This is a genomic window from Spiroplasma endosymbiont of Nephrotoma flavescens, assembly GCF_964030835.1.
Lineage (GTDB): Bacteria > Bacillota_I > Bacilli_A > Mycoplasmatales > Nriv7 > Nriv7.
The window spans coordinates 346,028-576,713 of the sequence record NZ_OZ034982.1 but is presented as its reverse complement, the minus strand read 5'-3'; the positions used below and the strand labels follow the sequence as shown (position 1 = coordinate 576,713).

Annotated in this window: 263 protein-coding genes, 9 tRNA genes and 1 pseudogene (2 of these 273 cut by a window edge); 146 read left to right on the top strand and 127 right to left on the bottom strand. The window is 25.5% G+C overall.

Features of this window, described 5'->3' with window-relative positions:
- A protein-coding gene (locus tag AAHN02_RS03455) for a hypothetical protein (protein WP_342277293.1) crosses the window boundary here: on the top strand, positions 1–32 show its 3' end. Its footprint begins 430 nt before the window's first position; the window shows 32 of its 462 coding nt (coding positions 431–462); the start codon falls outside the window, past its left edge; the stop codon is at positions 30–32.
- Between the two features lie 298 nt (positions 33–330).
- Positions 331–1,185, top strand: coding sequence for a DDE-type integrase/transposase/recombinase (locus AAHN02_RS03450; protein ID WP_342277292.1), 855 nt, complete (start codon positions 331–333; stop codon positions 1,183–1,185).
- A gap of 146 nt (positions 1,186–1,331) precedes the next feature.
- On the opposite strand, the gene AAHN02_RS03445 is transcribed toward AAHN02_RS03450, so the two are convergent.
- Positions 1,332–2,405, bottom strand: a complete 1,074-nt coding sequence (locus AAHN02_RS03445; RefSeq protein ID WP_342277291.1) for a hypothetical protein — start codon at positions 2,403–2,405, stop codon at positions 1,332–1,334.
- A gap of 490 nt (positions 2,406–2,895) precedes the next feature.
- Between AAHN02_RS03445 and AAHN02_RS03440 the strand changes: the two genes are divergently transcribed.
- The 12 genes from AAHN02_RS03440 to AAHN02_RS03385 all read left to right on the top strand — a co-directional run bounded on the left by AAHN02_RS03440 (position 2,896) and on the right by AAHN02_RS03385 (position 8,663).
- Entirely contained in the window at positions 2,896–3,222 is a 327-nt protein-coding gene (locus tag AAHN02_RS03440; RefSeq protein ID WP_342277290.1) for a hypothetical protein, read from the top strand.
- A gap of 2 nt (positions 3,223–3,224) precedes the next feature.
- Positions 3,225–3,446 (top strand): hypothetical protein, encoded by a 222-nt coding sequence (locus AAHN02_RS03435; RefSeq protein WP_342277289.1) that lies wholly within the window; start codon positions 3,225–3,227, stop codon positions 3,444–3,446.
- Positions 3,446–3,607 carry a hypothetical protein gene (locus tag AAHN02_RS03430; protein WP_342277288.1) on the top strand — a complete coding sequence of 54 codons (162 nt, stop codon included), beginning with the start codon at positions 3,446–3,448 and terminating at the stop codon, positions 3,605–3,607. Before AAHN02_RS03435 ends, AAHN02_RS03430 begins: the two co-directional genes overlap by 1 nt.
- Positions 3,608–3,610: 3 nt before the next feature.
- On the top strand, positions 3,611–3,841 hold the full coding sequence (locus AAHN02_RS03425) for a hypothetical protein (protein ID WP_342277287.1): 231 nt from the start codon (positions 3,611–3,613) through the stop codon (positions 3,839–3,841).
- Between the two features lie 166 nt (positions 3,842–4,007).
- Complete coding sequence (locus AAHN02_RS03420) at positions 4,008–4,250, top strand: hypothetical protein (protein ID WP_342263184.1); 243 nt, start codon at positions 4,008–4,010, stop codon at positions 4,248–4,250.
- Positions 4,251–4,274: 24 nt separating this feature from the next.
- The gene (locus tag AAHN02_RS03415; RefSeq protein ID WP_342277286.1) at positions 4,275–5,258 is read left to right on the top strand and encodes a hypothetical protein; all 984 of its coding nucleotides are present in this window, start codon (positions 4,275–4,277) and stop codon (positions 5,256–5,258) included.
- 6 nt (positions 5,259–5,264) lie between these two features.
- Positions 5,265–5,549, top strand: coding sequence for a hypothetical protein (locus tag AAHN02_RS03410; protein WP_338966793.1), 285 nt, complete (start codon positions 5,265–5,267; stop codon positions 5,547–5,549).
- Positions 5,550–5,551: 2 nt separating this feature from the next.
- Positions 5,552–5,800, top strand: a complete 249-nt coding sequence (locus AAHN02_RS03405; protein WP_215826579.1) for a hypothetical protein — start codon at positions 5,552–5,554, stop codon at positions 5,798–5,800.
- A 21-nt stretch (positions 5,801–5,821) separates the two neighbouring features.
- On the top strand, positions 5,822–6,229 hold the full coding sequence (locus AAHN02_RS03400) for a hypothetical protein (protein ID WP_342277285.1): 408 nt from the start codon (positions 5,822–5,824) through the stop codon (positions 6,227–6,229).
- A 255-nt stretch (positions 6,230–6,484) separates the two neighbouring features.
- Positions 6,485–6,748, top strand: a complete 264-nt coding sequence (locus AAHN02_RS03395) for a hypothetical protein (RefSeq protein ID WP_342277284.1) — start codon at positions 6,485–6,487, stop codon at positions 6,746–6,748.
- 90 nt (positions 6,749–6,838) lie between these two features.
- Positions 6,839–7,783, top strand: a complete 945-nt coding sequence (locus AAHN02_RS03390) for an IS30 family transposase (RefSeq protein WP_342277283.1) — start codon at positions 6,839–6,841, stop codon at positions 7,781–7,783.
- Positions 7,784–8,204: 421 nt separating this feature from the next.
- Positions 8,205–8,663 carry a hypothetical protein gene (locus AAHN02_RS03385; RefSeq protein WP_338968751.1) on the top strand — a complete coding sequence of 153 codons (459 nt, stop codon included), beginning with the start codon at positions 8,205–8,207 and terminating at the stop codon, positions 8,661–8,663.
- A 45-nt stretch (positions 8,664–8,708) separates the two neighbouring features.
- On the opposite strand, the gene AAHN02_RS03380 is transcribed toward AAHN02_RS03385, so the two are convergent.
- The 4 genes from AAHN02_RS03380 to AAHN02_RS03365 form a co-directional block, all read right to left on the bottom strand.
- Positions 8,709–9,545 (bottom strand): aldo/keto reductase, encoded by an 837-nt coding sequence (locus AAHN02_RS03380; protein WP_342277282.1) that lies wholly within the window; start codon positions 9,543–9,545, stop codon positions 8,709–8,711.
- Between the two features lie 43 nt (positions 9,546–9,588).
- A tRNA-Ser gene (locus AAHN02_RS03375) sits at positions 9,589–9,678 on the bottom strand.
- Between the two features lie 2 nt (positions 9,679–9,680).
- Positions 9,681–9,756: transfer RNA gene (locus tag AAHN02_RS03370), tRNA-Thr, on the bottom strand.
- Positions 9,757–9,795: 39 nt separating this feature from the next.
- A complete protein-coding gene (locus tag AAHN02_RS03365) occupies positions 9,796–9,981 on the bottom strand; it encodes a hypothetical protein (protein ID WP_342277281.1) in 186 nt (61 codons plus the stop codon).
- A gap of 483 nt (positions 9,982–10,464) precedes the next feature.
- Between AAHN02_RS03365 and AAHN02_RS03360 the strand changes: the two genes are divergently transcribed.
- Both AAHN02_RS03360 and AAHN02_RS03355 read left to right on the top strand, forming a co-directional pair.
- Positions 10,465–11,190: an IS30 family transposase gene (locus AAHN02_RS03360; protein WP_342277280.1), complete on the top strand. Its 726-nt coding sequence runs from the start codon at positions 10,465–10,467 to the stop codon at positions 11,188–11,190.
- A complete protein-coding gene (locus AAHN02_RS03355) occupies positions 11,166–11,408 on the top strand; it encodes a hypothetical protein (protein ID WP_342277279.1) in 243 nt (80 codons plus the stop codon). The genes AAHN02_RS03360 and AAHN02_RS03355 overlap by 25 nt, the downstream gene beginning before the upstream one ends.
- Here the strand turns inward: AAHN02_RS03355 and AAHN02_RS03350 are convergent.
- The 6 genes from AAHN02_RS03350 to AAHN02_RS03325 form a co-directional block, all read right to left on the bottom strand.
- Positions 11,392–11,904: a hypothetical protein gene (locus AAHN02_RS03350; RefSeq protein WP_342277278.1), complete on the bottom strand. Its 513-nt coding sequence runs from the start codon at positions 11,902–11,904 to the stop codon at positions 11,392–11,394. The genes AAHN02_RS03355 and AAHN02_RS03350 overlap by 17 nt on opposite strands.
- A 1-nt stretch (position 11,905) precedes the next feature.
- Entirely contained in the window at positions 11,906–13,153 is a 1,248-nt protein-coding gene (locus AAHN02_RS03345) for an MSC_0882 family membrane protein (RefSeq protein WP_342277277.1), read from the bottom strand.
- A gap of 28 nt (positions 13,154–13,181) precedes the next feature.
- A complete protein-coding gene (locus AAHN02_RS03340) occupies positions 13,182–13,436 on the bottom strand; it encodes a hypothetical protein (protein ID WP_342277276.1) in 255 nt (84 codons plus the stop codon).
- A 95-nt stretch (positions 13,437–13,531) separates the two neighbouring features.
- Positions 13,532–14,041 (bottom strand): ComEC/Rec2 family competence protein, encoded by a 510-nt coding sequence (locus AAHN02_RS03335; protein WP_342277275.1) that lies wholly within the window; start codon positions 14,039–14,041, stop codon positions 13,532–13,534.
- A 301-nt stretch (positions 14,042–14,342) separates the two neighbouring features.
- Positions 14,343–14,810: an MBL fold metallo-hydrolase gene (locus AAHN02_RS03330; RefSeq protein ID WP_342277274.1), complete on the bottom strand. Its 468-nt coding sequence runs from the start codon at positions 14,808–14,810 to the stop codon at positions 14,343–14,345.
- 113 nt (positions 14,811–14,923) lie between these two features.
- On the bottom strand, positions 14,924–17,950 hold the full coding sequence (locus tag AAHN02_RS03325) for a DEAD/DEAH box helicase family protein (protein WP_342277273.1): 3,027 nt from the start codon (positions 17,948–17,950) through the stop codon (positions 14,924–14,926).
- 652 nt (positions 17,951–18,602) lie between these two features.
- Between AAHN02_RS03325 and AAHN02_RS03320 the strand changes: the two genes are divergently transcribed.
- The gene (locus AAHN02_RS03320) at positions 18,603–19,457 is read left to right on the top strand and encodes an IS30 family transposase (protein WP_342277272.1); all 855 of its coding nucleotides are present in this window, start codon (positions 18,603–18,605) and stop codon (positions 19,455–19,457) included.
- Here the strand turns inward: AAHN02_RS03320 and AAHN02_RS03315 are convergent.
- Together AAHN02_RS03315 and AAHN02_RS03310 are read right to left on the bottom strand one after the other, a co-directional pair.
- The gene (locus AAHN02_RS03315; protein WP_342277271.1) at positions 19,414–19,848 is read right to left on the bottom strand and encodes a hypothetical protein; all 435 of its coding nucleotides are present in this window, start codon (positions 19,846–19,848) and stop codon (positions 19,414–19,416) included. The genes AAHN02_RS03320 and AAHN02_RS03315 overlap by 44 nt on opposite strands.
- Positions 19,849–19,978: 130 nt before the next feature.
- A complete protein-coding gene (locus AAHN02_RS03310; RefSeq protein ID WP_342277270.1) occupies positions 19,979–20,752 on the bottom strand; it encodes an IS30 family transposase in 774 nt (257 codons plus the stop codon).
- Between the two features lie 68 nt (positions 20,753–20,820).
- Between AAHN02_RS03310 and AAHN02_RS03305 the strand changes: the two genes are divergently transcribed.
- On the top strand, positions 20,821–21,063 hold the full coding sequence (locus AAHN02_RS03305) for a helix-turn-helix domain-containing protein (RefSeq protein WP_342277269.1): 243 nt from the start codon (positions 20,821–20,823) through the stop codon (positions 21,061–21,063).
- Here the strand turns inward: AAHN02_RS03305 and AAHN02_RS03300 are convergent.
- The 12 genes from AAHN02_RS03300 to AAHN02_RS03245 form a co-directional block, all read right to left on the bottom strand.
- Positions 21,060–22,004, bottom strand: a complete 945-nt coding sequence (locus tag AAHN02_RS03300; protein WP_338966716.1) for an IS30 family transposase — start codon at positions 22,002–22,004, stop codon at positions 21,060–21,062. The genes AAHN02_RS03305 and AAHN02_RS03300 overlap by 4 nt on opposite strands.
- A gap of 206 nt (positions 22,005–22,210) precedes the next feature.
- Positions 22,211–22,609: a hypothetical protein gene (locus AAHN02_RS03295; protein ID WP_342277268.1), complete on the bottom strand. Its 399-nt coding sequence runs from the start codon at positions 22,607–22,609 to the stop codon at positions 22,211–22,213.
- 66 nt (positions 22,610–22,675) lie between these two features.
- Positions 22,676–24,364: an APC family permease gene (locus tag AAHN02_RS03290; RefSeq protein WP_342278171.1), complete on the bottom strand. Its 1,689-nt coding sequence runs from the start codon at positions 24,362–24,364 to the stop codon at positions 22,676–22,678.
- Between the two features lie 40 nt (positions 24,365–24,404).
- Positions 24,405–25,349, bottom strand: coding sequence for an IS30 family transposase (locus AAHN02_RS03285; protein WP_338966716.1), 945 nt, complete (start codon positions 25,347–25,349; stop codon positions 24,405–24,407).
- A 526-nt stretch (positions 25,350–25,875) separates the two neighbouring features.
- Positions 25,876–27,405, bottom strand: coding sequence for a hypothetical protein (locus AAHN02_RS03280; protein ID WP_342278170.1), 1,530 nt, complete (start codon positions 27,403–27,405; stop codon positions 25,876–25,878).
- 95 nt (positions 27,406–27,500) lie between these two features.
- Positions 27,501–28,250 (bottom strand): NAD(+) synthase, encoded by a 750-nt coding sequence (gene nadE / locus AAHN02_RS03275; RefSeq protein WP_342189917.1) that lies wholly within the window; start codon positions 28,248–28,250, stop codon positions 27,501–27,503.
- Between the two features lie 18 nt (positions 28,251–28,268).
- Entirely contained in the window at positions 28,269–29,540 is a 1,272-nt protein-coding gene (gene obgE / locus AAHN02_RS03270; protein ID WP_342278169.1) for a GTPase ObgE, read from the bottom strand.
- Between the two features lie 75 nt (positions 29,541–29,615).
- Positions 29,616–30,560 carry an IS30 family transposase gene (locus AAHN02_RS03265; protein ID WP_342278168.1) on the bottom strand — a complete coding sequence of 315 codons (945 nt, stop codon included), beginning with the start codon at positions 30,558–30,560 and terminating at the stop codon, positions 29,616–29,618.
- Positions 30,561–30,713: 153 nt separating this feature from the next.
- Positions 30,714–31,673: a hypothetical protein gene (locus AAHN02_RS03260; RefSeq protein WP_342278167.1), complete on the bottom strand. Its 960-nt coding sequence runs from the start codon at positions 31,671–31,673 to the stop codon at positions 30,714–30,716.
- 348 nt (positions 31,674–32,021) lie between these two features.
- Entirely contained in the window at positions 32,022–33,401 is a 1,380-nt protein-coding gene (locus AAHN02_RS03255) for an Mbov_0401 family ICE element transposase-like protein (protein ID WP_342278166.1), read from the bottom strand.
- A gap of 375 nt (positions 33,402–33,776) precedes the next feature.
- Positions 33,777–34,559, bottom strand: a complete 783-nt coding sequence (locus tag AAHN02_RS03250) for an IS30 family transposase (protein ID WP_342278183.1) — start codon at positions 34,557–34,559, stop codon at positions 33,777–33,779.
- 46 nt (positions 34,560–34,605) lie between these two features.
- On the bottom strand, positions 34,606–34,722 hold the full coding sequence (locus tag AAHN02_RS03245; RefSeq protein WP_342277884.1) for a helix-turn-helix domain-containing protein: 117 nt from the start codon (positions 34,720–34,722) through the stop codon (positions 34,606–34,608).
- 58 nt (positions 34,723–34,780) lie between these two features.
- Between AAHN02_RS03245 and AAHN02_RS03240 the strand changes: the two genes are divergently transcribed.
- Positions 34,781–36,907: a ribosome-inactivating family protein gene (locus AAHN02_RS03240; RefSeq protein WP_342278165.1), complete on the top strand. Its 2,127-nt coding sequence runs from the start codon at positions 34,781–34,783 to the stop codon at positions 36,905–36,907.
- Positions 36,908–37,121: 214 nt separating this feature from the next.
- On the opposite strand, the gene AAHN02_RS03235 is transcribed toward AAHN02_RS03240, so the two are convergent.
- From AAHN02_RS03235 to AAHN02_RS03185, 11 genes are all read right to left on the bottom strand, one after another.
- Positions 37,122–37,529, bottom strand: coding sequence for a hypothetical protein (locus AAHN02_RS03235; protein WP_342278164.1), 408 nt, complete (start codon positions 37,527–37,529; stop codon positions 37,122–37,124).
- A 47-nt stretch (positions 37,530–37,576) separates the two neighbouring features.
- Positions 37,577–39,367, bottom strand: coding sequence for a hypothetical protein (locus AAHN02_RS03230; RefSeq protein ID WP_342278163.1), 1,791 nt, complete (start codon positions 39,365–39,367; stop codon positions 37,577–37,579).
- A gap of 271 nt (positions 39,368–39,638) precedes the next feature.
- On the bottom strand, positions 39,639–40,031 hold the full coding sequence (locus AAHN02_RS03225; protein WP_338967508.1) for a hypothetical protein: 393 nt from the start codon (positions 40,029–40,031) through the stop codon (positions 39,639–39,641).
- Positions 40,032–40,053: 22 nt separating this feature from the next.
- A complete protein-coding gene (locus AAHN02_RS03220) occupies positions 40,054–40,302 on the bottom strand; it encodes a hypothetical protein (protein WP_215826579.1) in 249 nt (82 codons plus the stop codon).
- A gap of 2 nt (positions 40,303–40,304) precedes the next feature.
- Positions 40,305–40,625 (bottom strand): hypothetical protein, encoded by a 321-nt coding sequence (locus AAHN02_RS03215; RefSeq protein WP_338967507.1) that lies wholly within the window; start codon positions 40,623–40,625, stop codon positions 40,305–40,307.
- 6 nt (positions 40,626–40,631) lie between these two features.
- Positions 40,632–41,615, bottom strand: coding sequence for a hypothetical protein (locus AAHN02_RS03210; RefSeq protein ID WP_342278162.1), 984 nt, complete (start codon positions 41,613–41,615; stop codon positions 40,632–40,634).
- A 24-nt stretch (positions 41,616–41,639) separates the two neighbouring features.
- Positions 41,640–41,876, bottom strand: a complete 237-nt coding sequence (locus tag AAHN02_RS03205; RefSeq protein WP_342278161.1) for a hypothetical protein — start codon at positions 41,874–41,876, stop codon at positions 41,640–41,642.
- A 48-nt stretch (positions 41,877–41,924) separates the two neighbouring features.
- Positions 41,925–42,155: a hypothetical protein gene (locus tag AAHN02_RS03200; protein WP_342278160.1), complete on the bottom strand. Its 231-nt coding sequence runs from the start codon at positions 42,153–42,155 to the stop codon at positions 41,925–41,927.
- Positions 42,156–42,158: 3 nt separating this feature from the next.
- A complete protein-coding gene (locus tag AAHN02_RS03195) occupies positions 42,159–42,320 on the bottom strand; it encodes a hypothetical protein (protein WP_342278159.1) in 162 nt (53 codons plus the stop codon).
- Positions 42,320–42,541, bottom strand: coding sequence for a hypothetical protein (locus AAHN02_RS03190; protein WP_342278158.1), 222 nt, complete (start codon positions 42,539–42,541; stop codon positions 42,320–42,322). Before AAHN02_RS03190 ends, AAHN02_RS03195 begins: the two co-directional genes overlap by 1 nt.
- Before the next feature lie 2 nt (positions 42,542–42,543).
- Positions 42,544–42,870 (bottom strand): hypothetical protein, encoded by a 327-nt coding sequence (locus tag AAHN02_RS03185; protein ID WP_342278157.1) that lies wholly within the window; start codon positions 42,868–42,870, stop codon positions 42,544–42,546.
- Between the two features lie 820 nt (positions 42,871–43,690).
- Between AAHN02_RS03185 and AAHN02_RS03180 the strand changes: the two genes are divergently transcribed.
- The 3 genes from AAHN02_RS03180 (at position 43,691) to AAHN02_RS03170 (ending at position 46,557) form a co-directional block, all read left to right on the top strand.
- On the top strand, positions 43,691–44,635 hold the full coding sequence (locus AAHN02_RS03180) for an IS30 family transposase (RefSeq protein WP_342278156.1): 945 nt from the start codon (positions 43,691–43,693) through the stop codon (positions 44,633–44,635).
- Positions 44,636–44,817: 182 nt separating this feature from the next.
- Positions 44,818–45,066, top strand: a complete 249-nt coding sequence (locus AAHN02_RS03175; protein WP_342278155.1) for a Vmc-like lipoprotein signal peptide domain-containing protein — start codon at positions 44,818–44,820, stop codon at positions 45,064–45,066.
- Between the two features lie 351 nt (positions 45,067–45,417).
- Positions 45,418–46,557 carry a DEAD/DEAH box helicase gene (locus AAHN02_RS03170; RefSeq protein ID WP_342278154.1) on the top strand — a complete coding sequence of 380 codons (1,140 nt, stop codon included), beginning with the start codon at positions 45,418–45,420 and terminating at the stop codon, positions 46,555–46,557.
- Positions 46,558–46,737: 180 nt separating this feature from the next.
- On the opposite strand, the gene AAHN02_RS03165 is transcribed toward AAHN02_RS03170, so the two are convergent.
- On the bottom strand, positions 46,738–46,959 hold the full coding sequence (locus AAHN02_RS03165; protein WP_342278153.1) for a hypothetical protein: 222 nt from the start codon (positions 46,957–46,959) through the stop codon (positions 46,738–46,740).
- Positions 46,960–47,017: 58 nt separating this feature from the next.
- Between AAHN02_RS03165 and AAHN02_RS03160 the strand changes: the two genes are divergently transcribed.
- From AAHN02_RS03160 to AAHN02_RS03110, 11 genes are all read left to right on the top strand, one after another.
- A complete protein-coding gene (locus tag AAHN02_RS03160; protein WP_342277599.1) occupies positions 47,018–47,962 on the top strand; it encodes an IS30 family transposase in 945 nt (314 codons plus the stop codon).
- Positions 47,963–48,005: 43 nt separating this feature from the next.
- Positions 48,006–49,094 carry a nicotinate-nucleotide adenylyltransferase gene (locus AAHN02_RS03155; protein ID WP_342278152.1) on the top strand — a complete coding sequence of 363 codons (1,089 nt, stop codon included), beginning with the start codon at positions 48,006–48,008 and terminating at the stop codon, positions 49,092–49,094.
- Between the two features lie 43 nt (positions 49,095–49,137).
- Positions 49,138–49,920: a hypothetical protein gene (locus AAHN02_RS03150; RefSeq protein WP_342278151.1), complete on the top strand. Its 783-nt coding sequence runs from the start codon at positions 49,138–49,140 to the stop codon at positions 49,918–49,920.
- Positions 49,921–49,956: 36 nt separating this feature from the next.
- Complete coding sequence (mtnN, locus tag AAHN02_RS03145; RefSeq protein WP_342278182.1) at positions 49,957–50,634, top strand: 5'-methylthioadenosine/S-adenosylhomocysteine nucleosidase; 678 nt, start codon at positions 49,957–49,959, stop codon at positions 50,632–50,634.
- Positions 50,627–51,427 (top strand): hypothetical protein, encoded by an 801-nt coding sequence (locus AAHN02_RS03140; RefSeq protein ID WP_342278150.1) that lies wholly within the window; start codon positions 50,627–50,629, stop codon positions 51,425–51,427. The genes mtnN and AAHN02_RS03140 overlap by 8 nt, the downstream gene beginning before the upstream one ends.
- A gap of 2 nt (positions 51,428–51,429) precedes the next feature.
- Positions 51,430–51,906, top strand: a complete 477-nt coding sequence (locus tag AAHN02_RS03135) for a dual specificity protein phosphatase (protein ID WP_338967917.1) — start codon at positions 51,430–51,432, stop codon at positions 51,904–51,906.
- Positions 51,907–51,935: 29 nt separating this feature from the next.
- Complete coding sequence (gene recD2 / locus AAHN02_RS03130) at positions 51,936–54,104, top strand: SF1B family DNA helicase RecD2 (RefSeq protein WP_342278149.1); 2,169 nt, start codon at positions 51,936–51,938, stop codon at positions 54,102–54,104.
- 36 nt (positions 54,105–54,140) lie between these two features.
- Entirely contained in the window at positions 54,141–54,359 is a 219-nt protein-coding gene (locus AAHN02_RS03125) for a hypothetical protein (RefSeq protein ID WP_342278148.1), read from the top strand.
- A 49-nt stretch (positions 54,360–54,408) separates the two neighbouring features.
- The gene (locus tag AAHN02_RS03120) at positions 54,409–55,278 is read left to right on the top strand and encodes a hypothetical protein (RefSeq protein WP_342278147.1); all 870 of its coding nucleotides are present in this window, start codon (positions 54,409–54,411) and stop codon (positions 55,276–55,278) included.
- Positions 55,279–55,479: 201 nt separating this feature from the next.
- Positions 55,480–56,244 (top strand): SGNH/GDSL hydrolase family protein, encoded by a 765-nt coding sequence (locus AAHN02_RS03115; protein WP_342278146.1) that lies wholly within the window; start codon positions 55,480–55,482, stop codon positions 56,242–56,244.
- A gap of 501 nt (positions 56,245–56,745) precedes the next feature.
- Positions 56,746–57,825 (top strand): SGNH/GDSL hydrolase family protein, encoded by a 1,080-nt coding sequence (locus AAHN02_RS03110; protein WP_342278145.1) that lies wholly within the window; start codon positions 56,746–56,748, stop codon positions 57,823–57,825.
- Here AAHN02_RS03110 and AAHN02_RS03105 read toward each other — a convergent pair.
- From AAHN02_RS03105 to eno, 4 genes are all read right to left on the bottom strand, one after another.
- The gene (locus tag AAHN02_RS03105; protein ID WP_342278144.1) at positions 57,766–59,166 is read right to left on the bottom strand and encodes a hypothetical protein; all 1,401 of its coding nucleotides are present in this window, start codon (positions 59,164–59,166) and stop codon (positions 57,766–57,768) included. The two genes, AAHN02_RS03110 and AAHN02_RS03105, sit on opposite strands and share 60 nt — an antisense overlap.
- Positions 59,166–60,128: an ABC transporter ATP-binding protein gene (locus tag AAHN02_RS03100; protein ID WP_342278143.1), complete on the bottom strand. Its 963-nt coding sequence runs from the start codon at positions 60,126–60,128 to the stop codon at positions 59,166–59,168. Before AAHN02_RS03100 ends, AAHN02_RS03105 begins: the two co-directional genes overlap by 1 nt.
- Positions 60,129–60,175: 47 nt before the next feature.
- Positions 60,176–61,105, bottom strand: a complete 930-nt coding sequence (pfkA, locus tag AAHN02_RS03095; protein WP_342189813.1) for a 6-phosphofructokinase — start codon at positions 61,103–61,105, stop codon at positions 60,176–60,178.
- A 305-nt stretch (positions 61,106–61,410) separates the two neighbouring features.
- Positions 61,411–62,721, bottom strand: coding sequence for a phosphopyruvate hydratase (gene eno / locus AAHN02_RS03090; RefSeq protein WP_342278142.1), 1,311 nt, complete (start codon positions 62,719–62,721; stop codon positions 61,411–61,413).
- 226 nt (positions 62,722–62,947) lie between these two features.
- Between eno and AAHN02_RS03085 the strand changes: the two genes are divergently transcribed.
- From AAHN02_RS03085 to AAHN02_RS03065, 4 genes are all read left to right on the top strand, one after another.
- Positions 62,948–63,070 (top strand): helix-turn-helix domain-containing protein, encoded by a 123-nt coding sequence (locus AAHN02_RS03085; RefSeq protein ID WP_342278141.1) that lies wholly within the window; start codon positions 62,948–62,950, stop codon positions 63,068–63,070.
- 36 nt (positions 63,071–63,106) lie between these two features.
- Positions 63,107–63,688, top strand: a complete 582-nt coding sequence (locus tag AAHN02_RS06410; RefSeq protein WP_425289506.1) for an IS30 family transposase — start codon at positions 63,107–63,109, stop codon at positions 63,686–63,688.
- Between the two features lie 90 nt (positions 63,689–63,778).
- Positions 63,779–64,609: an IS30 family transposase gene (locus tag AAHN02_RS03070; RefSeq protein WP_342278138.1), complete on the top strand. Its 831-nt coding sequence runs from the start codon at positions 63,779–63,781 to the stop codon at positions 64,607–64,609.
- Positions 64,610–64,699: 90 nt separating this feature from the next.
- Entirely contained in the window at positions 64,700–64,942 is a 243-nt protein-coding gene (locus AAHN02_RS03065) for a helix-turn-helix domain-containing protein (RefSeq protein ID WP_342277269.1), read from the top strand.
- On the opposite strand, the gene AAHN02_RS03060 is transcribed toward AAHN02_RS03065, so the two are convergent.
- Together AAHN02_RS03060 and AAHN02_RS03055 are read right to left on the bottom strand one after the other, a co-directional pair.
- Entirely contained in the window at positions 64,939–65,883 is a 945-nt protein-coding gene (locus AAHN02_RS03060; protein WP_342277391.1) for an IS30 family transposase, read from the bottom strand. The two genes, AAHN02_RS03065 and AAHN02_RS03060, sit on opposite strands and share 4 nt — an antisense overlap.
- Positions 65,884–65,973: 90 nt before the next feature.
- Positions 65,974–66,123 carry a helix-turn-helix domain-containing protein gene (locus AAHN02_RS03055; RefSeq protein WP_342277390.1) on the bottom strand — a complete coding sequence of 50 codons (150 nt, stop codon included), beginning with the start codon at positions 66,121–66,123 and terminating at the stop codon, positions 65,974–65,976.
- A 68-nt stretch (positions 66,124–66,191) separates the two neighbouring features.
- Here AAHN02_RS03055 and AAHN02_RS03050 point away from each other — a divergent pair, with 68 nt between their 5' ends.
- From AAHN02_RS03050 to AAHN02_RS03025, 6 genes are all read left to right on the top strand, one after another.
- Positions 66,192–66,824, top strand: coding sequence for an IS30 family transposase (locus AAHN02_RS03050; RefSeq protein ID WP_342278137.1), 633 nt, complete (start codon positions 66,192–66,194; stop codon positions 66,822–66,824).
- Complete coding sequence (locus AAHN02_RS03045; protein ID WP_342278136.1) at positions 66,799–66,966, top strand: hypothetical protein; 168 nt, start codon at positions 66,799–66,801, stop codon at positions 66,964–66,966. The genes AAHN02_RS03050 and AAHN02_RS03045 overlap by 26 nt, the downstream gene beginning before the upstream one ends.
- A 146-nt stretch (positions 66,967–67,112) precedes the next feature.
- A tRNA-Trp gene (locus AAHN02_RS03040) sits at positions 67,113–67,188 on the top strand.
- A gap of 239 nt (positions 67,189–67,427) precedes the next feature.
- The gene (locus AAHN02_RS03035) at positions 67,428–68,372 is read left to right on the top strand and encodes an IS30 family transposase (RefSeq protein ID WP_342278135.1); all 945 of its coding nucleotides are present in this window, start codon (positions 67,428–67,430) and stop codon (positions 68,370–68,372) included.
- Between the two features lie 93 nt (positions 68,373–68,465).
- Positions 68,466–69,263 (top strand): MurR/RpiR family transcriptional regulator, encoded by a 798-nt coding sequence (locus tag AAHN02_RS03030; protein WP_342278132.1) that lies wholly within the window; start codon positions 68,466–68,468, stop codon positions 69,261–69,263.
- Positions 69,264–69,291: 28 nt separating this feature from the next.
- The gene (locus tag AAHN02_RS03025; RefSeq protein ID WP_342278131.1) at positions 69,292–71,034 is read left to right on the top strand and encodes a PTS transporter subunit EIIC; all 1,743 of its coding nucleotides are present in this window, start codon (positions 69,292–69,294) and stop codon (positions 71,032–71,034) included.
- A 112-nt stretch (positions 71,035–71,146) separates the two neighbouring features.
- On the opposite strand, the gene AAHN02_RS03020 is transcribed toward AAHN02_RS03025, so the two are convergent.
- Together AAHN02_RS03020 and AAHN02_RS03015 are read right to left on the bottom strand one after the other, a co-directional pair.
- Positions 71,147–72,007 (bottom strand): DegV family protein, encoded by an 861-nt coding sequence (locus AAHN02_RS03020; protein WP_342278130.1) that lies wholly within the window; start codon positions 72,005–72,007, stop codon positions 71,147–71,149.
- Positions 72,008–72,018: 11 nt separating this feature from the next.
- Positions 72,019–72,852 carry a DegV family protein gene (locus AAHN02_RS03015; protein WP_342278129.1) on the bottom strand — a complete coding sequence of 278 codons (834 nt, stop codon included), beginning with the start codon at positions 72,850–72,852 and terminating at the stop codon, positions 72,019–72,021.
- Between the two features lie 226 nt (positions 72,853–73,078).
- Between AAHN02_RS03015 and AAHN02_RS03010 the strand changes: the two genes are divergently transcribed.
- The 4 genes from AAHN02_RS03010 to AAHN02_RS02995 all read left to right on the top strand — a co-directional run bounded on the left by AAHN02_RS03010 (position 73,079) and on the right by AAHN02_RS02995 (position 76,614).
- Positions 73,079–74,131, top strand: a complete 1,053-nt coding sequence (locus AAHN02_RS03010; RefSeq protein ID WP_342278128.1) for a nicotinate phosphoribosyltransferase — start codon at positions 73,079–73,081, stop codon at positions 74,129–74,131.
- Positions 74,132–74,187: 56 nt separating this feature from the next.
- Entirely contained in the window at positions 74,188–74,826 is a 639-nt protein-coding gene (locus AAHN02_RS03005) for a hypothetical protein (RefSeq protein ID WP_342189595.1), read from the top strand.
- Positions 74,827–74,844: 18 nt separating this feature from the next.
- Positions 74,845–76,092 carry a tyrosine--tRNA ligase gene (gene tyrS / locus AAHN02_RS03000; protein ID WP_342278127.1) on the top strand — a complete coding sequence of 416 codons (1,248 nt, stop codon included), beginning with the start codon at positions 74,845–74,847 and terminating at the stop codon, positions 76,090–76,092.
- 201 nt (positions 76,093–76,293) lie between these two features.
- Positions 76,294–76,614, top strand: coding sequence for a hypothetical protein (locus AAHN02_RS02995; protein WP_342278126.1), 321 nt, complete (start codon positions 76,294–76,296; stop codon positions 76,612–76,614).
- Here AAHN02_RS02995 and AAHN02_RS02990 read toward each other — a convergent pair.
- Entirely contained in the window at positions 76,598–77,260 is a 663-nt protein-coding gene (locus AAHN02_RS02990) for an IS30 family transposase (protein WP_342278134.1), read from the bottom strand. The two genes, AAHN02_RS02995 and AAHN02_RS02990, sit on opposite strands and share 17 nt — an antisense overlap.
- Before the next feature lie 58 nt (positions 77,261–77,318).
- Between AAHN02_RS02990 and AAHN02_RS02985 the strand changes: the two genes are divergently transcribed.
- The 5 genes from AAHN02_RS02985 to AAHN02_RS02965 all read left to right on the top strand — a co-directional run bounded on the left by AAHN02_RS02985 (position 77,319) and on the right by AAHN02_RS02965 (position 81,894).
- On the top strand, positions 77,319–78,263 hold the full coding sequence (locus AAHN02_RS02985; RefSeq protein WP_342277391.1) for an IS30 family transposase: 945 nt from the start codon (positions 77,319–77,321) through the stop codon (positions 78,261–78,263).
- Positions 78,264–78,288: 25 nt separating this feature from the next.
- Complete coding sequence (locus AAHN02_RS02980) at positions 78,289–78,552, top strand: helix-turn-helix domain-containing protein (RefSeq protein ID WP_342278133.1); 264 nt, start codon at positions 78,289–78,291, stop codon at positions 78,550–78,552.
- Positions 78,519–79,232 (top strand): IS30 family transposase, encoded by a 714-nt coding sequence (locus AAHN02_RS02975; protein WP_342278181.1) that lies wholly within the window; start codon positions 78,519–78,521, stop codon positions 79,230–79,232. The genes AAHN02_RS02980 and AAHN02_RS02975 overlap by 34 nt, the downstream gene beginning before the upstream one ends.
- 93 nt (positions 79,233–79,325) lie before the next feature.
- Positions 79,326–80,123: a MurR/RpiR family transcriptional regulator gene (locus AAHN02_RS02970; RefSeq protein WP_342278132.1), complete on the top strand. Its 798-nt coding sequence runs from the start codon at positions 79,326–79,328 to the stop codon at positions 80,121–80,123.
- A gap of 28 nt (positions 80,124–80,151) precedes the next feature.
- Positions 80,152–81,894 carry a PTS transporter subunit EIIC gene (locus tag AAHN02_RS02965; protein WP_342278131.1) on the top strand — a complete coding sequence of 581 codons (1,743 nt, stop codon included), beginning with the start codon at positions 80,152–80,154 and terminating at the stop codon, positions 81,892–81,894.
- Between the two features lie 112 nt (positions 81,895–82,006).
- On the opposite strand, the gene AAHN02_RS02960 is transcribed toward AAHN02_RS02965, so the two are convergent.
- Together AAHN02_RS02960 and AAHN02_RS02955 are read right to left on the bottom strand one after the other, a co-directional pair.
- Positions 82,007–82,867, bottom strand: coding sequence for a DegV family protein (locus AAHN02_RS02960; RefSeq protein ID WP_342278130.1), 861 nt, complete (start codon positions 82,865–82,867; stop codon positions 82,007–82,009).
- 11 nt (positions 82,868–82,878) lie between these two features.
- Positions 82,879–83,712, bottom strand: a complete 834-nt coding sequence (locus AAHN02_RS02955) for a DegV family protein (RefSeq protein ID WP_342278129.1) — start codon at positions 83,710–83,712, stop codon at positions 82,879–82,881.
- Between the two features lie 226 nt (positions 83,713–83,938).
- Here AAHN02_RS02955 and AAHN02_RS02950 point away from each other — a divergent pair, with 226 nt between their 5' ends.
- The 4 genes from AAHN02_RS02950 to AAHN02_RS02935 all read left to right on the top strand — a co-directional run bounded on the left by AAHN02_RS02950 (position 83,939) and on the right by AAHN02_RS02935 (position 87,474).
- Positions 83,939–84,991 carry a nicotinate phosphoribosyltransferase gene (locus AAHN02_RS02950; protein WP_342278128.1) on the top strand — a complete coding sequence of 351 codons (1,053 nt, stop codon included), beginning with the start codon at positions 83,939–83,941 and terminating at the stop codon, positions 84,989–84,991.
- A gap of 56 nt (positions 84,992–85,047) precedes the next feature.
- Positions 85,048–85,686: a hypothetical protein gene (locus AAHN02_RS02945; RefSeq protein WP_342189595.1), complete on the top strand. Its 639-nt coding sequence runs from the start codon at positions 85,048–85,050 to the stop codon at positions 85,684–85,686.
- Between the two features lie 18 nt (positions 85,687–85,704).
- On the top strand, positions 85,705–86,952 hold the full coding sequence (tyrS, locus tag AAHN02_RS02940) for a tyrosine--tRNA ligase (protein ID WP_342278127.1): 1,248 nt from the start codon (positions 85,705–85,707) through the stop codon (positions 86,950–86,952).
- Between the two features lie 201 nt (positions 86,953–87,153).
- Positions 87,154–87,474, top strand: coding sequence for a hypothetical protein (locus tag AAHN02_RS02935; protein ID WP_342278126.1), 321 nt, complete (start codon positions 87,154–87,156; stop codon positions 87,472–87,474).
- On the opposite strand, the gene AAHN02_RS02930 is transcribed toward AAHN02_RS02935, so the two are convergent.
- Positions 87,458–88,402, bottom strand: coding sequence for an IS30 family transposase (locus AAHN02_RS02930; protein ID WP_342278125.1), 945 nt, complete (start codon positions 88,400–88,402; stop codon positions 87,458–87,460). The genes AAHN02_RS02935 and AAHN02_RS02930 overlap by 17 nt on opposite strands.
- Positions 88,403–88,492: 90 nt before the next feature.
- Positions 88,493–88,753: a hypothetical protein gene (locus tag AAHN02_RS02925; protein WP_342278124.1), complete on the bottom strand. Its 261-nt coding sequence runs from the start codon at positions 88,751–88,753 to the stop codon at positions 88,493–88,495.
- 193 nt (positions 88,754–88,946) lie between these two features.
- On the opposite strand from AAHN02_RS02925, the gene AAHN02_RS02920 reads away from it, so the two are divergent.
- From AAHN02_RS02920 to AAHN02_RS02900, 5 genes are all read left to right on the top strand, one after another.
- Positions 88,947–90,005: an Mbov_0401 family ICE element transposase-like protein gene (locus tag AAHN02_RS02920; protein ID WP_342278123.1), complete on the top strand. Its 1,059-nt coding sequence runs from the start codon at positions 88,947–88,949 to the stop codon at positions 90,003–90,005.
- A gap of 142 nt (positions 90,006–90,147) precedes the next feature.
- Entirely contained in the window at positions 90,148–90,330 is a 183-nt protein-coding gene (locus AAHN02_RS02915; RefSeq protein WP_339024760.1) for a hypothetical protein, read from the top strand.
- A 264-nt stretch (positions 90,331–90,594) separates the two neighbouring features.
- Positions 90,595–92,022, top strand: coding sequence for an NADP-dependent glyceraldehyde-3-phosphate dehydrogenase (locus AAHN02_RS02910; protein WP_342278122.1), 1,428 nt, complete (start codon positions 90,595–90,597; stop codon positions 92,020–92,022).
- 187 nt (positions 92,023–92,209) lie between these two features.
- The gene (locus AAHN02_RS02905; protein WP_342278121.1) at positions 92,210–92,863 is read left to right on the top strand and encodes a hypothetical protein; all 654 of its coding nucleotides are present in this window, start codon (positions 92,210–92,212) and stop codon (positions 92,861–92,863) included.
- 76 nt (positions 92,864–92,939) lie between these two features.
- A complete protein-coding gene (locus AAHN02_RS02900; RefSeq protein ID WP_338966716.1) occupies positions 92,940–93,884 on the top strand; it encodes an IS30 family transposase in 945 nt (314 codons plus the stop codon).
- Between the two features lie 122 nt (positions 93,885–94,006).
- Here the strand turns inward: AAHN02_RS02900 and AAHN02_RS02895 are convergent, their stop codons facing one another.
- Positions 94,007–94,228 carry a hypothetical protein gene (locus AAHN02_RS02895; protein WP_342277289.1) on the bottom strand — a complete coding sequence of 74 codons (222 nt, stop codon included), beginning with the start codon at positions 94,226–94,228 and terminating at the stop codon, positions 94,007–94,009.
- A 2-nt stretch (positions 94,229–94,230) separates the two neighbouring features.
- Complete coding sequence (locus AAHN02_RS02890; protein WP_342278120.1) at positions 94,231–94,557, bottom strand: hypothetical protein; 327 nt, start codon at positions 94,555–94,557, stop codon at positions 94,231–94,233.
- Positions 94,558–95,349: 792 nt separating this feature from the next.
- Here AAHN02_RS02890 and AAHN02_RS02885 point away from each other — a divergent pair.
- The 11 genes from AAHN02_RS02885 (at position 95,350) to AAHN02_RS02835 (ending at position 101,121) form a co-directional block, all read left to right on the top strand.
- Entirely contained in the window at positions 95,350–95,676 is a 327-nt protein-coding gene (locus AAHN02_RS02885) for a hypothetical protein (RefSeq protein WP_342278119.1), read from the top strand.
- A gap of 2 nt (positions 95,677–95,678) precedes the next feature.
- Positions 95,679–95,900, top strand: coding sequence for a hypothetical protein (locus AAHN02_RS02880; protein WP_342278118.1), 222 nt, complete (start codon positions 95,679–95,681; stop codon positions 95,898–95,900).
- Positions 95,900–96,061 (top strand): hypothetical protein, encoded by a 162-nt coding sequence (locus AAHN02_RS02875; protein ID WP_338981383.1) that lies wholly within the window; start codon positions 95,900–95,902, stop codon positions 96,059–96,061. The genes AAHN02_RS02880 and AAHN02_RS02875 overlap by 1 nt, the downstream gene beginning before the upstream one ends.
- Positions 96,062–96,064: 3 nt before the next feature.
- Complete coding sequence (locus AAHN02_RS02870; RefSeq protein ID WP_342278117.1) at positions 96,065–96,295, top strand: hypothetical protein; 231 nt, start codon at positions 96,065–96,067, stop codon at positions 96,293–96,295.
- Between the two features lie 105 nt (positions 96,296–96,400).
- Positions 96,401–96,574 carry a hypothetical protein gene (locus AAHN02_RS02865; RefSeq protein WP_342278116.1) on the top strand — a complete coding sequence of 58 codons (174 nt, stop codon included), beginning with the start codon at positions 96,401–96,403 and terminating at the stop codon, positions 96,572–96,574.
- Positions 96,575–96,598: 24 nt separating this feature from the next.
- Complete coding sequence (locus AAHN02_RS02860; protein ID WP_342278115.1) at positions 96,599–97,582, top strand: hypothetical protein; 984 nt, start codon at positions 96,599–96,601, stop codon at positions 97,580–97,582.
- An 8-nt stretch (positions 97,583–97,590) separates the two neighbouring features.
- Entirely contained in the window at positions 97,591–97,875 is a 285-nt protein-coding gene (locus AAHN02_RS02855; protein ID WP_342278114.1) for a hypothetical protein, read from the top strand.
- 2 nt (positions 97,876–97,877) lie between these two features.
- Positions 97,878–98,126, top strand: a complete 249-nt coding sequence (locus AAHN02_RS02850; protein ID WP_215826579.1) for a hypothetical protein — start codon at positions 97,878–97,880, stop codon at positions 98,124–98,126.
- A gap of 21 nt (positions 98,127–98,147) precedes the next feature.
- Positions 98,148–98,540, top strand: coding sequence for a hypothetical protein (locus tag AAHN02_RS02845; protein ID WP_342278113.1), 393 nt, complete (start codon positions 98,148–98,150; stop codon positions 98,538–98,540).
- Between the two features lie 271 nt (positions 98,541–98,811).
- Positions 98,812–100,665, top strand: coding sequence for a hypothetical protein (locus tag AAHN02_RS02840; protein ID WP_342278112.1), 1,854 nt, complete (start codon positions 98,812–98,814; stop codon positions 100,663–100,665).
- A 51-nt stretch (positions 100,666–100,716) separates the two neighbouring features.
- A complete protein-coding gene (locus AAHN02_RS02835) occupies positions 100,717–101,121 on the top strand; it encodes a hypothetical protein (protein ID WP_342278111.1) in 405 nt (134 codons plus the stop codon).
- Positions 101,122–102,062: 941 nt separating this feature from the next.
- On the opposite strand, the gene AAHN02_RS02830 is transcribed toward AAHN02_RS02835, so the two are convergent.
- Positions 102,063–103,088 (bottom strand): ribosome-inactivating family protein, encoded by a 1,026-nt coding sequence (locus AAHN02_RS02830; protein ID WP_342278110.1) that lies wholly within the window; start codon positions 103,086–103,088, stop codon positions 102,063–102,065.
- A 340-nt stretch (positions 103,089–103,428) separates the two neighbouring features.
- Between AAHN02_RS02830 and AAHN02_RS02825 the strand changes: the two genes are divergently transcribed.
- The 3 genes from AAHN02_RS02825 (at position 103,429) to rpsD (ending at position 105,848) form a co-directional block, all read left to right on the top strand.
- The gene (locus AAHN02_RS02825; protein WP_342278109.1) at positions 103,429–103,992 is read left to right on the top strand and encodes a UPF0236 family transposase-like protein; all 564 of its coding nucleotides are present in this window, start codon (positions 103,429–103,431) and stop codon (positions 103,990–103,992) included.
- A gap of 111 nt (positions 103,993–104,103) precedes the next feature.
- A complete protein-coding gene (locus AAHN02_RS02820) occupies positions 104,104–104,811 on the top strand; it encodes a UPF0236 family transposase-like protein (protein WP_342278108.1) in 708 nt (235 codons plus the stop codon).
- 422 nt (positions 104,812–105,233) lie between these two features.
- The gene (gene rpsD / locus AAHN02_RS02815; protein ID WP_342278107.1) at positions 105,234–105,848 is read left to right on the top strand and encodes a 30S ribosomal protein S4; all 615 of its coding nucleotides are present in this window, start codon (positions 105,234–105,236) and stop codon (positions 105,846–105,848) included.
- A gap of 568 nt (positions 105,849–106,416) precedes the next feature.
- On the opposite strand, the pseudogene AAHN02_RS06405 reads toward rpsD, so the two are convergent.
- Both AAHN02_RS06405 and AAHN02_RS02805 read right to left on the bottom strand, forming a co-directional pair.
- Positions 106,417–106,857: pseudogene (locus AAHN02_RS06405) on the bottom strand (ankyrin repeat domain-containing protein); the annotation flags it as partial.
- Positions 106,854–107,693 (bottom strand): ankyrin repeat domain-containing protein, encoded by an 840-nt coding sequence (locus AAHN02_RS02805; protein ID WP_342278180.1) that lies wholly within the window; start codon positions 107,691–107,693, stop codon positions 106,854–106,856. The pseudogene AAHN02_RS06405 and the gene AAHN02_RS02805, both read right to left, overlap by 4 nt.
- Before the next feature lie 321 nt (positions 107,694–108,014).
- Between AAHN02_RS02805 and AAHN02_RS02800 the strand changes: the two genes are divergently transcribed.
- Together AAHN02_RS02800 and AAHN02_RS02795 are read left to right on the top strand one after the other, a co-directional pair.
- Positions 108,015–108,959, top strand: a complete 945-nt coding sequence (locus AAHN02_RS02800; protein ID WP_338966716.1) for an IS30 family transposase — start codon at positions 108,015–108,017, stop codon at positions 108,957–108,959.
- Between the two features lie 19 nt (positions 108,960–108,978).
- Complete coding sequence (locus tag AAHN02_RS02795) at positions 108,979–109,251, top strand: hypothetical protein (RefSeq protein WP_342278105.1); 273 nt, start codon at positions 108,979–108,981, stop codon at positions 109,249–109,251.
- A 140-nt stretch (positions 109,252–109,391) separates the two neighbouring features.
- Here the strand turns inward: AAHN02_RS02795 and AAHN02_RS02790 are convergent, their stop codons facing one another.
- From AAHN02_RS02790 to AAHN02_RS02760, 7 genes are all read right to left on the bottom strand, one after another.
- A complete protein-coding gene (locus AAHN02_RS02790) occupies positions 109,392–109,778 on the bottom strand; it encodes a hypothetical protein (RefSeq protein WP_342278104.1) in 387 nt (128 codons plus the stop codon).
- On the bottom strand, positions 109,779–110,141 hold the full coding sequence (locus AAHN02_RS02785) for a hypothetical protein (RefSeq protein ID WP_342278103.1): 363 nt from the start codon (positions 110,139–110,141) through the stop codon (positions 109,779–109,781).
- Between the two features lie 79 nt (positions 110,142–110,220).
- Positions 110,221–111,138: a type I phosphomannose isomerase catalytic subunit gene (locus AAHN02_RS02780; RefSeq protein ID WP_342278102.1), complete on the bottom strand. Its 918-nt coding sequence runs from the start codon at positions 111,136–111,138 to the stop codon at positions 110,221–110,223.
- A 3-nt stretch (positions 111,139–111,141) separates the two neighbouring features.
- Positions 111,142–113,145: a fructose-specific PTS transporter subunit EIIC gene (locus AAHN02_RS02775; protein ID WP_342278101.1), complete on the bottom strand. Its 2,004-nt coding sequence runs from the start codon at positions 113,143–113,145 to the stop codon at positions 111,142–111,144.
- 426 nt (positions 113,146–113,571) lie between these two features.
- Positions 113,572–114,516 (bottom strand): IS30 family transposase, encoded by a 945-nt coding sequence (locus tag AAHN02_RS02770; RefSeq protein ID WP_338966716.1) that lies wholly within the window; start codon positions 114,514–114,516, stop codon positions 113,572–113,574.
- A gap of 76 nt (positions 114,517–114,592) precedes the next feature.
- Positions 114,593–114,757 (bottom strand): hypothetical protein, encoded by a 165-nt coding sequence (locus AAHN02_RS02765; RefSeq protein WP_342278100.1) that lies wholly within the window; start codon positions 114,755–114,757, stop codon positions 114,593–114,595.
- A 374-nt stretch (positions 114,758–115,131) separates the two neighbouring features.
- Positions 115,132–116,523 carry an MFS transporter gene (locus tag AAHN02_RS02760; RefSeq protein WP_342278099.1) on the bottom strand — a complete coding sequence of 464 codons (1,392 nt, stop codon included), beginning with the start codon at positions 116,521–116,523 and terminating at the stop codon, positions 115,132–115,134.
- A gap of 204 nt (positions 116,524–116,727) precedes the next feature.
- On the opposite strand from AAHN02_RS02760, the gene AAHN02_RS02755 reads away from it, so the two are divergent.
- Positions 116,728–117,672: an IS30 family transposase gene (locus AAHN02_RS02755; protein WP_338967892.1), complete on the top strand. Its 945-nt coding sequence runs from the start codon at positions 116,728–116,730 to the stop codon at positions 117,670–117,672.
- A 41-nt stretch (positions 117,673–117,713) separates the two neighbouring features.
- Here AAHN02_RS02755 and AAHN02_RS02750 read toward each other — a convergent pair whose 3' ends face one another.
- From AAHN02_RS02750 to AAHN02_RS02735, 4 genes are all read right to left on the bottom strand, one after another.
- The gene (locus tag AAHN02_RS02750) at positions 117,714–118,673 is read right to left on the bottom strand and encodes a GMP reductase (RefSeq protein ID WP_338967518.1); all 960 of its coding nucleotides are present in this window, start codon (positions 118,671–118,673) and stop codon (positions 117,714–117,716) included.
- Between the two features lie 17 nt (positions 118,674–118,690).
- Positions 118,691–119,191, bottom strand: coding sequence for a hypothetical protein (locus AAHN02_RS02745; protein ID WP_342278098.1), 501 nt, complete (start codon positions 119,189–119,191; stop codon positions 118,691–118,693).
- A 382-nt stretch (positions 119,192–119,573) separates the two neighbouring features.
- Positions 119,574–120,524, bottom strand: coding sequence for a hypothetical protein (locus AAHN02_RS02740; protein WP_342278097.1), 951 nt, complete (start codon positions 120,522–120,524; stop codon positions 119,574–119,576).
- Positions 120,491–120,883, bottom strand: coding sequence for a UPF0236 family transposase-like protein (locus AAHN02_RS02735; RefSeq protein ID WP_342278096.1), 393 nt, complete (start codon positions 120,881–120,883; stop codon positions 120,491–120,493). Before AAHN02_RS02735 ends, AAHN02_RS02740 begins: the two co-directional genes overlap by 34 nt.
- A gap of 245 nt (positions 120,884–121,128) precedes the next feature.
- Between AAHN02_RS02735 and AAHN02_RS02730 the strand changes: the two genes are divergently transcribed.
- Positions 121,129–121,692, top strand: coding sequence for a hypothetical protein (locus tag AAHN02_RS02730; protein ID WP_342278095.1), 564 nt, complete (start codon positions 121,129–121,131; stop codon positions 121,690–121,692).
- 55 nt (positions 121,693–121,747) lie between these two features.
- Positions 121,748–122,266: a ribosome-inactivating family protein gene (locus tag AAHN02_RS02725; RefSeq protein WP_342278094.1), complete on the top strand. Its 519-nt coding sequence runs from the start codon at positions 121,748–121,750 to the stop codon at positions 122,264–122,266.
- Here the strand turns inward: AAHN02_RS02725 and AAHN02_RS02720 are convergent.
- Positions 122,250–123,143 (bottom strand): IS30 family transposase, encoded by an 894-nt coding sequence (locus AAHN02_RS02720; RefSeq protein WP_342278093.1) that lies wholly within the window; start codon positions 123,141–123,143, stop codon positions 122,250–122,252. The two genes, AAHN02_RS02725 and AAHN02_RS02720, sit on opposite strands and share 17 nt — an antisense overlap.
- Before the next feature lie 141 nt (positions 123,144–123,284).
- Complete coding sequence (locus tag AAHN02_RS02715; RefSeq protein WP_342277390.1) at positions 123,285–123,434, bottom strand: helix-turn-helix domain-containing protein; 150 nt, start codon at positions 123,432–123,434, stop codon at positions 123,285–123,287.
- 297 nt (positions 123,435–123,731) lie between these two features.
- On the opposite strand from AAHN02_RS02715, the gene AAHN02_RS02710 reads away from it, so the two are divergent.
- From AAHN02_RS02710 to AAHN02_RS02695, 4 genes are all read left to right on the top strand, one after another.
- Entirely contained in the window at positions 123,732–125,645 is a 1,914-nt protein-coding gene (locus AAHN02_RS02710) for an ankyrin repeat domain-containing protein (protein ID WP_342278092.1), read from the top strand.
- An 80-nt stretch (positions 125,646–125,725) separates the two neighbouring features.
- Entirely contained in the window at positions 125,726–126,670 is a 945-nt protein-coding gene (locus AAHN02_RS02705) for an IS30 family transposase (RefSeq protein ID WP_338966716.1), read from the top strand.
- Between the two features lie 296 nt (positions 126,671–126,966).
- Entirely contained in the window at positions 126,967–128,391 is a 1,425-nt protein-coding gene (locus tag AAHN02_RS02700) for a hypothetical protein (RefSeq protein WP_342278091.1), read from the top strand.
- Between the two features lie 131 nt (positions 128,392–128,522).
- On the top strand, positions 128,523–129,455 hold the full coding sequence (locus AAHN02_RS02695; protein WP_342278090.1) for an IS30 family transposase: 933 nt from the start codon (positions 128,523–128,525) through the stop codon (positions 129,453–129,455).
- 207 nt (positions 129,456–129,662) lie between these two features.
- Here the strand turns inward: AAHN02_RS02695 and AAHN02_RS02690 are convergent, their stop codons facing one another.
- From AAHN02_RS02690 to AAHN02_RS02655, 8 genes are all read right to left on the bottom strand, one after another.
- The gene (locus AAHN02_RS02690) at positions 129,663–130,013 is read right to left on the bottom strand and encodes a hypothetical protein (protein WP_342278089.1); all 351 of its coding nucleotides are present in this window, start codon (positions 130,011–130,013) and stop codon (positions 129,663–129,665) included.
- A gap of 265 nt (positions 130,014–130,278) precedes the next feature.
- Positions 130,279–133,713 (bottom strand): ABC transporter permease, encoded by a 3,435-nt coding sequence (locus AAHN02_RS02685; RefSeq protein WP_342278088.1) that lies wholly within the window; start codon positions 133,711–133,713, stop codon positions 130,279–130,281.
- Between the two features lie 12 nt (positions 133,714–133,725).
- Positions 133,726–134,022 carry a hypothetical protein gene (locus AAHN02_RS02680; protein ID WP_342190113.1) on the bottom strand — a complete coding sequence of 99 codons (297 nt, stop codon included), beginning with the start codon at positions 134,020–134,022 and terminating at the stop codon, positions 133,726–133,728.
- A 41-nt stretch (positions 134,023–134,063) separates the two neighbouring features.
- Positions 134,064–134,549, bottom strand: a complete 486-nt coding sequence (gene greA, locus AAHN02_RS02675; RefSeq protein WP_342278087.1) for a transcription elongation factor GreA — start codon at positions 134,547–134,549, stop codon at positions 134,064–134,066.
- A gap of 39 nt (positions 134,550–134,588) precedes the next feature.
- Positions 134,589–135,026, bottom strand: coding sequence for a Holliday junction resolvase RuvX (gene ruvX / locus AAHN02_RS02670; RefSeq protein WP_338967206.1), 438 nt, complete (start codon positions 135,024–135,026; stop codon positions 134,589–134,591).
- Positions 135,014–137,761 (bottom strand): alanine--tRNA ligase, encoded by a 2,748-nt coding sequence (gene alaS / locus AAHN02_RS02665; RefSeq protein WP_342278086.1) that lies wholly within the window; start codon positions 137,759–137,761, stop codon positions 135,014–135,016. Before alaS ends, ruvX begins: the two co-directional genes overlap by 13 nt.
- A gap of 26 nt (positions 137,762–137,787) precedes the next feature.
- Positions 137,788–138,096, bottom strand: a complete 309-nt coding sequence (locus AAHN02_RS02660; protein ID WP_342278085.1) for an AI-2E family transporter — start codon at positions 138,094–138,096, stop codon at positions 137,788–137,790.
- Positions 138,078–139,454 carry a hypothetical protein gene (locus AAHN02_RS02655; protein WP_342278084.1) on the bottom strand — a complete coding sequence of 459 codons (1,377 nt, stop codon included), beginning with the start codon at positions 139,452–139,454 and terminating at the stop codon, positions 138,078–138,080. The genes AAHN02_RS02660 and AAHN02_RS02655 overlap by 19 nt, the downstream gene beginning before the upstream one ends.
- Positions 139,455–140,013: 559 nt before the next feature.
- Between AAHN02_RS02655 and AAHN02_RS02650 the strand changes: the two genes are divergently transcribed.
- The 7 genes from AAHN02_RS02650 (at position 140,014) to AAHN02_RS02620 (ending at position 142,265) form a co-directional block, all read left to right on the top strand.
- Positions 140,014–140,340 (top strand): hypothetical protein, encoded by a 327-nt coding sequence (locus tag AAHN02_RS02650; RefSeq protein ID WP_342278083.1) that lies wholly within the window; start codon positions 140,014–140,016, stop codon positions 140,338–140,340.
- 2 nt (positions 140,341–140,342) lie between these two features.
- Positions 140,343–140,564 (top strand): hypothetical protein, encoded by a 222-nt coding sequence (locus AAHN02_RS02645; RefSeq protein WP_342277289.1) that lies wholly within the window; start codon positions 140,343–140,345, stop codon positions 140,562–140,564.
- A complete protein-coding gene (locus AAHN02_RS02640) occupies positions 140,564–140,725 on the top strand; it encodes a hypothetical protein (RefSeq protein WP_342277288.1) in 162 nt (53 codons plus the stop codon). The genes AAHN02_RS02645 and AAHN02_RS02640 overlap by 1 nt, the downstream gene beginning before the upstream one ends.
- A 3-nt stretch (positions 140,726–140,728) precedes the next feature.
- Positions 140,729–140,959 carry a hypothetical protein gene (locus tag AAHN02_RS02635; protein WP_342278082.1) on the top strand — a complete coding sequence of 77 codons (231 nt, stop codon included), beginning with the start codon at positions 140,729–140,731 and terminating at the stop codon, positions 140,957–140,959.
- Between the two features lie 166 nt (positions 140,960–141,125).
- Positions 141,126–141,368, top strand: a complete 243-nt coding sequence (locus AAHN02_RS02630) for a hypothetical protein (protein ID WP_342263184.1) — start codon at positions 141,126–141,128, stop codon at positions 141,366–141,368.
- Positions 141,369–141,392: 24 nt separating this feature from the next.
- Positions 141,393–141,689: a hypothetical protein gene (locus AAHN02_RS02625; protein WP_342278081.1), complete on the top strand. Its 297-nt coding sequence runs from the start codon at positions 141,393–141,395 to the stop codon at positions 141,687–141,689.
- A gap of 201 nt (positions 141,690–141,890) precedes the next feature.
- Complete coding sequence (locus AAHN02_RS02620) at positions 141,891–142,265, top strand: helix-turn-helix domain-containing protein (RefSeq protein WP_342278080.1); 375 nt, start codon at positions 141,891–141,893, stop codon at positions 142,263–142,265.
- Here the strand turns inward: AAHN02_RS02620 and AAHN02_RS02615 are convergent.
- The 6 genes from AAHN02_RS02615 to AAHN02_RS02590 all read right to left on the bottom strand — a co-directional run bounded on the left by AAHN02_RS02615 (position 142,249) and on the right by AAHN02_RS02590 (position 146,084).
- Positions 142,249–142,464, bottom strand: coding sequence for a hypothetical protein (locus AAHN02_RS02615; protein WP_342278079.1), 216 nt, complete (start codon positions 142,462–142,464; stop codon positions 142,249–142,251). The two genes, AAHN02_RS02620 and AAHN02_RS02615, sit on opposite strands and share 17 nt — an antisense overlap.
- Positions 142,465–142,598: 134 nt before the next feature.
- The gene (locus AAHN02_RS02610; RefSeq protein ID WP_342278078.1) at positions 142,599–143,543 is read right to left on the bottom strand and encodes an IS30 family transposase; all 945 of its coding nucleotides are present in this window, start codon (positions 143,541–143,543) and stop codon (positions 142,599–142,601) included.
- Between the two features lie 167 nt (positions 143,544–143,710).
- The gene (locus AAHN02_RS02605) at positions 143,711–144,382 is read right to left on the bottom strand and encodes a hypothetical protein (RefSeq protein ID WP_342278077.1); all 672 of its coding nucleotides are present in this window, start codon (positions 144,380–144,382) and stop codon (positions 143,711–143,713) included.
- Between the two features lie 307 nt (positions 144,383–144,689).
- Positions 144,690–145,448, bottom strand: a complete 759-nt coding sequence (locus AAHN02_RS02600) for a hypothetical protein (RefSeq protein ID WP_342278076.1) — start codon at positions 145,446–145,448, stop codon at positions 144,690–144,692.
- Positions 145,361–145,888, bottom strand: coding sequence for a hypothetical protein (locus AAHN02_RS02595; RefSeq protein WP_342278075.1), 528 nt, complete (start codon positions 145,886–145,888; stop codon positions 145,361–145,363). The genes AAHN02_RS02600 and AAHN02_RS02595 overlap by 88 nt, the downstream gene beginning before the upstream one ends.
- On the bottom strand, positions 145,881–146,084 hold the full coding sequence (locus AAHN02_RS02590; RefSeq protein ID WP_342278074.1) for a hypothetical protein: 204 nt from the start codon (positions 146,082–146,084) through the stop codon (positions 145,881–145,883). The genes AAHN02_RS02595 and AAHN02_RS02590 overlap by 8 nt, the downstream gene beginning before the upstream one ends.
- A 28-nt stretch (positions 146,085–146,112) precedes the next feature.
- Here AAHN02_RS02590 and AAHN02_RS02585 point away from each other — a divergent pair, with 28 nt between their 5' ends.
- The 5 genes from AAHN02_RS02585 to thrS all read left to right on the top strand — a co-directional run bounded on the left by AAHN02_RS02585 (position 146,113) and on the right by thrS (position 151,688).
- Positions 146,113–146,787, top strand: a complete 675-nt coding sequence (locus AAHN02_RS02585; protein WP_342278073.1) for an IS30 family transposase — start codon at positions 146,113–146,115, stop codon at positions 146,785–146,787.
- Positions 146,763–147,005, top strand: coding sequence for a hypothetical protein (locus AAHN02_RS02580; protein WP_342277320.1), 243 nt, complete (start codon positions 146,763–146,765; stop codon positions 147,003–147,005). Before AAHN02_RS02585 ends, AAHN02_RS02580 begins: the two co-directional genes overlap by 25 nt.
- A 90-nt stretch (positions 147,006–147,095) precedes the next feature.
- The gene (locus tag AAHN02_RS02575; RefSeq protein ID WP_342278072.1) at positions 147,096–148,058 is read left to right on the top strand and encodes a hypothetical protein; all 963 of its coding nucleotides are present in this window, start codon (positions 147,096–147,098) and stop codon (positions 148,056–148,058) included.
- Positions 148,059–148,257: 199 nt separating this feature from the next.
- Positions 148,258–149,694, top strand: coding sequence for a pyruvate kinase (gene pyk / locus AAHN02_RS02570; RefSeq protein ID WP_342278071.1), 1,437 nt, complete (start codon positions 148,258–148,260; stop codon positions 149,692–149,694).
- A gap of 35 nt (positions 149,695–149,729) precedes the next feature.
- A complete protein-coding gene (thrS, locus tag AAHN02_RS02565; protein WP_342278070.1) occupies positions 149,730–151,688 on the top strand; it encodes a threonine--tRNA ligase in 1,959 nt (652 codons plus the stop codon).
- Positions 151,689–151,849: 161 nt separating this feature from the next.
- Here thrS and AAHN02_RS02560 read toward each other — a convergent pair whose 3' ends face one another.
- From AAHN02_RS02560 to trpS, 3 genes are all read right to left on the bottom strand, one after another.
- The gene (locus AAHN02_RS02560; RefSeq protein WP_342278069.1) at positions 151,850–152,743 is read right to left on the bottom strand and encodes an IS30 family transposase; all 894 of its coding nucleotides are present in this window, start codon (positions 152,741–152,743) and stop codon (positions 151,850–151,852) included.
- Positions 152,744–152,903: 160 nt separating this feature from the next.
- Entirely contained in the window at positions 152,904–153,761 is an 858-nt protein-coding gene (locus tag AAHN02_RS02555; protein WP_342278068.1) for an HAD-IIB family hydrolase, read from the bottom strand.
- 18 nt (positions 153,762–153,779) lie between these two features.
- Entirely contained in the window at positions 153,780–154,793 is a 1,014-nt protein-coding gene (trpS, locus tag AAHN02_RS02550; RefSeq protein WP_425289505.1) for a tryptophan--tRNA ligase, read from the bottom strand.
- Between the two features lie 137 nt (positions 154,794–154,930).
- On the opposite strand from trpS, the gene AAHN02_RS02545 reads away from it, so the two are divergent.
- From AAHN02_RS02545 to AAHN02_RS02535, 3 genes are all read left to right on the top strand, one after another.
- Complete coding sequence (locus AAHN02_RS02545) at positions 154,931–155,716, top strand: NAD(+)/NADH kinase (protein ID WP_342189826.1); 786 nt, start codon at positions 154,931–154,933, stop codon at positions 155,714–155,716.
- Between the two features lie 18 nt (positions 155,717–155,734).
- Entirely contained in the window at positions 155,735–156,097 is a 363-nt protein-coding gene (locus AAHN02_RS02540) for a hypothetical protein (protein WP_342278066.1), read from the top strand.
- A 70-nt stretch (positions 156,098–156,167) separates the two neighbouring features.
- On the top strand, positions 156,168–158,267 hold the full coding sequence (locus AAHN02_RS02535) for a polyribonucleotide nucleotidyltransferase (RefSeq protein WP_342278065.1): 2,100 nt from the start codon (positions 156,168–156,170) through the stop codon (positions 158,265–158,267).
- Positions 158,268–158,317: 50 nt separating this feature from the next.
- Here AAHN02_RS02535 and AAHN02_RS02530 read toward each other — a convergent pair whose 3' ends face one another.
- Complete coding sequence (locus AAHN02_RS02530) at positions 158,318–159,682, bottom strand: MATE family efflux transporter (RefSeq protein ID WP_342278064.1); 1,365 nt, start codon at positions 159,680–159,682, stop codon at positions 158,318–158,320.
- 1,030 nt (positions 159,683–160,712) lie between these two features.
- Between AAHN02_RS02530 and AAHN02_RS02525 the strand changes: the two genes are divergently transcribed.
- Positions 160,713–161,657, top strand: coding sequence for an IS30 family transposase (locus AAHN02_RS02525; protein WP_342278063.1), 945 nt, complete (start codon positions 160,713–160,715; stop codon positions 161,655–161,657).
- Here the strand turns inward: AAHN02_RS02525 and AAHN02_RS02520 are convergent.
- Complete coding sequence (locus AAHN02_RS02520) at positions 161,641–161,820, bottom strand: hypothetical protein (protein WP_342278062.1); 180 nt, start codon at positions 161,818–161,820, stop codon at positions 161,641–161,643. The genes AAHN02_RS02525 and AAHN02_RS02520 overlap by 17 nt on opposite strands.
- Positions 161,821–162,390: 570 nt before the next feature.
- Here AAHN02_RS02520 and AAHN02_RS02515 point away from each other — a divergent pair.
- The 12 genes from AAHN02_RS02515 to AAHN02_RS02460 all read left to right on the top strand — a co-directional run bounded on the left by AAHN02_RS02515 (position 162,391) and on the right by AAHN02_RS02460 (position 170,423).
- Positions 162,391–163,332: a bifunctional oligoribonuclease/PAP phosphatase NrnA gene (locus tag AAHN02_RS02515; RefSeq protein WP_338967773.1), complete on the top strand. Its 942-nt coding sequence runs from the start codon at positions 162,391–162,393 to the stop codon at positions 163,330–163,332.
- Positions 163,333–163,335: 3 nt separating this feature from the next.
- A complete protein-coding gene (tsaE, locus tag AAHN02_RS02510; protein WP_338967775.1) occupies positions 163,336–163,815 on the top strand; it encodes a tRNA (adenosine(37)-N6)-threonylcarbamoyltransferase complex ATPase subunit type 1 TsaE in 480 nt (159 codons plus the stop codon).
- On the top strand, positions 163,802–164,377 hold the full coding sequence (locus tag AAHN02_RS02505) for a hypothetical protein (RefSeq protein ID WP_338967776.1): 576 nt from the start codon (positions 163,802–163,804) through the stop codon (positions 164,375–164,377). Before tsaE ends, AAHN02_RS02505 begins: the two co-directional genes overlap by 14 nt.
- 15 nt (positions 164,378–164,392) lie before the next feature.
- On the top strand, positions 164,393–165,142 hold the full coding sequence (locus AAHN02_RS02500) for a type III pantothenate kinase (RefSeq protein WP_342278061.1): 750 nt from the start codon (positions 164,393–164,395) through the stop codon (positions 165,140–165,142).
- Positions 165,142–165,729 carry a tRNA (adenosine(37)-N6)-threonylcarbamoyltransferase complex dimerization subunit type 1 TsaB gene (gene tsaB, locus AAHN02_RS02495; RefSeq protein WP_338967779.1) on the top strand — a complete coding sequence of 196 codons (588 nt, stop codon included), beginning with the start codon at positions 165,142–165,144 and terminating at the stop codon, positions 165,727–165,729. Before AAHN02_RS02500 ends, tsaB begins: the two co-directional genes overlap by 1 nt.
- Before the next feature lie 68 nt (positions 165,730–165,797).
- A tRNA-Ser gene (locus AAHN02_RS02490) sits at positions 165,798–165,887 on the top strand.
- Positions 165,888–166,017: 130 nt separating this feature from the next.
- Positions 166,018–167,538: a cardiolipin synthase gene (gene cls, locus AAHN02_RS02485; RefSeq protein ID WP_342189604.1), complete on the top strand. Its 1,521-nt coding sequence runs from the start codon at positions 166,018–166,020 to the stop codon at positions 167,536–167,538.
- A 15-nt stretch (positions 167,539–167,553) separates the two neighbouring features.
- A complete protein-coding gene (locus AAHN02_RS02480) occupies positions 167,554–168,249 on the top strand; it encodes an acetyltransferase (protein WP_342278060.1) in 696 nt (231 codons plus the stop codon).
- Positions 168,242–169,669, top strand: coding sequence for a proline--tRNA ligase (proS, locus tag AAHN02_RS02475; RefSeq protein WP_342278059.1), 1,428 nt, complete (start codon positions 168,242–168,244; stop codon positions 169,667–169,669). The genes AAHN02_RS02480 and proS overlap by 8 nt, the downstream gene beginning before the upstream one ends.
- A 17-nt stretch (positions 169,670–169,686) precedes the next feature.
- Positions 169,687–169,923 carry an acyl carrier protein gene (locus AAHN02_RS02470; protein ID WP_338967767.1) on the top strand — a complete coding sequence of 79 codons (237 nt, stop codon included), beginning with the start codon at positions 169,687–169,689 and terminating at the stop codon, positions 169,921–169,923.
- 16 nt (positions 169,924–169,939) lie between these two features.
- Positions 169,940–170,068: a hypothetical protein gene (locus tag AAHN02_RS02465; RefSeq protein WP_342278058.1), complete on the top strand. Its 129-nt coding sequence runs from the start codon at positions 169,940–169,942 to the stop codon at positions 170,066–170,068.
- A complete protein-coding gene (locus AAHN02_RS02460; RefSeq protein WP_342278057.1) occupies positions 170,055–170,423 on the top strand; it encodes a Fur family transcriptional regulator in 369 nt (122 codons plus the stop codon). The genes AAHN02_RS02465 and AAHN02_RS02460 overlap by 14 nt, the downstream gene beginning before the upstream one ends.
- A 444-nt stretch (positions 170,424–170,867) precedes the next feature.
- On the opposite strand, the gene AAHN02_RS02455 is transcribed toward AAHN02_RS02460, so the two are convergent.
- The 7 genes from AAHN02_RS02455 to AAHN02_RS02425 all read right to left on the bottom strand — a co-directional run bounded on the left by AAHN02_RS02455 (position 170,868) and on the right by AAHN02_RS02425 (position 178,824).
- Positions 170,868–171,812, bottom strand: a complete 945-nt coding sequence (locus AAHN02_RS02455; RefSeq protein WP_338967892.1) for an IS30 family transposase — start codon at positions 171,810–171,812, stop codon at positions 170,868–170,870.
- Between the two features lie 106 nt (positions 171,813–171,918).
- Positions 171,919–173,424, bottom strand: a complete 1,506-nt coding sequence (locus AAHN02_RS02450) for a dicarboxylate/amino acid:cation symporter (protein WP_342278056.1) — start codon at positions 173,422–173,424, stop codon at positions 171,919–171,921.
- Positions 173,425–173,449: 25 nt separating this feature from the next.
- Positions 173,450–174,982, bottom strand: a complete 1,533-nt coding sequence (gpmI, locus tag AAHN02_RS02445; protein ID WP_342278055.1) for a 2,3-bisphosphoglycerate-independent phosphoglycerate mutase — start codon at positions 174,980–174,982, stop codon at positions 173,450–173,452.
- 32 nt (positions 174,983–175,014) lie between these two features.
- Positions 175,015–175,833 carry a Cof-type HAD-IIB family hydrolase gene (locus AAHN02_RS02440; RefSeq protein ID WP_342278054.1) on the bottom strand — a complete coding sequence of 273 codons (819 nt, stop codon included), beginning with the start codon at positions 175,831–175,833 and terminating at the stop codon, positions 175,015–175,017.
- A gap of 26 nt (positions 175,834–175,859) precedes the next feature.
- Entirely contained in the window at positions 175,860–176,597 is a 738-nt protein-coding gene (gene tpiA, locus AAHN02_RS02435; protein ID WP_342190066.1) for a triose-phosphate isomerase, read from the bottom strand.
- A 121-nt stretch (positions 176,598–176,718) separates the two neighbouring features.
- A complete protein-coding gene (locus AAHN02_RS02430) occupies positions 176,719–178,164 on the bottom strand; it encodes a PTS transporter subunit EIIC (protein WP_342278053.1) in 1,446 nt (481 codons plus the stop codon).
- Positions 178,165–178,179: 15 nt separating this feature from the next.
- A complete protein-coding gene (locus AAHN02_RS02425) occupies positions 178,180–178,824 on the bottom strand; it encodes a hypothetical protein (RefSeq protein ID WP_342278052.1) in 645 nt (214 codons plus the stop codon).
- 302 nt (positions 178,825–179,126) lie between these two features.
- Between AAHN02_RS02425 and mnmA the strand changes: the two genes are divergently transcribed.
- Genes mnmA through AAHN02_RS02405 form a run of 4 tightly spaced genes read left to right on the top strand, consistent with a single transcriptional unit; the run spans position 179,127 to position 182,407 of the window.
- The gene (gene mnmA, locus AAHN02_RS02420; protein ID WP_338967488.1) at positions 179,127–180,266 is read left to right on the top strand and encodes a tRNA 2-thiouridine(34) synthase MnmA; all 1,140 of its coding nucleotides are present in this window, start codon (positions 179,127–179,129) and stop codon (positions 180,264–180,266) included.
- Between the two features lie 23 nt (positions 180,267–180,289).
- Complete coding sequence (ftsY, locus tag AAHN02_RS02415) at positions 180,290–181,261, top strand: signal recognition particle-docking protein FtsY (RefSeq protein WP_338967491.1); 972 nt, start codon at positions 180,290–180,292, stop codon at positions 181,259–181,261.
- Between the two features lie 7 nt (positions 181,262–181,268).
- Positions 181,269–181,595 carry a YlxM family DNA-binding protein gene (gene ylxM, locus AAHN02_RS02410; RefSeq protein ID WP_338967493.1) on the top strand — a complete coding sequence of 109 codons (327 nt, stop codon included), beginning with the start codon at positions 181,269–181,271 and terminating at the stop codon, positions 181,593–181,595.
- A 14-nt stretch (positions 181,596–181,609) separates the two neighbouring features.
- Positions 181,610–182,407 carry a TIGR00282 family metallophosphoesterase gene (locus AAHN02_RS02405; protein ID WP_342278051.1) on the top strand — a complete coding sequence of 266 codons (798 nt, stop codon included), beginning with the start codon at positions 181,610–181,612 and terminating at the stop codon, positions 182,405–182,407.
- 469 nt (positions 182,408–182,876) lie between these two features.
- Here the strand turns inward: AAHN02_RS02405 and AAHN02_RS02400 are convergent, their stop codons facing one another.
- Both AAHN02_RS02400 and AAHN02_RS02395 read right to left on the bottom strand, forming a co-directional pair.
- On the bottom strand, positions 182,877–183,974 hold the full coding sequence (locus tag AAHN02_RS02400) for an integrase core domain-containing protein (RefSeq protein ID WP_342278050.1): 1,098 nt from the start codon (positions 183,972–183,974) through the stop codon (positions 182,877–182,879).
- A 69-nt stretch (positions 183,975–184,043) separates the two neighbouring features.
- Positions 184,044–184,181 carry a hypothetical protein gene (locus AAHN02_RS02395; RefSeq protein WP_342278049.1) on the bottom strand — a complete coding sequence of 46 codons (138 nt, stop codon included), beginning with the start codon at positions 184,179–184,181 and terminating at the stop codon, positions 184,044–184,046.
- 303 nt (positions 184,182–184,484) lie between these two features.
- On the opposite strand from AAHN02_RS02395, the gene AAHN02_RS02390 reads away from it, so the two are divergent.
- Positions 184,485–184,817: a hypothetical protein gene (locus tag AAHN02_RS02390; protein WP_342277312.1), complete on the top strand. Its 333-nt coding sequence runs from the start codon at positions 184,485–184,487 to the stop codon at positions 184,815–184,817.
- 78 nt (positions 184,818–184,895) lie between these two features.
- Here AAHN02_RS02390 and AAHN02_RS02385 read toward each other — a convergent pair whose 3' ends face one another.
- Positions 184,896–185,840 carry an IS30 family transposase gene (locus tag AAHN02_RS02385; RefSeq protein ID WP_338966716.1) on the bottom strand — a complete coding sequence of 315 codons (945 nt, stop codon included), beginning with the start codon at positions 185,838–185,840 and terminating at the stop codon, positions 184,896–184,898.
- Positions 185,841–186,183: 343 nt separating this feature from the next.
- On the opposite strand from AAHN02_RS02385, the gene AAHN02_RS02380 reads away from it, so the two are divergent.
- Positions 186,184–186,846, top strand: a complete 663-nt coding sequence (locus AAHN02_RS02380) for a Pr6Pr family membrane protein (protein WP_342278048.1) — start codon at positions 186,184–186,186, stop codon at positions 186,844–186,846.
- 149 nt (positions 186,847–186,995) lie between these two features.
- Here AAHN02_RS02380 and AAHN02_RS02375 read toward each other — a convergent pair whose 3' ends face one another.
- From AAHN02_RS02375 to AAHN02_RS02365, 3 genes are read right to left on the bottom strand one after another with little or no spacing between them, the layout of a single operon-like run.
- Entirely contained in the window at positions 186,996–187,436 is a 441-nt protein-coding gene (locus tag AAHN02_RS02375; protein WP_342278047.1) for a hypothetical protein, read from the bottom strand.
- The gene (locus AAHN02_RS02370; RefSeq protein ID WP_342278046.1) at positions 187,408–188,382 is read right to left on the bottom strand and encodes an Mbov_0401 family ICE element transposase-like protein; all 975 of its coding nucleotides are present in this window, start codon (positions 188,380–188,382) and stop codon (positions 187,408–187,410) included. The genes AAHN02_RS02375 and AAHN02_RS02370 overlap by 29 nt, the downstream gene beginning before the upstream one ends.
- A 46-nt stretch (positions 188,383–188,428) precedes the next feature.
- A complete protein-coding gene (locus AAHN02_RS02365; protein WP_342278045.1) occupies positions 188,429–188,554 on the bottom strand; it encodes a hypothetical protein in 126 nt (41 codons plus the stop codon).
- A 58-nt stretch (positions 188,555–188,612) separates the two neighbouring features.
- Between AAHN02_RS02365 and AAHN02_RS02360 the strand changes: the two genes are divergently transcribed.
- The 4 genes from AAHN02_RS02360 to AAHN02_RS02345 all read left to right on the top strand — a co-directional run bounded on the left by AAHN02_RS02360 (position 188,613) and on the right by AAHN02_RS02345 (position 191,139).
- Complete coding sequence (locus tag AAHN02_RS02360) at positions 188,613–189,557, top strand: IS30 family transposase (protein ID WP_342278044.1); 945 nt, start codon at positions 188,613–188,615, stop codon at positions 189,555–189,557.
- Positions 189,558–189,968 carry a hypothetical protein gene (locus AAHN02_RS02355; RefSeq protein WP_342278043.1) on the top strand — a complete coding sequence of 137 codons (411 nt, stop codon included), beginning with the start codon at positions 189,558–189,560 and terminating at the stop codon, positions 189,966–189,968. It begins immediately after the preceding gene.
- 573 nt (positions 189,969–190,541) lie between these two features.
- Entirely contained in the window at positions 190,542–190,742 is a 201-nt protein-coding gene (locus tag AAHN02_RS02350) for a hypothetical protein (protein ID WP_342264472.1), read from the top strand.
- A gap of 22 nt (positions 190,743–190,764) precedes the next feature.
- Positions 190,765–191,139, top strand: a complete 375-nt coding sequence (locus tag AAHN02_RS02345; protein ID WP_342278042.1) for a hypothetical protein — start codon at positions 190,765–190,767, stop codon at positions 191,137–191,139.
- Between the two features lie 282 nt (positions 191,140–191,421).
- On the opposite strand, the gene AAHN02_RS02340 is transcribed toward AAHN02_RS02345, so the two are convergent.
- On the bottom strand, positions 191,422–192,366 hold the full coding sequence (locus AAHN02_RS02340; protein ID WP_342278041.1) for an IS30 family transposase: 945 nt from the start codon (positions 192,364–192,366) through the stop codon (positions 191,422–191,424).
- Between the two features lie 339 nt (positions 192,367–192,705).
- On the opposite strand from AAHN02_RS02340, the gene AAHN02_RS02335 reads away from it, so the two are divergent.
- The 16 genes from AAHN02_RS02335 to AAHN02_RS02260 all read left to right on the top strand — a co-directional run bounded on the left by AAHN02_RS02335 (position 192,706) and on the right by AAHN02_RS02260 (position 199,129).
- Complete coding sequence (locus AAHN02_RS02335; RefSeq protein ID WP_342278040.1) at positions 192,706–193,413, top strand: UPF0236 family transposase-like protein; 708 nt, start codon at positions 192,706–192,708, stop codon at positions 193,411–193,413.
- Between the two features lie 306 nt (positions 193,414–193,719).
- Positions 193,720–193,796 (top strand) — tRNA-Ile (locus AAHN02_RS02330).
- A gap of 17 nt (positions 193,797–193,813) precedes the next feature.
- Positions 193,814–193,906: transfer RNA gene (locus AAHN02_RS02325), tRNA-Ser, on the top strand.
- A gap of 24 nt (positions 193,907–193,930) precedes the next feature.
- Positions 193,931–194,007, top strand: a tRNA-Met gene (locus tag AAHN02_RS02320).
- Between the two features lie 3 nt (positions 194,008–194,010).
- Positions 194,011–194,086 (top strand) — tRNA-Asp (locus AAHN02_RS02315).
- A gap of 9 nt (positions 194,087–194,095) precedes the next feature.
- Positions 194,096–194,171: transfer RNA gene (locus tag AAHN02_RS02310), tRNA-Phe, on the top strand.
- A gap of 205 nt (positions 194,172–194,376) precedes the next feature.
- Positions 194,377–194,565, top strand: coding sequence for a hypothetical protein (locus AAHN02_RS02305; protein ID WP_342278039.1), 189 nt, complete (start codon positions 194,377–194,379; stop codon positions 194,563–194,565).
- Positions 194,566–195,123: 558 nt separating this feature from the next.
- Complete coding sequence (locus tag AAHN02_RS02300) at positions 195,124–195,294, top strand: hypothetical protein (RefSeq protein WP_342278038.1); 171 nt, start codon at positions 195,124–195,126, stop codon at positions 195,292–195,294.
- A gap of 151 nt (positions 195,295–195,445) precedes the next feature.
- Complete coding sequence (locus AAHN02_RS02295) at positions 195,446–195,667, top strand: hypothetical protein (protein ID WP_342189656.1); 222 nt, start codon at positions 195,446–195,448, stop codon at positions 195,665–195,667.
- Positions 195,667–195,828, top strand: coding sequence for a hypothetical protein (locus AAHN02_RS02290; RefSeq protein ID WP_338982040.1), 162 nt, complete (start codon positions 195,667–195,669; stop codon positions 195,826–195,828). The genes AAHN02_RS02295 and AAHN02_RS02290 overlap by 1 nt, the downstream gene beginning before the upstream one ends.
- 3 nt (positions 195,829–195,831) lie before the next feature.
- Positions 195,832–196,062, top strand: a complete 231-nt coding sequence (locus tag AAHN02_RS02285) for a hypothetical protein (protein WP_342189657.1) — start codon at positions 195,832–195,834, stop codon at positions 196,060–196,062.
- 165 nt (positions 196,063–196,227) lie between these two features.
- The gene (locus AAHN02_RS02280) at positions 196,228–196,464 is read left to right on the top strand and encodes a hypothetical protein (protein ID WP_342278037.1); all 237 of its coding nucleotides are present in this window, start codon (positions 196,228–196,230) and stop codon (positions 196,462–196,464) included.
- Between the two features lie 24 nt (positions 196,465–196,488).
- Positions 196,489–197,472: a hypothetical protein gene (locus tag AAHN02_RS02275; RefSeq protein ID WP_342278036.1), complete on the top strand. Its 984-nt coding sequence runs from the start codon at positions 196,489–196,491 to the stop codon at positions 197,470–197,472.
- Between the two features lie 6 nt (positions 197,473–197,478).
- Positions 197,479–197,772: a hypothetical protein gene (locus tag AAHN02_RS02270; RefSeq protein ID WP_342278035.1), complete on the top strand. Its 294-nt coding sequence runs from the start codon at positions 197,479–197,481 to the stop codon at positions 197,770–197,772.
- A gap of 2 nt (positions 197,773–197,774) precedes the next feature.
- On the top strand, positions 197,775–198,023 hold the full coding sequence (locus AAHN02_RS02265) for a hypothetical protein (protein ID WP_342278034.1): 249 nt from the start codon (positions 197,775–197,777) through the stop codon (positions 198,021–198,023).
- 161 nt (positions 198,024–198,184) lie between these two features.
- Positions 198,185–199,129 (top strand): IS30 family transposase, encoded by a 945-nt coding sequence (locus AAHN02_RS02260; protein WP_338966716.1) that lies wholly within the window; start codon positions 198,185–198,187, stop codon positions 199,127–199,129.
- Here the strand turns inward: AAHN02_RS02260 and AAHN02_RS02255 are convergent.
- The 3 genes from AAHN02_RS02255 to AAHN02_RS02245 all read right to left on the bottom strand — a co-directional run bounded on the left by AAHN02_RS02255 (position 199,113) and on the right by AAHN02_RS02245 (position 202,048).
- Positions 199,113–200,441: a hypothetical protein gene (locus tag AAHN02_RS02255; protein WP_342278033.1), complete on the bottom strand. Its 1,329-nt coding sequence runs from the start codon at positions 200,439–200,441 to the stop codon at positions 199,113–199,115. The two genes, AAHN02_RS02260 and AAHN02_RS02255, sit on opposite strands and share 17 nt — an antisense overlap.
- Before the next feature lie 272 nt (positions 200,442–200,713).
- Positions 200,714–201,103 (bottom strand): hypothetical protein, encoded by a 390-nt coding sequence (locus AAHN02_RS02250; protein WP_342278032.1) that lies wholly within the window; start codon positions 201,101–201,103, stop codon positions 200,714–200,716.
- Positions 201,104–202,048 carry an IS30 family transposase gene (locus tag AAHN02_RS02245; protein WP_342278031.1) on the bottom strand — a complete coding sequence of 315 codons (945 nt, stop codon included), beginning with the start codon at positions 202,046–202,048 and terminating at the stop codon, positions 201,104–201,106.
- 58 nt (positions 202,049–202,106) lie between these two features.
- Between AAHN02_RS02245 and AAHN02_RS02240 the strand changes: the two genes are divergently transcribed.
- Positions 202,107–202,457: a JAB domain-containing protein gene (locus AAHN02_RS02240; protein ID WP_342278030.1), complete on the top strand. Its 351-nt coding sequence runs from the start codon at positions 202,107–202,109 to the stop codon at positions 202,455–202,457.
- 43 nt (positions 202,458–202,500) lie between these two features.
- Here the strand turns inward: AAHN02_RS02240 and AAHN02_RS02235 are convergent, their stop codons facing one another.
- The 10 genes from AAHN02_RS02235 to AAHN02_RS02190 all read right to left on the bottom strand — a co-directional run bounded on the left by AAHN02_RS02235 (position 202,501) and on the right by AAHN02_RS02190 (position 214,839).
- On the bottom strand, positions 202,501–202,728 hold the full coding sequence (locus AAHN02_RS02235) for a YneF family protein (RefSeq protein ID WP_338967972.1): 228 nt from the start codon (positions 202,726–202,728) through the stop codon (positions 202,501–202,503).
- A 1-nt stretch (position 202,729) separates the two neighbouring features.
- The gene (gene tkt, locus AAHN02_RS02230) at positions 202,730–204,754 is read right to left on the bottom strand and encodes a transketolase (protein ID WP_342278029.1); all 2,025 of its coding nucleotides are present in this window, start codon (positions 204,752–204,754) and stop codon (positions 202,730–202,732) included.
- Between the two features lie 68 nt (positions 204,755–204,822).
- The gene (aspS, locus tag AAHN02_RS02225) at positions 204,823–206,508 is read right to left on the bottom strand and encodes an aspartate--tRNA ligase (protein WP_342278028.1); all 1,686 of its coding nucleotides are present in this window, start codon (positions 206,506–206,508) and stop codon (positions 204,823–204,825) included.
- Complete coding sequence (hisS, locus tag AAHN02_RS02220) at positions 206,508–207,785, bottom strand: histidine--tRNA ligase (protein WP_342278027.1); 1,278 nt, start codon at positions 207,783–207,785, stop codon at positions 206,508–206,510. The genes aspS and hisS overlap by 1 nt, the downstream gene beginning before the upstream one ends.
- A 116-nt stretch (positions 207,786–207,901) precedes the next feature.
- Positions 207,902–209,422 carry a DUF2130 domain-containing protein gene (locus tag AAHN02_RS02215; protein ID WP_342278026.1) on the bottom strand — a complete coding sequence of 507 codons (1,521 nt, stop codon included), beginning with the start codon at positions 209,420–209,422 and terminating at the stop codon, positions 207,902–207,904.
- 131 nt (positions 209,423–209,553) lie between these two features.
- Complete coding sequence (locus AAHN02_RS02210) at positions 209,554–210,498, bottom strand: IS30 family transposase (RefSeq protein ID WP_342277507.1); 945 nt, start codon at positions 210,496–210,498, stop codon at positions 209,554–209,556.
- A 316-nt stretch (positions 210,499–210,814) separates the two neighbouring features.
- On the bottom strand, positions 210,815–211,096 hold the full coding sequence (locus tag AAHN02_RS02205; protein WP_342278025.1) for a PhoU domain-containing protein: 282 nt from the start codon (positions 211,094–211,096) through the stop codon (positions 210,815–210,817).
- A gap of 24 nt (positions 211,097–211,120) precedes the next feature.
- Complete coding sequence (locus tag AAHN02_RS02200) at positions 211,121–211,480, bottom strand: phosphate uptake regulator PhoU (protein ID WP_342278024.1); 360 nt, start codon at positions 211,478–211,480, stop codon at positions 211,121–211,123.
- A 68-nt stretch (positions 211,481–211,548) separates the two neighbouring features.
- On the bottom strand, positions 211,549–214,488 hold the full coding sequence (locus AAHN02_RS02195) for an AAA family ATPase (protein WP_342278023.1): 2,940 nt from the start codon (positions 214,486–214,488) through the stop codon (positions 211,549–211,551).
- Positions 214,489–214,530: 42 nt separating this feature from the next.
- Positions 214,531–214,839: a hypothetical protein gene (locus tag AAHN02_RS02190; protein WP_342278022.1), complete on the bottom strand. Its 309-nt coding sequence runs from the start codon at positions 214,837–214,839 to the stop codon at positions 214,531–214,533.
- 530 nt (positions 214,840–215,369) lie between these two features.
- Between AAHN02_RS02190 and AAHN02_RS02185 the strand changes: the two genes are divergently transcribed.
- The 4 genes from AAHN02_RS02185 (at position 215,370) to AAHN02_RS02170 (ending at position 216,758) form a co-directional block, all read left to right on the top strand.
- The gene (locus AAHN02_RS02185; protein WP_342189655.1) at positions 215,370–215,696 is read left to right on the top strand and encodes a hypothetical protein; all 327 of its coding nucleotides are present in this window, start codon (positions 215,370–215,372) and stop codon (positions 215,694–215,696) included.
- Between the two features lie 2 nt (positions 215,697–215,698).
- Positions 215,699–215,920, top strand: a complete 222-nt coding sequence (locus tag AAHN02_RS02180) for a hypothetical protein (RefSeq protein ID WP_342189656.1) — start codon at positions 215,699–215,701, stop codon at positions 215,918–215,920.
- Positions 215,920–216,081, top strand: coding sequence for a hypothetical protein (locus tag AAHN02_RS02175; RefSeq protein ID WP_338982040.1), 162 nt, complete (start codon positions 215,920–215,922; stop codon positions 216,079–216,081). Before AAHN02_RS02180 ends, AAHN02_RS02175 begins: the two co-directional genes overlap by 1 nt.
- Positions 216,082–216,263: 182 nt before the next feature.
- Positions 216,264–216,758, top strand: a complete 495-nt coding sequence (locus AAHN02_RS02170) for an IS30 family transposase (protein ID WP_342277351.1) — start codon at positions 216,264–216,266, stop codon at positions 216,756–216,758.
- On the opposite strand, the gene AAHN02_RS02165 is transcribed toward AAHN02_RS02170, so the two are convergent.
- The gene (locus AAHN02_RS02165; RefSeq protein WP_342278021.1) at positions 216,755–216,883 is read right to left on the bottom strand and encodes a hypothetical protein; all 129 of its coding nucleotides are present in this window, start codon (positions 216,881–216,883) and stop codon (positions 216,755–216,757) included. The two genes, AAHN02_RS02170 and AAHN02_RS02165, sit on opposite strands and share 4 nt — an antisense overlap.
- 108 nt (positions 216,884–216,991) lie before the next feature.
- Between AAHN02_RS02165 and AAHN02_RS02160 the strand changes: the two genes are divergently transcribed.
- Both AAHN02_RS02160 and AAHN02_RS02155 read left to right on the top strand, forming a co-directional pair.
- Complete coding sequence (locus AAHN02_RS02160; protein ID WP_342278020.1) at positions 216,992–217,354, top strand: helix-turn-helix domain-containing protein; 363 nt, start codon at positions 216,992–216,994, stop codon at positions 217,352–217,354.
- A gap of 80 nt (positions 217,355–217,434) precedes the next feature.
- Entirely contained in the window at positions 217,435–218,379 is a 945-nt protein-coding gene (locus AAHN02_RS02155; RefSeq protein ID WP_342278019.1) for an IS30 family transposase, read from the top strand.
- A 250-nt stretch (positions 218,380–218,629) separates the two neighbouring features.
- Here the strand turns inward: AAHN02_RS02155 and topA are convergent, their stop codons facing one another.
- The 9 genes from topA to AAHN02_RS02110 form a co-directional block, all read right to left on the bottom strand.
- Complete coding sequence (gene topA / locus AAHN02_RS02150; RefSeq protein ID WP_342278018.1) at positions 218,630–220,615, bottom strand: type I DNA topoisomerase; 1,986 nt, start codon at positions 220,613–220,615, stop codon at positions 218,630–218,632.
- Between the two features lie 89 nt (positions 220,616–220,704).
- Positions 220,705–221,463, bottom strand: a complete 759-nt coding sequence (locus AAHN02_RS02145; RefSeq protein ID WP_342278017.1) for a DNA-processing protein DprA — start codon at positions 221,461–221,463, stop codon at positions 220,705–220,707.
- A gap of 567 nt (positions 221,464–222,030) precedes the next feature.
- On the bottom strand, positions 222,031–222,903 hold the full coding sequence (gene ylqF, locus AAHN02_RS02140) for a ribosome biogenesis GTPase YlqF (protein WP_342278016.1): 873 nt from the start codon (positions 222,901–222,903) through the stop codon (positions 222,031–222,033).
- Between the two features lie 58 nt (positions 222,904–222,961).
- Positions 222,962–223,333, bottom strand: a complete 372-nt coding sequence (rplS, locus tag AAHN02_RS02135) for a 50S ribosomal protein L19 (RefSeq protein ID WP_342189925.1) — start codon at positions 223,331–223,333, stop codon at positions 222,962–222,964.
- A gap of 24 nt (positions 223,334–223,357) precedes the next feature.
- Positions 223,358–224,092, bottom strand: coding sequence for a tRNA (guanosine(37)-N1)-methyltransferase TrmD (gene trmD, locus AAHN02_RS02130; protein ID WP_342278015.1), 735 nt, complete (start codon positions 224,090–224,092; stop codon positions 223,358–223,360).
- 23 nt (positions 224,093–224,115) lie between these two features.
- Positions 224,116–224,622, bottom strand: a complete 507-nt coding sequence (gene rimM / locus AAHN02_RS02125) for a ribosome maturation factor RimM (RefSeq protein WP_342189927.1) — start codon at positions 224,620–224,622, stop codon at positions 224,116–224,118.
- Complete coding sequence (locus AAHN02_RS02120) at positions 224,622–224,873, bottom strand: KH domain-containing protein (RefSeq protein ID WP_342189928.1); 252 nt, start codon at positions 224,871–224,873, stop codon at positions 224,622–224,624. Before AAHN02_RS02120 ends, rimM begins: the two co-directional genes overlap by 1 nt.
- A 13-nt stretch (positions 224,874–224,886) precedes the next feature.
- Positions 224,887–225,309: a 30S ribosomal protein S16 gene (gene rpsP / locus AAHN02_RS02115; RefSeq protein WP_338967267.1), complete on the bottom strand. Its 423-nt coding sequence runs from the start codon at positions 225,307–225,309 to the stop codon at positions 224,887–224,889.
- A 617-nt stretch (positions 225,310–225,926) separates the two neighbouring features.
- The gene (locus tag AAHN02_RS02110) at positions 225,927–227,105 is read right to left on the bottom strand and encodes an Mbov_0401 family ICE element transposase-like protein (protein ID WP_342278179.1); all 1,179 of its coding nucleotides are present in this window, start codon (positions 227,103–227,105) and stop codon (positions 225,927–225,929) included.
- Between the two features lie 640 nt (positions 227,106–227,745).
- On the opposite strand from AAHN02_RS02110, the gene AAHN02_RS02105 reads away from it, so the two are divergent.
- Complete coding sequence (locus AAHN02_RS02105) at positions 227,746–228,690, top strand: IS30 family transposase (RefSeq protein ID WP_338966716.1); 945 nt, start codon at positions 227,746–227,748, stop codon at positions 228,688–228,690.
- Here AAHN02_RS02105 and AAHN02_RS02100 read toward each other — a convergent pair.
- The 3 genes from AAHN02_RS02100 to AAHN02_RS02090 form a co-directional block, all read right to left on the bottom strand.
- Complete coding sequence (locus AAHN02_RS02100; protein WP_342278014.1) at positions 228,687–228,854, bottom strand: hypothetical protein; 168 nt, start codon at positions 228,852–228,854, stop codon at positions 228,687–228,689. The two genes, AAHN02_RS02105 and AAHN02_RS02100, sit on opposite strands and share 4 nt — an antisense overlap.
- Positions 228,855–229,020: 166 nt before the next feature.
- The gene (locus AAHN02_RS02095) at positions 229,021–230,001 is read right to left on the bottom strand and encodes a hypothetical protein (RefSeq protein ID WP_342278013.1); all 981 of its coding nucleotides are present in this window, start codon (positions 229,999–230,001) and stop codon (positions 229,021–229,023) included.
- A 17-nt stretch (positions 230,002–230,018) separates the two neighbouring features.
- Positions 230,019–230,686 carry the 3' portion of an energy-coupling factor transporter transmembrane component T gene (locus AAHN02_RS02090; protein ID WP_342278012.1) on the bottom strand. The gene runs 397 nt beyond the window's last position, so only the last 668 of its 1,065 coding nucleotides appear in the window; its start codon lies off the right edge, out of view — the gene reads right to left on this strand; the stop codon is at positions 230,019–230,021.

The following is a 230,686-nucleotide window of genomic DNA, read 5'->3' as shown; positions in this document are numbered from 1 at the left end:
CATTCTATGCCGAAATGCCTAATAAAAATTAGTAATTTAATAAATATTCTTGAAAATCGTATTAAAAAATACGATTTTCTTAATTTAAGGAGTTTAAAAAAATGAAATATATTATTTCCCAAGCCGATTTAGCAGATTTAAAAGCAAAAGCACAAAGTTGATTAAGTTCTAATTGTCGTAATTCTTATTACTATAAAACTAAAAAAACGCATTACTGCCTATTTAAATTTATGTACTTATTTTTATATTGAAGAAACAACTTTAACAAAACTTATTAAAAAATATTTTAAGAATGCAACAAAAACTTTTTATCGCTGGGCAGAAAAAATTATGACCGCTTATTATTCTGATAATTTAGATTTGTTATTGTTTAAAACTACAAAACCACAAAATCTTAATTATCAATATAGTTTAAATTCTCGCGAAAAAGTATGTGATTTATATTTTGATTACAAAAATCTTCAAGCTGGCGGAATGTGGTCTTTATTTAATAATTTAAAGATCGGTTCTCACGATATTAAAAATTCAGAAGTTCCTAAAAATATCAAAACTTTTTATCGTTGAATTAAATCTGACCCTCGTTGAAAAGAATTAAAACAGCAAATCAAACAAACTAAACGCCATTTTAAGCGTTATGAAGTCTCTGAGATTGGTCTTTTACAAATGGATACCAAAATCATTACTACATCAAATTTTCCGGTTGATAAAAAATATTACATTTATGATTTCATTGATGAAATGACACGGCTAGTGTTTGGTTATGTTTATGATAGTTTAGGAACTAATAACGCCATTAATGCTATGCAAAGAGCAATGAAAGATTTTAGCGAGCTTGGCATAACAATTAAACGCCTTCGTACTGATAATGCTCCGGAATTCACCACTACTAATTGAAGCAATAAAAAAGCATATAAAGTAAAAGAAAGGCCTTTTACAACCTTTCTTTCGAGGAACGGAATTGTCCACGAAACCACACCGATTCGTTCGCCACAGAGTAACGGTAAAATTGAGCGGTTTCATCAACATTATACCAAATTATTTTATGCTAAGGATAAAAAATTAAATCAAAATGAACTCCAACATTATTTAAACAAATATTATTACTTTTATAACTTTGAACGCTGTCATTCGACATTACAAAATAAATCACCATTTCAAACATTACAAAAATTTTTAACAAAGTAATTTCTAGAAGTTTGAATAATTATTTTTTACAAAATATTTAACTTGTTGTTCCAGTTTTGATTAAACTGATTACCCCTAAAATACTTAATATTTTTTTTCATTATTGTTGTTTTCCTTTTTTGAGTTGTTTTATTATTTTTTAAATATTATTCTCAATTAAGCGACTTTATTGAAATAGTATAATTAACACCTATATTTCCAGTATAAACAATTGTATCATAAGAATTAATAGTTGCACTGTTATTAGTAATATTTTCAACTTTAATTTTTGTTATATCTACTGACTGATTTTTTTCTTTTACTCTATTTTTGATTTGTTGTTCTGTGGGATTAGATAAATTAGTAGTTTCAAATTCGCCTAAAGTGGTATTTGTAATAATTTTATTTAAATTAACATTAGATAAAAAATTAACTTTTACACTACCACTATAAAAGTCTTTTTTTTTACTATAAGTTATTTTTGCATCTCTAAGTGTTATATCTTTAATTTCAAAATCATTTATTATATTATTTTTTAAGTTGTTATTTAATTCTTTTAATTTATCTTTAATTTGCTGTTCCGATGGTTTATCAGTTCCATTAGTTCTAATTGGGCCTAATTCAATTTTTTTAATAAGCAATCTTAATGGTCTAGTATAATTAATATTTGTTTCACCAATATAAATACTTGTATCAATTGAGGTAATCTTAGCCGTGTTTAGGGTAATATTTTCAACTTTAATTTTAGTATTATCTAACTGCGGATTTAAATTTTTTAAAAAGTGTTTCAATAAATTTTCATCATAATTACCACCAAAGATATCTATATCAATTTCTCCTAAATTAGTATTTTTAATAATTCTATTTATTGGTACAGACTTATCAACTGTAAAATTAATTGTTATTTTACCACTAAAACCAGCTATACTAACTACTGCACTATTTACAGTAATATTTTCAACTTTAATTTTTGTTATATCTACTGACTGATTTTTTTCTTTTACTCTATTTTTGATTTGTTGTTCTGTTGGTTTATCAGCTCCATCAGTTTTAAATACAGGTTTAGTTTTACCATTTTCTGTGTTTCTTTTATTTCTTATTGTAGTTAAGTACATTCAATTTAATTCATCTAAATCACCAACTTTTTTAATTTCTTTTTGTAATGAACTAGTAGCAATTACAGTTGGCATTGTACTACTAGCAATCGTAATTGTTCCTAATAATCTTAAAAGTTTTTTCATATTAATTAAATTCCTTTCGTGAATTTTTACTAATTAATAAAATTTACCAAATAATTAACAACCTTTCTCCAAATTTTAATCTGTAATTCCTTTGCTTTGGAATTTAATTATAAATTATTTTTAAAAATTTTCTGCATTATTTGATAATTTATCATCCCTTTTTAAAAAAACTTCTTGTACTTGTCATAAGTCTGTGGTATATTACAAAATTGCTAATTTTTTGTGTAAAGCACACACTTATGTTAGTTTTGCACAAAATCAATAAATAAATATGAGCTCATTTATTTATTGCAAGAAATATAAGGTTAAATTAACACTTATTATTTTTAATTATGCTTTATATTTTTTGCACCAATGAAATCAAACTAAGTTAATTAGTAAACGAAGTTTACTAACAAAACTTGTTAAACATTCAAATCTGCGATATATAAATGTTTAAAAAACTTAGTTAAATAACTTAGTTTATAACAAATAAGAAAGGTAATTTACTATGAAAAACATTGAAAACATTTTCTTAAATACTAAAAAATATCTCTTAAAAGAAACGCAAAACGCAATTTTAATCAAAGCACCAAAAATTCCCTGATTTAATAAACAAATCGATATTTGGTTTCCAAAAAGATTTGTTTATAAAGGAAAATATGAAAATTCCATTTGCATCGGAATAATCAAGAATAGTGAATATCAAGTAATTTCAGTTAATCAACAAGAGCAAGAAACTAAGTTAATTAAAGGCCAAGAATTATTAGGTTTCTTCATTGCCGAAAAAGAAAACAACAAAAAAGATACAAATTATAACTATTTTAAAGGAGTTTAAAAATGAATATTACAATTGGACTAATATTTATAATCATTTGCATAATGTTACTGGCATATTTTGCTTATAAAATTTATGCCAAAATAAAAATTAGAATTAAATACAAAAATGCCATTAAAAATAATACTGGTAATTTCACAAAAGACGAAAAAGTGTTTATTGCTCGCTTTGAAGAATGAGTTAAAGCACCTAATTCAAAAGAAAATAACGAGGATAAAAAATAATGTTTTGAGAAATTATTATGGGGTTCTTAAAACTGTTTGTTCCGATAGAAAAAATGCCTGCACAAGTTGCCTTTATTGCCGGATTAATTATTATCATCACTTTTCTTTTCGCCTTAATTTCAATTATGTATTTACCAATAAAAATGATTTTTGGGAAATAAAAAATGACAATAAACTTAAAAGAATTTAATTGAGAACAAATTAAACAAACTTTCTGAGATTTATTTATTCAAATCACAACTATCCCAGCTCATATTACTGGTGGCAAAGAAATTGATTTAACCGAAGCACCACTTTGACTTTTAATAGCAAACATTGCTTTTTGATTCTTAACAGCGATTATGGTGTGATTTATTCTAATGATACTTTGAAAAACCATATCAATATTTAGATAGAGACAAAATTAATGTCAAGAAGTTACAATGTGATGCAGTACCAAAGAAATTCAAAATTAGTTAGAAAAAAATACAATCGCGTTAAGGTTAATTGTAGTTTTAACAAATTTAAGAAAAACTTTGAATATAAATGATGAATGTTTTAAAAAAGAAAGGGGGTGATTATATGATTGGAACTTTCTTGGCCGATGCACCAGCAGTAACAAAAATAACAGCTAGCGATGCGATGACTAAATTGTGAAATGCAATTATAACAGCATTTACTAAAATGTGAGAAATTATTGCCGTTAATATGCCACAAGTTGGTAATTTCTTTGCTGACTACTGAATCTTTATTTTTCCATTTATTTTGGCAATATTCTTTATTTGCTTTAAAATGTTTGAAAAATTACTTGGCGCAGTCCGCTAACAAAAAAATAAAGTGAGGTGCAAGATGAAATTTTGCAAATGAATAATAGAAAAAAATAACCATTTTATTGAATTGAATCGCACCTCATTTTTAATTTTATGACATTGAGGAGCAATTTGATATATTTACAACGGTTATTTTAAAAACATTGTGAGCTATTTATTTTTAGCAGGTTGTATTTTGATTTTCGTTTTTAAAATCAGCAATTTAACACAAATTAACAAAGTTATTAACTTCTTAAAAAACTCACCATTAAATATTGTGATTGATTCGTTAGGAACTGGAAAAACCGCCTTTCTAGTATACGCAGCAAAATTACTAAAAAAGAAAAAATATCACATCGCCGCAACCTTTCCATTACTAGAAACCCAAAAATTAAGTTTAGGACATATGGGATTATTAGATTTTGATTATCCGGTATTGCCAGACAAAACCTTACTTTTATGAGATGAAACCAACTTATTTTTAGAAGGAACTGATTGAGAAAAAAATAATACCAAAAACGAAGAAACCGGTATTCAAGAATATTTCGCTCTGGCACGCCATTTCGGTCATATTGTGCTAGCTAGCGGTCAAAGAGATAAACATATTTGAGTTAAAGTTCGTGATATTGCCAATAATGTGATTGTGGGCATTCGTAAAAAACCCGTTAATATTTTTCGCCCCTACTTAAAAGTCATCTATGGCACCTTTACTAGTATTGAAGAATATGAACGCTGACGAAACACCTTAATTGATGCTAAAAATAGTAAAAAGGGTCGTCGCATTAAATATCGTGATATTCCGGAATTAGATATTTATTTTTTTAAACTAAAAATTCCTTTACCAATACTTAACACTTACAATTCTTTTTACCTAGCGTTTTTAAGAGATTACTTAAATTCAAAAGTGAATCCTGACTATGAAGATAAATACTATAATGACACAGCAATTGATTTAGAAGACTTAGAATACTTAAAAATGGATAAATTCAGCAAATTTTTAAGAAAAATGAAAGAAAAGGAATAATAAAAAATGGAAAATCTCGCAAAAATGGCCGACTTTCTCGCTCAAATGCTTTATAAAGTTTTTGACTTAATTTGAAGTTTAGAAGTGCCGGGAACGAATATTCAACTGATATTTCCTTTATTCTTAACACTGGCTGTAGAGTTTCTTATGGCAATCATTCTTGGATTTGGCAGTCAACAAATTAATTTAGAAAAACAACGCCAATATGCTGTTAAAAATAAGGGGCGTTTAAGTGCATGAGGAAAAGCTAAAAAACAAATAAAACCAATAAAAACAAAACAAGGTAACTAAAAATGTTTAAACTAATTATTATTTTTATCTTAATAACTGTTCTTGGATTGTTGGCTGGTAGTCATTTTGAAACTTTAACGAACTATATTAGCGAGGGACTTGCCAATTTCCAAAAGTTTATTACTAGCAATTTAACAATTTTAGAACTATTTAAACCAATGGCTCGGACATTTTCGCAACACCCAATTTTTACCATTCTTGGTGTGACTTGTGTACTTATTGCTTTATTTATTGTGATTAAAGGACGATAAAAATATGAAAGGAAAATTAAAATGAAGAAACTTTTAGGAAAATTATTTAAAAAAGATAATTCAAAAGAAAAAATGCCATTAAAATTAAGAATTAAAAATTCTTTTAAAAAGCAGTGGTTAAAAATAGTATTAAGTATCATTTTCATCTTTATAAGTTTATTAATTTGTGCATTAACAGTAATAGATACTAAATGAATAACTGGAACAAGTGACGAATTTAATGATTTTATGAATAAAGAAATGGTTGATTTTTTTGGTAAGTTCAATAGTGTTATTATGCTCGCCGGAATATTTGTTTTTTGATGAGGCGGAGCAATATATTTTGCAATTAAATTTGAAAAATTAATCCGCTTTACTATTCAAAAAATTAAAGAAAAAAAGCCTTGAAAAATGAAATCAAACAAACTAATTAATTCTTTTAAAAAATAATGATGGAGAATTTTGCCTTACATTTTTATGATTATTATCTTTTTCATTCCATTTTTAAAATTGGGAATTAATGATTTTGAAATTATTATATGAAAAATTTGAAGCATTAATTTCACTTATGATACTAGGATATTTAGATATATGCATTACAATAGCGGTAATTATGAACTGTATCATTGAGTGACTTATTAAAAAATTAAAGCTAAAAGAATAATGAAAAATAAAATATTTTAAAAAGGAGTGATAAAAATGTTTATGAAAATATTTACCGTGCTAACTATTAGTTTCAATAACATTTTTACTATTCCACCAAACATTAACAACGAGAAAACGGCAGTGCAATTAGTTAGAAATAAAAGAAAAACTCAATATAAAACATATGACTTAAAATTTTCAGAAATAAATAACAGTTATTTACAATCATTGTATAAAAAAGGTAGTGACCCAGTATATATTAATATTGACTCAGTAAAAGAGCAATTACCTTTAGAAATAAAAAATGCTGAATTATACTTGTAAGTGCAAGTAAATAAAATTGCAAAAGATTTCATATAAAAATTTCATGATGCTAAGTTTATTTTAGAAAAAGTAAATTTAAAGAGTTTTTATATGGGATACAAACATCTTGGCATAGATGAAAGAATTTATATTGAGAATCAATTGAAATTTAAAGTAAAAATTAGTGAAATAGCTAAAAATCTTAATCGAAGTATTAGTACTATTAATCGAGAAGTTAATAGAAATAAAGATAATAATCATTATTTTTCATTAATTGCACAAAATAAAGCAGAAAATAGAAAACAATCACATGTTTATTTTCATAAATTTAAAAATAGAGAATTAGTAAAATATGTACAACAAAAATTATTATTAGATTGATCGCCTGAACAAATTTATGGCAGAATTAAAAATTTTCATCAAGAATGAATTATTAGTTTTAAAACAATTTACAATTGAATTTATTCTGGATTACTTGAAAAGGTTACTAGTAAAAATTTAAGAAGAAAAGGTAAGAAACGAAAATCTCAAGAAAATCGGGGTAAATTTAATGGTAAATCCATTAAAGAACGAAATGTTAATAATCGCATAACTCTTGGCCATTGAGAAGGTGATACTGTAGTATCATCACGAGGTAAAAGTAAATCATGTTTAATAACTTTAGTTGAAAGAACATCAAGATTTACTTTAGCAATATTAGTTGAAAATAGAACTACTAAAGTTATTAACAAAAATATTAGTCATTATTTATCAATTCTTCCAAATAATCTTGTTAAGACTATAACATTTGATAGGGGTAAAGAATTTGCTAATTGACAACAACTTGAAAAAAATTTAAATGTGAAAATTTATTTTGCTGATACATATTCACCTTGACAAAGAGGTACTAATGAAAATACTAATGGTTTAATTAGAGAAAAATTTCCTAAAAAATTTAATTTTTCAAACACTACTAAAAATGCAGTTCATAAATTTATATTGTCTTTAAACCAAAGACCAAGAAAAATACTAAATTATCTTTCGCCAATCGAATATTTGGTTAGAAAAATAATTTAGTTGCACTTAACTTTACAATTTGGCTAATTAATAATTTAAAAAATATATCCCTAATATTAAGTAGACAAGCAACCCTAAATTATGTGATACAATTAAGAGACATTACTCGAAAGGAGAAATAATGACTGATAATTGTAGATTACGCTGTGTTGCCTGCCAATGTACTTGTCGTACACCGGGAGCAGAACATCAAAGTAATAATATAAATAACTGTAGTGACTGTCCGACTTGTAAACCAGAAGACAATCATGAAAGAAAGCCACCCCGTAAATTTTAAAAAATGAACCTAATGCAGGTTCATTTTTTCATTAGACTATTTTTAGACTATTTAAGATATAATATAAAATATATTTGAATTATTTTGATAATTTATTATATAATTATGTTATGAAGAGAAAACAACAAAAAGGTGGTCTAATGAATGACAATGATAAATCATCTAGCTCTATTATATAAAATCTCGCAACTTAAAGAAAAGCTATACATTGACTTATTAAGAAAATTAGAAATTAAAAATCTAATGCCTGTGCATATAAATATTTTATTAGTAATTGAAAAGATCAAAGATAAACCCATTATTGTTAATGTTGCAAAAGAACTTTGCAAATCCAAAGCTGACACATCAGCCGTGATATCAACATTAGTTAAAAAGGGATATATTACTTGTAAAGTTCTTGCTAGTGACCGTCGTTCAAAACTATTAACTTTAACTCCTAAAGCACAAGAAATCATTAAAAAAGCGGCATTAATCAAAGAACAAATTGATAGCATTTTGTTAAATAAATTAAATAGTATTGAAAAAAATATGCTTCATTCTTATTTATTAACCGCAGGAAACAATTTAGAAGTAGCTTTAAAATCTGACTCTTCATTAGTTTAAAGTTAACAATATAGAAAAAACCTTGTAAAATTAAAAGGTTTTTTTCTAATTTCCAAAATCAAAATTATTAGGGTCAGGACCTTTTCTTGATTGTGGTAAACTATCAATTCACTTCATATGTTCATCACTAATTTTAAAATCATCAATCGCACTATTTTCAATAATTCGCGTCTTATGCATTGACTTGGGAATTATTAAACTTTGATGTTGATAAGCCCATCGTAAAAATAATTGTTGAATGGTTTTATTATATTCACGAGCAATCTGCTCACAAGTTTCTGGTAAAGAGTCATCATGATATTTCATTGTTCCTCAACCAATAGTTATAATATTATTTTTTTGATGATATGCTCTTAATTCTGTTTGATTTAATCCCGGATGAAACTCAATTTGATTAGCAACTGGTAACTCTTTAGCATCTTGTTTTAATTGTTCTAACTGCTCAATATTAAAATTACTAACACCAATCGCACGAGCTTTTTTAGCACGATATATTTCCTCTAATACTTCTCAAGCAATTTTACGATTATTTCACGGTCAATGCATTAAAAATAAATCAACAAATTCCAAACCTAATTTTTCTAACGAGCTATCAATCTCTTGTAAATACTGTTCTTTTGTTAATTCATTACCTCAAAGTTTAGTCGTAACAAAAATTTCACTGCGAGAAATCTTACTTTCTTTAATTGCTTGCCCAACGATTTCTTCATTCCCATAAATTTTAGCCATATCAATATGACGATAACCCTGATTTAAAGCTTCTAAAATCGCTTCCTTACCTAATTCATTATTTTCAATTTTATATGTTCTAAAACCCATAACTGGCATCATAATACCATTATGTAATTTAACTTTTTCATCTAAAATAGTCCTTTTTTTCATAAAAAACCCCTTTATAAATATTTATTTACTATATTTCATTTTATGGCGGAGAGTACGGGATTCGAACCCGTGGAATCCTTTGGGATTCATCACCTTTCCAAGATGACTGTTTAAACCACTCACACAACTCTCCAATGGTGCTGGTTAAGAGAATTGAACTCTTGACCTCGCCCTTACCATGGGTGTGCTCTACCGACTGAGCTAAACCAGCAATTGATATTTCCTTCTCCATTATAACTTGTTTGCGACATTAAATAAATGATAATAAAATCTCATCTAAATTTTCTCACTCATCTTGATAACAAAAAAGAAAATTATTTTTAATATTTAGTTTCTTTTTTACTATTAGTTTATTAATCGCATTTTGAAAATATTCATAAGCTACTTGATTTTGCTTTATTCGCAAATCAACGCCTTCAATTAGTCCTAATCCCATAATAAAAATTTCTCCATAATATTCTTGTTTTGTAATTTTAGTAATTGTTTGTCGCCATAGTGGATATTCATTAGTATTTTAGCAAATAACTATTTGTGAATTTTTATGAAAAGAACTAGCCCCCATACCAACACCTAAATAATTTTGTAAAGTTCAATAACTATATTGATGTTGTGATTTAATGCCTTTATTAGTAATAAAATTATTTTTCTCATAAGGTAAATAACCATTTTCTTTTAAAATATTTTTTAATCATTGATATGTAATTACAACACAATTATTATCGGCTTCATAATAACTAATATGACCAACAGGTAATTTTCTTAAAATCTTTAAATCATTTTCAATAACAGCTTTAGAATATCCTTTTAAATTGCTGAATTATACTTGTAAGTGCAAGTAAATAAAATTGCAAAAGATTTCATATAAAAATTTCATGATGCTAAGTTTATTTTAGAAAAAGTAAATTTAAGGAGTTTTTATATGGGATACAAACATCTTGGCATAGATGAAAGAATTTATATTGAGAATCAATTGAAATTTAAAGTAAAAATTAGTGAAATAGCTAAAAATCTTAATCGAAGTATTAGTACTATTAATCGAGAAGTTAATAGAAATAAAGATAATAATCATTATTTTTCATTAATTGCACAAAATAAAGCAGAAAATAGAAAACAATTACATGTTTATTTTCATAAATTTAAAAATAGAGAATTAGTAAAATATGTACAACAAAAATTATTATTAGGTTGATCGCCTGAACAAATTTATGGCAGAATTAAAAATTTTCATCAAGAATGAATTATTAGTTTTAAAACAATTTACAATTGAATTTATTCTGGATTACTTGAAAAGGTTACTAGTAAAAATTTAAGAAGAAAAGGTAAGAAACGAAAATCTCAAGAAAATCGGGGTAAATTTAATGGTAAATCCATTAAAGAACGAAATATTAATAATCGCATAACTCTTGGCCATTGAGAAGGTGATACTGTAGTATCATCACGAGGTAAAAGTAAATCATGTTTAATAACTTTAGTTGAAAGAACATCAAGATTTACTTTAGCAATATTAGTTGAAAATAGAACTACTAAAGTTATTAACAAAAATATTAGTCATTATTTATCAATTCTTCCAAATAATCTTGTTAAGACTATAACATTTGATAGGGGTAAAGAATTTGCTAATTGACAACAACTTGAAAAAATTTAAATGTGAAAATTTATTTTGCTGATGCATATTCACCTTGACAAAGAGGTACTAATGAAAATACTAATGGTTTAATTAGAGAAAAATTTCCTAAAAAATTTAATTTTTCAAACACTAATAAAAATGCAGTTCATAAATTTATATTGTCTTTAAACCAAAGACCAAGAAAAATACTAAATTATCTTTCGCCAATCGAATATTTGGTTAGAAAAATAATTTAGTTGCACTTAACTTTACAATTTGGCAATTATAAAATAAATCAATTGCTTGATTTTTAAAACCACTAACTAATGCTTTATTAATTTGCTTAACATAATTGACATTATCACAATAATTATTTTGTAAAAATACCGCCTGACTAAACGAAATTACTTTTCATATTAACCGATTAACACCATAACTATTTCATAACAAAAATAATTCATCAGTATTATTACAATGTAATTCTAAATTATATTCAATAATATTCCTTGCTAATGGTTGTAATATATTTAAAATTCGCTGTCATTGTTCAAAATCAAGGTCACGAGAACAATTAACAGCAATATATATTGTTTGTAACTGCTGTAAATTTTCTCGCTCAGAAATTATTTCTTGTTCAATATTATCAATAATAACATTAAAATCTTGTTTAACAATTAATTTTTGATTAATATTTTGCAAGTGATAATTTCCATCATTACTAATAAAAAGATTTACAAATAAATGAAAATACATTTTAACTTGAAGTAACCTTAATTTTTTTTCGTCGCAATATTCAAATCGGAATCGCAATAACAAAAAACATAATCGCAATAATTGTTAATCAAGTTCATAAACAGCGACGATTTATTATTCGCTTTAATTCATACATTTCATAAGGATTAATAATTTCATAACCATAAAAACCAATAATATTAGCTTTTCTTTTCCGAACAAAAATAATATTTAATACTTGTAAAAAAAATAAGGCAAATAATATTCCTGTTAAAATAATAATTTCTGTTGTTAAATCTCTAATCGTCATATCTAAAATTAAAAACCCAAAAAGTTTTGGCTGTGTTGCACCTGATAATCCATAAAGAATAGCAATAATTGCAGCACCAATAATATACAAAGGAAAAGCTACTCAATTAATAATAATACTACGAATATGCATTTTTCGATAATTAGCAATAATGAAATTAGGAATAACATTATTTCCTAATTTAGCTTTTTTTAAATATCCTTCCACTTCTTTTTTAATTTTAATTCAATCAAACAAAGAAATAAAAAATAAACCTAATGACACAATACATAACGGTATCATCAAAGTTGGATGCGGAATTAAATTTTCATTGTCAATAACAATATTTTGTTGCTTTAAAAATCACAAAATTAATGGTATTGAAGAAGCGATTATTCCTAAAAAACCAATAATCATTGTTAAAACCAAACGATATTTTTCACTACGAACCTCATTAGCAATTTCTTTAGGAATAGTTTTTAAACTTAACGAACGATACGGCATCTCTTGTCCTCGTGGTTCATCATATGATAAATATGGTTCTTGATATGCTTTTTGATATAAAGTTGGACTATAATCATTATGCTTATCCTCTAAAAAATCATTAGGTGATGAATCTAAAATTGGTTGTTGTGGTTGTGGATATTGATAAGAAGTTATTGTTGGCGAATTTTGTTGGTATGGCATACCACCAAATTCACGATTATAACCATTTTTAGGACTATAAACTCTTGCTTTTGGTAAACTATAATTTTCTTCATAATATGGTGGTGGTTCTTTATTAATACCAGAATTAAAATATTTTTTATCATCAACTGTAAACTCATAACGATTAATTACGCGGGGAACATCATTTTGTTTTTGTTTTCTTTCATAAGGAAAATACGGATCAAGTTGCTCTGCCTTTAATTTATTATCATTAAATCGTTTTTGTTCTGCTTTATTAAAAAACTTATCCATTATTTTTTCTTTTCATGACATATCTATTGCCTACCTTATAAAAATATAACTATTTATTTTTTAATGCTTGCCCCATTTTAATTATTTCTGATTCAATATTATAAATTAATTTTTCATTTTTAAATTTTTCTCAAGCTGAATTTTTCAAGTTACGATTGCGATAATTAATAACCAATAAAATCACACTAATAATTGCAATAAATACTATTCCAATAATAATACAAGAAATAATTAAATATTGAATTGCTAAATTTTGTCCTAAAATATTAATATAATCTTTTTCATTAGTTAGAAATCCTTGCAAAATAATTACCTTCTTTATGATTATCTTTAAATTACATAGTAATTATATCGTAATCATTACATTTTTTAAATAATTAATAATCTTATCAAAACAATTTATGTATAATTTTTAATATGATAATTTAATTTTTGAACTTGTGCCTTACTATTTGTAACTGTATAAACTAATGTTCCATCTTTTCCTGTTCAAGAAAAATCACAACCAACAGTTTTTAAATTAGCCATTACTTCTGCTGTTGGATAAATATGATTTTTATTACCAACATATTCTAATCCATAAGTATCAGGATTAACACCCGAAGCAAAGCAAGTTTTAGGTTTAATCTTATTTAAAAATGACAATGAACTTGATGTTTTACTACCATGATGGGCTACTTGTAAAAAATTAACTTCTGAAAGCAAATTCTTTTTTAATAACTCTTGTTCTACTTTCTTTTCGGTATCGCCTGTTAATAAAAACCGCTGATTTTGATAAACAAAAGATAATACTAAGCTTTGATTATTTTCATCTTTACTTGAATTGCTATTAATAAAGTCCTGAATTTTATAAGTTAAATTATCAAATGATAAACCTAAGATATTATAACTTGGCTTAACATCTTGCACAATAATTTTTAAATCTGCGGTCGCGTTTAGTTTTCTTAGGTATTTTTTAAAAAAGAAAAAACAGTCATTTACTATAAATTATTTCAATATGCAAATTAAGTATATATTTCTTATGTATGATTTTTATTGTAAAAAATTATTTTAATGTTGTTTTTATAAGCATTTTACTTAGTTTTTATAACCTTTTATTAAGAATATGGTTGTTAATATTAAATATTTTGTTTTATTAATTATTTTTCAAGTAAAAAGGTAATAAATTTTTAGTTGCTTTTCTTTCAAAATTATTCAAATCTTTACCCACCTAACAAAACTTTATGCGCCCTAAATCTGCTCATTGTTTTGGTCATTTTTTGCTGGCTTTGCCTTGATAGCGTTCAAAAAATGAACGACTACCATAAATATTTTTAACATTAACCGTATTAACAATCGTTTCTAAATTACTTGTATGGTCAGTATGATCGTGAGAAATAAAAATTGCATCTAATTGATTAATTTCTAGGTTTTTTAAATAATTAGCAACAAAATTATTTTTTGCATATTTATTTTTTCATCAATCTTGCGGATTACCGCCAATACCCGTATCAAACATTATTGCCCGATTTTTATATTGCGAATTCGTAATAATCGTTGATAAACCATTACCAACTGCTAACATATGATATTGTAATTGTGGATTATTAAGTAAAAAATCACTAATTTTACTACAAGATACTACTAAAAAAATATTACTAACTACTAAACTAACTTTAAATAAATTACTTCTCGTCATAACTATCATTCCTTATTTTGGCAACATTTTTTCTAATTCATCAAATTCTTGTAATTTTAATTATAAAAATTTTTTAAATAAAATGCCTCCAATCAAAGTTATTGTATATACATTTATTTTATCAAAAACTTTACAGTAATGTAATCTTCTTGTACACAATCAATGTATTTTCCCAAACCAATAAAATTATAAAGTTTTAAATATAAATTTGGTAAATTGTGATTAATTTTATTATCTAAAAATAAAAATTTAGCAATTTTTAAATTTTGTAAATCATTCACTAGTTTACTTTGCATTGTTTTATCCTCAGGAATTGACCACCAATATTCTTTACTTGTAGCATTATATTTCGTTTTCTTACCATATTTACTACCAGCAACATCAGCAAAAATAACTGCTTTTGTTTGATCAAAAGTTAAATGTCCCGCTTGAAAAGCAATAATTCTTAATTCACCTAATTGTTTAATAAAATTTACGCGACGAATTGCACATAAGGCTTGACGAACAGTAAATATTGATTCATAAGCTAACAATGGATACAACAAAAAATTATGTTCATTAACTAATAAGGTTTCATTTTCTAATTTATATTTTAATATCATTACTAGTTCATTAACAACTAATTTATTATGATTAATAAATTCTGCTACTAAATCATCAATTGCTAAATAATTAGGAAACACTTTTAAAAAGGCTTTCATACTAGTTACTTCATATAAAAACGAACAAATTAATAAATTATCATATTCATAATTAATTGCTTCATTATTAATGTTTTTTAACAATCGCTGATAAAAATAATTTATTAAATGATAATCATTAAGAAATAAAAATTGCTTTAAAAGATTTTTATTACGATTAGAATTATTAATACCATTTGCATAAACTTTAATATCTTGACCAATTTTTAAATAAAAATCATTTAAAAAATTATAAAATTCCCATAAGGTTAATTCATAATCTTGTAAAACTTTAACTAAACCATCAACACCATAAATCCGATAATAATGTTTAATAACTAAATGGATGCGTTTTTTATTTTCATATCATGTTTGTAAGTTTGCCAAAATAACTTTTTGACTGCGTTTCTCTAAAGTAATCGTACACCCATAGGGTAAACCACTATTACCACCTAAAAATGCTTTATTCCTTTCTAAATGAGAATTATAAAGATTTTTAATTCCCACAGTAATATCATATTTTTTATCAACATTAGCAATTAAATCATAAACTTCTAACTTATTTTTACTGTCAGTTTTTCTTAAACCACGACCTAATTGTTGTAAATAAATAGTTTTTGAACTTGTTGGTCGTAACATTATAATTGTATCAATTTGCGGAACATCAATGCCTTCATTAAACATATTAACAACACATAAATAATTAATTTTACCCTTTTTAAAATTATTAATAATTGTTGTTCGCTCTTGAGATACTTCATTAGTTAAATAAGCAGCCTGTAACCCTTCCTTTTGAAGAAAATTAGCAACAATTTTAGCATGCGTTGTTGTGATACAAAATACTAAACAAAATGGTTGAGCATAAATACCAATATAATTATTTATCACACTAAATAATAATTTATTGCGTTCACTAGTATTCAACTTCTTAAACAATTCAACATCATTATTTAAATCAATACCTTCAAGATTACTACTAATATCATCAATACAATAATAGTCAAATGGCGATAATAAGCGTTGATTAATAGCATCTCATAATCGTAATTCATATGCAAATTCATTATCAAAATACGGCGTAATTAACTTATTATCTTCCCTTTCGGGAGTTGCTGTTAAACCAATAACTTGTTTTGATTGAAAATAATTAAAAATCGTTACAAATGATTTAGCAGCAATATGATGGGCTTCATCAAAAATAATAACATCAAACTGATCCGGTAAAAACTTTTTTAAATTACGATAAACTGATTGCACAGTAGCAAATAAATAATTAGTATTATCTAATGTTTGATTTTCATAAAAAACACAACCAAACTTATTATCTTGTAAAACATTACGAAAAGTTAATATTGCTTGATCAATAATTTCTCGTTGATGAGCTAAAAATAATAATCGGGGGCGAAAATTATTATTTTCTTTAATTTGATTTAAATAATCAAAAGCACTAATAATAGTTTTCCCAGTTCCCGTAGCCATAATAATTAAATGCTTAGTTTTATTAATCTTGCGACGATATTGTAAACGATTAACAATTTTTTGTTGAAAATCATACATTGAATATTTTCTTGTTATCGTTCCCTCACTTTGTGCTTTAATATGTAAACGATTATTATCAATTCTTGTTAGTAATATCTCACGCTCATTAGCATTATTAAAATTAACAAGATTATCATTTCAAATTTTTTCATATTCACGAAAGAGATGATAATATAAATTAGGATTACTAAACTCACTAATTTTAATATTTCATTCTCTTCCACGCATCATTCCCTTATAAGTTAAATTAGAAGAGCCGACAATTGCTGTTGAAAAACCTGATTTTCTTTTAAAAATCGCTGCTTTAATATGAATTCTTTCGCTACGCTTTTCAGTATTATCTTCTACCCTAATTAAAATATTATTATAACTATTAACTAAGTTTTCTAATTCATATAAATTAACAAATAAAGCAATATCATCAAAAGTTGTCGTAATAAAATTAATCTTAATATTATGTTGTTGAGCATACAAAAAAGAATTTCTAATTTTATTAATCATTCCCTTAGAAATAAAAGGATAAATAAAATAAACACTATCAGCAGTTTTAATTTCTTTATTAATTTCATTAATTAATTCTTGTTCATTTTCATTAGTAAATAAGTGATTATCAATTAATCGAATGTCTTGATGATAACTAACTTTTTCTTGCAAATCATTACCTATTTGTAATAAAACATTATTAGATAATTGTGATTGTTCACTATAAATACCAATAATTTGATTTAAAAATTTTAACTTATCATCAACTGTTTTATGTTCTTGCAATTTAATACTTAAAATATTATTAAATTGCTTCAATAAATATTTATCAATGTCTTTAATAGCATTTTTTTCATCATTAAGATTTTTAACAATATAATCTTCATTAATTGTTTCACCTAATTTTAATAATAAATCATAATAACCTTTTTCTTTCATTTATAAATCACTCTTTATTTCCTTGTTGTAATAAGATTATATACCGCCTTAATTAAAAATTTGTTATTTTATTTGTAAATAAAATAAATAACATTAACAAAACAAAATACGATGTGTTTAATGAAATTTATTAACCACATCGTATAAAAATTTTATTTTAATAATTAATTTTGAGTAATAACTTCAAACATAATAACTACACCCCTTTCTTGACAAAACAAAGTTTACACAAGTTAAATTTCTTTGTATTTTCAAAAGAAATCTGATAACTTTCCGAATTAATAAACATTCGTTTTCCTAATGTTTCTATTCCTTTAGCATTAGCAAAATATCTTAAAATCTCATTTACTTGAATAGAACTAACTAAACTATTTAAAGGACCATAACTTGGTGATTTAAAATTTGAATTTCAAAATTTAAGAGTTGGTTTTTTATCTTGGGGAACAATACAGTTTCAACATTTAGTTACTTCGGGAACTATTAACGGTCCAACAATCCCATACTTATTAACATACCCCGCAATACTATAAGGAATTTTATATTTGCTGAATTATACTTGTAAGTGCAAGTAAATAAAATTGCAAAAGATTTCATATAAAAATTTCATGATGCTAAGTTTATTTTAGAAAAAGTAAATTTAAGGAGTTTTTATATGGGATACAAACATCTTGGCATAGATGAAAGAATTTATATTGAGAATCAATTGAAATTTAAAGTAAAAATTAGTGAAATAGCTAAAAATCTTAATCGAAATATTAGTACTATTAATCGAGAAGTTAATAGAAATAAAGATAATAATCATTATTTTTCATTAATTGCACAAAATAAAGCAGAAAATAGAAAACAATTACATGTTTATTTTCATAAATTTAAAAATAGAGAATTAGTAAAATATGTACAACAAAAATTATTATTAGGTTGATCGCCTGAACAAATTTATGGCAGAATTAAAAATTTTCATCAAGAATGAATTATTAGTTTTAAAACAATTTACAATTGAATTTATTCTGGATTACTTGAAAAGGTTACTAGTAAAAATTTAAGAAGAAAAGGTAAGAAACGAAAATCTCAAGAAAATCGGGGTAAATTTAATGGTAAATCCATTAAAGAACGAAATGTTAATAATCGCATAACTCTTGGCCATTGAGAAGGTGATACTGTAGTATCATCACAAGGTAAAAGTAAATCATGTTTAATAACTTTAGTTGAAAGAACATCAAGATTTACTTTAGCAATATTAGTTGAAAATAGAACTACTAAAGTTATTAACAAAAATATTAGTCATTATTTATCAATTCTTCCAAATAATCTTGTTAAGACTATAACATTTGATAGGGGTAAAGAATTTGCTAATTGACAACAACTTGAAAAAAATTTAAATGTGAAAATTTATTTTGCTGATGCATATTCACCTTGACAAAGAGGTACTAATGAAAATACTAATGGTTTAATTAGAGAAAAATTTAACATCCGTGCCAATAATTTGAATGCGCTTTTTTATAGTTAGTAACTAAATTAATATGATAAGGAATTTTATAATCTAAATTTGCATCAAAAGCGACTTTTTGTCTTGAATTGCTATTTTGCAAAATAAAAAATACTATAAATAAACTAATAGCACCAATAAAAATCACAGTTGCAAAAGCTGAAAAAGGATTATTTAAAATTCTATTAAATAATGTTAAGACCAACATTGCAACCATTGAAACAATACGACTAAAAAAACTAATTGTTGAAGTAATCGTTGACCTTTGTTTTGATGAAATCGCATTTTGAATTTTATTATTATAGAATAACATAATAAATGTATTCGCCAATGTTACAGTAAAAAATACTATTGCCATCACAATAACATTATTTAAAAAGAAAAATAATCCTCCAATCAAATAGATTAACATAAAAATAGGAAGCAATTTTTCTTTAATGTTTACAAATTTAAAAATAAAGAAAAAAGTGCTGTTGAAAATAATATTAACGAATAAAAAATACTATTATATTGAATATGCCAAATTGTAAAGTTAAGTGCAACTAAATTATTTTTCTAACCAAATATTCGATTGGCGAAAGATAATTTAGTATTTTTCTTGGTCTTTGGTTTAAAGACAATATAAATTTATGAACTGCATTTTTAGTAGTGTTTGAAAAATTAAATTTTTTAGGAAATTTTTCTCTAATTAAACCATTAGTATTTTCATTAGTACCTCTTTGTCAAGGTGAATATGTATCAGCAAAATAAATTTTCACATTTAAATTTTTTTCAAGTTGTTGTCAATTAGCAAATTCTTTACCCCTATCAAATGTTATAGTCTTAACAAGATTATTTGGAAGAATTGATAAATAATGGCTAATGTTTTCGTTAATAACTTTAGTAGTTCTATTTTCAACTAATATTGCTAAAGTAAATCTTGATGTTCTTTCAACTAAAGTTATTAAACATGATTTACTTTTACCTTGTGATGATACTACAGTATCACCTTCTCAATGGCCAAGAGTTATGCGATTATTAACATTTCGTTCTTTAATGGATTTACCATTAAATTTACCCCGATTTTCTTGAGATTTTCGTTTCTTACCTTTTCTTCTTAAATTTTTACTAGTAACCTTTTCAAGTAATCCAGAATAAATTCAATTGTAAATTGTTTTAAAACTAATAATTCATTCTTGATGAAAATTTTTAATTCTGCCATAAATTTGTTCAGGCGATCAACCTAATAATAATTTTTGTTGTACATATTTTACTAATTCTCTATTTTTAAATTTATGCTGAATTATACTTGTAAGTGCAAGTAAATAAAATTGCAAAAGATTTCATATAAAAATTTCATGATGCTAAGTTTATTTTAGAAAAAGTAAATTTAAGGAGTTTTTATATGGGATACAAACATCTTGGCATAGATGAAAGAATTTATATTGAGAATCAATTGAAATTTAAAGTAAAAATTAGTGAAATAGCTAAAAATCTTAATCGAAGTATTAGTACTATTAATCGAGAAGTTAATAGAAATAAAGATAATAATCATTATTTTTCATTAATTGCACAAAATAAAGCAGAAAATAGAAAACAATTACATGTTTATTTTCATAAGCCAAATTGTAAAGTTAAGTGCAACTAAATTATTTTTCTAACCAAATATTCGATTGGCGAAAGATAATTTAGTATTTTTCTTGGTCTTTGGTTTAAAGACAATATAAATTTATGAACTGCATTTTTAGTAGTGTTTGAAAAATTAAATTTTTTAGGAAATTTTTCTCTAATTAAACCATTAGTATTTTCATTAGTACCTCTTTGTCAAGGTGAATATGCATCAGCAAAATAAATTTTCACATTTAAATTTTTTTCAAGTTGTTGTCAATTAGCAAATTCTTTACCCCTATCAAATGTTATAGTCTTAACAAGATTATTTGGAAGAATTGATAAATAATGACTAATATTTTTGTTAATAACTTTAGTAGTTCTATTTTCAACTAATATTGCTAAAGTAAATCTTGATGTTCTTTCAACTAAAGTTATTAAACATGATTTACTTTTACCTCGTGATGATACTACAGTATCACCTTCTCAATGGCCAAGAGTTATGCGATTATTAACATTTCGTTCTTTAATGGATTTACCATTAAATTTACCCCGATTTTCTTGAGATTTTCGTTTCTTACCTTTTCTTCTTAAATTTTTACTAGTAACCTTTTCAAGTAATCCAGAATAAATTCAATTGTAAATTGTTTTAAAACTAATAATTCATTCTTGATGAAAATTTTTAATTCTGCCATAAATTTGTTCAGGCGATCAACCTAATAATAATTTTTGTTGTACATATTTTACTAATTCTCTATTTTTAAATTTATGAAAATAAACATGTAATTGTTTTCTATTTTCTGCTTTATTTTGTGCAATTAATGAAAAATAATGATTATTATCTTTATTTCTATTAACTTCTCGATTAATAGTACTAATACTTCGATTAAGATTTTTAGCTATTTCACTAATTTTTACTTTAAATTTCAATTGATTCTCAATATAAATTCTTTCATCTATGCCAAGATGTTTGTATCCCATATAAAAACTCCTTAAATTTACTTTTTCTAAAATAAACTTAGCATCATGAAATTTTTATATGAAATCTTTTGCAATTTTATTTACTTGCACTTACAAGTATAATTCAGCATTTTATCTAAATTTATTTTGTAATATTATACAAAATTTAAAAATAAAAATTTAATGAGATAAATTTTTCAATTAAAAAAGTGAAGCCAAAGCTTCACTTATAAAAATAAGAATTTTATTTTTTTTGTTTTAAATGATGTTAATGTTCATAAGACTGAACCTACTGCTAAAAACGCATAAGGTGCTGCTCCAAAATAAGTTCATATTGATTTATAATCAACATCAATAAGACTACCAATAAGAATAATGATTGATAGGGTTGCTATTAAAGCACCTCAAACTAATGATCAAATTCCCACTTTAACAGAAAAAGGAATCAATATATATACTAACCCTAAAAATAATAATAACGGTCACGAAATTTTTAAACCATACATCACACCAGCATTTTCATCTTTACTAATTGCAATCGCAACTGCAAAAACCATAATTCAAATAGCGCCAATCATCATTAATATTTTAGGAATTATTAGTCCTGTTGGATTTATTTTTGCCATATATAATACATCCCCTTTAACTAAAATATATTATACTATTTTCAAATAGTCTAATGCAATACTATTTTATAATTCTGTAATTTCATCACCAAATTCAGAATCATTACCAGTCTCATTAGAAGTAATTTGTCCCAGAGAAACATAAATTTCTGGCACATTATTATCATTAGAAAAATTATTTGTCGTCCCATTATCACTTGTTGATTGTCCAAGTTCTGATGCATTACCAGCTTCATTATCATTTTCTAATTCATTATCTTTCATAAATAGTCCTAATCAAGGCAAAGCAAGAATTAATAGTAAAAAGAAAATTTGTAAAATTGCTCCTACTTTATTTTCAGAGGTTACTAATAAAGCAAAGTAAGAATAAACATTATATCCCAATATTAAAGTAATACATAATATGGAAATAATCGCTGCCGGAATAAAATATCAAGCATTAAGCGTTTTAATTTTTTTACGATAACGATTTAATAAACCATAAAAAATAATTACACCATATAACATAAATGCCATCACAACACCAGCATTACTAATAAAATCAAAGAAATTATAATTATCATCAGTAACTATCGTTGGTAGTGCCATAATTACAATTCAAACTGCAAATAATACTCCCATCACCATTAATGTTGCTGTTTTAATACCAAAACGATTAATAACTTTTTGTCATATTTTATCGTTACCAACAACAAAACCATCATCTAATGATGACCTTGTTAACTTTGTCATTGAAAAACAATAACCATTTAAAGTGCCAAAAGCACTAATAAGAATAAAAATAAAAATTAAGCGCGTACAAACAGCATTAACTGTTGGATTATTAAATATTTTCCCCGCAGCAATAGCAACGCTACCACTAGGGTCTAAATTTAATGTTGAAATTGAAGTTAAAACATAAATAAAAGTAATTCCTGTTAAACCAAAAACTAAGGCTAAAGGAATATTTTTACTAGAATTCCGAACATCTTTTTGAATATAAGTTGTTGATAAAAAACCATCAAAGGCAAAAAGAATTCCTGGTAACGCCATTAATAGCATTTCAAAATGACCTTTTTTTTTAACAATTTCATATTTTTTTGGATCACCTAATCCAGTTTCTAAAAAAGCACCTGCTCCTGCATTAACAACAATTAATCCAGCAACACCAATAAAAATTAATGGTATTAATTTTAAAACAACGGTAATCATTTGTACTCATTTACTAATTGATTCATTATAAATGCAACAAACAATAACAAATAAAGTATATAAAACTGCAAAAATACTTAATAATAATTCATACACATTAGAACCACCTAAGACATTTGCTAAACGCATTTCCGCATCTTGACCGCCACCAATTGCTCAAACAGAAGCCTTACTAGTATAATAAGCTACTGTAAAAGCAGTTAATGGCAAATAAATATTATTCATTGCGTTACGAACAACACGACCAAATTTACTACCAGCAAACATTTTTGCATATAAAGCAATTCCCGAATTACTATCTTGTTTTGCCGATGAAATTTCCATAAATGATAAACCAAAAGAAATTGCTACAACACCACCAATAATTCAAGCAATGATTCCTAAAATTCCATTACCATTAACAAAGCCGTAAACACCTTCATTTTTAAAGAAAATCCCAGTTCCAATTACTGTCCCCACAACCATACAGAGGCACATAAATAAACCATATTTTCTTGCGACATTTTGACTCATATATTTTTTCCCTTCTAAATTATTAATTTTATTTAATTTTTTTATTTTCATAGTATTATATAAAATTGCCAAATTGTAAAGTTAAGTGCAACTAAATTATTTTTCTAACCAAATATTCGATTGGCGAAAGATAATTTAGTATTTTTCTTGGTCTTTGGTTTAAAGACAATATAAATTTATGAACTGCATTTTTAGTAGTGTTTGAAAAATTAAATTTTTTAGGAAATTTTTCTCTAATTAAACCATTAGTATTTTCATTAGTACCTCTTTGTCAAGGTGAATATGCATCAGCAAAATAAATTTTCACATTTAAATTTTTTTCAAGTTGTTGTCAATTAGCAAATTCTTTACCCCTATCAAATGTTATAGTCTTAACAAGATTATTTGGAAGAATTGATAAATAATGACTAATATTTTTGTTAATAACTTTAGTAGTTCTATTTTCAACTAATATTGCTAAAGTAAATCTTGATGTTCTTTCAACTAAAGTTATTAAACATGATTTACTTTTACCTCGTGATGATACTACAGTATCACCTTCTCAATGGCCAAGAGTTATGCGATTATTAACATTTCGTTCTTTAATGGATTTACCATTAAATTTACCCCGATTTTCTTGAGATTTTCGTTTCTTACCTTTTCTTCTTAAATTTTTACTAGTAACCTTTTCAAGTAATCCAGAATAAATTCAATTGTAAATTGTTTTAAAACTAATAATTCATTCTTGATGAAAATTTTTAATTCTGCCATAAATTTGTTCAGGCGATCAACCTAATAATAATTTTTGTTGTACATATTTTACTAATTCTCTATTTTTAAATTTATGAAAATAAACATGTAATTGTTTTCTATTTTCTGCTTTATTTTGTGCAATTAATGAAAAATAATGATTATTATCTTTATTTCTATTAACTTCTCGATTAATAGTACTAATACTTCGATTAAGATTTTTAGCTATTTCACTAATTTTTACTTTAAATTTCAATTGATTCTCAATATAAATTCTTTCATCTATGCCAAGATGTTTGTATCCCATATAAAAACTCCTTAAATTTACTTTTTCTAAAATAAACTTAGCATCATGAAATTTTTATATGAAATCTTTTGCAATTTTATTTACTTGCACTTACAAGTATAATTCAGCTATTTATTATAACAATAATAAATATAAATATTAAAACAATTTTACAATGGTCGCGTTTAGTTTTCTTAGGTATTTTTTAAAAAAGAAAAAATAGTCATTTACTATAAATTATTTCAATATGCAAATTAAGTATATATTTCTTATGTATAATTTTTGTTGTAAAAAATTATTTTAATGTTGTTTTTATAAGCATTTTACTTAGTTTTTATAACCTTTTATTAAGAATATGTTTGTTAATATTAAATATTTTGTTTTATTAATTATTTTTCAAGTAAAAAGGTAATAAATTTTTAGTTGCTTTTCTTTCAAAATTATTCAAATCTTTACCCACCTAACAAAACTTTATGCGCCCTTTACAATTATAAAATTGTTTTAAAAAATAAAACGGTAGTTACCGTTTTATTTACTAAATATGTATTTAATTAAGTTGTTCAAAATTAAATATTTTCATTCCTATTAATTTTTTCTCGTTACTATAAAAAAACTTTCAACTAAATTTAAATTCTTGCTTTTCTATCGTTATATTATAAAATACTAACCCTGCACTCGGATCATAAACAATTTCTGCTTTTGTATCCTGAATATAACTTAATTTATTAACAAAATCAGCAATATAATCACCATCTTCTTCTCAAATACTTTTATTATCAATAATGTTTTGCAAAGCATTATCTTGAAATCATTTATTACCAAGAATTTTAGTTAAATAATCTAAAATAGTTTCTTTTTCAATACTAGTTTTATCATTAATATTAGCACCCATTATCTTAATAAGTTTTTTAAGAAAATCCACTTTACTAATAGCAGTTTTGTCTTCTAATAAAGTTATAAAATCATCATACACTTTAGGTAATTTTAAAAGCAATTGATCAATTATTGCGATAAAATCATTATCAAGCTCATCACCATTCAAATTTTGATAAAAATTATTGAACTCTTTTTCACCAACAACACCTTGTAAAGCCATAAATATAGAATTAAATGGTAAACTTGAATCAGATATTAATTTTATTAAAAAATCGACTTTTTTCTTATTAACTCCAAAAATATTTTTAAAAGTATTCTTGATATTTTGTAAAGTAAACGATTGGTCTTTATTATCTAATAAACCTTGATATGGTTTTGCTTTTAAATCATTAATTATTTCTTCATTAAAACCATTTTCTAATTTTTCAGCAAAATTAATCATAAAAGTTATTAATATTGGCACATAAGTAATTATTGTTTTTATTAAAATCGCAATATCTTTAATTTCTATTGATTTATTCTGAATTTTTAAAAATTTACTAAAAATATTATCTTCTATAATTTTATTATGTTTTATATCCGCAAAAATTTCACCAAATGTTTTTTTATCAGTAATGAATTTTTTATTAGTATCAATACCACTCTTAATAGCAACAACGATATCTTGATATTGTGTTGTTAGAATTGCTTTAATATCTGGAATATGAATAGCAATTTGCTCACTATTTAATAAACCTAATAACTGTTCTAATAATTTTTCCATAAAATTCTTAATTTCAAAATCATTATTTTTAATAAACTCTTGTAAAACTGCTTTTATTTTTTCTAAAATATTAAAACCAGCAACTTCTAAAGTTTTAGGTACTTGATAGTCCGGTTTTGAAAAATTATGATGTTCTTTTGTTAATACTAAATTTTTAATTGTATCATCAACAAAGTAGTCATTTAAATCTTTAAAATTATTTTGTAACGCCCTTTTTAAAATCTCATTTGGATTTCATTGTTTAGTTCGTGCCAAAATTAGCGACTTAGCAATTAATTTTGATTTATTAACATCTAAAGTACTAACATTAATCCCATTTGTGGTAATAATGTAATCATTAGCATTATTACTACAAGCTATTGCTGGTAATAATGGCCCACTAATAATTGTTATTGTCGCCATTAACTTTAATAACTTTTGTATATTCATTAATTTCATATATTTCACCTCATCGAAATGTAAATTTAGTCAATATTTTTTAATTTACATTTTTTTTAGTATAGCACATATTATTTTTATTTACTAATATTTAACTAATTTTTAAAAATAAATTTTTTAGGAATAATTGCTGATTTTCGCTTATGTTCAGTATTTTTGTGCATCATCTTAATTTTATTAACAATATTATTATCTAACAATTTCTCTTGACCGTTTAAAAAGTTATCTAACTCAGCATAAGTTATTCCCATCTCTTTTTCATCAGTTTGCCCTGCTCATAAACCTGCTGATGGAGGCTGATTAATAATTTCTTGCGGAATATTTAATAACTTAGCAGCCGTATTTATTTGACTTTTTAATAAATGAATTAATGGTAAAATATCACAAGCACTATCACCATGTTTAGTAAAATAACCTGTATATCATTCATCAAAGTTACTAGTGCCGACAACTAAATATTCATTTGCTTGTGCTAAGGCATATAAAGAAGTCATTCGGAGACGAGGTTTACAATTAACTAATGCTTTTTGTTGCAATGATGATAAACCATCGTGTCAATTAAAGTTATTTTGTAATTCATTATAAGCTGACTCTAAATTAATAATTTGTAATTTTAAATCTAATGTCGCTACTAATTTTTTTACTAAAATTTCATCATTACTTGATGAATAGCAAGGCATAAAAACAGCTAAATGGTTATCTGGCATTGCTTTTTTAATCAAAGCAACAGTAACGGCTGAATCAATACCACCAGATACACCAACAATTAATCCTTTAGCATTAGCTAATTTTACTTGTTCTTGTAATCATTGAACTAAATAATCTAAATATTTCTGTAATTCCATTAATTAATATCCTTTCACTTAAAAATTTTCGTCAAGTCATTGCAACTCATAATCAAAAATTTTAATTGTATCCCCTTTTTGAATGCCTTTTTTAACGAGAATTTTAAAAACTCCTAAATCTCGTAACTTCTGATTAAATAATAATAAATTATCATGTGTTGTTAATGGAAATTTGTGATAAATGCGATGCACACTAGCACCAATTACTTTTCAATGACCATTTCCTAAATTTTCAACAATGACTTTTTCGTTTGTTGGTGTAAAACGATAGATTGTTGGTGCCATTTCTTGCTTTAATTCTGGTATTTTTTTAATAGTTTGCAATTGCCTATGAATAATATGAACTAATGATTCAATTCCTTCTCTAGTTCAAGCAGAAATTGAGTAAACTTTTTGTTTAATTTGCTTACTAAAAAGTTCTAAATTACGAGAAGCATCAACTTGATCCATTTTACTAGCAACAACTATTTGTTGCTTATTTTCTAATTGTAAATTATAATCTTTAAGTTCTTTTTGAATCACTGAATAATTATCATAAGCATTGGGTAAACTAATATCAATAAGATGAACTAATAACCGGCATCGTTCAATATGCCGTAAAAATTCATATCCTAAACCTTTTCCTAAACTAGCACCTGCAATTAATCCTGGTAAATCAGCAACTACAAAAGAAAAGTTTTGATGTTTAACTACACCTAATTGCGGGGTTAAAGTTGTAAAAGGAAAATCACCAATTTGTGGTTTAGCGTGAGAAATAGTTCCTAATAAAGTAGACTTCCCAGCATTAGGCATACCAACAATCCCGACATCTGCTAATAATTTTAATTCACAAGTAATTTCTTTTTCATCGCCTAAATCACCACGAGTAAATATTGTCGGAGCACGATTTCTGGAATTAGCAAACCAACTATTTCCTTTACCTCCACGACCACCATTCGCAACAATAACTTCTTGTTTGTTAGTAACAATATCACCAATTTCTTCTTTATTTAAAGCATCATAAATAATAGTACCTAAGGGAACACTAATATAAGTATTTTTAGCATTTTTACCGTGCATATTTTTATGTTGCCCATTTTCACCATCAACACCTTTAATTTCTTTTTGATAGTTTAATTCTAATAATGTATTTATTCCTTCATCGCCAATAAAAATAATGTTACCACCATTACCGCCATCACCACCAGCCGGCCCACCTTTTGGAACATATAATTCACGACGAAAAGCAACAGCACCATCACCACCTTTGCCAGCTTTAACTTTAATTGTAATCTTATCAATAAATTTCATTCATATCATCCTAGTCTTTTTAAAAAAATCAAATCAATAATATTTTAACATGCCAAATTGTAAAGTTAAGTGCAACTAAATTATTTTTCTAACCAAATATTCGATTGGCGAAAGATAATTTAGTATTTTTCTTGGTCTTTGGTTTAAAGACAATATAAATTTATGAACTGCATTTTTAGTAGTGTTTGAAAAATTAAATTTTTTAGGAAATTTTTCTCTAATTAAACCATTAGTATTTTCATTAGTACCTCTTTGTCAAGGTGAATATGCATCAGCAAAATAAATTTTCACATTTAAATTTTTTTCAAGTTGTTGTCAATTAGCAAATTCTTTACCCCTATCAAATGTTATAGTCTTAACAAGATTATTTGGAAGAATTGATAAATAATGACTAATATTTTTGTTAATAACTTTAGTAGTTCTATTTTCAACTAATATTGCTAAAGTAAATCTTGATGTTCTTTCAACTAAAGTTATTAAACATGATTTACTTTTACCTCGTGATGATACTACAGTATCACCTTCTCAATGGCCAAGAGTTATGCGATTATTAACATTTCGTTCTTTAATGGATTTACCATTAAATTTACCCCGATTTTCTTGAGATTTTCGTTTCTTACCTTTTCTTCTTAAATTTTTACTAGTAACCTTTTCAAGTAATCCAGAATAAATTCAATTGTAAATTGTTTTAAAACTAATAATTCATTCTTGATGAAAATTTTTAATTCTGCCATAAATTTGTTCAGGCGATCAACCTAATAATAATTTTTGTTGTACATATTTTACTAATTCTCTATTTTTAAATTTATGAAAATAAACATGTAATTGTTTTCTATTTTCTGCTTTATTTTGTGCAATTAATGAAAAATAATGATTATTATCTTTATTTCTATTAACTTCTCGATTAATACTACTAATACTTCGATTAAGATTTTTAGCTATTTCACTAATTTTTACTTTAAATTTCAATTGATTCTCAATATAAATTCTTTCATCTATGCCAAGATGTTTGTATCCCATATAAAAACTCCTTAAATTTACTTTTTCTAAAATAAACTTAGCATCATGAAATTTTTATATGAAATCTTTTGCAATTTTATTTACTTGCACTTACAAGTATAATTCAGCACATAAAAAAATGTTTTCTTTTTAAAGGATAATATTTACAATATTTTAAGCAGGTTCCAATTGTCTTGTTTTTCGCTTTGTTATTGCTTTTTGCTTATTTTCTTCCTGTAGTTTTTTTAATCGTGCTTGGTTATTTAGCTGTCTTCGAATTTCTTGCTCTTGTTTTAATTTTTCTTCTTCTTGAAACTCTTGATAAAATTTTGCTCGGTTTTCCTTACCTTGTAAAACTTTATCGGTTTGGGGATTATATGTTGAATATGACATTGAAACAGTGTCTTCATCAATATAACTATCAGTAGATTGTTCTAATAATGAAGCAGTGTCTTCTTTAATATGACTATCTGATAGCGGTAATTTAATATTAAATTGACTAGTATTTTCTTTTGCAATAATAGATAACTTGTCTTTTAATTTAATATTAACTGCTAAGAGTTCACTAGTATTTCTATAAATAAATTTATCATTCTCGGTAATATTTCTTGATAGAAAACAACCATGCTGAGTATGTTTTCAGTTAGATTTATTTAATCTTTGTAAGTCTAAGCATTCAAGATCTTTTGAAATTGGGTAATCAATTCGAGTTTTTCTCCATTCACCATCACCAAGGCAGGCTATCGGACTTGGTTTACTGAATTGAAGAAGAGAAAATCTACAATTTTTTACCTGTTTTATCGTTTTACTTGAAAAATTTAACAAATCTAAATATTTTGATTTTTCTAAACAATGACCAGTTGTAATATAAATATTCCTTAATAAGTGGTCATACAAAAAATTAAGTTTTGTACTTCGATTGTATAAAGTCTTAGAATCAAAATATGGATTAGTATCAACTGTTGAATTATTACTAAAATGAATATCAATATTCATTGATTTTTTAAGTTTATTAATTGCTTCACCATTATCACTAACGAATTCATTAACAATGGTTTTAGCAATATCTAAACTTAAATCTTCAATATTTTTAGTTAATGTTTTTATCTCATCATTACTAATATTCCCATTCAATATTGCCTTTTGTGTAATACAAGCAATTGGTTCATAAATACTTTCATTAATAAATTGTAAATAAATTTGTGGTGGTAAATAGTAATCAGTTATTCATTTTTTTAATTCTTTTCAATACTTTTTAATATTAGAATATGATGTTAAGGTCGCGTTTAGTTTTCTTAGGTATTGCTTTGAAGAAGTAAAACAATCAGCTAATTATATTATTTAATTACTAAACTAACCCTACCTTTCTTGTTATTGTCATTTTTATTCGTTATCATTCTATCATATTATTGAATTTTTACACAATAAAAATTATTAATATTATTAAATTTTCACTAATATATATTAATTTTATATTTTTAATTACTTAAATCTATTATATTTATTTGTTACAGCATTACCTTTATAGTTAATTCAACTATCATCATTTTTATTATTATATTTATTTCATAATGAATTTTTATATATTTCTTTTCTGATTTCTATTTCTGAATTAATATTTTCATTAATATAATGTAATACATTTAATTTGTTTAAATTTGCCATTCTTAAATGTAATAAGTTATTTAAATTCTTATGATTATATATTTTTGCTCCATATCCTAATTGTTGTTTTACTAAATGCGATACATCACTTTCAATGCTACAACCGATATTTCATTCTAAATTTTGATTATGAATGCCGTGCTTATTATTACTGAAATAATTACTCGCCCTCCTTAAATTTGTTTTAATATCTTTATTTAATTCATTTTTAGCGACATTACGAATGTTTTTTATCAATTCTTGATGATTTCCATTTTTATATAATTCAATTCAACTATTTAGTGTTACTTTGCGATTTTCAAAAATAATATTAAATGCCGTTTGTTTGAATTTTTTAATAGCGTGATACCCATCTAAAATATATCTAACATTACCAAAACTATTCGCAATTTCTCTAATTCAAGTAGCGCCATCACCACAAACAATTATTTTGTCATAATTAATATTCACATAATGTTTTTGTAATTCTCTAATTAATAAGTCACGATAATCCATCGTATTTATTCGTTTACCAACTTTTAACATTAGAAAATGACCTCTCTTGTTTTCTAACTCCCTACGAACATTTTTGTAATTTTTTTTATGTCCGGTATGAAAAGTAACTAAACGAATTCTTTGGTCTTGTTTAACTTTCTGATCTAATGTCGCTAAAAATGTCTCATCTAATTGAATATATAAATCCTTATTTTTAACATCAATTCTAGTTTTAGTTTCTTTTTCTGCTAGTTGAAAATATTCGACAATATCGTATTTATTTAAAATGCTTGAAATACTAGCTTTTGAAATATAACAATGATTTAGAGCATCTAAGACATCACGATAGCGTTTACCATCGCCCAAAAGACTTAAAACTTTAAATTGAACATCAAAATAAATGCGTTGTTTGGACAATAAACCAATTTCTTTATCTAACAAACATACATATTCAAATTTATCTGATTTTTGATTTCAATATTTATATCGGCGTCGTTTAAAAGTAATATTACCAAAAATTGTAATAATTGTTCTTGATGCAAAATGAACTACTTTATAGCCTTGTTTTAAGCGATAATAATATTTATATAAGTATTCATCTAATTTTTCATATTCGTTGGCTAATTGTTCACATTTATTGGTGTAAATATTTTTATGTGTTGCGAATAAACTAAATCAATGCTTATTTTCTAAGGTTTTTACATTATTATTAATTTTTAACATAATAAATTACCTTTCTTGATAGTAATTTTAATAAAGTTTAGTTAGCTTATTTTTCTTCTTTAATGATAAATGTTTTTAGAACTAGTATTTAATATGCTGAAAAAATAATATAAATTCTTATTTAATGATATATAATTAAATTCCAAGATAAAGAAATTGCAGATTAAAATTTGGAGAAAGGTTGTTGTTTTTTTGGTAAATTTTATTAGTTAGTAAAAATTCATGAAAAGGAAGTTAATTAATATGAAAAAATTACTCGCTATGTTAATAACAATTACGAGTTTATCTAGCATAACACCAATAGTCTTAGCAAATGCCTCAGCGGAAATTCCAGAAAATAAAATAGTAAATGCCAAATTGTAAAGTTAAGTGCAACTAAATTATTTTTCTAACCAAATATTCGATTGGCGAAAGATAATTTAGTATTTTTCTTGGTCTTTGGTTTAAAGACAATATAAATTTATGAACTGCATTTTTAGTAGTGTTTGAAAAATTAAATTTTTTAGGAAATTTTTCTCTAATTAAACCATTAGTATTTTCATTAGTACCTCTTTGTCAAGGTGAATATGCATCAGCAAAATAAATTTTCACATTTAAATTTTTTTCAAGTTGTTGTCAATTAGCAAATTCTTTACCCCTATCAAATGTTATAGTCTTAACAAGATTATTTGGAAGAATTGATAAATAATGACTAATATTTTTGTTAATAACTTTAGTAGTTCTATTTTCAACTAATATTGCTAAAGTAAATCTTGATGTTCTTTCAACTAAAGTTATTAAACATGATTTACTTTTACCTCATGATGATACTACAGTATCACCTTCTCAATGGCCAAGAGTTATGCGATTATTAACATTTCGTTCTTTAATGGATTTACCATTAAATTTACCCCGATTTTCTTGAGATTTTCGTTTCTTACCTTTTCTTCTTAAATTTTTACTAGTAACCTTTTCAAGTAATCCAGAATAAATTCAATTGTAAATTGTTTTAAAACTAATAATTCATTCTTGATGAAAATTTTTAATTCTGCCATAAATTTGTTCAGGCGATCAACCTAATAATAATTTTTGTTGTACATATTTTACTAATTCTCTATTTTTAAATTTATGAAAATAAACATGTAATTGTTTTCTATTTTCTGCTTTATTTTGTGCAATTAATGAAAAATAATGATTATTATCTTTATTTCTATTAACTTCTCGATTATATAGTACTAATACTTCGATTAAGATTTTTAGCTATTTCACTAATTTTTACTTTAAATTTCAATTGATTCTCAATATAAATTCTTTCATCTATGCCAAGATGTTTGTATCCCATATAAAAACTCCTTAAATTTACTTTTTCTAAAATAAACTTAGCATCATGAAATTTTTATATGAAATCTTTTGCAATTTTATTTACTTGCACTTACAAGTATAATTCAGCAAATAAAGAAATTAATTCTTTGCAAACAAATAATTTAGAAGTTTTAAATAGAATTAAAAGACAAAATGAAAACAACAATAGAAGAATTTTAAGAATTGATGAAGAATTAATTATTGATGAAAACAATCGTATATCTTATATAGATAGCTGTGCTAGAATTTTTGTAAGTTTAAGAGATAATCGCATATTAAGACCTGCAATTAATTTTAGTCCCGCTAATACAACAAATTATGAATCATTAGATAATATTTTATTTGTAATAACTCCAGAAGAATCTAGACAATATGATTATTTAATAATTCCAGTAATTGTTGTACAAAGTAATGGAAATAATAGAGATTTAGAATTAGTTTTTAGAACTAGTGATTTTTATCTTGAAGGATTTATTCTACAAAATAATTATTATCATTTTTCAGATTCACATATCACAGAAATAAATAATATTAATTCTACTGATTTACAACTTGATTCTGCTTATAGAAGTATTTTACCAGAAGAAGATCAAAATATTCATTGACAACAAATCTTTAATTCTTTTAATACATTAACTGAAATGGGCACAAATAATCAAGCATTAAATAATATTTTATCTGCATCTTTAGCAAATGTTATTTTAGTTACAGCAGAAGCAATGAGATTTAGATACATATTTAATTTAATTAGAGATAATTTAATTAATAATGATAATTATATTACTTGAGGAAGAAGTAGAAACAATGACATTTATAATACTGTAGTAAAATGAAGAAAAACAAGCAGAAATACTATTAGCGATATTAATTTAAATATTTTTTCTATAAATTATAAAGATAATGAAGATATGTGAAATCAAGGAGCATTCACAAGAGAATTACAAAAACGTTTAGATAAAACTTCAATAGAATCAATTAAAGAAATGATATCAAATACTAATATTAGAATATTACTTTATGCTATATTAAAAGATTTAATAATAAAAAAATCATGTGATCCAAGTAGTTCAAAATCAAGAAAATCAAGAGATTTAAAAGATGATGTTTGAACTGAAAAATTTTGTTCTTTAAATCCACAAGTTTCAAAAATTACTGGAGATATAAAATTAATAAAAATTATAAATGAAAATACTGAAAATGATAATCTAGAAGAAGCATACATATATGTTTTAACAACCGAAAGTTTATATTTAATTTATAATAATGAAGTTTATAAATTAAATAATTTTAATCAAAAAATAGATGATTTTTGATTAGATGATAAACGGAAGGCTTTTATTAAATCTAATGATTTAGAATATCCCGTAAATTTCTATAAATTAGAAAATACAATATTTTTAACAATTATAAAAAATTTAAATGAAATTATTACAAATTCTAATTTAGGGGCCTTAAATGACAACAATAATCAAACAATTATTAATGCAGTTAAAACAAAAAATAATTTAGCAAATTTAACATATACTATTAGAAATAAAACAAATAATTCAGCTGAAATTTGAATTGATAGTGATAATGATTATTATCAAAAATGAAGTTGAGAAAAAGTTTATTTTACAATTAAACAAAATTTATTGACTGATTTTAAATCATGTATAGATCCAGTTAATGATAGTAATGATGAAACAATTTTAGCAGCTGTTAAAGCCAAAAATCCTAACTTAGATACATCACAAGTTTATGTTAAACAAAAAGTAATAAATGGTCGATTAGAACTTGGTGTAAAAAGCACTTCAAATAAATATAACACCACTAGTGGTGGTCACTGTGATAACTTTACAGTTAGACAAAATATTTCTAATATAATTACAAATACACAACTAGGATCTTTAAATAATAATAACAAAGATACAATTTTAAATGCGGTTAAAACTAAAAACCCTAACTTAGATACAAGTCAAGTTGGTGTTAGCCGAATTACAGATACATCTGCTGATATTGATGGGTCAACATACTATAATTCAAATAAATATCAAGGTTATAAAACAGTTTATTTTACAAATAAAAAATGTTCTTTTAAAGAAATATTTTTAACACCTGTTTGAGATAATTGATACAGATTAATTCCATTATATGATGCTTATCATGCGATAGAATGTATTTAATTATTAACAAAAAAATATTGTAAATATTACATAATCAATCACTTTAATTGCAACAAGTTTAACAAGTTTAACAAGTTTAATTTCTAAAAATATTCAAACCAGTAATTTTAGTTACTCGATTACTGGTTTTTATTTTGACAAAATAAAAAAGAGAGAAAATGAAAAAGTTGCTTAGTTGTTTAAGAATTGCGTCATATTAAAAAACTATTTCTTTTTAATTATGTTGAAAATTAAGTTCTAATCAATTATAAAAATTCCGTGTTTTAATTATTTTACCTTTGATATTTGTTACTTTTAAGTTGCCTTTTCTTCCAAGATTATCAGTTTTTAATGTGCTAACTCCTTCTTCATCTAAATGAATATAACTATTTTTCATAGCTAATGTATTTTTAAAATCAATTGGTAATTTATTTAATCCGATTTCATTTTTATCAAATTCACTTAAAGCTATACTAAAATTTTGTCTAAAACCGTCTCACATTCAATTAATTTTTGCTTTTGATAAAGTAAATTCGTATGTTTCATTATCAACTTGTAATATTGTTTTGTTTTCCTTTTTAGAACACCCAACTATTGGCAATGTAATTACTCCCAAAAGAGCTATTATATTTAAAATTTTCATAAATTTAACTCCTTTATTTTGTTTTTTCAATATATATATATATATAATTATACAAAAATTCTTAATATCATTAGAAAAATGGCAAAACCGATTAAAAATTGAAAGGTATAATAAAAGGCTGATACTGTTTTAAAAACTGGAAAAATGGCGGTTGAAAAGTTAACTGTTGCTTTTGCAATAATTGCTAATGGCCGTAAAATGGTAATGATTTGTGATGCTGTCAATATTCAGTTAATCATTTTAATACCAGCATTCTGAATGGCACAACTAATATCATTAAAGGTTGGTATTCATCTTCCAGAATATTTGCAATTTGGTTGTGGAATTAGGTCATCCCATTCTGAATTGGTGGAACCATCAGGGATAAATGCTGTTGAATTAAGTACATTAAAATCATAAATTTTAAAATTATAGTTAGAGGTATTACTTTTGTGATAAAGAGGAAAGGTTAAGGTAAAAATATTAATACCGTAACGAATATCAATATCGGTGTTGAGATAATTAATACTGTTAACAGCCTTGTCGGTTTGCAAGGCGATTAGTTTATTATCATAAGATTTAAGGACATTAAATTCAATTTGATAGATACTGTTATTACTTTTAATAGCATTAAAATTTTCTTGGTGCGTTTTTTTATCAAAAGTAAAAAAATAACTTCTTAGTAATAATTCCGAATTACCAGTAACATTGATTAAATATTTTTTGGGATAAAAGGTAATTAACGAACGATAAAAGAAACCGATTTGAATAAAGTAATCTTTGTTGTAATTATCTACTCCCTTAAAATCAATTTCGGTATGAGTTTTTTCACCCATATCAAAAGTAGCATAAAATAAACTGGCAAAGAAGTTACCAAGAATTTCATAGATTTCATCAAAAATATCTTTGTAATCGCTATTATTAATATTAGGAATGTTGTTTTTAAAATAAAGGTAAATGTCATTCCTTAATTCGGGGTCATAGCGTAAAAAACTAAATTTAACATTGAGATAATTTAGAGTTCCAAAAAGATGCTTAATTAAATAATAATCGTTAGCATTTTCGGTATCATATTTTCAGATTTCATTTTCACCGTGCAATAATTGTAAAAAGTCATTACCTGCGATTAAGGTTTTGTTAAATGCCTTAATTTTCAAAATATTATCATTTACTACATTTTTATCACTAGAAGTCTTATGATAAAAATAGCTTTCGTTTTCAAAACCATGATTTTTAATCGCAAATTCTTTGTAATAACCTTTTTCTAAAGTGTCAATGAAATTAAATACTGGCGTTCAATAGAGATAAGAGTAATTAAATTTATCAAAATCACCGCGGTGAATCATTAAATAATCAAGGTTATCAATAACATCACTGTATTTGTGGTTGCCGTCAAAATTAGTGGTTGTTGTGGGTAATTCAATATCAGTAGTTTTTTTATATTGAAAATTAAGTTCTAATCAATTATAAAAATTCCGTGTTTTAATTATTTTACCTTTGATATTTGTTACTTTTAAGTTGCCTTTTCTTCCAAGATTATCAGTTTTTAATGTGCTAACTCCTTCTTCATCTAAATGAATATAACTATTTTTCATAGCTAATGTATTTTTAAAATCAATTGGTAATTTATTTAATCCGATTTCATTTTTATCAAATTCACTTAAAGCTATACTAAAATTTTGTCTAAAACCGTCTCACATTCAATTAATTTTTGCTTTTGATAAAGTAAATTCGTATGTTTCATTACTTTGTCTTTTGTTTCTAATTAGTGATTGTGTTGTTATTTCATCATTGTTAATGTTTTGCGGAAGGGTAAAAATGTTATTGAAACTAATAATTATCACGGTAAATATTTTCATAAACATTTTTATCACTCCTTTTTAAAATATTTTATTTTTCATTATTATTTTAGTTTTAATCTTTTTTAATATAAAACGAATTAAACAGTTTACTATTTCTGTTATGGTTACTCATACTAAGGAATAACCTATAATCATTAACTTACCAATTGCTCCAAAATTTTTAATAAATTGTTGCAAATTTTCAATATCTGTATGTAACAATAAAAGTATACTTAAAGATATGAATATAATGTAATTAATTATTATTCATCAATATCTTTTTAAAAAATTAATTAACTTGTTTAGTTTCATTTTTTAAGGCTCTTTTTGCTTTAACTTTCTGAATAATCAAGCGGATTAATTTTTCAAATTTAATTGCAAAATATATTGCTCCGCCTCATCAAAAAACAAATATTCCTGCCAGCATAATACCACTATTAAATTTGCCAAAGAAACCAACCATTTCTTTATTCATAAAATTATTAAATTCATCACTTGTTCCAGTTATTCATTTAGTATCGATTGCTGTTAATGCACAAATTAATAAGCTTATAAAGATAAAAATGATACTCAATGCTATTTTTAACCATTGCTTTTTAAAAGAATTTTTAATTCTTATTTTTAATAGCAATTTTTCTTTTGAATTATCTTTTTTAAATAATTTGCCTAAAAGTTTTTTCATTTTTATTTTCCTTTCATATTTTTTATCGTCCTTTAATCACAATAAATAAAGCAATAAGTACACAAGTGACACCAAGAATGGTAAAAATTGGGTGTTGCGAAAATGTCCGAGCCATTGGTTTAAATAGTTCTAAAATTGTTAAATTGCTAGTAATAAATTTTTGGAAATTGGCAAGCCCCTCGCTAATATAGTTCGTTAAAGTTTCAAAATGACTACCAGCCAATAATCCAAGAACAGTTATTAAGATAAAAATAATAATTAGTTTAAACATTGTTAGTTACCTTGTTTTATTTTTTTATTTTTTTGTTTTCAATTAATTTTATTTGGATTTATTGGTTGTATTTGTTTTTTAACTTTTCCTCACGCACTTAAACGACTACTATTTTTAATGGCATATTGGCGTTGTTTTTCTAAATTAACTTGTTGACTACCAAAACCTAGAATAATTGCCATAAGAAATTCTACAGCCAGCGTTAAGAATAAAGGAAATATTAGTTGAATATTCGTTCCTGGCACCTCTAAACTTCAAATTAAGTCAAAAACTTTATAAAGCATTTGAGCTAGAAAGTCGGCCATTTTTGCGAGATTTTCCATTTTTTATTATTCCTTTTCTTTCATTTTTCTTAAAAATTTGCTAAATTTATCCATTTTTAAATATTCTAAGTCTTCTAAATCAATTGCTGTGTCAGTATAGTATTTATCTTCATAGTCAGGATTTACTTTTGAATTTAAGTAATCTCTTAAAAATGCTAGGTAAAAAGAATTGTAAGTGTTAAGTATTGGTAGAGGAATTTTTAGTTTAAAAAAATAAATATCAAGTTCAGGAATATCGCGATATTTAATGCGACGACCCTTTTTATTATTTTTAGCATCAATTAAGGTGTTTCGTCAGCGTTCATATTCTTCAATACTAGTAAAGGTCCCATAGATGACTTTTAAGTAGGGGCGAAAAATATTAACGGGTTTTTTACGAATTCCCACAATTACATTATTGGCAATATCACGAACTTTAACTCAAATATGTTTATCTCTTTGACCGCTAGCCAGCACAATATGACCGAAATGGCGTGCCAGAGCGAAATATTCTTGAATACCGGTTTCTTCGTTTTTGGTATTATTTTTTTCTCAATCTGTTCCTTCTAAAAATAAATTGGTTTCATCTCATAGAAGTAAGGTCTTATCTGGCAATACCGGATAATCAAAGTCTAATAATCCCATATGTCCTAAACTTAATTTTTGGGTTTCTAGTAATGGGAAGGTTGATGCGATATGATATTTCTTCTTTTTTAGTAATTTTGAGGCGTATACTAGAAAAGCAGTTTTTCCAGTTCCTAATGAACCAATCACAATATTTAATGGTGAATTTTTTAAGAAATTAATAACTTTGTTAATTTGTGTTAAATTACTAATTTTGAAAAGGAAAATTAAAATACAACCTGCTAAAAATAAATAGCTCACAATGTTTTTAAAATAACCGTTGTAAATATATCAAATTGCTCCTCAATGTCATAAAATTAAAAATGAGGTGCGATTTAATTCAATAAAATGGTTATTTTTTTCTATTATTCATTTGCAAAATTTCATCTTGCACCTCACTTTATTTTTTTATTAGCGGACTGCTCCAAGTAATTTTTCAAACATTTTAAAGCAAATAAAGAATATTGCCAAAATAAATGGAAAAATAAATATTCAGTAATCAGCAAAGAAGTTACCGACTTGTGGCATATTAACAGCAATAATTTCTCACATTTTAGTAAACGCTGTTATAATTGCATTTCATAATTTAGTCATCGCATCGCTAGCTGTTATTTTTGCTGGTGCCTCAGCTAAGAAAGTTCCAATCATATAATCACCCCCTTTCTTTAATGTAACTTCTTGACATTAATTTTGTTTCTATCTAAATACTGATATGGTTTTCCAAAGTAGCATTAGCATAAATCACACCATAATTGCTGTTAAGAATCAAAAATCAATGTTTGCTATTAAAAGTCAAAGTGTTTCTTTGGTTAAATCAATTTCTTTACCACCACTAATATGAGTCGGGATAGTTGTGATTTGAATAAATAAATCTCAGAAAGTTTGTTTAATTTGTTCTCAATTAAATTCTTTTAAGTTTATTGTCATTTTTTATTTCCCAAAAATCATTTTTATTGGTAAATACATAATTGAAATTAAGGCGACAATAAAAGTAATGATAATAATTAATCCGGCAATAAATGCAACTTGTGCAGGCATTTTTTCTATCGGAACAAACAGTTTTAAGAACTCCATAATAATTTCTCAAAACATTATTTTTTATGCTCGTTATTTTCTTTTGAATTAGGAGCTTTAACTCATTCTTCAAAGCGAGCAATAAATACTTTCTCGTCTTTTGTGAAATTACCAGTATTATTTTTAATGGCATTTTTATATTTAATTCGCATTTTTATTTTGGCATAAATTTTATAAGCAAAATATGCCGACAGCATTATGCTGATAATAATAAATATTAGTCCAATTGCAATATTCATTTTTAAACTCCTTTAAAATAGTTATAATTCATATCTTTTTTATTGTTTTCTTTTTCAGCAATGAAGAAACTTAATAATTCTTGGCCTTTAATTAACTTGGTTTCTTGTTCTTGTTGATTAATTGAAATTACTTGATATTTACTATCTTTTATTATTCCAATGCAAATTGAATTTTCGTATTTTCCTTTATAAACAAATCGCTTTGGAAACCAAATGCCGATTTGTTCATTAAATCATGGAATTTTTGGCGCTTTAATAAGCATTGCGTTTTGTGTTTCTTTTAAGAGATATTTTTTAGTATTTAAGAAAATGTTTTCAATGTTTTTCATAGTAAATTACCTTTCGTATGAATAAACTAAGTTATATTAACTAAGTTGTTAGTTAACTTAGTTTTTTAAACACTTATATATCGCAGATTTAAGTGTTTAACAAGCTTTGTTAGTAAATTTTGTTTTTTATTAGATAAAGATTTTAATAATTTTAAACTTAGCATATCCCCTATATAGAAATTTCTACACTTTAACATCCGCATCCTACCCTTGGAACTAATTTAATAGCGTGTATATTTTTAGGAAATCCACCCATTCATTTTTTTATTGCAAAACGAAACAAATTGCTATAGCTAATAGGATGTTATCTATTAACTGGTAAACTTCTTTTGGTTATGGCGACCACCCACAATTTATCGTGCTTTAATACATACCAACATTATTAATTCACTTGTATTTAATTTTCAAAGAACAAATTTTTAACACCTTATAAAATAAAAAGACAATCATTGCTGACTGCCTTAATACTTATTCAAATCTTTACCCACCTAACAAAACTTTATGCGCCCTGTTGTAATGATTCTTCTTTTATTTCTTTATTAATAACTGCTACTTCTTTGCTTACTAAATAATTTTTAACTAAACTTTTAATTTCATTATTAGAAGGAATTAAAGGACCAGAAATACTTTCAATATTACTATGTGGCGTACTATCTTTTCTGACAACATTTTTTCTAATTGCTTCATTTAAACCAGATGCTTCTAAAAAATCGCTGAATTATACTTGTAAGTGCAAGTAAATAAAATTGCAAAAGATTTCATATAAAAATTTCATGATGCTAAGTTTATTTTAGAAAAAGTAAATTTAAGGAGTTTTTATATGGGATACAAACATCTTGGCATAAATGAAAGAATTTATATTGAGAATCAATTGAAATTTAAAGTAAAAATTAGTGAAATAGCTAAAAATCTTAATCGAAGTATTAGTACTATTAATCGAGAAGTTAATAGAAATAAAGATAATAATCATTATTTTTCATTAATTGCACAAAATAAAGCAGAAAATAGAAAACAATTACATGTTTATTTTCATAAATTTAAAAATAGAGAATTAGTAAAATATGTACAACAAAAATTATTATTAGATTGATCGCCTGAACAAATTTATGGCAGAATTAAAAATTTTCATCAAGAATGAATTATTAGTTTTAAAACAATTTACAATTGAATTTATTCTGGATTACTTGAAAAGGTTACTAGTAAAAATTTAAGAAGAAAAGGTAAGAAACGAAAATCTCAAGAAAATCGGGGTAAATTTAATGGTAAATCCATTAAAGAACGAAATGTTAATAATCGCATAACTCTTGGCCATTGAGAAGGTGATACTGTAGTATCATCACGAGGTAAAAGTAAATCATGTTTAATAACTTTAGTTGAAAGAACATCAAGATTTACTTTAACAATATTAGTTGAAAATAGAACTACTAAAGTTATTAACAAAAATATTAGTCATTATTTATCAATTCTTCCAAATAATCTTGTTAAGACTATAACATTTGATAGGGGTAAAGAATTTACTAATTGACAACAACTTGAAAAAAATTTAAATGTGAAAATTTATTTTGCTGATACATATTCACCTTGACAAAGAGGTACTAATGAAAATACTAATGGTTTAATTAGAGAAAAATTTCCTAAAAAATTTAATTTTTCAAACACTACTAAAAATGCAGTTCATAAATTTATATTGTCTTTAAACCAAAGACCAAGAAAAATACTAAATTATCTTTCACCAATCGAATATTTGGTTAGAAAAATAATTTAGTTGCACTTAACTTTACAATTTGGCAAAAAAAGAAGTTAAGAAAAATCATTTTTATTGAAAGTTTGAGAAATATTTTATAATTAAATTCCAAATTAAAAAGATTAACAGACTGAAATTTGGTGAGAGAAGTGTTGATAGTTTAATTTGCTTTTGATTAATTTAAATATCTTTGCATACATATAATGTCAATTATATTAATAAAAAATAAAAATGAGGGTAAAAAATTGAAAAAATTATTTAGTTTATTAGGAGTAATAATTTTAAGCGTAACTATTTTAAGTATTGTTGTTTCTTGCAATAATGACAATAAATCAAAAGAAATTGAAAAAGGAATTTATAGTATTAGTTCAATTGAATCACCAACAAAGATTATTGCTAAAAATCCTTTCAAAGTTGATTTAACTGAAGTAAAAAATGCATTAAAACCATAAGTTTTTAAAGAACTTACAAAAATTAATAATGCTTTAACTGAAAATGATTTTGATATCGGAGTTTGAATTTTTGTAAATGATAAGATTATTACACAACCTTATGATTTAACAACTTCAAAATTTGCAAAAATTAGAATTATTGGATACAGAAAAATAAATGGTATATTAACTAATTTAATACCAGTTAATTTACCAATTGCAACAACTAGTTAATTAATTTATAAAAATATATTGTGATTTCTTAATGAACGATAGGTAGGGTAAATTCTCTGCGGTTTTATTTTTGTGGTATAATTATTTCTGATTTGAAAAAAATAATAGTTTTAATAAAACTATTTAGAGGTGGTAGTAATGAGATTTCAAGATATTGGTTTAAGTAATGAAGTGTTAGCAACAATTGATTCATTAAAATTTGTTGCTCCAACAAATATTCAAAAGAAAATGTTGCCTTTAATGGTTAAGGGACAAAATGTTATTGTTAGTGCCAATACAGGAACTGGGAAAACTGTTGGTTATTTATTAGCAATTTTAAGTAAAATTAATCCAACGATTAACAAGACGCAAGCAATTATAATTGTACCAACAAGAGAGTTAGCGGTGCAAATATATAATGTTAGTCAAAAATTTATTAAAAATAATCCTAATTTGAAAATTGCTAATTTAATTGGTGGTCAAGATTTAGAGCAACAAAAGCAAAAGTTTAATACTAATTATCCGCATTTAGTTATTGGAACACCAACAAGATTAAAGCGAATGATTGATGAACAAGCGTTAGCTTTAACTACTAGTAAGATGGTTGTTTTGGATGAAGTGGATATGGTTTTTGATTTAGATTTTGTTAATGAAATAGATTTTTTATTATCGAAACTTGCTTCAAATACACAATTTATGGTATTTTCAGCAACTATTAATAATGAATTACAAAATTTTTTAAAGAAATATTTAAAAAATACGACAATTTTTGATTTAAGTGATTATAAAATTCAAACAAATATTGAACATTTTTTAGTTAAAACCCGATATCGTAATCGGATTGAAATTTTGAAAAATCTTTTAACAACAGTTGATCCATTTTTATGTTTAATTTTTGTTAATAAAAAAGAAGATATGGACCAAGTTCTTGATTTGTTACAAGAACAAAATATTAAAGTCGGACAAATTCATAGTAGTTTAAAATCGCGTGAACGCATTAAAATGCTAAAACGAATTAATAATCTTGAATTTAAATTTGTTGTTTGCTCTGATATTGCTTCAAGAGGTATTGATTTACCAGGAGTTTCACATATTATTTCATTAAATTTACCGTATGATTTAACATATTATTTTCATCGTGCAGGAAGAACAGGGAGAGGAAAATATCATGGATATTCTTATTTATTTTATGATTCGTCAGATGAAGAGGGAATTGCATATTTAACTAAAAAGGGAATTAATTTTACATTATGAAATGAAAAAGTTAAGAAACCAACAAAGAGAAGGGGTCACGTTTAGTTTTCTTAGGTATTGCTTTGAAGAAGTAAAACAATCAGCTAATTATATATTATTTAATTACTAAACTAACCCTGCCTTTCTTGTTATTGTCATTTTTATTCATTACCATTTTATCATATTATTGAATTTTTACACAATGAAAAATTATTAATTTTATTAAATTTTAACTAATATTTTTGCTTACTTAAATCTATTATATTTATTTGTTATAGCATTACCTTTATAATTAATTCAACTATCATCATTTTTATTATTATATTTATTTCATAATGACTTTTTATATATTTCTTTTCTGATTTCTATTTCTGAATTAATATTTTCATTAATATAATGTAATACATTTAATTTGTTTGCTGAATTATACTTGTAAGTGCAAGTAAATAAAATTGCAAAAGATTTCATATAAAAATTTCATGATGCTAAGTTTATTTTAGAAAAAGTAAATTTAAGGAGTTTTTATATGGGATACAAACATCTTGGCATAGATGAAAGAATTTATATTGAGAATCAATTGAAATTTAAAGTAAAAATTAGTGAAATAGCTAAAAATCTTAATCGAAATATTAGTACTATTAATCGAGAAGTTAATAGAAATAAAGATAATAATCATTATTTTTCATTAATTGCACAAAATAAAGCAGAAAATAGAAAACAATTACATGTTTATTTTCATAAATTTAAAAATAGAGAATTAGTAAAATATGTACAACAAAAATTATTATTAGGTTGATCGCCTGAACAAATTTATGGCAGAATTAAAAATTTTCATCAAGAATGAATTATTAGTTTTAAAACAATTTACAATTGAATTTATTCTGGATTACTTGAAAAGGTTACTAGTAAAAATTTAAGAAGAAAAGGTAAGAAACGAAAATCTCAAGAAAATCGGGGTAAATTTAATGGTAAATCCATTAAAGAACGAAATGTTAATAATCGCATAACTCTTGGCCATTGAGAAGGTGATACTGTAGTATCATCACGAGGTAAAAGTAAATCATGTTTAATAACTTTAGTTGAAAGAACATCAAGATTTACTTTAGCAATATTAGTTGAAAATAGAACTACTAAAGTTATTAACAAAAATATTAGTCATTATTTATCAATTCTTCCAAATAATCTTGTTAAGACTATAACATTTGATAGGGGTAAAGAATTTGCTAATTGACAACAACTTGAAAAAAATTTAAATGTGAAAATTTATTTTGCTGATGCATATTCACCTTGACAAAGAGGTACTAATGAAAATACTAATGGTTTAATTAGAGAAAAATTTCCTAAAAAATTTAATTTTTCAAACACTACTAAAAATGCAGTTCATAAATTTATATTGTCTTTAAACCAAAGACCAAGAAAAATACTAAATTATCTTTCGCCAATCGAATATTTGGTTAGAAAAATAATTTAGTTGCACTTAACTTTACAATTTGGCTATATCAGAAAGGAATAAGATGAAAATTATTATTTTTGGTGGGAGTTTTGATCCTATTCATAATCAACATAAAGAAATTATGCTTCAAGCTTATGAACAATTAAAAGCTGATATGCTTTTAATTGTTCCTGCATATTGTTCACCTTTAAAAAAACGCCAATTAACTAATTCCCTTCATCGGATTAAAATGATTAATCTTGTCATTAGTAAATATCCTTGAATGAAGTTAGAAACTTGTGAGGTAGATCGTCAAGGCATTTCCTATACGATTGATACGGTAATATCTTTACAAGAAAAATATGGTTTTAATCATCAATATTATATTATTATTGGTTCTGATCAAGCTAATAATTTGCAGCGCTGACATAATATTGCGATTTTAAAAACTAAAGTTATTTTTGTTATTGCTCAAAGAGCCGAATATCTTTTAAATGAAAAAATATTACAATCATATAATAAAATTATTTTACAACCACTTTTTGCTAATATTAGTTCAACTAAAATTCGCCAAGGAATGATAACAACAATTGATTCTAAAGTTTTAGCATATATTAATGATAATTTACTTTATATTGCTGATCGTTTGTTATTACATATGGATAAAACTCGTTATCTTCATTGTTTAAATGTAGGAACAATGGCAAAACAATTAGCGAATCATTATCAAGTTAATTGTTTAAAAGCCGAAATAGCAGGTGTTTATCACGATATAACTAAACAATGAGAAGATGCTCAACATCAGCAATATTTACAACAGTATTTACCACAATTTTTAAGTGAACCCGTACCAACTTGACATTCAAAAACAGGAGCATTATATTTAGAACATCATTTAGGTTTTAATGATAAAGAAATTTTATTAGCAATTAGTAATCATACTACTGCTGCTGTTACAATGAGTAATTTAGATAAAATTATTTTTATTGCTGATAAAATTTCTTTTGAAAGAAATTATCCTCATATTGATAATTTACGAAAATTAGCCTTTACGAATCTTGATGAAGCTTTTAAAAAAATTTTTTATTATCATTATTTAGAAGTAGTTAATAAAAATGGTATTGATAATATTGGTCAAGAAATTGAAAAAGTTTATAAAAAATTTTTTTAAATTATGATAGCTAATTATATAATTAATTGTAAGGAGAATAAAAATGAAAAAAATTAGTCGTAGTTTTTCAGTTAAAGGTTTTTATACATTGATTTTTGCTATTGTTGGTACAATTGTTTTAATTTGAGATTTTATTGATTATTTATTTTTCCATTCTTATTTAGCAAAATATGATTTATTATATACTGATAAAGGAACAATTTTTATTTCTTTTTTTACGCAACAAACTAATATAATTGTTATTATTTATTTTTATTTTGTGGCATATTTTCATTTTACTTATCAAAAACTAGACATCCATTCCTTTTTGATTCGTTTATTTGTTACGGTATATATTGTTGTTACTTCAATAGTTTTTACGGCTGGTTTATTACCAGGAATTGTTAATAAAACTACATATGACCTTAAAGGTTGAATTTTTACCGCATTTTTACATTTTATTATTCCGATAGGAATGCTTATTTATTTTTTTTGAATGTCAGGTAAATTTCATTATGATTTACGAAGATTTAATCGTCAATCATTATATAAAGTTTATATTTATCCATTTTTTTATTTTTTGTTTATAATGGTCCGTGGTGAACTTCGCCATCAAAATTCATTTATTGATAGTCTTTATGAGAAATTTCCCTTAGAAAGTTTTGATTTAGAATATCCTTATTGATTTTTAAACTATCATCATTATACTTATGGTATTGCAACAATTACGGTAACATTTTTATTTATATTTATATTAATTACAGGGTTAACTTATTTATTTATTTCATTAAATAATGTTATTTTTGAAAAAAGACAATATCGTCATTCTAAAATGGTGCGCAGATAATGATAATTGGAATTATAGCGGCAATGGAGCCAAGAGTTAACAATTTTAAATAAGGAATTAAGTAAAATTGCTAAAAAAACAGATATTAGTGAGAATTTAGTTGTATGAAATTATCTTGACCACCAAATTATTATTACTGAAAGTGGTATTGGAAAAGTTAATAGTGCTATTAATACTTATCATTTGTTACAAAATTATAATTTAGATTTATTAATTAATATTGGTAGTGTTGGTGCTATTAGTGAAGAAATAAAAATTAGTTCATTATTTTTAGTTCAACAAGTCTTTTATTATGATGTTGATTTAACAGCATTTGATTATAAATATGGACAATTACCAAAATTGCCACAAGCATATAATTGTATTTATGAACCTTGAAAAAAATTTAGTAAAAATAATAATATTATGATAACTAATCTTGCTACAGGTGATAGTTTTATTAATAGTGTATCACAAGCACAAATAATTCAAGAAAATGTTGGTAAGAAAGTAACAATTGTTGATATGGAATGTGCAGCTATTTGTCAAGTAGCATATTTACAACAATGTCCCATCTTAGTTTTAAAAGCAGTTTCCGATAATGTTTATCATCAATTAAAAAATATTAATCAGTTTAATAAGAGTTTAGACAATATTAGTCGGAAGTTGGCAAAAATAACATTGAAATTAGTTACTGACATTATTAGTAAAGGGAGAATTGAAGATAATGGTTAAACATTATATTTTGGGTTTATTAACTTGAAGAACAATATATAAAGTTATTGCTATTAGTTTATGTATTGTTGTTTTGGTAATTGGTTATTTGATAGCTTTATTTGATTATCAAGGAACAGCTTTTGATGAAACCCCTACTAATGGTCGGAGTGGTAATTATTTAAGTTTTTTTGTGGTGCAAGTAAATATTTTAATTTTAGCATATTTTGTTAATGCGTTAGTCTTTTATCGTAATGAAGGATTAACAAGGTGAACTAAACCAACGGCCAAGATTGCTTTTTCTGTTTATGCATCATTTACTTTATTAGTTTATTGAATAATTATTTTTCCATGAGTATTAATATCTACACCGTATACTATTAAAGGTTGACATTGAATTATTATTGCGTTTCAAAATGGTATTATTCCTTTACTGTTAATTATTTACATTGTGATTATTAGTTATGAAGATATAATCTATTCAAGAAATTTTTTTCGTTGAAAGTTATGAATTATTATTTTATATCCCTTAATTTATTTAATGTTTATTTTAGTTCGGGGCGCATTACGCTTATTAGATCATAATAAACACCCAGATTTATTTACTACTAATGGTAAAATTGATTGGATTAAGATTTATAATTATCCATTTCTTTCATATAATCAAGAAGTTTCTTTTATTAATTTTGATGGTATATTTACTTTTATTTTCTTTATGATTATTTTTACTATTTTATTATTATTTTTAGTATGATTTTATGTGTATATTTTTAATTATCGTTATGATATGAAACATAAAAGAAAAAGGAGATAAAAATGAAAAATTATCGTAAAATTATTAATTATTTATATCTAGGAGATTATCAGTCAAAACCAGCATTTTGTGAATTTATCGTTAGTGCTGCGAGTGATTTTTTTGCTCAAAAAATCCCTAATCTTGATGACCAATCAGAACAAGTATATTTAAGCGATGATAAAAAAGAATTATATTTAAATTTGTTAGATTATCCAGAAATTGGTACCTTAGACAAAAAAGTTTTAAAAGCAGGTTTAAATTTTATTGATGAACATCTTAAACAGGAAAAAAATGTTTTCGTTCATTGTGTTTGAGGAGTTAATCGTAGTGCTTCATTAGTCTTTATTTATTTAGTTATTAATAACCATTTATCACAAGATAACTTTCATAGTGCTTGAAAACAATTTAAAAAAAATTATTCTCGTGCTAATCCGAACCCAGCTTATTGACATTATTTGAATCATGAGTTTCCTTATAATGATTTAAAAAATAAGTAAAATCTTTTTTAGTAATTAAGGAGAACATAATGGAAAAAATTAAAGGCTATTTAAAAACAATTGTTTTTGAAACTAATGGTTTTATAATTTGTAAGTTTTTGTTACATAATAGTATTAATCGTTATATTTTTGTTAAAGGTTATTTATTTAATTTACAACCTGAGCAGTTATATGAATTACAAGGGCAATTTGTTAGTCATCCAAAGTATGGTAAACAATTTCAAGTTGAACAATATGAAACAGTAATTATTGAAGACAATGAATATTTAGTGAAGTATTTGTCGTCACCATTATTTCCGACAATTGGTAAAACTACAGCTCAAAAGATTATTGATTGTTTACAAGATGATGTTTTAAATAAGATTTATTGTGATGCTAAGATTTTATTTAATATTGGTATTAAAAAAAATCAGGCACAAATTATTTATGAACAAATTAAAAAACAAAAAAATGATCATCAATTAACACAATGATTTTCACGAGCTCAGTTATCTTTTGATTTATTGCATAAGTTACAAGCCCAATATGGAGAAAAACTTTTAGAATTAATAAAAGTTAATCCTTATGTGTTAAGTGATCAATGTGAATTTTGAACTTTTCATAAAGCTGACCAACTCGCTAGAGTGTTAGAAATTAATCTTAATAATGTTTCGCGTTTAGTATATGCATTAAGATATATTATTCGTCAAGAGTCCTTTAAGACAGGACATAGTTATTTTTCAGTTAATATAATTTTAAAACAACTTATGAAGTATAGTATTTTAGATGAAAAATTAATTAATCAAGTAGTAATGCAAGCTATTAATGAAAATAAAATTATCGTTGATAATAATAATTTTTATGATATAGAAATTTATTATAGTGAAATTTTTATTGCTAAATATTTAAATCAATTACAAAAATTAGATAATAATATTAATGATGCTGTTATTATTCAAGATATTCATATTATTGAACAAGAAAATAATATTAGTTATAATAACGAACAACAATTAGCATTATTAAAATTTAGTCAAAAAAATTTAACCATTATTAATGGTGGACCGGGGACAGGAAAAACAACTTTAATTAAAGGAATTATTGCTTTATATCAAAAACATTATCCTCATAATACCGTTGCGATTTGTGCACCCACAGGAAGAGCCGCTAAACGATTAAAGGAGCAAACTAATGTTGAAGCAATAACAATTCATAAATTATTAAAATGAGATTTGCATCACAATAAATTTAATCATAATGAAACTGAACCATTAAATTTTGATTTAATTGTTGTTGATGAGATGAGTATGGTTGATACAATTTTATTTAATAATTTATTAGTTGCTAGCCCTAATTTACATAAATTAGTTTTAGTTGGTGATAACAATCAATTAACTTCTGTTGGTAGTGGCAATGTTTTAGGAGATTTATTACAAGTATTACATTTAAATATTATTAGTTTACAGAAAGTCTATCGTCAACTTGAAAAATCAGAAATTATTAATTTAGCATATCAAATGCAACAAAATAATTTTAGTTATGAATTTACTAATAGTAATGAAGTTCAATTTATTGAATATTATCAAATCCAGCAACTTTTAGAAAATTTGGCAAAGATATTTTTACAATTAGTTAATGAAAGCAATATCTTTGAAGTTCAGGTTCTTGCTTCAATGTATAATGGTCGTTGTGGCATTAATGCAATTAATGAAATATTGCAAGAAGCCTATAATCCTTTTTGTAAAGATAAAATGCAAATTAAAATTGCAACAACTATTTTTCGTGTTGGTGATAAAGTAATGCAAACTAAAAATGATAGTGAAAAAGATATTTATAATGGTGATATTGGGATTATTGATAACATTATTACTAATGAACAAAATAAACAAGTTATTATTATTCGTTATGAGCAAAGAATTATTGAATATCAGCATCAGGAGTTGAATAATCTTATTTTAGCTTATGCTATTTCTGTTCATAAATCACAAGGTAGTGAATATCCGTTTGTAATAATGATTATTGACAATAGTGCAACATATATGTTAAAAAGAAATCTTATTTATACGGCGATTACTCGCTGTCAAAAGAAATTATATCTTTTAGGTCAAAAAAATATTTTTATTAAAGCTGTTAATTCATTAGAAAAACCACGAATTACAACATTAGTTAAAAGATTAATGGAAAATAAAATAATCCATAGTGGTAAAATATCATCATAAATGATATCATCTAATAAGTGAAAAGTGAGGGATATTATGAAAAAGAATGTATCGCTAATAGTTATCTTTTTTTGATTAATACAAGTTCTTAATATTATTAGTGCTTGTTCTTTAAGTGTTAAAGATTTAAGCACTTTAAATAGTTTACAAGCAATTATTTATCAATCAAATAATCAATATAATAAACTACAACAAGAGATTATTAAAGAAGAACAATTTATTAAGCGCCCCCTTTCTACTAAGGCAAAAATTTAAATATTTTGCTGATAGTGAAGCAACTAATGATATTAGTAGTAATTTACAAGTGAAAGGGGATATATGAGTAACTATTTCTGTTGGGAATGATGAAAAGTATTGAACTGGTACTAGTAAACCATTACTAATGAGTCTTATTAGTCCGTTTACTGAAATTGCTAATTTTGGAAGTCCAGCGCAAACAATTCCAACTTTTAGTTATAGTAATGGTAGTTTTTATGTATTTTTACATAACAGAATTCTAAAAGGTGACCAAAGTGGTAACTTTCAAGAGTTAACCAATTGAACTGGTGGAATGATTTGAAGTCTTGCTGTTCATAATAATAATTTTTATTTAGGTACTGATAAGGGGAAAGTTTTTTTAGTAAAAGATTCTAATACTTTTGAAGAAATATTTAGTGTGCCTGATAGTGGTGCTAAAATTATCAGAATAGGTTCTTTTAATAATAGTTTATATGTTGGTGTAAATTATGGAATAAGTAGCAGTAAACTCTTTAAAGAAAGCACAGTTGGTAATTTTACTGAATTAAGTAATTTTGATAAAAACATTAATGATATGATTTTTGTTAATAACAATATCTATATTGCTCTCCAAAATGGTGAAGTTTTGAAAAGTGACAGTACTGGTAATTTTAATCTTTTTTTTAACTTGCTCGCGGAAATTAGAAATTTAGTATTTTATAATAATAATTTTTATGCTAGTAATTTTGCTGGGGTTATATTTAAAATTAATCCTAACGGTAGTTTTTATGAATTTGATAATTTTAATAGTAATTTAATTATAATATTAGAAGTAGTTGATGATTATCTGTATGCATTAACAACAGCATCGCCATTTTTCTTTACAGCGAAAGAAAATAATAAATTAAGTTTAGTAGAAAATGTTCTTAATAAGTTTTGAAAAGCAAAATTAATTTAAAATTTGTGATATTAATTTTCATGTCATTTTTAATATTTGGTATAATTAAAATAACAAATATTAAAAGAAGGTGAATTATATAGGCAATGGTTGATAATAAACCTAATTTATTTTGTATGAAAAAATTTTATATTTAAAAGGAGCATAGTTTTAGTTCAAAAAAGTAATTTATTAAAATTTTTATTTTTATCCTTTTTACTAATGTTAACTTCCATAAAATACCAAATTAATCTGCAACAAAATAATAAATATCATCAATTGTATGTTTTAGGAGATAGTTTGTCAGATAATGGTTCATTAGTAGGATTAGCAAATCAAATGTTAGGAAAAGTTCCCGGTTTTTTAAAAAGCTATGTGGGAATCAAAGAAATTGCCTTTAAATCACCATATTATAATAATTCTTTTAGTAATGGACCCGTTGCTGTTGAAGTTTTAGCTAATAAATTAGGAGGTTTATCTTTAATACCAGCATGATTTAATGAATTTAAAATGCTTTTTTTAGGATGAACCTTTGAAAAATCAGGTAATAATTATGCAACATCAGGAGCACAAGTAATTGGAACAGATAACTATAGTAAGTTTAGAAGTTTTTTACAAACAAAAATTTCTTTAACTTATCAAACAACAGCATTATTACAACAACATCAACTTCAAAGCGATGATTTAATTGTTATTATTATGGGCGGTAATGATGTTTTATGAAATACAAATATTACTGATAAAATGCTGGATGAAATTGTTTTAACGCAAGAAAATAATATTAATCGTTTAATTAATTCTAATGCTCAAAGAATAGTTATTGGTAATTTACCAGATGTATCTATGATTCCGATGGCAAAAGAAAAAGTAATGCTTTCTAATAAAAAAATCAAAATATATAATGAAAAATTAAAATTAATGATTGAAAAAGTTAATCATAAATATTATCAAACTGTTAAACTATATGATATTTATGCCTTGTTTTAAAAAGTCACTAGTAACTTTTTAAAACAAGGGAAAGAAATCTATAAGAGTTGTTCAAACTTAGATGTTGATCATCTTTTTGAAAAAGTTAAATTAGCAAAGGGAAATTTTGAAGTTGAATTTAATAATTATTGTAATATTAACAATATTGATGAATTTCTTTTTTTTGATCAAGTTCATCCTACAAAAAATGCTCATTATCAATTAGGATTAGAACTATTTAATTTAGTTAATTGGTGATAGCATAACTTACTGTCATATCTTAATTGCTCTATATTTTATATAGGGCAATTTTATTTTATATTTATAAATATTTTAAATAAATTTGATATAATCACTTTAAGTAATAAGCATCCTAAAAAATAAATATAAAATCTTCTCATAAAGGTTGTGATTCTCAAAAAAAGATTAATTAAGTTAAGATTTTAACTTATTAACGACTATATTGATAACTTATCATTTTTTTTGGATCTTATTATTTTATATGTAAAGGAGTGAATTATAATGTTAAATAATTCTAAAAGTTTATTAAGTTTATTTTTACTGACTTCATTAATAACAACTCCAATTAATTTACAAAACCATAATACTGAAAATCAAACAAAAAATCAAACAAAATATAATCAAATTTATGCTTTAGGCGACAGTTTATCGGATAATGGTGCATTAGTAGATTTAGTTAATACAATGTTAGGTAAAATCCCTAGTTTTTTAACAGGAATTGAAAGAGTAGAATTTCAACCGCCATTTTATGGCAATTCTTTTAGTAATGGACCCGTAGCTGTTGAAGTCTTAGCTAATAAGTTAAATTTATCTTTATCACCAGCTTTTCTTGCGGAATTTAAAATTAGTTTTTTAGGGTGAAAATTCCAACAATTAGGCAACAATTATTCTACTGGTGCTGCCCAAGTAATTGCTGGTACTAGTAATAATAAGTTTGGTAATTTATTACAAAGTAAAATTTCTTTAACAAAGCAAACAACAGCATTATTAACACAGCACAAAATTAAAAGTAATGATTTAGTTGTTATTATTTTGGGAGCTAATGATTTTGTATGAGTGGATAAAATTGATGATGCATTAATTGATAATGTGGTTCAAAGACAAGAAGAAAATTTGCGTCGTTTAATTGCTTCTAATGCTCAAAGAATAGTTATTGGTAATTTACCAGACATTGCTGATACTCCTATAATTAAAGAACGGCCATTAATTACTACTGAAGTTATTAAAAAATATAATCAAAAATTAGCAATAATGGTTAATAAAGTGAATAAAGATTTTGCTAACTATGTTAAATTATATGATTTATTTACAACATTTAAAAAGATAGCAAATAATTTTTTATTAGCGGGTAAAGAAACTAAAAAGGGTTGCTCAAAATTAGAATTAGATGGATTTTTAGAACGAGTAAAGAAAAATAAAGGTGACATTATTGTTGAATTTAATAATTTAAAAAATAGTTCTTACACATATTGTATAAGAACTATTTTTATTATTAATATTAATCAATTTAAAAGTAATAAATTAAGTAAAATCTTTATTTTTAAACACCCATCAGGTTCCAAAAATGACACCAATAGTTAAAAGAATATAGAAAACATAAGCACCAGGAATATTAATAATTTCTCTTGTAATATCAGGACGATATGAATATGAACTATCAGCATTTTTTACAAATCCAATATTCTTGTTAGTATTAATCTTATTTATATTATTATCATTCAAGGCTGGTGACACTAATAACTGTCAATGTTTAACAACATTTAAATATGAAATTGCAGTAGCTATTTTCCCCATCGTAACAGTAAATGGTGGTATCTTCTGACCTAATAATTTTCTTCATTCATCAAATTTGATTGCAAACCAATATCCCATAACCTTATTAAATTCTTGACTATCATCTCATACTCTCGTAATTTTATTAAATATTTTATATTTCAAAATGATATTAAACATTTGTTTATAATTAATGTTATATGGGTTACTAATATTATTTGTATTATCCACTGCTAATTGAAAATTTGTTTCTTTTCACGGTTCTATTGAATAATCAAAATAATTATATCCAACTTCACCACCATTGTCTTGTGCATATTTATTAATTGCATTTTTTCATTCATTAAATCCTGATTTTTCTAATTCAACATCACTTAATAAAAGTAATTTCCTAAAATCAGGAATTAACTTAAAGTCTTCATCTCATTCTGATTGTCTTTGAAATAAATTTGAACCAGCAGCCATCGGACTTATAAATGTATCAACTAAACCAAAAATTTGAATTAAACCAAGAAATAAAGCAGCAAATAATATTAAAACTTTTGAAGAAAAAACTAATGACAATAATAAAGCAGGACTAGAAATTAAAAACTGCAATAATATTAAAACTCCAATTAAAATAAAAATATTTTTAGCAAATTGACCCATAAAAATAAATGGTAAAACTTTAAAAAATAATGGTGTTATTAAAATTGGCAATCCTAAACAAATAATTATATAAGTTATAATTGTAATGTGAAATGCTAAGATTTTTTCTGTAACAAGTCTTGTTCTTGTCATTGGTAAAGTATTAAAAATTAATAATGTTCCATCACTAATTTCATCACGAAAAATTTGTGATGCTTTAGAATAACTTAATAAAATTAAAAAACTAATAAAAAAACCATATAAAATAGTAATTATTTGATTATTTAAAGAAACATATTCTGCTCTTATCACATCAGTAGTAATGTTAGAAACAGTTTCTAAACGCATATTTAAAAAATAAGATAATGAACCGACAATCGCTAAAGGAATTATTAAACCAATAATTAGAAAAACTCAAGATGAAATTGCTTTAATAATTTTATTTAAAATATAAAGCAAAATTGGCGCTCTAAAACTAAATTTATAGTTTTTACTTGTTACTTTTTGAGTTTTAATCGGCATTACTTCTTACCTTCCTTTTTATTACTGTTTTTATAACTAGACACAATTTCTGATTGTTGATCATTTTTAATAATTTGTTCATACAACTCAGTTAAGTCTGTTGTATACGGTTGTGTTGATTTAATTAAAATTTTATGTTCAAGCGCTAATTCACTAATATTTAACAATTCTTGATCATTTTTAATTTGCACCACAATTTTTTCATTCATTATTTGAACATCATAACCAGCTTTTTTTAATACTTTAATAAACAATTCTGGTTTTAAAGGATCAAACATATATAAATTTTGTTTTTTAGTTTGAATGATATCACTGTAAATAACATTACCATGATTTAAAATTGTAACTTCATCAATAATATTTTGTAACTCTAATAAAATATGTGATGAAATCAAAATGCTTTTTCCCATATCACGAAGTTTAATTAATTCATCAAATAATTCCATTCTTGCTGTTGGATCTAAATTAGCTGCTGGTTCATCTAAAATTAATATTTTAGGATTAGAAATAAGAGCTTGTGCTAATAATACCTTTTTTTTCATTCCAGAAGAAAAACTATTAGGATTTTTTCGTTGAAACTTTCATAAATTTAATTGTTCTAATGATGCTTTAGCTTCCTTTTTACTTTTTTTTCAATCGTTTCCTCGTAAAAAACTCATTCAAGTTAAATATTTATATGTTGATAAGTGCATTGGAAAACGAGCATTTTCAGGAATATATCCTAAAACTTCTTTAGCTACAGACAGCGTAGCATCTTTACCATCAATTTGTATTTCACCACTATTAGGAATAATTGAACCGATTAAACATTTAATTGTTGTTGTTTTTCCACTACCATTAGGTCCAATAAAACCATGAATTTTACCACTTTTTACTTTAATAGTAATGTTATTAACAGCAACTTGTTTTTTAAACCTTTTGGTTAATCCACTAATAGAAATTGCATAATTATTATTTTCCATTAATTTACTCCTTGTATATTTTATGACTAATGATGAATACGACCAGCTTATTTTCGTTTCATTGCTAATGCTTTAGTAAAAGAATAACTTTGTAAACCATTTCCACTTAATCCAATACAAATCCCTGTATTGCCAGCAATTAATTGCTTAATAGCTTCAGTTCCTAAAATTGTTGCTAAATAGCGATCCATTGCTGTTGGCATACCGCCTCTTTGAATATGTCCTAAGACTGTTGCTCGCGTAACATAACCACTACCTTTTTCAACTTCTTTCGCCAATTGATGAACATCATACAGTTTTTCCGTTACAAGAATAATTACCGAACGATACTTTTTCTCATAACATTTTTTAGTTTGCTGAATAATTTCTTCTTCTGTCAATTTATTTTCTGATGTACTAATAATTTCCACACCACTACCAATTCCCGCCAGCATCGCAATATCTCCACAATAACGACCCATAACTTCAATAATTCCACAACGATTATGAGATTCATTAGTATCGCGAACACGGTCAATTGCTTCAATAACGGTATTTAATGCCGTATCAAAACCAATAGTAAAATCACTTGATACAACATCATTATCTATTGTTCCTGGCAAACCAATACAATTTAATCCCATTGCTACTAATTTATTAGCACCTTGATAACTACCATCACCACCAATAACAATTAAATTATTAATTTCTAATTGTTTTAAATTATTAATCGCTCGTTGTCTTACTTCTTCCTTTGCAAATTCAGGATAACGGGAAGTACCAATCGCTGTTCCCCCACGATTAACAATTTTTCTCGCAAAGTCTTCATTAGTTTCTTCAATTCAACCTTGTGTTAAACCTTCATAACCATCCCTAACAATGTAAGGCAGAATATTATTTGCTATTGCTTTTTTAATTATTTGCGCCACCGTATTGTTCATTCCTGGCGCATCGCCACCAGAAGTTAATATCGCAACTTTCTTCATCAATTTTGCCATTTTTAATTTATCCCTTCTAAATATTTAGTATTTTAATTATAGCAAAAATATATTCTCCACAATATACTAATTTATTAAAGTGCTATTTGTCTCCTTAATAATTAATTAGTTGGGGACTATACTATTAATTTGTTATTTTTTAAAAAGGTATCCTTAATAAAATTTTAATTTTATCGTTAAACCTCCTTTACTACTACAATAGCAAGAATAGAGTGAAAATCGTTTCTAATCTAATTAAAGAAATAATATTTTTAAATAAAAAATATCTCCCAATTAACTAGGAGATATTTAAAGGTTTTAAGATTTTAAGATTTTTTTGTTAAGTTATAAAATGTTTCCATTCCATCATATTCACCAGTAGCACCTAATTCATGTGCAATCGTTAAGAGACGATTATATTTAGCAATCCGATCGGTTCTTGACATTGAACCAGTTTTAATTTGTCCAGTGTTTAAAGCGACCGCTAAATCAGCAATAGTTGTATCCTCAGTTTCACCTGAACGATGTGATACAACTGTTGTTCAATTAGCTTTTTGCGCCATTTGAATCGTCGCAATCGTTTCACTCATTGTTCCAATTTGATTTACTTTAATTAAAATTGAGTTAGCCGCTTGCTTTTCAATACCTTCTTTTGTTATTTTAGGATTAGTTACAAAAATATCATCTCCCATAATTTGGACTTTATTACCTAATTTTTCTGTTAATTTAACAAAACCATCTCAATCATGTTCTGATAGTCCATCTTCAATAGAAATAATCGGATATTTATTAACTAACTGTTCTAAATACGAAATCATTTCATCAGTAGTTTTTTCAACAACTTTGCCACTTTTTTTGCTTAGTTTTTTAAAGACATAAATTTTTCGTTCTTTATCATATAGTTCGCTAGAAGCACAATCCATTGCAATTTTAATATCTGTACCAGCTTTATATCCTGCTGTTTCAATTGCTTTAACAATAACATCTAATGCACCTTCATTATCTAAATTTGGAGCAAATCCACCTTCATCACCAACAGAAGTAGTATCACCAGCATCGTGTAAAATTTTCTTTAAAGTATGAAATACTTCTGCTGCCATTCTAATTGCTTCTTTAAAATCAGGAGCACTAACCGGCATAATCATAAACTCTTGAAAATCAATTGTGTTGTCTGCATGTTCTCCACCATTAATAATGTTTAACATTGGTACTGGTAATTTTCTAGCACTAATACCACCAATATATTGATATAATGGTAAACCTACTTCATCAGCACCTGCACGCATAACTGCCATTGATACTCCTAAAATCGCATTAGCTCCTAATTTTTCTTTATTATCTGTACCATCTAATTTAATCATCACTTGATCAACTAAAAGTTGATTAGTAACATCCATTCCTACTACTTTTTCACGAATCATTTTATTAATGTTAGCAACAGCTTTTAAAACACCTTTACCCATATATCGCTTTTCATCGTTATCTCTTAATTCTAAAGCTTCTAATTCACCTGTGGATGCCCCTGACGGAACCAAGGCTTTGCCGTAACCAAATTGACTTCACACTTCCACTTGAATTGTGGGATTACCACGAGAATCTAAAACTTCTATTGCTCTTACATCTGTAATTCTTGACATCTATTACTATCCTCCTCTAAATGAGATATATATTATATATTATAGCAAAAACTAGACAAAGACACACAGAAAATATGATTGTGGTCGCGTTTAGTTTTCTTAGGTATTTTTTAAAAAAGCTGAATTATACTTGTAAGTGCAAGTAAATAAAATTGCAAAAGATTTCATATAAAAATTTCATGATGCTAAGTTTATTTTAGAAAAAGTAAATTTAAGGAGTTTTTATATGGGATACAAACATCTTGGCATAGATGAAAGAATTTATATTGAGAATCAATTGAAATTTAAAGTAAAAATTAGTGAAATAGCTAAAAATCTTAATCGAAGTATTAGTACTATTAATCGATAAGTTAATAGAAATAAAGATAATAATCATTATTTTTCATTAATTGCACAAAATAAAGCAGAAAATAGAAAACAATTACATGTTTATTTTCATAAATTTAAAAATAGAGAATTAATAAAATATGTACAACAAAAATTATTATTAGGTTGATCGCCTGAACAAATTTATGGCAGAATTAAAAATTTTCATCAAGAATGAATTATTAGTTTTAAAACAATTTACAATTGAATTTATTCTGGATTACTTGAAAAGGTTACTAGTAAAAATTTAAGAAGAAAAGGTAAGAAACGAAAATCTCAAGAAAATCGGGGTAAATTTAATGGTAAATCCATTAAAGAACGAAATGTTAATAATCGCATAACTCTTGGCCATTGAGAAGGTGATACTGTAGTATCATCACGAGGTAAAAGTAAATCATGTTTAATAACTTTAGTTGAAAGAACATCAAGATTTACTTTAGTAATATTAGTTGAAAATAGAACTACTAAAGTTATTAACAAAAATATTAGTCATTATTTATCAATTCTTCCAAATAATCTTGTTAAGACTATAACATTTGATAGGGGTAAAGAATTTGCTAATTGACAACAACTTGAAAAAAATGCTGAATTATACTTGTAAGTGCAAGTAAATAAAATTGCAAAAGATTTCATATAAAAATTTCATGATGCTAAGTTTATTTTAGAAAAAGTAAATTTAAGGAGTTTTTATATGGGATACAAACATCTTGGCATAGATGAAAGAATTTATATTGAGAATCAATTGAAATTTAAAGTAAAAATTAGTGAAATAGCTAAAAATCTTAATCGAAGTATTAGTACTATTAATCGAGAAGTTAATAGAAATAAAGATAATAATCATTATTTTTCATTAATTGCACAAAATAAAGCAGAAAATAGAAAACAATTACATGTTTATTTTCATAAATTTAAAAATAGAGAATTAGTAAAATATGTACAACAAAAATTATTATTAGGTTGATCGCCTGAACAAATTTATGGCAGAATTAAAAATTTTCATCAAGAATGAATTATTAGTTTTAAAACAATTTACAATTGAATTTATTCTGGATTACTTGAAAAGGTTACTAGTAAAAATTTAAGAAGAAAAGGTAAGAAACGAAAATCTCAAGAAAATCGGGGTAAATTTAATGGTAAATCCATTAAAGAACGAAATGTTAATAATCGCATAACTCTTGGCCATTGAGAAGGTGATACTGTAGTATCATCACAAGGTAAAAGTAAATCATGTTTAATAACTTTAGTTGAAAGAACATCAAGATTTACTTTAGTAATATTAGTTGAAAATAGAACTACTAAAGTTATTAACAAAAATATTAGTCATTATTTATCAATTCTTCCAAATAATCTTGTTAAGACTATAACATTTGATAGGGGTAAAGAATTTGCTAATTGACAACAACTTGAAAAAAATTTAAATGTGAAAATTTATTTTGCTGATGCATATTCACCTTGACAAAGAGGTACTAATGAAAATACTAATGGTTTAATTAGAAAAAAATTTGCTGAATTATACTTGTAAGTGCAAGTAAATAAAATTGCAAAAGATTTCATATAAAAATTTCATGATGCTAAGTTTATTTTAGAAAAAGTAAATTTAAGGAGTTTTTATATGGGATACAAACATCTTGGCATAGATGAAAGAATTTATATTGAGAATCAATTGAAATTTAAAGTAAAAATTAGTGAAATAGCTAAAAATCTTAATCGAAGTATTAGTACTATTAATCGAGAAGTTAATAGAAATAAAGATAATAATCATTATTTTTCATTAATTGCACAAAATAAAGCAGAAAATAGAAAACAATTACATGTTTATTTTCATAAGCCAAATTGTAAAGTTAAGTGCAACTAAATTATTTTTCTAACCAAATATTCGATTGGCGAAAGATAATTTAGTATTTTTCTTGGTCTTTGGTTTAAAGACAATATAAATTTATGAACTGCATTTTTAGTAGTGTTTGAAAAATTAAATTTTTTAGGAAATTTTTCTCTAATTAAACCATTAGTATTTTCATTAGTACCTCTTTGTCAAGGTGAATATGCATCAGCAAAATAAATTTTCACATTTAAATTTTTTTCAAGTTGTTGTCAATTAGTAAATTCTTTACCCCTATCAAATGTTATAGTCTTAACAAGATTATTTGGAAGAATTGATAAATAATGACTAATATTTTTGTTAATAACTTTAGTAGTTCTATTTTCAACTAATATTGCTAAAGTAAATCTTGATGTTCTTTCAACTAAAGTTATTAAACATGATTTACTTTTACCTCGTGATGATACTACAGTATCACCTTCTCAATGGCCAAGAGTTATGCGATTATTAACATTTCGTTCTTTAATGGATTTACCATTAAATTTACCCCGATTTTCTTGAGATTTTCGTTTCTTACCTTTTCTTCTTAAATTTTTACTAGTAACCTTTTCAAGTAATCCAGAATAAATTCAATTGTAAATTGTTTTAAAACTAATAATTCATTCTTGATGAAAATTTTTAATTCTGCCATAAATTTGTTCAGGCGATCAACCTAATAATAATTTTTGTTGTACATATTTTACTAATTCTCTATTTTTAAATTTATGAAAATAAACATGTAATTGTTTTCTATTTTCTGCTTTATTTTGTGCAATTAATGAAAAATAATGATTATTATCTTTATTTCTATTAACTTCTCGATTAATAGTACTAATACTTCGATTAAGATTTTTAGCTATTTCACTAATTTTTACTTTAAATTTCAATTGATTCTCAATATAAATTCTTTCATCTATGCCAAGATGTTTGTATCCCATATAAAAACTCCTTAAATTTACTTTTTCTAAAATAAACTTAGCATCATGAAATTTTTATATGAAATCTTTTGCAATTTTATTTACTTGCACTTACAAGTATAATTCAGCTCTATTAACTTCTCGATTAATAGTACTAATACTTCGATTAAGATTTTTAGCTATTTCACTAATTTTTACTTTAAATTTCAATTGATTCTCAATATAAATTCTTTCATCTATGCCAAGATGTTTGTATCCCATATAAAAACTCCTTAAATTTACTTTTTCTAAAATAAACTTAGCATCATGAAATTTTTATATGAAATCTTTTGCAATTTTATTTACTTGCACTTACAAGTATAATTCAGCATAAATTTAAAAATAGAGAATTAGTAAAATATGTACAACAAAAATTATTATTAGGTTGATCGCCTGAACAAATTTATGGTAGAATTAAAAATTTTCATCAAGAATGAATTATTAGTTTTAAAACAATTTACAATTGAATTTATTCTGGATTACTTGAAAAGGTTACTAGTAAAAATTTAAGAAGAAAAGGTAAGAAACGAAAATCTCAAGAAAATCGGGGTAAATTTAATGGTAAATCCATTAAAGAACGAAATGTTAATAATCGCATAACTCTTGGCCATTGAGAAGGTGATACTGTAGTATCATCACGAGGTAAAAGTAAATCATGTTTAATAACTTTAGTTGAAAGAACATCAAGATTTACTTTAGCAATATTAGTTGAAAATAGAACTACTAAAGTTATTAACAAAAATATTAGTCATTATTTATCAATTCTTCCAAATAATCTTGTTAAGACTATAACATTTGATAGGGGTAAAGAATTTGCTAATTGACAACAACTTGAAAAAAATTTAAATGTGAAAATTTATTTTGCTGATGCATATTCACCTTGACAAAGAGGTACTAATGAAAATACTAAATGGTTTAATTAGAGAAAAATTTCCTAAAAAATTTAATTTTTCAAACACTACTAAAAATGCAGTTCATAAATTTATATTGTCTTTAAACCAAAGACCAAGAAAAATACTAAATTATCTTTCGCCAATCGAATATTTGGTTAGAAAAATAATTTAGTTGCACTTAACTTTACAATTTGGCAATTTAATATAATTAGCTGATTGTTTTACTTCTTCAAAGCAATACCTAAGATAACTAAACGCGACCTTTCTTTATAATTTACTTTGTTATTTTTAATAACTTTGATAGAATATATTTATTGTAGGGGTATAGTTCAATGGTAGAACGGCGGTCTTCAAAACCGCGCGCTTGTGGGTTCAAATCCTGCTACCCCTGCCAATAAAATTAGTTATTAAGGATGATAGCAATATAAAAATAACCATTATTGGTATTATCTTACAAACTGGTTATTTTTATATTTTTAATGAAGAATATTTCATTTTTTGGAAAGTTTACCTAAATTTATCGATGCTGAATTATACTTGTAAGTGCAAGTAAATAAAATTGCAAAAGATTTCATATAAAAATTTCATGATGCTAAGTTTATTTTAGAAAAAGTAAATTTAAGGAGTTTTTATATGGGATACAAACATCTTGGAATAGATGAAAGAATTTATATTGAGAATCAATTGAAATTTAAAGTAAAAATTAGTGAAATAGCTAAAAATCTTAATCGAAGTATTAGTACTATTAATCGAGAAGTTAATAGAAATAAAGATAATAATCATTATTTTTCATTAATTGCACAAAATAAAGCAGAAAATAGAAAACAATTACATGTTTATTTTCATAAATTTAAAAATAGAGAATTAGTAAAATATGTACAACAAAAATTATTATTAGGTTGATCGCCTAAACAAATTTATGGCAGAATTAAAAATTTTCATCAAGAATGAATTATTAGTTTTAAAACAATTTACAATTGAATTTATTCTGGATTACTTGAAAAGGTTACTAGTAAAAATTTAAGAAGAAAAGGTAAGAAACGAAAATCTCAAGAAAATCGGGGTAAATTTAATGGTAAATCCATTAAAGAACGAAATGTTAATAATCGCATAACTCTTGGCCATTGAGAAGGTGATACTGTAGTATCATCACAAGGTAAAAGTAAATCATGTTTAATAACTTTAGTTGAAAGAACATCAAGATTTACTTTAGCAATATTAGTTGAAAATAGAACTACTAAAGTTATTAACGAAAACATTAGCCATTATTTATCAATTCTTCCAAATAATCTTGTTAAGACTATAACATTTGATAGGGGTAAAGAATTTGCTAATTGACAACAACTTGAAAAAAATTTAAATGTGAAAATTTATTTTGCTGATGCATATTCACCTTGACAAAGAGGTACTAATGAAAATACTAATGGTTTAATTAGAGAAAAATTTCCTAAAAAATTTAATTTTTCAAACACTACTAAAAATGCAGTTCATAAATTTATATTGTCTTTAAACCAAAGACCAAGAAAAATACTAAATTATCTTTCGCCAATCGAATATTTGGTTAGAAAAATAATTTAGTTGCACTTAACTTTACAATTTGGCGATGAAATGTTTTTGCGATATAATTCAAAATTATCAGGAAGATAATATAAATGAAATAAGGAGGCCATTTTGGAAGATTTTGATTTTATTAAGAAATTAAAGCATATAAAATTTAATGAAGACAATGTTATTAACGCCAGTATTGCTACATTTATTTTAAATAACTTAGAACAAATTGATGAATGAACATCAACAAGTGTTGCTGATGCTTGTTTTACTTCTTCTAGTTCAATAATTCGCTTTTGTCAAAAATTAAATCTAAGTGGTTGAACGGAATTGAAGTATCAATTAAAAGTTGTTAATCAAAGAATTAAAAATTCAGGACGACAAGTTAATACTAATTTGCAATTGAAAAGTAATATTACCTATTTTTTTAATGAATATGTGAAAATAAGAGATGAGGATAATAATCGATTATATTTAGATTTTATTAATAAAGATAATGATTTAATTGTTAAAAAAATTATTGATGCAAAAACAATCTTTATTTTTGGTTTTGGAATTTCATATTATCCTGCTATTTCTTTCGCACAAAGATTAAGATGAGTAAATAAAAATGTTATTTGTGAGAATGATATTAATGTTATTTATTCGTACTTGCCATTAGTTACTGCTGATGATGTTGTTATTTGCCTATCATTAAGTGGTACAAATAATTTAATTGGTGAAATAATTGAAGAATTAAAAGATAAAGCTTACTCAATTGGTATTTTTAGCAAAGAAACAAAATTAGCTAAAAGTTTTAAATCCTATTTTGTAATTAAATCTGAAGAAGAACAATTATGAAGTGTTTTTTCAATTAGATTGCAATTATTAATGCAATTATTAGATTTCTTGTATGCAAAAATAATTAATTTTAAGTTATAAGTTAAAATAAAGGTAGGACTAAATTTAAATGGAATTTAAACATATTTTTAGTAATTTTAAAAAATTTAAACTGCTATCAAGTAATTTTCAACCAAGAAATACTTTAAAGCATTTTCGCAATAAAACAAGTTCAGGATTACAAAAACTTGCTAAATCATTAATGTTTCCGATTGCTATTTTACCTATCGCGGCAATATTAAGTCGTGTGGGTGGATTAATGATGGCTAAAGATTTTGGAATTACTGAGAACAGTGTTATTTGATATATTGGTTCAGTATTGCAACTTATTGGTGGCAGTGCTTTTGATAATCTTTCTGTTCTTTTTGCTATTGGCATAGCTTTTGGTTTTGCTAAAGATAATCGTGGTGAAGCAGCTCTTATTGGTTTTTTTGCTTATACAATATTAATTGGTCTAATGACGATATTACCAAAAATTGTTTATTCAACAATTTTATTAGATGTTAACTTAGAAAATAAATCAAAACTTTTATATCAACTTAAAGGCAATGAAGTTATTTATTCTATTGATATGGGAGTTCTGAGTGGCATCATTGCTGGTATATTAGCAGCTACTTGTTATAATCGTTTTCAATCCATTAAGTTGCCAACTGCTTTGTCATTTTTTTCGGGAAGAAGATTTGTGCCATTAGTTGTTATTTTAGTTTCTTTACCAGTTGCTATTTTAGTGGCAATAATTTGACCTTGACTTCAGTTAGGACTTTTAACTTTTGGACAAGCTATTATTCCTGAAAAAGTTGACAATTCAACCCGTCATATTCAATGAGGGGTTGCTAGCGTTTATACAATGTTTAATAGAGCATTAAATGCTAGTGGTTTAATGCGTGTTTTTAATATTTATTTTTTTTGACAACACCCTTTTGTTACTTCAGAGAATGGAACAGTTATTAATGGTGATATTCCTGCATTTCTTAGTAATGATTTAGTTGTTGGTGCCGGATTATTTCAAAGTGGGTTTTTCCCCATTATGATGTTTGGATTACCAGCTGCTGCCTTGGCGATCATTAAATGTGCTCATCCTGACCAAAGAAAAAAAGTTATGGCATTATTACTTGGAGCGGCGTCAGTTTCATTTTTAACGGGGATTACTGAACCGTTAGAATTTAGTTTTATTTATGCAGCCCCAATATTATTTTTTGTTCATATTGTCTTATCAGGGATTATTGCTGCAATTACTGTTGGTTTAGGAATTCGGATTGGTTTTGGGTTTTCTGCTGGTTTTATTGATTATGTTTTAAGTTTTTATCAATCAATGAAAATTGCTAAAATAACTTGGGAGTCTGGTATTGCCCAAGTGCTAGCAAATCCGGCTTGAATATTACCAATTGGTATTCTAAGCGGGGGCGCTTATTACTTTTCTTTTAATTATTTGATTAAGAAGTTTAATTATCAGACATTAGGTCGCGAGCAAACTGTTAGTGAAATAGAAAATTTGGATAATAGTTTACCACTGTCTTCTTATCAGTTATTAGCCAGAAAAATTTTGGATATTTTAGGTAAAGATAATATTATTAGTGTTGGTAATTGTGTCACAAGGGTGAGAATTGTTGTTAAAAATGTTGATGCTGGAAAAATTGAACAATTAAATAAAGTCAGATTTGAAGTAAGAGGGATTGCTAATAATAAACTTAATCCGAAAATGGTTTCAGACAAAGATTTACAACTGATTGTTAGCAATGATGCCCAATTTATTGTTGATGAATTAGAAAAATTGCTTCAGGCATCAAAAGAGTTGTTGGCAACTAATTTTTAAAAATAGAAAATAGTTTTTATTTTAAAAGCATTAAAATAAGGTGACAGGGGATTATTGTTAGTGCTGTAAATAAAAAAGGTAGCGTTGCTACCTTTTTCTTTGTTAATTTTTTTTATTGTTTAACAACAATAATTCCTACGGAGTTAACACCGGCATGACTGACAAAGCAGTTAGGGAGGAATGCTTTTTTGATTTTAAGTTCAGGGTGGTTGGTTATAATTTTGTTAATAATTGTGGTGACCTTTTTATCACATTGTGATGTGAGAATTTCTAAGATATAATTTTCATTTTTAATAAATTCTTTAATTTTTGTGATTACACTTTCAATAGCGTTGTTTAAGGTTCTGGCAATTCCACTTTTTTCCGATATTTCGCCGAATTTAATAATGACTTTAACGCGGATTAAACTTATTAGGGAAGCAACAACAGATTTGGCACGACCACCTTTAGAAAGTCGCGAGATATCTTCAGGGATAATGTAAATTAAACTATTTTTTTTAACTTGGGTTACCATTTTATTAATATCATTAATGTTGCCCCCATTAGCTACAATTTCAGTAGCTTTGATTGCTAATGTACTATTAAATGTAGCAGCGCCGTTAGTATCAATAATATGAACGCGGTTTTTAAATTCACTTTCTTGTGATAACATATAGGCATTTTGGTATTGACCAGATAATCCTTTAGCAATCGGAATAAAGATAATTTCATCATTTCCTTCAGCTAGTAGTTTTCGCCATAAGCTCATTAGTTTCCCCGGTGATGATTGACTAGTTTTAGTATATTCACCATTTTTAACACGAGCATAAAAATTAGATTTTTTAATATCACTAGTGGTATCTTCAATTTCAGTTTTATCTTCAAAACTTATTAATAAAGGAAGGATATTAATATTTTTTTCTTTTAGCGTTGTAAGGTCAAGGTTGCTAGATGAGTCAACAATAATAGCAATTTTCTTATTTGTGTTAGACATTTTTTTCTCCTTTACTTTATTCAATATACAAGTACAAATGTATTATATCCGGTGTGAGCAGCAATAACATTAGATATTAAACTCATATGTTTAATTGTAAATTTTTCTTTAGTAATGATTTTAATTACTTCTTCTTTTAATTCCGTATCACATAATGAATGCATAATTGTTAATTCGCCAGTACTGTCATAGCGTTTTTTGATTTCTTTTAAAACTTCTTTAATTGCTTTTTTAAATGTTCTGGTTTTATCAAATTTATCAATAAAACCATTAAATTCTAGGATTGGTTTAATTTTCAATAAATTAGCTAGGGTAGCAGCAGCACTGCTAATTCTACCACCACGAACCAATGTATCTAATTGATATGGAAGAATGAAGGCACAATATTTTGTTTTCTGTTCATCAATAAAACCTTGTAATTCATTAATAGGTCGTTCTTGTAAAAATAGTTTTGCGCGGTTAATCATTTCTTTATTAATGTCGCCAACTGCTTCGCTATCAATTATATAGACTTTGTTTTTATAAACATTATCTTGAGCTAGTAATATTGCACTTTGATATTGTCCTGATAGATGGGAAGAAATTGGAAAGAAAAGAATTTGTTCATATTCTTGTAGTAGTTCATCTCATTTTTCTTTTAAAATTCCTGGTGGCGTTTGACTGGTTTTAATTGGTTCAGTTTCTAAAATTTTATAAAATTTATCAATAGTAATTTCTTTGTTATTGTCAGCAATAGTTTTATTGTTAATATTTATCATTAAAGGAACAAATGCCATATTATGTTCTTTTGCCTGTTCTTCATCATAACCAGTTGCTGAGTCCACTAAGATAATGTATTGCTTCATTAATTTTACACCTCACAAAAATCTCTATTTTGTTTATTAATCAATTATAAACTTTGATATAATATTATTCAAGAAAAGAAATAGTAAAGGATAATTTGATGATAAGAATAGCAAAATTTGTAATCAAAAAAAGAAATTTTCTTAAAAACTATATTACAATATTTATTAAGTAGTAAAATTGATATATTAAAACTAATAATTATATAAGAGATTTGAGGCTATTTAAATGACAAAATTTAAATTTGATGTTCGTATTAAAGAAGGCTATTATAGTGCGATTTATTTTTTAAAAACCCAAAAAATTCTTAAAAAGTATTTTCCTAATAATATTGTTACGATGCAATTTTTTCAAAGACAAGATAATGTTATGCTTTGTGGTATTGATGAAATTGTGGCATTATTGAAAGAATTTGTAACGCCATTAGAAAAAATATCTGTTTATGCTTTAAATGATGGTGATATTATTAAAGCTAATATTCCGGTTTTAAAAATAACCGGTCCTTATCATTTATTTGGTTACTTAGAAGGAATTATTGATGGCATTTTAGCAAGAAGAAGTAGTGTTGCTACTAATTGTAATGAGATTTTAAAAGTTAGTAACGATAAACCAATCATCTTTATGTTTGATCGTAATGATGACTATCTTAATCAACAAGGTGATGGTTATGCTGCATATATTGCTGGTATTAAATCACAAGTTACGAGAGCACAAACTGAATGATGAAATAATCAAGAAATATTGGTTGGGACAATGCCCCACGCTTTAATTCATGGTTTTAATGGTGATATTATTAAATCTTTAGAAGCTTATAGTGAATTATTTCCTAATGATAAGTTAGTAGCATTAGTTGATTTTGATAATGATGTTATTAATACTAGTTTAAAAGTATGTGGTCATTTTCAAAATCGTCTTAGTGCTGTTCGGGTTGATACTAGCATTAGTTTAGTTGATAAATATTTTACTGTTAAAGAAAATCAAGAGAAATATTATAATGAAAATATTATGGGTATAAATCCAATTTTAATTAAGGCTTTAAGAAAAGCAATGGATGATGAAGGTTTTAATAATATAAAAATTATTGTTAGTTCTGGATTTGATAAAGCGAAGATTAGTTGATTTGCTAGTGATAATACCCCCGTAGATTTTTATGGTGTGGGAGCAACTATTGGTAAGTTTGATATTCATTTTACTGGTGATTTAGTGCAATTAAATAATAAAAATTTTGCTAAAGTTGGTCGTGAAAATATTGAAAATGATAAGTTAGTACAAAAAATCTAATTTTGATTATGTTATAATTTAAAAGAACGAATGCTTCTTTTAAAAGGAGGGTCATAATGAATACTAATGATTTTAAAATTAAATATGGATTAAATGGTCCATTATCAAAACTTTATGAAGAAAATAGTCATCAGCAAAAAATTGCAGAGTCAAAAATTGCTGAAAATCGTCGTAAACAAAGAAATTGAATGCAACAAAAGCAAGTATATGGTTATGAACCAACAGAGATTATTTCACCAATTACAGGTTCTAATGCTAATAAAGCAAATATTGCTAGTGATAAACCAAAAGATTTTTCATTAGTAAATAATATTTATAGTATTAGACCACAATCATTAGTTAGAACAACAAAGACTTATAGTTCAATTGAAGAATATGTTAATGAGCATGTTCAGCAAGAAATTATTAATCGTAAAATTCAAAAATATCAAGATTTTTCAATATATGTTGAAGGAAGAAATATGACAAGAAATGTTAATCCAATTCCAATTGATTTTATTAATCGAAAAAGTGATAACAGTGTTAATTTAGCAACTAATGATGCACATTATGATGATACTAGTTATATTCGGGCGCAAAGTTATGTTAATCGTTTTAATGATATTCATCAACGCGCTAGTAAATTTTATGATCAACAGCAAGTTACTGAAAAAAATCGGAGCATTGTTAATTTAATTGATGAAAAACAAAAATAAGAGAAAGAATGGTAAGAAATGGAATTTTTAGAAGAATTGCAAGCCCGAAGACTTTTAAAACAAGTTACTAATAGTGAAAAAATAAAACAGGCTAAGAATAGTAATGCTAGTGTTTATTGTGGTATTGATCCAACAGCAACATCATTGCATGTGGGGCATTTATTACAAATTGTTTTATTATATCGCTTTTCATTAGCGGGTTTTAAACCGCTTGCTGTTATTGGTGGAGCCACGGCAATGATTGGTGATCCGAGTTTTAAAGTTGAAGAAAGAAAATTGTTAGATGCTAAAACAGTAAAATTAAATAGTGATGCGCTTGCTTTACAATTAGATAAATTATTAGATCATAATATTAAAGTTTTAAATAATGATGATTGAATAGCAAAATTAAATTTAATTGATTATTTAAGAGATTTGGGGAAAGAGTTTACGATTAATTATATGCTTGATAAGGAATCAATTAAAACAAGACTCGCAACAGGAATTTCTTATACTGAATTTTCTTATATGCTTTTACAAGCATATGATTTTTGGTATTTATATAAGAATTATCAATGTTTAGTGCAAATTGGTGGTAGTGACCAATGAGGGAATATTACTGCTGGAATTGAATTGATTCGTAAAAAAGAACAAGATAATCATTTAGCAAGTGGGTTAACGATTGAATTATTAACGCAAAGTAATGGTGTTAAGTTTGGTAAAACTGAGCAAGGAACAATTTGGTTAGATGCTAATTTAACATCCCCATATATTTTGTATCAGTTTTTTGTTAATCAAAATGATGCTGATGTTGAAAAACTTTTAAAATGATTAACTTTGTTATCATTAGATGATATTTTGCAAATAATGGCAAAACATAATGTTAATAAGGCTAAAAGACATGCCCAAAAGGTATTAGCAAAAGAAATTGTTGCTTTTGTTCATTCCCAACAAGAAGTTATGATGGCGATTAATATTAGTGAAGCATTATTTTCACAAAAAGTTATGCAATTACAAATGAGTGAAATTCAACAAATGAAAAATGCTGTTCCGTGAATAACTGTTAGTCAAGAACATAAACTTATTGATTTACTTTTATTACTTGAAGTATGTAGTTCTAAAACTCAAGTTCGGGAACTATTAAAGAGTAATGCTATTTATGTTAATGAGCAACTGATTACTGATGAAAACTATATATTATCTAAAGATAAATTGCTATATAATAAAATAATTTTTATTCGTAAAGGTAAACAACATTATTATATTGTTGAAGTTAATAGTCATTAATGTTTAAAACAATAAGTTATTTTCATAAAAATTTATCTTGTTTTTTTAAATATTTTATTGCATAATTTGTATATAATTTTAAATAGAATTTAGCAGTTAGAAATGTATTTTGTAATAAAAAATAAAGAAGCTTAATCATTAAGCTTCTTTATTTTTTTAATAATTTGTTTAAAGAAAATTGCTTAAAAATGGAGGAGCATTATGCCACAAGATATTAAAACTGTTATTACTAATCAAATTAAACAAGATATCAATGAAAATATTAAAGATGATATTGTATTAAAAGCGAAGTTTTTTAAGATGATATGGTTACAAACTAAAAATGGGGATAATAATATGTTTCCTAAACTTTTAGTTTATCTTTCTTGTATGAGTGAAAATCGTAATGCTAACATTTCTAAAGAAAATATTGATAGTTTAGTTAGTTTAGTTGAAAATAATAATATTTTAGAATTTAAAGAAAAACTTGAAATAATAAATAGCCAAATTGTAAAGTTAAGTGCAACTAAATTATTTTTCTAACCAAATATTCGATTGGCGAAAGATAATTTAGTATTTTTCTTGGTCTTTGGTTTAAAGACAATATAAATTTATGAACTGCATTTTTAGTAGTGTTTGAAATATTAAATTTTTTAGGAAATTTTTCTCTAATTAAACCATTAGTATTTTCATTAGTACCTCTTTGTCAAGGTGAATATGCATCAGCAAAATAAATTTTCACATTTAAATTTTTTTCAAGTTGTTGTCAATTAGCAAATTCTTTACCCCTATCAAATGTTATAGTCTTAACAAGATTATTTGGAAGAATTGATAAATAATGACTAATATTTTTGTTAATAACTTTAGTAGTTCTATTTTCAACTAATATTGCTAAAGTAAATCTTGATGTTCTTTCAACTAAAGTTATTAAACATGATTTACTTTTACCTCGTGATAATACTACAGTATCACCTTCTCAATGGCCAAGAGTTATGCGATTATTAACATTTCGTTCTTTAATGGATTTACCATTAAATTTACCCCGATTTTCTTGAGATTTTCGTTTCTTACCTTTTCTTCTTAAATTTTTACTAGTAACCTTTTCAAGTAATCCAGAATAAATTCAATTGTAAATTGTTGCTGAATTATACTTGTAAGTGCAAGTAAATAAAATTGCAAAAGATTTCATATAAAAATTTCATGATGCTAAGTTTATTTTAGAAAAAGTAAATTTAAGGAGTTTTTATATGGGATACAAACATCTTGGCATAGATGAAAGAATTTATATTGAGAATCAATTGAAATTTAAAGTAAAAATTAGTGAAATAGCTAAAAATCTTAATCGAAGTATTAGTACTATTAATCGAGAAGTTAATAGAAATAAAGATAATAATCATTATTTTTCATTAATTGCACAAAATAAAGCAGAAAATAGAAAACAATTACATGTTTATTTTCATAAATTTAAAAATAGAGAATTAGTAAAATATGTACAACAAAAATTATTATTAGGTTGATCGCCTGAACAAATTTATGGCAGAATTAAAAATTTTCATCAAGAATGAATTATTAGTTTTAAAACAATTTACAATTGAATTTATTCTGGATTACTTGAAAAGGTTACTAGTAAAAATTTAAGAAGAAAAGGTAAGAAACGAAAATCTCAAGAAAATCGGGGTAAATTTAATGGTAAATCCATTAAAGAACGAAATGTTAATAATCGCATAACTCTTGGCCATTGAGAAGGTGATACTGTAGTATCATCACGAGGTAAAAGTAAATCATGTTTAATAACTTTAGTTGAAAGAACATCAAGATTTACTTTAGCAATATTAGTTGAAAATAGAACTACTAAAGTTATTAACAAAAATATTAGTCATTATTTATCAATTCTTCCAAATAATCTTGTTAAGACTATAACATTTGATAGGGGTAAAGAATTTACTAATTGACAACAACTTGAAAAAAATTTAAATGTGAAAATTTATTTTGCTGATGCATATTCACCTTGACAAAGAGGTACTAATGAAAATACTAATGGTTTAATTAGAGAAAAATTTCCTAAAAAATTTAATTTTTCAAACACTACTAAAAATGCAGTTCATAAATTTATATTGTCTTTAAACCAAAGACCAAGAAAAATACTAAATTATCTTTCGCCAATCGAATATTTGGTTAGAAAAATAATTTAGTTGCACTTAACTTTACAATTTGGCTATGGGATACAAACATCTTGGCATAGATGAAAGAATTTATATTGAGAATCAATTGAAATTTAAAGTAAAAATTAGTGAAATAGCTAAAAATCTTAATCGAAGTATTAGTACTATTAATCGAGAAGTTAATAGAAATAAAGATAATAATCATTATTTTTCATTAATTGCACAAAATAAAGCAGAAAATAGAAAACAATTACATGTTTATTTTCATAAATTTAAAAATAGAGAATTAGTAAAATATGTACAACAAAAATTATATTAGGTTGATCGCCTAAACAAATTTATGGCAGAATTAAAAATTTTCATCAAGAATGAATTATTAGTTTTAAAACAATTTACAATTGAATTTATTCTGGATTACTTGAAAAGGTTACTAGTAAAAATTTAAGAAGAAAAGGTAAGAAACGAAAATCTCAAGAAAATCGGGGTAAATTTAATGGTAAATCCATTAAAGAACGAAATGTTAATAATCGCATAACTCTTGGCCATTGAGAAGGTGATACTGTAGTATCATCACAAGGTAAAAGTAAATCATGTTTAATAACTTTAGTTGAAAGAACATCAAGATTTACTTTAGCAATATTAGTTGAAAATAGAACTACTAAAGTTATTAACGAAAACATTAGCCATTATTTATCAATTCTTCCAAATAATCTTGTTAAGACTATAACATTTGATAGGGGTAAAGAATTTGCTAATTGACAACAACTTGAAAAAAATTTAAATGTGAAAATTTATTTTGCTGATGCATATTCACCTTGACAAAGAGGTACTAATGAAAATACTAATGGTTTAATTAGAGAAAAATTTCCTAAAAAATTTAATTTTTCAAACACTACTAAAAATGCAGTTCATAAATTTATATTGTCTTTAAACCAAAGACCAAGAAAAATACTAAATTATCTTTCGCCAATCGAATATTTGGTTAGAAAAATAATTTAGTTGCACTTAACTTTACAATTTGGCGATGAAATGTTTTTGCGATATAATTCAAAATTATCAGGAAGATAATATAAATGAAATAAGGAGGCCATTTTGGAAGATTTTGATTTTATTAAGAAATTAAAGCATATAAAATTTAATGAAGACAATGTTATTAACGCCAGTATTGCTACATTTATTTTAAATAACTTAGAACAAATTGATGAATGAACATCAACAAGTGTTGCTGATGCTTGTTTTACTTCTTCTAGTTCAATAATTCGCTTTTGTCAAAAATTAAATCTAAGTGGTTGAACGGAATTGAAGTATCAATTAAAAGTTGTTAATCAAAGAATTAAAAATTCAGGACGACAAGTTAATACTAATTTGCAATTGAAAAGTAATATTACCTATTTTTTTAATGAATATGTGAAAATAAGAGATGAGGATAATAATCGATTATATTTAGATTTTATTAATAAAGATAATGATTTAATTGTTAAAAAAATTATTGATGCAAAAACAATCTTTATTTTTGGTTTTGGAATTTCATATTATCCTGCTATTTCTTTCGCACAAAGATTAAGATGAGTAAATAAAAATGTTATTTGTGAGAATGATATTAATGTTATTTATTCGTACTTGCCATTAGTTACTGCTGATGATGTTGTTATTTGCCTATCATTAAGTGGTACAAATAATTTAATTGGTGAAATAATTGAAGAATTAAAAGATAAAGCTTACTCAATTGGTATTTTTAGCAAAGAAACAAAATTAGCTAAAAGTTTTAAATCCTATTTTGTAATTAAATCTGAAGAAGAACAATTATGAAGTGTTTTTTCAATTAGATTGCAATTATTAATGCAATTATTAGATTTCTTGTATGCAAAAATAATTAATTTTAAGTTATAAGTTAAAATAAAGGTAGGACTAAATTTAAATGGAATTTAAACATATTTTTAGTAATTTTAAAAAATTTAAACTGCTATCAAGTAATTTTCAACCAAGAAATACTTTAAAGCATTTTCGCAATAAAACAAGTTCAGGATTACAAAAACTTGCTAAATCATTAATGTTTCCGATTGCTATTTTACCTATCGCGGCAATATTAAGTCGTGTGGGTGGATTAATGATGGCTAAAGATTTTGGAATTACTGAGAACAGTGTTATTTGATATATTGGTTCAGTATTGCAACTTATTGGTGGCAGTGCTTTTGATAATCTTTCTGTTCTTTTTGCTATTGGCATAGCTTTTGGTTTTGCTAAAGATAATCGTGGTGAAGCAGCTCTTATTGGTTTTTTTGCTTATACAATATTAATTGGTCTAATGACGATATTACCAAAAATTGTTTATTCAACAATTTTATTAGATGTTAACTTAGAAAATAAATCAAAACTTTTATATCAACTTAAAGGCAATGAAGTTATTTATTCTATTGATATGGGAGTTCTGAGTGGCATCATTGCTGGTATATTAGCAGCTACTTGTTATAATCGTTTTCAATCCATTAAGTTGCCAACTGCTTTGTCATTTTTTTCGGGAAGAAGATTTGTGCCATTAGTTGTTATTTTAGTTTCTTTACCAGTTGCTATTTTAGTGGCAATAATTTGACCTTGACTTCAGTTAGGACTTTTAACTTTTGGACAAGCTATTATTCCTGAAAAAGTTGACAATTCAACCCGTCATATTCAATGAGGGGTTGCTAGCGTTTATACAATGTTTAATAGAGCATTAAATGCTAGTGGTTTAATGCGTGTTTTTAATATTTATTTTTTTTGACAACACCCTTTTGTTACTTCAGAGAATGGAACAGTTATTAATGGTGATATTCCTGCATTTCTTAGTAATGATTTAGTTGTTGGTGCCGGATTATTTCAAAGTGGGTTTTTCCCCATTATGATGTTTGGATTACCAGCTGCTGCCTTGGCGATCATTAAATGTGCTCATCCTGACCAAAGAAAAAAAGTTATGGCATTATTACTTGGAGCGGCGTCAGTTTCATTTTTAACGGGGATTACTGAACCGTTAGAATTTAGTTTTATTTATGCAGCCCCAATATTATTTTTTGTTCATATTGTCTTATCAGGGATTATTGCTGCAATTACTGTTGGTTTAGGAATTCGGATTGGTTTTGGGTTTTCTGCTGGTTTTATTGATTATGTTTTAAGTTTTTATCAATCAATGAAAATTGCTAAAATAACTTGGGAGTCTGGTATTGCCCAAGTGCTAGCAAATCCGGCTTGAATATTACCAATTGGTATTCTAAGCGGGGGCGCTTATTACTTTTCTTTTAATTATTTGATTAAGAAGTTTAATTATCAGACATTAGGTCGCGAGCAAACTGTTAGTGAAATAGAAAATTTGGATAATAGTTTACCACTGTCTTCTTATCAGTTATTAGCCAGAAAAATTTTGGATATTTTAGGTAAAGATAATATTATTAGTGTTGGTAATTGTGTCACAAGGGTGAGAATTGTTGTTAAAAATGTTGATGCTGGAAAAATTGAACAATTAAATAAAGTCAGATTTGAAGTAAGAGGGATTGCTAATAATAAACTTAATCCGAAAATGGTTTCAGACAAAGATTTACAACTGATTGTTAGCAATGATGCCCAATTTATTGTTGATGAATTAGAAAAATTGCTTCAGGCATCAAAAGAGTTGTTGGCAACTAATTTTTAAAAATAGAAAATAGTTTTTATTTTAAAAGCATTAAAATAAGGTGACAGGGGATTATTGTTAGTGCTGTAAATAAAAAAGGTAGCGTTGCTACCTTTTTCTTTGTTAATTTTTTTTATTGTTTAACAACAATAATTCCTACGGAGTTAACACCGGCATGACTGACAAAGCAGTTAGGGAGGAATGCTTTTTTGATTTTAAGTTCAGGGTGGTTGGTTATAATTTTGTTAATAATTGTGGTGACCTTTTTATCACATTGTGATGTGAGAATTTCTAAGATATAATTTTCATTTTTAATAAATTCTTTAATTTTTGTGATTACACTTTCAATAGCGTTGTTTAAGGTTCTGGCAATTCCACTTTTTTCCGATATTTCGCCGAATTTAATAATGACTTTAACGCGGATTAAACTTATTAGGGAAGCAACAACAGATTTGGCACGACCACCTTTAGAAAGTCGCGAGATATCTTCAGGGATAATGTAAATTAAACTATTTTTTTTAACTTGGGTTACCATTTTATTAATATCATTAATGTTGCCCCCATTAGCTACAATTTCAGTAGCTTTGATTGCTAATGTACTATTAAATGTAGCAGCGCCGTTAGTATCAATAATATGAACGCGGTTTTTAAATTCACTTTCTTGTGATAACATATAGGCATTTTGGTATTGACCAGATAATCCTTTAGCAATCGGAATAAAGATAATTTCATCATTTCCTTCAGCTAGTAGTTTTCGCCATAAGCTCATTAGTTTCCCCGGTGATGATTGACTAGTTTTAGTATATTCACCATTTTTAACACGAGCATAAAAATTAGATTTTTTAATATCACTAGTGGTATCTTCAATTTCAGTTTTATCTTCAAAACTTATTAATAAAGGAAGGATATTAATATTTTTTTCTTTTAGCGTTGTAAGGTCAAGGTTGCTAGATGAGTCAACAATAATAGCAATTTTCTTATTTGTGTTAGACATTTTTTTCTCCTTTACTTTATTCAATATACAAGTACAAATGTATTATATCCGGTGTGAGCAGCAATAACATTAGATATTAAACTCATATGTTTAATTGTAAATTTTTCTTTAGTAATGATTTTAATTACTTCTTCTTTTAATTCCGTATCACATAATGAATGCATAATTGTTAATTCGCCAGTACTGTCATAGCGTTTTTTGATTTCTTTTAAAACTTCTTTAATTGCTTTTTTAAATGTTCTGGTTTTATCAAATTTATCAATAAAACCATTAAATTCTAGGATTGGTTTAATTTTCAATAAATTAGCTAGGGTAGCAGCAGCACTGCTAATTCTACCACCACGAACCAATGTATCTAATTGATATGGAAGAATGAAGGCACAATATTTTGTTTTCTGTTCATCAATAAAACCTTGTAATTCATTAATAGGTCGTTCTTGTAAAAATAGTTTTGCGCGGTTAATCATTTCTTTATTAATGTCGCCAACTGCTTCGCTATCAATTATATAGACTTTGTTTTTATAAACATTATCTTGAGCTAGTAATATTGCACTTTGATATTGTCCTGATAGATGGGAAGAAATTGGAAAGAAAAGAATTTGTTCATATTCTTGTAGTAGTTCATCTCATTTTTCTTTTAAAATTCCTGGTGGCGTTTGACTGGTTTTAATTGGTTCAGTTTCTAAAATTTTATAAAATTTATCAATAGTAATTTCTTTGTTATTGTCAGCAATAGTTTTATTGTTAATATTTATCATTAAAGGAACAAATGCCATATTATGTTCTTTTGCCTGTTCTTCATCATAACCAGTTGCTGAGTCCACTAAGATAATGTATTGCTTCATTAATTTTACACCTCACAAAAATCTCTATTTTGTTTATTAATCAATTATAAACTTTGATATAATATTATTCAAGAAAAGAAATAGTAAAGGATAATTTGATGATAAGAATAGCAAAATTTGTAATCAAAAAAAGAAATTTTCTTAAAAACTATATTACAATATTTATTAAGTAGTAAAATTGATATATTAAAACTAATAATTATATAAGAGATTTGAGGCTATTTAAATGACAAAATTTAAATTTGATGTTCGTATTAAAGAAGGCTATTATAGTGCGATTTATTTTTTAAAAACCCAAAAAATTCTTAAAAAGTATTTTCCTAATAATATTGTTACGATGCAATTTTTTCAAAGACAAGATAATGTTATGCTTTGTGGTATTGATGAAATTGTGGCATTATTGAAAGAATTTGTAACGCCATTAGAAAAAATATCTGTTTATGCTTTAAATGATGGTGATATTATTAAAGCTAATATTCCGGTTTTAAAAATAACCGGTCCTTATCATTTATTTGGTTACTTAGAAGGAATTATTGATGGCATTTTAGCAAGAAGAAGTAGTGTTGCTACTAATTGTAATGAGATTTTAAAAGTTAGTAACGATAAACCAATCATCTTTATGTTTGATCGTAATGATGACTATCTTAATCAACAAGGTGATGGTTATGCTGCATATATTGCTGGTATTAAATCACAAGTTACGAGAGCACAAACTGAATGATGAAATAATCAAGAAATATTGGTTGGGACAATGCCCCACGCTTTAATTCATGGTTTTAATGGTGATATTATTAAATCTTTAGAAGCTTATAGTGAATTATTTCCTAATGATAAGTTAGTAGCATTAGTTGATTTTGATAATGATGTTATTAATACTAGTTTAAAAGTATGTGGTCATTTTCAAAATCGTCTTAGTGCTGTTCGGGTTGATACTAGCATTAGTTTAGTTGATAAATATTTTACTGTTAAAGAAAATCAAGAGAAATATTATAATGAAAATATTATGGGTATAAATCCAATTTTAATTAAGGCTTTAAGAAAAGCAATGGATGATGAAGGTTTTAATAATATAAAAATTATTGTTAGTTCTGGATTTGATAAAGCGAAGATTAGTTGATTTGCTAGTGATAATACCCCCGTAGATTTTTATGGTGTGGGAGCAACTATTGGTAAGTTTGATATTCATTTTACTGGTGATTTAGTGCAATTAAATAATAAAAATTTTGCTAAAGTTGGTCGTGAAAATATTGAAAATGATAAGTTAGTACAAAAAATCTAATTTTGATTATGTTATAATTTAAAAGAACGAATGCTTCTTTTAAAAGGAGGGTCATAATGAATACTAATGATTTTAAAATTAAATATGGATTAAATGGTCCATTATCAAAACTTTATGAAGAAAATAGTCATCAGCAAAAAATTGCAGAGTCAAAAATTGCTGAAAATCGTCGTAAACAAAGAAATTGAATGCAACAAAAGCAAGTATATGGTTATGAACCAACAGAGATTATTTCACCAATTACAGGTTCTAATGCTAATAAAGCAAATATTGCTAGTGATAAACCAAAAGATTTTTCATTAGTAAATAATATTTATAGTATTAGACCACAATCATTAGTTAGAACAACAAAGACTTATAGTTCAATTGAAGAATATGTTAATGAGCATGTTCAGCAAGAAATTATTAATCGTAAAATTCAAAAATATCAAGATTTTTCAATATATGTTGAAGGAAGAAATATGACAAGAAATGTTAATCCAATTCCAATTGATTTTATTAATCGAAAAAGTGATAACAGTGTTAATTTAGCAACTAATGATGCACATTATGATGATACTAGTTATATTCGGGCGCAAAGTTATGTTAATCGTTTTAATGATATTCATCAACGCGCTAGTAAATTTTATGATCAACAGCAAGTTACTGAAAAAAATCGGAGCATTGTTAATTTAATTGATGAAAAACAAAAATAAGAGAAAGAATGGTAAGAAATGGAATTTTTAGAAGAATTGCAAGCCCGAAGACTTTTAAAACAAGTTACTAATAGTGAAAAAATAAAACAGGCTAAGAATAGTAATGCTAGTGTTTATTGTGGTATTGATCCAACAGCAACATCATTGCATGTGGGGCATTTATTACAAATTGTTTTATTATATCGCTTTTCATTAGCGGGTTTTAAACCGCTTGCTGTTATTGGTGGAGCCACGGCAATGATTGGTGATCCGAGTTTTAAAGTTGAAGAAAGAAAATTGTTAGATGCTAAAACAGTAAAATTAAATAGTGATGCGCTTGCTTTACAATTAGATAAATTATTAGATCATAATATTAAAGTTTTAAATAATGATGATTGAATAGCAAAATTAAATTTAATTGATTATTTAAGAGATTTGGGGAAAGAGTTTACGATTAATTATATGCTTGATAAGGAATCAATTAAAACAAGACTCGCAACAGGAATTTCTTATACTGAATTTTCTTATATGCTTTTACAAGCATATGATTTTTGGTATTTATATAAGAATTATCAATGTTTAGTGCAAATTGGTGGTAGTGACCAATGAGGGAATATTACTGCTGGAATTGAATTGATTCGTAAAAAAGAACAAGATAATCATTTAGCAAGTGGGTTAACGATTGAATTATTAACGCAAAGTAATGGTGTTAAGTTTGGTAAAACTGAGCAAGGAACAATTTGGTTAGATGCTAATTTAACATCCCCATATATTTTGTATCAGTTTTTTGTTAATCAAAATGATGCTGATGTTGAAAAACTTTTAAAATGATTAACTTTGTTATCATTAGATGATATTTTGCAAATAATGGCAAAACATAATGTTAATAAGGCTAAAAGACATGCCCAAAAGGTATTAGCAAAAGAAATTGTTGCTTTTGTTCATTCCCAACAAGAAGTTATGATGGCGATTAATATTAGTGAAGCATTATTTTCACAAAAAGTTATGCAATTACAAATGAGTGAAATTCAACAAATGAAAAATGCTGTTCCGTGAATAACTGTTAGTCAAGAACATAAACTTATTGATTTACTTTTATTACTTGAAGTATGTAGTTCTAAAACTCAAGTTCGGGAACTATTAAAGAGTAATGCTATTTATGTTAATGAGCAACTGATTACTGATGAAAACTATATATTATCTAAAGATAAATTGCTATATAATAAAATAATTTTTATTCGTAAAGGTAAACAACATTATTATATTGTTGAAGTTAATAGTCATTAATGTTTAAAACAATAAGTTATTTTCATAAAAATTTATCTTGTTTTTTTAAATATTTTATTGCATAATTTGTATATAATTTTAAATAGAATTTAGCAGTTAGAAATGTATTTTGTAATAAAAAATAAAGAAGCTTAATCATTAAGCTTCTTTATTTTTTTAATAATTTGTTTAAAGAAAATTGCTTAAAAATGGAGGAGCATTATGCCACAAGATATTAAAACTGTTATTACTAATCAAATTAAACAAGATATCAATGAAAATATTAAAGATGATATTGTATTAAAAGCGAAGTTTTTTAAGATGATATGGTTACAAACTAAAAATGGGGATAATAATATGTTTCCTAAACTTTTAGTTTATCTTTCTTGTATGAGTGAAAATCGTAATGCTAACATTTCTAAAGAAAATATTGATAGTTTAGTTAGTTTAGTTGAAAATAATAATATTTTAGAATTTAAAGAAAAACTTGAAATAATAAATAGCCAAATTGTAAAGTTAAGTGCAACTAAATTATTTTTCTAACCAAATATTCGATTGGCGAAAGATAATTTAGTATTTTTCTTGGTCTTTGGTTTAAAGACAATATAAATTTATGAACTGCATTTTTAGTAGTGTTTGAAATATTAAATTTTTTAGGAAATTTTTCTCTAATTAAACCATTAGTATTTTCATTAGTACCTCTTTGTCAAGGTGAATATGCATCAGCAAAATAAATTTTCACATTTAAATTTTTTTCAAGTTGTTGTCAATTAGCAAATTCTTTACCCCTATCAAATGTTATAGTCTTAACAAGATTATTTGGAAGAATTGATAAATAATGACTAATATTTTTGTTAATAACTTTAGTAGTTCTATTTTCAACTAATATTGCTAAAGTAAATCTTGATGTTCTTTCAACTAAAGTTATTAAACATGATTTACTTTTACCTCGTGATAATACTACAGTATCACCTTCTCAATGGCCAAGAGTTATGCGATTATTAACATTTCGTTCTTTAATGGATTTACCATTAAATTTACCCCGATTTTCTTGAGATTTTCGTTTCTTACCTTTTCTTCTTAAATTTTTACTAGTAACCTTTTCAAGTAATCCAGAATAAATTCAATTGTAAATTGTTTTAAAACTAATAATTCATTCTTGATGAAAATTTTTAATTCTGCCATAAATTTGTTCAGGCGATCAACCTAATAATAATTTTTGTTGTACATATTTTACTAATTCTCTATTTTTAAATTTATGAAAATAAACATGTAATTGTTTTCTATTTTCTGCTTTATTTTGTGCAATTAATGAAAAATAATGATTATTATCTTTATTTCTATTAACTTCTCGATTAATAGTACTAATACTTCGATTAAGATTTTTAGCTATTTCACTAATTTTTACTTTAAATTTCAATTGATTCTCAATATAAATTCTTTCATCTATGCCAAGATGTTTGTATCCCATATAAAAACTCCTTAAATTTACTTTTTCTAAAATAAACTTAGCATCATGAAATTTTTATATGAAATCTTTTGCAATTTTATTTACTTGCACTTACAAGTATAATTCAGCATCTAAATTAATTTCTTTTTCAATAATATCAGGTTGTTCATTTTGTGGTTGTGCAGTACTACTTTTTGTTGGGTTGTCTTTTTTATTAACACTTTTCTTTGGTGCTTGTCTTTTTTGGCGAGTTAATGTTTCTAGACTATTTTTAATTTTATCTTTATTGTTATTAGGCTTATTGGCAATTAATGGTCCTGCTGCATTACTAGTTATCAAAATTATCCCTAGTAATTCTAAAAGTTTTTTCATACTAACCAAATTCCTTTCGTGAATTTTTGCTAACTAATAAATTTTTATAGTAACGACCCGTTGCCGACTTTAAATTTATAAAATTTAATTAATACAAATTAATTATAAATCATCAAATAAGAATTTTTATCATTTTTTCAGTTTATTGAATATTAAAATTTGTTAAAGTTACTATCAAGAAAGGCAATTTATTATGTTAAAAATTAATAATAATGTAAAAACCTCAGAAAACAAGCATTGGTTTAGTTTATTTACAACCCATAAAAATATGTACACTGATAAATGCGAGCAATTAGCTAATGAATATGAAAAATTAGATGAATACTTATATAAATATCATTATCGATTAAAGCAAGGGTATAAAATAGTTCATTTTGCTTTAAGGACAATTATTACAATTTTTGGCAATGTTACTTTTAAACGACGTCGATATAAATATTGAAATCAAAAATCAGGTAAATTCGAATATGTATGTTTATTAGATAAAGAAATTGGTTTATTGCCGAAACAACGCATTTATTTTGATGTTCAATTTAAAGTTTTAAGTCTTTTGGGCGATGGTAAACGATACCGCGATGTCTTAGATGCTCTAAATCATTGTTATATTTCAAAAGCTAGTATTTCAAGCATTTTAAATAAATATGATATTGCTGAATATTTTCAATTAGCAGAAAAAGAAACTAAAACTAGAATTAATGTCAAAAATAAGGATTTATATATTCAACTAGATGAGACGTTTTTAGCAACATTAGATAATAAAATTAAACAAGACCAAAGAATTCGTTTAGTTACTTTTCATACCGGACATAAAGAAAAAAAGTACAAAAATTCTCGTAGAGAATTAGAAAATAAACGGGGTCATTTTCTAATGTTAAAAGTTAATAAACAAATAAATACGATGGATTATCGTGATTTATTAATTAAAGAATTGCAAAAACATTATGTGAATATTAATTATAACAAAATAATTGTTTGTGGCGATGGTGCTACTTGAATTAGAGAAATTGCCAATAGTTTTGGTAATGTTAGATATATTTTGGATGGTTATCATGCTGTTAAAAAATTAAAACAAACTGCATTTAATATTATTTTTGAAAATCGTAAAGTAACACTAAATAGTTGAATTGAATTATATAAAAATGGAAATCATCAAGAATTGGTAAAAAACATTCGTAATGTTGCTAAAAATGAATTAAATAAAGATATTAAAACAAATTTAAGAAAGGCGAGTAATTATTTCAAAAACAATTAGCACGGTATTCATAACCAAAATTTAGAATGAAATATCGGTTGTAGCATTGAAAGTGATGTATCGCATTTGGTAAAACAACAATTAGGCTATGGAGCAAAAATATATAATCATAAGAATTTAAATAACTTATTACATTTTAAGAATGGCAAATTTAAACAAATTAAATGTATTACATTACATTAATGAAAATATTAATTCAGAAATAGAAATCAGAAAAGAAATATATAAAAATTCATTATGAAATAAATATAATAAGAAAAATGATGATAGTTGAATTAATTATAAAGGTAATGCTGTAACAAATAAATACAATAGATTTAAGTAAGTAAAAATATTAGTTAAAATTAAAAAAAATTTAATAAAATTAATAATTTTTTATTGTGTAAAAATTTAATAATATGATAAAATAATGATGAATAAAAATGACAATAGCAAGAAAGGCAGGGTTAGTTTAGTAATTAAATAATATAATTAGCTGATTGTTTTACTTCTTCAAAGCAATACCTAAGAAAACTAAACGCGACCTAGAATAATTAATTTTTCTGTTTTTAAAACTAAAAACGATATAATTATATTTAGAGGTGATAAAATGGAAAAAGGTCAAGCATTAATTAATGGTAAGTTGCTTTCTTCAACAAATGTTATTGAAATTACGAGTCCAAACACATTAGAAGTAATTGGTAGTGTTCCTGCTCTTTCGTTAGAAAATATTAATGATGCGTTTTTGGCAGCTAAGGATGTCCAAAAGCAATGAGAGGGATTATTAATTAATGAAAGAATTAAGTTTATTGAACAATGAAAGCAGTTAATAATTGAAAATACTGATGCGCTTGCTAATTTGATGGTCTTAGAAATTGCTAAAGGTAAAAAAGCAGCTATTTCTGAAATTAATCGTACAATTGAATATATTGATTTTACTGTTAATGAAGCATATCGTATTTATCCTGAATCATATACAGGTGATGCTTTTAATGTGAAAAATAAGTTGGCAATTTTTTCGCGAGTTGCTAAAGGAGTTGTTTTAGCAATTTCACCTTTTAATTATCCTGTTAATTTATCGTTAGCAAAAATAATTCCAGCATTAATTATGGGGAATACAGTGGTTTTTAAACCAGCTTCACAAAGTTCTTTAACAGGATTATTTTTAGCTAAGTTAGCATTTGATGCTAATTTTCCTGCTGGTGTCATTAATGCGGTTACTGGTAAGGGCAGTGTTATTGGTGATAGTTTAGTAACCCATCCAGCAATTAATGTTATTTCTTTTACTGGTTCTGATGTTACAGGAAAACATATTACAAAGATTACTAATAAAGTGGATATTATTTTGGAATTAGGTGGTAAAGATCCAGCCATTGTTCTTAAAGACTGTAATCTCGCAATGACGGCGAAAAAAATTGTTAAAGGAGCATTTAGTTATTCAGGTCAAAGATGTACTGCTATTAAAAGAGTTTTAGTTGATAATACGATTGCTGATGAATTGGTATCTTTAATTAAAGTTGAAACAAAAAAATTAACAGTTGGAAGTCCGAATGATAATGCTGATATTACGCCAATTATTGATATGAAAACCAGCGATATTCTTCAAAAATTAGTTGATGACGCGTTAGAAAAAAAGGCATTGTTAGTTTTAGGAAATACTAGAAAAAATAATTTGTGATATCCAACAATTATTGATAATGTTACTAAAGATATGGATATTGCTTGGATTGAACTATTTGGACCGGTGTTGCCAATTATCAGAGTAACATCAATTGGTGAAGCGATTACGCTTGCAAATAGTTCTAAATATGGTTTACAAGCATCAATTTTTACTAATGATATTGATACGGCGGTTAAAATTGCTAATCAATTAGATGTTGGTTCCATTAACATTAATGATGCTCCCCAACGCGGACCAGATTATTTACCTTTTTTAGGAATTAAAGATTCAGGGATGGGCGTACAAGGGATTCGCGAAGCATTATTATCAATGACCCGACATAAAGGTATTGTTTTTAATTGAAAGGCAGACAAATAATAACAAGAAATTTAATAATGATATTGTTTTTAAAGTTAAGTATTTACTTAACTTTTTTTTGGATTTTTAAATTATAAAAATTAGATAAAACTCTTGCTTATTGATAGTAAAATATTTCATAATTTAATAACAGATAGTTATATTGTATTTTATTAACAGTTAACATCAGAAAGGATACTTTAAAAATATGAAAAATATTTATCAATTATTAAAAGTTTTTACACCACTTTTGTTTTTAACCCTACCACTTTTAGTTATTGTTGGTTGTAATTCTGAATATAATATTGCCGAAGAAAAAAATAATAAAAAAATTGCTATGACCATTATTGAAGAAGATTTAAAAACAATGGAAAGTATTAATAGCACAGCTTATTATCAGTTAATGAATCATAAAGTCTTTGAATATGAAACCAAAAAAAATCAGAAAATTGAACAATTATTAGTTATGGGAACTCAATTAAATGGTAGTAAACTTATTACTAATGAAGAAGCCTCAGAGGCGCTTAATTTTATTGTTAGTGATTTTGAGAAAAAATTTAATAATATTAATGATAAAGTCGCTGTAACATATTCCAATTACTATCCTAATCCTGAGGATAAGCCCTTAGAACTTATTAAGGAGACAATAAAGTTTTCTTTAAATGAAATTAATTTAAGTGATTTAACAAGTTTAACTAAAAAAGATCCAAAATTAAAATTTCGGGCTACAAGATTAGATGTAACTTATCGTTATAATATTAACTTTAAAAATTATGATGCATCCAAAAAAAATCATTTTGCTCGTTATATTCTTTCTGATGATCTTCAAGGCTGAATTATACTTGTAAGTGCAAGTAAATAAAATTGCAAAAGATTTCATATAAAAATTTCATGATGCTAAGTTTATTTTAGAAAAAGTAAATTTAAGGAGTTTTTATATGGGATACAAACATCTTGGCATAGATGAAAGAATTTATATTGAGAATCAATTGAAATTTAAAGTAAAAATTAGTGAAATAGCTAAAAATCTTAATCGAAGTATTAGTACTATTAATCGAGAAGTTAATAGAAATAAAGATAATAATCATTATTTTTCATTAATTGCACAAAATAAAGCAGAAAATAGAAAACAATTACATGTTTATTTTCATAAATTTAAAAATAGAGAATTAGTAAAATATGTACAACAAAAATTATTATTAGGTTGATCGCCTGAACAAATTTATGGCAGAATTAAAAATTTTCATCAAGAATGAATTATTAGTTTTAAAACAATTTACAATTGAATTTATTCTGGATTACTTGAAAAGGTTACTAGTAAAAATTTAAGAAGAAAAGGTAAGAAACGAAAATCTCAAGAAAATCGGGGTAAATTTAATGGTAAATCCATTAAAGAACGAAATGTTAATAATCGCATAACTCTTGGCCATTGAGAAGGTGATACTGTAGTATCATCACGAGGTAAAAGTAAATCATGTTTAATAACTTTAGTTGAAAGAACATCAAGATTTACTTTAGCAATATTAGTTGAAAATAGAACTACTAAAGTTATTAACAAAAATATTAGTCATTATTTATCAATTCTTCCAAATAATCTTGTTAAGACTATAACATTTGATAGGGGTAAAGAATTTGCTAATTGACAACAACTTGAAAAAAATTTAAATGTGAAAATTTATTTTGCTGATGCATATTCACCTTGACAAAGAGGTACTAATGAAAATACTAATGGTTTAATTAGAGAAAAATTTCCTAAAAAATTTAATTTTTCAAACACTACTAAAAATGCAGTTCATAAATTTATATTGTCTTTAAACCAAAGACCAAGAAAAATACTAAATTATCTTTCGCCAATCGAATATTTGGTTAGAAAAATAATTTAGTTGCACTTAACTTTACAATTTGGCTGAGATAATAATTAATCCGGCAATAAAGGCAACTTGTGCAGGCATTTTTTCTATCGGAACAAACAGTTTTAAGAACCCCATAATAATTTCTCAAAACATTATTTTTTATCCTCGTTATTTTCTTTTGAATTAGGTGCTTTAACTCATTCTTCAAAGCGAGCAATAAACACTTTTTCGTCTTTTGTGAAATTACCAGTATTATTTTTAATGGCATTTTTGTATTTAATTCTAATTTTTATTTTGGCATAAATTTTATAAGCAAAATATGCCAGTAACATTATGCAAATGATTATAAATATTAGTCCAATTGTAATATTCATTTTTAAACTCCTTTAAAATAGTTATAATTTGTATCTTTTTTGTTGTTTTCTTTTTCGGCAATGAAGAAACCTAATAATTCTTGGCCTTTAATTAACTTAGTTTCTTGCTCTTGTTGATTAACTGAAATTACTTGATATTCACTATTCTTGATTATTCCGATGCAAATGGAATTTTCATATTTTCCTTTATAAACAAATCACTTTGGAAACCAAATACTGATTTGTTTATTAAATCAGGGAATTTTTGGTGCTTTGATTAAAATTGCGTTTTGCGTTTCTTTTAAGAGATATTTTTTAGTATTTAAGAAAATGTTTTCAATGTTTTTCATAGTAAATTACCTTTCTTATTTGTTATAAACTAAGTTATATTAACTAAGTTTTTTAAACATTTATATATCGCAGATTTGAATGTTTAACAAGTTTTGTTAGTAAACTTCGTTTACTAATTAACTTAGTTTGATTTCATTGGTGCAAAAAATATAAAGCATAATTAAAAATAATAAGTGTTAATTTAACCTTATATTTCTTGCAATAAATAAATGAGCTCATATTTATTTATTGATTTTGTGCAAAACTAACATAAGTGTGTGCTTTACACAACCTTAAATAAGGGCGCATAAAGTTTTGTTAGGTGGGTAAAGATTTGAATAAGTATTAAGGCAGTCGGCAATGATTGTCTTTTTATTTTATAAGGTGTTAAAATTTGTTCTTTGAAAATTAAATACAAGTGAATTAATAATGTTGGTATGTATTAAAGCACGATAAATTGTGGGTGGTCGCCATAACCAAAAGAAGTTTACCAGTTAATAGATAACACCCTATTAGCTATAGCAATTTGTTTCGTTTTGCAATAAAAAAATGAATGGGTGGATTTCCTAAAAATATACACGCTATTAAATTAGTTCCAAGGGTAGGATGCGGATATTAAAGTGTAGAAATTTCTATATAGGGGTATGCTAAGTTTAAAATTATTAAAACCTTTATCTAATAATAATAAAAAAACAAAATTTACTAACAAAGCTTGTTAAACACTTAAATCTGCGATATATAAGTGTTTAAAAAACTAAGTTAACTAACTTAGTTAATATAACTTAGTTTATCTATAAGGAAGGTAATTTACTATGAAAAACATTGAAAACATTTTCTTAAATACTAAGAAGTATCTTTTAAAAGAAACGCAAAACGCAATGTTTATTAAAGCGCCAAAAATTCCGTGATTTAATAAACAAATCAGTATTTGGTTTCCAAAGCGATTTGTTTATAAAGGAAAATACGAAAATTCAATTTGTATTGGAATAATAAAAGATAGTAAATATCAAGTAATTTCAATTAATCAACAAGAACAAGAAACGAAGTTAATTAAAGGCCGAGAATTATTAGGTTTCTTCATTGCCGAAAAAGAAAATAACAAAAAAGATATGAATTATAACTATTTTAAAGGAGTTTAAAAATGAATATTGCAATTGGACTAATATTTATTATTGTCAGCATAATGCTGTCAGCATATTTTGCTTATAAAATTTATGCCAAAATAAAAATTAGAATTAAATATAAAAATGCCATTAAAAATAATACTGGTAATTTCACAAAAGACGAAAAAGTATTTATTGCTCGCTTTGAAGAATGAGTTAAAACCCCTAATTCAAAAGAAAATAACAAGGATAAAAAATAATGTTTTGAGAAATTATCATGGAGTTCTTAAAACTGTTTGTTCCGATAGAAAAAATGCCTGCACAAGTTGCTTTTATTGCCGGATTAATTATTATCATTACTTTTCTTTTCGCATTAATTTCAATTATGTATTTACCAATAAAAATGATTTTTGGGAAATAAAAAATGACGGTAAATTTAAAAGAATTTAATTGAGAGCAAATTAAACAAACTTTCTGAGATTTATTTATTCAAATTACAACTATCCCGGCTCATATTAGTGGTGGTAAAGAAATTGATTTAACCCAAAAAACACTTTGACTTTTAATAGCAAACATTGCTTTTTGATTCTTAACAGCGATTATGATGTGATTTATTCTAATGCTACTTTGAAAAACCATATCAGTATTTAGATAAAGACAAATGACGAATGCCTCAAGAAGAAAGGGGGTGATTATATGATTGGAACTTTCTTAGCCGATGCACCAGCAAAAATAACAGCTAGCGATGCGATGACTAAGATTGTGAAATGCAATTATAACGGCATTTACTAAAATGTGAGAAATTATTGCTGTTAATATGCCACAAGTCGGTAACTTCTTTGCTGACTACTGAATCTTCATTTTTCCATTTATTTTGGCAATATTCTTTATTTGCTTTAAAATGTTTGAAAAACTACTTGGCGCAGTCCGCTAACAAAAAAATAAAGTGAGGTGCAAGATGAAATTTTGCAAATGAATAATAGAAAAAAATAACCATTTTATTGAATTGAATCGCACCTCATTTTTAATTTTATGACATTGCGGAGCAATTTGATACATTTACAACGGTTATTTCAAAAACATTGTGAGCTATTTATTTTTAGCCGGTTGTATTTTAATTTTCCTTTTTAAAATCGGTAATTTAACACAAATTAACAAAGTTATTAATTTCTTAAAAAATTCACCATTAAATATTGTGATTGGTTCATTAGGGACTGGAAAAACTGCTTTTCTAGTATACGCAGCAAAATTACTAAAAAAGAAGAAATATCACATCGCCGCAACCTTTCCATTATTAGAAACCCAAAAATTAAGTTTAGGGCATATGGGGTTATTAGACTTTGATTATCCGGTATTGCCAGACAAAACGTTACTTTTGTGAGATGAAACCAATTTATTTTTAGAAGGAACTGATTGAGAAAAAAATAATACCAAAAACGAAGAAACCGGTATTCAAGAATATTTCGCTTTGGCACGCCATTTCGGTCATATTGTGCTTGCTAGCGGTCAAAGAGATAAACATATTTGAGTTAAAGTTCGTGATATTGCCAATAATGTGATTGTGGGAATTCGCAAAAAACCCGTTAATATTTTTCGTCCCTACTTAAAAGTCATCTATGGCACCTTTACGAGCATTGAAGAATATGAACGCTGACGAAACACCTTAATTGATGCGAAAAATAGTAAAAAAGGGCGTCGCATTAAATATCGCGATATTCCTGAACTTGATATTTATTTTTTAAAACTAAAAATTCCTCTACCAATATTAAACACTTACAATTCTTTTTACCTAGCATTTTTAAGAGATTACTTAAATTCAAAAGTAAATCCCGACTATGAAGACAAATACTATACTGACACAGCAATTGATTTAGAAGACTTAGAATACTTAAAAATGGATAAATTTAGCAAATTTTTAAGAAAAATGAAAGAAAAGGAATAATATAAAAAATGGAAAATCTCGCAAAAATGTCCGACTTTCTGGCTCAAATGCTTTATAAAGTTTTTGACTTAATTTGAAGTTTAGAGGTGCCGGGAACAAATATTCAACTAATATTTCTTTTGTTCTTAACACTGGCTGTAGAATTTCTTATGGCAATTATTCTTGGATTTGGTAGTCAACAAGTTAATTTAGAAAAACAACGCCAATATGCGGTTAAAAATAAAGGGCGTTTAAGTGCGTGAGGAAAAACTAAAAAACAAATAAAACCAATAAAAACAAAGCAAGGTAACTAACAATGTTTAAACTAATTATTATTTTTATCTTAATAACTGTTCTTGGGTTATTAGCAGGTAGTCATTTTGAAACCTTAACGAACTATATTAGCGAAGGGCTTGCTAATTTCCAAAAATTTATTACTAGCAATTTAACAATTTTAGAACTATTTAAACCAATGGCTCGGACATTTTCGCAACACCCAATTTTTACCATTCTTGGCGTTACTTGTGTACTTATTGCCTTATTTATTGTGATTAAAGGACGATAAAAATATGAAAGAAGAATTAAAATGAAAAAACTTTTAGGAAAATTATTTAAAAAAGATAATTCAAAAGAAAAAATGCCTTTAAAATTAAGAATTAAAAATTCTTTTAAAAAACAGTGGTTAAGAGTATTATTAAGTATTATTTTCATCTTTATAAGCTTATTACTTTGTGCATTAACAGTAATTGATACTAAATGAATAACTGGAACAAGTAACGAATTTAATAATTTTATGAATAGACAGATGGTTGATTTCTTTGGCAAGTTCAATAGTGGTATTATGCTAGCAGGAATATTTGTTTTTTGATGAGGTGGAGCAATATATTTAGCAATTAAATTTGAAAAATTAATCCGCTTGATTATTCAAAAAATTAAAGTAAAAAGAATCTTGAAAAATGAAATCAAACAAAGTCATTAATTCTTTAAAAAAATATTGATGGAGAATTTTACCTTACATTTTTATGATTATTACCTTTTTTCTCCCATTTTTAAAATTGGAAATTAATGATTTGAAATTATTATATGAAAAATTTGAAGCATTAATTTCACTTATGATACTAGGATATTTAGATATATGCATTACAATAGCAGTGGTTATAAACTGTAGTATTGAATGATTTATTAAAAAAACCAAAACTAAAAGAACAATGAAAAATAAAATATTTTAAAAAGGAGTGATAAAAATGTTTATGAAAATATTTACCGTGTTAATTATTAGTTTCAATAACATTTTTACTATTCCACCAAACATTAACAACGAGAAAACGGCAGTGCAATTAGTTAGAAATAAAAGAAAAACTCAATATAAAACATATGACTTAAAATTTTCAGAAATAAATAACAGTTATTTACAATCATTGTATAAAAAAGGTAGTGACCCAGTATATATTAATATTGACTCAGTAAAAGAGCAATTACCTTTAGAAATAAAAAATTATGGAGAAAATACTAGAGGGTTTGCTGTCTTTACCAATGAACCAGTATTTAAAGAAATTAAAGAAATTTATAATTATAAAAAAGAAAACAGCACCCCAGAAGAAAGAGAATTTTTTGATAAAGATTTTCAAAAAACAAATAAAAAAATTAAAGATGTAAAAATAACAATACAAGAATATAGTTATCCCGGTTCAAAAAAATTTCATATTAAAAAATTTTTAGCAAAATTAGAAACTAAACCAAGTACGGACATTGATTTGCCAGAAACAACCACCAAATTTGACGGCAACCATAACTATAGTGATGTTATTGATAATCTTGACTATTTAATGATTCACCGTGGTGATTTTGATAAATTTAATTACTCTTATCTCTATTGAACACCAGTATTTAATTTCATTGACACTTTAGAAAAAGGTTACTATAAAGAATTCACCATTAAAAATCATGGTTTTAAAGACGAGAGCTATTTTTATCACAAGACTTCTAGTAATAAAAATGTAGTAAATGAGAATGTTTTGAAAATTCAGGCATTTAACAAAACTATAATTGCCGGAAATAAGTATTTACAATTGCTACACGGTGAAAAGGAAATCTGAAAATATGATACTGCAAACGCTAACGATTATTACTTAATTAAGTATCTTTTTGGTACTTTAAATTACCTTAATGTTAGATTTAGTTTTCTACGTTATGACCCAGATTTACGAAATGATATTTACCTATATTTTAAAAATAACATTCCTAGTATTAACAACAGCGATTACAAAAATGTTTTTGACGAAATCTATGAAATCCTTGGTAACTTCTTTGCCAGTTTATTTTATGCTACTTTTGATATGGACGAAAAAACTTACACCGAAATTGATTTTAAGGGTGTAGATAATTACAACAAAAATTACTTTATTCAAATCGGTTTCTTTTACCGTTCATTAATTACCTTTTATCCCAAAAAATACTTAGTAAATATTATAGGAAACTCAGAATTATTACTAAGAAGTTATTTCTTTACTTTTGACAAAAAAACGCATCAAGAGAATTATGATGCCTTTAAAAACAATAATAGTATCTACCAAATTGATTTTAATGTCTTAAAATCCTATGATAATAAACTAATTACCTTGCCAACCAGCAAGACTGCTAACAGCATCAATTACCTCAATACGGATATTGATATTCGTTATGGTATTAATATTTTTACCTTAACCTTTCCACTTTATCACAAAGATAATATCTCTAACTACAATTTTAAAATTTATGACTTTAATGTCTTAAATTCAACAGCCTTTATCCCTGATGGTTCAAATAACAGTGAATGAGACGATTTAATTCCACCAGCAAATTGTAAATATTCTGGACGATGAATACCAACTTTTAATGATATTGGATGTGCCCTTCAAAATGCTGGTATCAAAATGATAAACTGAATGCTGACAGCTTCACAAATAATTACCATTTTACGCCCATTAGCAATTATTGCCAAAGCAACAGTTAACTTTTCAACCGCGATTTTTCCAGTTTTTAAAACAGTACCAGCTTTTTACTATACCTTTCAATTTTTAATCGGTTTCGCCATTTTTCTAATGAAATTAAGGATTTTCGTGTAATATATATATATATATATATTGAAAAAATAAAGTAATAAAAGAATTAAAATAATGAAAATTTTAAATATAATAACTCTTTCGACATTAACAATATTACCAATAGTTGGCTGTTCTAAAAAAGAAAACGAAACACAACAAGTTCAATATAAAATATATGACTTAAAATTTTCAGAAATAAATAACAGTTATTTACAATCATTGTATAAAAAAGGCAGCGACCCAGTATATATTAATATTGACTCAGTAAAAGAGCAATTACCTTTAGAAATAAAAAATTATGGAGAAAATACTAGAGGGTTGCTGTCTTTACCAATGAACCAGTATTTAAAAAAATTAAAGAAATTTATAATTATAAAAAAGAAAACAGCACCCCAGAAGAAAGAGAATTTTTTGATAAAGATTTTCAAAAAAAAAATATTGAATATTTTTATATTGCTAAAAAAATTAAAGATGTAAAAATAACAATACAAGAATATAGTTATCCCGGTTCAAACAAATTTCATATTAAAAAATTTCATACAAAAAAAGACAACAATTAATTCATTATTTAATTAATAAAAATATATAAAATGTTAAAATTACTGCCTAGAGAAAGATGGTTTTTAATTATGATAATACTCTTCTTAAACAACTTTTTCATTTTTTCTATTTTGACAAAATAAAAAAGCAGTATTTAAGTTTAAATACTGCTTTAGTTAAAAATATTTTTAATCTTAATTTAAATTAGATAATTAACAAATATATTAAAATTAAAATTTGAAGTCGGGTTATTTATGCATAACACATATAAGAAATATTTTAATTTTTTAATTAATAATGTTAAATTTTATTCTATTCCTAGTCAATCGCCTTCAGTGTTGGTTATAATGACAAAACCATCATTTTCATTATCTAATATTTCAAAATAACCATTTATTTGTTCAAAATGAAACAGCATTACTTTTACGAGAGTATTGAAATCTTCATTTGTGACACTTCCGCCTCAGCTAGAATGATCACTTATAACAAATTTATTTTTAATAATTTTAGTAATGCTTGTTGCAATTAAAGTGATTGATTATGTAATATTTACAATATTTTTTTTAATAATTAAATACATTCTATCGCATGATAAGCATCATATCCCGGAATTAATCTGTATCAATTATCTCAAACAGGTGTTAAAAATATTTCTTTAAAAGAACATTTTTTATTTGTAAAATAAACTGTTTTATAACCTTGATATTTATTTGAATTATAGTATGTTGCCCCATCAATATCAGCAGAGGTATCTGTAATTCGACTAACACCAACATCATTTATATCTAAATTAGTATTTTTGGCTTTAACAGCTGCTAAAATTGTATCTTTGTTATTGTTATTTAAAGACCCTAAACTGTTATTTATAATAAATGTACCTAATCCTTGTTTTTCATATTTAGAACATAATAAGTTGTCATTAATATTTCTTTTATTTCTTTTTTTGGCATTGAGTTTGGAAATTTTTCACATCAATCTCTTAAAAATTGAACTCCAGCGGATACAACAAGTATTGCAATTTGATTTCCTAAATTTTGTTTAAAATCTCTATTCATTATATTATTACTATAAAATAAATTAGAATTTGTTAATCAATTTGTTACAATAAAATTAACATTTGGTTCTTTTGATGAATTTAAAATTTCATTTGAACCTGGATTTCAATATATTGGACGTTCTGGCCGCTCTTGCTCTAGTCTGAAATTATTATCTATTAAACTTTGAACACTATTAAATCTTAAGCTTTCTGCTGTAAGTATAATTATACGTCCTAAAGATCTTCTAATACTTCTAGCTGTTGTAGTATCTTCTGAATAATTTATTAAATCATTAAAAGAAGCTAAAATATCATTTCATCTAATATATTCTTCTGAAGGTAACAAACTATTATAATTTCCATCAAAGCCTAATCTTCATGAAGTATAACCATTAATATTTGTGGTTGTAGAATCATTAAAATGATAATAAATATTATTGTTATTACCAATCATTGTATATCCTTGAAGATAAAGATCTCTAGATCTAAAAACTAAATTTATTCTTCTATTTTGAAATGATACAGGAATAATAAAATTATTATTATTATTTTGTAAATCTGTATTTATAGCATAAGGAGTTGTTGTACTACCGTCAGAATTGGTTGAAGTTAAAAGAAGAATGTTTTGATTTCTTAATCAATTTCTAATTTCGGTTATTGTATTATAAAAGTCTACTTGAGAAAATTCTTCATTAATATTTAATTCACTACTTGATGTCGGAATTTCTCTTATATTATTATTAGTTATTTTAACTCTACTTAAAACTTCTAAATTATTTGTTTGTTGATACGGGGCCGCGGCAACGACCATTGGCATTGTTGCGCCACTAATTGTTAAAAAACTTAATAAACTTATTAATTTTTTCATTTTGTTATTTCCTTTCCCCAAATCTTATTCTGTAATCTACCTCTACTTTGGAATTTAATTATATATCATTAAATAATAATTTCCTTTAATTTTGTAGAAAATAATTGATAAAGTCAAAAGTCCTTATCAAATATAGATTTTTGCAAAAACATTAATTTATTAAAAATCCAATAAAATCAAGGTTTTATTAAAATATCAAGAATTTTCGACAAAATAAAAAATAATTTCTATCATTTTTTCAAGATATTGAATACTAGTTCTAAAAAACATTTATCATTAAAGAAGAAAAATAAGCTAACTAAACTTTATTAAAATTACTATCAAGAAAGGTGATTTTTTTATGTTAGAAATTAATAATAATTTAAAAACCATAGAAAATAAGCATTGATTAAACTTATTTACAACTCACAAAAATATGTACACCAACAAATGCGAACAACTAGCTAATGAATATGAAAAATTAGATGAATACTTATATTTATATCATTATCGCTTAAAACAAGGTTATAAAGTAGTTCATTTTGCATCAAGAACAATTATTACAATTTTTGGTGATGTTACTTTTAAACGACGCCGATATAAATATTGAAATCAAAAATCAGGTAAATTTGAATATGTATGTTTGCTAGATAAAGAAATTGGTTTATTGCCTAAACAACGCATTTATTTTGATGTCCAATTTAAAGTTTTAAGTCTTTTGGGTGATGGTAAACGCTATCGCGATGTTTTAGATGCTCTAAATCATTGTTATATTTCAAAAGGTAGTATTTCAAATATTTTAAATAAATATGATATTGCTGAATATTTTCAACTAGCAGAAAAAGAAACTAAAACTAGAATTGATGTCAAAAATAAGGATTTATATATTCAACTAGATGAGACATTTTTAGCGACATTAGATTAGAAAGTTAAACAAGACCAAAGAATTCGTTTAGTTACTTTTCATACCGGACATAAAGAAAAAAATTACAAAAATGCTCGTAGAGAATTAGAAAACAAACGAGGTCATTTTCTAATGTTAAAAATTGGTAAATGAATAAATACTATGGATTATCGTGACTTATTAATTAGAGAATTACAAAAACATTATGTGAATATTAATTATGACAAAATAATTGTTTGTGGCGATGGCGCTACTTGAATTAGAGAAATTGCGAATAGTTTTGGTAATGTTAGATATATTTTAGATGGGTATCACGCTATTAAAAAATTCAAACAAACGGCATTTAATATTATTTTTGAAAATCGCAAAATAACACTAAATAGTTGAATTGAATTATATAAAAATGGAAATCATCAAGAATTGATAAAAAACATTCGTAATGTCGCTAAAAATGAATTAAATAAAAATATTAAAACAAATTTAAGGAGGGCGAGTAATTATTTCAGTAATAATAAGCACGGCATTCATAATCAAAATTTAGAATGAAATATCGGTTGTAGCATTGAAAGTGATGTATCGCATTTAGTAAAACAACAATTAGGATATGGAGCAAAAATATATAATCATAAGAATTTAAATAACTTATTACATTTAAGAATGGCAAATTTAAACAAATTAAATGTATTACATTATATTAATGAAAATATTAATTCAGAAATAGAAATCAGAAAAGAAATATATAAAAATTCATTATGAAATAAATATAATAATAAAAATGATGATAGTTGAATTAATTATAAAGGTAATGCTGTAACAAATAAATATAATAGATTTAAGTAAGTAAAAATATAAAATTAATATATATTAGTGAAAATTTAATATTAATAATTTTTATTGTGTAAAAATTCAATAATATGATAGAATGATAACGAATAAAAATGACAATAACAAGAAAGGTAGGGTTAGTTTAGTAATTAAATAATATAATTAGCTGATTGTTTTACTTCTTCAAAGCAATACCTAAGAAAACTAAACGCGACCCTTAAATAAACTTGTATTGACATTTAAGAAAGTAATTTATATAATACTTAAAGACAATTAAATCACAGCTTTTAAACATAATTAAGTTGCAAATAGATTGCTTAATCTTTTACTTTAAGTAGCCTTTGCTGCAATGGCGAATAGTAATCTATCTTAATTAGAGTTTAATTTAAACTCACTGATTTTATAATGTCAAATATATTGATAAGGGAGTTTTTATTATGTCAAGATATACAGGAGCTATTTTTAGAATTGCAAGAAGAGTTGGATTTTCAATTTTAGAAACTGGAAAAGAATTTGCTAAAGGAAAAAAGCGTACAACTGCTCCAGGACAACACGGAGCAAGAAGAAGAAAATTATCTAACTATGGTTTACAACAACAAGAAAAACAAAAAGTAAGATATATGTATGGTTTAAATGAAAAACAATTTCGAAATACATTTTTAAAAGCCAAAAAAATGAGTGGTGTTACAGGAACTAACTTTTTAATTTTATTAGAATCTCGTTTAGATAACATTGTTTATCGTTTAGGTTTAGCAAGAACAAGAAGTGCAGCTCGCCAATTAGTTAATCACAGTCATATATTAGTAAATAATAAGAAAGTTAATATCCCTTCTTATCATGTATCACCTAATGATAAGATTACAATTAAAGAAAATTATAAGAACAATCCAAAACTGTTAGAAGCAATTGAATTAAATGCTGGAACATTGGAATTTGTTAGCTTTGATCGCAAAAATATTGTTGGAACTTACATTCGTTATCCTGAAAGAAATGAATTAAATTCGGAAATTAATGAATCTTTAATTGTTGAATGATATAACCGTATTATTTAATAATAAATTAAGTATAATTAAAGATAAGTAAAAAGACTTAGAGTGATAATCCTCTAAGTCTTTTTACTATTTAAAGTTATAAAAGATCTTCTCTTTCTCTGCTCTTTCTTTTTCTATTCTTTCTTTCTCTATCTTCTAGCATCTGCTTGATTAAATCATCATTCTTTTTTTTGTTTTGGTTTTGTTCTGACATTTCTTCATCTATAAAAGTATATTCTGATAAATTTGGTAAAGGACAACTCGGTTCTGGCTGGATATTTATTTTAGTATTAGTATTCATTGTAATTCCTGATGATGTTCCTGCTTCGTCTAAATCTTTTTGTGAAATTTCATTAACTTTAAATTTCTTAGAATTTCTATTATTTGTTGCCACTTCTATTTTTTGCTTGTGACATTTTTTATCATTAAATAAACCTTCTTGTTGTTGCTGAATATTTTTTTCCACTAAACAAATATTAGCATCACTTTTCTTAATATTCTTATTAACTTGTTCTCACATCAAATTTCTTATTTCAAAATTATTAAAATATTCTCCAAGTTCAAATGGTGTGGCCCCATTTAATCCTCTAATATTAATATTAGCGTTTGCTTCTAAGAGAATAGTAGTTGTTATGACATCACTATTATAAACTGCTCAGTGTAAGGGCGTAAGACCACAATAATCTTGCACATTAACATTAGCACCATTTTCTAGTAATAGCTTCACCATTTTAAAATCTTTCCCCATAGCTGCTAAGTGTAATGGCGTATCAAGATTATTATTTCTAATATTGACATCAGCCCGATTTCTTAATAAAAAAGTTGCTGTTGTAATCGCACCAGTAATTATTGTAATATGCAATGGCGCTCCAATATTATTAATAACATTGACACTAGCTCCTTCACTAATTAATAATTGCATTACTGAAATATTATTTACAAATGTCGCTTCATGAATTGGCATACTACCCACCATATTAGTAGTATTTACATTAACACCTTGTTGAATTAACATTTGCATAAATGTTAATCCGGCAAAATTGCGACTTGCGATATGTAACGGGGTATTATTATCATTAAATAGAGAATATCTGGATTAGCACCCCTTTCAATAAATAATTGTGCTAATTCAAAGTCATTTTCATTTAACGCTAAATGTAGAGGCGTATCACCACTAGAAGTACAACAATTAACATCAGCATCATACTCAATAAATAACTTAATCATTTTTAAATCATCATCAAGTAAAGCTAAATAAATTGGTGATTGATTTTCAGAATCTAGTATTGTCACATCAGCACCATTGGTTACTAATAAATGGACCGCATCATAATTAGCACAACGCACAGCAATATTAAGGGCTGTCTCTTCACTATCATTTTGGGCATTAATATCAGCAGCATATGCTAATAAGCACCGAGCTAATGGCAAAACATTAATGCTCCGCATTGCAAGATGAAGCGGGGTTTCACTATTTTCATTTTGTAAATTAGGATTTGCACCATTTTCTAGTAAAAGTTGTACTAATAAAAGATTATCGTGATGGACAGCAAGATGAAGTGGCAGATCCTCTTCAGATTCTTCATCAGGTAAATTTGGGTCAGCACCAGCTTCTACTAATAAACTAGCTAATACTAAATTATTATTATCAACAGCATTATAAAGGGCTGTCAGATTGCCATTATCTTGAACATCAACATTGGCACCATTGGCAAGTAATAATTCATTTAATCTAATATTATTAGTACGCGTAGCTAGATGAAGCGATGTTTCATTATTGGGTGTCTGAAAATTAACATTACTACTATCACATTGTAACAATAACTGTGTTAGCGGGATATTACCTTCTAAAATAGCGAGATGCAGGGGAATATATCCGCCGTCAACATCATTATTAGCATTTTTCTCATAATCTTGATATAATAAAATTACTTTGCTCTTGAATCGATAATTCTATTGGCATTCTAGCAATTCCTAAAATATTACTAAGATTTTCACTAACAAAAATAATTTGTGAATTTCTTGTTTGCCAATCAACATTTTCTCAATTATTGCTGAATTATACTTGTAAGTGCAAGTGCTGAATTATACTTGTAAGTGCAAGTAAATAAAATTGCAAAAGATTTCATATAAAAATTTCATGATGCTAAGTTTATTTTAGAAAAAGTAAATTTAAGGAGTTTTTATATGGGATACAAACATCTTGGCATAGATGAAAGAATTTATATTGAGAATCAATTGAAATTTAAAGTAAAAATTAGTGAAATAGCTAAAAATCTTAATCGAAGTATTAGTACTATTAATCGAGAAGTTAATAGAAATAAAGATAATAATCATTATTTTTCATTAATTGCACAAAATAAAGCAGAAAATAGAAAACAATTACATGTTTATTTTCATAAATTTAAAAATAGAGAATTAGTAAAATATGTACAACAAAAATTATTATTAGGTTGATCGCCTGAACAAATTTATGGCAGAATTAAAAATTTTCATCAAGAATGAATTATTAGTTTTAAAACAATTTACAATTGAATTTATTCTGGATTACTTGAAAAGGTTACTAGTAAAAATTTAAGAAGAAAAGGTAAGAAACGAAAATCTCAAGAAAATCGGGGTAAATTTAATGGTAAATCCATTAAAGAACGAAATGTTAATAATCGCATAACTCTTGGCCATTGAGAAGGTGATACTGTAGTATCATCACGAGGTAAAAGTAAATCATGTTTAATAACTTTAGTTGAAAGAACATCAAGATTTACTTTAGCAATATTAGTTGAAAATAGAACTACTAAAGTTATTAACAAAAATATTAGTCATTATTTATCAATTCTTCCAAATAATCTTGTTAAGACAATAACATTTGATAGGGGTAAAGAATTTGCTAATTGACAACAACTTGAAAAAAATTTAAATGTGAAAATTTATTTTGCTGATGCATATTCACCTTGACAAAGAGGTACTAATGAAAATACTAATGGTTTAATTAGAGAAAAATTTCCTAAAAAATTTAATTTTTCAAACACTACTAAAAATGCAGTTCATAAATTTATATTGTCTTTAAACCAAAGACCAAGAAAAATACTAAATTATCTTTCGCCAATCGAATATTTGGTTAGAAAAATAATTTAGTTGCACTTAACTTTACAATTTGGCATATAAAATTATTCCATTTGATGGAATAATTACTTCAATAACAGCATTGCAAAGAAAATTAGCTTTATTTACAGCATTACCTAGTCAATATGGTTGAGGTTTTGGAAAAACTGCTAATTCATCACCATATTTTTTTGAAAATGAGTATTTTGCTGAAGCTTTTACATATTGATTTTTAACACCCGATATCCAAAAAAATTATTATTGAGAATTAATTAATGATACATTTATGGAAATATTAGCAGATATTCGAGTATATGAGGTTTAGATTATGAATATTTTTAAAACAATAGGAATAATTTTAATTTTTTTAATAGTAACGGTTTTGGTAATAATATTAAGCAAAGTAATGAACATAATATTACTGATGAACAATCAGTAAATACAATGATGGGATTATTTAATGGTTTATATTAAAAATACCATTAAATAAATCTTTTGAGTTCCTGAGTTTAAATTTTTATTTTCATCAAAATAATTTCATAATTTAACTTGCACAACTTTACTATCATTACCTAAATAATTTTTAAGTTCTTGATTTATTTTATTAATAACATTTGCTTGGATATGATTAGCCGTAAAATTTCAATCATATTCAATTTCAAAAAATTTTTTTACTTTAATAATAAGGTCATTAAAATCTTCTTCTTCATTTATTTCTTCTTCATCATTTAAAGTCATAATATATTTATCAAGATTCATTATCATATTACTAATGATGATTAATATTTGCTCGCGTTCATAGTTTCCTAAAATTAATAAATTAGATATTATTAACCGATTATGTTTCTTCACCTATGTCATTATTGTTTTTAATTTAGTTTTTCAATCATTTAAGTATTTTAGTTTATTTACCTTATTAATTGATAAATCTTGAAAAATTTGAATTTGTAAGTTTTTAATTTTTGTAACTAAAATATCAATTTCATTTTGCAAACGAATAAATTCATTTAACCGGTATTCATTTGTTAAATTAGGGTCTTGAGCAACTTCTAATTGTTCGTTTATTAATGTTTTAACATTTTTATATCAAGAATTAATATTAGTATCGTTATTAGAAAATAATAAATAATCATTTTTACTATTTATTATTGTAGCTACAACACTATTACTTCCTAATAAAGTTCCTATAATACTAAATAATATTGAAAATTTCACAATTAAGCACTCTCCTTAATTATTATGATATCAAAGAATAATAAAAAAATAATCAAGTGATTGATTATTTTTTAAAATTTTATTTACAATAACTAACTAGTAATTTTATTGTTCCCGTAATTGTTAATTGCATTATTTTATCATCTAAAATGATTGCTGATTCATCCATTTTAAAAGGTTCATCATTAATTGTTCCTGCTCCACTAACAACTGTTAATTGTAATCACTTAGTTTCATTAAAATCGTAAGTTGTTGGCAATGAATTATTAATTAAATGTAATGAAAAATATTCATTATTAACTAATAATCCATTTTCACGATGAATAACATCTAAGTTAGTATCAGGAACAGTAATTGTTGCTAAACTATCTTTTAAATGTAATGATCGTAAATTTCCTTCATCATCTTTACGATCAAAATCATAAAGACGATAAGTAATGTCAGAAGATTGTTGTAATTCAAAAATTGTAACTTCGGGGGTTATCGCATGAACTTTACCAGGCGGAACATATAAAAAATCTCCGGGAACGATGGCAACTTCTTTTAAAAAATGCTTTCATTGCTTTTCATTAATCATTGTTGTTAATTGTTGATTATCATTAGCGTTATGACCATAAATAATTTTAGCATCTTTGGGACAATCAAGAATATATCAACACTCTGCTTTTCCTAGACTTTGATGATGAGTTTTAGCATATTCATCATTGGGATGAACTTGAACACTTAAATAATCATCACTAGTAATAATCTTACTTAATAATGGAAATTCATTATAAGTTAAATTAAATAAATTTTTATTTCTTTCATAAAACTCTTTTAATGTTAGTCCTTGAAATGAACCGTTTATAATAGCAGTAGGATTTGAATCTAAAGCACTAATTACTCAAGCTTCTCCCATATTTGTTTCATTATTAATATCATATCCTCAATTTTGAAGGCGATGAGAGCCTCATATTTTTTTAAGAAATTGCGGTTTTAATTTTAAAATTTGTGACATTAATTATTTCCCTCTTTTAAATCAAGTAGTATATTTCATAAAATTATATTTTTTTAAATTTAATTCATTATTTTTTATCATTAGTAATAGTCCATATGAAAAGCAAGTTATTAAGGTTCCAACAGCAATGATAATTAAGAAAATTGCTGTTTGTGACCCATATGGAACGGCGCCAAGGAATGCCATAATTGGTCCTCCATGTTGGGCATAATTTTGAATTGAAAAAATTCCCGCTAATCCACCAGCAATTGATGAGCCAATAACATTAGCAATAATAGCTCTTTTAGGGTCCCTAATTGCAAAAGGAATTGCACCTTCAGATATACCAATTGTTCCCATAATTAATGAGGCAATTCCTGCTTGTCGACTTTCAGCATCAAAATATTTATGAAAAATTATTGTACTTAAACCCATTCCAAGCGGTGCTACGGGAATAGCGGCTGCTATTGTTCCCATTGGTTGATAAATTTTCATTGTAACTAATGTACTAGCAGTAAAGAAAGCAACTTTATTAATTGGACCACCAATGTCAAATCCTGCCATTGCTCCAATTAATAACCCCATTGCAAAGGCAATTCCTAAGCCAATATTTTGATTACCATAAACTCAGGATAAACCATATTGCACTCAAGTCATAACATAAGAAATTGGGGCACCAATAACAAAAATAAATGTTAAAGATAACAATCCTCCAACCAAAATGGGAATAACAAAAATTGGAATGGCTGCTGATAGTGATTGTGGTACTTTTCACGAATTAATTCATTTTACTAAATATCCTGCTACTAATCCAGCGATTAATGCACCAACAAAACCCATTGGTACCATATCAATTGGTTTATTTGTAACTGAGTCAATAATATTTACTTTAAAAAACTTAAAAAAATTATTTCCCTCGTTTCCTATTAATGATGCTACCATTGCTGGCACTAAAGCAGCCCTACCCGCAATTGAATAAGCAATAAAACCACCTAAAATAGGAATCATTAAATACATGGCACTAGCTCCAATAATATTTAAATATTTTAAAAATTCAATATCATTAGGGGTAGCATTATTGTTTCCTGTAATAATTTTTGCTAAGCTAATAGATAGTGCAATTAAAATCCCTCCCAAAATAACAAAAGGTACCATATAACTAACACCGGTCATAAAGTGTTTTAAAATAGAACTATTATTTTGTTTATTTTTAGTACTAAAATTAATTGCAGACAATACTTTATTACTATTTAAAGCATCAATTAATAATTGTTCAGGATTTTTAATTGCTTGACTTACTTTAACTTGTAAAATTTTTTTATTAGCAAAACGACTTAAATCAACGCCAATATCAGATGCAATTAAAACTGCATCAGCATTAGCAATATCTTCATTAGTAAATGAATTTTTAACTCCCGCTGCTCCATGAGTTTCCACATTAATGCCATAATCTAACTTCTTTGCTGCTTGTTTTAACTTGTCAGCAGCAATATAAGTATGAGCAACACCAACTGGACAAGCAGTAATGGCTAAAATATTTGTTGGTTTTGATACTATCTTTGGTTCGTTAGCTTCTTCGCAAAACAAAGCATTAATAATTTCTTCTTTACTAAGACTATTTGTTAAAATTTCTTTAACTTTTTCATCTAATAATCTTTGAGCAATGGAACTTAAAATATTTAAGTGTAAATCACTAGCTTGAATTTTAGGAACAAGTAAAACAATTGCCATTTGTACAGGTTGATCATCAATTGCTTTTCAATCCATTTTTTGTTTAAAACGCAAAAACATTACTGCTGGTTTTTTAATGACATCATCTTGGGCATGCGGAATTGCTAAACCGGCACCCATTCCTGTTGATGTTAAAGCTTCTCTTGCTTTTAGTGCTGTAATTAAAATAGTATTATCTTGACTGTTAATAATATTATTTTTAGCAGCTAAACGAGCAATTTCATTAAAAACATCATCTTGACTATTAACATCAAGATTAAAAACAATATTGTTTAATTTTAATAAGTTTTTATTCATTTTTTTATTACCTTTACTATATCTTTATATACTAATATTATCATATTTTTAGAATTTTAAATAATATTATTTTAATGTGAAAATTTATTGTATTGTTATATCATTTAATTTATTAATCATATTATCTGGCAATATTGGTACTAATTGTAATATACCACAGACTTATGACAAACACAAGCAGTTTTTTAGGGCGCATAAAGTTTTGTTAGGTGGGTAAAGATTTGAATAATTTTGAAAGAAAAGCAACTAAAAATTTATTACCTTTTTACTTGAAAAATAATTAATAAAACAAAATATTTAATATTAACAAACATATTCTTAATAAAAGGTTATAAAAACTAAGTAAAATGCTTATAAAAACAACATTAAAATAATTTTTTACAACAAAAATCATACATATATGCCAAATTGTAAAGTTAAGTGCAACTAAATTATTTTTCTAACCAAATATTCGATTGGCGAAAGATAATTTAGTATTTTTCTTGGTCTTTGGTTTAAAGACAATATAAATTTATGAACTGCATTTTTAGTAGTGTTTGAAAAATTAAATTTTTTAGGAAATTTTTCTCTAATTAAACCATTAGTATTTTCATTAGTACCTCTTTGTCAAGGTGAATATGCATCAGCAAAATAAATTTTCACATTTAAATTTTTTTCAAGTTGTTGTCAATTAGCAAATTCTTTACCCCTATCAAATGTTATAGTCTTAACAAGATTATTTGGAAGAATTGATAAATAATGACTAATATTTTTGTTAATAACTTTAGTAGTTCTATTTTCAACTAATATTGCTAAAGTAAATCTTGATGTTCTTTCAACTAAAGTTATTAAACATGATTTACTTTTACCTCGTGATGATACTACAGTATCACCTTCTCAATGGCCAAGAGTTATGCGATTATTAACATTTCGTTCTTTAATGGATTTACCATTAAATTTACCCCGATTTTCTTGAGATTTTCGTTTCTTACCTTTTCTTCTTAAATTTTTACTAGTAACCTTTTCAAGTAATCCAGAATAAATTCAATTGTAAATTGTTTTAAAACTAATAATTCATTCTTGATGAAAATTTTTAATTCTGCCATAAATTTGTTCAGGCGATCAACCTAATAATAATTTTTGTTGTACATATTTTACTAATTCTCTATTTTTAAATTTATGAAAATAAACATGTAATTGTTTTCTATTTTCTGCTTTATTTTGTGCAATTAATGAAAAATAATGATTATTATCTTTATTTCTATTAACTTCTCGATTAATAGTACTAATACTTCGATTAAGATTTTTAGCTATTTCACTAATTTTTACTTTAAATTTCAATTGATTCTCAATATAAATTCTTTCATCTATGCCAAGATGTTTGTATCCCATATAAAAACTCCTTAAATTTACTTTTTCTAAAATAAACTTAGCATCATGAAATTTTTATATGAAATCTTTTGCAATTTTATTTACTTGCACTTACAAGTATAATTCAGCTAATATTAAAACTTAAATTATCCAAAATAACTTTACCTTTTATTTTCTTAGATAAATTATTAACTTCAATGGCAAAATCATTATTAAAATTGATATCTAGTTGATCTTGCTTCTTTCAAAAACTTAACTTCACAATTTATTTTCCTTTTTTATTGATTAACAAGTTTATCAATTTCTTTGGCTAATATGCCATCATAGCCTCCAATTGCTAAAAATAAATGGTTTCAATTATCATAGGTCTTTCATTTCAGCACTAATTAAAAATATTAAATTTAAAATCGTGTTTTATTTTCTAAACTAGAAAAAGCAAATCCTGATATTAAAAATACTAATAATGCCTTTAGCATTTTAATAACCTTCCTTTCAAATGTTCTCTTAATTAAAATATAATACAAATAAAATCTAATATTTAACTTTTACTCATTATGAAATAACTTTCGTTTATTTGCAACAAAAAGTCGCTTTTAAATTTAAAAGCGACTTAATATTAATTTAATATTGATTTCATTAACTAGCTGATATTTTTAAGCGCTTATTATCTTTTCTTTTTAAAAATAATAATATGCATCCCGCTAATACTGCTAATAATGAAACAACAAGAATCATTGTTAAGACAATTTGATATCCCGTTTGACTAGAAAATTTTTCTTCTTTACCATTAACAATCTCAACGATTTCATAACGCTTATAAACAACAGAAGCAATATGTCAAAATCAAGCATCAGGAGAAAAAGAAATTAAAGAAATAAATGCTACCATTAAACCATAATTCTTTTCTGGAATATTTAATTCATTAATTACTGCTCAACGATTAGTTACTAAACATCAACAAGTTATTCCTAAAAGAATAAACATCGCCGAAACAATAATTTGAATTGTAATTTTTCCAGCAGCTCCAAAATTATTAATTGTTGTTCCAAACCCAGGTGTAATAATAGCAATCAAAATTAAACAACTATTTATTACTAGTCCCAAAGTAATAAAGAGAATATACTTCCCTCAGCGATCAGCAATATTTCCTGCAAATGAAGATACAGCAAACCGTGAGAGATAAGTTCTAACAATTCCTAAAATAAATGTTACTACACTAGCAACTTTTAAACTATTTTCTAAGTAATTAATAAAAACGCTTAAACCTGATTGAAACATATAAACACCTAAAATTAATAGTGTTACTAACCACACCTTAATATTACCAATAATCAGTCGTAATTCATCTCACTTAAAAGCAAAAGCTTTCGTTTTTTGCTTTTCTTCAACAAATAACATTGTTAAAACACAAACAATTAAAGCTGTTGCTGATAAAACTCAACATAAAGCTGGAAATGCTCAATTATCTAAACTTGTTGCTTTTAAAATAAAATAAATCGCATAAGAAAAACCAACAATTAAAGCACCAAACAAACCATTAATACTGCCTAATAAACCATTAACTGTTCCTTGTTGCTTGTCGGTTGCTTGTTGTGACAATAACTTTCATAATGCTGACCAAAAAATAAATCCTGTTGCTAATCCTCAAATAACAAATATCGCTACTAACTGACTAAAAATTGCTTCTTCGGTACCTTGCATAAATGGAATTGCTCCATATCAAAAACCAACGCCACCAATTATTGCTAAACCACTAACAATTAATAACTTTAAACTAACTTTATCAGCAAGATAACCACCAAATAAATATGATGGTAATAAAACATACCCATATATTGCAAGAGCACTAGTAAATTTTTCTTCACTAATACCAAACTCAGTATGAATATTAGAAAAAACATTTTTTAAATAAAAAGGCAATGTCATTGATAATACATCTGCCATTGCTAAAATAGCAATAGCTCATATTTTTTTACTGCCAAAACTATGAAAAACTCTCACAAAAGATGAATTTTTTAGTTTTGTCATTTTCTTACTCCTCTCAAATATAAACTTATAAATTTATCTTAACATAAGATTTAGTAAAACATCTTTAATTTAAAAGAAAAAATGTCATTTATTTAAGCTGAATTATACTTGTAAGTGCAAGTAAATAAAATTGCAAAAGATTTCATATAAAAATTTCATGATGCTAAGTTTATTTTAGAAAAAGTAAATTTAAGGAGTTTTTATATGGGATACAAACATCTTGGCATAGATGAAAGAATTTATATTGAGAATCAATTGAAATTTAAAGTAAAAATTAGTGAAATAGCTAAAAATCTTAATCGAAGTATTAGTACTATTAATCGAGAAGTTAATAGAAATAAAGATAATAATCATTATTTTTCATTAATTGCACAAAATAAAGCAGAAAATAGAAAACAATTACATGTTTATTTTCATAAATTTAAAAATAGAGAATTAGTAAAATATGTACAACAAAAATTATTATTAGGTTGATCGCCTGAACAAATTTATGGCAGAATTAAAAATTTTCATCAAGAATGAATTATTAGTTTTAAAACAATTTACAATTGAATTTATTCTGGATTACTTGAAAAGGTTACTAGTAAAAATTTAAGAAGAAAAGGTAAGAAACCAAAATCTCAAGAAAATCGGGGTAAATTTAATGGTAAATCCATTAAAGAACGAAATGTTAATAATCGCATAACTCTTGGCCATTGAGAAGGTGATACTGTAGTATCATCACGAGGTAAAAGTAAATCATGTTTAATAACTTTAGTTGAAAGAACATCAAGATTTACTTTAGCAATATTAGTTGAAAATAGAACTACTAAAGTTATTAACAAAAATATTAGTCATTATTTATCAATTCTTCCAAATAATCTTGTTAAGACTATAACATTTGATAGGGGTAAAGAATTTGCTAATTGACAACAACTTGAAAAAAATTTAAATGTGAAAATTTATTTTGCTGATGCATATTCACCTTGACAAAGAGGTACTAATGAAAATACTAATGGTTTAATTAGAGAAAAATTTCCTAAAAAATTTAATTTTTCAAACACTACTAAAAATGCAGTTCATAAATTTATATTGTCTTTAAACCAAAGACCAAGAAAAATACTAAATTATCTTTCGCCAATCGAATATTTGGTTAGAAAAATAATTTAGTTGCACTTAACTTTACAATTTGGCTTAAAAATGACATTTTTTTATTCACTAACTAATAAAACATAATCAACGGTTCTTAAATCAAAAAGTTTATTGCCTCCCGAATATGAAATTGCTGATTGTAAATCCTGATTAATTTCTCTTAACTTTGAAGCAATATTTCCTTCAATCGGAACAAAAATTCTCTTGCCTTCAATATTATCAGTATTTTTTTTATTAAAGGCACTAGCTGAACCATAATATTCTTTCAAAAATTGACCATCAACTTGGACAGTTTTCCCTGGTGATTCTTCCAATCCTGCTAATATCGCTCCCACCATACAAATTGTTGCCCCAAATCTAATCGCTTTAGCAATATCACCATGTTCGCGTAAACCACCATCTAAAATAATTGGTTGTTTAATCGTATTAAAAATGTCTAAACAAGCTTTGGGTTGTCATCCAGCGGTGCCAAAACCAGTCTTTAACTTTGTCGTACAAACTTTTCCCGGACCAATACCAACTTTAACACAATCAGCTCCTCAAGAAACTAAATCTTGTGCTGCTTCAACCGTAGCAATATTTCCCGCAATAACAAATGTTTGTGGTAAATGAATTTTAATGTATTTAAGCATCTTTTCCATATATTGCGAATGTCCATGAGCAATATCAATAGTAATAAAATCAGGAATTAAATTTTTTGCTTTCAATTCATCAATGACATTATAATCCTCTAATTTAATTCCCAAACTAATCGAACTATAAAGATTTTGGGCTTTCATTTTAGCAACAAAAGCCACATTATCAAACTCAAAACGATGCATAATGTAAAAATAATTATTTTTAGCTAAAAATAATGCCATTGTTTCACTAATAACTGTTGTCATATTAGCAGGAACAATTGGTAACTTAAATTTAAAGTTACCTAACTGCACACTGGCATCACAGTCTTTCCTTGATTCAACAATACATTTTTTAGGTAATAACCGAATATTTTCAAAATTATAATATTCTCTTTTCATACTTTTCTCCTTAAACATTAACTACTATTCTCAATTCATTGATGAATCATTTTACAATATTGCTCATAGTTTTTACTTCATAGTAAATCATGCGCATCATCAATGAAATATAGTAAATGAGCCCCCATTAACTTTTTAATTTTTTTTTGATTACTAAACGGATGATTATTACTTTGTAATAATAAAACTTTTTTATTTGAATTTTTAAGTTTTCAATACGATTTATTAATTAAAGAGTTCATTTGTAACCGATATCATAATAAAAACGGCTTATTTTCAAAATATTTCTTAATTTGTAACTGATAAGTTTTATTCTTACTAATTAATTTTTCCACCAAAACAACTGGTAATTTAACATTACGATCAAATCAAAAACCATACAACGAAATAAATTTTGTTTTCAAATCACTATCAAGATAATTAGGATTACTAATTATATTCAATAATATTATCCCAGTAACCGATACTTTATTACTAAGACAAGATATAATATTAGCACCTAATCCCTGTCCAAGCAAATAAATTTGTTGATGAGGATATTTGCTATTAAATAAATTAATAATTGTTACTAAATCTTTAATATTACTTCCTAATGTTACTTTTTTATTAGCGATTTCATTATGATGATATCGTAAATCAAACGCTAGAAAATTATACCCAATTTTTTGAAAATAATCAATATAAAACTTAAAATGGGTCGCGTTTAGTTTTCTTAGGTATTGCTTTGAAGAAGTAAAACAATCAGCTAATTATATTATTTAATTACTAAACTAACCCTGTCTTTCCTTATTATTGTCATTTTTATTCATTACTATTTTATCATATTATTGAATTTTTACACAATAAAAATTATTAATATTATTAAATTTTCACTAATATATATTAATTTTATATTTTTACTTACTTAAATCTATTATATTTATTTGTTACAGCATTACCTTTATAATTAATTCAACTATCATCATTTTTATTATTATATTTATTTCATAATGAATTTTTATATATTTCTTTTCTGATTTCTATTTCTGAATTAATATTTTCATTAATATAATGTAATACATTTAATTTGTTTAAATTTGCCATTCTTAAATGTAATAAGTTATTTAAATTCTTATGATTATATATTTTTGCTCCATATCCTAATTGTTGTTTTACTAAATGTGATACATCACTCTCGATGCTACAACCGATATTTCATTCTAAATTTTGATTATGAATGCCGTGCTTATTATTACTGAAATAATTACTCGCCCTCCTTAAATTTGTTTTAATATCTTTATTTAATTCATTTTTAGCGACATTACGAATGTTTTTTATCAATTCTTGATGATTTCCATTTTTATATAATTCAATTCAACTATTTAGTGTTACTTTGCGATTTTCAAAAATAATATTAAATGCCGCTTGTTTTAATTTTTTAATAGTGTGATAACCATCTAAAATATATCTAACATTACCAAAACTATTGGCAATTTCTCTAATTAATAAATCACGATAATCAATTGTATTTATTCGTTTACCAATTTTTAACATTAGAAAATGACCTCGTTTGTTTTCTAATTCTCTACGAGCATTTTTGTAATTTTTTTCTTTATGTCCGGTATGAAAAGTAGCTAAACGAATTCTTTGGTCTTGTTTAACTTTATTATCTAATGTCGCTAAAAATGTCTCATCTAGTTGAATATATAAATCATTATTTTTAACATCAATTCTAGTTTTAGTTTCTTGTTCTGTTAGTTGAAAATATTCAGCAATATCGTATTTATTTAAAATATTTGAAATACTAGCTTTTGAAATATAACAATGATTTAGAGCATCTAAAACATCGCGATACCGTTTACCATCACCCAAAAAAGACTTAAAACTTTAAATTGGACATCAAAATAAATGCGTTGTTTGGGCAATAAACCAATTTCTTTATCTAATAAACATACATATTCAAATTTACCTGATTTTTGATTTCAATATTTATATCGGCGTCGTTTAAAAATAACTTCACCAAAAATTGTAATAATTGTTCTTGTTGCAAAATGAACTACTTTATAACCTTGTTTTAAACAATAATGATATTTATATAAGTATTCATCTAATTTTTCATATTCGTTAGCTAATTGTTCACATTTGTTAGTGTACATATTTTTATGCGTTGTAAATAAACTTAATCAATGCTTGTTTTCTATCGTTTTTAAATTATTATTAATTTTTAACATAAAAAATCACCTTTCTTGGTAGTAATTTTAATAAAGTTTAATTTATTTGCTTCAATAATACAATTTTCAGTTACTATCATAGTATTGTAAGAAGCCTATTATAGTAAAAGTAGAATTTTTTTGTTTGACGGTATATAATGAAACTGCAAAGTGAATAGATTCCAGACTAAGATTTGGAAAAAGCATGTTGATTATTTAATAAATTTTATTAATTAGTAAAAATTCACGAAAAGGATTTGATTTATATGAAAAAACTTTTAGAATTACTAGGAACAATTACTATTGCTAGTAGTGCCATGCTAACAGTAATTGCGGCCGCTCCTAATCGAAAACATAATATTAAAAAAAGACAAAACAATGAAGATATTTTAACTACTCCAAAAATACAAAATGAACAACAATTCCAATCTTCAAAAAATACAGATAGTCAAACTGATATTATTGAAAAAGAAATTAATTTAGATGAAAATTATTCTGAAAATATTCAAAAAATGTTGCAAGAACTTATTGATGAAAAATATCTTGATCCATTAAGAAGTATTAATATGGGCGGACTTATAAGCAAAGAACTTAATAATAAAACAATTATTTCTAAATTAGAAGAATTAGAGCCCAAAATGGCTAATTGAATTAAAGAATGACAAAATAACAAAGAAAAAATATTAATATTAACATTAAAAAATAGTAATAATAAAAGTATAAAATTAGTAATTAATTTAAATAATCTTTATTTACTAGAGTTTGTCAACAATCAAAATCATTATTTTTATTTTGATGATGAACTTTTAGAAAAAATATTCCTGCAATAACAGTAGGTTCTTCTAAACTATAAAAGAAAACAAACTTTTATTTAATGAAGAAAAAGTGAAAGAATATTTGCAAGAAAAAAATAAATTAATTCCTCTTAAAGAAAAAGAGAAAAATATTAAAAAATTAAATTATAATAATGAATTAAATTCTTTAAATAAAAAACTCAGTAATTTACAAGGTGAAAATTTAAAAGATGATGAAGAAAAAATTAAAACTTTAAATAAATCAGTAATTAAAAAATATAATTGTCAAAAGATTAATTTAAATTATACAGGAGCATACACAAGTGATGGTTTAAATGTTGTAATAAAAGAAAATGGAAAACCAGATAAAGGAAAAAATATTAATATTTCTAACGAGACTTTAAAAGATGCAATTTCAAATTTAGCAGATTATGATAATAATAAACAAGAAAATCAAACAATAAAAGATGATTTAGTAAGAATGATTTTTATTACAAGTGAAGCCATGAGGTTTCAATGTGATGAAAAGACTTTAGAAATTTTTGCAAATATTAAAAATATTAATGAATGCCAAATTGTAAAGTTAAGTGCAACTAAATTATTTTTCTAACCAAATATTCGATTGGCGAAAGATAATTTAGTATTTTTCTTGGTCTTTGGTTTAAAGACAATATAAATTTATGAACTGCATTTTTAGTAGTGTTTGAAAAATTAAATTTTTTAGGAAATTTTTCTCTAATTAAACCATTAGTATTTTCATTAGTACCTCTTTGTCAAGGTGAATATGCATCAGCAAAATAAATTTTCACATTTAAATTTTTTTCAAGTTGTTGTCAATTAGCAAATTCTTTACCCCTATCAAATGTTATAGTCTTAACAAGACTATTTGGAAGAATTGATAAATAATGACTAATATTTTTGTTAATAACTTTAGTAGTTCTATTTTCAACTAATATTGCTAAAGTAAATCTTGATGTTCTTTCAACTAAAGTTATTAAACATGATTTACTTTTACCTCGTGATGATACTACAGTATCACCTTCTCAATGGCCAAGAGTTATGCGATTATTAACATTTCGTTCTTTAATGGATTTACCATTAAATTTACCCCGATTTTCTTGAGATTTTCGTTTCTTACCTTTTCTTCTTAAATTTTTACTAGTAACCTTTTCAAGTAATCCAGAATAAATTCAATTGTAAATTGTTTTAAAACTAATAATTCATTCTTGATGAAAATTTTTAATTCTGCCATAAATTTGTTCAGGCGATCAACCTAATAATAATTTTTGTTGTACATATTTTACTAATTCTCTATTTTTAAATTTATGAAAATAAACATGTAATTGTTTTCTATTTTCTGCTTTATTTTGTGCAATTAATGAAAAATAATGATTATTATCTTTATTTCTATTAACTTCTCGATTAATAGTACTAATACTTCGATTAAGATTTTTAGCTATTTCACTAATTTTTACTTTAAATTTCAATTGATTCTCAATATAAATTCTTTCATCTATGCCAAGATGTTTGTATCCTATATAAAAACTCCTTAAATTTACTTTTTCTAAAATAAACTTAGCATCATGAAATTTTTATATGAAATCTTTTGCAATTTTATTTACTTGCACTTACAAGTATAATTCAGCTCTATTAACTTCTCGATTAATAGTACTAATACTTCGATTAAGATTTTTAGCTATTTCACTAATTTTTACTTTAAATTTCAATTGATTCTCAATATAAATTCTTTCATCTATGCCAAGATGTTTGTATCCCATATAAAAACTCCTTAAATTTACTTTTTCTAAAATAAACTTAGCATCATGAAATTTTTATATGAAATCTTTTGCAATTTTATTTACTTGCACTTACAAGTATAATTCAGCGAATTAAAAAAAATCATATCTGAGAGTAAAAATATATTAAAAGATATTCAAGAAAAAATATTTAACAAAAATAAAATAATAAATTGAAAAGATTATACATCACAATTAAGAGGTGATTGAAAAAAATATTCAGAACAGTTTAATAAATTTAGAATAGAAATTTGAGAAGAATTAATAAAAATCAAAAAAATGTATGATTTTATTTATAATAATCAAGATATAATTAATGAAATTTTTAAAAAAGAAAATGAGAATTACAAAATAATCAAAGCAGTAGGAGATCTATTTGATAAACCACAAAACCAAAAATTTTCCGATATTAAAATTGAAATTTTAAATTACATACAAAAACAATTAGAACTAAGAAAATTCCTTGGGAAATTATATAATATGATAAATATAAAACAAATAAATATTAATGAAAATCAATTAATTTATAATATTGGTATTAATAAGAATCAGGAAAATTTTCTTTTAGTTATAAGTGTTTATCAAAAAAACTTAGATATTATTAAATTATTAATTAATTTAATTCCGAAATCAGAAATGATAAATGGTAATTCAAATGATTTTTTTTCACCTTTAAATATAGCACTTGCTCTTCGTCATACAGAAATTGTAAAAGAACTATTAAAACATAAAAATATTAATGTAAATAAAACAGAACCTATTTGTCATATGAGTGTTTTACACAATGCGGTACGTTTGGGTGAAACAGAAATTGTAAAAGAATTATTAAAAAATCCTGAGATTAATGTTAATATTACAGCTATAAATGATATAACACCTTTGCATTTAGCAGTAATACTTGATAAAAATGAAATTGTTACCGAATTGTTAAAACACCCTAAAATTAATGTTAATGCTATAGTTAAAAAAGACTATACAATTCCCTTTTTAAAAGAAGTTTTTGATAAGTTAAACCATTCTGATATTGATATCAATCTTAAAGAAAAAATAAAACTAACACCTTTATTTTTTGCAGAATTTTTTGGTAAAACACAAATTGCTGAAGAATTATTAAAACACCCTAAAATTAACACTGACAGTAGTTTAAAAAAAATTATTCCTAATCTTCTTGAAGCAGAAATGGAAAAACATTTTAATTCAGAAGAATTTGAAAAAGAATTTGAAAAAATATTAAAAAATAAAATAAAATTATGTAATGAATTATTAGAAAAAGTTCAAGATGAACAACAAAAAAATAAAATTATAAAAAGTTTAGAAGAAACTAAAAACGCTTTAAAAGAATTAAAAGAACCAAAAAGAAATGAAAAATTAGATAAAGAAAAACAAGAAACAGAAGAAAACAAAAAAATTTCTGAAGAAATAATTAAAAAACTTGAAGAAGATATTAATTCAAAAGAATTTGAAGAAAAAATTAAAAAAATCTTTATTAGTGATTTAAATAAATATTTTAAGGAAAACAATGAATTAAAGGAATTTCCAAAAATAATGCAAAATTATAGGAATTTAACAAAAGAAAAACAAAATGAATTGGTAAAAGAATTAGTAGAAATTAAATTATGAGATTTTATTATTATAAATCGTAATTTAGGAGAAATAGCAGATAATTCTGAACAAACAATTTTAAAACATGTTAGAGAATTAAATCCTAAGTTAGATTTTTTAAAAAAAATTAAAATTACAAATATTAATATAACAACTGCACTTATTACTTCTAATGATGAAAATTGTCCTGGTGGCGTAATAGTTACATTTACACTTGCTAAAAAAGCAAGCAAACCAAGTAAGACACAAAAAACAATTACAAAAGATGAATCAGATTTTGGAGGATTTAAACGTGGTTTTTTAAACTCATCTTCAAAATCTAATAGCAACATTAATACAAATGCTGGCGGAAGTCAATCACAAGGTAGCAGTAGTAAAAGAGTGAGTGTTGGTGAACAAGCTGGAACTAGTGGCACACAAAACCAAAATACTAAAACAACAAATCAAAATAATTTGTATGATGTACCAGCGGATAATAGTTGTTTGTTTTGGTCGGTAGCAACATCTTACTTATTGCCAGCTAGAAATAATAATGAAGAATTTAGAAACCGATTTATCCAATTGCTGAATTATACTTGTAAGTGCAAGTAAATAAAATTGCAAAAGATTTCATATAAAAATTTCATGATGCTAAGTTTATTTTAGAAAAAGTAAATTTAAGGAGTTTTTATATGGGATACAAACATCTTGGCATAGATGAAAGAATTTATATTGAGAATCAATTGAAATTTAAAGTAAAAATTAGTGAAATAGCTAAAAATCTTAATCGAAGTATTAGTACTATTAATCGAGAAGTTAATAGAAATAAAGATAATAATCATTATTTTTCATTAATTGCACAAAATAAAGCAGAAAATAGAAAACAATTACATGTTTATTTTCATAAATTTAAAAATAGAGAATTAGTAAAATATGTACAACAAAAATTATTATTAGGTTGATCGCCTGAACAAATTTATGGCAGAATTAAAAATTTTCATCAAGAATGAATTATTAGTTTTAAAACAATTTACAATTGAATTTATTCTGGATTACTTGAAAAGGTTACTAGTAAAAATTTAAGAAGAAAAGGTAAGAAACGAAAATCTCAAGAAAATCGGGGTAAATTTAATGGTAAATCCATTAAAGAACGAAATGTTAATAATCGCATAACTCTTGGCCATTGAGAAGGTGATACTGTAGTATCATCACGAGGTAAAAGTAAATCATGTTTAATAACTTTAGTTGAAAGAACATCAAGATTTACTTTAGCAATATTAGTTGAAAATAGAACTACTAAAGTTATTAACAAAAATATTAGTCATTATTTATCAATTCTTCCAAATAATCTTGTTAAGACTATAACATTTGATAGGGGTAAAGAATTTGCTAATTGACAACAACTTGAAAAAAATTTAAATGTGAAAATTTATTTTGCTGATGCATATTCACCTTGACAAAGAGGTACTAATGAAAATACTAATGGTTTAATTAGAGAAAAATTTCCTAAAAAATTTAATTTTTCAAACACTACTAAAAATGCAGTTCATAAATTTATATTGTCTTTAAACCAAAGACCAAGAAAAATACTAAATTATCTTTCGCCAATCGAATATTTGGTTAGAAAAATAATTTAGTTGCACTTAACTTTACAATTTGGCAATTATTTGGCGAATTACAATTAAGTTATTTATCATATGTTCAAACTTTATTGCATCAATTTGATTTATCAAATACCAACAATTTCTTGCAAGATTGATATCAAGATGCAACCGCACATAGATTAGTAAGAGTTGTTTTTCGTAATCGCGTTGTAAATTATATTGAAAGAAATTTAGATAATCCAACCAAAAGCAATGCTAATCAAGCAGAAAGCTTTCGCAGTGCAATTCAGATAAGTGAAAATGAAGTTGTTAATAATTACTTAGATAGAATGAGAAATATTAATGCGTGAGGGGGCGAAATCGAAATATTGGCCATGAATAATCTTTTAAATGCTAATATTGGAGTAGGTGCTGATATTCCTTATCAACGAGTTAATCAAAATTCAAATAATAATAACATAGCGATATTTTATGTTGAACTTACAAAAGGCTCTGGTATTCACAATCATTATAATTTTGCTTTAACACCAGAAGAAAATCGAACAAACCACCCTATTGCTATTAATGACAATCAAGGAAATATCCCGGTAGTTGATACAACAAAAAGACCAGATAATTTACCACCAACAACCCCAAAATCAGATACAAAGTCAATTAAATTACCGGTTGATGATCACGCGCAACACCATACTATTTTATCTAACAATAATGAGGATGATGATGCTAATCAAGGTGATATTATCAACGCACCAGAACCAACAACAACCCCATTACAAAAAGATGAATATCATTTTGTAGATAAAAAAACAGAAGAAAAAAGTTTAAAAAATGATGAAAATTTAGAAATTAACTTAATTAAAAACAATAATAAAATTAAAATCAAGCAAAATGTACCTGTAGTAAATAAACCAATAAACAAAAATATTATCAACACACAAATAACAGCTACCAAGGCAATAAATCAATACAACGCTCTTTCAAAAGAAGAAAAATTAAAAAAATTAAATGAAATTAATCGTTATTATCAAACATTATCTGAAAATGATAAAAAAACTTTTAAAGAAAAATTAACAAATACTGGATTAGCAGCTTTAAGTGGGGGTGCATTAACAGCTTATGGAACAAAAATGACTGTTAGTAGTACTGCTGCTACTGGTGTCACAAATGCAGAAGCAATGGAAATGACCCCACTCTTATCAACAAGTACAACAGAAAGTTTAGCCGCCGCGGAAACAATTACTGTTGCTGAAACAGCAGCGGTTGAAGGTGGAATTATAGCAGGGGAAACCGGTACTGCTGCCGCTCTGGCTCCAGAAACCCTAGGATTATCCTTAGTAATTGGAGGATTAGCAATTGCAGGAACATGAATGTATTTTGCTTTTCATCATCATTCAACATCTGATATTGCATTGCCAGCTTCAATTCATCATAATGTTTATGATAACATTGAAAAATGATATAAATTTCTAGCTCATGATAAATTAAAAATTAAAATTAACAAAAACACATGAAATGAAATTAAACAAAATAAAAATTCACAAGCAACCATTACTAAAATTATTAAAAATAAATTTATTATAAATGACCATTCTGGCTGAGGCGGGAGTGTCACAAATGAAGATTTCAATACTCTCGTAAAAGTAATGCTGCTTCATTTTGAACAAATAAATGGTTATTTTGAAATATTAGATAATGAAAATGATGGTTTTGTCATTATAACCAACACTGAAGGCGATTGACTAGGAATAGAATAAAATTTAACATTTTTAATTAAAAAGCTGAATTATACTTGTAAGTGCAAGTAAATAAAATTGCAAAAGATTTCATATAAAAATTTCATGATGCTAAGTTTATTTTAGAAAAAGTAAATTTAAGGAATTTTTATATGGGATACAAACATCTTGGCATAGATGAAAGAATTTATATTGAGAATCAATTGAAATTTAAAGTAAAAATTAGTGAAATAGCTAAAAATCTTAATCGAAGTATTAGTACTATTAATCGAGAAGTTAATAGAAATAAAGATAATAATCATTATTTTTCATTAATTGCACAAAATAAAGCAGAAAATAGAAAACAATTACATGTTTATTTTCATAAATTTAAAAATAGAGAATTAGTAAAATATGTACAACAAAAATTATTATTAGGTTGATCGCCTGAACAAATTTATGGCAGAATTAAAAATTTTCATCAAGAATGAATTATTAGTTTTAAAACAATTTACAATTGAATTTATTCTGGATTACTTGAAAAGGTTACTAGTAAAAATTTAAGAAGAAAAGGTAAGAAACGAAAATCTCAAGAAAATCGGGGTAAATTTAATGGTAAATCCATTAAAGAACGAAATGTTAATAATCGCATAACTCTTGGCCATTGAGAAGATGATACTGTAGTATCATCACGAGGTAAAAGTAAATCATGTTTAATAACTTTAGTTGAAAGAACATCAAGATTTACTTTAGCAATATTAGTTGAAAATAGAACTACTAAAGTTATTAACAAAAATATTAGTCATTATTTATCAATTCTTCCAAATAATCTTGTTAAGACTATAACATTTGATAGGGGTAAAGAATTTGCTAATTGACAACAACTTGAAAAAAATTTAAATGTGAAAATTTATTTTGCTGATGCATATTCACCTTGACAAAGAGGTACTAATGAAAATACTAATGGTTTAATTAGAGAAAAATTTCCTAAAAAATTTAATTTTTCAAACACTACTAAAAATGCAGTTCATAAATTTATATTGTCTTTAAACCAAAGACCAAAAAAAAATACTAAATTATCTTTCGCCAATCGAATATTTGGTTAGAAAAATAATTTAGTTGCACTTAACTTTACAATTTGGCAATTAATAAAATTTATCGAGCAATCAACGACCTTTCTCCAAAAATTAATCTATAGTCTCTTTACCTTGGAATCTAATTATAAACCATTTTTAAAAATTTTCTGCAGTATTTTATAATTTATCATTTCTTTTTTAAAAAACCGCTTGTACTTGTCATAAGTCTGTGGTATATTACACATTTGCTCCTAGATGCCTGTCATAATCATCAAAATCAAAACAATTATAATTACGAATAAAATATTGTTTAGCATGATAACCAGTTTCAATACCATCAAGAACAGACTCACTATTAATTGTTTGCAATTCATTATTATTTAATAACCCTGATGAATTATTTTTTTCTAAAAAATCATTTTCTGGTAAGTCAAAGAAATAAGTTAATTCCTTATTATATTTTATTATTAAAGGATGATTTTCTTTTCGCAAAAGAAGTGTTTTTTTAGCACATTCACGATAGTTTTTATAATCTTCCTTATAAATCTTATTTATAACTGGTAATAATATCTTATTCTCTTTCTGCATTGCTAAATAATCTCTTCCTTTCTTTTTGTTTGTTAGATATTTAGAGATAAAAAATGACTTAAATTTTAATTAAAATTTAAGTCATTTTACTTCCTTTTTTATTGCAGAGTACATTCCTGAACTGCTATAGTTTTTTAAATAATTTTAAAAAACTGATGATTTTCAATTCTCATAAAAGTATTATGAAATATTAAAATTAAAATAGCAAGGTTATTTTTTCTTTTTATAAAAATTGCTAATCTTTTTTTGTTTAAACTAGTTTTTTCTATGATGTTTTTTGTAAGATGAGAACATCCTTTCTTTGAATAATAAAAATTGAAATAAAGTATGTTATGAGAAGAATAAATAATACAATGCCAACTGTTAATAATAAAGAAATTAATGAAATATGAGTTAGATACATAATTCCTGAGAGTTTAAATATATAAGCACCCACAATATATCAAGTTAAAAATGAAAGCCCCACACCACCAGCAAAGAAAAGAATAACAGCAATTAAATACCAACCAATAATTAAACTAACAATTTGCTTAATATGATAACCGAGAATTTTCATTGTCGCAATAATAAAAACATTATCATCAATAATCATTGAAACTAATAAAATTAAAACAATAATTACTACTACTAAGGTTACATAACGAATTGTATCTAAAACACTACTAATGATATTTAAAAGATTAGTAATACCGTCTTTTGCTAAACGAATAATAAGAATGCTATTAAAATTAGCAGTATTCTTAATTCCTAATGTTGGAATGTTAGGTTCTTCTTTTATTAATGGTGGTCTTACTAAATTGTTTTTATTGTTGTTAGTACTAATACTATCAATTGTGACAATCGGAATACTATCTCTTTCATAATAAAGTCCCATTGACCGTAAGGGTTGTAATACTTCATTTTTCCCCATTATAAAGTTATAAAAATTATTATTTTGAAAATCATTACCCTCTTTATTAACATCAATAATGTCATAATTGTCACCATTCTTAATAGCTTCACGATAAACAAAATATTTCGCAATTAGTTTTTCATTAGTGACAATAGTTCATCCATCGGTAGCATTATCAATAATACCAACAATTTTAATATTCATATCTTTAATTCAAAACATATTAAAATTATTAATAATATCACTGACTTGATATTGATGCTGATAATATTCAGCATAACTACGAGAAACAAGAACTGGTAATATGCGACGCTTAGCATTATAATCATTAGGATTATTAAAGTAAAGTTGATCAATGTATTGGTCACTATGTTTAATATTTAATATGTCTTGAAAAGATTTTTGATTTACACCATAAACAAAGGCATTAAATCCTGAATTAATCTTTTGAATCGCGTTTAATGTGGGAACATTGAAATAATAACGATTCATCAAATAATCTTGTGTATTATCATATTCTACATAATTAAGGGTTAAATCAATATTTTCAATATTAATATTGGTATTTTTAAAATCATCAATAATGTTTAAAAAACTCATAATGTCTTTAAAATTAAATTCAGATGGTATTTTTTTACTAAGTTCAATAATTAATTTCCGATTTTTTAAAATAATAGCTATTGTGTCACTACTAACATTAAATTTATATCGTTCAGGAATTTTTATTTGTAACGCTTTAAGACGATTAAATCATTTCATAAGTTGGTTTTGTTTATCAACATTTAACTTTTGAAATATTTGAATAAGACTAATATTAGGATTTTCATTTACGATTTTTTCAACGACAGCGAAAATTTCTTTTAACTTCTCATTGTCAATAGTATTAAAAACACGATAAATAGTTGCTTTTTTAGTATCAGGTTTTATTTCTTCATCTTGTCAATCAACGAGATAATATGCAAATTCTCTATTTGAATTGTGGTTATAAATATTAGATGTCTGAGAACCAATTATATCTTGTAAAGCAATATACTCATATTGTTGATTGTAAAAATAAGCAGTCGTTGCCGATTGTTTTGTATTGTTAGCATTAAATTGGTCATAATCAGTAATATTACGATATTGTTCATTATAGCTGTTACTGCCAGCAACTTTTCATTCGGAATGAAAACTATCAATTTTATGATTCATTGTATCCACAGTTAAATATTGTAAAAATAAAATAAACGAAGCTAATAACAAAATACTACCACTTACTAATCATTTTCCAAATGATTTAGTAAAAAAAGCTACTGAAAGACGAAATGAAAACGGAAATTTAACTACTAATGATTTAAAAAAATGTGCTGCTAAATAACCGTTACTACTATTGGAAGCATAAATTAATTGTAGTACGGGCATTCGTAAAAGAAAGGTTGTTAATCCTCAACAAACAAAAGTAAATAACAATGGTAAAAAGATAAAAAATATTAATAAAATTTTAATATCAAAATAAATCGTTACAATGCCAAAATTATAAATTAACATTGCTCCTGAAAATTGCTTTTGAAATAATAATGAAATGCCAAATCCTAAAATAGCCGCTAAAGATGTAATAATAAAAATTGAACCAATAAAATTAAACGAAATTTGTCAACCTTTATAACCAAATGATTTTAAAATTCCAATTTGAGTGCGTTGGTCATTAATTTCTTTACGAATAAAAAAAGATACAATTAAAACTAATGCTGACATTGAAATAAAAGTTAAAGCAATAAAAACAATACTTTGAATAATTAAATTACTTATTAATTCATCACTTATAACTTTAATAAAATTCTTATTAACATCTTCAATTAAAGTTTTTTCTTTTAATTGCTTGTAAATATCTTTTTGAGCTTGAACTTCATCACCACTAATTGTTAAATAAATATTAGAATTTTCAAAACTACTTTTAGTATCATTACGAAAATGATCATCAAATAAAAGATCAAGGGTAGTATAAATTACGCCATTATCTTTAGGACTTAACTGTTCGGGAATTACTGTTTGAATTAAACTATTTTTTTGAATAAACTTTGTTGTATAACTATTTCCGAAACCGACAACAATAAATTTATTATTTTTAATTATAAATGAATCATTAATTTTAATATTATGGACATAACTATAAGTCTCACTAATAACAATTTCATCATTTCTTATCGGAATTCGTCCTTTAACAATACTAACAGGATTATTATTAATTAATCCAATATTTTCTAAATCAAAACTAGGAACAATATCAAATTCCTGACCATTATTATTTTGAATGCGTCCTTTAAAAAATAATGAACTTTTAATATTTTGAGAGTTTGTTGCCATTAAAATTCGCCAATTACGAATGCTAGTTTCACGAAGTGGAACTTTATCACTATCTTTATTTTGAGTGGTGACAATTAAATGGATTGAACAAAGCATTGGATCAATAAAAGGCTCTTGTTTATTTTGATTTTCAATTTGACAATTAAAACCTTCATTTTCAAGTTTTGCTAACATTAGCATTAATTTAGCATTATTATTTTCAAAAGGAATGCTAGTGTGTTCTGTTAAATCAATAGTTGTATTGCTACTATCATTAATTAACTTTAATTCTGAGGGTTTAGAAATACGATGTGTTGGTCGCAAAGAATTTTTATAGATTAAATCATACTTTGATGTAATTTGTTGATTGTTAGCAAACATGGCACTAAAAATACTAATTGCTAGCACCAGCAAAATTAGTAAACCAATATATTGTAAAAATCGTTTCTTAATAGAACGAAAAGAGTTTTTTAAAAGAACAAACATCTACTTAACTCCTTATTTGGCAACACTGACAATAAAGTGAATATTATTGGGTTTAATCAATATTGATTCATTAATATTATTAATAATGTGGTTTTGCAAATGCTCGCAAAGAGTTTCTAAATTTGTCTCTTTATTTACTTTTAAAACTATTGATACCACTCATTGCTCACTAAAAAAATTAATTTTAATATTTTTTCTCTGAATATCTAATGCTGGAAATGATTTTAAATATGAAATTAATAATTTTTTAATAACTAATTGACTAATTTGCAAAGTACCACTTTTATTTGTCAGAACAGTTAACTTCACGATATCACTCCAAAAATCCACTACTTTAAATTTTTAATATTTTATTTTCCAATTTCTAAAATTTTAACTTTATATTTTGTTTCTTTACCTTTAATTTCAACAATATCATTAACACTACGATCAAAAATGGCTTTAACTAAGGGAGTCTCATTAGAAATTTTATTTTCAAAAGGATCAGCCTCCACAGTACCAACAACTTTAAATGTTGATTTATCATTAGTTTCTAAATTAAGAATAGTTACTATTGAACCAATTCTAATGGTTTTAGTTCCTTGATGATCAGTAGCAATAACTTTAGCTCGTGCTAAAGTATCTTCAATTTCTTTAATTCGACCTTCAACTTCAGCTTGGCGATTTCTTGCTGATTCATACTCAGCATTTTCTGATAAGTCACCTTGGTTTCGCGCTTCAACTAATTCTTTAATTACTTGTGGACGAATAATATTGATTAACTCATTTAATTCTTGATTTAATTCTTCTTTACCTTCTTTAGTTAACAAAATTTCATTATTGTTATTATTTTCCATTACTTTGTCTCCTTTATTCAATATGTATTATAACATATATTATTTGTCTTTTTTTGCTTTTGCAAGATGTTGTAAATAATCAAAATAGTTTTGTAAAATTAATTGAGCTGCTAATTTATCTTTATTCATTTTTCGTTTTTTCCGTGAAACATTAGCAGTTAACATTATTTGATTAGCCGATCGTGATGTTAATCTTTCATCTCATAAAATAATTTCGCAATTAGTTTTTGTTTTTAGTTGCAAAACAAAATCTTCAACCATTATTGTTGTTGTACTTTTAGTTCCATTCATATTTAAGGGATGACCAACAATAATTATATCAGGATTTTCTTGTTTAATAAATTGTAATACTAAATTAATAGCTTGAGAAAAATTATATTCAGGAAAATTAATTGTTGTTTTTGATAAACTAATAATTCCTTGACCAATAGCTAAACCAATTGTTTTGCTACCCACATCTAAGCCTAAATATTTCATAACGCATCTTCTTGTTTTAATTGTTGTAATAATTCTTGCATTTTTATTTCATTATTAAATCCACCTAAAGCTAATTGCATATTTCCGCCACCAGAACCTTGACATTGTTTTGTTAAAGATTTAACAATTGTAACGGCACTTAATCCTTCTTTAATTAAAGATTCACTAACAACTACTAATAACGAATTTTTTGTATTAATATTTTTATTAGTAAAAATAATTACTAATTTATTATCTAATAACCGATATTTATCCGCTAATAACTTTAAAGTAGCAATCGCAAGATCATTAAATTGATAAATTAAAATATTATATGTTGGCAATGAAATAATTTCCAGATTTTGATATTGATTAATTTGTTCTTTAATTAGTTTTTGTTCAGCTTTTTTTTCTCATTTTTTAAAAGCAATTTGAAGTTCATAATATAATGTACGCAATTGTTTTCATATATCATTACTAATATTATTCATACTAGTAATGGTATTAAATAGTTGTTCAAGATAACTATCTGTTAATAAATTTTTATTATATTTTGCGAATTTTTCAGCACTTTTTGTTTTTAAATCTTTAATTTGTTCATCATAATAATTATTAATTGTTTGTTTTGATGTTAAAGCTTGAAAACGATAAATACCAGTTCCTTTGGATTCAATACTAGTAATTAATAATTGTTCAATATCACCTGTATATTTAACATGTGTTCCCCCACATAATTCAATAGAATAATTACCAAACTTAACAACACGAACTTCTTTGTCATATTTCTCGTTAAAAAAAGCCATAGCATTCATTTTAATTGCTTCATCATAACTAGTAATATAAATTTCACAACTATCATTTTGTGCAATTCATTTAGTAACTAAATCATTAATAGCTTGTAAATTTTGGGTTGTAATTTCTTTATTGTAAGCAATATCTAGGCGTAAATATTGATAGTTATTAAATGAACCAATTTGCATGGCATCAGCACCTAAAATTTCTCTAATCGCTGAATGCAATAAATGAGTTCCCGAATGATTTTTCATTCCATAATTACGATGATGATGATTAATAACAGCACAAACAATATCATTAGTTTTTAAAGTACCGTTAACTTGGATCCGATGAATATGTTGCTTATTGGGTGCTAATTTGACATCAATAACTTCACCAAGCATTGTGGCATTACTAATTATTCCTGTATCGTTAGCTTGACCACCTTTTTCAGCATAAAATGGTGTGGCATCAAGTATCACATCAACAATATCATCTTTAACTGATGTTAACATTTCTTCACCATAAAATAAAGCTACGACTTTAGCTTGCGGATTTTCTTCTACTTCGTAACCAATAAAAATGCTAGGGATTTTTAAATCTAATAATAATTTATTTTGCATATCCATCGCTTCAATTTGTTGATTACTTCGTGCATTACGAGCATCTTTTCTTTGTTCTTCTAATAATTCATTATATCTTACTAAATCAATAGTAATTTTTTTTTCACTTGCTAACTCAATAGTTAAATCAATCGGAAAACCATAAGTATCATATAGTTTAAAAGCATTTTCAGCCGTAATTGTTTTTTTTTCAATTAGCATTTCATTAAAATGATTAAGACCTTGTTTTAGATTATTAAAAAACTTTTCTTCTTCCTTTTTAACAGTACTAGTAATAATCTCTTGTTTTGCTTCTAAATGAGGATAATAATCTTTCATCAAGTTAACAACAATAATAACTAATTTATATAAAAACGGTTCATTAATGTTCAATTTATGACCATAAACCATTGCTCGACGAATTAAACGGCGAATAACATAACCGCGATCTTTATTACTAGGAAAAACACCATCACCAATAGCAAAAGAAACCGCTCTAATATGGTCACTAATAACTTTAAAGGCAACATTAATTTTTGTTTGTTCATTAGGTTTTTCAAAAATATTATTTGGAACATAAGAAACTTTAACTAATTTAGTAATGCCTTCAATTATCGGTAAAAATAAATCAGTTTCAAAATTAGTAGGTACTTCTTGGATTATACAAGCTAATCGTTCTAAACCTGCTCCTGTATCAATATTTTTACGAGGTAAATCATGATAATTACCTTGCCCATCATTATTACTGTCTGAAAAAACAATATTTCAAATTTCTAAATAACGATCATTTTCAATATCATCTTGCAATAACTTCAAACCATAGTTTTCTTTATCTCAAGCAGTTCCTCGATCATAAAAAATTTCCGTATTTGGACCACAAGGACCCTGACCCATATCTCAAAAGTTGGTATCACGACTCCCTAAAATAATCCGACTTGAATCTAAACCAATAACTTCTTTTCAAATTTTAATGGTATCAGTATCATCTAGAAAAACAGTAACAACCAGTTTATTAGCATCAATACCTAATCATTGTTTACTAGTTAAAAATTCTCAAGCAAAAACAATAGCTTCTTTTTTAAAATAATCACCAATTGAAAAATTACCTAGCATTTCAAATAAAGTATGATGTCTTGCTGTGTAACCAACATTTTCAATATCATTAGTTCGCAAGGCCTTTTGTGAATTTACTAATCGTTGATGAGGTGGAGCTTTTCTACCATCAAAATACGGTTTTAAGGCTGCAACGCCAGAATTAATTCATAATAATGAATTGTCATTAACAGGAATTAATGATGCACTAGGTAAAGCATAATGACCATTTTTAATAAAGAAATTAAGAAATTTCTGTCTAATCTCACTAGTTGTTAAGTATTTCATTAATTTATACCCCTTTAATTTAAAATTTATAAAAGCAATTTCTTATTATAAATATCGTTAACAACTGCTTTAATTGTTGCTATTGTTGGTACCGTAATAATCATTCCTCAAATAGCAATAATTGCCCCAAAAATAGAAATTCCCATTAATATTGTCACCGGATGTAATTTGGTTACTCGTCCAAAAACTTTTGGATAAACAAAAGCATTTTCAATTAATTGAACAATAAATGCACCAACTACAGCAACAATCATTGGTACCCAACTAACTAATTCATTTGTTCCTGATGGTGCTACTAAAGCATCTAATACTCCCGCTAAAGCAATGGGAACCATTCCAATAAATGGTCCCCATAAGGGACAATATTAGCAAAAGTCATAAATAAACCTAATACCGCAAAAGAACTTTTATATGTGGAACCACCCGCCACATAACCAGCAATAACTATCATAATAGTTGTAAAAGTAAACATATAACTCATATCAATTAATATTCCGCGACCATAACCAAATAAAGATTTTTGCAAAGCATTAGCAATAATTTCTTTGCGTTTAATATTTTTCCCAGGAATTAATTGCGTTTTTAAAAAATTAGTAAATGATTTATCGCCACCTAACAAAAACATTGTAATCATAATCGTAATAAATAAACCATAAAAAATACTAGCTATCGTTCAAAAATAGCGATTAAGAAAAATATTAGTTAAATTGGAGGCTGTTGTATAACCATAAATTGTATTAATAATATCAACTAAAAAAGTTGCTGAAAAAAATCATTGTGCTGTGGCGCCAAAACTAAATAGTAACTGATACATTTTCCCTAATTTGTTACCATCAAAAGCATCACCAATTTTTGCATTATTAATTACAACTTCATTTACTATATTTAAATCATTGTCATCTATAGTAATGTTATTTGCTATTAACCATGCTTTGATTTCAGTATATAAATTTTTAAAATATTCACTAACACTATCTAATGATGGTTGTTTTAAGTAGCGTAAATAATCAACAACAAATTTATTAGTTGAATCCAAATAAATACCATAGTCATTGCGTAATTTTGTTAATAAAATTTCCCAAGCACCTTTTTTATCAATAAGTGCTTTAGTTTTAATTTGACCTAATATGTCTTGTCAATTATCTTTTATTGGTGTTCAATCAACATTAGTTTGTAATCGTCATTGTTCAGTTTCTGTATCATAAGCAAAACCAAAGATATGTGATAAAAGTGATTTATTTTGATCAACACCTGTACCTTTTCAATTATCTAATCTTTCTTTAATAACTGTACTATCACCTAAGAACTGACTAATAAAACTTATAAATTGGTCAATAAATAATCAAAGCAAAAAAACAATAATAAAAATACCAATTATTAGAGAAATAAAAAAAGTTAAATATTTTGCCACAGTTTTATTAAACTTTAATTTAATCAAACGATAAATTAACGGATTCAAACCTCAAATCACAGCTAATGCTAATCCTAACGGAATAAAAGCTAAAATAACATTAAGAATAATTTGATCAGCACCCGTAAGTTTTAATAATAAAAGAACTACTAAACAAATTAAAATTATAAATAATCATCTTGTTCATTTGTGCTCAAAACTAATAGTAAATTTGGAAGAATTACCTTTACTGTTACCATTATTTGTTTTTATTTCAATGTTTTTAGTATCTGTTCTTTCCATTTTACAAATCGTTCCTTAAAATATTTTAAAAAATAAATTTACAATTAAAATTATATCATAAGAAATTAAATTTATTAAGAATACCTAAATGGTGGTTGTGTAAAAAATTATTTGTTTTAATAATTAATATTTGATAATATAACTACATAAGATTACTTTAGATTTTTTTATTAAATTTACTAAAAAACAGAGAAAGGTTAATTTAGGATGCTAAAATTTTTGCAGTTTTTCTTCATACCTATTATTATTTCAATAAATTCAAATAACTTCAATAAATTAATAAATAAAAGTGTGTAAAGCACACACTTATGTTAGTTTTGCACAAAATCAATAAATAAATATGAGCTCATTTATTTATTGCAAGAAATATAAGGTTAAATTAACACTTATTATTTTTAATTATGCTTTATATTTTTTGCACCAATGAAATCAAACTAAGTTAATTAGTAAACGAAGTTTACTAACAAAACTTGTTAAACATTCAAATCTGCGATATATAAATGTTTAAAAAACTTAGTTAAATAACTTAGTTTATAACAAATAAGAAAGGTAATTTACTATGAAAAACATTGAAAACATTTTCTTAAATACTAAAAAATATCTCTTAAAAGAAACGCAAAACGCAATTTTAATCAAAGCACCAAAAATTCCCTGATTTAATAAACAAATCGGTATTTGGTTTCCAAAACGATTTGTTTATAAAGGAAAATATGAAAATTCCATTTGCATCGGAATAATCAAGAATAGTGAATATCAAGTAATTTCAGTTAATCAACAAGAGCAAGAAACTAAGTTAATTAAAGGCCAAGAATTATTAGGTTTCTTCATTGCCGAAAAAGAAAACAACAAAAAAGATACAAATTATAACTATTTTAAAGGAGTTTAAAAATGAATATTACAATTGGACTAATATTTATAATCATTTGCATAATGTTACTGGCATATTTTGCTTATAAAATTTATGCCAAAATAAAAATTAGAATTAAATACAAAAATGCCATTAAAAATAATACTGGTAATTTCACAAAAGACGAAAAAGTGTTTATTGCTCGCTTTGAAGAATGAGTTAAAGCACCTAATTCAAAAGAAAATAACGAGGATAAAAAATAATGTTTTGAGAAATTATTATGGGGTTCTTAAAACTGTTTGTTCCGATAGAAAAAATGCCTGCACAAGTTGCCTTTATTGCCGGATTAATTATTATCATCACTTTTCTTTTCGCCTTAATTTCAATTATGTATTTACCAATAAAAATGATTTTTGGGAAATAAAAAATGACAATAAACTTAAAAGAATTTAATTGAGAACAAATTAAACAAACTTTCTGAGATTTATTTATTCAAATCACAACTATCCCAGCTCATATTACTGGTGGCAAAGAAATTGATTTAACCGAAGCACCACTTTGACTTTTAATAGCAAACATTGCTTTTTGATTCTTAACAGCGATTATGGTGTGATTTATTCTAATGTTACTTTGAAAAACCATATCAATATTTAGATAGAGACAAAATTAATGTCAAGAAGTTACATTGTGATGCAGTACCAAAGAAATTCAAAATTAGTTAGAAAAAAATACAATCGCGTTAAGGTTAATTGTAGTTTTAACAAATTTAAGAAAAACTTTGAATATAAATGATGAATGTTTTAAAAAAGAAAGGGGGTGATTATATGATTGGAACTTTCTTGGCCGATGCACCAGCAGTAACAAAAATAACAGCTAGCGATGCGATGACTAAATTGTGAAATGCAATTATAACAGCATTTACTAAAATGTGAGAAATTATTGCCGTTAATATGCCACAAGTTGGTAACTTCTTTGCTGACTACTGAATCTTCATTTTTCCATTTATTTTGGCAATATTCTTTATTTGCTTTAAAATGTTTGAAAAACTACTTGGCGCAGTCCGCTAACAAAAAAATAAAATGAGGTGCAAGATGAAATTTTGCAAATGAATAATAGAAAAAAATAACCATTTTATTGAATTAAATCGCACCTCATTTTTAATTTTATGACATTGAGGAGCAATTTGATATATTTACAACGGTTATTTTAAAAACATTGTGAGCTATTTATTTTTAGCAGGTTGTATTTTGATTTTCGTTTTTAAAATCAGCAATTTAACACAAATTAACAAAGTTATTAACTTCTTAAAAAAATATGAGGCTCTCATCGCCTTCAAAATTGAGGATATGATATTAATAATGAAACAAATATGGGAGAAGCTTGAGTAATTAGTGCTTTAGATTCAAATCCTACTGCTATTATAAACGGTTCATTTCAAGGACTAACATTAAAAGAGTTTTATGAAAGAAATAAAAATTTATGCTGAATTATACTTGTAAGTGCAAGTAAATAAAATTGCAAAAGATTTCATATAAAAATTTCATGATGCTAAGTTTATTTTAGAAAAAGTAAATTTAAGGAGTTTTTATATGGGATACAAACATCTTGGCATAAATGAAAGAATTTATATTGAGAATCAATTGAAATTTAAAGTAAAAATTAGTGAAATAGCTAAAAATCTTAATCGAAGTATTAGTACTATTAATCGAGAAGTTAATAGAAATAAAGATAATAATCATTATTTTTCATTAATTGCACAAAATAAAGCAGAAAATAGAAAACAATTACATGTTTATTTTCATAAATTTAAAAATAGAGAATTAGTAAAATATGTACAACAAAAATTATTATTAGGTTGATCGCCTGAACAAATTTATGGCAAAATTAAAAATTTTCATCAAGAATGAATTATTAGTTTTAAAAGCCAAATTGTAAAGTTAAGTGCAACTAAATTATTTTTCTAACCAAATATTCGATTGGCGAAAGATAATTTAGTATTTTTCTTGGTCTTTGGTTTAAAGACAATATAAATTTATGAACTGCATTTTTAGTAGTGTTTGAAAAATTAAATTTTTTAAGAAATTTTTCTCTAATTAAACCATTAGTATTTTCATTAGTACCTCTTTGTCAAGGTGAATATGCATCAGCAAAATAAATTTTCACATTTAAATTTTTTTCAAGTTGTTGTCAATTAGCAAATTCTTTACCCCTATCAAATGTTATAGTCTTAACAAAATTATTTGGAAGAATTGATAAATAATGACTAATATTTTGCCAAATTGTAAAGTTAAGTGCAACTAAATTATTTTTCTAACCAAATATTCGATTGGCAAAAGATAATTTAGTATTTTTTTTGGTCTTTGGTTTAAAGACAATATAAATTTATGAACTGCATTTTTAGTAGTGTTTGAAAAATTAAATTTTTTAGGAAATTTTTCTCTAATTAAACCATTAGTATTTTCATTAGTACCTCTTTGTCAAGGTGAATATGCATCAGCAAAATAAATTTTCACATTTAAATTTTTTTCAAGTTGTTGTCAATTAGCAAATTCTTTACCCCTATCAAATGTTATAGTCTTAACAAGATTATTTGGAAGAATTGATAAATAATGACTAATATTTTTGTTAATAACTTTAGTAGTTCTATTTTCAACTAATATTGCTAAAGTAAATCTTGATGTTCTTTCAACTAAAGTTATTAAACATGATTTACTTTTACCTCGTGATGATACTACAGTATCACCTTCTCAATGGCCAAGAGTTATGCGATTATTAACATTTCGTTCTTTAATGGATTTACCATTAAATTTACCCCGATTTTCTTGAGATTTTCGTTTCTTACCTTTTCTTCTTAAATTTTTACTAGTAACCTTTTCAAGTAATCCAGAATAAATTCAATTGTAAATTGTTTTAAAACTAATAATTCATTCTTGATGAAAATTTTTAATTCTGCCATAAATTTGTTCAGGCGATCAACCTAATAATAATTTTTGTTGTACATATTTTACTAATTCTCTATTTTTAAATTTATGAAAATAAACATGTAATTGTTTTCTATTTTCTGCTTTATTTTGTGCAATTAATGAAAAATAATGATTATTATCTTTATTTCTATTAACTTCTCGATTAATAGTACTAATACTTCGATTAAGATTTTTAGCTATTTCACTAATTTTTACTTTAAATTTCAATTGATTCTCAATATAAATTCTTTCATTTATGCCAAGATGTTTGTATCCCATATAAAAACTCCTTAAATTTACTTTTTCTAAAATAAACTTAGCATCATGAAATTTTTATATGAAATCTTTTGCAATTTTATTTACTTGCACTTACAAGTATAATTCAGCCATAATTAAAAATCCTCCTTTCAAAGAGATTATATTATACTAAGAATATTAAAAATATTTTAAGAGAACTTTTTAATTAACATTAATAAAATTGCTAAAGGCACTACAAACTCAAATAGCATTTGAAATGCCGGAATAACTTCAAACACCGGAAAGGCAGTTTTGGTAAAATTAATCGTTGTTTTTGCAATATCCGCAAGCGGGCGAATTAAAAGATTAATCCCAGAAAGACCAAGTAATCAATTTAACACACTAACAGAAGCGTGCTGAATGCCACAAGATATTGCACTAAATAAACCTCAATAAGAACAGTTGGGTGTTGGGATTAAATCATCCATATTACCGCTTATGCCCCCACCAATAAAAGCTGTTGAATTCAAAATGTTAAAATCGTATAAAGAATAATGATATTCAGTACTTTCATTTTTCTTTTTATATAATGGAAAAGTTAGCGTAAAAATATTAATTCCATACATCACATCAACTTTGGCATTGTAAAAATACAATTTATTACTAGTAGTGTTTCATAATTGGTTATCATATGCTTTTAACACATTAAAATCTATTTGATAAGAATTTTTACCGGTGTTAAAACCATTGGCAATTTGTTTATCTTTAACAAAAAAATAGGAACGAAAAATCATATTTTTACTATTTTCGATTGTTGAACCAAAATTAATTAAATATTGTTTGGGATAAAAAGTAATTAAGGAGCGATAGAAAAATCCCATTTGTAAAACATTTTTAGGAATTTGGGTCGCGTTTAGTTTTCTTAGGTATTTTTTAAAAAAGAAAAAACAGTCATTTACTATAAATTATTTCAATATGCAAATTAAGTATATATTTCTTATGTATGATTTTTGTTGTAAAAAATTATTTTAATGTTGTTTTTATAAGCATTTTACTTAGTTTTTATAACCTTTTATTAAGAATATGTTTGTTAATATTAAATATTTTGTTTTATTAATTATTTTTCAAGTAAAAAGGTAATAAATTTTTAGTTGCTTTTCTTTCAAAATTATTCAAATCTTTACCCACCTAACAAAACTTTATGCGCCCAGGAATTTGTTGCGTCCCTTTGTAATCTAATTCTACATAAGTAGAAGCATCCATATCAAAACTCGCATAAAAGAATTGTACAAAAAACTCACCTAAAACTTTATAAATTTTATTAAATAAACCATTAATAAAATCAATAGTTAAATCTTTTTGATAATGAAGCATAAAATCTTTAAAATCAAATTTTAATTTGTCATCATAGCGTAAAAAATGGAAGGTATTACCATAATAATTAACTTGTCCAAAAAAGGTATTAATAAAATCTCCTCCAAAACTTGTTCGCAAGCCAGATTTTCAAAGCGATTTACCATTTTCTAAAAACTCATTACTACCCACAATGCTACCATGCTCAGTTTTTATAGTAATAACATCACCAAAACTAGAAAAGGAAAGTTCTCTAAAAATAACTTTTTCAATGAAACCAGGCGGATATGAATTTTTGCGACTTAAACTAAATTTACTATTTTGTTTAAAACCATTTAATTTAATTGAAATTTCACTCATATATTTAAAATTATTATCAAAGAAATTAAAAATTGGAACTCAATATAAGTAACTATAATTAAATTTATCAAAATCTCGGCGTTGTATCATTAAATAATCAAGTTTATCTTGAAACTGATTATATTGATACTCACCATCATTTTTAGTTATTTCCGTAGGTAATGGTTGCTCGTTATATTTTTCAGGCAGAGAGGAGGAGAAGCAAACATTAATTCTAATCAATCATATTGTCAATCAGCTCCCATGCCCATCTCACTTGTTCCAATATTATAAGTATGAATTTTACCTTTAATACTAACTGCATCAACTTTACCTAATTTTGTTAAATCATAATCACCAGTCAATAAATCACTAACAGTTTTTTCCGTAAACCGAAAAGATGGATATCAAGTAATACCATTAATCATATTCTCTGGTAAATTTTTTAACTCACTTTTATTAAAATTTGAAAACCCAACAAGATTTCTTTTAGAATTATTACCTTGTCAATTAATAGTTGCTTTAGATAAAGAAAATTCATAAATTTTACCATTACTAGAATTTGTGGCTCGTTTTTGTCGTTTCATAAAATATTGTTCCATATTAAGTTTTGGTGATTGTTTTGTATCAAAGAACGCCCCTAACGGTACCAAACCAATAAACATTATTATAAATCAAGAAATAACCTTATGCATCTCATCACGCCTTAAAACTCTTTTTTATTGCTTTAACAGCATCAGAAAATTTATATTGTTGATGTTGTGGACATTCACAATTAACAACTTGCATTTGATGCTTTCTAAAAATTTTATTAAAGTAATAACCTCTAATAATTAACTTAATACCAGTTATTAAGAAATAAATAATTAATCATCAAAAATCTCGTGGCATAGATGAAAGAATTTATATTGAGAATCAATTGAAATTTAAAGTAAAAATTAGTGAAATAGCTAAAAATCTTAATCGAAGTATTAGTACTATTAATCGAGAAGTTAATAGAAATAAAGATAATAATCATTATTTTTCATTAATTGCACAAAATAAAGCAGAAAATAGAAAACAATTACATGTTTATTTTCATAAATTTAAAAATAGAGAATTAGTAAAATATGTACAACAAAAATTATTATTAGGTTGATCGCCTGAACAAATTTATGGCAGAATTAAAAATTTTCATCAAGAATGAATTATTAGTTTTAAAACAATTTACAATTGAATTTATTCTGGATTACTTGAAAAGGTTACTAGTAAAAATTTAAGAAGAAAAGGTAAGAAACGAAAATCTCAAGAAAATCGGGGTAAATTTAATGGTAAATCCATTAAAGAACGAAATGTTAATAATCGCATAACTCTTGGCCATTGAGAAGGTGATACTGTAGTATCATCACGAGGTAAAAGTAAATCATGTTTAATAACTTTAGTTGAAAGAACATCAAGATTTACTTTAGCAATATTAGTTGAAAATAGAACTACTAAAGTTATTAACAAAAATATTAGTCATTATTTATCAATTCTTCCAAATAATCTTGTTAAGACTATAACATTTGATAGGGGTAAAGAATTTGCTAATTGACAACAACTTGAAAAAATTTAAATGTGAAAATTTATTTTGCTGATGCATATTCACCTTGACAAAGAGGTACTAATGAAAATACTAATGGTTTAATTAGAGAAAAATTTCCTAAAAAATTTAATTTTTCAAACACTACTAAAAATGCAGTTCATAAATTTATATTGTCTTTAAACCAAAGACCAAGAAAAATACTAAATTATCTTTCGCCAATCGAATATTTGGTTAGAAAAATAATTTAGTTGCACTTAACTTTACAATTTGGCATAGAAAATTAATATTTTGATAATTTATAGATAAATAGTGAGGTTTTCAATGTTAAAAAAAATGTAATGGTTTTGATATTAATTTTATTTACTTGCACTTACAAGTATAATTCAGCAAAAATTAATATTATTGAATCAATCCGTACTCCAAGGGAAGATCCAGAAGGAGTCAAAATTGATGAGGAAAGTCTTGAAAGAATTGGTGATGAAGGTCAAAGATTGAGTTGAACAACAACATATTGAAAATGACTTGCGGAGGAATTGTCATTAGCAGGAATGGCATTATTAGCATATTATTTATGAAAAACTTCTAAGTTATGAGGAATAATATCTACTATTAGTGAAACAATACCATTATTATCTTTTGGTAATGCAACGGAATTACTTGAAGGTGTTGCTGATATTACTACTGTTGAAAGTAATAAATTACTTGATTTTTTACGAAGAATTTTTAGTGACTTTTTGAGTAAAATGAAGCAATCAACAGTATCTAAAAATTCTGCTCCTAGGTTTCTAAGTGAGAATGAGGATATTTTTGGTGATTTAAAAATTAATTTTGATGATTGAAATCATGAATATGATGATATATTGTTAAATTTAAAAGTAGAAGATATTACTCATAATTTAAATTACTTAGAATGAGGAATATTTGATGTTACTCGTTATGGAATTATTAAAGTAAAAAATACTGATTTATCATTTAAATTGCATTTATTTAATTCAAAAATTAATAATCAATTATTTTCATTAATTACTAAATTTTTTAGTAATATTAAAAGTAAATTGGAAGGAGCATATATAAATCAGGAATTATTAGATAGTAGTAATCAAAAGTTTCAGATTTTTCAAATTATTTCGCAAATTTTACAAAAGGAATTAATGATTATTTATAATAAAACATATAAGTTTTCAATGGACTCATTTTGAATTTCATCTTACAAGATAATTGATGATAGAATTTATGTTGTTTTAAATCACGATTTATTAAAGGAAGGGTTAGAAATTACAATGCAGACATTTTTAAATTAGAAAAAATGAATGGTTATTTATTGATATTGAATAATAAGACTTATTTTTTAAATTTTATTGTTTATTAAGAATATTTGATATAATTAATAAAAGAAATAATTGAATTTACTTTCTTTACAATTAACAAATTAATTTAAAATGTGTTTTTATGTTAAAATTAAACTGTTATTTACAAAAATAGAAACGAGGATTAAAATAAATGCTTTTTATAAATAAAAGAGTAAAAACCATTACAACAATTGGTCCGGCTAGTGAAACCAGAGATTTGATGCTTCGTTTAGCACAAAAGGGAGCAAATGTATATCGTTTAAACTTTTCTCACGGTGATTTTGAAGAACATGGTAAGCGTGTTGAGTTTGCTAAATCTATTATTCAACAAGTACAAAGACCACTATCACTAATATTAGACACTAAAGGTCCAGAAATTAGAACTCACTCTTTTAAAGATGGTGAGGCGTTAATAAGAAAAGATAGTAGGGTTATTGTTTATACGAATAAAGAAATTGAAGGTACGGAAACGGAATTTTCAATTAATTATGAAAATCTTGTTAATGATATTCAAGTTGAACAAAGATTATTAGTAGATGATGGTAAGTTACAGTTAATTGTTTTAGGAATTAATAATAAAGATGATGATAAGTCAATTATTTGTCGCGCTGTTAATACTTATCTTGTCAAAAATCATCGTGCGATTATTGTTTCGGGAATTAAACTGTCATTACCTTTTATTTCTGACAAAGATCGTGCCGATCTTATTTTTGGATGTGAGCAAAAAGTAGATTATGTAGCTGCTTCTTTTGTTCATGATGCTAAAGATTTACAAGAGATGCGTCAATTGTTAGATGAAAATGGTGGTGCTGATATTAAAATTATTGCCAAAATTGAATCACGATATGCTGTTGATAATATTGATGAAATTATTGCTAATAGTGATGGTATTATGATTGCTCGTGGTGATTTAGGTGTTGATGTGCCTTATGCTGAGGTGCCTTTAATTCAAAAACATGTTATTCGTAAATGTAATAAAGCAATGGTGCCAGTAATTGTCGCTACGCAAATGTTAGAATCAATGTTATCTAATCCTTTGCCAACAAGAGCTGAAGTATCAGATATTTATTGAGCAGTTGATTTAGGTGTGGATACAACAATGTTATCTGGCGAAACAGCTAATGGTGAGTATCCTGAAAAATCAATTGAAGCAATGACGAGAGTCGTTAGAAAAGCAGAAATTCATTTTTGATATGAAGGTTATTTAGAAAGATTTATTAAATGATCAACTTCACCTTTTAAAGATTTTGTTTATCAAGTTGGTAAAGAGGTTCTTGGTGAAAAAATTCAAAAGCAAAAACGAATTCATCAAGTAATTGTTTTAGATGATAGTGATCATCAATTATTAACTAAAACTTTATCTAATGCTCGTGTTCGCAGTACATTAATCCCATTAGTTACTGATGAAAGAATTAAAAATAGTTTTGGGATTTGGTATGGTGTTTATCCAGAATTAGTTATGGATATTAATAAAGTAATTAATGATGATAATTTATTAAATAATATTGCTAGAAAATATGGTGCTAAAACTAATGAACAAGTTTTAATTGTTAATGGTAATGAAATGAGAAAATTACAAATAAAATAATTGCATTAACAGAGTTAAAGACGTTCAATTTGCTAATGAACGTCTTTTTCGCTAGAAAGGATATGTCGGCAATGGAACAAATTGTTACTGTAAAAATTAATAATGAAAATAAATCGTATCCATTAGGAATAATGCTTAGTGATGTTTTAACAAGTATTGATGCTAATTGACAAGAAAATATTATTGCTGTTAAAGTTAATAATGAATGAAAAGATATTAAAACTTATGTTTTAGAAAATGATATTATATTAGAGATAATTACAAAAGATTTAGATGAGGCATTAAAAGTACTTAATTATTCAGCAGCTATTGTTTTAGCAAAAACATTACAAACTAATTGAAAGGGTTTATTAATTGCCAATATTAATGTTGGTGATGAAGGTTTTTTTGTTGATTTTGATTTTCAAACCCGCATTAAAGAACAAGATTTAGAGATTATTACTAAGCAAATGCAAGAATTTCTTAAAAAAGACTTAGAAATTAAATATGAGTTAAAATCACCGCACGATTTACAACGATTATATGAAAATAATCCTTATTTTTTAGAAAAACTTTTAACACTTAAAGATATTATTGGTATATATACTGTTGATAACAGTTCTTTCATTAATAATTTTATTGCTTTAGATAATACTAAAATTGTTGAAAATTTTATGCTTTCATCACTTGCTGGAGTTTATTGAAATAATGATACTAACAATAAGCAAATTCAAAGAATTTATGGTGTTTGTCATTTTTCACAAGAAAAATTAGCAACCTTGTTAGCATTAATTGCTTTAAGAAAAGAACGAGATCATCGAAAAATTGGCAAAGATTTAGAAATTTTTATGTTTGATTCATTAGCAGGTCAAGGATTACCAATTTGATTGCCTAATGGAATGATTCTTAAAAAACAATTACAAGAGTATTTGCGTTCACAAGAGTTCTTTTATGACTATTTAGAAGTCGCAACACCAGTAATGGGAGCAATAGAATTATATCGTACTAGTGGTCATTGAGATCATTATCAACAGAATATGTTTCCGGTTATGCCATTGAATAATGAGCAACTTGTGCTTCGTCCGATGTCGTGTCCACATCATTGTTTAATTTATTGTTATAAATTACGCTCTTATCGTGATTTGCCATTACGATTTGCTGAGCACGAATTATTATATCGTTATGAAGCTAGTGGCGCTTTAACTGGTTTAGAGCGCGTTCGAGCAATGGAATTGACTGATGCTCATATTTTTTGTCGTTTTGATCAAATAAAAACTGAATTTCAAACAACATTTAAATTAATTAGTGAAATATTGTTAGCATTAAATATTGAAGTTGATTACTATTCATTATCATTAAGAGATTTTCAAGATAAAAAAAATTATTATGATAATGATGAAATGTGAATTAAAGCTGAAAAAGTTTTAAAAGAAGCCTTAGATGAATTAAAAATTAAATATATTGTAATGATTGGCGAAGCAGCTTTTTATGGTCCGAAATTAGATATTCAAATTAAAACGGTGTTAGGACACGATATTACGGTTTCAACGATTCAGTTGGACTTTTTACTACCAGAAAAATTTGATTTATCTTATCAAGATGAGAATGGACAAGAAGTTCGCCCTGTTATTATTCATCGTGGTTTAATTGGCACTTATGAACGCTTTATAGCTGTCTTATTAGAACAAACAGGTGGAGTTTTACCACTATGATTAAGTCCTAAACAAATTACTTTAATTCCTATTAAAGAAGAGCATCAAGCATATTGTTATGAATTAGAAAAACTATTTAAAACCCATAATTTACGGTCATTTGTTGATGCTAGTAGTGACCGGTTAGGTTATAAAATTCGTATTGCGCAAACTAAAAAAATACCTTTCCAAATTGTTATCGGTCAAAAAGAAATTGCTACTAAAAAGATTACTTATCGTCAATATGGTAAAGAAGAACAAGTAACAGTTACGATTGATGAGTTTATTAATTTATGTAATGAATTAATAGTAAACAAAAAATAATTAATGAATGTTTGGCATCTTAAAATTGGTAATAATTCAAACAATAGTAAATTAACCGAAAAATTTTATTATTCATAATAATATTGGTAGATAAAAAGATGCTTGTAAATTTATTACAAGCATCTTTTTATTTGTTAGCCAAATTGTAAAGTTAAGTGCAACTAAATTATTTTTCTAACCAAATATTCGATTGGCGAAAGATAATTTAGTATTTTTCTTGGTCTTTGGTTTAAAGACAATATAAATTTATGAACTGCATTTTTAGTAGTGTTTGAAAAATTAAATTTTTTAGGAAATTTTTCTCTAATTAAACCATTAGTATTTTCATTAGTACCTCTTTGTCAAGGTGAATATGCATCAGCAAAATAAATTTTCACATTTAAATTTTTTTCAAGTTGTTGTCAATTAGCAAATTCTTTACCCCTATCAAATGTTATAGTCTTAACAAGATTATTTGGAAGAATTGATAAATAATGACTAATATTTTTGTTAATAACTTTAGTAGTTCTATTTTCAACTAATATTGCTAAAGTAAATCTTGATGTTCTTTCAACTAAAGTTATTAAACATGATTTACTTTTACCTCGTGATGATACTACAGTATCACCTTCTCAATGGCCAAGAGTTATGCGATTATTAACATTTCGTTCTTTAATGGATTTACCATTAAATTTACCCCGATTTTCTTGAGATTTTCGTTTCTTACCTTTTCTTCTTAAATTTTTACTAGTAACCTTTTTAAGTAATCCAGAATAAATTCAATTGTAAATTGTTTTAAAACTAATAATTCATTCTTGATGAAAATTTTTAATTCTGCCATAAATTTGTTCAGGCGATCAACCTAATAATAATTTTTGTTGTACATATTTTACTAATTCTCTATTTTTAAATTTATGAAAATAAACATGTAATTGTTTTCTATTTTCTGCTTTATTTTGTGCAATTAATGAAAAATAATGATTATTATCTTTATTTCTATTAACTTCTCGATTAATAGTACTAATACTTCGATTAAGATTTTTAGCTATTTCACTAATTTTTACTTTAAATTTCAATTAATTCTCAATATAAATTCTTTCATCTATGCCAAGATGTTTGTATCCCATATAAAAACTCCTTAAATTTACTTTTTCTAAAATAAACTTAGCATCATGAAATTTTTATATGAAATCTTTTGCAATTTTATTTACTTGCACTTACAAGTATAATTCAGCATTATAAGTTTAATAGTTTTTCTAAATATATGCCAACACCACCTTCATCATTAGTATGTTCAGTAATATCTTTAGAAAATACTTTTAAAGTTTCGATACCATTTTTCATTACAATACCATAACCAACTTTGGTAATCATCTCTAAATCATTAAATTCATCACCAAAGGCAATAACATCTCTAATATCTATATTGTAATATTGTGAAAGAATTTCAGCAGCCATTCCTTTATTAATAAATTTATTTGATAGGTCTAGAACAGGATGTTCTTTGTCATTATCATGCGTTCAAATATTAATTTTTAAAGTATTAGTATATTTTTCTAAACTACGAATAATTTTATCTAAATGTAGGGGACTTTTTAATTGTAAAACAATATTATTAGCAGAACCATTTCAGTTTTCTAAAAGATTGCCAATAATAAAATTGTCCGTTGGAATGTCTGTTAAATGAAAGTAGCGTTCAAAATTGTCCGTTTGCTTTAAGCAAACTGCTTTGTTGTAGTATTCTACAAGACCATTATATAAAGAAGTTTTGACATCGTTTTCTTTTAAAACTGCTTTTACAGTATCATAAGAAATTGGAAATACTAAGCGTTTAAATTCTCTTAATAATGGATCATGAATGTGACCACCATTAAAATTGCAAAGTAATGTTTTTAATCCTAGGTCATTATAAAACGAAATACTTCCACGGTGGGGTCTTCCCGTAACAATACAAACAATATGACCTTGGGCAATAGTTTTTTGTAATCCTTGAATAGTTAATGGATGCATTGTTTTTCCGTCATTCATTAATGTAGTTCCATCAAGGTCAATAAGGATTAATCTTTTTTTATCAATATGATTAAGTTTAATCATTGTTTTTCTCCTTTATTTTTAGTAATTAATCCCAATTTTATCTTGGATTAATTGCAATTTTTCGTGAGCAATTTTTGTTGCTTTTTCTTTTCCTTGCAATAATCAATGTTTTCATTCATCATTAGCAATAATTTCGTTATATTTTCTTTGAATAATTTCAAGTTGATGGCAAACAACTTTAGCGATTTTTTCTTTAAAAGCACCATAATTTTGGTCAGAAAACTCATTAGTTGTTTCTTCAATTGTAGTATTTGTAAAAGCACAGTAAATATTTAAAAGATTACTAATTCCTGGTTTATTAATTTCATCATAAAAAATTTTATTTTCACTATCAGTAATGGCACTTTTAATTTTTGTGGTAACATCATTTAAATTATCTAAAAGAGAAATATAAGTTTTAGGATTTTCATGTGATTTTGACATTTTTTTTAAGGGATTTTGTAGGTTCATTATTTTTTTACCATTAGGAGCAATATATGGTTCTGGAATTGTAAAGATATTACCATATTTATTATTTATTCTGATCGCAATATTTCTTGTTAATTCTAGATGTTGCTTTTGATCAATTCCCACAGGAACAATAGCAGCATCATATAGTAAAATATCAGCTGCCATTAATGCTGGATAAGTAAATAATCCTGTTGGTATCGTTTCAGTATTATTATGTTGTTTAAATGATTGTGTTTTATCTTTAAATTGTGTCATGCGATTTAGTTCTCCCATTGATGTATGACATAGCAGAATATGACCTAATTGGCAATGCTCTAAAATGTCAGATTGAGCAAAAATTGTAATCTTATTGGGATCTAAACCACAAGCAACATATAAGGCAACTAAATCACGAATATTATTTTTAAGAACATCGTGGTCATGATTTTTTATTGAGACAATAGCATGCAAATTGGCAACAAAGATAAAAACATCATATTCTTCTTGTAATTTAATAAAATTTTGAATAACACCAATATAATTACCAATAGTAATTTTTCCAGTATTAGTAATACCTGATAATAAGCGTGGTTTCAATAGTAATTCCTCCTAAAATAAATAAATCTCATTGGTAATGTATCAATTTTACTATAAATAATAATAAAAAAGAATATTTATATGGATTCTTAATTTATGATATTATTACCTTATTGATAGAATTATATTATGAGGTGTAATTAATGCAACAAAAGAAATTTACAATTGTTACTAATAAGGCCGATGAATCAATTGCTGTGGCTAAAAACTTATCTAGTAAATTATTAGCATTAAAGATGATATTTGATGAACAAAATCCAGAAATCGTATTTGCTATTGGTGGTGATGGCACTTTTTTATCAGCGGTTAATCGTTTTAATGAAAATATTGATAATATTCATTTTATAACTATTAATACGGGAAATATTGGTTTTAATGCTCTTTATCAAGTTAATGAAATTGATAAGTTAATTACTAATTTAAAAAATAATATTTTGAAAACAAAATCTCTTGATGCTTTAAAAATAACTATTAATAATAAAAATTTTTATAGTCTTAATGAGATTAAATTAATGAGTATTGCAAAAACAATATTTTTTACAGTTTATATTAATAATCAATTATTACAAAATTGTCAAAGTTCAGGATTTGTTTTAACTACTAAAACTGGTTCAACCGGCTATACTAAAAGTATTAATGGCGCAGTTATTTTAAGTGAAAAAAATTTAATGGAATTCTTAGAAATTGCTCCGGTTTTTCATAATAAACATAATTCTTTAAAGGCACCATTAATTTTAGATAATACCCACACAGTTACTATTAAAGGTAATATGAAAGATGCTTTTTTAGTAATTGATAGTCAAAAACATGACTTTAATAGTGATAATTTAATTATTAATTTAATTGCTAATAAAATTAAAATTTTAGTAACTGATGTTAATGATTTAATAATGATTAATCAAATTCAAAAAACATTTATTCATAATTAAACAAAAGGAAGAGAAGCGATGGAATTATGACAGATACTGTTGTTAGATTTAGGATTAATATTATTAGTTTTTATAATTGCTTGCTTAATAAATATGATATTTTTAAAAAATAAAAATTCAACAGAAAAACAATGGCAAAAATTAATTCCTTTTAAAGTAGATGTTTTTATTGATTATTTAGGAACAATTAGTAATATTATTGAGGCACAAGTAACAAATACAAAGATTAAAATTATTATTAAAGATATTAAACAAGTTAATATTGAAAAGATTCGGAAGTTAAAACAGCAAGGAATAATTAAACAAACTAATGCTATTAGTATTATTTTTGGTAACTATGCTAAGGCATTATCAGAGATTATTAATGGTCGTTTAAAATAGCGATCATATTTTTTGTTGCTAAAACAATATGATAAAATAAGATGTGGGAAGATGAGAAGGGTAACAGCAAATGAATAAAGAACAAAGATTTACAAATAATTTTAATGGGAAGAAAATTGTTATTGAATATGGTAGTTTAGCATCACTAGCAACAAGTTCAATTTTAGTACGCTATGAGGAAAGTACGGTATTAAGTATTGTTAGTTTTAATGAAGAGCCATCAACATTAGATTTTTTTCCCTTAACAGTTGTATTTCAAGAGAAATTATATTCTGTTGGAAAAATTCCTGGAGGGTTTTTTAAGCGTGAAGGCAAACCTAGTGAATATGCAACATTAGCATCAAGGTTAATTGATCGTCCTTTGCGACCTTTATTTCCTAATAATTTTAATCATGAGATTCAAGTAATTAATAATGTATGAGCGGTTGATTCTAATGCTGATGTCAGAATGGCAGCATTATTAGGTTCTTCATTAGCATTATGTATTTCAAAAATTCCTTTTAATGGTCCCGTAGCAGGAGTTATTATTGGAAAAATAAATGGGGAATTAATTTGTAATCCTACAAGTCAACAATTGGAACAATCATCGTTAGAATTAATTGTTGCGGGAACAAAAGCATCAATTAATATGGTTGAAGCTAGTGGTCAAGAAATTAGTGAAGAAGAAATGTTAATAGCAATTGCGATGGCACATATAGAAATTAAAAAGTTAGTTGCCTTTCAAGAAGAAATTATTAATATTATTGGTCAAGAAAAATTACCTATTATTGAATTAGAATTTGATAATAAGTTAGTATCAACTATTACTAGTCAGTATGAACCACAAATTATTAGTGCTTTAAATATTAAAACGAAGCAAGAACAAAAAAAAGCTTTAAAAGATGTTTATAATGCTTTATTTGCTGTTTATGATAATCAACAATATGTTAATGAATTAGAAAAAAAAATGATTATTAAACAGATTAGAGCTATTTATCAAACTTTATTAAAGAAACTTGTTCGTGATTTTATTATTAATAAGAAAATTCGTTTAGATGGTCGTGTGAGCAATGAAATTCGACCGTTAACATCAATAATTGATGTTCTCCCAATTGTTCACGGTAGTGCTTTATTTACTCGTGGCGAAACGCAAGTATTATCAATTGTAACTTTAGGAGCTCTAGGCGAACATCAAATTATTGATGGTTTAACAGAAGAGGAAAGTAAACGCTTTATGCTTCATTATAATTTTCCATCATTTTCAGTTGGTGAAACTGGAAGATTTGGACCGCCCAATAGAAGAGAAATTGGTCATGGAGCATTAGCAGAAAAAGCATTGTTACAAGTATTGCCTAGTATTGATGATTTTCCTTATACGATTAGAGTTGTGACGGAAGTATTGGCATCTAATGGTTCAACCTCCCAAGCAGCAATTTGTGCTTCTTCATTAGCTTTGATGGCTAGTGGAGTACCATTGAAATCTAGTGTTGCCGGGATTGCAATGGGATTAATTAAAGAAGGTAATAATTATGTTATTTTAAGTGATATTCAAGGTAGTGAAGATCACTTTGGCGATATGGATTTTAAAGTTTCGGGAACAAACCAAGGAATTTGTGCTTTACAAATGGACATTAAAATTGATGGCATTACAATGGAAATTTTTAAAGAAGCATTATTACAAGCTAAAATTGGGAGAAAGCATATTTTAGATAATATGAAGCAAACAATTAATATTTCGCGTAATAAAGTAAATAAAAATGCTCCTAAAATTAAGCAATTACAAATTCCGATTAATCGCATTCGTGATGTTATTGGTGCTGGTGGTAAAGTAATTACTAATATTGTTGAGACTTCTGGCAATGTTAAAATTGATATTAATGACCAAGGGAAAGTGACTATTTATCACAAAGATGAAGCATCAATATTAATGGCAGAAAAATTAATTAAAGATATTATTGAACCAGTTATCATTGGAGAAATTATTATGGGAACTGTTGTTCGGATTGAAAAGTTTGGTTACTTCATTAATTTAAAAGAGAATATTGATGGATTATTACATAATTCAAAAATACCCAAAAATACGCCGTTATTAAAATTAAAACAAGAAGTAACAGTAAAAGTAATTAGTATTGATGAAAAAAATCGTGTTAATTTAGAATTAATTAATGAAACTAGAATTAAAATTGAATAGAAAAATAAAATGAACTCTTATTAGTTTAAAATAGGAGTTCATTTTATTTTTTAAATTAATTTTCGTGCTCATTTTATTTTAATAACACAGATGGTAACAAGAGCAAATTGAATAATTTCACCAATAGTAGAAATAATAAAAATATATTTGTAATCAAAGTTAGGAAAATATTTAGTTACAATAATACTAACAATTAATGGTGTCATAACAATAATAATTCAAGTACAAAGAATATCTAAGGCAGTAGCTAACTTTACAAATCCGCCGGCGCGTAAAACACTAAAAAAGATAATTGAAAAAGATAAGAAGAAATAGGCTAGGGATTGTAATCCTAAATAAAATCTTGCCGTGCTAATGGCTTCATTACTAATTTTGTTAGTAAATAGAATATCAAAAATAAAAAATGAAAGACTGAAAATTATTATTGTGAAAGTAATCGCAATTAGAAATAGCAAACCAATAATTTTTTTAAGATTGGCAACTGCTTGTGACAGTTTACCAACACCTAATTGTTTACCAATAAAGATTGGTATAATGGCACTATAACTATTAAATACGGCATAAAAAATATTCATAATATTCATTACAACAACGGTTGCTGATAGGATATCGGCTCCACCATAATATGAATAAATAACTGTTTGTGCTGTTAATGATAATACAAAAAGAATGTTAGCTAAAAATATTGGCAAAAGCGATTTAAGAATTTTTAATAATAAATCTTTAGTAACATATCAAAATTTTTTCATTGGGCGAAACACGGGTTTAGTAATTAAAAGAAATGTAATAACAATAGTTATTTCTAAAATTCTTGCTATTACAGTAGGAATAGCAACTCCCATAACTCCCATTTTTAAATAAAATAAAAAGATGAAGTTGAGAATGCCATTAGTCAATACCGGAAAAATTGTAAAAAGAAACGGTAAATATGTTTTATTACATTCGTTCATATTTTGGTATAAGGTTGTTATAACGCTTAGAAGCGGATAAATTCAAATAACAGTTGCTAAATATAAACTGCCATTATCAATTGCGATTTGGGAATTAAAATTTAACATTGTTTTACTGCTTTCAGAAGCAATAATTAGTTTAATTAAATCATTTCTTAATGTGAAGATAAAGATGGTAAATATTATTGACATTGTGACATTAATCATAATTCTAATGTTATTTACCTCTTGCATTTTTTTGAGATTATTATTACCAATATATTGAGAAGCATAAATGCTTCCGGCCATATTCGTAGCAAAAAAACCGAACATTGCCAGTAACAGAATGGTATTAGCAGCACCAACGCCATTAAGAACTTCTTGACTTAAAAAAGAACCAATCATAAAGACATCAATAACATTCATTAATGCAATTAGTAATGATTGACCGATTAGAGGAATCATAATGATAAGTGCTTGTTTCATAAACTTACTGTCAAAGTATGGTGATAATTTTCATTTTTGGTTGATATTAGTGAGTTTCATTATGTTAGTACCTCGGTTTCTTAAATATATAAGAACAATTATATTTTACTAATAAGATTAAGTCAATTGGTCGCGTTTAGTTTTCTTAGGTATTGCTTTGAAGAAGTAAAACAATCAGCTAATTATATTATTTAATTACTAAACTAACCCTGCCTTTCTTGCTATTGTCATTTTTATTCATTATTATTTTATCATATTATTAAATTTTTATACAATAAAAAATTATTAATTTTATTAAATTTTTTTTAATTTTAACTAATATTTTTACTTACTTAAATCGGACGCATAAAGTTTTGTTAGGTAGGAAAAGATTTGAATAAGTATTAAGACAGTCAGCAATGATTGTCTTTTTATTTTATAAGGTGTTAAAAATTTGTTCTTTGAAAATTAAATACAAGTGAATTAATAATGTTGGTATGTATTAAAGCACGATAAATTGTGAGTGGTCGCCATAACCAAAAGAAGTTTACCAGTTAATAGATAACACCCTATTAGCTATAGCAATTTGTTTCGTTTTGCAATAAAAAAATGAATGGGTGGATTTCCTAAAAATATACACGCTATTAAATTAGTTCCAAGGGTAGGATGCGGATATTAAAGTGTAGAAATTTCTATATAGGGGATATACTAAGTTTAAAATTATTAAAATCTTTATCTAATTAAAAAAACAAAATTTAATAACAAAGCTTGTTAAACACTTAAATCTGCGATATATAAGTGTTTAAAAAACTAAGTTAACTAACAACTTAGTTAATACAACTTAGTTTATTCATAAGAAAGGTAATTTACTATGAAAAACATTGAAAACATTTTCTTAAATACTAAGAAGTATCTTTTAAAAGAAACGCAAAACGCAATATTTGCTGAATTATACTTGTAAGTGCAAGTAAATAAAATTGCAAAAGATTTCATATAAAAATTTCATGATGCTAAGTTTATTTTAGAAAAAGTAAATTTAAGGAGTTTTTATATGGGATACAAACATCTTGGCATAGATGAAAGAATTTATATTGAGAATCAATTGAAATTTAAAGTAAAAATTAGTGAAATAGCTAAAAATCTTAATCGAAATATTAGTACTATTAATCGAGAAGTTAATAGAAATAAAGATAATAATCATTATTTTTCATTAATTGCACAAAATAAAGCAGAAAATAGAAAACAATTACATGTTTATTTTCATAAATTTAAAAATAGAGAATTAGTAAAATATGTACAACAAAAATTATTATTAGGTTGATCGCCTGAACAAATTTATGGCAGAATTAAAAATTTTCATCAAGAATGAATTATTAGTTTTAAAACAATTTACAATTGAATTTATTCTGGATTACTTGAAAAGGTTACTAGTAAAAATTTAAGAAGAAAAGGTAAGAAACGAAAATCTCAAGAAAATCGGGGTAAATTTAATGGTAAATCCATTAAAGAACGAAATGTTAATAATCGCATAACTCTTGGCCATTGAAAAGATGATACTGTAGTATCATCACGAGGTAAAAGTAAATCATGTTTAATAACTTTAGTTGAAAGAACATCAAGATTTACTTTAGCAATATTAGTTGAAAATAGAACTACTAAAGTTATTAACAAAAATATTAGTCATTATTTATCAATTCTTCCAAATAATCTTGGTAAGACTATAACATTTGATAGGGGTAAAGAATTTGCTAATTGACAACAACTTGAAAAAAATTTAAATGTGAAAATTTATTTTGCTGATGCATATTCACCTTGACAAAGAGGTACTAATGAAAATACTAATGGTTTAATTAGAGAAAAATTTCCTAAAAAATTTAATTTTTCAAACACTACTAAAAATGCAGTTCATAAATTTATATTGTCTTTAAACCAAAGACCAAGAAAAATACTAAATTATCTTTCGCCAATCGAATATTTGGTTAGAAAAATAATTTAGTTGCACTTAACTTTACAATTTGGCAATTTAAATCATTTTTATTTGGATCATCAGTTTCTTGGTCAATTTTATTACTAATGTTATTGCCACTACAACTTGCAAGTAATAACGGTGTTGAAAAAGAAAATAAGAACATTATTGCTATTTGTAATGGTTTATACATTTTTACACCTCACTATAAATAAATTATGGATTTATTTTTAAATTTTTTAATAATTACATTATGAAATATAAAAATTAAGTAGTCAATGATTTTATTAAATTATGTCAATTTTTTTAATAAAATGGGCGCATAAAGTTTTGTTAGGTGGGTAAAGATTTGAATAATTTTGAAAGAAAAGCAACTAAAAATTTATTACCTTTTTACTTGAAAAATAATTAATAAAACAAAATATTTAATATTAACAAACATATTCTTAATAAAAGGTTATAAAAACTAAGTAAAATGCTTATAAAAACAACATTAAAATAATTTTTTACAACAAAAATCATACATAAGAAATATATACTTAATTTGCATATTGAAATAATTTATAGTAAATGACTATTTTTTCTTTTTTAAAAAATACCTAAGAAAACTAAACGCGACCAATAAAATCATTCTTAAATTAATTTTATTAAAATATGTTAAAATTATTTATTAAAAATAATAAATTTAGTAAAATTATTATTTTAAAATTAAGAGAATTTGTTATAAAATTACCTTAATAAGGAATTTTAGAAAGGTAAAAATATGAAAGATAAGATTTTGCAGTTAATTAAGGAACATAACCGAATTATATTGCTTCGTCATATTATTCCTGATGGTGATGCTTATGGTGTGCAGTTAGGTTTAAAAGAAATAATTAAAACTAATTGACCTAATAAGATTGTCCTAGCAGCGGGAACGAATAGTGATTATTTAAACTTTATTGGGACTATGGATACAGTGCATGATGATGATTTTAAAGATAGTTTAGTTATTATTGGTGATTGTGGTAATTTAGCACGAGTTGATGATGACCGATATAAATTAGCAAAAACTATTATTAAGATTGACCATCATCCCAATGTTGAACCATATGGTGATATTATTTGAGTTGATGAACAATTTGGTTCAGCTAGTGAAATGATTGCTTTATGAGTTAAGGAATGTAATTTAAAGGTATCATCATTAGCGGCAAGAATTATTTATCATGGAATGGTAACAGATAGTGGTCGTTTTCTTTATTCACGAACTAATGCCAGAACATTTAGTCTTGCTAGTTTTTTATTAATAAAAGGGTTTGATTTAGATCAATTATATCGTGAAATGTATCAAGTTAGTGAAGAAGATTTAAAATTTATGAGTTTTGTTTATGAAAATTATCAAACTTCAACGAAAGGAGTTTTATATTTAGTATTTGATAACAAAACATTAAAGAAATTAGGCATTAATCATAATACTGTTGCTAGTAAGGTCAATCTATTAGCTAATGTTAAAAATAAACCAATTTGAGTATTTTTTTGTGAGGATGAAAATCATAATATTCGTGTTGAACTACGATCAAATAAATTTTTTGTTAATACTGTTGCTAGCAAATATAATGGTGGTGGTCATAATTTTGCTGCGGGAGCACGAATTAATGATTTTAATGATGTTAAAAATATTATTAGTGATTTAGATGAAGTGATTAGTAGAGGAGAACCAAAATAAGTGGTGAATTTGCAGTTTATAACTCATAATGAGGCACAAACAGAAGCATTGGGAGCTATTATTGCTAAATATGCTAAGCCGGGTTTTATTTTGTTGCAAGGAGCATTGGCGGCTGGGAAAACAACATTTACAAGATATTTAGCAAATGCCTTGCAAATTTCAGCGGTAGTTAATTCGCCAACATTTGTTATTATGAATGAGTATGTAATTCCAAAACAATCATTTAAATTAATTCATATGGATGCTTATCGTTTAAATAATGATGAAGATTTAGAAATGTATGAAGAGGCATTTAATAATAATTTAAATATTATTGAATGATATGAAAATGTTTTACAAATTATTGATTTTAATAATGCGTTAATCTTACAATGGAAGATAATTGATGATACTACCAGAGTAATTAATTTGAGTGGTAAGGGTCTTCTTGCAACGCAAGTAATTAAATTTTTACAGGACAATGATTTAAATGTTAAATGTTAAGGCAATTAGTTATTTAGCTCTTAGTGTAGCCTTACTACTATTATTTACTTTTACGCCATTTTTAGGTTATATTCAAATTAGTGTTATTAGTATTACTTTAGTTCCTTGTGTGGTAATGATTATTAGTATTATTTGAATTAAAATTTTAAAGTGGAACCCATTTATTGTTGGTGTTATCTCAGGATTGTTATTAGGATTAAGTTCTTTTTTAGCATCATTTGTGATGGGTGGACCGTTGGCAGTAGTTTTTCAAAATCCATTATTTAGTATTGTACCAAGATTATTAGTTGGTATTGTTTCAGGAATTATATTACAATTTCTAGTATTGCGTTCTAAATTTCGTTATTGATTAACAATTATCATTTGATCATTTTTTGTTATTAGTACTAATTCTTTTACAACTTTAGCAATGATTTATTTTTTAGGAGATGCATTTTTTCCTGACCTTAATGTGTTGCAATATATTAGTTGATTAGCATTAGCAACAAATTATTTACCAGAACTTATGATTACAACTTTAATTATTTTACCAATTGTTAAGGTTATTAATAAAATAGGTTAGCAAAGGAGGATATTTATGAAGTTATTAGTTGATATTGGTAATAGTTTAATTCATTTAGGTGTTTATCAAGAAAATCAAAAAGTATTTTATGAGCAATTATCTAGTAATATTAATGTTGATAAATTATTATCTTGCATGGAAGAAGTTCTTGAACCATTTTTATTAAAAATTCAACGATGTATTGTTAGTAGTGTTAAACCGCAATTTAATTCGGTAATTGAATTATTAGTTGAAAAATATTGTTGGAATTATTTACTTGTTGATAGTGTGTTAAAAACAAATTTAAAATTTGTTTTAGATGATGCTATTACTTTGGGTGCTGATTTAATAGCAGCAGCGGTAGGGGCTGTTAGTATTTATCCAAATCGTAATATAATTATTATTGATATGGGGACAGCAACAACGATTTCGTGTATTAAAGATAATTCGTTTATTGGTGGTGCAATATTGCCAGGATTACTAACAAGTGGTGAAGCTTTAATTGAAAAAGCAGCTTTATTGAAAAAAGATCCTTGATTTTTGCCACCAGAAATGATTGCTAAGAATACTAAAGATTGTTTAAGCGTTGGTATTATTTATGGTCATGCGATGGCAATTAAAGGTATTGTGGAAACTTATCAAAAACAATTAAAAGATTCACTAGTAATAATATTAGGTGGTAATTATTTTTTTGTTAAAAATATTTTGCAAGATTATCAATTTATTAATGATTTAATTTTTACTGGTTTAAATATTTTAGGAACATTAAATGAAGGTGAAGAATAATGAAAACATTATTTTTAGATACAACAAATGGATATTTAGTAATTATTTTACAAGATGACCGTGGTTTATTAGATAGTTTACAAATTTGAAATCATCAAAAACACACTGAGAAGGCAACAGTTTTAATAGATGAAATGTTAACTAATCATAAATTAAGTTGATTTGATATTGATAGTTTATATTTAACTGTTGGTCCGGGAAGTTATACTGGAATTCGGGTGGGAATTACAATTGCGAAAACAATGAAAGCTGTTAATGAGACCTTGCAAGTTTTTGTTACGAATAGTTTATTATTGCAAGTTGGTAACAAGCAGGCGATTAGTGTTATTAATGCTAAAACTGATCAATTTTTTGTTGCGGTTTATGATAATTTTCATCCGATGGTTTTGGAACAAGTGGTTACAAGAAATAATTTATTATTATTGAAAAAAGAATGAAAAAAATTTAAGTTAATTGAAGATTATCATCGGATTGATGTAGTAGAAAATTTTTTACAAATTAAACATTTATGTAAAAAAGTAACTAATGTTGATGATTTAGAACCATTATATTTAAAGGAATTACAACTTAAAAAGCATTATGAATAAAAATAAAAATTTTGGATGTTATTTTTTAAAATTTTTAGATATAATTACTTATGTGTGATAATCACTATGGAGCAGTACTCAAGTGGTTAAGAGGGCTCCCTGCTAAGGAGTTAGGTCAAGCAATTGGCGCACGAGTTCGAATCTCGTCTGCTCCGCCATTAATTTTAAATAATTTGATATTTGTTGTTAACAACTTTACTTATTGTAAAGTTGTTTTTTTGTGATATTAAGATAAAATTAATACATATTTAAAAAACAATATTTTATTTATAAGGTGGAATTAAATTAATGTTAAATAAAAAAATGCGTTTAGCAATTACTTTTGTTCTTTTAGTACTTTTATTGGTGACTTGTATTTTTATTATTGCTAAATATATTGATTGATTATGAATTATTGGTGTCGTAACAATTTCATTTGGAACTTTAACAGCATTAATTATTTTTGTTTCCAACCGACCAGCACGAACAAAAATTTCTTGAATTATTGCTGTGTATGCGTTACCAATTGTGGGTATTATAATCTTTATTATTTTTGGCCGAACTTATCGTTATACTAAAGCACAAAAGTTTTATTTAAAAAAATATCAAGATTTTTATGCTAAAGAGGATTTTAATTATACGAATAACTTTTTAAAAAATCAAATTAAAGAAGAACGAAGTATTTTACATTTGACTACTAATATATCACAAAGACCACTATATAATCATACGAAAGTTGATTTAATAACTAATGGAATTGAAAAGTTTTCGTTGTTATTTAAAGACTTAGAAAGTGCTGAAAATTATATTCATATTAATTATTTTATTTTAGATGATGGTGAAGTTTTAAAATATTTGACACAGTTATTAATTAAAAAAACTTATCAAGGTGTTAATATTCGCTTAATTTATGATCATGCTGGAAGTTTTTTTACGGTTTATCATGATACAATTCAGAAATTGAAGCGAGCTGGTGTTCATTTAAAAAGATTTTCACCGATAAATTTACCTTTTATTAGTGGTCGTAATAATTATCGTAATCATCGTAAAGATGTTATTATTGATGGCAAGATTGGTTATACGGGAGGCATTAATGTTGGTGATGCTTATTGTCATTTAAGTTCTAAATATGGCTTTTGACGCGATAGTCAAGTTCGTTTGCAAGGTAGTGCTGTTCGTAGTTTAGAATTAATATTTTTACAGGATTGATATTTTACAACTGGCGAGTCGTTAGTGTTTGATAAGAAATTGTTAAAAAATGAACCATATGATGGTAAAACTAGTAATATTGTTCAGGTTATTGATGATGGTCCCAATACTTATGAAACGATTCAAAAGGATATTTATGTTAAAGTTATTTCTAGTGCTAAAAGTCGTATTTGGTTATCAACGCCGTATTTTATCCCAACTGATGATATTGTAACGGCATTAAAAAATGCTGCTAAGTCAGGTGTTGATGTACGATTATTAATGCCAGGAAAAACTGATAAATTTTTTATTCTTGATATTAGTCGTTCATATTATGATGAATTATTTAATTCGGGGATAAAAATTTATGAAATGAGTAAGATTTTTAATCATTCAAAAACAGCATTAATTGATGATAATTTAGTCATTATTGGATCAACTAATTTAGATTTTCGTAGTCTTTATCACGATCATCAAACTATTGTTATTCTTTATGGTGATGCTAATAAGCAACTAGAAAAGAATTATTTATGAGATATTGAAAGAAGTATTCTTTTAACAACATCACCGCTAAAGAAAAAAAATTGATTTTATCGGATAATGATTTTGCCAATTGTTAAAATTTTTGACCCCTTATTTTAGGAAAGGAAAATAATAATGCACAAAACGAAAAAAATTAATAAAAAAATTGCTAAACAGTTAGAAAAACAAGATTCTCCCGTAAGTTTAGAAAAAAAACCGGAAGTTAAAGAAAGACGAGGTTTTTTTAAACATTTATTTTCAAAAAGCGTTCAAACAATTAATAAAGTTGATATTCATTTTGGATGAACACGAAATGCTACTAAAAGAATTATTAAGCAATTATTATTACAAAAAGTTGATCATTTTTATTTTTATAGTTCCATTGCTAATATTTTTTATATTTTGGAGCAAGGAATTAAACCGGTAAAATCTAAGAAACTTAAAAAAAATGAAAAGTATATTGTTTGAACATATTTGGAAAAAGATGATCATCTTGAATTAGAATTATCTACTAGTAGTCGTCATCAATTTTGAAGTTGATGCTTAGAAAATAAGATTGATTTAACTACGGTGGCAATTTTTTATATTGATTTAGTGAAATTATATGAAAATACTAAAAAAGATTGAGAGTTTAATAATAATTTGCAACGAGTTATCATTAATGAACCAATTAGTGTTAATGCTATTAGAGCAATTTTAATTAAAGATATAGAAATATACAAAAGATTACAACAATATGTTTCTCATCAACAAATTGATATTAAAATATTTTATGGTGATAAAGGCATTATTGAAGAAATTAAAGGAAAGGAGTTAAAAGTTAATGAATAAAAATCTTAATAAAATTACATCGTTGGAGGAAAATTTTAGTCAATGATATACTGATTTGATTGTAAATGGTAATCTAATAGATTATGGAGTAGTTAAAGGAGCACCAATTTTAAAACCGCATGGTTATGCAATTTGAAAAAATATTGTGAAAAACTTAGAAATCAGATTTTTAGAAGTTGAAATTCAAGATGTTTATATGCCTTTATTAATTCCTGAGAGTTTATTAAATCAAGAGAAAGAACATATTCAAGGTTTTGCCCCTGAATGTGCTATTGTTACCAAAGTTGGTGATAAAAATTTAGATGAACCGTTGGTTATTAGACCAACTTCTGAAGTTTTGTTTGGGACATATTTTTCAAAAAATATTTCTAGTTATAAGGACTTACCATTAAAATATAATCAATGAGCGAATGTTATTCGTTGAGAAAAAACAACAAGACCTTTTTTAAGAACAACAGAATTTTTGTGGCAAGAAGGTCATAGTGTTCATAATAATATGGAAGAAGCCCAAAATTGAACGGTAGAAATGATGAATTTATATGTTAAATTTTTTAAAGAAGTTTTAGCCATTGCTGTTCTTAATGGTAAAAAAAGTCTTCATGAAAAGTTTGCTGGTGCTGTTGATACATATAGTTTAGAAGCATTAATGTTAGATGGACAAGCATTACAATCAGCAACTAGTCATTATTTTGCCCAAAATTTTTCTAAAAATTTTGATATTAAGTTTACTAATGCTAACAATAAAGAAGAATATGGTTATCAAACTTCGTGAGGGATGTCAACAAGAGTTATTGGAGCTTTAATTATGTCTCATAGTGATAATAGGGGATTAGTATTACCCCCAATGGTAGCACCAATTCAAGTAGGAATAATTCCGATTCAAGATGATGAGCAAGTAAGAAAACAAGTTAATAGGATTTATCAACAATTAAAAACTAAATATCGTGTTGTCATTGATAATTCTTTAAAGTCATTGGGTTATAAGTTAAGTAATAGTGAAATTCAAGGAGTTTGTTTTCGCATTGAAATTGGGATTCGGGAATTAGAAACTGATAAAGTATTAATTGTGCGCAGAGACACAAAAACAAAATTAATGGTTAAGATTAATGATGTGGAATCATATTTAAAAACTAATATGAAACAAATGCAAAATGATTTATATGCAAGGTCGTTAGAACGATTAGAAGCGCAAGTATTTGTTGTTAATAGTTTTAATGAATATGAACAACAATTAAAAACAAAAACGGGATTTTTTGGTGCTTGATTTTGTAATCGTATTGAGTGTGAAGCAGAAATTAAGCAGTTAACTAGTACTGTTAGTCGTTGTCAAGATTTAGAAAAGCAGGTTGAAGAAAATTCTAAATGTTTTAAATGTAATCAAAGAGCAAAAGGTCATTTTTATTTTGCGCGGGCATATTAAATAGGAGGAAGAATTTAATGAATTGATTAGCTGAAATTGCTAAATTATTGAAAGAAAAAAAGGGTATCAAAGTAAAAATATCATTAGAAACTAATTTCCGTAATTTAGGTTTGGACTCTTTAGAATTAATGGATTTAATTATTTTAGCAGAAGAAGAATATAAATTTCGGATTCCTGATAATAAGTTAAGTGATATTAATACTGTTCAGGATTTAATAATTATTATTGAAGAAGTAGTAAATAGTAATAGTTAAAAAGGGCGTTAAAATTGTGAAATGAGATTATGAAAAATTAACGCAAGTATTAAAAAATAAAGGACATCGTTTAACTAATATTAGATTAGCAATATTAAAATTATTATTAAAGAAGCAACATCTAAATATTAATGGCATTATTTAGAGAACTGAAAAAAGAAAATGATGAACATAAGAATATTAATGTCATGTCAGTTTATAATACTTTAGATTTGTTTTTGCAAGAAGAATTGATTTATCTTAATGTTTTTAATGGCCGAGATATTGTTTTTGAATTATCAAATCCTGTCTTAGTTCATTTAGTTTGTGAAACTTGTCATAAGGTTATTCATCTTAGTGAAGATATGCATTTAAGTGATCAAGATTTTCAAGATAATTTGAAAAAATTAGAAGAAAAATTACAAAATGCTGATTTTAAACCTGTACATTATAAATTAGAAGCACATGGAATTTGTATATCTTGTCAGGAAAAAAACAAGAAGGTAATAAATAATCTTTAAAATTTCTTTATGGGCGCATAAAGTTTTGTTAGGTAGGAAAAGATTTGAATAAGTATTAAGACAGTCAGTAATGATTGTCTTTTTATTTTATAAGGTGTTAAAAATTTGTTCTTTGAAAATTAAATACAAGTGAATTAATAATGTTGGTATGTATTAAAGCACGATAAATTGTGGGTGGTCGCCATAACCAAAAGAAGTTTACCAGTTGATAGATAATACCCTATTAGCTATAGCAATTTGTTTCGTTTTGCAATAAAAAAATGAATGGGTGGATTTCCTAAAAATATACACGCTATTAAATTAGTTCCAAGGGTAGGATGCGGACATTAAAGTGTAGAAATTTCTATATAGGGGATATACTAAGTTTAAAATTATTAAAATCTTTATCTAATTAAAAAACAAAATTTACTAACAAAGCTTGCCAAATTGTAAAGTTAAGTGCAACTAAATTATTTTTCTAACCAAATATTCGATTGGCGAAAGATAATTTAGTATTTTTCTTGGTCTTTGGTTTAAAGACAATATAAATTTATGAACTGCATTTTTAGTAGTGTTTGAAAAATTAAATTTTTTAGGAAATTTTTCTCTAATTAAACCATTAGTATTTTCATTAGTACCTCTTTGTCAAGGTGAATATGCATCAGCAAAATAAATTTTCACATTTAAATTTTTTTCAAGTTGTTGTCAATTAGCAAATTCTTTACCCCTATCAAATGTTATAGTCTTAACAAGATTATTTGGAAGAATTGATAAATAATGACTAATATTTTTGTTAATAACTTTAGTAGTTCTATTTTCAACTAATATTGCTAAAGTAAATCTTGATGTTCTTTCAACTAAAGTTATTAAACATGATTTACTTTTACCTCGTGATGATACTACAGTATCACCTTCTCAATGGCCAAGAGTTATGCGATTATTAACATTTCGTTCTTTAATGGATTTACCATTAAATTTACCCCGATTTTCTTGAGATTTTGGTTTCTTACCTTTTCTTCTTAAATTTTTACTAGTAACCTTTTCAAGTAATCCAGAATAAATTCAATTGTAAATTGTTTTAAAACTAATAATTCATTCTTGATGAAAATTTTTAATTCTGCCATAAATTTGTTCAGGCGATCAACCTAATAATAATTTTTGTTGTACATATTTTACTAATTCTCTATTTTTAAATTTATGAAAATAAACATGTAATTGTTTTCTATTTTCTGCTTTATTTTGTGCAATTAATGAAAAATAATGATTATTATCTTTATTTCTATTAACTTCTCGATTAATAGTACTAATACTTCGATTAAGATTTTTAGCTATTTCACTAATTTTTACTTTAAATTTCAATTGATTCTCAATATAAATTCTTTCATCTATGCCAAGATGTTTGTATCCCATATAAAAACTCCTTAAATTTACTTTTTCTTAATTAAAACCGCTTATAATTAATATAAATGGTAAATAAAAACACACCCTTAGGTGTGTTTTGTGAAAAAAATATCGTTTAGTGAATCTTATTTTTATTTTTTTGGCGATTTTTTTTCCGATAATTAAAAAGAATCATTTGCGGTTCAGTAATTTTATTTTGCATTCGGGCCACAATTGTTGTTGCTTGTAAACCACCAGCAACATTAACCGCCGTTCTTCCCATATCAAGAATCCCATCTAGTGCTCCCAAATAAGTATATACCGTACCATAATATGTAGGAAATCCTAACCCCGATAAAACACCAGCAGTAACTAATGGTGCTGTACCAGGAACACCAGCAATTCCTAATGAAGTAATAACGGTAACAATTAATCCCATTAAAAATCAAATCCATACTGAATATTGACTATTAATACTACTAGCACCGTTATAAACAAACATTAAAACAACACCAGCTTGAACACCAGCACATCCAGTTAATCCCATCGTTGAAGATAATGGTAATACTAAGTTTACGGCTTCTTCTTTAATTTTCATATCATCTTTTAAGGCATCAATTGATATAGGAATTGTTGCTTGAAATGATTGCGTTGCAAAGCCTTGAATAACGGGTTTCCAAGCAAATTTTCATCACTGTACGGGATTAATCCCAAAAAATAATATCGTTAATGTATGCCACACTAAACTAATAAATAAACCAATGTACGCTGTTCCCATTACTTTACCAATATCTACTAAGTGGGCAATTGGACCACCAATAATAGCAACTGTTACCATTGACATTACAGCATAGGGCATAAACTTCATAAAAGTCATTAACATTGACATCACAATTTTTCAAAAGCGCTCTAAAGTATCTCTTGAAGTATTCATTTCTCGTTCATACCGTTTGCTTTGCTTTTTAATCGCATATCCAACTAACGCCGCAATAACCATTACTGGAATAATAGCACCCCCAACAAAAGCCCCAATAAAATTTGCTGGCATATAGTTACTAATTACTTCTGGTAATTCCTTAACCGTAGTTTCATCACGCATTCCTTCTGGTTGTAAATTTAAACCACTACCAATGTCTAATACCATACCAACTAAATATGTCACTGTATAAGCAACAGCAACATTAATTAATAAAATAATAATGCCTTTAATTGTCATTGTTGCTAAACCACTAGTATGTGGCTTAGCACCCACCCGAGCAATTGCTAAAAATACAACGGGAACAGATAACATCAACATTCCATTAATAAAAATAGTTTTTAACAATGTTATCCAAGTAATAACTTGATGCAATCAAAGATTGTAATTAGGATTTTCTGTTTTTTTATCCTCTAAGAATTCCTTTCAAATACTAGTAGCGCTATCATCATTAGGAAAACCTAATATCGCTTGAATACCAATTGCAAAGATAACACCACCACCAATAGCAGTAAAAATTCGAAAACTAAATCGCATTTTAGTTAACTTAACTAAAATTCCTAAACTTACAACTAAAACAAGGAAAATTAAAATAATAACTAACGATTGTCAAGTTGAAATACTAAAAAAATCCTTTAAAATGTCAACTTTTTTATCTTCTGGCATATATTTACCTCCCTTCAAAATAAAGTTATTTTTTAATAATTGATTTACTTGTCATTTCATCAGGAATGCTAATTCCTAATAAATCACAAATTGTTGGAGCAATATTTGCTAAACTAATATCGGTATTTGTTACCATTTTTAAATCTGATTTAGTAATAACTAACGGCACTAATTGTGAAGTATGTTTCTTATTAATATCACCCGTCTCATCAATCATAATTTCAGCATTACCATGATCAGCTGTTAATACCATAATGCCCCCTAACGATTTTAATGGTTCATATATTTCTTTTAAACATTTATCAACTACTTGTAATGCTTTAATAGTAGCTAATAAATTACCAGTATGACCTACCATATCAGGATTAGCAAAATTAAGAACAATCAAATCATATTTTTGCATTTTAATTTTACTAATTAATTCCTTAGTAACTTCGTTGGCAGCCATTTCTGGTTTTAAGTCATAAGTGGCAACTCGTGGTGAAGAAACTAATATGCGGTCTTCACCAGAAAACATAATATCTCTGCCACCATCAAAGAAATAAGTAACATGAGCATATTTTTCGGTTTCAGCAATTCGTAATTGTTCTAATCCTTGCTTACTAATTCATTCACCAAGACCATTATTCACATTTTGACTTTGAAAAGCAATTTGATTAGCTTTAACATCAACACTATATTCTGTCATTGTTACAAAAAATAAATTATTACGAACTACTTCTGAATTTCACACATATTCACGATTAGTTATTGCCGCAGCTAATTGAATAGCACGGTCAGGACGGAAATTAGTAAAAATTACACTATCATTATCTTTAATATGACCATCAGCAACTTGTTCATTATATGCCGGAATAATAAATTCATCATTACGAAAACAAGCATATTCATCATCAATATATGTTAAAGGATTACTAAAACTAGCGCCATTCCGTTGCACAATGACATCATACGCTAACTTCATTCGCTCTCATCGTTGGTCACGATCCATTGCGTAATATCTTCCCGAAATACTAGATAAATATCCAACTTGTAATTCATTCATCACCGACATTAACTTTGTTAAGTACTTTTTAGCAACATCCTGTTTAGTATCACGACCATCTAAAATCGCATGCACATAAACATCTTTAAACTGTTGCTCTTTTGCCATTGTCAAAATTGCTAATAAATGATTAATATGCGAATGAACGCCACCATCAGATAATAAACCAATAATATGCAATCGAGAATTATTACTTTTAGCTTGATAAATAGCAGCTAACAGAGCTGGATTTTCATAAAAAGATTTATCACCAATAGCATTATTAATTAGCGATAATGATTGATATAAAATTCTTCCCGCACCAATATGCAAATGGCCCACTTCCGAGTTTCCCATTTGTCCATCTGGTAAACCAACTCATTTTCCTGAAGCATGAATTGCTAATGACGGATAAGTACTTTGTAAATATTTAAAATGTTCCATCTTAGCTTTCGTAACGGCATTAGAAGCTTGTTCAGCAGCAATGCCAAAACCATCTAAAATTGCTAATAATATTGGATTTTTAGTTCTCATCTTTCTCTTTCCTTCTCTTATTTTCATCAATATTATTTTAAAATATATTTAAGTATCGCTTTACCAACACCATTTTTATTATTACTATCACACATATCTGTTGCTACTTTTATTAAATCTGAATAACCATTTTTCATCATTATTCCTAAACCAGCTTTTTGTAACATTTCATAATCATTTAAAGAATCACCAATTGCCATACAATTTTTTAGTTTAAGATGTCATTTATTCACAAGAAACTTTAAAGCTTTAGATTTATCAAAATTTGCTGGCATAATCTCTAAATATTGATATTTTTCTAACGATGACGATGTTATTCTAATTCGTTTATTAGCTTCAATTTCAATTTTAAAATTTTCACAAATCTTATCCTCTAAATCATCTAAACTAATAGTTAATGTATAACAAGCTGGCAATGCTTGGCAATCATTTAAAACCTTTAACTTATATTTAGGATTTATTTTTGCTTCTCGCATAATCGCAACAGATTTTTTTCTTGTATAAGCAGAATTTTTTAAACCATAACCTCAAAAATTCAAATCATATTTTTTAATAATTTCATAAATATATTTTGTATCCTCTTCATTTAAATGAGCATTTCAAATATTCTTTTTAGTTTTTAAATCATAAATAACACAACCATTAAAACAAATAATATGTTGCGCATACTCATCTAACTTTAATTGCTGAGCATATAAAAGTGCTGCACTAGGTGCCCTTCCCGTTACTAAAACAACTTTAATGCCTTTCTCTTGCGCTTGAATAATAGTCTCCCTAGTATCATCTAATATTTTTCCTTTATCAGTTAATAAAGTGCCATCAATATCAATTGCAATTACTTTAATATTCATACTATTTATCACTCCTTAGAAATTAATTAAGAAATTAATTGCAAGAATGAATCCACTTGCAATGATGCACCACCAACCAATGCTCCATCAATATCTGGTTGTTCTAAAAGTGCTTTAATATTATCTGGTTTAACAGAACCACCATATTGAATTCTAATCTTATTACTTAGAGCAACATTATATATTTCCATTATATTTTTACGAATAAACTGACAAACTTGTTGTGCTACTTCTACTGTTGCGGTTTTTCCAGTTCCAATAGCTCAAACCGGTTCATAAGCAATAACAATTTGTTCTAATTGTTTCTCACTAACATTTTCTAATGCTATCTTTAATTGGTGAGCAACAACTACTTCTGTTTGCTTATTAATATATTCTTCTTCCGTTTCACCACAACAAAGAATAATTTTTAAATTATTTTCTAAAGCCTTTAAAACTTTTTTGTTAATAATCTTATTACTTTCATTAAAAAGAATTCTTCTTTCAGAATGCCCTAATACAACATAGGAAACATTCATAGTTTTTAACAATAATGGGGAAACCTCTCCCGTAAATGCACCGTCATTTTCAAAATGACAATTTTGAGCACTAATAATTAATTTACTAGCCTCACGAATAGATGTTTCCAATAAAGGAAAACTAACAGCAATTCCAACATCAATATTCTGATTCATCATTTTCTGTTCAACTTGCAAAATAAAATCTTTTGTTTCATTAATATTTTTATACATTTTTCAATTACCGATAATAATTGGTTTACGCATTTAAATAATTCCTTTCTTAATTGTTTTCCTCTTTGATTATAACATATCTATTTTTGGATATGCTGCCACTAGAAAATCGCAATTTTCAATAAAAAACTTTATCAACAAAAGATAAAGCTTTTTATTTTTTCTTTCTTTTAATTCTTTTTTGAGATTTTAGTTTAGCCTTTTTAGAAGCCTTTTTTGCTTTTTTCAAATCTTGATTATTTTTCTTAATAAGTTTTTTCTCTTTTTTATCTTTGTTTTTATTAGCAGAAACTTTAGTTCGCTGTGCCTTTAATTCAATTTTTTGCTGTAATTTTTCTTGTTGTTGTCGTTTTTTAATTTCAATGCGTTCCTTTTTAAGAAATTTACGATAAATGATTCATTCTTGAATATGTTTCTCTCGCAATCTTTGCTTTTCCTCAATTGAAGCATCATTTTTCTTTAAAATTTGATATTCACTGCGATGCTTATTCCTAATTTCTTGATATCGTAAATCTTGAAAGTTTTTGCCAGTAAAAAAATAATGAATCGCACCTAAATATCCTAAATTAACAGCATTACCATTTTTCTTAGCTATACTATTAGCAATTAATATAAAGGGAACATAAATTACCATCCCTAATATTAAATTAGAAAATACTAAAATAATTGCTTTCCAACTTGATGTTGCTAAAATGGCACCAACGCCCACAGGAGCAAGAAAAGACATTTGCAGTGAAGCATAAGGAACATACCCTAACATCATTCATAATCAAGTTCAAATCACTAATAATACTGGACCAATAACCGCAGGAATAAAAAATATTGGATTTAATATTAAAGGATACGAAAATGTTATCGGATGATTAATATTATATATTGTTGGAACTAATGCCATTTTAGATATTGTTCTTGCTCTTTTATCACGACCAATTAATAATGACACCAACAGTAAAGATAACGACATTCCCCATCCCCCAATAAAAATAAAACTATTGAAAAATGATTCATTAAATATAAATTGCGGTACCAAACCAGCTTTGATTGATGCAGCATTTTGCACAATAGCATATCCTCAAACTGGTCCAAAAATACCATTCATAATGTTTGTTCCTGACAAACCAAAAAATCAAAATAACTGTCCAAAAAATACATAAACAATCGCTAAACCTAAACCAATATTCGGATTAGCAGAAAAATTCATAAAAGGATATGCAAAAAACTTATAAAAAATAGCAACTAAATTTAAAGCATTAATATCAGGTGTAAACAAAGCATAATTATCAAATTTAACTTCATAATTACCTCACATTTCATATCCTTGACCAGTAAACGATAAATATTCAACCTTTTCAAAAACAGCCATTTGGTCTCTTGCTAAAGGAATAACTGTTGAAAATCAAGAATTATCATCAGCTTGAAAAACAAAAACAGCATAAAAAATATTTCCTTCAGTATCTTTAACAATAGCTTTCACCGTATCAGCATCACTTTCTAAATCAAAAAGGCGATTAAATTCTTTCAATACTGCTTGTTGAATCGGAACAGTAATAAACAATTGTGAAACAATAGCAAAAATAACAATAACAATAAGAATTGGCAATAACTTAGCAAATGACTAACTAACAATTAATGCCATTCCTTTTGGCATTTTAATTGCTAACCGATTATTTCGTGATAAAAATAAAAGTAATTCTGCTCCTAAAAATGAAATAATAATTGCTGAAAATAAACCATCAACACCCAAAAACTTTGTGCCAATCTTAACAGGAGTCTGTCAATAAACAGTAATTCCCCCACTAATAAGAAAAACTCCTAATGTTACTAAACCAATAATCACTGCTAATTCTTGATTACGCTTTTTTGCCAATAAATAACCAATTAAAAATGAAACATATGGCGCTAAAATTAAATAAGTAGCACTATAAATTACTCCACCAACAACCTTAAAACTCGTTATTATTTGTTCGCCAATACCAACAAATTCAATAATGTTAGGATTACTAGGAACTACAGAATAAGCATCTGTTCAAACAGCAATTCAATATGCTAATGAACTATTAGTATTGCCAAAAACAGCATTATTAAGAAGCAAAGCAAAAGCACCAGTAATAATTAATGGTATTAATATTGTAAAAGTATTACCAATAACTGACAAATAAGTTTGATTACCCATTTTTTCAGCAAACGGAATAAATCAACGATTAATAAAAGTATGAAGCCAAGATTTTCTTTCTTTCTTTATTAAAGTTTCTGAACTCATTTTATTCACTTTCCTTTAACTTTAATAGCTTACATATTACTCATTATTATATCTAAAAATTATTTTTTAATGCTGAATTATACTTGCACTTACAAGTATAATTCAGCATTAATATTTTGTTTTATTAATTATTTTTCAAGTAAAAAGGTAATAAATTTTTAGTTGCTTTTCTTTCAAAATTATTCAAATCTTTACCCACCTAACAAAACTTTATGCGCCCCCTAATTATAAAAAGATGTAATTTATTGCTATTCGTTGTAAAATTAATAGGAAAAGTTAATAAATTTGAGAAGGTGAAATTGATGAAAGGACGAGTTGTTATTGGTATGAGTGGGGGAGTGGATTCTTCCATTGCGGCATATTTATTAAAACAACAAGGATATGATGTTATTGGATTATTTATGCGTAATTGAGATTCATTAGTAAATAATGATATTTTAGGAAATAAATCGATTAACGATGCTATTTGTCCAATGCAAGTTGATTATTTAGATGCTAAAAAAGTTGCTGAACAATTAAATATTGATTTATATCGTATTAATTTTGTTGAGGAATATTGACAATATGTGTTTACTTATTTTTTAGAAGAATATAAAAAAGGACGCACCCCTAATCCTGATATTTTATGTAATAAATATATTAAATTTTCTGCTTTTTTAAATTATGCATTGGAAAAGTTAAATGCTGATTATATTGCTATGGGACATTATGCTAAAGTTAAATATAATGATGAAACAAAAAAATATGAATTATTAAAAGCCAAGGATGAAACAAAAGATCAAACTTATTTTTTATCACAATTAAATCAAGAACAGTTAGCAAAAACTATTTTTCCTTTAGGCGATATTAAAAAAGTGGAAGTTAGGCAATTAGCTAAGAAATTAAATTTAGTAACAGCTAATAAAAAAGATTCAACAGGAATTTGTTTTATTGGTAAAAGGAATTTTAAACAATTTTTACAAAATTATATTCCTGCCCAAGTTGGTAATATTGTTGATATTAAAAGTAATAAAGTTATTGGGACGCATCAAGGGATTATGTATTATACGATTGGTCAAAGAAAGGGCATTGATTTATCAGGAATGAATAATCGTTATTTTGTTGTTGGTAAAGATTATCATCAAAAAATTCTTTTTGTTGCTAGTGGCAGTGATAAGGAATGATTATGAGCTAATGGTTGTTTAGTTACTGATGTTAACTGAATTAATAATTCTTTACCATTATTAAATTTACCGATTACAGCAAAGTTTCGTTATCAACAAATTTCTTATGATGTCAAATTATTATTATTAGATAATAATTGTGTTAATGTTGTTATTGCAAATAAGGTAAGAGCTCTTACTCCAGGGCAAGTTGCAGTATTTTATCAAGGTGATGTTTGTTTAGGTAGTGGAGTAATTGATCAAGTATTTAATGATGATAAATTATTAAATTATTTATAAGTTATGCATATTAGGAGGAATTAATGTTAAAAAAATTAAAAGATAAAATTTTATCTAAAAGCTCTTTAAAATATGAAAAAGGGTTGAATAAATCCCGAAAATCCTTTTTACAAAAATTACAGATTTTAGTTACTAAGCATCGTGTTATTGATGAAACATATTTTGAAGAATTAGAAAATACATTAATTTTAGCTGATGTTGGCGTTAAAATGGCATTGCAAATTGTTAATGAAATTAAAAATGAAGTTAGAATTAATAATATTAAGGATCCTGAAATAATTAATGAACTTATTATTGATAAGATGTTTGCTATTTATGCTAGTAATTCGTTTATTACAACGACTTTAAATGTTTTGGATAATCAATTAAATGTTATTTTGGTTGTTGGTGTTAATGGTGCTGGTAAAACAACATCAATTGCTAAATTAGCTTATTTGCTATTACAACAAAATAAAAAAGTTTTATTAGTAGCAGGGGATACTTTTAGAGCTGGTGCTGTTGAACAATTATCGCAATGAGCAAAACGCTTGCAAGTGCCAATTGTGGTGCCTAGTAAAGAACAACAAGATCCTGCTAGTGTTATTTATACGGGTATTAAAAAAGGTCAAGAATTAGAAGTTGATGTTGTTCTTTGTGATAGTGCGGGCAGGTTACAAACTAAAACTAATTTAATGAATGAATTAAATAAAATATATAAAGTTATTCAAAAGGTAATCATTGATGCCCCCCATGAAACATTATTAGTAGTTGATGCCACAACGGGACAAAATGGCATTTCCCAAGCACAAAATTTTACCGAGGTAGCCCCAGTTACAGGAATTATTTTAACCAAGATGGATGGTTCTTCTAAGGGAGGAATTATTTTAGCGATTAAAGAAAGTTTAAATATTCCTGTAAAATATATTGGTCTTGGTGAAAAACTTGATGACTTGGAAGAATTTGATTTAGAACAATATATTCAAGGATTAACAACAAAAGAAGTTACTAGTAGATAGGATAAGGATGAAAATGTGAGATATTAGTAAGACTAATGAATTAAATTTATTATATGATTTATATAGTAAGTTATTAACACCGAAACAGCAAAAATACTTTTCGCTTTATTTAATGGAAAATTTTTCATTACAAGAGATTGCTAATGAATTAAATGTTTCGCGTAGTGCTGTTCACGATGCGATTAGTAAGATAATTAATATCCTAAATACTTATGAAGAAAAGATGCAGTTATTAGCAAAAGATATTCGTCGAAAAACATTATATGCATATTATGAAAATGAAACGGAAGCAAATGTGGAAATGTTAATTGCTGAGTTAAGAAAAATTGATTAGAAAGAAGGAAAAATATGAATATTTTAGTTATTGGTGATATTTATGGTCAAGTTGGTCGTAGTATTTTAGAAGAATATTTAGCATCATTAAGAAAAGATTATCAAATTGATTTTGTCATTGTTAATGGAGAAAATATTAGTCATGGAAAATCAATGATTAAAGAGCATTATAATTTTTTAAAGCGAATTAAGGTTGATGTGATTACGGGTGGTAATCATACATTTGATAAGCCGGATATGTTAGATTTAATCATTGATAATGATGATATTTTACGACCATTAAATAGTAATCCTTACCATTCTGGTAAAGGTTCTTCAATATTTACTGTTAAAGATAAGAAAATTCGCGTTACCAATTTAATTGGTAATGCTTTTATGGGTTCATCACAAAATGCATATTTTGAAATGGATACGCTCTTAAAAGAAGATGACAGTGATATTCACTTAGTTGATTGTCATGCTGAAGCAAGTGCTGAAAAAATTGCTTTAGCTTGAAATTATGATGGTAAGATTACAGCATTATGAGGAACGCATACGCATGTACAAACTAATGATGCGAGAATTTTGCCAAAAGGAACAGGATTTATTACTGATATTGGAATGACGGGAGCTTATTATTCAATTATTGGTGCTAATCCAACGGAAGTTATTTATCGTCAGAAAAATAATTTGCCAATTAAATTTAAACCAGCAATTGGTGAGGGGCAAATTAATGGTATTGTTTTATTTATTGATGATATTATTAATAAAGTTATAAAAATTGAAAATATTAATATTAATCCACACAAAGAATATCCTAAGGTTATTAAATAATTATGATTTTTATTAATTTTTTACGAAATTATTGAATGTGATTTTTACTAGCATTTATCGTTGTTTTTGTTTTATATTTTATTTTCCGTCGAATTTATAATTTATTAAGAATTAGTGTTAGCGAAGTTTTATCAATTCAAAAACCCGAAATTAGAAAGCATTCATTAATAATGAGTGATTGCTTTTCCTTGTCGGCTAATTATCAAGTTGATATTAATAAAAACAAATTAATTATTTTTGTTCATGACTTTTTCAATAGTAAAGCTGATTTTAAGTTTGTAATATACCACAGACTTATGACAAGCACAAGAGGGTTTTTAAAAAAGGGATGATAAATTATAAAATACTGCAGAAAATTTTTAAAAATAGTTTATATTGCCAAATTGTAAAGTTAAGTGCAACTAAATTATTTTTCTAACCAAATATTCGATTGGCGAAAGATAATTTAGTATTTTTCTTGGTCTTTGGTTTAAAGACAATATAAATTTATGAACTGCATTTTTAGTAGTGTTTGAAATGGGGTTTTAGTGTTTAATGATGAATGACGGCGTTCAAAATTATAAAAGTAATAATATTTGTTTAAATAATGTTGAAGTTCGTTTTGGTTTAATTTTTTATCCTTGGCATAAAATAATTTAGTATAATGTTGGTGGAATCGTTCAATCTTTCCATTAGATTGAGGCGAACGAATTGGTGTCGTTTCGTGAACAATTCCACTCTTTGAAAGAAAGGTCGTAAAAGGCCTTTCTTTTACTTTGTATGATTTTTTATTACTTCAGTTAGTAGTAGTAAATTCCGGAGCGTTATCAGTACGAAGGCGTTTAATGATTATGCCAAGTTCGCCTAAATCTTTTATTGCTCTTCGCGCCGCATTAATGGCATTGTTAGTTCCCAAACTATCATAAACATAACCAAATACTATGCGTGTCATTTCGTCAATGAAATCATAAATGTAATATTTTTTATCAACCGGAAAATTTGATGTAGTAATGATTTTGGCATCCATTTGTAAAAGACCGATATCGGAAACTTCATAACACTTAAAATGGCGTTTAGTTTGTTTGATTTGTTGTTTTAATTCTTTTCAACGATGGTCAGATTTAATTCAACGATAAAAAGTTTTGATGTTTTTAGGAACTTCTGAATTTTTAATATCGTGAAAACCGATTTTTAAATTGTTAAATAAAGACCACATTCCGCCGGCTTGAAGATTTTTGTAATCAAAATATAAATCACATACTTTTTCACGAGAATTTAAACTATATTGATAATTAAGGTTTTGTGGTTTTGTAGTTTTAAACAATAACAAATCTAAATTGTCAGAATAATAAGCAATCATAATTTTTTGTGCCCAGCGATAAAAGGTTTTTATCGCTCCTTTAAAATATTTTTTAATAAGTTTTGTTAAAGTAGTTTCTTCAATATAGAAATAAGTACATAAATTTAAATAGGCAGTAATGCGTTTTTTAGTTTTATAGTAATAAGGATTACGGCAATTAGCACTTAGTCAACTTTGTACTTTTGCTTTTAAATCGGCTAAATCAGCCTGGCAAATAACATATTTCATTTTTAAAACTCCTTAAAGTAAGAAAACCGTATTACAAAAATACGATTTTCAATAATATTTATTAAATTACTAATTTTTATTAGGTATTTCAGCAAAGAATGAAGTTATTAAATATTGACTAAAACCTAAATCTTTATTTTTAGAAAATGTAATTTTAACATTAACAATTTTATCAATAGTATATTTATTACTTTCTGTAGAAACCATATACATATGACAAGATTTTGGTTTCTATAAACTTGCTGTTAATTAATAAATAAATACGAGCTCATTTATTTATTACAAGAAATATAAGGTTAAATTAATATTTATTATTTTTAATTATGCTTTGTATTTTTTTTGTGTCTTGTTGTTGATAAACTAAGTTTTTTAGTAAACGAAGTTTACTAACAAGTTATGTTAATTTAGTTTAAAGAAAGAGTTTAAAGAGAAATATATTGAACTAAGTTAAAAGACTAAGTTAAATATAACTAAGTTAATATAACTAAATATTGTAAGGGTGGTATGTATATGAGAAATATTGAAAATATTTTTTTAAATACTGAAAAATATCTTTTGAAAGAAACGCAAAATGCAGTACTTATTAAAGCACCAGCAATTCCCTGATTGTATGAACCTACTGGTATTTGGTTTTCAAAACGATTTGTTTATAAAGGAAAATATGAGAATTCTATTTGTATCGGAATAATTAAAGATTGTGAGTATCAGTTGGTTTTAGTTAATAATAAGAAAGGTCAAGAATCTAGTTTGATTTTAGGTCATGAGTTGTTAGGTTTTTTTGTTGCGGAGAAAGAGATTGCTAAAAAGGATGTAAGTTTTAATTATTTTAAAAATTCATTTTAAAGGTGTTTTAAGGCATTTTAAGAATAGAGGTAAAGAAAAAAAATAGTTTAAAAAGCCAAATTGTAAAGTTAAGTGCAACTAAATTATTTTTCTAACCAAATATTCGATTGGCGAAAGATAATTTAGTATTTTTCTTGGTCTTTGGTTTAAAGACAATATAAATTTATGAACTGCATTTTTAGTAGTGTTTGAAAAATTAAATTTTTTAGGAAATTTTTCTCTAATTAAACCATTAGTATTTTCATTAGTACCTCTTTGTCAAGGTGAATATGCATCAGCAAAATAAATTTTCACATTTAAATTTTTTTCAAGTTGTTGTCAATTAGCAAATTCTTTACCCCTATCAAATGTTATAGTCTTAACAAGATTATTTGGAAGAATTGATAAATAATGACTAATATTTTTGTTAATAACTTTAGTAGTTCTATTTTCAACTAATATTGCTAAAGTAAATCTTGATGTTCTTTCAACTAAAGTTATTAAACATGATTTACTTTTACCTCGTGATGATACTACAGTATCCCCTTCTCAATGGCCAAGAGTTATGCGATTATTAACATTTCGTTCTTTAATGGATTTACCATTAAATTTACCCCGATTTTCTTGAGATTTTCGTTTCTTACCTTTTCTTCTTAAATTTTTACTAGTAACCTTTTCAAGTAATCCAGAATAAATTCAATTGTAAATTGTTTTAAAACTAATAATTCATTCTTGATGAAAATTTTTAATTCTGCCATAAATTTGTTCAGGCGATCAACCTAATAATAATTTTTGTTGTACATATTTTACTAATTCTCTATTTTTAAATTTATGAAAATAAACATGTAATTGTTTTCTATTTTCTGCTTTATTTTGTGCAATTAATGAAAAATAATGATTATTATCTTTATTTCTATTAACTTCTCGATTAATAGTACTAATACTTCGATTAAGATTTTTAGCTATTTCACTAATTTTTACTTTAAATTTCAATTGATTCTCAATATAAATTCTTTCATCTATGCCAAGATGTTTGTATCCCATATAAAAACTCCTTAAATTTACTTTTTCTAAAATAAACTTAGCATCATGAAATTTTTATATGAAATCTTTTGCAATTTTATTTACTTGCACTTACAAGTATAATTCAGCATTTTTAAACCATCCCTTCTTTTTTAATTTTATTATCTATAATTATATTCAATAAACAATATAATGCAATAATAGCAAAATTTTAAAACAATCCGTTGTCTAATTTTGATATAATATTTTTAATTAAAAAAAATCTACGGAGGGTCTTATGAAACCAACACGAGGAAAACTAATCTTTAAAATATTTGCTTTCATATTTACAATAGCATTTTTAATTGCTACATATATTAATTCAATGGTATTAAAATTATGAGTACCTAAATCTGACTTACCATTTCTATATGGCGATTTTACAGTTCAGTATTTATCTTTTTTTACTACGCAATCAAATATCATTGTTGCCATATGATTTCTATTAGCAACAATTAATTATCAAAATGAAGATAAAAATATTTTAACAGGACAAACAAGCAAACTTTTCATAACTAGTTATATTTCCGTAACTTTTTTTGTTTGACTTACAGTCCTAATGCCCACCGCTTTTAAAGATATGGGAATAAATGCCTGAATTTATGGCGTTGCCCAACACATTATTGTCCCTTTATTAATGATTATTTATGGCATCTGAAATATTGGCAGTAATAAAATTGAATTAAATAACTATTTTAAAAAAAATATCTGAATATACTTAAGTTATCCATTAACATACATTATCTATGTTATGCTTCGTGGCGAAATGCGCTGAGCAGATGGTAAAGAAAACTTATCATACCCCTACTTTTTCTTAAACCTTCATAATAAAAATTTTGGAATGAATGGGGTTTTAGTATTTGTTATCTTTGCAACTTTAATTTTATTTTTATTTATTGTATTTAACTTACTATACATATTTATTAACAATTTTAAAAATAAAAAAAGGTCGCGTTTAGTTTTCTTAGGTATTGCTTTGAAGAAGTAAAACAATCAGCTAATTATATTATTTAATTACTAAACTAACCCTGCCTTTCTTGTTGTTGTCATTTTTATTCATTACCATTTTATCATATTATTGAATTTTTACACAATGAAAAATTATTAATTTTATTAAATTTTAACTAATATTTTTGCTTACTTAAATCTATTATATTTATTTGTTATAGCATTACCTTTATAATTAATTCAACTATCATCATTTTTATTATTATATTTATTTCATAATGACTTTTTATATATTTCTTTTCTGATTTCTATTTCTGAATTAATATTTTCATTAATATAATGTAATACATTTAATTTGTTTAAATTTGCCATTTTTAAATGTAATAAGTTATTTAAATTCTTATGATTATATATTTTTGCTCCATATCCTAATTGTTGTTTTATTAAATGCGATACATCGCTTTCAATGCTACAACCGATATTTCATTCTAAATTTTGGTTATGAATACCTTGCTTATTATTACTGAAATAATTACTCGCTTTTCTTAAATTTGTTTTAATATCTTTATTTAATTCATTTTTAGCGACATTACGAATGTTTTTAATTAATTCTTGATAAATGATTTCCATCCTTATATAATTTAATTCAACTATTTAGTGTTACTTTACGATTTTCAAAAATAATATTAAATGCCGTTTGTTTTAATTTTTTAATAGCGTGATAACCATCTAAAATATATCTAATATTACCAAAACTATTAGCAATTTCTCTAATTCAAGCATCACCATCGCCACAAACAATTATTTTGTCATAATTAATATTAACATAATGTTTTTGCAATTCTTTAATTAATAAATCACGATAATCCATCGTATTTATTCGTTTACCAATTTTTAACATTAGAAAATGACCTCGTTTATTTTCTAATTCTCTACGAGCATTTTTGTAATTTTTTTCTTTATGTCCGGTATGAAAAGTAACTAAACGAATTCTTTGGTCTTGTTTAACTTTATGGTCTAATGTTGCTAAAAATGTCTCATCTAGTTGAATATATAAATCCTTATTTTTGACATTAATTCTAGTTTTAATTTCTTTTTCTGCTAATTGAAAATATTCAGCAATATTATATTTATTTAAAATACTAGAAATACTAGCTTTTGAAATATAACAATGATTTAGAGCATCTAAAACATCGTGATAGCGTTTACCGTCACCTAAAAGACTTAAAACTTTAAATTGGACATCAAAATAAATGCGTTGTTTGGGTAATAAACCAATTTCTTTATCTAACAAACATACATATTCAAATTTCCCTGATTTTTGATTTCAATATTTATATCGGCGTCGTTTAAAAGTAACATCACCAAAAATTGTAATAATTGTTCTTGATGCAAAATGAACTACTTTATAACCTTGTTTTAAGCGATAATGATATTTATATAAATATTCATCTAATTTCTCGTATTCATTAGCTAGTTGTTCGCATTTGTTGATGTACATATTTTTATGAGTTGCAAATAAACTGAATCAATTTTTATTTTCTGGGGTTTTTAAATTATTATTAATTTTTAACATAATAAATTACCTTTCTTAATAGTAATTTTAATAAAGTTTAGTTAACTTATTTTTCTACTTTAATGAAAAATGTTTTTTTAGAACTAGTATTCAATATCCTGAAAAAATGATGGAAATTATTAGCTGAATTATACTTGTAAGTGCAAGTAAATAAAATTGCAAAAGATTTCATATAAAAATTTCATGATGCTAAGTTTATTTTAGAAAAAGTAAATTTAAGGAGTTTTTATATGGGATACAAACATCTTGGCATAGATGAAAGAATTTATATTGAGAATCAATTGAAATTTAAAGTAAAAATTAGTGAAATAGCTAAAAATCTTAATCGAAGTATTAGTACTATTAATCGAGAAGTTAATAGAAATAAAGATAATAATCATTATTTTTCATTAATTGCACAAAATAAAGCAGAAAATAGAAAACAATTACATGTTTATTTTCATAAATTTAAAAATAGAGAATTAGTAAAATATGTACAACAAAAATTATTATTAGGTTGATCGCCTGAACAAATTTATGGCAGAATTAAAAATTTTCATCAAGAATGAATTATTAGTTTTAAAACAATTTACAATTGAATTTATTCTGGATTACTTGAAAAGGTTACTAGTAAAAATTTAAGAAGAAAAGGTAAGAAACGAAAATCTCAAAAAAATCGGGGTAAATTTAATGGTAAATCCATTAAAGAACGAAATGTTAATAATCGCATAACTCTTGGCCATTGAGAAGGTAATACTGTAGTATCATCACAAGGTAAAAGTAAATCATGTTTAATAACTTTAGTTGAAAGAACATCAAGATTTACTTTAGCAATATTAGTTGAAAATAGAACTACTAAAGTTATTAACAAAAATATTAGTCATTATTTATCAATTCTTCCAAATAATCTTGTTAAGACTATAACATTTGATAGGGGTAAAGAATTTGCTAATTGACAACAACTTGAAAAAAATTTAAATGTGAAAATTTATTTTGCTGATGCATATTCACCTTGACAAAGAGGTACTAATGAAAATACTAATGGTTTAATTAGAGAAAAATTTCCTAAAAAATTTAATTTTTCAAACACTACTAAAAATGCAGTTCATAAATTTATATTGTCTTTAAACCAAAGACCAAGAAAAATACTAAATTATCTTTCGCCAATCGAATATTTGGTTAGAAAAATAATTTAGTTGCACTTAACTTTACAATTTGGCAAAATGATTAATAATTCTAATTTAAATCAAACTAATATTGGCCCTAATGGATTAATGAAAGCAGGACTAATTATAACGATTATTAGTTCGGGATTTATTTTATTTTTTGCTCTAATTTCATTGGCGTATACTTTAATTGGAGCTGGAGTTGTTGGATTTATTGGTTTTAGTGGATTTATATTTGGCGTATTTTGAATTATTAATGTTATTTTAGTAATTTTGGCAGTGATGGCGATAGTAACTAATAGTTTAGTATTAGTTAAAAAGAGTCAAAATTATATTTTGGCAGGTATTTTTGGAATTTTTTCTGGTTTTATTGGTGGCATTTTAGTTCTTTGTGGTAAATTTGAATCTTTAGCAAGTCCTGAATCTAATATGAATTCTTAGAATATTAAATAGAAATAGTAAACTTTATTTATTTATCTTGGTGGGCGCATAAAGTTTTGTTAGGTGGGTAAAGATTTGAATAATTTTGAAAGAAAAGCAACTAAAAATTTATTACCTTTTTACTTGAAAAATAATTAATAAAACAAAATATTTAATATTAACAAACATATTCTTAATAAAAGGTTATAAAAACTAAGTAAAATGCTTATAAAAACAACATTAAAATAATTTTTTACAACAAAAATCATACATAAGAAATATATACTTAATTTGCATATTGAAATAATTTATAGTAAATGACTATTTTTTCTTTTTTAAAAAATACCTAAGAAAACTAAACGCGACCATATTCAACTAATATTTCCTTTATTCTTAACGCTGGCTGTAGAATTTCTTATGGCAATTATTCTAGGTTTTGGTAGTCAACAAGTTAATTTAGAAAAACAACGCCAATATGCCATTAAAAATAGTAGTCGTTTAAGTGCGTGAGGAAAAGTTAAAAAATAAATACAACCAATAAATCCAAATAAAATTAATTGAAAACAAAAAAATAAAAAAACTGTTCTTGGATTATTGGCTGGTAGTCATTTTGAAACTTTAACGAACTATATTAGCGAGGGGCTTGCCAATTTCCAAAAATTTATTACTAGCAATTTAACAATTTTAGAACTATTTAAACCAATGGCTCGGACATTTTCGCAACACCCAATTTTTACCATTCTTGGTGTCACTTGTGTACTTATTGCTTTATTTATTGTGATTAAAGGACGATAAAAAATATGAAAGGAAAATAAAAATGAAAAAACTTTTAAGCAAATTATTTAAAAAAGATAATTCAAAAGAAAAATTGCTATTAAAAATAAGAATTAAAAATTCTTTTAAAAAGCAATGGTTAAAAATAGCATTGAGTATCATTTTTATCTTTATAAGCTTATTAATTTGTGCATTAACAGCAATCGATACTAAATGAATAACTGGAACAAGTGATGAATTTAATAATTTTATGAATAAAGAAATGGTTGGTTTCTTTGGCAAATTTAATAGTGGTATTATGCTGGCAGGAATATTTGTTTTTTGATGAGGCGGAGCAATATATTTTGCAATTAAATTTGAAAAATTAATCCGCTTGATTATTCAATTATTCAGAAAGTTAAAGCAAAAAGAGCCTTAAAAAATGAAACTAAACAAGTTAATTAATTTTTTAAAAAGATATTGATGAATAATAATTAATTACATTATATTCATATCTTTAAGTATACTTTTATTGTTACATACAGATATTGAAAATTTGCAACAATTTATTAAAAATTTTGGAGCAATTGGTAAGTTAATGATTATAGGTTATTCCTTAGTATGAGTAACCATAACAGAAATAATAAACTGTTTAATTCGTTTTATATTAAAAAAAATTAAAACTAAAAGAATAGAAACCAAATTGTAAAGTTAAGTGCAACTAAATTATTTTTCTAACCAAATATTCGATTGGCGAAAGATAATTTAGTATTTTTCTTGGTCTTTGGTTTAAAGACAATATAAATTTATGAACTGCATTTTTAGTAGTGTTTGAAAAATTAAATTTTTTAGGAAATTTTTCTCTAATTAAACCATTAGTATTTTCATTAGTACCTCTTTGTCAAGGTGAATATGCATCAGCAAAATAAATTTTCACATTTAAATTTTTTTCAAGTTGTTGTCAATTAGCAAATTCTTTACCCCTATCAAATGTTATAGTCTTAACAAGATTATTTGGAAGAATTGATAAATAATGACTAATATTTTTGTTAATAACTTTAGTAGTTCTATTTTCAACTAATATTGCTAAAGTAAATCTTGATGTTCTTTCAACTAAAGTTATTAAACATGATTTACTTTTACCTCGTGATGATACTACAGTATCACCTTCTCAATGGCCAAGAGTTATGCGATTATTAACATTTCGTTCTTTAATGGATTTACCATTAAATTTACCCCGATTTTCTTGAGATTTTCGTTTCTTACCTTTTCTTCTTAAATTTTTACTAGTAACCTTTTCAAGTAATCCAGAATAAATTCAATTGTAAATTGTTTTAAAACTAATAATTCATTCTTGATGAAAATTTTTAATTCTGCCATAAATTTGTTCAGGCGATCAACCTAATAATAATTTTTGTTGTACATATTTTACTAATTCTCTATTTTTAAATTTATGAAAATAAACATGTAATTGTTTTCTATTTTCTGCTTTATTTTGTGCAATTAATGAAAAATAATGATTATTATCTTTATTTCTATTAACTTCTCAATTAATAGTACTAATACTTCGATTAAGATTTTTAGCTATTTCACTAATTTTTACTTTAAATTTCAATTGATTCTCAATATAAATTCTTTCATCTATGCCAAGATGTTTGTATCCCATATAAAAACTCCTTAAATTTACTTTTTCTAAAATAAACTTAGCATCATGAAATTTTTATATGAAATCTTTTGCAATTTTATTTACTTGCACTTACAAGTATAATTCAGCATATATAATATTGCTGAATATTTTCAATTAGCAGAAAAAGAAATTAAAACTAGAATTAATGTCAAAAATAAGGATTTATATATTCAACTAGATGAGACATTTTTAGCAACATTAGACCATAAAGTTAAACAAGACCAAAGAATTCGTTTAGTTACTTTTCAAACCGGACATAAAGAAAAAAATTACAAAAATGCTCGTAGAGAATTAGAAAATAAACGAGGTCATTTTCTAATGTTAAAAATTGGTAAACGAATAAATACGATGGATTATCGTGATTTATTAATTAAAGAATTGCAAAAACATTATGTTAATATTAATTATGACAAAATAATTGTTTGTGGCGATGGTGATGCTTGAATTAGAGAAATTGCTAATAGTTTTGGTAATGTTAGATATATTTTAGATGGTTATCACGCTATTAAAAAATTAAAACAAACGGCATTTAATATTATTTTTGAAAATTGTAAAGTAACACTAAATAGTTGAATTAAATTATATAAGGATGGAAATCATCAAGAATTAATTAAAAACATTCGTAATGTCGCTAAAAATGAATTAAATAAAGATATTAAAACAAATTTAAGAAAAGCGAGTAATTATTTCAGTAATAATAAGCAAGGTATTCATAACCAAAATTTAGAATGAAATATCGGTTGTAGCATTGAAAGCGATGTATCGCATTTAATAAAACAACAATTAGGATATGGAGCAAAAATATATAATCATAAGAATTTAAATAACTTATTACATTTAAAAATGGCAAATTTAAACAAATTAAATGTATTACATTATATTAATGAAAATATTAATTCAGAAATAGAAATCAGAAAAGAAATATATAAAAAGTCATTATGAAATAAATATAATAATAAAAATGATGATAGTTGAATTAATTATAAAGGTAATGCTATAACAAATAAATATAATAGATTTAAGTAAGCAAAAATATTAGTTAAAATTTAAAAAATTAATAATTTTTCATTGTGTAAAAATTCAATAATATGATAAAATGGTAATGAATAAAAATGACAACAACAAGAAAGGCAGGGTTAGTTTAGTAATTAAATAATATAATTAGCTGATTGTTTTACTTCTTCAAAGCAATACCTAAGAAAACTAAACGCGACCTATCTTGGTTTATTGCTTGCAAACTTGCATTATTTTTATTATAATTTATTTTGTTTAAGATTAGTGACAATTTTATTGATTTAAACAACCAATTAAATATAAGTTAGTTTTGCTATTGGACCCTTAGCTCAGTTGGTTAGAGCATCCGGCTCATAACCGGATGGCCGTAGGTTCGAGCCCTACAGGGTCCACCATTATGGTATTATTTTATGGAGGTGTACCCAAGCCTGGTTGAAGGGGGCGGTCTTGAAAACCGCAAGGAGTATAAAAACTCGCAGGGGTTCGAATCCCTTCACCTCCACCATTAGTAATTATTAACGAAACATATCGCGGGATAGAGCAGTCTGGTAGCTCATCAGGCTCATAACCTGAAGGTCGGAGGTTCAAATCCTCCTCCCGCAACCAATTGGTCCCGTGGTGTAGTGGTTAACATGCCTCTCTGTCACAGAGGAGATCGAGGGTTCAATTCCCTTCGGGACCGCCAGTTAGTTAGGGTTCGGTAGCTCAGTCGGTAGAGCACTTGATTGAAGCTCAAGGGGTCGGCGGTTCGATTCCGCCCCGAACCACCATTAGACTATGAATTAAAATTTAAAAAAGCATTAACTGGTTTTTTTAAAATAGTTGAAGAAACCCAAAATAAATCTAATTTAAGTAGTTTTTGTAATTAATTACAAAAACTACTTTTTAATATTATGATATTTCATTTTTACTAATAAAAAAGACTTTTTATCATCTTTAAGATAAAATAATAATTAGAGAAAGGAGAATAAACTAATGATTTATACAATTACTTTTAATCCAGCAATTGACTATACAATAAAAGTAGACAATTTTACTGTTGGCAATACTAATCGTTGTTATGAAGAATATTTGCAGTCTGGTGGTAAAGGTATTAACTGTGCTATTATTCTTACCCGATTGGGAATAAAAACTATTACAAGCGGATTTTTAGCTACTAACTAATAATGAGTTAATTTTACAAAAGTTAAAAGAAGAAAATATTCTTGCTAGGGCGCATAAAGTTTTGTTAGGTAGGTAAATATTTGAATAAGTATTAAGGCAGTCAGCAATGATTGTCTTTTTATTTTATAAGGTGTTAAAAATTTGTTCTTTGAAAATTAAATACAAGTGAATTAATAATGTTGGTATGTATTAAAGCACGATAAATTGTGGGTGGTCGCCATAAACCAAAAGAAGTTTACCAGTTAATAGATAACACCCTATTAGCTATAGCAATTTGTTTCATTTTGCAATAAAAAAATGAATGGGTGGATTTCCTAAAAATATACACGCTATTAAATTAGTTCCAAGGGTAGGATGCGGATGTTAAAGTGTAGAAATTTCTATATAGGGGATATACTAAGTTTAAAATTATTAAAATCTTTATCTAATTAAAAAACAAAATTTAATAACAAAGCTTGTTAAACACTTAAATCTGCGATATATAAGTGTTTAAAAAACTAAGTTAACTAACAACTTAGTTAATACAACTTAGTTTATTCATAAGAAAGGTAATTTACTATGAAAAACATTGAAAACATTTTCTTAAATACTAAGAAGTATCTTTTAAAAGAAACGCAATATTTATTAAAGCGCCAAAAATTCCGTGATTTAATAAACAAATCGGCATTTGGTTTCCAAAGCGATTTGTTTATAAAGGAAAATATGAAAATTCAATTTGCATTGGAATAATAAAAGATAGTAAATATCAAGTAATTTCAATTAATCAACAAGAGCAAGAAACCAAGTTAATTAAAGGACAAGAATTATTAAGTTTCTCCATTGCCGAAAAATAAAACAACAAAAAAGATATAAATTATAACTATTTTAAAGGAGTTTAAAAATGAATATTGCAATTGGACTAATATTTATTATCATTTGCATAATGTTGATGGCATATTTTGCTTATAAAATTTATGCCAAAATAAAAATTAGAATTAAATATAAAAATGCCATTAAAAATAATACTGGTAATTTCACAAAAGACGAGAAAGTATTTATTGCTCGCTTTGAAGAATGAGTTAAAGCCCCCAATTCAAAAGAAAATAACAAGGATAAAAAATAATGTTTTGAGAAATTATTATGGAGTTCTTAAAACTGTTTGTTCCGATAGAAAAAATGCCTGCACAAGTTGCGTTTATTGCCGGATTAATTATTATCATTACTTTTCTTTTCGCATTAATTTCAATTATGTATTTACCAATAAAAATGATTTTTGGTAGATAGAAAATGACAATAAACTTAAAAGAATTTAATTGAGAACAAATTAAACAAACTTTCTGAGATTTATTTATTCAAATTACAACTATTCCCGCTCATATTACTGGTAGTAAAGAAATTAATTTAACCGAAGCGCCACTTTGACTTTTAATAGCAAACATTGCTTTTTGATTATTAACAGCGATTATAGTGTGATTTATTCTAATGTTACTTTGAAAAACCATATCAGTATTTAGATAAATACAAAATTAATGTCAAGAAGTTACATCGTGATGCATTCTGGAAGAAAATCAAAATTAATTAGGAAAAAATACAATCGTTTTAAGGTTAACCACAGTTTTAATAAGTTTAAGAAAAATTTTGAATATAAATGATGAATGTTTTAAAAAGAAAGGGGGTGATTATATGTTTGGAACTTTCTTAGCTGATGCACCAGCAAAAATAACAGCTAGTGACGCGATGACTAAATTGTGAAATGCAATTATAACAGCGTTTACTAAAATGTGAGAAATTATTGCCGTTAATATGCCGCAAGTCAGTAACTTCTTTGCTGACTACTGAATCTTCATTTTTCCATTTATTTTGGCAATATTCTTTATTTGTTTTAAAATGTTTGAAAAATTACTTGGCGCAGTCCGCTAACAAAAAAATAAAGTGAGGTGCAAGATGAAATTTTGCAAATGAATAATAGAAAAAAATAACCATTTTATTGAATTGAATCGCACCTCATTTTTAATTTTATGACATTGAGGAGCAATTTGATATATTTACAACGGTTATTTTAAAAACATTATGAGTTATTTATTTTTAGCCGGTTGTATTTTAATTTTCCTTTTTAAAATCGGTAATTTAACACAAATTAACAAAGTTATTAATTTCTTAAAAAATTCACCGTTAAATATTGTGATTGGTTCATTAGGAACTGGAAAAACTGCTTTTCTAGTATACGCAGCAAAATTATTAAAAAAGAAGAAATATCATATCGCATCAACCTTTCCATTACTAGAAACCCAAAAATTAAGTTTAGGACATATGGGATTGTTAGACTTTGATTATCCGGTATTGCCAGACAAAACCTTACTTTTGTGAGATGAAACCAATTTATTTTTAGAAGGAACTGATTGAGAAAAAAATAATACCAAAAACGAAGAAACCGGTATTCAAGAATATTTCGCTTTGGCACGCCATTTCGGTCATATTGTTCTCGCTAGCGGTCAGAGAGATAAACATATTTGAGTTAAAGTTCGTGATATTGCCAATAATGTGATTGTGGGCATTCGTAAAAAACCAGTTAATATTTTTCGGCCCTACTTAAAAGTCATCTATGGTACCTTTACGAGCATTGAAGAATATGAACGCTGACGAAACACCTTAATTGATGCTAAAAATAGTAAAAAAGGTCGTCGCATTAAATACCGTGATATTCCTGAACTTGATATTTATTTTTTTAAACTAAAAATTCCTCTACCAATATTAAACACTTACAATTCTTTTTACTTAGCGTTTTTAAGAGAATACTTAAATGCAAAAATAAATCCTGACTATGAAGATAAATACTATACTGACACAGCAATTGATTTAGAAGATTTAGAATACTTAAAAATGGATAAATTTAGCAAATTTTTAAGAAAAATGAAAGAAAAGGAATAATAAAAAATGGAAAATCTTGCAAAAATGGCCGACTTTCTGGCTCAAATGCTTTATAAAGTTTTTGACTTAATTTGAAGTTTAGAAGTGCCAGGAACGAATATTCAACTAATATTTCCTTTATTCTTAACGCTGGCTGTAGAATTTCTTATGGCAATTATTCTTGGATTTGGTAGTCAACAAGTTAATTTAGAAAAACAACGCCAATATGCGGTTAAAAATAAAGGTCGTTTAAGTGCGTGAGGAAAAACTAAAAAACAAATAAAACCAATAAAACCAATAAAAACAAAACAAGGTAACTAACAATGTTTAAACTAATTATTATTTTTATCTTAATAACTGTTCTCGGATTATTAGCTGGTAGCCATTTTGAAACTTTAACTGGTAATATTAGCGAAGGCCTTGCGAATTTCCAAAAGTTTATTACTAGCAATTTAAAAATTTTAGAACTATTTAAACCAATGGCTCGGACATTTTCGCAACATCCAATTTTTACCATTCTTGGCGTCACTTGTGTACTGATTGCTTTATTTATTGTGATTAAAGGGCGATAAAAAATATGAGAGGAGAATTAAAATGAAAAAACTTTTAGTAAAATTATTTAAAAGCTGAATTATACTTGTAAGTGCAAGTAAATAAAATTGCAAAAGATTTCATATAAAAATTTCATGATGCTAAGTTTATTTTAGAAAAAGTAAATTTAAGGAGTTTTTATATGGGATACAAACATCTTGGCATAGATGAAAGAATTTATATTGAGAATCAATTGAAATTTAAAGTAAAAATTAGTGAAATAGCTAAAAATCTTAATCGAAGTATTAGTACTATTAATCGAGAAGTTAATAGAAATAAAGATAATAATCATTATTTTTCATTAATTGCACAAAATAAAGCAGAAAATAGAAAACAATTACATGTTTATTTTCATAAATTTAAAAATAGAGAATTAGTAAAATATGTACAACAAAAATTATTATTAGGTTGATCGCCTGAACAAATTTATGGCAGAATTAAAAATTTTCATCAAGAATGAATTATTAGTTTTAAAACAATTTACAATTGAATTTATTCTGGATTACTTGAAAAGGTTACTAGTAAAAATTTAAGAAGAAAAGGTAAGAAACGAAAATCTCAAGAAAATCGGGGTAAATTTAATGGTAAATCCATTAAAGAACGAAATGTTAATAATCGCATAACTCTTGGCCATTGAGAAGGTGATACTGTAGTATCATCACGAGGTAAAAGTAAATCATGTTTAATAACTTTAGTTGAAAGAACATCAAGATTTACTTTAGCAATATTAGTTGAAAATAGAACTACTAAAGTTATTAACAAAAATATTAGTCATTATTTATCAATTCTTCCAAATAATCTTGTTAAGACTATAACATTTGATAGGGGTAAAGAATTTGCTAATTGACAACAACTTGAAAAAAATTTAAATGTGAAAATTTATTTTGCTGATGCATATTCACCTTGACAAAGAGGTACTAATGAAAATACTAATGGTTTAATTAGAGAAAAATTTCCTAAAAAATTTAATTTTTCAAACACTACTAAAAATGCAGTTCATAAATTTATATTGTCTTTAAACCAAAGACCAAGAAAAATACTAAATTATCTTTCGCCAATCGAATATTTGGTTAGAAAAATAATTTAGTTGCACTTAACTTTACAATTTGGCAAATAAAAAAATAACTTCTTAGTAATAATTCTGAATTACCAGTAACATTAATTAAGTATTTTTTGGGATAAAAAGTAATTAACGAACGATAAAAGAAGCCAATTTGAATAAAATAATCTTTTTTATAGTTGTCTACTCCTTTAAAATCAATTTCGGTATGAGTTTTTTCGTCCATGTCAAAAGTCGCATAAAATAAACTGGAAAAGAAATTGCCAAGAATTTCATAGATCTCGTCAAAAACATTTTTGTATTCGCTGTTGTTAATACTAGGAATGTTGTTTTTAAAATAAAGGTAAATGTCATTTTTTAATTCAGGATCGTATCTCAAAAAACTAAATTTAACATTAAGATAATTTAAGGTACCAAAAAGATACTTAATTAAGTAATAATCGTTAGCATTTGCAGTGTCATATTTTCAGATTTCGGTTTCACCGCGGAGTAATTGCAAATAATTATTTCCGGCGATTAAGGTTTTATTAAAAGCTTTAATTTTTAAAACATTATTATTAATTTCATCTTCATTAGTATAAGTTTTGTGATAAAAATAGCTTTCATCTTTAAAACCGTGGTTTTTAATGGTAAATTCTTTGTAATAACCTTTTTCTAAGGTGTCAATGAAATTAAATATTGGTGTTCAATAAAGATAAGAATAATTAAACTTGTCAAAATCACCACGATGAATCATTAAATAATCAAGGTTATTAATAACATCGCTGTATTTGTGATTACCGTCAAAGTTAATAGTTGTTTCTGGTAAATCAATATCGGTGCTATCTTTTTTAATTTCAATTTCAAAATCATTTGTACATATTAAACTATAATCTATTGTATTATCATCTTGTTTGTAGTCATTTAAATTTGTGCCTTGTGCTTTGATTGTTATTTTTTTATTGATTACCCATTCTTTCTTTCCTACTTTGGTTCCATATGTAGTTATTAATTGTCTTATTTCATCTTGTTTATTTTTATTATTAGAGAATTCTGATTGTATAAATTTGAAAGTAAAATCGTTTAAGTTTTTAAATTCTGGTAATTTTTCATTTAGATTGATATTATCTTCTTTTTTTATGTTAACTTCTATAAGTCTGGTTGTTGGCCAAGTTACGCGATCGCCAAAATGAAACCTCACCTTTTGTAAGTTTTTGATTTCAAAATTATAAATTTTATTATTTTGTCTTTTATTTCTAATTAGTGATTGTTTGTTTGTTGTTATTTCATCGTTGTTAATGTTTGAGGGAATAGTAAAAATGTTATTGAAACCAATAGTTAGCACGGTAAATATTTTCATAAACATTTTTATCACTCCTTTTTAAAATATTTAATTTTTCATTGTTCTTTTGGTTTTAATCTTTTTTAATAAGTCACTCAATACCACAATTTATAATTACAGCTATTGTCATGCATATATCTAAATATCCTAGTATCATAAGTGAAATTAATGCTTCAAATTTTTCATATAATAATTTCAAATAATTAATTCCCAATTTTAAAAATGGAATGAAAAAGATAATAATCATAAAAATGTAAGGCAAAATTCTTCATCAATATCTTTTTAAAAAATTAATTAACTTGTTTGATTTCATTTTTCAAGGCTCTTTTTGCTTTAATTTTTTGAATAATCAAGCGGATTAATTTTTCAAATTTAATTGCAAAATATATTGCTCCGCCTCATCAAAAAACAAATATTCCTGCCAGCATAATAACACTATTGAACTTGCCAAAGAAATCAACCATCTGTTTATTCATAAAATCATTAAATTCATTACTTGTTCCGGCTATTCATTTAGTATCGATTACTGTTAATGCACAAATTAATAAGCTTATAAAGATGAAAATGATACTTAATACTATTTTTAACCACTGCTTTTTAAAAGAATTTTTAATTCTTAATTTTAACGGCATTTTTTCTTTTGAATTATCTTTTTTGCCAAATTGTAAAGTTAAGTGCAACTAAATTATTTTTCTAACCAAATATTCGATTGGCGAAAGATAATTTAGTATTTTTCTTGGTCTTTGGTTTAAAGACAATATAAATTTATGAACTGCATTTTTAGTAGTGTTTGAAAAATTAAATTTTTTAGGCAATTTTTCTCTAATTAAACCATTAGTATTTTCATTAGTACCTCTTTGTCAAGGTGAATATGCATCAGCAAAATAAATTTTCACATTTAAATTTTTTTCAAGTTGTTGTCAATTAGCAAATTCTTTACCCCTATCAAATGTTATAGTCTTAACAAGATTATTTGGAAGAATTGATAAATAATGACTAATATTTTTGTTAATAACTTTAGTAGTTCTATTTTCAACTAATATTGCTAAAGTAAATCTTGATGTTCTTTCAACTAAAGTTATTAAACATGATTTACTTTTACCTCGTGATGATACTACAGTATCACCTTCTCAATGGCCAAGAGTTATGCGATTATTAACATTTCGTTCTTTAATGGATTTACCATTAAATTTACCCCGATTTTCTTGAGATTTTCGTTTCTTACCTTTTCTTCTTAAATTTTTACTAGTAACCTTTTCAAGTAATCCAGAATAAATTCAATTGTAAATTGTTTTAAAACTAATAATTCATTCTTGATGAAAATTTTTAATTCTGCCATAAATTTGTTCAGGCGATCAACCTAATAATAATTTTTGTTGTACATATTTTACTAATTCTCTATTTTTAAATTTATGAAAATAAACATGTAATTGTTTTCTATTTTCTGCTTTATTTTGTGCAATTAATGAAAAATAATGATTATTATCTTTATTTCTATTAACTTCTCGATTAATAGTACTAATACTTCGATTAAGATTTTTAGCTATTTCACTAATTTTTACTTTAAATTTCAATTGATTCTCAATATAAATTCTTTCATCTATGCCAAGATGTTTGTATCCCATATAAAAACTCCTTAAATTTACTTTTTCTAAAATAAACTTAGCATCATGAAATTTTTATATGAAATCTTTTGCAATTTTATTTACTTGCACTTACAAGTATAATTCAGCAATTTTATTAAATAATAATAATCGGATTATTTTTAAACAACTTGTGTATCAAGGAACAATTAATCAAATTTCGATTGATCCAAAAGATATATATTACCTCGTTTTAAAAAATCATGCCCAAAAAATTATTTGTGCTCATAATCACCCTAATAATGATAGTTTGCCTAGTAAACATGATATAGAAACCACAAATTCTTTAATTTATATTGCTAAAGTTTTAAAAATTGAATTTGTTGATCACATCATTATTAGTAATAATAATTTTTATAGTATTTTATTGCAAACTAAATTTGCCATATAAAAACTGCCATTATATGGCAGTTTAAAAAATTATTTTATTAGTTCTAAGGTTTTTTTTGATTACGACGCATCGCATTCATCACAGCTTTAATTTGTGATTCGGAAGGTTTTCTTCCCATTTGCATATACATTGCTCGAATCATTTTTTCATTAACTGGTGGATTATCTCTTAATTGCTTTTCAAACATCTTTTTAGATATTAAAAATGCTAATAACCCTCCTATTACTAAACCGCCAACAAGACCAATTAACAATCCTGCTCATCAAGGCATTTTATCTTTTCTCCTTTATATTATCTTTTTGTAATAATTGTTTAACTTGTAATACAATATTATCAACAGTAAATCCTAATTCATTCATTATATCTTGCATTGGTGCTGATATTCCAAATCTGTCAATGCCAAAAGTTATCCCATTATCAACATATTTATGTCATCCTCAAGTTGAAGCCATTTCTAAACTTATCTTTTTAACAGTCTGCGGAAGCACTTCTAACTTATAAGTCACATCTTGACAATCAAAAACAGTTGTTGAAGGCATAGAAACAACACGAATAGTATTAATATTTTCTTTTTGTAATTGTTGCTGAACTTTTAATGCTAATTGCACTTCACTACCAGTAGCAATAATTATTAATTCTAATTGTGATTTTTCAGGACTAATAATATATCCGCCTTTTAATGCTTTATTAACATCACTAGAAATAATTTGCGGTAAATTTTGTCGCGAAACTAAAATTGCTGTTGGCTTATCTTTACTATTCAATGCACAAATATAACTAGCAATCGTTTCTTTCATATCACAAGGACGAAAAACATTTAAGTTAGGTAATGCTCTTAACATTGAAATTTGTTCTACCGGTTGATGGGTTGGTCCATCTTCACCAACAGCAATTGAATCGTGACTAAAAACAAAAATATTAGGAATTTCCATTAATGAAGCTAAACGAATTGCAGGTTTCATATAATCACTAAAAATTAAAAAAGTAGCAACAAATGAGCGAACAGTTTTTTGTAATAGCATCCCATTACTAATAGCACCCATTCCAAATTCACGAACGCCAAACATAATATTACGACCTTGTAAATTATTAGATGCAAAATATCCATCACTTCCTAAAACTTTTGTTGATGATGATAAATCAGCACTACCACCAATAAATAATGGCAATTTTTTACTAATAGTTTTTAATACTATTGATGAACAATCTCTTGTTGCCATATCTTGTTCAATTAAAATATCTTGAAAATCATTAGCAGTAAAATTATAGTTATGATATAAAGTATCATTAATTTCCTTATATTCAGTAACATATTTATTAGCATATTCAGTTCACATTTGATTTCAAATTTGTTGTTGTTGTTGACCTCTTTGTGCAACTCTAACTTTAAAATCATTTTTCACATCATCAGGAACAAAAAATGGTTCATAATCTCACTTTAAATTTTCTTTTAGCTTAATAATATCATCACCTAAAGGGGCACCGTGAACACTGCTAGTTCCTGCTTTTGAAGCGCCAACACCAATAATAGTTTTAATTTCAATTAAAGTTGGCTTTTCAGTTTCCGCTTTAGCTTGTCTTATTGCTTGACTAATTGCTTTAAAGTCACTACCCGCAGTAACTAAAATATAATTTCAATTAGCACTTAAAAAACGCTGTTTTGTATTTTCACTTTGTGATAAACTTACTGGACCATCTAATTGAATATCATTAGAGTCATATAAAACAATTAAATTACTTAATTTTAAATGACCTGCTAAACTAATAGCTTCTTGACTTATGCCTTCTTGTAAATCACCATCACTACAAATAATATAAGTATGATAGTCAAAAATATTAAAATCAGGTTTATTATATTTATGTGCCAGAAAAGTTCTTACTAAATCACAACCAACACCCATTGCTAATCCTTGTCCTAATGGTCCCGTTGTTGCTTCAACACCAGGTGTTAAATTTCTTTCTGGATGTCCAGGAGTAATTGAATCTAATTGCCGAAAATTTTTAACTTCATCAATACTAATATCATAACCACTTAAATGTAATAACGCATACAATAATGCTGAGCCATGTCCAGCTGATAAAATAAAACGATCACGATTAATTCATTGGGGATCTTGCGGATTACAATATAAATGTTCACTAAATAGTGCATAACTCATTGGTGCTGCTCCTAAAACAATTCCCGGATGCCCTGAATTAGCTTGATTGACAGCTTCAACACCTAACATCTTAATAGTATTAATTGACTGCTCACGATTATAATTATCGTTTTCATTTTGAAATTGGTTTTGTGACATATTATTCCTCCTTGTTACTTTTCACCATACTTATTTTAATATATTTTCCATAAAATACCTATATTTTACTAACTATTTACCACATTTAACCCTAAAATGTCCAATTGTTCTTGTTTAACAACACTAGGAGCATGCGTTAACATATCACTACCCTTAGTATTTTTAGGAAAAGCAATCACATCACGAATACTATAACTATTACTTAATAACATTATTAAACGATCTAATCCCAAAGCAATACCACCATGAATTGGTGCTCCATAGGATAAAGCATTCAAAAGAAAACCAAATTTTTCTTTTTGTTCTTCAACAGAAACTTGTAAAAACTCTAACATTTTTTGTTGCATTTCAAGACTATGAATTCGCATTGAACCACCACCAACTTCATAACCATTCAATACTAAATCATAAGCCTGAGATTTGACTAACATTGGATTACTAGTAAAATCAATTTCATCTTTAATATTAGGGCGCGTAAAAGGATGATGGGCAGCAACAAATTTTTTACTTTCATTATCATAAGCAAATAATGGTCAATTTACAACTCATAAAAATTGATAATCTTCATTAGTAAAAAGATTTAATTGTTTAGCAATAGCCTGTCTTATGGCTCCCATTGTATTGCAAGCCAATTCATAATCATTTGTAATCATTAAAACGGTTGCTTGATTACTAATTGCTAAATGATTAATGATAGCTTCAGCATTATTAGATAATAACTCTGACCCAATAACTTTATTGTCATAAGTAATATATTCCAACTGTCCCGCCTGATATTGACTAACAATAACTTTTAGGTCTGCTAATTGTAAATCAGTTAATAACTGAGAAACAACAATTGCTTTAGTAGTTTTCTTTTTACTACTAGTATTCATTAAACTAAGGTCAATAAGTTTTAAATCATATCGTAAATCGGGTTTATCACTACCATATAAATCAATTGCTACTTCATAATCTAATTGTAAAAAAGGTATTTTTAGATTAATGTTTTTAGTTTTTAACATTATTTCCTGCATCATTTGCTCTAAAAGAGTAATAATATCCTTTTGTTCAATAAAACTCATTTCTAAATCTAATTGACTAAATTCTGGTTGGCGATCACTTCTTAAATCTTCATCACGAAAACAACGAGCAATTTGATAGTAGCGATCATAACCACCAACCATTAATAATTGCTTAAATATTTGCGGTGACTGTGGTAACGCATAAAAATGTCCTTTTTGATTTCTTGCCGGAACTAAATAGTCTCTTGCCCCTTCGGGAGTTGTACTTGCTAAAATTGGCGTTTCAATTTCTAAAAAATTATTATTATTTAAAAAATTACGCATTATTTGCATAACTTGATGACGCAAAATTATTTTATCTTGCATTACTTGTCTTCGTAAATCTAAAAACCGATATTCTAAACGCGTTTCCTCTAAACTTTCATTATCTAATGGTGATACTTGTGATTTATTTATTAACTCTAAATTAATACAAATAATTTCAATATTTCCTGTTGATAAATTATTATTTTTAGATTTACGAAGCACTACCGTACCATCAACTTTAATAACATCATCAGTGCTTAAACTTTTAGCGAGAATATAGTTAGGATTTTCACTATTAATTATAATTTGCGTCATTCCATAACGATCGCGTAAATCTAAAAATATTAAATTATTAAGTTTACGAATTGTATGAACTCAACCACAAAGGTTAACTTCTAAATTAACATTTTCTTCTCTTAATTCACCACAATTATGACTTCTCATTATTTATCTCCCTTATTTGCATTCAAATAATTAATTAATTCATTAATACTAATCTTTTCTTCTACCTTAGTTTCCTGATTTTTAATAGTTAAATTACTCTCTTTAACTTCGCTATCACCAATAATAATAACAAAACGACAATCTAATTTAGAAACAACATTAAACTGAGCCTTAATATTCCTTTGTTCATAATCCATATCACTAATAAAATTATTACTTCTTAAAGTTAATAATACATTAGTTGCTAATTCATAACCAGTAGCGGTTAAAGCAATAATGTATACATCAACCAATGGAAGCATTTTTTTAATAAAGTCTGAATGATTTTCAGTAGCATTAAGTAATCTTTCAATTCCGATTGCAAAACCAATTGCTGGAACTGATTTTTGATTTTTTGATAATTCCTCAACTAAATTATCATAACGACCACCACCAATTAATGTATTCTGTCCTTCAACACCCTTCTCTAAACTAATAATTTCAAAAACAGTATCATTATAATAGTCTAAACCGCGAACTAATTTACTATCAATCTCATATTTAACTTTTAAATTATCCAATAACTTTATTAACCTTGTAAAATATTCTTTTTCTTCAACAGAATAAGTTTCACTAATTATTGGTAAATTTTTAATATTTTGATCAATTTTACAATCTAATACTCGCAAGGTATTTTTAGTAATTCTTCTTTGACAATCCTCACATAATGTTGTGCTCATATCTTGTAAAAATGTTTTTAAAATTTGTTGATATTTATTTTGGGTTGCTTTTGCTCCTAAAAAATTTATTTTAAGAAAAATATTATTAATCTTTAACGATTTAACAATATCCATTGCTAAACAAATAATTTCAGCATCTAAATAAATAGTTTTTTTACCAAAAACTTCCACACCAAATTGCGTAAATTGTCTTTGACGCCCTCGTTGTGGTCGCTCATAGCGAAACATATGTCCATAGTAAAATAATTTTAAAGGTAATCCTAAAACATCAACTAATTTATTTTCAATTACTGCTCTAACAATTGGCGCTGTATTTTCAGGACGAAGTGCTAATTCACGACCTTTTTTATCTTGAAAGTTAAACATTTCTTTACTAACAATATCGCTATTAACACCAACAGTTCTTTGAAATAATTCATACTGTTCAAATATCGGCGTACTAATTTCTTCATAATTATATTTTTTAACAATATCTCGTAAAATTTGTTGTAATTGATATCGTTGTTTACTTTGGATTGGTAAAATATCATTAGTACCTCTGGGGGCTTTATATTCCATACATTTCTCTCCTTAGACTTACTTTCACTACTAATTTTACTAGTTATTTACAAAAATTAAAAATTTTTCAATAAAAACTTCTTGTTGTTGTCTTAACTACAAGAAGTCTTTTAAAATTACAATAATTTTTTTAAAGAATCCTCAATTTTAGCAATTAATATTTCTTGTAAATTCTCTTTAACGCTTTTTAATTTCTCATTAGAGTTTTGAATTTGTTGAATATGCTTTTCAAACTTAATAAACTCTTGCATCGCTTTACCAATTAAAGAACTAAATTCATCTTGTAATCAATTATTAAAGCGTTCTTTAAATTCCTGATCATTTTTATTAGTTGAAGATTGTAATGATAAAGCAAATTCTTTTTTAATTAAAATTTTTAAAATATTAACAATTAATGCAATAACTTCAAGGTCAGTATTAATAATAAAAATATCACGATATTTTGAAGAACGACTAAATGGTGCTTTAGCATAAGTTCAAACAATAATGCCAAACTTAGCATTTCATTCTTTTAATTCAATTGCTAATTTTTCCTCTCATTTACTATCTAATTTTTCTTGATTTTTTAACTCAAATAAGATATTACCAACTACTTTATTATCCTCTTCATCATTCAAAACTCCTAACCTAAAATCAGGTTTTTTACCATTAATGGTTTTAGTTGTTTTTTCAAAATGGTCATTTGGAAAAAACGATGGCATTTTACCTGCAAAATCATTTTCTAAATTAGCTCCTAAAATTCCTGTTCTAATATTTCGTCCTTGTTCTAATTTAAGTTTTAATTCAGTTGTTTCATCAATTAACTTATTAATTTCTTCTTGTTTAGAATTAATAATTTCAGTTTCTTTTTTTGCTACTAATTCTTGGACCTTAGCATCATTAGTTTTAACTAACATATCTAATTGATGATTTTTCTCTTGTAAATCATTAATATTTTTCTGATAGTCTTTATTTAAAGTATCCAACTTATTTTGTTGTAAATTACTTCACTCTTTTTCTTTTTCAGCCAAAATAACCTTAATATCTGCTTCCTTTGTTTTCTTTTCGGTTTCTAAAATACTAATTTTATCCTTTAATAAATCAATTTCTTGTTGTTTATTTTTAGTAATTTCAAGTTCTTTTTCTGTAAACAATTTTTCTCGTTGAGATGCATTAGTTTTTTCTTTAATATCTAAATCTTTTATTTTAGAATTTAACTCATCAATTATCTTTTGATAATTATCTTTAATATCAGCAATTTCTTTTTGTTTTTGTTTTTCAATATTGCTTTTTTCTTTCAAAATAGAAACTTCAATATCAACCTTTTTTGTTTCTTCTTGGGTTTTTAAATTGCTCTTAGCATCATTTAATTGTTGGTTTAAACCATCTAAAATTTGTTGATGGGCTTCTTTTATTTTATGCAATTCATTATCGTGTTGCTTATTTCACTCATTTTCTTTTTCATTTACTACACTAGTAATTTCTATTGCTTTTTGTTTTTGAAAATCAGCATCTAATTGATTTTTTAACTTATCACAATATTCTTGCTCCTTACGATTAAAAAATTGTTGTAAATATGATACTGCTTGATGACTCTTTTCAAAATCCTTTTCGGTAATTTCTTGATGACAATGTGGACATTGAATTATAAATGACATTAGTTAAATCCTTTCTTTTTTTAATTTTATAAATTAATATTATCATTAACAATCTGATATAAATTTCTATTCTAGATTATTTTCTAAACATTTTATATTAATTTAAAGCCAAATTGTAAAGTTAAGTGCAACTAAATTATTTTTCTAACCAAATATTCGATTGGCGAAAGATAATTTAGTATTTTTCTTGGTCTTTGGTTTAAAGACAATATAAATTTATGAACTGCATTTTTATTAGTGTTTGAAAAATTAAATTTTTTAGGAAATTTTTCTCTAATTAAACCATTAGTATTTTCATTAGTACCTCTTTGTCAAGGTGAATATGCATCAGCAAAATAAATTTTCACATTTAAATTTTTTTCAAGTTGTTGTCAATTAGCAAATTCTTTACCCCTATCAAATGTTATAGTCTTAACAAGATTATTTGGAAGAATTGATAAATAATGACTAATATTTTTGTTAATAACTTTAGTAGTTCTATTTTCAACTAATATTGCTAAAGTAAATCTTGATGTTCTTTCAACTAAAGTTATTAAACATAATTTACTTTTACCTCGTGATGATACTACAGTATCACCTTCTCAATGGCCAAGAGTTATACGATTATTAACATTTCGTTCTTTAATGGATTTACCATTAAATTTACCCCGATTTTCTTGAGATTTTCGTTTCTTACCTTTTCTTCTTAAATTTTTACTAGTAACCTTTTCAAGTAATCCAGAATAAATTCAATTGTAAATTGTTTTAAAACTAATAATTCATTCTTGATGAAAATTTTTAATTCTGCCATAAATTTGTTCAGGCGATCAACCTAATAATAATTTTTGTTGTACATATTTTACTAATTCTCTATTTTTAAATTTATGAAAATAAACATGTAATTGTTTTCTATTTTCTGCTTTATTTTGTGCAATTAATGAAAAATAATGATTATTATCTTTATTTCTATTAACTTCTCGATTAATAGTACTAATACTTCGATTAAGATTTTTAGCTATTTCACTAATTTTTACTTTAAATTTCAATTGATTCTCAATATAAATTCTTTCATCTATGCCAAGATGTTTGTATCCCATATAAAAACTCCTTAAATTTACTTTTTCTAAAATAAACTTAGCATCATGAAATTTTTATATGAAATCTTTTGCAATTTTATTTACTTGCACTTACAAGTATAATTCAGCAAAAAAATAAAATGTCTCCTTCTATAAATAAAAAAGACATTAATTAAATAGTAATATTTTCAAACTACTTCATTTCAATCGTAAGTATTAATAAATACTACTAGATATTTTAAAAATAACAATATTAATCTTTTGTTGATTCATTAACTATCATAAATTTTAATATAAGTGCTTTCTAAATGTTTTACTACTAGAGCTTGTCCTGATATTATCTTCCTGATTCATAATGAGTTCCCTGAGAAATAAATAGTAAGGTTTCAGCAATATTAACTAAATGATCACCAGCTCGCTCTAAATATTTTAATTGTTGCATAATTCCTGTATAAATTCATATTTTATCTTCAATAACATTATCTAAAACTAAATCAATTAACAAAGTATTAATATCATTATATTCACTATCAACAATATCATCTAATCTAACAATAGTTTGAATAATTTTCTTACCTCATTGTGTTTCATCAGCAAGAACTTTAATAATAAACTGCATAATTTTTAAAACTTTTTTAGATAATTAACCAATATATTTACTATATTTAACTGGTGGTTTAGCTTTTAAATAAAAATTAGCAATGTTACGAGCATAATCAGAAATTCTTTCTAATTCTTTGGCAATTGACATATAACCAATAATATGGCGTAAATCGCTAGCAACTGGTTGTTGTTTAGCAATTCTTCAAATGGCACTATCTAAAATTTCAGCATAAAATTTGTTAATATTATTATCATTAGCAACAATTATTTTACATTTACTAATACTTTCTTCTTCTAAAGCTTTAATAACTTCTTTATGTTGTTTCATTGTTAAATTAAATAATTCAATAATATTATTTTTCAAGCGTTCAATCTCAATAGTAAATTTAGTTCTTAACATTTTAATAGCCTCCATTGGATTAAATCATTAATGTTTTACCCTTATCATACTAAGTAATACACGATAAATTAATTAGCAGAAGTAACTAAATTTTTTGCTTGTTCTAATCTAATAGCAACCATTTTAGTAACACCTTTACTTTGCATTGTTGTGCCATACAATGTATCACAGTTTTCCATTGTTCCTGGGCGATGCGTAATAACAATAAATTGTGTTTCCGTAGCAAAAGACTTTAAATACTTAGCAAATCTTTCAACATTGGCAACATCTAATGGCGCTTCCACTTCATCAAGAATAACAATTGGTAAAGGTCGTGCCTTTAAAATTGCAAAAAGCACTGCTAAAGCTACTAGTGATTTCTCACCACCTGATAATAAATTCAAGTTAGTAATAGTTTTTCCTGGTAAATTTACTAAAATATCAATTCCGGTTTCTAAAATATTATTAGGATCAGTATATACTAAACTAGCAGTGCCACCAGCAAAAAGAACTTTAAAAGTTTCTGGCAAAACCTTATTAATATCTTTAATGGTCGTATCAAAACGAGTTATCATAATTTCATCCATATCTTTAATAGCATTAAGTAATTGTTTTTTACCATTATTTAATTCTTGTTCTTGTTCTTTTAAAAATTGATATCGTTCATTAATTGTTTCATATTCAGAAATAGCATCAATATTTACTGGCCCTAAATCTTGTAATTCTTGGCGTAATAAAATAATTTGTTCACGAACTTCTTTAATATCACCAATCGGGTCTTGACCATACTTTTCATAACCATATTCATAAGTTAAACGATATTCTTGCGCTAATCTTTCTAAATTTTGTTGTAAACAATTATCAATTGCTAACTTTTGATAATTATATTCTTGTAATAGTTTCTCTTGATTTTTATATTCAGTACGCATTTTTTTTATTTCTAAAGTTAATGAATATAATTGATTACTATAAGTTTCTCGCAAAGTTCTTTGTGTTTGTTGTTGCTCAGTAATTTTTAATTTTTCTAACTTTAAATTACTAATTTTATTTTCCAATATTAGTCGCTCATCAAGTTGTTGATTAAAATCATCACTAACTCGCATTTTTTTCTTTGTTAAATGTTGATATTCTTGTTCAATTATTCTTTGTTTTTGTTCATTACTTTGTTTACTTTGTTGAAACTTACCTAAATGCAATTGTTTTTGTTCTAATTCATTATTTAATGTTATTAGTTTCTCTTTAATACTTTGCCATTTTTGATAATAAGTTTGAACTAATTGTTCTAATTCACTAATTTTAGTTTTTAAACTATTAACTTGCTCTTCATTATTAAATAAAAATGGCTTAACTCTTTTGTGACCACCACTAATACTGCCCCCAGGGCGAATAACATCACCTTGTAAAGTAATAATATGATACTTCCGATAAGTCAAATGAGCAATTTCATTTGCTTGTGCTAAACTCTCAACAATAATTATTCTTCCTAATAAAAAACGTATTACTGGTTCAAACTTAACATTAGTAGTTAATAATTCATAAGCAATGCCAATAAAACCTTTTTGAGTTTTTAATAATGATAAATCCTCATTATTAATCATTTGAATCCGTAAACTATTTAAAGGTAAAAATGTTGCAATTCCACCTTCATTAGCTTTTAAAAATTGAATTGCACGAATAGCATCACTATCCTTTTCAACAACAATATGTTGCATACTGCTAGATAAGGCTTCTTGAATAGCTAATTGATAAATACTAGGAACATTAATTAATCGATCAATAGTATCAATAATTCCTGTTAAATGAAGTCGATTATTTAAAATTGTTTTAACACCCTGATAATAATAAGTATTATTACTTTGCAAATCAACTAAATAATCTTGTTTACTTTTTAATTCATAAATTTCCTTATTTAAAAGATTATACTTTTTAACAGCAACTTCTAAATCTTCATTTAATAAAATTCTTTGTTTTTGAAAATCATCAATCATATTTTGCTGTTCAGTAATTAATTTAGTTTGTTGTAAAATTTCTTGATTAATATTATTAGCATCTTGTTCTAAATCTTGAACTTGATTATTACTATTAACTTGCTTTTCATTTTGTTGTGAAATTTTTTCATTTTGTAATAGTTCTAATTGATTAAGATGTTCATCTAATTGTTGTCCGAATTGTTGCATTTTATTATCAATAGTAAAAATATTTTCTTGCAACAAATTAATTTTATTATCATAATTAGTAATTTGAACACTTAAATCTTCAGTTTGAGAAGTATATCTTTTAATTTCTAATTGTAAATCACGAAGCCCTTCATACTGACTAGTAATATCTTTTACTAAAATAGCCACTTCAATAGTTGTCAATTGTTCTTTTTTAGTAACATATTCTTGTGCTTTTTTAGCTTGACGACGCAAATAATTAATATTTCTTTCCATCTCAATAATGATGTCATTAATGCGAACTAAATTTTCTTCAGTTTTTTCTAATTTCCGAACTGACTCTAATTTGCGTTTTTTATACTTAGATACATTAGCTGCTTCTTCAAACAATAATCTTCTTTCTTCTGGTTTAACTTGTGAAAAATTAGCGACATTACCTTGATTAATAATAGCTAATGAACCTTTACTTAAACCAGTACCTAATACTAATTCTTGAACATCCTTTAATCTGCTACGACTTTTATTAATTGAATATTCATTCTCATTATTATCACGATAAACTCTTCTAGTTATTTCTACTTCATCAAAGTCAATAGGAAAAATGCGTTTTTTATTATTAAAAATTAATTTAACTTCCGCCATATTTAACTGTGGATATTCACTACTACCCTGAAAAATAATATCTTGAATATTATCACCCCGTAATGATTTAATTGATTGTTCGCCCAATACTCAACGAATAGCATCATTAATATTAGACTTACCAGAACCATTAGGTCCCACAACACCAATAATACCGTGCTCAAAAACTATTTTTGTTGGCTTAGCAAATGATTTAAATCCATACGCTTCTAATCTTTTTAAAAACACCATATTTATCTACCTCACAAATTTTATTATAACAATATATTTTAACTATGTATTAGTAATACTTCTAATTTTATTACGATATATTAATGATAGTCAACAAATACTAAAAGATACTGTAAACAAAATAACTAATATTAATAAAACCAACGGATAGTATCAATCTGCAATATATACAGGAAATAAAACTTTAGTTTCACTATAAATAATATCAGTTAATAATTTAATAATTGGTCTTGCTAAAGGAATGGATATTATTCAAGTAATTAACATAATTGGCATAAAAATTAATATAAAACGACTAGCTAATCATTTATAATGATACCCAATAACATTTAAAATTGTAACAAATCGCAAATTATCATTAATAAGTAATATGGGCGCATAAAGTTTTCTTAGGTGGGAAAAGGTTTGAATAAGTATTAAGACAGTCAGCAATGATTGTCTTTTTATTTTATAAGGTGTTAAAAATTTGTTCTTTGAAAATTAAATACAAGTGAATTAATAATGTTGGTATGTATTAAAGCACGATAAATTGTGGGTGGTCGCCATAACCGAAAGAAGTTTACCAGTTGATAGATAACACCCTATTAGCTATAGCAATTTGTTTCGTTTTGCAATAAAAAATGAATGGGTGGATTTCCTAAAAATATACACGCTATTAAATTAGTTCCAAGGGTAGGATGCGGATGTTAAAGTGTAAAAATTTCTATATAGGGGATATACTAAGTTTAAAATTATTAAAATCTTTATCTAATTAAAAAACAAAATTTAATAACAAAGCTTGTTAAACACTTAAATCTGCGATATATAAGTGTTTAAAAAACTAAGTTAACTAACAACTTAGTTAATACAACTTAGTTTATTCATAAGAAAGGTAATTTACTATGAAAAACATTGAAAACATTTTCTTAAATACTAAGAAGTATCTTTTAAAAGAAACGCAAAACGCAATATTTATTAAAGCGCCAAAAATTCCATGATTTAATAAACAAATCGGCATTTGGTTTCCAAAGCGATTTGTTTATAAAGGAAAATACGAAAATTCAATTTGCATTGGAATAATAAAAGATAGTAAATATCAAGTAATTTCAATTAATCAACAAGAGCAAGAAACGAAGTTAATTAAAGGCCAAGAATTATTAGGCTTCTTCATTGCCGAAAAAGAAAATAACAAAAAAGATATAAATTATAACTATTTTAAAGGAGCTTAAAAATGAATATTGCAATTGGACTAATATTTATTATCATTTGCATAATGTTGATGGCATATTTTGCTTATAAAATTTATGCCAAAATAAAAATTAGAATTAAATATAAAAATGCCATTAAAAATAATACTGGTAATTTCACAAAAGACGAGAAAGTATTTATTGCTCGCTTTGAAGAATGAGTTAAAGCCCCTAATTCAAAAGAAAATAACAAGGATAAAAAATAATGTTTTGAGAAATTATTATGGAGTTCTTAAAACTGTTTGTTCCGATAGAAAAAATGCCTGCACAAGTTGCGTTTATTGCCGGATTAATTATTATCATTACTTTTCTTTTCGCATTAATTTCAATTATGTATTTACCAATAAAAATGATTTTTGGGAGATAGAAAATGACAATAAACTTAAAAGAATTTAATTGAGAACAAATTAAACAAACTTTCTGAGATTTATTTATTCAAATGCTGAATTATACTTGTAAGTGCAAGTAAATAAAATTGCAAAAGATTTCATATAAAAATTTCATGATGCTAAGTTTATTTTAGAAAAAGTAAATTTAAGGAGTTTTTATATGGGATACAAACATCTTGGCATAGATGAAAGAATTTATATTGAGAATCAATTGAAATTTAAAGTAAAAATTAGTGAAATAGCTAAAAATCTTAATCGAAGTATTAGTACTATTAATCGAGAAGTTAATAGAAATAAAGATAATAATCATTATTTTTCATTAATTGCACAAAATAAAGCAGAAAATAGAAAACAATTACATGTTTATTTTCATAAATTTAAAAATAGAGAATTAGTAAAATATGTACAACAAAAATTATTATTAGGTTGATCGCCTGAACAAATTTATGGCAGAATTAAAAATTTTCATCAAGAATGAATTATTAGTTTTAAAACAATTTACAATTGAATTTATTCTGGATTACTTGAAAAGGTTACTAGTAAAAATTTAAGAAGAAAAGGTAAGAAACGAAAATCTCAAGAAAATCGGGGTAAATTTAATGGTAAATCCATTAAAGAACGAAATGTTAATAATCGCATAACTCTTGGCCATTAAGAAGGTGATACTGTAGTATCATCACGAGGTAAAAGTAAATCATGTTTAATAACTTTAGTTGAAAGAACATCAAGATTTACTTTAGCAATATTAGTTGAAAATAGAACTACTAAAGTTATTAACAAGCTGAATTATACTTGTAAGTGCAAGTAAATAAAATTGCAAAAGATTTCATATAAAAATTTCATGATGCTAAGTTTATTTTAGAAAAAGTAAATTTAAGGAGTTTTTATATGGGATACAAACATCTTGGCATAGATGAAAGAATTTATATTGAGAATCAATTGAAATTTAAAGTAAAAATTAGTGAAATAGCTAAAAATCTTAATCGAAATATTAGTACTATTAATCGAGAAGTTAATAGAAATAAAGATAATAATCATTATTTTTCATTAATTGCACAAAATAAAGCAGAAAATAGAAAACAATTACATGTTTATTTTCATAAATTTAAAAATAGAGAATTAGTAAAATATGTACAACAAAAATTATTATTAGGTTGATCGCCTGAACAAATTTATGGCAGAATTAAAAATTTTCATCAAGAATGAATTATTAGTTTTAAAACGCTGAATTATACTTGTAAGTGCAAGTAAATAAAATTGCAAAAGATTTCATATAAAAATTTCATGATGCTAAGTTTATTTTAGAAAAAGTAAATTTAAGGAGTTTTTATATGGGATACAAACATCTTGGCATAGATGAAAGAATTTATATTGAGAATCAATTGAAATTTAAAGTAAAAATTAGTGAAATAGCTAAAAATCTTAATCGAAATATTAGTACTATTAATCGAGAAGTTAATAGAAATAAAGATAATAATCATTATTTTTCATTAATTGCACAAAATAAAGCAGAAAATAGAAAACAATTACATGTTTATTTTCATAAATTTAAAAATAGAGAATTAGTAAAATATGTACAACAAAAATTATTATTAGGTTGATCGCCTGAACAAATTTATGGCAGAATTAAAAATTTTCATCAAGAATGAATTATTAGTTTTAAAACAATTTACAATTGAATTTATTCTGGATTACTTGAAAAGGTTACTAGTAAAAATTTAAGAAGAAAAGGTAAGAAACGAAAATCTCAAGAAAATCGGGGTAAATTTAATAGTAAATCCATTAAAGAACGAAATGTTAATAATCGCATAACTCTTGGCCATTGAGAAGGTGATACTGTAGTATCATCACGAGGTAAAAGTAAATCATGTTTAATAACTTTAGTTGAAAGAACATCAAGATTTACTTTAGCAATATTAGTTGAAAATAGAACTACTAAAGTTATTAACAAAAATATTAGTCATTATTTATCAATTCTTCCAAATAATCTTGTTAAGACTATAACATTTGATAGGGGTAAAGAATTTGCTAATTGACAACAACTTGAAAAAAATTTAAATGTGAAAATTTATTTTGCTGATGCATATTCACCTTGACAAAGAGGTACTAATGAAAATACTAATGGTTTAATTAGAGAAAAATTTCCTAAAAAATTTAATTTTTCAAACACTACTAAAAATGCAGTTCATAAATTTATATTGTCTTTAAACCAAAGACCAAGAAAAATACTAAATTATCTTTCGCCAATCGAATATTTGGTTAGAAAAATAATTTAGTTGCACTTAACTTTACAATTTGGCATTCAAAATGAAACAAATTGCTATAGCTAATAGGGGGTGTTATCTATTAACTGGTAAAACTTCTTTTGGTTATGGCGCGACCACCCACAATTTATCGTGCTTTAATACATACCAACATTATTAATTCACTTGTATTTAATTTTCAAAGAACAAACTTTTAACACCTTATAAAATAAAAAGACAATCATTGCTGACTGTCTTAATACTTATTCAAATATTTTCCTACCTAACAAAACTTTATGCGTCCATTATCTAATGTTGCTTTTTCTGTTTCATCTTTGGATTGTTCATAAGATTCAACAAAATCACATTCAGGATAATTGCTACAAGCAATAAATTTTTGATTACGACGATTAACTTTAATAACTTTTTCGCCTTCAATACATTGTGGACAAAATCCTAAATTAACTGGATTTAATGATGAAATATAACGACATTTTGGAAATGTTGAACAACCAATAAATTTACCATACTTTCCAAATCGATAAACTAAATCACTATCACATCTTGGACATTTAATACCCGTCTTTTCAATTTCAACTTCCGTCATTTTTTCAAAAGCTTCTTCAACACGAGGTTCAAATTTTTCTCAAAAAGAACCAACTAGCTCTTGATAATCTTTTTCACCGTGACTAATTAAATCTAATTGCGATTCTACTTGTGAAGTATATGATTCACTAATAATATCTTGAAAAAACTCTTGCAGTTTATCACTAGTTAAAATTCCCTTTTCACTAGCTTTTAAAGCCTTATTCTCAAATAAAACATATCCTCGCTCGCGCAAAGTTCTCATAATCGGAGCATAAGTACTAGGCCGCCCTACTCCTAATTCTTCCAATGTTTTAATTAATCGTGCTTCACTATATCGTGGTTTTGGTTTAGTTCAATGTTGCAATGCCTTAATATCTTTAATATTTACCACATCGCCAATTTTTCAAGCTGGTAATTTAATACTAATATTATCTTCCTCATCACTTTGATAATATTTTAAAAATCCTAAAAATAAAATTGTTTGTCCTGTCAACCGAAATTCATAATCATTACTATCCAAAATAATAGTTTTCCCCGTAATTTTTGCTGGAGCCATTAATGATGCCATCGCCCGATTATAAATTAGTTTATAAAGTCGTAATTGATCTTTACCTAAATAATTTTTTGCCTTCTCAGGAGTCATTAAAATATCTGTTGGCCGAATTGCTTCATGCGCATCTTGAACATTGTTTTTCTTTTTAGTAATTTTTACTTGTCCTAAATAATCTTTACCTAATGATTCCGTAATAAAAGCAAAAGTATCACTAACAAATTTATCACTTAAACGAATTGAATCAGTTCTTGGATAAGTAATAAATCCTGTTAGCAATCCATCAATATCAATTCCTTCATATAATTGTTGTGCTAATAAAGATGTTTTATTAGCAGCAAAATTTAATCGTGATGACCCATCCTGTAACATTGTTGAAGTAGTATAAGGATTATTTGCTTGTCTAATTCAAGGTTTTTCTTGAATATCAATAACTTTATATTTACTACTTAAATTTTTAATAATATTTTGAGAATCTGCTTCAGTTTTAATCTCAATATTTTTATTTAAATATTTTGTTAATTTTAAAATATGTTGCTTTCAATAAGCTTCAATTGTTCAATATTGTTCGGGAATAAAAATTTGATGTTCTTTTTCTCGCAACACAAGAAGTTTTAAAGCTACTGACTGAACTCTTCCTGCTGATTTTGAACGAATTTTCTTTTGCAATAACTTACTTAACCGAAAACCAATCATCCGATCAATCATTCTTCTTGCTTCTTGTGAATGAACTAAATTCATATCTAACTCTCTTGGTACTTTAAATGCTTCAATAACAATATCTTTAGTAATTTCATTAAAACTCACCCGAACGGATTTACTTTGAATTTTTAAAACTTCATTTAAATGATATGAAATTGCTTCTCCTTCACGATCGGGATCAGTTGCCAGAAAAATTTTATCGGCATCTTTTACTAAACCTTGTAATTTCTTAACAAGTGGCTTTTTCTTAGTTTCAATTCGATAATATGGAATAAATGTTTCTAAGTCAATCCCTAAATAATATTCACCTTTATTCGCTAAATTGGTAATATGTCCCTCGGAAGAAACAACAGTATAATCATCTCCAAGATACTTTTGTACCGCTTTAGTTTTCGTTGGCGACTCCATAATAACAACATTTTTACTCATAACACTTTACTCCTTAAAAGAATCTTTTGATTCTCAACATTTTTATAAATACAGCAATATTTTAGTACATTTTAAAGACTTTATCAAGTTTATAAAATATCATCAATAGTTTGCACTAATTTAGCACTATTTTTAATAAGATTATTAGTAGCAAAGTTCTCATAAATTTGATTAGGAACTGCAAAAACATCTTTATTTTCATTAAAAGCACTATCTACTAATGAATGAATAATTTTTTCATCAGCAAACGGTAATACCAATAATGCTTTTGATAATCCTAATAAGATTCTTTGAACATTACTATCAATTGGACTAATATTTTCTCTTGTCATATGAAGCGGATATTCACTAATTACTAAATGATATCTTTTAAGATACAAAAGCAATTCTTGTTGGTTTGCATCATAATTATTACTATCATTAATAATAACCACACTATTTCCAGAAATACTATTTTCTTTAATTAATTGATGAACTAATATTTCAACCCCAGCATTAAATGAAGTCATTAAAATTTTTTGATGATTAACTAATTGCTGAACCATATCGTTAGCAACTTTTTTAATATAAACATTAGGATAATGTGAACCTGTAATAGCAATAATTTTTTGAGAATATTTTAATAAATCAATATTTCCTTCATAAAAAATTACAAACGGTGGTTTGTAAATTGTTTTTAAACCAGCCGGATATTGTGAACTTAAAATTGTTAAATATTGGCAAGTAATTTTATCTTCAATATTTTGTAATTCTTCCAACGCAATTTTTTCCTTTTTATCCAATGCTTCATATACTTTATCTCAATTACCATCGTATTTGATAGCAAAATATAATAATACTTTTTCCATAATTATTATGAACCTCCTGTTATTATATTTTGTTATTAAATAAGTAATTTCCTTTAACAAAATATTTATTTTTATTAACATATATAATATGATATCTCTCCTTTTTTACTATAATCTCCACACTAAATTCCAGCAATTGAATAATAAAAATATTTCTAAACAATGCAACCCCTTTTTTATTATTTATTTCTATTTTGACAAATAAAAAATAGTACTTTAAAGGACTATTTTAAATATTTATTCTATTTTAATTTTATCATTACTATAAATTAAAAATTAATATTTTTAAAATTACTTTATTATTTAATTTTGTTTTTAATTCAAATTTACAACGAATTTTTTCATATTTTTAATTAATAAATGAACATCGCTATTAAATTTTTCTTTTCATTTAGTTTCTGTTTCATCTCTAAAAATTAAAATATCAAAAATAGCTACTTCTATAATTTAAATAAAAAATACTAGCGGCACAATACTGTGTTATATATTTAATATTCTTACTTACATATTTGCAAAAATCCAAAAACAAAATTATAATATCAATATTTATTTAATACGCCCCCATTATTATTTCGGTCTTTCTCAGGAAATATTTTTAATTGTTCCTTTTGTAAAAGCAAAATAAAAATTTGTCATCATTTGAATAATTTGTTGTTCAGAAAAACCTAATACATTATTTGCTTTCGCCATTTGCAAAAAATAATAATCCATTTCTTTAGTTTGCATATCTTGTTTTCACTGAATAATAAGCGCATAATGTTCCTTTAAAATATGAGGATAATACTTTGCTAAAAAATTAAACGCATAATAACTAATATCAATAAATGGTAATAATTGCTCTTTAATAGCTCCAATTAATGACAAATGCATTGCCACTAGTGGATCATCAAGTTTAGGTCATAAAATTCCCGGCGTGTCTAGTAAATGAATATTTTGCGCTAACTTGACTCATTGAATCCCTCTCGTAACTCCTGGTTGATTAGCAACATTACTTACTTTTCTTTTAACTAAATTATTAATTAACCGTGATTTGCCGACATTAGGAATCCCAATAATCATCACCTTAATTTGTCAATTTGGAATGCCACGAGATTTTTGATGATTAATTTTATCTTTCAATAATTGATTAATTAATAAAATAATTTCATTTTTGGGTTGATCAACTAATAAATTAGTTAATACTACTTTAACTAACGGGTCTTTTTTTAAAAATGCCATTCATTCTTGATTTACTTTCATATCACTTAAATCTTTTTTATTCAAAATAATAATTCGTGGTTTATTTTTAAATAATTCTTGAATAATTGGATTAATACTAGAGTTAATGGCTCGCGCATCGCGAAGTTCAATTACTAAATCAACTAATGCTAATTTTTCTTTCATCAAGCGAATAGCTTTTGCCATATGACCTGGAAATCAATTAATATTTAACTTTTCCATTAATATGTCTCCTTAATTGAAAAATAAAGGCAAATTCTACCTTTACCTTTATTAATTATTATCCCTTATTTCTCTTATTAGAACTAACTACTTCTTTAATTCTTGCAGCTTTACCAATAAGATCACGCATATAGTATAACTTCGCTCTTCTAACACGACCAATTTTTAAAACTTCAATTTTATTTATTAGCGGTGAATGTAAAGGGAAAGTTCTTTCAACACTAGTACTACCAGTAAGTTTTCTTACAGTAAAACTAGAACTAATACCTGACCCTTGACGCTTTAAAACTAAACCAGTAAAAACTTGTGTTCGTTTTTTGTTACCTTCATTAATTTCAACAGCAACACTTACTGTATCGCCAGATTTAAATTTTGGAATATCAGTACGAAGTTGTTGTTCAGTAATTTGTCGATCTAATTGCATATTCATAACAATTGCTCCTTCCATTATTATTTATTTTTTATCTTTTTCTAATTCAGCAATTCAAATTTGCTCTTGTGGTGTTAATTGATTTAAGTCAATCAAATCTGGTCGCTTTTTATATGTATTATAAAACGCTTGTTCTTTTCTTCAAATATCAATATTTTTATGATGACCTGATAATAAGACATCAGGAACTTGCTGATTATTAAAAACTAATGGTTTAGTAAATACAGGATAATCTAAATACTTATTAGTAAATGAATCATTTTGATGTGATGCTTCTTGAATAACACCTGGTAATAAGCGAATAACAGCATCACTTATAACCATACTGGCAATTTCACCAGCACTAAGAACATAATCACCAATAGATATTTCCATATCAACAAAATCTCTAATTCTTTCATCAAAACCTTCGTAATGACCACAAACTAAAATTAATGAATTATTACTACTAGCCATTGCACTAGCAATATCCTGTTTAAATGTTTTTCCTTGTGGCGATAATAAAATCACTTGACTATTAGGGATTTGCTCACGAGCATAATTTATCGCTGCAACTATAATCGGTGCCATTAATACCATCCCATTACCACCACCATATTGATAATCATCAACTTGTTGATGCTTATCAATAGCAAAATCACGAAGATTAATGATATTAAACTTTACTTTTTCTTTCTTAACAGCATTCTTAATAATTGATGTATTAATAAAACTAACAAAGAGTTCGGGAAATAAAGTGATAATTTGAATTGTTGTCATTAATTTCTTGCCTCCTTTATAATTTATCAATTATTAATTAACTTAACATAAACAGTATTTTGTTCTCAAAGAATATTCATAATAAACTGTGAAACATCGGCCAACATTTTTTGTTCACCAATAACTGTTTGAATAACAAAAACACCGTGCGCTTTAGTAATAAAGTAATCAATCACTTCACCAATAAGTGAATTATCATCAACATTGATAACTTGTAATCCAATATAGTTTTCAACTTCATCATCATTTACTAAATGAGGATTATTACTAAGTTGAAATAAATCTTGAGTCTTTAAAAATAAAATGTCATTAATATAATCATAATTTTTAAATTTAACTAAAAGATCACCTTTATGACTTCTAGAACTAACAACCGTTAATATTTCATAAGTATAATTATTAGAATCATAAAAATATATATCATGATTAGCATCAAAGAATCGCTCATATTTAGGCATTAAACATCTAATCTTTACTTCGCCCTTTAAAGCATGAGTATTAATAACCTTACCAATTTTAACAAACTTCATTATTCGTTAAAAGCCTCTAAAGATACTTTAATTCTTTTTTGCTCTCTTGATGCCTTAACATTAACTAAACGACGAATCGAATCAATAATTAATCCTTTTTTACCGATTAATCTTGCCAAATCACTATCACTAGTCATAATAAGAATTTCTAATTCATTGTCATTTTCATTTAACATTCTAATTTGAATATTATTAATATCTTTAACAATTGGACTAATTAATATTTTAACAGTATTAATGTAATTCATCATTAGCTAACTCCATTTATTCTCTCGAATTTTTTTCATCAATAACCTTTGCTTCTTTTGAAACTTTAACTGTTGATTTAGAATTACTACTTTTATCATCATTTACTTTGTTTTTAACTTCCTTAGCTAAAACTTCTTTTTTAATCACTTTTTTCTCTGCTGTTGATTTCTTTGCTTTATTTTTTTGTCGTAATTCATGAAATGCCTGCATAATTTTTTCTTTTGCAAATAAACTACGAACTGTTTCAGTTGGTTGAGCACCAACGGTTAATCACTTTAAAGCTAATTCTTTATTAATTTTTAACGAATCATTTAAAGAATCATATGTTCCAATTAATTCAATATATTCACCGTCTCTTTTAATACGAGAATCAATAGCAACAATACGATAAAAAGGTTGTTTAGTTTTTCCCATCCTTTTCAGTCTTAATTTAACCATAAAATATAAGTACTCCTCTCACTATTATTGGTTTAGTTATCTTTTTAAACCATAATTAATAATATCGTTAATCGATATATATGTCAAGTAAGTTTACTTAACAGGGTCGCGTTTAGTTTTCTTAGGTATTGCTTTGAAGAAGTAAAACAATCAGCTAATTATATTATTTAATTACTAAACTAACCCTGCCTTTCTTGCTATTGTCATTTTTATTCATCATTATTTTATCATATTATTAAATTTTTACACAATAAAAAATTATTAAGGTCGCGTTTAGTTTTCTTAGGTATTTTTTAAAAAAGAAAAAATAGTCATTTACTATAAATTATTTCAATATGCAAATTAAGTATATATTTCTTATGTATGATTTTTGTTGTAAAAAATTATTTTAATGTTGTTTTTATAAGCATTTTACTTAGTTTTTATAACCTTTTATTAAGAATATGTTTGTTAATATTAAATATTTTGTTTTATTAATTATTTTTCAAGTAAAAAGGTAATAAATTTTTAGTTGCTTTTCTTTCAAAATTATTCAAATCTTTACCCACCTAACAAAACTTTATGCGCCCAATTATTAATTTTATTAAATTTTTTTTAATTTTAACTAATATTTTTACTTACTTAAATCTATTGTATTTATTTGTTACAGCATTACCTTTATAATTAATTCAACTATCATCATTTTTCTTATTATATTTATTTCATAATGAATTTTTATATATTTCTTTTCTGATTTCTATTTCTGAATTAATATTTTCATTAATGTAATGTAATACATTTAATTTGTTTAAATTTGCCATTCTTAAATGTAATAAGTTATTTAAATTCTTATGATTATATATTTTTGCTCCATAGCCTAATTGTTGTTTTACCAAATGCGATACATCACTTTCAATGCTACAACCGATATTTCATTCTAAATTTTGGTTATGAATACCGTGCTTATTGTTTTTGAAATAATTACTCGCCTTTCTTAAATTTGTTTTAATATCTTTATTTAATTCATTTTTAGCAACATTACGAATGTTTTTTACCAATTCTTGATGATTTCCATTTTTATATAATTCAATTCAACTATTTAGTGTTACTTTACGATTTTCAAAAATAATATTAAATACAGTTTGTTTTAATTTTTTAACAGCATGATAACCATCCAAAATATATCTAACATTACCAAAACTATTGGCAATTTCTCTAATTCAAGTAGCACCATCGCCACAAACAATTATTTTGTTATAATTAATATTCACATAATGTTTTTGCAATTCTTTAATTAATAAATCACGATAATCCATCGTATTTATTCGTTTATTAACTTTTAACATTAGAAAATGACCCCGTTTATTTTCTAATTCTCTACGAGAATTTTTGTACTTTTTTTCTTTATGTCCGGTATGAAAAGTAACTAAACGAATTCTTTGGTCTTGTTTAATTTTATTATCTAATGTTGCTAAAAATGTCTCATCTAGTTGAATATATAAATCCTTATTTTTGACATTAATTCTAGTTTTAGTTTCTTTTTCTGCTAATTGAAAATATTCATCAATATCATATTTATTTAAAATACTTGAAATACTAGCTTTTGAAATATAACAATGATTTAGAGCATCTAAGACATCGCGGTATCATTTACCATCGCCCAAAAGACTTAAAACTTTAAATTGAACATCAAAATAAATGCGTTGTTTCGGCAATAAACCAATTTCTTTATCTAATAAACATACATATTCGAATTTACCTGATTTTTGATTTCAATATTTATATCGACGTCGTTTAAAAGTAACATTGCCAAAAATTGTAATAATTGTCCTTAAAGCAAAATGAACTATTTTATAACCTTGCTTTAATCGATAATGATATTATATAAGTATTCATCTAATTTTTCATATTCATTAGCTAATTGCTCGCATTTATCAGTGTACATATTTTTATGGGTTGTAAATAAACTAAACCAATGCTTGTTTTCTGAGGTTTTTACATTATTATTAATTTTTAACATAATAAATTGCCTTTCTTGATAGTAACTTTAACAAATTTTAATATTCAATAAACTGAAGGGCGCATAAAGTTTTGTTAGGTGGGTAAAGATTTGAATAATTTTGAAAGAAAAGCAACTAAAAATTTATTACCTTTTTACTTGAAAAATAATTAATAAAACAAAATATTTAATATTAACAAACATATTCTTAATAAAAGGTTATAAAAACTAAGTAAAATGCTTATAAAAACAACATTAAAATAATTTTTTACAACAAAAATCATACATAAGAAATATATACTTAATTTGCATATTGAAATAATTTATAGTAAATGACTATTTTTTCTTTTGCTGAATTATACTTGTAAGTGCAAGTAAATAAAATTGCAAAAGATTTCATATAAAAATTTCATGATGCTAAGTTTATTTTAGAAAAAGTAAATTTAAGGAGTTTTTATATGGGATACAAACATCTTGGCATAGATGAAAGAATTTATATTGAGAATCAATTGAAATTTAAAGTAAAAATTAGTGAAATAGCTAAAAATCTTAATCGAAGTATTAGTACTATTAATCGAGAAGTTAATAGAAATAAAGATAATAATCATTATTTTTCATTAATTGCACAAAATAAAGCAGAAAATAGAAAACAATTACATGTTTATTTTCATAAATTTAAAAATAGAGAATTAGTAAAATATGTACAACAAAAATTATTATTAGGTTGATCGCCTGAACAAATTTATGGCAGAATTAAAAATTTTCATCAAGAATGAATTATTAGTTTTAAAACAATTTACAATTGAATTTATTCTGGATTACTTGAAAAGGTTACTAGTAAAAATTTAAGAAGAAAAGGTAAGAAACGAAAATCTCAAGAAAATCGGGGTAAATTTAATGGTAAATCCATTAAAGAACGAAATGTTAATAATCGCATAACTCTTGGCCATTGAGAAGGTGATACTGTAGTATCATCACGAGGTAAAAGTAAATCATGTTTAATAACTTTAGTTGAAAGAACATCAAGATTTACTTTAGCAATATTAGTTGAAAATAGAACTACTAAAGTTATTAACAAAAATATTAGTCATTATTTATCAATTCTTCCAAATAATCTTGTTAAGACTATAACATTTGATAGGGGTAAAGAATTTGCTAATTGACAACAACTTGAAAAAAATTTAAATGTGAAAATTTATTTTGCTGATGCATATTCACCTTGACAAAGAGGTACTAATGAAAATACTAATGGTTTAATTAGAGAAAAATTTCCTAAAAAATTTAATTTTTCAAACACTACTAAAAATGCAGTTCATAAATTTATATTGTCTTTAAACCAAAGACCAAGAAAAATACTAAATTATCTTTCGCCAATCGAATATTTGGTTAGAAAAATAATTTAGTTGCACTTAACTTTACAATTTGGCATATTTATATCTAATTTGTTTAAATGTAATGATTTTGTTGCTGGTGTTGTCAGCCTATCACTAGAACTACAAGCGATAAAATTTATTATTACACTACTATTACAAGCAATCGTTCCTAATATTTTAAATAATCTTTTCATATCATTTTAGACCCCCGATTATTTATTTTCATACACAATAATTATTAGTTTCATTATATCACTAAATAGAAAAAAGAAAATGACTCTTATATATAAAACTGATGATAAAACTGATAATAATTACTTAGCGTATAAATTCAAATAACACTAGCGGGGAACATATTTCCTATCGTAACGCTAATTGTTCATTTCAAGAAATTCAATTTCGACTGTGCAAATATTCTAAAGTTTGATGATAATATTTTAGTTTAGAAATATGAGGAATAAGATTTTGCAACTCATAATTAGTAACTTTTTTATTATTTACAGTTTTAATATTCTTTAATATGAAATAAAACCCTCAATGAACTAAAGGTGCTTTTTGTTCTTCGCGTCACAATGTTTGAGGATTAATTTCAAGAACAAATTGCTTTGGTAATTGTTTCTTAATTTGAAATGCTCCCGAAAGAACTAAAGAAAGCGGAATTTTCATAAAATCATTTCTTTGTGATAAATTTTCATTAAAAGCTTCAAAAATGATTTTCTGCTTTGAAGTATCTAAAATATTTCCAAATTCATTAGTAGGGTCCCATCAAATTTTACTATTATATGCTTTATTGTTAGCACATTTGTTCTGTTCTTTTCAATCTTGAATTCACAACTCATAACTTGCTTTGCTTTTTGACTCTTGATATAAAATTTCTCCTAAAGGATTAAAAACATTACTATGACATAAAATATCATCTCATCTTGTCTTATTAGTTGTTGGATAATTATTAATTCAAGAATCCTGCGTTAAAAATGATGCTGATTGATAAAGGTCACCAGATTTTTCCCATAATATTTTTTCAATAACTTCATTAACAATTGCTCCTTCAAAACCAGAAACCCTAGCCCTATCATTAATCTCAATATTTTTAACAAATTCATCTAAAGTAATATCCTTATCCACCTTAATGACAATTTTATTTCCTTTTTCTAAATTAATTCAATGATTTTGTTCATAATTATCACCAACGGGTAGCAATTTATCTTGATAAAGATAAAATACGCAAAAATCATATTGTTGATTTTTAAATGGCATTTGTAAAGCATTACATCCATCTAAAAATAGCGGATTTAAAATTAACAAAAGCGAGAAAGTTTTAATTAAACAAAATTTTTTCATTATTTAGAATTTCCTTATTAAATATATTTATCAAATATAAAAGTAATTGTTGTAATATTAAACATTAACATAAATGTTGATTTGAAAAATAAAAATATTATTAAGATAACAATTAAAGTTAACACGATTAAAAATAAACTTATATCTCATCACCGAATTTTATATTGATAATATCTTGTTCTTTTAATAGTAGTTTTATACCCACGAGTATACATTGCTGTTCCTAAATTATCAGCACGGATAAAACTACTATTAAACATTGGAATAATAAAAGCTTTAATTATGGTTAACTTTTGTCATCAAGAACCGCTAATATCACTGCCTCGACAAACTTGGGCTAATAAATTAGTTTTAGCCTCTCTCATTAGCAATGGTAAAGCATTAAGCGTAATAGTCAAGCCAATAGCGAGAGCATTAACTTTAATTTTACAATATTTTAACGGTTTTAAAAGGTCTTCTAAACTATTAAGTAATACTTCTAATTTAGTCGTTCTGATTAACAATAATGACCAATTCATAACTAAATAAAGTTTACTAACAATATATAGTGATTTAAAAATTGTCTGATAAGAAAAAGCAAAAATGTTTCAACGAAATATTAAACCTAATCGCATATCATTTACTGTTTCTAACATTTCACTATGAATTCGTTCTCTTCGTAATGTTGCTTGAATTCATTGTAATT